Genomic DNA, 189952 nt, shown 5'->3' with positions numbered 1-189952 from the left:
CATGACCGCTGTAGTACCGGGCCCGGATCGCGGAACAAAAAAAGGGCTCCCCGAAGGGAGCCCTCAACTCGATGCCCCGGGGGGAGGGCCATCAAGACTAGAAATCGTTCTAGCGTCGGTTATGCGGCCTGGCGGTAGGCGGAGCGGCGGCGGATGCCACCGACCCCGATGAAGCCGGCGAGGATCAGCAGGGACAGGCCCATCAGCGCCAGGGTGCCCGGTTCCGGCACTGCGAAGCGCAGGCTGCCATCGTGGGTGGACTGGGTTTCGCTGAACAGGGTCTGGCCTTCGCGGGTGTCGCCGTACACGTTGTTGGCATCGTCACCGAAGAAGGTCTCCGGCGGCGGTTCCTGGATGGTGCCGGCGCTGGCAAAGGCCGAGACGATGAAGGTCGGATTGCCTTCTTCGTCTTCCAGCAGGTCGGCGAAGTCGATGCCGTCGCTGGTAAACCAGAAGCCCGGCAGCACGTTCACCACCTCGAATTCGAAGGTGAAGGTCCCTTCGATGAAGGCCCCGCCCTGGCTCTGGAATTCCAGGATGCTGTTCCCGGACTGCAGGGCCAACTCCATGATCTGTTCGCCGGCGCTGTAGTGTGCCGCCGCCGCTTCATAGTCCTGACCGAAACCGGGAGTCACGCCGGACATGAACAGCTGGAAGTTGTCGGTGCCCACCGCGGTGTAGTTGGCGTTGACTACGTAATTGCCGCCCACCGTATCGGTGCCGGTTACCACGCCGCGGAGTTCGTCCCAGAGGAGCCCCATGGAGTAGTCGTTGCCAAGGATGTCGCCGGACTGGGGTGCGGCCGCGTTGGTGGAGGTCCGGTAGGACGTGGCATCGCCGTACCCGCGGTCATAGAACACATCTCCGACCTGAACCGGGTTGTTCGGGTCCTGAATGTACTGGAAGGTCTGGGTGTTCAGGTCGAACATGATTCGGCGGACGTTTTCGACCGATCCGCTGTAGTTCGCGGTGGCGTCGAGGTTCATGTCGAAGTCGATCACCTCCGCTGCCGTCGCGGTACTCGCACCTGCGGCGAAAATGCCGACGCAGAGCGAAGAAAGAAGTACTTTTTTCGCGTTCAAGGGATTCTCCTGATGCTCAATTTAAAACGATTCAACCATCGCCGTGGTTTGGCCTGGTGGCCGAGTCCGTTGTTGTCGCAGTTATTACGAAGCAGATGCCGTGCCAATTTCGGCCTCGAAAATTAATCGCTCACAACCCATTGTTTGTGCGATAGAAAATGTTGGGGCTTGGCGGCGGGTTTTGGATTCGCCGCCGCGTGCGGGTGGTTTGCCCGCGATCCCGGGGCGGAACTGTAAAGGGGGTCGACGAAGGCTGGCGTGGGTTCGGGGCTTCAGGTCGATGGGCTGGGGCCCATGGACAACAAGTGCCATAAAATCAGCGAGCTGTCGGAAATGCCCCCTTGTAAAGCCCATCGACAACGGGCCACGGGAGGCCCCGGGATCGACAAAGGATCGGGGCGAAGGGCCGTTTGCGAGGGTGGGGCGTGATGTGCGGGGTACGCGAACACCGAAGGACCGGTCGGGTCTGGCGGGCGCGACGGGCCTAGGGAGACGCTGATCAATGCGCACGTCCGCGTTGGTGCCCCATTTTTCCCGAGACAAGGCGCGCAGCGCAGCGCCGTAGTCATTCTACGGTCAAGCGGCGCAACGCAGGATCGGGGAAAATGGGGCCCAACCCCGAAGGGGCTCGGCCGATTTTGCCCGCTGACCGCGTTGCGGCTCGCTCATGTAGCTCGGCTACACTTCACTCGCCGCGCCTTGTCAGCCCGCAAAGTCGACTCGAGCGCGGACGTGCGCATTGATCAGCGTCTCCCTAGGCGGTACGCGCCCGCGACAGTCGATGCGCGACGACCAGCATGGCGGGGAGTACCAGCAGGTCGAACAGCAGGGCCGCGATCAGCCCGAAGGCGGTCAGCCAGCCAAAGGCGGCCGTGGGCTGGAAGTCGGACAGCGCCAGCAGCAGGAACTGAGCCACCAGCACGATGGTGGTGGCGGTAATCGCGCGACCGCTGCGGCGGAAGCTCCGGGCGAGGGCCCAGGCAACCGGGCTGCCACGCCCGCGGCGCCGGCGATAGTTGTGCAGGATGTGGATGGTGTCGTCCACGGCGATCCCGATGGCGACACTGGCAATCATGGCCGTGGCCATGTCCAGCCAGATGCCCAGCAGGCCCATCAGGGCGAAGATCATCGCCACCGGTGCCAGGTTGGGGATCATGCTGAGGAGGGTCAGGGGAACGGAGCGCCACATCAGCAGCATCAGCAGCGTGATCATCGCCGCCACGGCATACAGGCTGTGGAGCTGGCCTTGAATCAGCAGGCGTTCCTGATCCGCAAACAGCCTTGCCATGCCGGCCATGTCCCACTCGAGATCGGCCGGTGGGTTGGCCTCCAGATACCCCCGCAGATCGTCCATCAGCGCGTTGATGGACCGGGCGCCGTGGGCGTTCAGGTTGAGCAGGATGCGGCTGCGTTCGAAGTCGCGGTCCACGGCATCGAACAGATCGCGGCCGTCGTAGATGAACAGGTACTGGGCGACCAGGTTGGGGTCGTCGGGGATCCGGCGGTACGCCGGGTCTTCCTCGTTGAAGGCCCAGTGCATCTCCGCGACCAGGTCCGGCAGGGACAGGCTGTAGTCGACTTCGGGGCGCTGGTCCAGCCAGTGCTGTACGCGCTGGATCGCCTGCAGCCGGCCCGGATCCTGGAGGCTGTCCCAGTCCGGGCCGTCGAACACCACCTCCAGTGCCATCACCCCGGAGAGTTCGCTCTCCACCGCGCGGGTGGCCTGGGTAATCGAGTGGTTGTCGTCAAAGAAGGCGTAGAGATCGGTCTCGACCTCGACATGCCGGATCTGCGGGATCGCCAGGGCCAGGAGGATGGCCGTGGCTAGCAGCACCCAGCCAGCCCGGCGGATTGCCAGGTGTGCCGCCAGCGCGGTCACGCGATCGAGCAGGAGCAATCCGCGCTTGGGCGTGAGCCAGTCGCCGCGGTCCCAGCGTCCCATGATCGCGGGCAGCAGTAGCAGCACAATCGCCGCGGCGAGGAGGACGCCAAAGGCCCCGATCAGGCCAAAGGTCTCGATCGGCCGGATGCTGCTGACTTGCAGCGAGGCAAGCCCCGCCGCGGTGGTCAGCGCCATGAACCACGTGGGCCGGGCTACGGCGGCAAGCGCCGCTTCCACGCGCGCGCGCCCCTGGTGGCCGCGTTGCGCGGCGTGCAGCGTGGCGTTGAAGAAATGCATCAGCATCGCCACCGTGAGCGCCGTCAGCAACGGCGGCAGGATGGCGGAGATCAGCGTGAACGGGCGGTCCAGCAGGATCAGCAGGGCGATCGCGGGGCCGGTGACCGCACTGATGGTGGCGGCGGACAGCACGACCACCAGCGGGCGCCGGAACAGCCACCACAGGAGCAGGAGGCTCACGGTCATGGTGCCCGGAACCAGGAAGGCGAGGTCCTTGACCATGGCCCGGAGCTGGGCGACATCCAGGGCAATATGTCCGGCAATGGCCGCCAGCTCGTCTTCCAGTTCGTTTTCGCGGATTCGGTCGCGCAGCAGGCGTTCCAGTTGCAGGCGTTGCAGGCTGTTGTCGAGGGCGTGCGGGCGCACGATCACGGCGAGGGCCTCGCCTCCGGTGCCGGCCACCAGTCCGGGGGCAAAGCGATCGCGCAGCACCCGCTCGCGCCATTGTTCCGGGCTGCGTTCGTCCAGTGCCCGGCCGTCGACCAGACGATCCACCGTGAATCCGTCCGCTGTCGCCCGGATGTGATCCAGGGTGGTGACCGACAGCACCCGTTCGACGGCGGGGTCGGCCTCCATGTCCCGTGCCAGCGCATCAATGCGTTCCAGGAAGTCCGCTTCGAACAGATCGCTTCCGGTGAACAGGCCGACCAGCACCTGATCCTGGGGGAAGCGTTCGCGCAGTTCGCGATCGAAGGTGACGGCCGGGGCGTCCTCGGGGAAATAGGACTCGGGTGCGTTGTCCAGATTGACCTGCAGCAGGACGGGTCCGGGCAGGAGGATCAGCAGGGCCAGGATCCCCAGCGCGAGCAGGGGATGCCCCCGGAGCCAGCGCATCAGAACTGACCTCGCCAGCCCGTCACCAGCATGCGGTTATCGCGATAGAAGCCACCGGCGGTACCCTCGGCACCGTCCAGCCAGTGCAGGCCGATATAGAATTCCATGGGCTCGCGGGCAATCCACGCGAGTTCCGGGTTCAGGTAGATGTCGCGCCGGTTCAGGCCAACCGAGTACCGCATGCGGGCGCGCCAGTTGTGGCCGGCAAACGGGCTTTCCAGTTCCCCGGTCAGGAAGTAACTCTCCCGGGCATCCAGCATGTCCCCGGCATTCAGCAGGTGCTGGCCGGCCAGTTGCGTGGTCATGCGGAAATCTCCGTCCCCGGGGAAGCCCTCGGCACCGATCACCCAGTCGACGCCTTCCACCGTGGTCTGGCGCAGATCGTCCGCGCGGGTGACCGGTACATCGCTGAGCCAGGCGGCCTCGGCCCGCCAGGTCCAGGCGCCGATGGCAAAGGCGGTGTCACCGCCGACCACCCATGTGCGCGGGTGCACGGCCTCCAGCGTCGGGTCGCCGGCGGGCTGGCCCGTCAGGATGGCCTGGCGGGTATCGGCATCGAAGCGGTAGTAGGGCTGCGAGTGCCGGGCGCGCTGGATCGTCACGGCAAAGTCGGCGCCCCGCCCAGAGCGTCCCAGCCGCACCCCGGCGCCGCCGTTGCCGGAGACATCGTCGTCGAGCGTGGCCTGTTCGATCAGGGGCGCCAGTGCCGGGTCCTGCGGCAGCCCCAGCAGGCGGCCGCGGTTGCGGTCCACCGGGTGCCAGAGGCTGTCGCGATCGGGCAGCTCCGCCGGCCGGAAGATGGGCAGGAACACCAGGTCGGCGTGCCAGGGCCCCTCGAAGAATTCCGCGCGGATGGCGGGATTCGCGCGTCGGCGTTCGCCGTAGGGGTCCAGCCCGAAGCGGGTCAGATCCTTGGTGCTGAGCCGGTCGGTGGGTGGAATCTCGTCCACCCGTCCCCACAGGATGCGCTGGGTGCCGACCGTGATGCGCGTGCGGTCGCCGCGGTAACGCAGGAAGTTCTCGTCGTAGTCGGCGCGGGCCCGCGTCGTGCGCGGATAGTCGCCACCCTGTTGCGCCTGGACGTCCAGACGGGCGCCCAGGCGCAGGTCCCAGTCCTCGTTCAGGTTGTGCCGGGCGCTGACCACGGCGCGCCCGTGCTGCACGTAATCCACGGGGCGCCCGGACGTGCCCAGGACCCCGAGTTCGACCATCGCCTCGTCGACGCGCAGGTCCCAGGCGGAGGTGCCGGTTTCGGTTTCCGCCTCTGTGTCCTCGTCCGGCCGTTCACCAAATACAAATTCGCGCCGTGTTTCGCCGTCGGGGGCGGCCGCCACGCTGTCCGCCGATGCCGAGTCGGTGGGCTGGGGGTCTCGCGGAGGTGCGGCGTTCGCGGGGTCCGCGGCCCTGGCCTGGCCGGCAGGGGTATCCGGGCTCGACAGGACGGCGCCCACCTGCAGGGTGCGTTCGTCGCCGGTGAAGGCGTGCGGATTGTGCTCGAACAGAAGCCGGACCGTTTCCTGGATCGAGGTGTGTTGGTCCGGGCGCAGGTGCTCGGCCAAGTCCCAGAGGGTGTCGCCCGGCTGAACCGTATAGGGACCCGGAGAGGCGGCCGCCAGGGGCAGGGGGCCCAGCACCAGCAACGCGGCGAGGGCCAGGGCGGGGTGCCCCCCGGCCCGGAGGCCGTCGGCGTTATGGGCGATAGGGGCGCGCAAGGCTCGGGTCCGACAGGCCGCGGATGCTGAACAACTCGCTCGGCAGGCCGCTGTTGTAGGTCACGTCCTCGACCTCGAGGATGGTGGTGCGGTCGCTGGCGAGATCGGTCATGGCGCTACGGGTGACCGTCCAGTAGCCCTGGATGTCCTCGATCCGCTGGACCTCCAGGCGTTTGGACGGTTCGTCCCCCCCTTCGTACAGGTCAATTCGCAGCGGCAGCAGGGTTTCCTTGTGGATCCAGCTGACGCGCTTGCTGTAGACGGAGTTGCCGGAGTCCACGGGGATGCTTTCGAGGATAGTGACGGGCGCCCCTTCGTAGGTTTCCTCGCCCAGGATGCGATGGTGGTCCTTATGTGGTTCGCGGTCTTCCAGATCCTCGAAATAGAGTTCCGACTGCACGAAGCTGCCGCCCCGGTTCTCGCTGCTGATGCGGCGCTCGCGCTGGATGGCGGGGAGATACAACCACTGATCGACGTCACCCCCGGGGTGGTTGTGGATCAGGATGGCGGTGTCGGCGATGTTGCGCGGCGAGGTGAAGCGGATGAGGTTGCGGCTGGCGCCGGGCTCGTCGCCTTCCAGGCGGTATTCGTAGCTTTCGCGTACCCGCTCGCGGCGGCCGCCGCCGGTGAGGGTCATGATGCCGCGGGTGACGGCGTCGTCGCCGTCCGGGCGTTCGTGCACTGCGCGCGCCAGATCGCGTGCCGCGGATTCCTCGGCCAGGGCCGCGGTGGGGAGGACGGTGGCCGACAGCAGCAGGGCCGTGCCGGCGAACATGGCGATCCGGTTCATCATGGCGTCATTGTACCCCCGGGGTCGCGGCCCGCTGTTGGGCGCGCTGGGCGTGCAGTCGCTTGCGGGCCATGCGGATCAGCAGGCGATGCAGCGGGTTGCGATTGCCGCCCGGGCGCCACGTCCGCGCGAGGCGCTGGCGGTAGGCATCGAAATGCACGCCCCGCGGGGCCCACGTGACCGTCCCGCGGCCCAGCAAGAGCTTGAGCACCTCGGTTCCCATGACGCCGGCGCACAGGTCGCAGGCCATGGGGGTGGAGGGCCCGCGCCGCGCGGCCAGGTCGACGGCTGACGGGTCGGCCAGGTAGCCCATCTGCAGCATGGCGGGGGCCAGGCCGATCATGAAACGAAGCGCCAGCTCCTCGTCGTCCAGGCCGTCGTGCAGGTCGAAGTAGGCATCGAAGCTCATCCCGCCGGGACGGAAGTTCAGGAGCGCCGCCCCCATACCGAGGGGCGCCACCGTGACGGCCGGGATGCCGCGCTCGGCGCAGGCCGCGAACACCTGGCGCCGGATGTCGAAGGCGAAGAAGTCGAGGCCATCGACATAGACATCCACGCCGGCGAGGAACGCATCGAGATTGTCCGGACTGATGCCCTGCGGGAACGCGTCGATCTCGAGCTCCGGGTTGATGTCCCGGGCCATCGCCTCCAGCACCTCGACCTTGGGGCGATCCAGGCGCGACAGGGCTGCCCCGACCTGACGGTTCATGTTGTGCAGTTCGAAGATATCCGGATCGGCGATGCGGAAGTGGCCGATCCCGAGGCGCACGAGTGTCAGCAGATGGGCACCGCCAACACCGCCCAGGCCCGCGATTGCAATCCGCGCCCCGCGCATCTGCTGCAGTTCGCTGGTGGTCACCCAGCCGACGGTGCGGGCGAATGCCGTCTGGTAGTCGAAGGCGGAGCTCAATTCCTCAACCCGTGGTATCCATTTTCAGGTCTCGTTGGTTGCGGGCGCCACGTCCGCCCGGCCGGCAAGCCTTTGGGGCGCATGGGGGCAGCGCGTGGCCGGATGGCCTTCATCGGCATCGCGGTGGGGAGTGGATGTGGTCTGCGCAGCAGGGTCGACTCCACGTGCCGGCACAGCTCGCTCAGGGCACTGGATCGCCGGATGCTTTCGTACGCCTCCCCGGAATCGATATAGAATGCCGCACGCTTGCCGTGATAGTGCACGATCTCGCCGATTTGGGTGAACTCGAGTCCGGTGTGGCGCAGGATGCGGGCGAGTGCTGGCTCCATCATGGCAAAGGCATGCTGCTTGCGGTGGTGCACGCAGAGCAGGGTGGCGGCCACGAACAGGCTGACCGCCAGGATCGGGAATACGCGAACCTGGTCGGGCGAAATTTCCAGTGCCTCGATGTCGCCGAACGGTGTGGCCGTCTCGCCATGGCGCCGCCGAAACATGCCGTGGACGGCGAGGCGGGATACCTCGCAGATGTTGTCGCGGTCCAGCCGGTCGGGACGCCACGCGCTGTCGAAAAAGCTCTCGCTGCAATGGCGTTCCATCGGCAATTGCGTGATTGAATCATGGGCGTCGACATGGACCACGCGCACACACCCGGCCGCCATGGCGCTGGGCTTGTGTTCCAGCAGGCAGTGCCAGGCCTGGGTGTCGTACTCGTCGATCTCCTTGTGCCCCGGGCAGTCTTCTTCACGCTCGAAGCCGAACTCCTTGCAGTACACCTGATAGCGAAGATGCTGGATTTCCTCCAGGCTTTGCCCGGTGCGCGTGGAGAGGTCGAAGTACCGATTGAACGCACTTACTACCGAGTCGCTTTCCACGACTAGTTTCCTCCTGCTACGAGCCCCGCCGTATCCGAGGGCGGACCCAATAGCGCGGGAGCATCCGCATGGCGCGGCGTGCATTCCGGTCCGGGACTCTCCCATGCAGTGTAGTGCGGAACTTCCGAAAGTGCCGGAAGCTGCAATCGCTGCCGCCAGGCCTTCAGGGCCTCGCCCGCTTCGTCAGTGTGCGTCAGGCAGGGTATGCGTGTGCCACGATGCCGGTGCGGCGAGCCACAGACCTCGACGGGCAGGCCATGACATCGCAGCAGTCGCGCGAGCGCCGGGCGCACCAGAAAGAACATGCGCAGGTATCCATGCCGTCGTGCGTATTCCTGCGAGGCCTGACACAGGTGATAAAGCACCTCGGGCGAAGCCCCGCGTACGATCAGGCGCGAAACTTCCACTGCCGGAACATCGGCGTCGGCCTCCACCTCCGGGAACAGTCGGCAGTTTGTCGTGGTCGGCAGTGGGTGTTTGCCCGGGAGGATCAGGCGCATCGCGCCGACCCAGCGCGTTTCCGGCGGGCGACCCTCGTGGCTGATCAGGAAGTGTTCGGCATGTTCGTCGTAGGCGTCGCGCTCAATGCCCTCCGGGTGCTGCTCGGCGGGTTCGAACCCGGTTTCGCGGCAGTACACCTCGTAACGCAGCCGGTAATGAATGCGTCGGGCGGCCTCCGACCGGGCGAGGTAGGTGCGGATCCGGCCGGGGCTACCCATCTGATAGGGCGCGTCCGAAATCGGACGCGACGAGCGGTTGCGGGGACGCTTTTGCGATTTCTGGCTGAATGGCCATCCAGTGATTCATCTGTCTGCTCCCATGGGTTGGGGATTAGTAGCCGCTCGCTTCAGGCGGCGGCATTCGCGAACTGCAGCCCGACCCCCCGTGGGCTGGAAAACACAACGACGCCGTCGCGCGCGCCGCCATTCGGCACGATTACCCGGATGGCGGTCCCGGGCGGCGGCCGCGGCTGGTAGCGCAGCGGCATGACGCGCGCGCCGGAGCGCGAGACGTCCATCAGACGGCAGTGAGCCGGCCGTCCCTGGATCCACATTTCCGTGCGCAGGTTGACCGCCTCGCGCGGCCAGCGCCGTCGTTCCCTCTGCTCGCTAGTGGCCTCGTCGGCCTCTTGTCCCTCGCCGAATTGCCACGCGATGGCTGCGCCCCAGTGCTGCTCCTCCGCCGAGCCGGCGTAGATCTGTGCCTGTGCCGGGTCGGTGATCGGGGGCGACCCCAGCCGGTCGATCAACGCCGCGACGAAGCTGGCGGAGACCTGTTCGTACTCCCCGGCGGTTTCCAGGTCCTGGTATAGCTGGCCATGGATCTCGTCGAGGATGCGGAGGCGTTGATCCCAGGTCTCGTTTGCGATTGCCGGGAACCAGAAGTCCGCGAGTTCCAGTGCCAACTTTTCGTGACTCATCAGCGATCCTTGATGGTCGGTGCAGGGGCCGCTGCAGATGTGAAACTCTACCCTGTGTGTACAGCAGCAAACTCTGTACCAGTACACAGAAATGACAGGGATTCGCTCATCCTCGCGCGAGTCGCCTGCGCCGTGATTTGCCCGTCAGTTCGCCAGCTGTAAACAATCCCGACATCTGTGGACAGTCCCTGGCAAACCCACTTCAATGAACCTGGGATTTCTCCCAACCCGGCCTCACCGGCACGCCGGTGTCGAGCCCGGGGGGTCCCGGCGCAAGGCAGGCGCGTCCGGGGGGCAGGTATTTGTTAGCAGATCGGCCCGCGAGCGCTACCAGGCGCCGGTGCGGTCGGCGGGAAGCTGGGTTGTATGGAAAAGATCGTTCAAGAGCTCTGGCAGCATGTTCGCTCCACTTGGCGCAAGCGCTGGTGGATCCTGCCCATTGCATGGCTGGTCTGTCTGGGCGGCTGGGCCTATGCCCACAACCTGCCCGATACCTATCAGGCAGATGCCCGGGTCTATGTGAATACCCAGTCGGTGCTGGATCCGCTGCTGCGCGGGATGACGGTGCGGCCGAACACCGAGCAGCGCCTGCTCATGATCACCCGTACCCTGTTCAGTCGTGACAACCTCGAGGAGATCGCCCGCGAGAGCGACCTCGACGTTCTGACCGGCAACTCCAACCTGGATGCCCAGATCGCGTTGCTGCGCGCACGGCTGACGCTGGACGTCGGCGAGCGCGACAACATCTACAGCGTGAGTTTCCGTCACGGAAACCCCGAGGTGGCCTATCGCGTGGTTCGCGAGACGGTCGATCTGTTCATGGCTCGCGGCATGGGCGACTCGCGCCTTGATCTCACCACCTCGCAGGCGTTCATCGAACGCCAGCTCGAGAACTACGAGCAGCAGCTGCAGGAGAAGGAGGCCAAGATCGAGCAGTTCAAGCGCGACAATGCGCGCTTCCTCAGCGGCGACGGCAACTTTTACTCGCGTCTGGAGCGCACCCGTGACCAGCTGCAGCAAGCACGCTTGCAAAAGCGGGAGGCGCAGAGCCGGTTGCAAACCCTCGTGCGGCGAGCCGGAAGCGGACCGGGGAGTTACGAGAACGCGGAGCTGGATCGGCGTATCAGCGACCTGCAGCAAAGCATCGATTCGATGCGTCTGCACTACACCGACGAGCACCCGGATTTGGTCTCGTCACGGCGCATTCTGGAGGAGCTGGAGGCGCGTCGTGAACAAGAGACGCAGAACCCGCAGGCTATCCAGCGCCCGGGCAGCGGTAACGAGGTACTGCAAAATGCCATCAGCGAAACCGAAAGCGAGATCGCGTCACTGACGACCCGGATCGCCGAATTCGAGGACCGGGTTGCGCGGCTGGAGGGCGACGTGGATCGCGCACCGGCGGTGGAGTCCGAGCTGACCTCCCTGACCCGCAATTACGACGTCATGCGGAACTCCTATCGCCAGTTGCAGGATCGCCGCGAGCAGGCGGTGATGTCGGGGGCCGTCGAAAGCCAGACCGACGCGGTCGACTTCCGTGTGCTCGAGCCGCCGCGTCAGCCCACAGCGCCGGCCTCGCCGGATCGACCCATGCTGGCCACGGCAGTACTCCTGGTCGGTCTGGGTGCGGGCACCGGCTTTGCGTTCCTGCTGTCGCAGCTGCGCCGAACGATCAGTAGCAGCCAGCAGCTGGCGGCGGTCACCGGCCGCCCGGTTCTGGGCAGTGTCTCGCGGGTGCGTACGCCGATGAGCCGCCATCGCCGGTTGTCCGAGCTGATGGTGTTCACCGCCGCACTGGGGACGCTGGTGCTGGTATATGCCGTGGTTATGGGACTTTACGCGACCGGATCGGAAGCCCTTCTGGACGATCTCCTGGGGCTGTTGCGATGACGGAACCGCGCAGGTGCGGGATGGGATGCCCCGGCAATTCGGTGGCGTGCCGACTATCTTTCAGGGAACCGGCCGACTCGACGGAGTCGGTTGCCGGCAAGGGGCTGACAGCATAATGAGCATTATCGAGAAGGCACTGGACAAGAACCGGGCGCGTCGGCCGGTCCCTGAAGAAACGGCCGAACAGGCGGCCGCCCCCGAAGCCGCCGCGCGCGAGCCCGAACGCTGGCGAGAGCCGGTGTCGCAGGAAGTCAGCATCGATTTTGCCTGGCTGCGCAAGCAGGGACTCATCGTTCCGGGGGATCAGCGTTCCAGCGTGGCGGAAGAGTTCCGCATGATGAAACGCCCCCTGCTGAACAATGCATTCGGGCGTCATGCCGCGATGCGTGTGCCCAAGGGCCGGCTGATCATGATCACTAGCTCCCTGCCGGGGGAAGGCAAGACCTTCACCAGCGTGAATCTGGCCCTGAGCATGGCGATGGAGCTGGAGCGCACCGTGCTGCTGGTGGATGCCGATGTATCACGACCGGCTATCCCCCGCACACTTGGGTTTCACGCTGATCTCGGGCTCATGGATGTCCTCAGCGAACCCGACATCCAGATCCCCGATGTCCTGCTGCGAACCAACGTGGAAAACCTGACCGTTTTGCCGGCAGGCCGCCCCCACGGACGCTCGACCGAGATCCTGGCGAGCGACGTGATGCGGGATCTGGTCGATGACCTGCATGACCGGTACGAGGATCGCATCATCCTGTTCGACTCCCCGCCCCTGCTGGCCACCAGCGAGCCGGGTGTCCTGGCGACGCACATGGGGCAGGTCGTGATGGTAGTGGAGGCCGATCGCACCCCGGCGAGCACGGTGGAGCGAGCCATGCATCAGCTGGATTCCTGCGGCGTCGTGCTCACCTCCCTCAACCGCGCGACGCCCGGTATCGGCATCGGCGGTCAATATTACGGGGGTAGCTACTATGGCATCGAGCGTGATCATGTCGCCGACACCTCGGCCCGCTAGCTTCCCGCGCACGGGGCGGCAGTTGCCGGCCCGCTGGTGGCTGGTCGGCACGGCGGTGGTCGCGCTGGCATCGCCCGCAAGTGCGCTGGCCGTCGAGTGGACGTTGACCCCGCGGGTCACGGTGTCGGCCGAGGTCACCGACAACGCCCGTCTGGCCCCGCGAGGCCAGGAGGAAGCGGACCTGATCGGTACCGTCAGCCCCGGATTTACGCTGCGCGGGGAAGGCGCCCGCAGCGATACCCGTATCGATTACCGCCTGAACTCGCGCTTTTATCTCGACGACTCGCGCCAGGGGCGCACGACGCACGCCCTGCGCGGGCGCAGCAACTGGGAGCTGGTGGACGACACCTTCTTTGTCAATGCCGGGGCCTCGCGTACCGAGCAGGTGGCATCGATTCTCGACCCGGTCGGCATCGGTGGCAGTACCCCGCGCGGAAACCTGCAGGAGACCACCTCCTACAGCGTTTCGCCGATGCTGCGGACCCGTTACGGCAGTTTCGCCACGCAGGAGGTCCGCTATACCTATGGCGCGACCCTGAACCACCAGAGCAATCGCCAGGACAGCGACTACCACCGGGGCGAGTACGTCCTCAATAGCGGGGCTGCCTTCAACCGCCCGTTCTGGCAGGTCGCCGGGTTCTACGAGGAGGAGCGCTTCGACAATGGCCTGGAGGGCGAGTTCGGGCAGGTCAGCGGGACGCTCGGCTATCGTTTCGGGCGGTCCCTGCGTCTGTTCGGCGTGGTGGGCGAGGACTTCAATGATTACGCGACGACCCGCGAAGACGATGACGGCAGTTTCTGGCAGGTCGGCGCAGGCTGGGCCCCGACCCGGGTCACCAATATCGAGGCGCGTTACGGCGAGCGCTATTTCGGCAAGAACCGCGCGCTGTCCGTGAATCATCGCAGTCGCCGCTCGACCTACCGCCTCAGCTACGACGAGGGGGTGAGCTCGACCCGGCAGCGGCGTGAGGGCCCCTTTGCCCAGCTGGCGGAGGATGCGCAGTTCATGACCATCGACGAGTTGCTGGAGAACTACACCCTGGAGGAGATCTTCCTGTTCGCCCTCAATCCGCAGCTGGGCGACGAGGCCTTCGTTGAAGGCTTCTACTTTACTCGTAGCTGGCGTGCGGGCTGGAGCTATGACACCGGCCGCAGTGTATTCGGGATCAATCTGGTGCAGACCGAGCGTGAATCCGAGACCCAGACCAATGTCGGCCTGTTCGAGGACAACCGGATCCAGCGCGGGGCCAATGCCTTCTGGCAATGGCGGTATGGCCCGCGTACGACGTCCCTGGTGAGCGCTGGCGTCACCCAGACCGATTTTACCGACAGCGATCGCGAGGACGACCTCTGGTACCTGCGTGCCAGTGTCAGCCGTCAGCTGGCCCCGGACACCACCGCGAGCCTGGCCGTCCGGCACCAGCGTCGGGAGTCGAACAGCGCGGACAACGAGTATCGCGAGAACGCGATCATCGGCACGCTGACCAAGGAGTTCTGAGGCATGTACGAAGAATTCTACGGCTTCACCGGTCGGCCCTTTGCCCTGAGCCCCGATCCGCGTTTTTTCTATGCCAGCAAGGGCCATAGTCGGGCGATGGCGTATCTCGAATACGGCGTGCAGCTGGAGGAGGGCTTCATCGTTATTACCGGCGAGGTCGGGGCCGGCAAGACGACGTTGGTGCGCAGTCTGTTCGAGACCCTGAGTGACAAGCCTCTGGTGGCGGCGCAGTTGGTTAGCACCCAGCTGGATGCAGAAGACTTGCTGCGTTCGGTCTGTCTCGCGTTCGGGCTGGACGATGCCCCCAGTCACAAGGCCGGCCAGCTGCGCCGTCTGGAGACCTTCCTGCGCGATACCCGGGCGCGTGGCCAGCGCGCCCTTCTGGTGGTCGACGAGGCGCAGAACCTGGGCCCCGATGCCGTGGAGGAGCTGCGCATGCTCTCCAATTTCCAGGGCGAGGACGGGCCGCTGCTGCAGAGCTTCCTGCTCGGGCAGCCGGAATTCCGGCGCCTGTTGCGGAGCGAGGACATGCAGCAGCTGCGCCAGCGGGTGATCGCGACCTACCACCTGGGGCCGATGGACGCAGACGATACCCGGGCCTACGTCGAGCACCGGCTCGCTCGGGTCGGCTGGGACGAGCGGCCGCATTTCGACGACGACATCTGGGCGCGCATCCACGACTACACCAGTGGCATCCCGCGCAAGGTAAACACCTTCTGTGACCGCCTGCTGCTGATGGGGTACCTGGAGGAATGTACCGACCTGGATGCCGCGCGGGCGCAGCAGGTTATCGACGAGATCGAGGAAGACCTGGAAGGGGTCCTGCTGGATGAGGGGCCGGCTGCCACGGTACGCCCCGAAGCCGGGTCGGGGGCGGACGGCCTGGATGATCGCCTGGTGGCCAGCCAGGTCTCCATGCTGCGGATCGAACAGGATATCGAGGCACTGGAGGAACGCCTGCAGCGGATCGAGCGCAATCTCCTGGTCAACTTCCGGGCGACCCAGGAGGTGCTGAAGATCGTGCGCGACGAGGGCTACGAAACGGAGGCGCTGGCGCCCGTTTCCAGTGCCGCGCAGTCGTAGCTGCCGAGGCCTGACATGCAGACGCAAAGTGCCGATCGGCCCAACGCCCTGACCGTCGATGTGGAGGATTACTTCCAGGTCTCGGCACTGGCCCCGCGCATCCCGCGCGATACCTGGGACACCCGCGAATGCCGCATCGAGCGCAACCTTGATCGCATCCTCGAGCTGTTCGATCAGAGCGGCGCTCAGGCGACCTTCTTCACCCTCGGCTGGATCGCCGAGCGTTACCCGCACGCGATCCGCCGCATCGTCGACGCCGGCCATGAGCTGGCGAGTCACGGCTACGGCCACGAGCGGGTCACGGATCTGGCGCCCGCCGCCTTCCGCGCCGATATCGAGCGCGCCCAGCGCATCCTCGAAGACCTCTCCGGAGCCCCGGTCCGCGGCTATCGCGCGCCCAGCTTCTCGATCGGCGAGGGCAATCTCTGGGCGCTGGAGGTGCTGCGCGAGGCGGGGCTGGAGTACAGCTCGAGTATCTACCCGGTGCATCACGATCACTACGGTATGCCGAAGGCCCCGCGACACCCGCATCGCCCGATGCCTGCCGGGGTCCTGGAGCTGCCCCCGGCGACCCTACGCATGGGCGGGCGCAACCTCCCGGCGGCCGGTGGCGGCTATTTCCGGTTGCTGCCTTATGTGATGTCGCGCGGGGCCCTTCGGCGAATCGGGGCACTGGACGGGATGCCGGCGGTTTTCTACTTCCACCCCTGGGAGATCGATCCCGATCAGCCGCGGGTGTCCGGGCTCGGGGCGCGGAGCCGTTTCCGGCACTACGTGAACCTGCACCGGATGGAGTCGCGTCTGAAGCGTCTTCTGCAGGACTTTCGCTGGGATCGCATGGACCGCGTGTTTGCCGCGGAACTGGCGGCACCCAGGGACCATGCAAGAGTGACAGGGGAAGACAATGTACGAACCGCCTGATCAACGTGCCAGCGGTACCGGTGCCCTGCAGGTCCGGAAGCTGTGTGCGGCCGACCATGCGCGCTGGGATGCGTTCGTGGAGAACTGTCCGCAGGCCACCTTCTTCCACCGCGCAGGCTGGTCGACCGTTTTGCGCGAGGCGTTCGGACACGAGACGCACTTCCTCTATGCCGAGGTGGATGGCGCCATACAGGGCGTGCTGCCGCTGGCCCGTATCCGTTCCCGTCTGTTTGGGGACTCGCTGTCATCGCTGCCGTTCTGTGTCTACGGTGGTGTGGCCGCAGTCACCGACGGCGCGGCTGCGGCGCTGGATGCCCGAGCACAGGAGCTCGCCCGCCGCCTGAATGTCGATTATCTCGAGTATCGCCAGCGCGAACCGAGGCACCCGGACTGGCCGACCAAGAGCGAGCTCTACTTCACCTTCCGCCGCCTTCTGGATCCGGATGTCGACGCGAACATGAATGCGATCCCGCGCAAACAGCGGCGCATGGTGCGCAAGGGCATCAAGGCGGGCCTGGTCAGCGAGGTCGAACATGACATCGACCGCTTCTACCCGATTTACGCGGCCAATGTCCGGCGCATGGGGACCCCGGTCTTCGGCCCGAATTACTTCCGCAAATTGCTCGACGTGTTCGGTCATGATTGCGACGTGCTGACGGTGACGCATGAGGGCGAAGCGATCGCCAGCGTGGTCAGCTTTTGGTTCCGCAACGAGGTGCTGCCCTACTACGGCGCGGGAACCCCGCGAGCCCGCGAAGTGGCGGGCTACGACTTCCTCTATTGGGAACTGATGCGTCGTGCCTGCGAGGCGGGCTACCGGGTATTCGATTTCGGCCGCAGCAAGCGCGATACCGGGTCCTTCAGCTTCAAGAAGAACTGGGGCTTCGAGCCGCAGCCGTTGTACTACGAATACGACCTGGTACGCGCTCGAGAGATGCCGGACGTCAATCCCCTCAACCCGAAGTACCGCTACTTCATCGCCGCCTGGCAGCGCCTGCCCCTGCCCGTGGCCAACTGGCTGGGCCCCAAGATCTCCCGCTCCCTCGGCTGAAGGGCCTTTTCACCACAGAGGCCACAGAGAACGCCGAGCAGGTCAAGGGCGGATTGACCACGAAGGGCACGAAGACACGAAGTGCATCCAGAAAAGATTGTCCGGGGGAGAGATGGAATTCGACCCGCTATCGAGAAAGGCCATCGGATTGGCGATCGAGGTACATCGTGAGCTTAGGCCGGGACTGTTGGAATCGGTTTGCGAGAAATACCGGGTGCACGAAATGCTGGAATCGGGCCTGTCCTGCGTCTCTCAGGTTCCGATACCCGTCACTTACAAGGGGCAGACGCTGGATTGTGGATACCGTATCGACATCCTGGTCGAGGACAGACTGATGATGGAATGGAAAGGTGTGGATGCCCTGCAACGGGTTCACGAGGCCCAAACCCTCAGGTACATGAAACTCTCGAATAGCGCGCAAGCCCTGTTGATCCATTTCAACAGCGGTCGCCTCAACGATGGCCTCAACTCTGGTTCTTTGATTTGAATGCCCTTCTTCGTGCCTTCGCGAGCTTCGTGGTGAACAAGCCTTATGGATGATCTGTTGTATCTGGTGCACCGGATTCCGTGGCCGCCCAACAAGGGCGACAAGATCCGTTCGCACCACATCCTGCGCTATCTGGCGCAGCACTATCGCGTGCATCTCGGCACGTTCATCGATGACCCGGCCGACGCTGCCTACCTGCCCGAACTCGAAGGGCTGTGCGCCAGTGTCTGTGCCCGTCCATTGCCGCGCCGCCGTGCCCAGTTGCGCGCCCTGAGCGGCTTGCTGAGTGGCGAGGCGCTCAGCGTGCCGTGGTATCGCGACCGGGAACTGGCGCGCTGGGTCCGGGCAACGCTGGCAAGGCAGCCGGTCGCCCGAGCCCTGGCCTTTTCCTCGGCGATGGCCCAGTACCTGCCGGAGGGGGGCGGGCTGACCCGGGTGGTCGACTTCGTGGACGTGGATTCCGACAAGTGGACGCAGTATGCGCCGACGCGGCGCTGGCCCATGAGCGCCATATATCGGCGCGAAGGGCGGCGGCTGCTGGCATACGAGCGACAGGTCGCGCAGGCCAGTGACGCCAGCCTGTTCGTGTCGCCGGCCGAGGCGGACACCTTTCGCGAGCAAGCACCGGAAGTGGCAGGCCGGGTGCATGCCCTGAACAACGGTGTCGATGCCGCCTTCTTCTCGCCCGATGCGGTTGCGGCACCCGGTCCCTATGCGGAGGGGGCGCGCACCGTGGTGTTCTCGGGGGCGATGGATTACTGGCCCAATGTCGATGCCGTGATCTGGTTCGCCGACCACGTCCTGCCTGCGCTGCGGCTCGAACATCCCGGTGTGGAGTTCTGCATCGTTGGCAGCCGGCCGGCCCCGGAGGTGATGGCGCTGGCGGATCGCCCCGGTGTCACGGTGACCGGATTCGTGGACGACGTGCGACCGTGGATCGCGCACGCGACCGTCGTCATTGCACCCCTGCGAATTGCCCGTGGGGTGCAGAACAAGGTCCTGGAGGCGATGGCCCTGGCGCGCCCGGTCGTGGCCAGCCCGCAGGCTCTGGAAGGCCTGACCGCGATGGCTGGGCGTGAGGTGATCCGTGCCGAGGCCGAACCGGGCGCGTTTCTGCAGGCCGTTTCCGGATATCTGCGTGCACCGGATCCGGCGCTCGGGCACGCGGCGCGCACCCGGGTGCTGGCGGACTATGACTGGGCGCGCAATCTCGCGCACCTGGGCGAGTTTCTCCGCCTGCACCCCGGCGGGGTCCCCGGCGCCGAGCCGGTCCCGGAGGCTGCCCATGGACGCTGAAACGCTCAACATCCGGGCGTCCGTGCGCGGCTCGTCCTGGTGGCTGGCCGGGCCGGTGCTGGTGCTGGGTCTGGTCGTGCTGGGATGGATGTTCTACCCGACGTTCGAATCCATTGTGGCCGTCTGGAACCGTTCGGAGACCTTTGCCCATGGTTTCCTGATTGTCCCCATCGTGCTGTTTCTGTTGTTTCTCAAGCGCGAGGAGGTGCTGGCCCTGGAGCCGCGTCCTTCCTGGTGGGCGCTGTTGCCCTTGCTGGGCTTTTCGCTGGTCTGGGTGGCGGGAGAGCTGGTGGATGTGGTGTCCGTGCGTCAGTTCGCGGCCGTCCTGATGATCCCCGCGCTGTTCTGGCTCGTGCTGGGCAATGCGATCACCTGGCGCTTGCAATTCCCTCTGGCGTACCTGCTGTTCGCGGTCCCGTTCGGTGAGTTCCTGGTGCCGCCGCTGATGGATTTCACTGCGGACTTCACCGTAACGGCGGTACAGCTCACCGGGATCCCGGTCTATCGCGACGGGTTGTATTTCGATCTGCCCACGGGCCGCTGGTCGGTAGTCGAGGCCTGCAGTGGCGTGCGCTATCTGATCGCGTCGGTCGCGCTCGGTACCCTGTACGCCTATCTCATGTATCGCAGCCCCTGGCGGCGGCTCGTGTTTGTCGGCGTCTCCATCGTGGTGCCGATCGTCGCCAATGGCCTGCGGGCCTACATGATCGTGATGATTGGTCATCTGAGCGACATGGAGTATGCGGCCGGGGTCGATCACCTGATCTATGGGTGGATCTTCTTCGGGGTGGTCATTGCGCTGATGTTCGGGATCGGGGCCTTCTGGCGCGAAGATATGGACCCGCCCACCGCACGCGTGCACACGCCGAAACAGCGACGCTCGTTGCAGGCCGGACCGTTCGCCGTGGCGGCCCTGCTGGCGGTGGTGCTGGCCAGCGTGGCCCCGCTGTATGCGGATTGGATGAACCAGCGTGATCTCGGTCCGGTGGCGGGTCTGGGCGTGGGCCCGTTGGCCCCGCCCGGCTGGCGGGTGCTGGAGGATCAGGCCGATGCCTGGGAGCCGGGTTATCGCGGCGCCCGCGATGGCCGGGGTGGCCTCGTCACGGCGGAATATGGCGGGCCGCCGGTGGGCATGCACGTGCTGTTCTACCGCGAACAGCACCATTACGGGAACATGGTGGGCTGGAGCAATACCCTGGCCGGGCGTCACCGCGTGGGGTCCTGGTCGCAATCCCATCGCGGGCAGGCCACGGTCGACGGTTACCCCAATCCCGAACGTTTCCTGTTGCACGGGCCCGGGCAGCAACTGCTGGTCTGGCGCTGGTATTGGGTGGACGGCCAGCTGACCACGTTGCCGCATACGGTCAAGGCTCGCGAGGCGCTGAACCGCCTGGTGGGAGGCCGCGATGACGCGGCCCTGGTCGTGCTCTATGTGCCCTATGGCTCCGAGCCCGGGGAAGAGGAGGCGACGCTACAGGCCTATGCGGCCGACGTCCTGCCCGAGCTCCTCGAGCAGCTCGCCGCTGTCGCGCGACAGTGACGGGCGCATCCGCCAAGACCGTCCGGGATGGTGACCCGCGACCCTGCGTGGCGCATATCATCCATCGCCTGGACATCGGCGGGATGGAGAACGGGCTGGTCAACCTGATCAACCACATGCCCGCGGACCGCTTCCGGCACGCCATCATCTGCATGACGGACTACACCGATTTTCGCCTGCGCATCCGGCGCGACGATGTCAGTCTGCATGCCCTGCACAAGCGCGAAGGCAAGGATCCGCAGGTCCACGTTCGCCTGTGGCGACTGCTGCGTGCCCTGCAACCGGATATCGTCCATACCCGGAACTTCGGCACGCTGGAGGCGCAGGTGACCGCCGCGCTATCCGGCGTGCGCGCGCGCGTGCATGGCGAACACGGTTGGGATGTCGGCGACCTGGACGGCACGCGCGACCGCAACCGCCGATTGCGCCGGCTGATGCGGCCACTGGTCCGACACTACATTGCCCTTTCGCAGCATCAAAAGGGATACCTGCGGGATGCGATCGGGGTGCCCACAGCGCGTCTTTCGCACATCTTCAATGGTGTGGATACCGGCCGTTTCGCACCAACGTCAGAGGCGTTCGTGCCCCCGTTTCCAGAGGGCTTCCGGGGCCCCGGCACCTTCGTGATCGGCTCGGTCATGCGCATGCAGGCGGTCAAGGCGCCGCTGGACCTGGCACGGGCCTTTGTCGCACTGCGCGAACGGATGCCGACGGAATTTCCGCGCCTGCGTCTGGCGATGATCGGGGACGGCCCGCTGCGCGGGGAGGTCCGCCAGCTGCTGGAGCAGTCCGGGGTGGCCGGCCAGGCCTGGATCCCCGGTGCCCGGGAGGATATCCCTGACTGCCTGCGGGCGCTGGACCTCTTCGTCCTTCCCTCGCTGGCCGAAGGCATCTGCAACACCATCCTCGAGGCGATGGCCACCGGGCTCCCGGTGGTCGCGACGGATGTCGGGGGGAACCCGGACCTCGTCCAGCCGGGGGTGACCGGGGTGCTGGTCCCGGCGGGCGATCCGGACGCGATTGCGGCCGCGCTGATGGCCTATCCCGGCGACCCGGCACGGACCGCACGGCAAGGTGTGGCCGCTCGTGCGCGGGCCGAGGCGGAGTTCAGCATGGACGCGATGGTCGCGGGGTACATGGGGGTGTACGACCGGGTGTTAGGTAGACGCTGATCCATCGACGCGACTGCGTGGATGGATCAGCGTCTCCCTTGGTGCCCGCAGAACGCGGGTCGGCGCCGCCGTTAGTTCCGGCGCTAACGCCAGGGGCCCTGTGGCGCGTATCGCGGTCGGTCCGCGGCGGGGTTGTCGTTTATGCTGAATTTTCCGTGATGGTGCGACGGGGCTTGCCCCGATCAGGGCCTCCCCGGGGGCACCGTCCGGCGTCACTTGGCCTCGGCAAGGAAGCGATCAGGAACCCGACATGTGCGGCATTACCGGCATCTTCGATCTGCGCGACCGGCAGCCGATCAATCGGTCCCTGCTGGAGGCGATGAACGAGACCCAGTTTCACCGCGGTCCGGACGAGGGGGGTGTGCACCTGGAACCGGGCGTCGGGCTGGCGCATCGTCGCCTGTCGATCATCGACCTCTCCGGCGGGCAGCAGCCGCTGTTCAACGAGGACGAGACCGTCGTTGTGACCTACAACGGCGAGATCTACAACTTCCCGGAGTTGACCGCCGAGTTGCAGCAGGCGGGGCACCGGTTCCGCTCCCACTGCGATACCGAGGTGATCGTGCATGCCTGGGAGGAGTGGGGCGAGGCCTGTGTGCAGCGCTTTCGTGGCATGTTCGCCTTCGCCGTCTGGGATCGCAATCGCGACACCCTGTTCCTCGCCCGCGACCGCCTGGGGATCAAGCCGCTGTACTACAGTGCGCTGGCGGACGGGCACCTGATCTTCGGCTCGGAGCTCAAGGCGTTGATGGCGCATCCGGGGATGCCGCGACATATGGACCCGCATGCGGTGGAGGACTATTTCGCCTTCGGTTACGTGCCGGAGCCGCGCAGTATCTTCCGGGGCGTGCACAAGCTGCCGCCCGGCCACACGCTGACCGTGCGCCGCGGACAGGGCAACCTGAGTGAACCGCGCGAATACTGGGACATCCCGTTCGGCGACAGTGGTGTGGCGGATGCAGCGACCGCCGCGGAGGAACTCACTGCGCGCCTGCGCGAGGCAGTGGACGTCCGCATGGTCGCGGAGGTCCCGCTGGGGGCCTTCCTCTCGGGCGGGGTGGACTCCAGCGCGGTGGTCGCGATGATGGCGGGTCTGTCCGACGACCCGGTGCGCACCAGTTCCATCGGCTTCGCCGATCCGGCCTACGACGAATCCCGCTACGCGCGGATGGTCGCCGACCGCTACCACACGGATCACCGCACGCAGGAGGTCGATCCCGACGACTTTGCGCTGCTGGACCGCCTGAGCGGGCTCTACGATGAACCGTTTGCCGACAGTTCCGCGCTGCCGACCTATCGGGTCTGCGAACAGGCACGCCAGCAGGTCGTGGTTGCGCTGTCCGGGGATGGCGGCGACGAGAACCTGGCCGGCTATCGGCGCTATCGCCATCACCTGGCGGAGGAACGCCTGCGCGCGCCGCTGCCACTGGGGCTTCGGCGGGCCGTGTTCGGGACCCTGGCGCGGTGGTATCCCAAGGCCGACTGGGCACCGCGCCCGTTCCGCGCCCGCGCCACCTTCCAGGCCCTGGCGCGGGACTCGGTCGAGGGCTATTTCCAGGGGGTATCCATCCTGCGTGACGACCTGCGCGCGCACTTGTTTTCGCCAGCGTTCCGGCGCTCGCTTCAGGGCTACAGCGCGGTGGAGGTCCTGCGTCGGCATGCGGCGCGCGCTCCCACCGAGCACCCGCTGTCGCTGGTGCAGTACCTGGACATGAAGACCTACCTGCCGGGCGACATCCTGACCAAGGTCGACCGCGCGAGCATGGCGCATTCGCTGGAGGTCCGGGTGCCCCTGCTCGACCACCAGCTGGTCGAGTGGACCTCGGGCCTGCCCCCGGATCTCAAGCTGCGGGGGACGGAGGGCAAGTACGTGCTGAAAAAGGCCATGGAGCCCTACCTGCCGGAGGAGATCCTCTATCGGCGCAAGAAGGGGTTCGCCGTCCCGGTCGCCGAGTGGTTTCGCGGACCGCTGCGTGAACGCATGCGGGCGCAGGTGCTGGGGCCGCGCATCGCCGACTCCGGCATCTTCGACATGGACTATCTCAAGACCCTCGTGGACCAGCACACCAGTGGCGCCCGCGACCACAGCCCGGCCCTGTGGTCGCTGTTGATGTTCGAGGGCTTCCTGGCCCGGTCGACGGCCTGATGCGGGGGTGGCAATGAAGATCCTGCATGTCCTTGATCACTCCATCCCGCTGCACAGTGGGTATACCTTCCGCACGGCCGCCATCCTGCGCGAGCAGCACCGGCTCGGCTGGGAGACGTTTCATTTGACCAGCCCCAAGCAGGGTGCGGTGGATGCGGACGAGGAGGATGTCGACGGCCTGCACTTCTACCGCACGCGCTATCGCCCCGGGACGCTGCCGGGGCTTGGCGAATGGGGGTTGATGCGTGCCCTGACCCGGCGCCTGGAGGCCGTGGCCCGGGAAGTGCAGCCGGATGTGCTGCATGCCCATTCCCCGGTTCTCAATGCCCTGCCGGCCCTGCGGGTCGGGCGGCGTCTCGGCATCCCCGTAGTCTACGAGGTGCGGGCCTTCTGGGAGGATGCCGCGGTGGATCACGGGACCAGCCGCGAACACGGACTGCGCTACCGCATGACGCGCGGTTTCGAGTCATACGTGTTCCGCCGGGTGGACCACGTGACGACCATTTGCGAAGGCCTGCGGCGGGACATCGTCGCCCGGGGTATCCCGCAGGACCGGGTCACCGTGATCCCGAATGCGGTGGATGCCGAGGCCTTCCGCCTGGGCGGGGCGCCGGACGCCGAGCTTAAGGCGCAGCTCGGGCTGGCCAATGCCCGGGTGCTGGGCTTTATCGGCTCGTTCTATGCCTACGAGGGGCTGGACCTGCTGCTGGAGGCCTTTCCGCGCATCCGGGCGCAGGCCCCGGATGTACGCATCCTGCTGGTGGGTGGCGGGCCGCAGGCGGAACGCCTGCAGGAGCAGGCCCGGCGCCTGGGCATCGCCGATCAGGTCGTCTTTGCGGGTCGGGTGCCGCATGACCAGGTGCAGCGCTACTACGACCTGGTGGATCTGCTGGTTTACCCACGGCACTCGATGCGGCTGACCGAGCTGGTGACCCCGCTCAAGCCGCTGGAGGCGATGGCCCAGGGGCGGCTGCTGGTGGCCTCGGACGTCGGCGGACACCAGGAACTGATCCGGCATGGCGAAACCGGCTGGCTGTTCCCCGCCGACGACCCGGGGGCGCTGGCGGACACGGTGCTCGACACCCTGGCCCGCGAGCCCGAATGGGATGCGGTACGCGCCGCGGGGCGCCGCTTTGTCGAGCAGGAACGCACCTGGGCGAGGAGTGTTGCCCGATACCAGGCGATTTACGAACGTCTGCGGGGTGTCGTGGAGCCCGCCCATGCCCGGTGACCGGCGTCACGCTGGCCGGCGCCCGCGCCTGGTGGTGTTCACCCGCGTCTACCCCAACGCGGCGCAGCCCAACCTGGGGCTGTTCGTGCGCGAACGCATGCGGCGGGTGGCCGAACACCTGGACCTGGTCGTCGTGGCGCCGGCCCCGTGGTTTCCGTTCCAGGGGTTGCTCGGACGTCTCAGGCCGCATTCGCGCCCGCCGCTGCCGCGCTACGAGGAGCAGGACGGCATTGTGGTCTATCACCCGCGGTTCTTCTGTTTTCCGGGCGTGCTCAAGTGGACCGACGGGTTCTTCCTGGCGCTGGGCAGTTTCTGGCTGATGCGGCGGTTGCGGCGCGATTTCCGGTTTGAGCTGATCGACGCCCACTTTGTCTATCCCGATGGCGTGGCCGCGCGCTGGCTGGCGCGCTGGTTGCGCTGCCCCTACACCATCACCCTGCGCGGCAGCCTCGTCCGCTTCGCCGGCAGCGCCCTGCATCGGCGCCAGATCAACCGGGCGATGAGCGCGGCGGCGCGGGTGTTCTCGGTGGCGGACTCGCTGCGGCAGGATGCGATCGCCTGGGGGCAGGCCCCCGGGCATGTGCAGGTCGTCGGCAACGGCGCGGACCTGCGGCGTTTCCATCCCGAGGACCGGGCCGGGGCCCGCCAGCGTCTGGGTCTGCCGCAGGAGGGCCGCTTCCTCGTGTCGGTGGGGGGGCTGACCGAGCGCAAGGGCTTTCACCGGGTGATCGCGACCCTCCCCGAATTGCTGCGCACGCAACCCGACCTGCACCTGGTCATTGCCGGCGGCGCGACCCCCGAGGGCAACAACGAGGCCGAGTTGCGCCAGCAGGTAAAGGGCCTGGGTCTGGATGGCCGGGTCTGGTTCCTGGGGCAGGTATCGCCGGAAGACCTGCGTTTCGTCTATTCGGCTGGCGACGTGTTCGTCCTGGCCACCCGGTTCGAAGGCTGGGCGAATGTCTTCCTCGAGGCGTCGGCCTGCGCCCTGCCGATCGTGACCACCCGGGTTGGAGGCAACGCCGAGGTGGTGAATTCCGATCAGGTCGGGATCGTGGTCCCGTACGGCGACCATGACGCGCTGCGCGACGCCCTGCTGGAGGCGCTCGAGCGCCAATGGGACCGCGAGGCCATCCTGGCCCATGCGCGGGCGAATGCCTGGGAGACGCGGATCCCGGAGCTGGTTGCAGCCTTCGAGCAGATCGCGGCCGCGGATACCGCGACGGCCCCCGGGACCGCGCGGTCCGGCTGAACATGGGGCTTTATACCCAATGGGTGGCGCGCGGCCTGTTCCCGCTGCAGGAGCGGCTCAAGGGTCACCCCACGGTGGCGTGGCACAAGGCCCTGGAAGCCACTCAGTGGTGGACGCCGGAGGCCCTGCAGAGCCTGCAGGAGCAGCGGCTGCAGGGGCTTCTGGAACGTGTCGCGCGGCAGGTGCCGTTCTACCGGGAATGGTTTGCGCAACAGGCCTGGTCGCCTGCGGCGTTCTCCGGTATCGCGGACCTTCAGCGCCTCCCGGCCGTCGACAAGGCGCTGATCCGCGAACAGGGCGCGGCCTGGCGCGCGGAGGGCGCGAGGAACCTCGAAGAGCAGCACACCAGCGGGTCGTCCGGCGAGCCTCTGAGGTTCTGGCTGGGCGCGGATCGCATCGGTATGGATATCGCCGCAAAGTGGCGGGCAACCCGCTGGTGGGGCGTGGACGTGGGCGACCGCGAACTGGTCCTGTGGGGATCCGCCGTCGAGAACGAGGCCCAGAACGGCATGCGTGCCTGGCGCGATCGCCTGTTCCGTTCGTACCTGGTGCCGGCCCGCGACCTGAATCCGGCGCGGCTCGACCGCATCATCGAGCAGATCCGCCAACGGCGTCCGCGCATGCTGTTCGGGTATCCGTCGGCATTGTCCCGCGTGGCATGGCGGGCGCGCGAGCGGGGGCAGCGGCTGGATGATCTCGGGATTCGTGTCGCCTTCACGACCTCCGAGGTGTTGCGCCCGGAGTGGCGCGCGGTGATCGGCGAGGTGATGGGCTGTGGGGTCGCCAACGAGTACGGCGCGCGCGACGCCGGATTCATCGCCCGCGAATGTCCGGCGGGGGGCATGCACATCACGGCCGAGGCCCTGATCGTCGAGATCCTGGATGCGGAGGATCGACCGGTGCCGCCCGGCGCGACCGGAAACATCGTCATCACTAACCTGGTGGGCCCGGAATTCCCGTTCATCCGCTATCGCACCGGGGATCGGGGTGCCCTGGACCCGCGTCCCTGCCCCTGCGGGCGCGGCCTGCCGCTGCTGCGCGACATCGACGGCCGTGCCAACGACGGCCTGATCGCGACGGACGGTTCCTGGATCCACGGCAGCCGCTTCAACTACCTGATGCGCGACCTGCCCGGGCTGCGCGCCTACAAGGTCATCCAGCACGACCGACACCACGTCGAGGTGCTGCTGAGCCTGGTCGCCGCATTGCCGGCGGCCGCCGAGGAGCGCCTGCGCCGTGCATTGGTCGACGCGCTGGGGCAGGCGGTCCAGGTGGATGTGCGGGCGGTGGATGCCATCCCTCCGGAGCCCAACGGCAAGCACCGTCACGTCGTCTGCCGCGTTCCCGATACCGATCAGCCAGCCCGGAACGCCTGAGTACTCACCACGAAGCGCACGAAGATACGAAGAAGTGCTAGTTAACAGGAAGCGGGGAAAACGGGAAGATTCGTGACGGTGGCGCTGGGGCGTGCCGGGCGATCATGATAGCCCCCAGTGCGGCGCGTGGAGGTGAACCGGGAAGCCGGTGTCTCGTGCGTGGGCGTGGTCGAGGCCGCGATGCGTTTCGCGGCGTTCAAAGCATCCTATCCGCTACTGCCCATCCGGTGCCGTCATCCCGGAAACCGCGTAGCGGTTATCCGGGATCTCGTTGGGGGTTGCACGGCGTTGGTTCCAGAGTCTGGAGATCCCGGCTTTCCGCTTCGCTGCGGCCGGGATGACAGGGGTATGGCAACCGCTACAGTCGGAGAGATCCCAAGTCGGCCGATTACGGGCCAATCCATCCAGAGCGTTCGCGCGTTTCCCGCCTTCCTGTGACCCGCCCCCGCCCCCCGCCCTCGCTTCGCGTCTTCGTGCTATTCGTGGTTCATGCCAGGCGGGCGGCGGGGTGGGACTCGAGCCAGAGGTCGAGCATCATCAGGATCCAGACGAAATCGCCGTAATAGGCTGCGTGGCCCTCGCGGTGCAGGCGGATCAGCTCGTCGATGAAGTCGTCGCGGAGGAAATTGCGGCCCTTCAGTCGCAGCAGGCTGTCGTATGCCAGCTCCCGCAGCGGCGCGTGCTCCTGCATCCAGACGCCGAACGGCAGGCCGAAGCCGTGTTTTTTCTTGTCGATGATGGCGTCGGGCAGGAAACCGGTAAACGCCTCCTTGTAGAAGTGGCGCAGCCGGCCGTTGCGCAGCTTCAGGTCCGATGGTACGCGGCAGGAGAACTCGACCAGATCGTCGTCCAGCATCGGGAAGGCGACATCGACGCCGGCCAGCTGGCACATCCCGGTCACCTTGCGCAGGTCGTTGTCGGCCAGGGTTTGCTGCCAGTCCAGGTACATCATGCGGTTGAGGGACGACGCCGATTGGGGCTGCGCGTAGATCCCGCGCATCAACTCCCAGGGGGCCTCGCGGTCCACCGCCGCGAGAAACTCCGGTGCGAACATCGTCTCCGGCGCCAGGCGGTGCAGGTAGTTGTAGGTCTGCAGTCGATCCGGCAGCGGGATACGCGCCTGTTCCACGTAGCTGCGGGCCTTGCCGGCCAGCGGCAGGCCGCGCGGCAGGCGGGTGAACAGCGGATCCAGCAGGTGGTGGCGCAGCGGCGCGGGGATCCGGCCCCAGTGTTCGAATACGCCCTGCTTGGCGTAGCGCGCATTCCCCGCGAACAGCTCGTCGCCGCCATCCCCGGCCAGTAGCCGGGTGATGCCGGCGTCGGCCGCCATGCGGGCGCAGAAATAGGCCGGCAGGGCCGACGAATTACCGAAGGGCTCGTCGTAGCTGCCGGCGATCCGGGGCACGGCGTCGACGACGTCCTCCGGCGTCACGTAGTACTCGTGCGCCTGGGTCCCGAAGTGCCGCGAGGCGATGCGCGCGTACTCCATCTCGTCGTATCCGGGCGCATCAAAGCCGATGCTGAAGCTGTCGGCCCCGGGGTGCATGCCGGCGAGCATCCCGGCCACCGTCGAGCTGTCCAGGCCGCCGCTCAGAAAGGCGCCGGGGCGGGGGGAGTCCGCACGTCGTTCCACCGCTGCTTGCGCGTGTTCGTGCAGGGCATGTTCCAGGGCCTCGGGCGTGGCCGCGCTGTCTTCCTCGAAGCGCGGGCGCCAGTAGCGGGACACCTCGGCCCGGTCGCCGTTGTGGGTCAGGCGGTGGGCGCCCGGCAGTTTCTCCAGCCCGGAGAACAGGCTGACCGGGGCCGGAAGCATGTGAAAGAAACAGTAGTGGTAGAGTCCCTCGCGGGTCACCTCGGTGGCAACCGCCGGGTGTGCGGCCACGCATCCGGCACTGGTGCCGAAGGCCACGCCGCCATCCAGGTGCGCAAAGTGAAGCGGTGTCTGGCCCAGGCGGTCGATGCCGGCCACCAGGCGACCGTGCCCGGAATCCACGATGGCCAGTGCATAGTCGCCGCCAACCTGCTCGAAGAGGCCGGTGCCGTGCTGCCGCCAGGCCTCCAGCAGGGCTTGCGCCGGGTCGTGCTCTCGCGCCCGTCGGGCCAGGGCAGGGTCCCGCCATTGCGGATGGCCGGTGATGGCGGCAATGACGTCGGCCTCCTGCGCGATCCAGCCGCCCCGGACCCGGCAGCCGCCCAGGCGGTTCGTGCATTGGGCGTCAGGCGCCCCGGAGAGCCCCGGGAGCGCCTGTCCCTGGGCCTCAAGGGCGCCGGCCGGTGATGCGGCATTCACCGCGAACCATCCACAAAGTCCCGCCATCCGTCCGCCTGTTGCCTGGTCGGGCCAGGGAAACGTTGATTGATGTATGCGTTCGCGCTCGAGTCGTTGTTGCTTGCTGACAAGGCGCGGGATGCGCGGGGCGAGGCCGCGCGCACTGCTCGCGAGCACGAATCCGTGCCGTGCTGGACCTCATTCTACGTGCGGGTCCGGGTGCGCGCGGTGGTCCGAGGCCCAGGGGCTTAACGAGCCGATCACGCAGGGGGCGCCGTCTGCCGGCGCCGATCTGGACAGCCCGTGCAGATGCGGTAACCTGCCGGACAATCCCGCATCCCGGCCGGGCAGGGATACCCGACCTTCAGGAACCCGTCATATGTCGACCCTCGATCACACCAAGAACCTGCTGGACAGTGCCCTGAGTCTGAACGGGAGAGCGCAGCACTTCGATCGCAAGACCACGCTGTTGGGTGGCGTACCGGAGCTGGACTCGATGGCGGTCGTTTCGCTGATCACCTCGATCGAGAGCCATTTCGACATCGTGATCGATGATGACGATGTCAGCGCCGAGACCTTCGAGACGCTCGGCACTCTGGTCGATTTCATCGACTCCAAGCTCGACAGCTAGGCGCGCGGCATGGAAGCCGGGTTCCTGGAGGGCAAGGCCGGGCCGGTATTCCATGTGCTCCATCTGCCGGATGGTCCCTCCATCCGGGGTGCTGTGCTGTTTGTCCCGCCCCTGGCCGAGGAGCTCAACAAGGCTCGCCGTATGGTGAATCTGCAAGCGCGCCGCCTGGCGCAGGCGGGCTACGCCGTGTTGATCCCGGACCTCTACGGGTGCGGCGACAGCGGCGGTGACTTTGGCGACGCGGACTGGGATCTCTGGCTGGACGACCTCGCACGCTGCAGCGAACACCTCGAGACGCGTTGCCCGGCGCCGTTCATGGTCTGGGGAGTGCGGGCGGGTTGCCTGCTCGCAGGTGACTTCCTGGCTACACGTGCGCAACCGGCGACGGCCGTGATCTTCTGGGCCCCGGTCACGAATGGCGAACAGCACCTGACCCAGTTCCTGCGCCTGCGCATGGCCGCCGGGCTGATGGGTGGACAGAAGGAAGGTACCGCCCAGCTGCGGGCCCAACTGGATGCGGGAGAGCCGCTGGAAGTCGCCGGGTATACCCTGGCGCCCGGGCTGGCCGCGCGCCTGGCGGCGGCCCGTCTGCAGCGGCCGCACGCGGAGGCGATCGAATGGTTCGAGGTGGCCGTGCAGGAGACCGCACCGCTGCCGCCGGCGAGCGAACGTCTGATCGAGCGCTGGCGAGAGGAGGGCGCCGCGGTCACCGCGACGGTCGTTGCTGGCGATGCCTTCTGGTCCACCCAGGACATCGTCGAGGTGCCGCAATTGCTGGAGGCGACCATGCAACGCCTGGAGGCTCTCCCATGAGCGAGCGCGCCGTCGTCTTCCACGTGGGGGAAGACGAACTCCTGGGGATCCTGCATCCCGGCGCGGAGGGCGCCCGGCGTGGCGTGCTGATCGCCGTGGGTGGGCCGCAGTACCGGGTAGGCAGCCACCGCCAGTTCCTGCTCCTGGCCCGACACCTCGCGGCGCAGGGGATACCCGTTTTCCGCTTCGATTTCCGCGGCATGGGCGATTCTTCCGGTGCCCAGCGGACGTTCCACGACGTGCACGACGACCTGCATGCGGCCGTCGATACCTTTGCAGGCGAGGTGCCGGGGATGCACGAGGTGACCCTGTGGGGTCTGTGTGGCGCGGCCTCTGCGGCGTTGTTCTATGCCTGGCGCGACCCCCGCGTGACAGGCCTGGTGCTGGTCAACCCCTGGGCCCGCACCGAGGAAGGGCTGGCTCGGGCCTACCTGAAGACCTACTACCTCCAGCGCCTGTTCTCGCGCGATTTCTGGTCCGGGGCCTTCAAGGGGCGTTTCAACCCCTGGGTGTCCCTGCGCTCCCTGGGGCGCATGGTCGGCACTGCGGTTGGCTCCGGTTCCGGGGGGGCTTCCGGCGAGCCCGACAACACAAGCCCGGATCGCATCGACAAAGGCCCCCTGCCGGACCGGATGGCCGAGGGCTGGCGGCGCTTCCAGGGGCCCGTCCTGGTGATCCTGAGCGGCGATGACCTGACCGCGGCCGAGTTTCGCGATGTGGCGACGAACGCGCCGGCATGGAGTGGATTGCTGCAGGAGCCGCGCGTGACCTTGCGCGAACTGCCCGGTGCCAACCACACCTTTTCTCGCCGCGTGTGGCGCGACCAGGTGGCGCTGTGGACGCATGACTGGCTACAGACATTGCCGGAACGAGGGCGGGAGTGATGTCGTCCGTGGAGCAAGCCCGGACGAGCAGCAGGGCCCCGGCCGCGCCGGAGGGTCGTGACCGCAAGCCCCTGGTGTCGGTGATCATGCCGGCCTACAACACGGCCGCATATATCGCCGAGTCCGTCGACAGTGTTCTGGATCAGGACTACCCGGGCATCGAGCTGATCGTGGTAGACGACGGCTCGACCGACGGGACGCTCGACATCCTGCGCGGATATGGTGACCGCCTGACACTGCTGACCCAGCAGAACCAGGGGGCGGCCGTGGCCCGCAATGCCGGCGTCGCGAGGGCGGGCGGTGACTACATCGCCTTTATCGACTCCGACGATGTCTGGCTGCCGGGAAAGGTCGCGGCTCAGGTGGACTACATGGACCAGCATCCCGGGATCGGGATGACCTTTACCGCCTGGGCCACATGGAAGCCCGATCCGTCTGGCACGTTCCTGAAACCCGATGCGGCCAAGGGTGCGTACCCGATGAACCCTGACGGCAAACCGCTTGTGGATCGTGGGTCCGGGTGGCTTTACAACCGTCTGCTCTTCGGCTCGCTGCCTCACACCATCACGGTGATGATGCGACGCGACCTGGTGGAACGTGTCGGACAGTTCGACCCTGATCTCAAAAGGGGGCAGGACTACGATTACTGGTTGCGGGCGTCGCGCTTGACCGAGATCCACCAACTGAACCTCGTGACGGCTCTCTACCGGCTTCATGGCGAGGGCTGCATCACCAAGTACCCCGACACGAATTACGAATTCGAGGTCGTCCGCAAGGCGCTCGGCCGCTGGGGTCGGGTTGGCCCGGGTGGAGAGCAGACGTCACGCGGCGCGATTCGCAGGCGCCTTGCCGAGACCTGCTTCAGTTTCGGCTATCACCATTACTGGGAGGGGGATCCGAGGCTGGCGGCACGATCGTTCCTGCAGTCGACGCTTCGGGACCCCTGGTCCGTGTCCACCTGGGCCTACCTGGTCCTGAGTGCCGGGAAGAGTCTGGCAGGGAGAGGCAAGGCGCGGTGAGGCATTGGGCCGGGCCCGGCATCGTCCGGGGGTGATTAAGGGCCCTCGGCAAGACCCAAGCCGGAGACAGAAGGAGGTTCCATGACTGAAGATCCATCTTCCGCCCAGGCCGAGCGGGTCGAGGCCGAGGCCTACGAGAGCATGATGCAGCTGGCCGAAAGCGCGGGCATCCCGGGCTTTCGAGCGGTCCGTAGCGGGACGCATGTTGCCCTGATCGCCCCGGGCCTGAAGAAGATGCTGGTCTTTAACCGGGTGCTGGGATTGGGCGTTTCAGACCCGGCAACCGAGGCCCATATTGATGAACTAGCGGCCCTGTACGCCGAGCATGACCTTCCCTGGGCAATCGAGCTCAGCCCTCATGCCCGCCCGGAGTCCGTTCTCCAATGGCTACGCGATCGCAGGATTCGCCGGGGGGCGGCATCTGCGGTCCTGATGCGGGCCAGCAGCGACGTCCCCGAGGGGAAGAGCGATCTCGAGATCCGCCCCTGGCGGCCAGAAGACGAAGATGCCGGCGCCGCGCTGGCGGTCGATGCGTTCTCCGTGCCGCAGGAGGCAAAGGCCCTTCTGGCGGAACTGCCGCGATCACCCAAATGGCGTCAGTGGCTGGCGCTCGACGATGGAACGGTGGTGGCAACCGGCCTGTTGTATCTCGGGGACGGGGTGGCCTGGGCCGGGTGGGAAGCAACCCGCCCGGACTACCGTGGACGTGGCCTGCATGGGGCGCTCATCTCCGCTTGCCTCAGGGACGCGTCGCTGCATGGGTGTACGTCGGTGATCACGGATACCGCCGTGGGGACACCGGACAGGCCTGACCCGTCCTATCAAAACCACCTCCGCAAGGGGTTCGAGGTATTGCATCTCCGGCATACGTACCTGGCTGTGCCTGGAGTGGTCGCGCCGGCGTAGCCTGGAAACAGACGTTGGCCAGAGGCTCGGCGCAGCCTCGTGGTTACGGGGTCGCCGTCTCTTCCAGGGTCGAGATCAGTGCCTTTCGGTCGGCCTTGCCATTGGCGTTGAGCGGCAGGTTGTCCAGCGAGTGGATGGCCCGGGGCACCATCACCGTGGGCAGTCGCTGGCGGAGTCGGTCGCGGATGGCCGATTCGTCCATATCTTCCGCGACCACGAAGGCCACGATCCCCGAGGCGCCGCTTTCCGTTCGTGGCCATCCAACGGCCACTGCCTGGTCCGTGCCGGCGGCCTCGCGCAGTGCGGCCTCCACCTCGCCGAGCTCGATCCGCACCCCGCCAATCTTGATCTGGTGATCCAGGCGCCCGAGAAAGATGAGCGGTTCGCCCGCGGCCGGCCGGCGCACCAGGTCCCCCGTGCGGTAGTGCACGCGCCCATCGTCCAGGTGCACAAAGGCCTGCGCCGTGCGTTCGGGGTCCTTCCAGTAGCCGGGCGTCACCTGCGGGCCGCTGATCAGCAGTTCGCCCTCGGCCCCGACCGGCACCTCCCGCAGGGCCTCGTCCGCCACGCGCAGTCCGACCTGGTTGCCCGGATAGCCGATCGGCACCATGCCGTGCTCGCATTCCGCCGGCGAGCGCTCCCCGTCCCAGCGGTAGTAGCAGGCATCCACCGTGCATTCGGTGGGCCCGTAGGCATTGTCGACAATGGCATTGGGGGCGGCGGCCGCCATCGCCTCGGCCAGCTCCGCTGACAGGGCCTCCCCGCCAAAGCGGCACAGGCGCAGATCCGGGAACCGTCCCGGCGCCCAGCCGTTGCGGCGATTCATCCCGTGTCCGGCCGAGGGGGTGATGTCGATTACCGTGAGGGCCTTGTCCGCGATGTAGCGGTTGGGGTTGAACCACTCCTTGGCGGAGGGGCAGCACAGGCAGGCGCCAAAGGCCCACGACACGTACAGGTCGAACATCGAGGAATCGAAGGTGATGTCGTAGAACTGCGAAAAGCGGTCCGTCTCGCTAATGCCGAACTCGCGGTAGCGCTCCTGCGACATCTCCACGAAACGGGCTGCGTTGCGCTGCAGAACCCCCACACCCTTGGGGACGCCCGTGCTGCCGGAGGTGAAGAACAGGCAGGCCAGGTCATCCGGGGATACGGCCGCCGGCGCCCAGTCCGCGGGCCGATGGGAATCGCCGGCCACCCGGACGTCGTGTCGGGGCCAGCGCGTTTGCAGGTCCTCCAGTCGCTGCGTATCGGGTAGCAGGATCAGGAGCGGGCGGGAGAATGCCTGCAGCAGTTCATCGAGCCGCTCAAGACCCTGGGTATCCACCAGCAACGCCGACAGATCGGCCTGTTCGGCCATGGCCACCGTACGTTCCGTGGGAAACCCCGGGTTCAGCGGAACCAGAGCTTGGCCGGCCATCAGGGTGCCCAGAATCCCGCGGTACATCGCGAGCGAGCGCTGGGCCAGTACACCGACCCGGCCGGGCCCGGTCGGGCTCTGCTGCAGCGTGTGGGCGCTATCTGCGCCGGCCGCGAACAGCTCCTCGTAGCTCAGGACGCGACCCTCGACATCCAGGGCGGGGCGTTCCGGGAAGCGTTCGACGGAGCGCAGGAAGCCGGTCAGTAAACCCTTCGTTATCCTGGCGTTTGGCATGGATGCAGTCCTCGCTCTCCTCGGGAACCCTTTACTGCTGCGGCTTCCGGGGGTTTTTGGGTCGGCCCGGACCGGCGATCCATCTGGCCAGTCGTGCCCAGGCACGTCCACGGTGCCTTCAGCGCAGCATCCGCGAACGCCCCATCTCGTACAATCCAAACGAGAAGCAGGCCACCAGGCCTGGCTAACGGCCGCCTGATGGCGGTTGTCTACGGGGCCGCGACAAGGCCCCTCGTGCGAAGGATCCCGGTTCGGCGAAACCATGCTGCAAACCCTGTACAAGCTGAATGCCCTGCTCGACCCCCGCGATCGCGGCAAGGTCGTATTGCTGCTGATCCTGATGATTGCCACGGCGTTCATGCAGACCGCCGGCATCGCCTCGGTCATGCCGTTTCTGGCGGTACTGTCCGATCCGGGCATGGTCCACGACAACGAGATGCTGCGCTTCGCCTACGAATGGCTTGGCTTCGAGTCGACCAGTCGCTTCCTGTACTTCCTGGGTCTTGCGGCCTTTGTTCTGTTCATGACCGGTACCGCGCTTCAGGCATTCAACCAGTGGGCCATTACGCGGTTCACCCACATGCAGCAGTACGAGCTTTCTCGGCGCCTGATGGGGGACTACCTTAGCCGTCCGTTCACGTTCTTCCTTAATCGAAACTCCGGTGATCTGGCGAAAACGGTACTGCAGGAAACCACCCAGGCGATCAATGGCGCGCTGATGCCCGCGCTGAAGCTCGTGAGCCAGCTGTTACTCGCGGCCTTCATCATTGCACTTCTGGTTGTGGTGCAGCCCTGGCTGGCCTTGATCGCAGCGGCTGGCCTCGGTGGCATCTATGCGGTTATTTATGTGGCGTCGCGGACGTGGCTGAACCGCATCGGCCTGGACCGCGTGGAGGCCAATCGCGAGCGTTTCACGGCCGCGGCCGAGGCCTTTGCCGGTGCCAAGGAGATCCGTCTGTTGGGGCGGGAGCGTGATTACCTGGAGCGGTACCGGAAGCCATCCAAGCGGTTTGCGAGTCACCAGGCGAACGCCGTCCTGCTGCAGAGCCTTCCGCAATACGCGATCGAGGCGATTGCATTCGGCGGGGTTCTCGTCCTGGTGCTCTATCTGATGGCGGGGGACGGTGGGCTGGCTCAGGCCTTGCCCCTGATCGGCCTGTACGCGCTGGCCGGACGCCAGTTGATCCCGGCGTTTCAGAAGATCTTCCAGCAGGTCGCTTCGTTGCGTTTCAATGCGGCCGCGGTCGACAGCGTTCTTCGGGACCTTGGCCAGTTCTCTGACAGTACGCCTCCCCTTTCGCGCAACGATCGACTCGCTCCGCTGGCTCCGACTCGGTCCATCAAGGTGCAAGGTCTCACCTATCGGTATCCCGAACACGAGCACCCTGCCCTGAAAGACATCTCTCTGGAGATTCGCGCCAGAACCACGGTCGGATTCGTGGGCTCGTCCGGTGCCGGAAAGAGCACCCTGGTCGACGTGTTGCTGGGTCTGTTGGAACCCGAGCAGGGCACTATCCTGATCGATGGCGAACCCCTGACACGAGCCAACATCCGTCGCTGGCAGGCAGCCCTGGGCTACGTCCCGCAGCACATCTTTCTCGCCGACCAGAGTGTGGCCGCGAATATCGCCCTGGGTGTTCCGGAAGACCAGATTGACCAGCAAGCTGTGGAGCGAGTTGCTTGCCTGGCTAACCTGCACGAATTCGTCATCCAGGAGCTCCCGAACGGTTACGCAACCGTCATCGGCGAACGTGGCACTCGCCTCTCCGGCGGGCAAAGGCAACGCATTGGTATCGCTCGCGCCCTTTATCGCGACCCCGATGTGCTCCTATTTGATGAAGCTACCAGCGCGTTGGATAACGCCACTGAGCGGGCGGTGATGGAAGCAATCCACAATCTCTCCGGAGCCAAGACGATCATCTTGGTGGCGCATCGGCTTACCACCGTGAAGCCCTGTGACCGGATCTACGTGTTACATAAGGGCCGGATTTCGGAGGACGGTTCTTATGAAGAACTGTCGAGCGCCGGAACGCTCTTTCACCAGCTTGCGGTCGGGGTTGAGTGAGTCGCAGGTGAATTTCCGACTTACGCTTGGATGGAGTAAGCGATAAATGGCGAGTCAAAGGGGTTAGCAGTCCATGGGAGTGCTGAGCACGGAAACGTTGTACCAGGACGATCCCGAAGGCCGCCGATATGCAGCGGGGAAAGGCGTTTGGCGTGCCATTTGTGCAGATGAGTTGCGGGCCGCGCAAGCGCTGGCTGAAGGACCATGGGCAAAAGCCTTGGAAGGGGTGGACTACCCATGGCTTTGCTGGAATGTGGCCGATGAATGGTGTTTGGTCCAGCAAAGGATGGTCCGATCAGTCGGTTGGACCCCTGTGGTAGGTTTTGATCCACGCGTGGGGGAGCCGCCCCTAGTGGAGGGCGCGATTCTCGTGGATTTTAACGCCGGCCTCGACTTCCCCATGCTCCACATGGCGTTCCCGATGGAACTCGTCTACCTGTTTGCCCCTCGGCTAGCCTTTTGGCACTCCGATCTCTTGGTCCGTGAGCCGCTCTTCCGAGAGTTGGCCCAACGTTTCCGCCAGTTGCCAGATGGAGCCACTGCGGCCGTGGACGTCCGAAACCGCTGGTTTCGCCGGATCCCGAGCGGCAAAAGGGGGCGTTTCTGGGAGCTGATCGGGTGTACCACCCGAGGTGCCAGCGCTGATCAATTCGCCAATGGCTGCGGCTGGTGGAAGTGGATAGACGATCATCCCAACGGCCCCGACGACGAACGGGAACGCGTCGCACGGCGAGCCTACAGCTGGGATCACGGGGGCGGTATCCTGGCTTGGAACGAACGGTGCGGGGGGAAAGTTAAACCCATTCGCGCCAAATCGCTGCATGAGGGCCATTGCACCCGTATCGGCAACAAGCTGTACGAACCACAAGGTCCAATGGACGTCCGCCGCGACTTGAATCGGAATTTGCTGCACAACTACGACTTGCTCGAGGTATGTGGCCGTTTGGGGCTTACTCGGTTTCTCCGGGACTGACCCGCATGGAAATGGCCCGAAGATTGACCCCACAGGGGGGGGCAAGACCATACCGGATCCTTGTGGGGTGCTGCTTTGCATGCCTTATGTGAATTTAACTCGATTTCTATGAATGCGTGATCCAGCCCGTGGGACAAGTCCATTTCTGGATTGCGTAGCGGCTCTGGTTTTTTTCACGCCTTCAACGCCTCACATCCGCGCTGGTTAATGACGATGCATTCCAAACTTAAAAACATCTGGACCCGCAGCCTATCCACGCATCGTAAATACGGACTGATGGGTGTCATCCATTCTGTTCGTTGGCGTTTTCGAATGCTGCGTACTGAAGTCCGATCGAGTTGGCGTCAGCGTTGGTGTGACTGGGTCGGTGTCAAAAAGGTGGGTAGCCCATACGGCGTAGACTTTGTTCCAAATTGGCGCGACCTGACGTTTAGGTTTTATGTGAACGGTGCCTATGGTACCGGCCTCGCGGACCTTCTGTCTGAACAGGACTCACCGTTTTTCTTCATTGACATCGGCGCCAACCAAGGCCTTTATAGTATTCTTGCGGCTCGGAACCCTCAGTGTCGTAAGGCGATCTCGTTAGAGCCGATAAAGGATACTTTTGAAACCCTAAAGCAGAACATTATCTTGAATGGCGTGTCGGGTCACGTGGTGGCGCTGCCTTGGGCTATCAGTAATCGTCGTGGTAATGCGAGGGTATCATCCAATCCCAACCATAGCGGCGCGAGTAGTTTAGAGCGCTGGAGTGACGGGCAGAAGGGGGAGGTCGTCGAGCTGCACGAGTTCTCTGATTTGGAGCAGTACGTGAGTGGCGAGATGCTCCCAATATTTGTAAAGATCGACGTTGAAGGGCATGAGCCTTCAGTGATTTCATCGATTGCTCAATCGACGCAACTTTGTCCTCGCATATCCGATATCGTGTATGAGGTGGATGAGAGGTGGGTGTCTGTTCCTGAACTAAGACGGAAGTTGGAAAATATCGGATTCAAGCAGTTCACGGACATTGGTAGTGGCGCGCATCGGGATGTTCATGCGGAGAAGTAGTTGGCGGTCCTTTGGAACATGATGATCTACCTAGATCCATGTGTGGTTCGGTTTAGGGGCTCGTTCGGGATTTGGGGGTCACGTTCGGGGTCACGGCAGAGTGGATCCGCTGCGAATAGAGGCTCTCCCTGCTCTAGCGGGTAAAGGGTTGCAGCGTGGCGGATTCGCGGCGTTCCGTGCCAGGCTCTCGAACTAAAGTCGCGCACGTATGAGGAGGACTTGATTAGTGTGGATCCTTACGGTGTGCCATAGATCGACTCTTCTTTCGGTTGGTGGTTATTCACGGATCGGGGTATCGATGTGAAGGCGTCTCTGAGAAGCTGCAAGCGGATGGAAGCTCTTTGCCCCGCTTGGTTAAAACGCTTCCATGGGCGGGCTGCCTCTTCTATGCAGACGTTCGAGCAATCGTGGAGTCAGCTGCTTCATTCGGTTGTGGCTCGTGTTTGGGCGAGCTGAAGCAGAGGCGACGTTGGCTTTTTTTGCCCGTGAGGTGATTTCTATGAAGCAGGAGCCTTTGGACTTTCGGCTTTGCAATAGCAAACCCAAGCCCGAGCCATATTTCGTCGCTCGAAGCACCGCGTCGGGTATTTGCATTGAAGGGGAAGAGCACGTGCGTCTGGGTCATGAGCTCGACGGCGGTCTCGGTAGAGAAACGGACGGAATCTTCGGCCGTTGGGACTGGAGCGGGAGAAGGCTGATCGTAGAAAACGATCGGTACGGGATGTATCCATTGTTCTATAGCACATGGGGGAACGAGATACGGATTTCGCCGTCGATTCGGCATGTGCTTGCAGGTTCCTTCCCCAAAACACTCGACTTCGGGGCGCTGGCGGTTTTTCAGAGGCTGGGAATCTTCCTAGCGAACGATACGCCCTTCGAACACGTGAGGTTTTTGCCCCCGGGCGTACGGCTTATCTGGGCAAACGGAAAGATTTCCGTGGAGCCGCGTTTTTCCGGGGCATCCCAGGTGGCACCCAAGGTGGGGAATTTTGACGAGGCCGTCGACCAGTATGCCGGCCTGTTCGCGCAGGCCATCAGCCGCAGGGTTCCTCCCGATGGCGGATTTGATCTGGCACTCAGTGGAGGCAGGGATTCGCGCCACATCTTTCTGGAATTACTAGCTCAAGGCCACGCTCCAAGGCGGACCGTGACGGTCCAGGGATATCCGCCAATCGATGATGAGGACCGGTTGATTGCATGCCGCCTCACGCAGGCCACGGGGCAGCTGCATGACGAGGTGGACTATCCGGCCTCCTACCTCGAGGCAACCCTGCAGGATATCGAGCTGACCGAATTCTGCGCCAGCGGGCACACCTGGCTTGATCCACTGGCCGGTTATTTCTCGCATCGCGGGACGAAGTGTATTTACGACGGCATCGGGGGCGACGTGCTTTCCGCAGGCCATACGCTCACGGAAGAGAAACAGCAGCTCCTTGCTTCTGGCCAGACATCACGGCTAGCTGAGAATCTATTGGAAGAATCAGGAAACGAGGGTTTTATCCACTCATGTTCTCAAGCCGATTTTCGGAAACGCATTCCCCGGTCGGTCGCAATCGACCGCTTGGCCGAGGAGCTGGCTCAACACTGCGGTGCACCGAATCCATTGCTCTCGTTCGTCTTCTGGAATCGCACTCGTCGATGCATTGGCCTGATACCCTTTGGTCTCTTGCGAGATGTCGAAACGGTATTTTGCCCCTATCTCGACCATGATCTGTTCGACTTTCTGATGGGGCTGAACCCTGCTTACGCGCGCCAGGGATTGCATGACGAGACAATTCGCCGCAGCTACCCGGAATACGCGGACGTACCTTATGAATCTCGAAGCACGACGCCACCGAGACAACGTGAGCTCGATCGGTATTACCGCAAGGCGGCGCGCGAGACACTACTGTATCTGGCCAGAAACCCTGGGCTGATGCGTTCCCGTCTAGTGAGGACTGGGCGCTTCGCGGCAATGCTGGCGCGTTCATCCGTTGCCCGGCATCCAGGGAAGCTTTGGTATCTTCAGCCATTGTTAAGAAGATTAGAAATGGAACGGGCAGCGGGAGGAATCCATGGTCTCTGAGCCCGAACTCAGAGATTTGTTGATGATCTCCTACAGGGTCGCGTCCGCTAGGACAAGCTCGGCGTCCATAGGCCCTGCTCTGCCGGGGGGGGGTTACGTTTTCAACGGTCCAGCTTAACCGTAAAGTGCCAATCTCAGCCCTGCGTTCAATCGTCCGGAACTATGTTTTGTCACTCCTTCGCGCGACATAAAAACGCTTTCTCGCACGGGGTGCAATTAGACGCGATAAAATAATCTGTTTGACGTTGGATGTTAAAAATACTCTACGACTTCCCCGGTGAAGCTTGGTTAACTCTTGGCTGACGCTTGGTTTCCCAATCTTCTCCGAATGGCACCGATTGTATGCCGAGCCAGCTGCCTTGTTTGCCGTATCTTGTATCGCATCTCGATAACCCTGGAGCTTGCGATGAGTTGCGCCTTTAGCGGGGCTCGAAACCGGTACCGTTTCATCGCATCTTGTAGCTCCTTGTCGTAAGTCCTTTGTCCTCGAATGGTTCTCGCGATGTATCGAATTCGCTCCTTCTCATAAACTTTAAGATCGAACGATTCGCTGAATTGTTCGAGATTTCCTGTGATTTCAAGGCAAAGGAGTGTCCTCATGCATTTTTCACAGCGCGAGCAGTTCTCCCCCCTTTCATTAATTAGGCATACGTCCAAGCCTGTCCGCGCCGTGTGGTTCTTTACGAGGGCCACCGTTTTCTCCACCCGCGTGAGTTCGCCACCCACCGGAAGTACTTCGATGGATTCGGTTCCGAGAAGGGGTAGTAAAACGGGATCTGCGCGCGCGATCAGACGCGTTTCTCCAACGAATGTAGCGTCGTACGGGTAGGCTGACGAGTATAGAAATCGGCACGTTCGCTGTTGGAAAAGGAGTCCTGTCGCGCTGTTTCGTACGGAATGTGTCTGAACGAAGTCGAGTTCATCAGATACTTGGAAAAATTCTTCCATGTTCGAGTCAATTGGAACAAGTTCGAGCCCCTCTTGGGAGGCCTTTGGTTTTAGGCGGTTATATCGTTCGAGGAACTCTTTTGTGTTGGATTTGGTTTGCGATCCTACGTTGTTGTAGGTCAGAAAGGATAGCGCAAAGCCCTGCGGCGCGTTCGCACGATGGTATTGCGTTAGGGTGCAGAAGGAGTCGACGCCGGAAGAAAATCCCGTCGCCACCAGCCCGTCCCCATGGTGAGGAGTGCGTGGCGCGGGGGTCGCCTTCACCTCCACCCGTGTTAGGTAGGGGGCAATGGCGAGGAGGATGGTCTGAATTGGGCCGTTAAGGTTCCGGAGAAGTTTCTCGGACACGGTTGTGGAGAGGTGTATGTCTTCACCTAAAGCCATGGCGGGCATCAGGAGGGCTAGCGCGGGCGCGTCGGATTCTTCGGATATGTGGCCGGAATAACGGCTGAACGTACGGAAGTAGAGGTTGTCCGGAAGTTGTGGATGGTGAACTGCTGTTTCGAAAATGGCCCAGCCATCTTCTTCGCGTTGCTCCGTTCGTTCGACGTAGATGGTCATGGCAGTCGTCCCCATGGGTGATATTTAATATCAGTCGAAACCGCCCTTTTTTTGTTTACGCTGGCGCAGCGTGTCGGGGTCGGTCGGGTGTATTGTATTTTCTATCATACGAACATCTGGTGTTTCTTGGTTGGGTTTTGCGTCTTTGGTGCAGGGGGTTATTTGGCCCAATCCGCCTTTAATTGAGAGGCGCCTTTCTGGGGTTGGTCGGCGCCGTCGACTTGGCTGCATATCTGTGAGTTGAAGTCGTGGATCTTGTTCTCTATGCGCTGGATGCGATCCTGAAGGATGCGATCGGCCCCTAATTGGAAATTGCCTTTCCGTGCGAGTTGTTTCAGTTTTCGGGAAAAGGCGTTGCCCTTGAATTTCGCAAGGACCCAGCCATGGGGAGACCGGTTGGCGTGAGACCATATTGTCGGAAGCTTGTGAAAGTGGACTTCAGTCTGCATGCTCGCTGACCAGTCGTGCCACTTGCTCAGAAGCATTTGGCGGTTTGTAATCACGGGAAGCCACGGAACACGGAGTGCTTCGGCCGTGATCGCGCCGTGCATGGCGGAGCAGATGAGCTTGCGGGATCGTCCGATCTGATCGATTACGCTGTCGCAAGAGGCCTCGGGATGAATGAAATGAACGCCGGCCTGCTCGCAAAGCTGGCGCATTCGTTCGGAGAAAAGGGCGTGGTGCGGCATAAAGGCGCAGTCGATATCTTTTTTCGGGTTGAGGTCTTCGGTGCGGTGGAGGAGGATGCCGGGGTCAGAGATGGCGAGTTTCGGGTCCAGGTTCAGGGAGGCGGCGGTCAAGGGGCCCCGTACGAAGTGCACGGTCCAGCGCGCGACGGCTTCTGCTGGGACCGTTCCATAGCCGAGGCCGCTGCCGAAGATGTGGAGAACGCCCGAGGCGGGCAGGCGTTCATTGAGCAACGTCCCTATGCCTACAAACACCTCGTTGGAGCCTGGCTCAGCCTCCAGTGGCGTTCGGATGAAACGTGGCCAAAGGTAGTCGTTGAGAGCGTCGCCAAAGTTGGGTCGTTTACGATAGCTATAGAGATACATCTTGAGCTCCAGCACAATCCAGGGGAGCGCCCCGGATGTTGGGGTTGTATTAGAGGGATTTAGATGTCAAAAGGCAGCTGTTCGGTCCCCGTCGTGGAGATATCAAATTGTCCGTGAGCCCTTCGAAGATTGCAGTGGTCATACCTTATTTCCAGCGCAAGCGGGGACTTCTGCGCCAGTGCGTGCGTTCGGTTCTGGACAACGCCGCGGGAGTTGACATAGAGGTCCTGGTGGTCGATGACGGGTCGCCACTTCCAGCCGAGGAGGAGATCGGCGATTTCCTGGAGGATTGTCCGGTCGAGGTTATTCACCAGGAGAATGCGGGGCCGGCGGCGGCCCGAAATAAGGGCCTCGAACATGTTGCTCCAGGCACCCGCCATGTCGCCTTTCTGGATTCCGATGACGAATGGATAGGGCCCTTTCTGGAAGATGCTGTGCGAGCCCTTGACCAAGGATTCGACCTCTTTGTGGGAAACAGTCGACGAACCGGAATCCCGACATCGCGCTTCCAGTGGTCGGATACTCGGAACGACAATATCTGTCCCGAGGAGCACCGCGTGGTGGATCCGGAACACGACTTGTACGAATACGTTGGGGATTTCTTTGACCTTTTGGTTCGGCGAACCAATATCATTGGTCCCACGACCATGGCGTACCGACTTGACCGGTTTCCCGATGTCCGTTTCCGCGAGAGTCTTTTTCAGGGTGAGGACCGGTTGTTCAAACTGACGCTGGGGCAATCGATCGGTCGCGTGGCATTTTCGCCCCGTATTTATGCCGACGAAGGCGAGGGCGTGAATATCTTCGACAAGTCGGGCTGGAAGACGGAAGGCTATGTTCGCCTGACATCCAACTACATCGCGCTCGCGCGCATGGTTCTTGAAGAGATTCGGCTGGATGGGAAGCAGCGGGCATTTGTGCGGGGACAGCTGGCGGACTCGCGGCGTTCTTTCGTCGCGGCCGTCTTGCACCAGCTGAGGCACCGTAAACCCCTGGACTGGTCTTTGGTGAGGGCGACGTTGCGTCGAGATCCGCTGGGGGCGGTCCTGTTCTTGCCGAACATCCTGGGCCTGGCCCTCGGACGCCTTGGAGAAAAGGGTGGACGGCCAACGGCGTAAACGATGTTGGGCGGCTAGCATGGCGATCCCGTAGCGTCCCGGTGCCGACTGGGCCATTCGAGTGTCAGTTCGGACATGTAAGTGCCTCTCAGGATGCTTTCGGGGCTCTGGCAAAACCCCATGCCACTGGCAATGGCGGAGGGCAAGGGCGTCTCGTGCCAGTCGCCCGATGAGTGATCGCGCTGGGCTCCGTTCACGGCTTGTCTGAACCAGCGATTCACCCGTCGCGTGTCGGTGACAGCGTGTCCGCCCGGGTTCAGGAGGGTGAGACCCTGCCGACCGCCGTATTCGAGGTTCAGCCGTTGCACGATGCAAGGCTTCTTCAGGGAAATGATCAGGGTGACAGTGCCGACGACGTCCCGGTATGGCGCTCTCCGCAGGGCGGCGCGCCGGCCTAGCGCGCCATCCAGCAACCGCCAGTCGAGTGCTGCCAGGGCCCGGGCCGGGAGGCTTGTGTCGGCAAGGCGAAGCAAAGGGCGCGGGTGTCCCGAGAGCGTTACTCGCAAGCGTTCTTCCGAAGCCTCGCTTTCGCAGTGTTCGAAGTCGGTGAGTCCGAACAGGCGGTCGTCAATCAGGAACACGGGCGTCCAGCCCGCCAGGGCGGGAGCGTCCAGCAGGGCTTTTACGGGTATTCGGGCAGGCGCGGGACAAAGCACGTTCCCCTGCCAGGTCACGTGCAACGGTACGCCACCGGCATAGCGCAGCTCCACGGCGTCGCGGCTGAAGGCCTGTGGAGGCTGCCCGTGGGTAGAGACCAGGGCAAAGGTGGCAGACGGTGTTCCGGCCCGGAGAAGCTCGGTCCCCGTGTGGGCTGGCTGTGCGGCCTCGAGCGCATCGAGGTGGACGGCATGCTCGCGATCAGGGCGGTCCGTGCGACAGCGCGCCCATGCGATTATGGCCGCGGCCCAGGCGTTGTAGACCGACAGATGCATGTAGGGGTCCCAGCCTGTGCCTGAAATGGCGGTATCGGCGGGGTTCAGTGCCAGGAAGCCATCGGACCGAATCTGGTCGGACCAGCGCCCAAGAAGGCCGCTCAGCATCCGTCCGGATGCGGTGTCCTGGTGTGCGTCAGTTGCGGCCCCGAGCAGTAGCAGGCTCGCTACCAGACAGGCATCTCCAAAGAGCGCGTGGCTGCTCCGGCCGAGGCCGCCAGCATGGCCGTGGCCGTCCCACACGTAGAGGCTCCATCGCAACAGGCGCTCGATGGTGGGCCGCCATGCTTCCGGTTCGCCAAGCTCCGCGGCCATGACCGCCACGAACAACGCTTTGTGATGATAGGCCGCGGGTGTGGCCCCGCGTGCCGGTGTGCCGGGGCGGGCCGGGTAATCAACGAAGGCGCCGGAAGGGGTTGTCCAGCGGTCAAGGAGTCCGCGCAGGCGCGCATGCGTCCGGGGTTCGGCCTTGCCGTTGGCCTCCTGCAGTTCGCACAGCCGGGCCAGCAAGGTCCAATTGTTGGATGGGTAGCGGCGCGCCAACTTGCAGCCTTGAGCCAATGCCCGGCTGTGCGCCACTTCGCTTGCCGGTGCCCCGGATCGCTCGAGGTGTTCCGCGAGCAGGGTCAGCAGGAAGCGGTTGAACGGGGCGTGCCCGGTCTTTTGCGCCGGCAGGGCCTCCCACGCCTCCAGGGGGTGCCGCCACATCCGCGAGTCGGGCCCATCCAGGATTGCAAGCGCGAGGGCGGCACCGGTTTGGCCGTAGTGATCTGCGGGTGTAGGGGCTTCATCGACTGGATCGTGCAAGCCAGAGCCGGGCCGGATGTGAGTACGTAGTGCAGCGGCGAGGGCCTCTAGACACCGGCCCAACTCGGAAGCCGCAGGCGCGGAGGAAGGGATGATTGGTGTGGCCCCCATCAGGTCGGTAATCACAATCGACTTAAACCCTGGGCGACGACGGCCCCATCAGGGTGCCGGACATCACGGTGTCCTTGTCTGCGCGGACTGGTTCGGGGTCGGGATCGGGGCCGGAGGCGAGGCCTGGCTCCGTGGGCGGATCGGAAGCCGTGGCCGTGGCCGTGGCCGCTTGTGGGGCCTGTTCCAGTTCCCTGCGCATGATGACGGCCAGGGCGATAAAGGCATACAGCAGGTTGAAGTAGGCGACATCCAGGAAGATGCCGGATATCAGATAGCCTACGAGCCCAATCTGCAGGGCCCAGGCGTACTCCGACAGCCAGATCTCTCCTGTCCGTTGGCGCGCCGTTCGCCGGACCCGGTTGAGAGTGTGAAAGGTGAAGGCCATTAGCAGCAGGAATACGGCCAGGCCTCCGAACCCGTGTTGTCCCAGGATCCCGAAATACACGCTGTGGGGAGACAGTACGTGGCGCCAGCTGCCCTCGAAATTGGCATAGCCCATCCACCAGTCATAACCCAGAGCTGAGTTCCGAAACCCCATGCCGGTGAGGGGGCGTTCCATCGCCATGTTCCAGGCCACGCCCCAGGACTGGATGCGTTGCATGGCGGAGGTGTCTTCCTCGTAGGTCTCGATCGTCTGCCAGCGCTCGACCAGCGGCTCCGGTGCGGTCACGCCCACCACCGCTATAAGGAAAAAGCCGACGAGGACCATCAGCCACTTCTTCTGCATGTGCCAGAAGAGCAGGGGCACGATCGCGAGCAGGCCGACGAACGCCCCGCGCGAGTGGGTGGCGAGGATCGCGATTGCGGTGAGCCAGAAGACGCCGTAGAGGAACCAGCTAATGGGGCGCGAGAATCGACGGAGCAGGTCGAATCCCAGGTCGACCCACTGGTGATGGAACATGCGCGCGCTTGCCAGGATGAGTGGCAGCACCATGAGCATGGCCAGGCCGATGTAGGTATTGCCGGAAAGGTAGGAGCCAACGGGCCCAAGGACCATGTGGGCCCCGCCCGTCTGGAGGGCGAAGATGCCGCCCTTGAATCCGTAGAAGGCGAGCGAGGCGGTGATCACCAGCAGCAGCCAGACAATGCGGCGCTCGCCGTAGATCAGCAGGGGCGTGATGAAGGTGATCAGCAGGATCTTCATGAAGTGGATCCAGAAGTCCCAGGCGCCACTGGAATTCACCGCGAAGTGGCTGGTCATCGCGAAATACGCCGCCAGCGCGAACAGCATCACCGTCTCGCGGGTGAACGGAAACGGCTTGCGATCCTTTGCCAGGAACAGTGCGACCAGGGTCGCCCCGCCCAGGTAGGTGGCGAGGGGGGCCCCGCGCATGAAGGTCCAAGTGTGCCACTGGGGCGCAAAGAGCCCGACCCAGAACCAGGCCAGGATGCCGATCCACGCGTAGCGCACGATCAGGGGAACGAGCACGACGACGATCAGGGCGAGCAGGTAATCACGCATGCAGTTCGAACCTCGCGCCGCTGTGGCCGGGACGGACGGAAAAGGGATGGCTCATGGCGCGTCTTTTCGAATGTTACACGCGGCGAGACGCATGTAAGGCCGGGCCGACGAACGGACTACTAACGCTGTGGCCAGGCCGCGGCCAGCGGTGCGAAGTGCGTGGGGTATGATCGACCCGTCAGTCCCCGACACCCTTGGCGCCGAATGTCCTTTCTCCTGCACGATTCCGTATTGATGCAAGCCGAGCGCTCGGCGGCCGTACCGGCCCTGCGCCATCGGGATGGCGTCGAGGACTATGCGACGCTGGCGGCCAGTATCGAGCGCGCGGCCTCGCGCCTGCTGGATTGCGGCCTGGAGCGTCAGGAACGCGTCGCGGTCTACCTCGACAAGCGGCCGGAGACGGTTCACGCCCTGTTCGGTGCGGCTCGCGCCGGCGGTGTATTCGTTCCGGTTAACCCGCTACTCAAGGCGGAACAGGTGGCGCACATCCTGCGCGACTGCAATGTGCGCATCCTGGTGACCTCCGCGGACCGCCTGGCGGCACTGCGTGCGGCTCTCGCCGGGTGCCCCGACCTGCACACGGTGCTGGTGGTGGGGCAGGAGCCGAGCCAGGACTCGGGTCAGGACTCGGGCGATGCCGGGGGCGGGCATGTGCGAGTGGACGCCTGGGACGCCGAGCCGGATCGCGATGGATTGAGCGGGCACCGGGTGATCGATACCGACATGGCCGCGATCCTCTACACCTCCGGGAGTACCGGACGCCCCAAGGGGGTTGTGCTTTCGCACCGCAATATGGTCGCGGGCGCACAGAGCGTGTCGACCTACCTGGACAACCGGCCGGAGGATCGCATCCTCGCGGTGCTCCCCTTCAGTTTTGACTATGGCCTGAGTCAGCTGACCACCGCCTTCCGGATCGGGGCCGAGGCCGTGTTGCTGAATTACCTGCTGCCGCGCGACGTGATCCGGGCCGTGGAGCGCGACGGCATCACCGGCCTTGCGGCCGTCCCGCCTCTGTGGATCCAGCTCGCCCGCCTGGAATGGCCGGAAGCGGCACGCGCCTCCCTGCGCTATATCACCAACTCCGGCGGTGCGATGCCGAAGGAGACACTCGCGGCCCTGCGTGAACAACTTCCTCGCACCGATTGCTACCTGATGTACGGATTGACCGAGGCATTTCGTTCTACCTATCTCCCGCCGGCCGAGCTGGACAAGCGTTCCGGCTCCATGGGCCGGGCGATCCCCAATGCGGAGATCCAGGTGGTCCGCGAGGACGGCAGCCCCTGCGCCCCCGGCGAGCCGGGCGAGCTGGTTCACCGGGGTGCGCTGGTCGCCATGGGGTACTGGAATGATCCGGAACGCACGGCGGAACGTTTCCGCCCCGCGCCGGGCCAACCGTCCGGTGTGCCCCTGACCGAGATGGCGGTGTGGTCCGGCGATACGGTACGCATGGATGCGGATGGGTTCCTCTATTTCGTCGGGCGCCGTGACGAGATGATCAAGACTTCCGGGTACCGCGTGAGCCCCAACGAGGTGGAAGAAGCGGTCTATGCCACAGGGCTGGTGGCGGAGGCCGCCGCGCTGGGGGTGGAACACCCGGGCCTGGGGCAAGCGATCGTGCTGGTGGCCCTGCCGCAGGCCCCGGGGCTGCGGGCGGATGACCTGATCGACGCGCTGCGCCCCCATTTGCCGGGCTTCATGCTGCCGGCGCATGTCGGTTTGTGCGCCGAGCCACTGCCGCGCAACGCCAACGGCAAGATCGACCGCAAGGCGCTTGCCAGCGAGTTTGGCGACCTGTTCCGGGAAGGGGTGCCGGCGTGAACGATACCCGCCCCGACCACAGCCCGATGGACCAGTTCAGTGTGGTGGACGACTGCCTCCAGCTTGGAGGGCAGTCGCTCGTGGATCTGGCCGCACGCGTCGGACAGACCCCCTTTTATGCCTATGACCGGGACGCAATGACCCGCCGGGTCGCGCTGCTGCGTCGCAGCCTGCCGGAGGGCCTCTCGCTGCATTACGCGATCAAGGCCAACCCGATGCCGGCGGTCGTACAACACATGGCCGGGCAGGTGGACGGGCTCGACGTGGCCTCGCAGCGCGAGATGCAGGTGGCGCTCGATACCGGGACCGGCCCGGCTGACATCAGCTTCGCCGGACCGGGCAAGTCGGTGCCGGAGCTGGAGGCCGCCGTCGCGGCCGGGATCACCATCAACCTGGAGTCTTCCACCGAACTGGAGCGGGTCGGCGCGATTGCCGCGCGTACCGGGTATCAGGCCCGTGTCGCGGTCCGGGTGAACCCCGATTTCGAGCTGAAGAGCTCCGGCATGCGCATGAGTGGCGGACCCAAGGCCTTCGGGATCGATGCCGAACGGGTTCCCGACCTGCTGGCCCGCATTGGCGAACTCGGGCTGCATTTTCGCGGTTTCCATATCTTCTCCGGCTCGCAGAACCTGCGACCAGAGACCTTGGTCGAGGCGCAGGGGCAGACGTTCGAGCTTGCCCTGCGTCTGGCCGAGTCCGCCCCGGGGCCGGTCGAGATGCTGAACATCGGCGGCGGCTTCGGTATCCCCTATTTCCCGGGCGATCAACCGCTGGATCTCGGGCCGGTCGCGGAGCACCTGGAAGGCCGTCTGCCTGCGGTGCGGGATGCGCTCCCGGATGCGGAGATCATTCTCGAACTGGGGCGTTACCTGGTGGGCGAGGCCGGCATTTATGTGGCCGAGGTCCTGGACCGCAAGGAGTCGCGCGGTCAGGTGTTTCTGGTCACCAATGGCGGCTTGCATCACCACCTTGCCGCTTCCGGCAACTTTGGCCAGGTGATCCGCAAGAACTATCCGGTGGTGGTGGGCAATCGTGTGCGCGGTACCGAGCGCGAGGTCGTGAACGTGGTGGGCCCTTTGTGCACGCCGCTGGATGTGCTGGCCCAGCAGATGGAACTGGCACGCGCCGACGTGGGCGACCTGATCGTGGTCTTCCAGTCGGGTGCTTACGGCTACACCGCGAGCCCCACGCGCTTCCTCAGCCATCCGGAACCCGTGGAGATCCTGGTGTGAACGGCGCCGTTGCCGTGCCCCCGGAAAGCCCGGCCCTGCCGCTGGCGCGCCAGACGGTGTATCTGCCTTTCCGCTTCGGGTATCGCACCCTGGCGGAGCCGGTGCGCACGATGCAGGTGCTGCAGCTTCCGTTTACCCGGATCCGTGCCGAGCATGCCGAAGAGATCCTGACGGCCGCACCGGACGAGGACTGCCTGATCCGCTCCATGCCGGTGGAGGCGCCCCTGCCCCGCGTCTCGCGGTTTCGGGGGCGATTGCGCTTCGTGCCCCGGCAGTATCAGCGCCACTTCATTGATCTGACCACCGGGTGGGACGCGTATCAGGGACGGTTCAGCGCGAAGACGCGCGCGAGCATGCGCCGCAAGGTGCGCAAGCTGGCGGAGGCCTCCGGCGGCGCGGTCGACTGGCGCCAATACGACACGCCGGAGGGGATCCAGGAGTTTCATCAACTCGCCCGCGAGGTGTCGGCCCGGACCTATCAGGAGCGCTTGCTGGATGCCGGTCTGCCCGGGGGCAAGGCGTTCGTCGAGCAACTGGTGGAACGTGCTCGCGAGGGGCGGGTGCGCGGGTACCTGCTGTTTCTGCAGGGGCAGCCCATTGCCTATCTGTACTGTCCGATTGACGACGGGATTCTGCGTTACGCATTCCTCGGCTACTTGCAGGAGCATGCCGACCTGTCCCCCGGCACGGTCCTGCAGTGGCTGGTGCTGGAGGCGCTGTTCCACGAGGAGCGATTTGCCCTGTTCGATTTCAGCCCGGGGGAAGGCGCGCACAAGTCGCTGTTCGGGAAGGACTCCCGCTATTGCGCCGACGTGTACCTGTTGCGCCCGTCCTGGCGTAACCGCGCCCTGGTGTACTCGTATCTGGCGGTCACGGACCTTTCGCGTCTGGCCAGTGATGTGCTGAGCCGCTTGCAGCTCAAGGGCCGGGCCAAGCGTCGTGCCCGGGCGGCCGCGGCAGGCTGAGGGGCGATCGCTCGTGCGCCGACTGCGCATGTCACCGATGACGTTCGAGGCATCCGCCCTGTGGCTGCTCAAGCGACTGACCGGTCTCCAGGTCCATTGGCTCTACGAACTGCGCGCGGACGCCACGGGTAGTGGCAACCCGCACGGGGGGGCACCGGACGTCGGCTATCACCAGTTTCGTGATGTGGCCGGGTTCGACCGTCTGCCCGAGGATCAGGCCCAGGCGATCGCGGGACACACCGGCCGCTCACCCCGGCGCCTGTTGCGCGAGGGCGGGCGCATCCATGCGCTGGAGGCGGGCGGACGAATCGTGTCGCAGCTGAACGTGCAGTTCGGCGCATTCGATGTCTCCACGCCGATTCCGTTGCGGTTCTCCCTGCCGGCCGAGGCGTTCTTTGTCTCCTTCCTGTACACGCCGGAATCCGAGCGCGGGCGGGGGCACGCCCAGGCACTGGTGCGGCATGCCTGCGAGACGCTGTTTCGGGAAGGCTACGGGCGCGCGTACTGTCATGTCCGCTCCACCAATATTGCCTCTCGCCGGGCATTCCGGCGCGCAGGCTGGCGGCCGGCGGGGATCATTGTCGCGACTACCTCCGGACGCCTTGTCGCCACCCCCGGTACCCGCCGGCGGGGCTTCGGCGTCACGCGCCTCAAACCCGCCGCAGAACCCTCCGGATCCGGTCCTTGAATTTCAGGCGTGCGGCGAGGGCAGAGAGGGTGTCAGAGAGCCTGTTGAAGCTACCCAGAGAGGTGTAGAGCAGGGTCCCCCGCACGTTTCGCGGGAACAGGTAGAACTTGCCTTCGCGGCGCGACTGGTTCGAGAGTTTGCGCTTTGCCGCGTTGTCTCCGTGCAGCATGTCGACGCGCTGGATGGTCGGTGACAGCGAACAGAGGTCCTGGAGGGTCCGTGCTTGCAGCACAATGCCCGGATGCCATTCGGACCAGTCCGGGTCGTAGCCGATGTGGTGGCTGAAATAGGTGCCCTGAAAGACGAAGCCGACTCTCCAGGCGACCAGCTTCTGGTCCACAAACAAGCCGTAACATCGCGCGTAGCCGCGTTCGGCGGCGGCCTGCAGCATGCGCTCAATCCAGTGCCCTCGCTTTACCCCCAGTCCGAGCAGGCGGCTTTGGTAGGTGCGGGCCGATACGGGCTCGACGGTATCAAGAAACGCCGTGATCTCTTCCGGTCGGGAGAAGACATCCAGGCGCGCGCTTTGGCCGAAGTGTTCGCTGAATCGACGTTCACTGCGGCGGATATCCTGGCGGGCCTTGCGTGGCAACGAGCCGAGATACGCATCGAAGGTGCCTGGCAGGTCCGCCAGACGCCGCGTGTCCGTCTCGCCGCTTTGCAGTACGTGGTAGTGACGGCGGAGCTCGGCCGATTGCAGCGCCTGCCAGAGCGGTTCGCCTTCGACCACGCCGATCAGAAACACCACGCCGCGCCGGTCCAGGTGGCCTTTCAGCTCGCCGAGGACGGCCGTCAGGTCATCCTGCGACCAGTCGGGCAGGTTGCCGGTGAGTACATGGCGGCGGATCTCGATGCGCCTCAGGGCCATGCCACCGAGGACGAAGCTGAGGGCCCCGTCGTGGACATAGATGGGCAACTGGCGGGAGTCCCGCTCGGCCAGCAGCACGCTGCCGTGGCCGGGGTGCCGTATGGCGAGCAGCCACTCCGGGTCATGCTCCATCATCGTGCCCGGCGCCGGGGGCGTGAAGGTCTCGCCCGGCGAGGCCTGGCGCAGGACCCAGTTCGCTGCGCGGGCACGATCGTTCTGCTGGGTCGCCGCGGCGCTGGGGGAGCGGGCCATGCTCACACCCCGACCGAGGCGTGGTTGAGGCGGTTGACGAGGATGCGCCCCAGAGCCCGGTAGGCGGGGACATCGAGCGTGTCTTCATGCGGGGCCGCGGGCTCGTTTCCGAGTGTGCTCATGCAGGCCGCCTCCAGATCGGGCTGTTCCGCGACGAATTTGCACAGTCGTTTCAGGCGGTGACGATTGATGCGATCAAGGGTCGGCGACCGGGCGGCGTCGCCCCGGTGCTTCACGAACTCGAATGGGTGGGTGAGGACCACGACATCCGATACGCCCTGTTCGCGGGCCTTTTTCAGGACGGTCCGGGTCTCCGGCCAGGAGCATCCCGTGATCGTGAGGGTCTTGTAGTGGCGCTCGCCCCGCAGGCAAAAGTCCGTGTAGGTGGTGACCGGGAACTCGCGTATGCCGTCGATATCGTGATGTCCGGCGAACAAGTGCAGCTCGGGCTCGCGCGGGCGGTAGATCGCCAGGCCGATGTTCGAGGCGATCCCCATGCCGCAGCGGCGCATCGCCGCGTAGACGCCAAGCCCGACCTTGAGCCCGCCGGTACGCAGGACCGTGGGCGCGGGCAGGCCCCAGCGGGTGAAGGTGTCCTGGCCCATCCGGATCAGCCGAACCTGCTCGTCCTCGCTGCGGCGGGTGATGTCATCGTTCGGCGGATTCGTCTGCAGCTGTTGAGACCAGTTCGGCTGTTCGAAGTACGTCCAGCAGGGGTGCAGGTGGAGTTGCACGTCATGCCCCCGCGCGGCGATCTCGCGCGCGATGCCCCCCATGAGCTCGTCTCCGAAATAGCAGGTGTTCAGGGTCTCGACAAAGAAGGTGCCGCGAATGCCGTACTGCTCCAGGGTCTCCAGAAGATAGCCCAGACCTTCCGAGCGACCATGGCGCTCGCAGTAGACGGACGGCGGGCCGATCGGCCGCCGGCCCTGGGGGTCGGCAAAGGCCCCGCCGATGCTGAACTCGGTGTCGACCGTGATGTGGACACGGGTGGTCATGCGGCGCGGCGTTCCAAGGGTTCGGCGAGGTTGCGGGCCAGGCGCAGGCCGAAGCGCAGGGGCGTGCGGTCCCAGGGGGTAAAGCGCGGGAGCTGGAACGGATCGGAAGCCGCGCGCGCGGCGCCGGCGGCGGTGGAGACGGCGGCATCGAAGCCGCACTCGCGCGCGATCTGCACGTGCTCGGCGGCGTAGTCGCGGTCCGGGCGGCCGTTCGGGTAGGCGAACAGGCGCAGCGGGCGGTCCAGCAGCGTCTCCAGATCGGCCTTGCCGCGCTGGATCTCGGCGCGCGCGGTGGTGGCGTCCACCTCGGTGAGGATCGGGTGGGTGGCCGTGTGCCCGCCGATCCCCATGCCCGCCGCCGCCAGTTCGCGGACCTGGGCGCGAGTCATCATCAGGTCGTCAGGAAGTTTCAGTCCGAAGCGCCGGGCAAGTGCCTCGGTGCCGGCCGTGCGCTGCTCCGCGGGCTGGTACTTGAACTGGCCGATCAGGGCGCGGATCAACTCCCGCCGGTCGGCGATGGTGTCCAGCTGCCGCTGTCCCAGGCCCTCCGGCGTCAGGTCGATGGGGCCCGCTGGCAGGCGGCGTACGGTCTCGATCAGGGTGTCGTTGAACATGCGCCCGCCGTCGAGATACCCGGTGGCGATGAAGAAGGTGGCCGGCACGCCCGCCTCGCGCAGGATCGGCAGGGCGACCGTGGCGTTGTCGGCGTAGCCGTCATCGAAGGAGACGCTGACCGCGCGGGCGGGCAGCGTAGCGGCCTGCAGGCGGTCCACGGCCTCGTCCAGCGGCAAGGGGTTCATGGAGCGGGCCAGCAGGCGCATCTGCCAGCGGAAATCATCGGCGTGCGGATCGCCGGGCAACAGCGGGTCGGGTGCGGGCAGGACGCGGTGATAGATCAGGATGGACAGGCGCGCGCGGGAGCCGCCGGGCGACATCAGGGACAGCAGCGAGCGCAGCAGCATGCGGGTCAGCCCGTGGCGCGGGCGCGCGGCTCGTGCCCCAGCCACTGGGCGATGACGGAGGCAATACGCTCGCCGGCGCGGCCATCCCAGTATTGCGGGGCGCGGCCCTGTTTGCCGCCATGGTCCATGACGTCGCGGAAGGCGGCCTGCAGACGCTTCGGGTCGTGTCCGACCAGGACATTGGTGCCCTCGTCGATGGTGATGGGCCGTTCGGTATTCTCCCGCAGGGTGATGCAGGGTACGCCCAGCGCCGTGGTTTCTTCCTGCATGCCACCGGAGTCGGTGAGCACGACTCGCGCGTCCTTCATCAGGCCCAGCATTTCCAGATAGCCGGCCGGCGGCAGGACCGCGATGGGCGCCTCGCTCAGGTGGTGGTCCAGCCCGGAGGCCTGCAGCCGGTCGCGGGTGCGGGGGTGCAGCGGGAAGACCAGGGGCAGTTCGCGGGCGATGGTCGCGAGAGTGGCGATGAGGCGTTCCAGGATCGCCGGGTCGTCGACATTGGAGGGACGGTGCAGGGTTAGCACGCCGTAGGCACCATCCGGGGCGAAGCGCGCCGGGTCGATACCCGCGGATTGCAGGGATGCGTCCCAGGGCACGGCCCGCTCGAGGTTGTGGAGCTGGGTGTCGATCATCACGTTGCCGACGAAGTGGACGCGCTCGCGATCGATCCCCTCGCGCGCGAGGTTGTCGATGGCATGGCCTTCGGTGGTGAACAGGAGATCGGAGATCTGGTCGGTCAGAACCCGGTTGATCTCCTCCGGCATGCGTCGATCGTAGCTGCGCAGCCCGGCCTCGACGTGGATCACGCCGATCCCCTTCTTGGCCGCGACCAGGGCACAGGCGATGGTGGAGTTCACGTCGCCGACGACCAGCACGGCCCGCGGGTTCAGCGCGTCCAGCACCGGCTCGAAGCGGCTCATGACCTCGGCCGTCTGTACCGCGTGGGAGGAGGAGCCGACTTCCAGGTTGATGTCCGGGTACGGGATGTTCAGATCGGTGAAGAAGCGCTCGTTCATCGCCGGATCGTAGTGCTGGCCGGTATGCACGAGCTGCCCGGTGATGCCCGCGCCGGCCAGCGCGCGCATCACCGGGCCGATCTTCATGAAATTCGGCCGTGCGCCAACGACGCACACGATGTCGCATTGCTGATGGCTTGTCATGGGCTGTCGAGATGTCCTGTGGGCGCATGGGCGGGGCCCGCTTGCGACGACGCCAACGGGCGCTGCTGGGCATCCGCGATGGGTCCGCGAGGCCCGGTCGGGATCCCTGTTGAATCACTTTATCGTGTCTGCAGAAACATGCTGGGCCTTCGTGAATGGCTCGTTAGATCCGGTGTGGGTGGTAGTGCGTGACAACAGGGTGGCCGGGGGTCATCGTTGAGTTCGGCAAGTGGGTTGGGTAAGCGTTTTCGGCAAGGGAGGCCTCGGTGATGGAACGTTTCGATCGCGGACTGTGCCGTGCCCTTGGCGGGTTGCTGGCGGCGTGCGTCTTGCTGCAGGGGATACCGGTCGCCATTGCAGATCCAGGCACTTCTACGGTCACAAGTGAGCCTGGAACAGACCTGCCGGATACGGCCTGGAACGTGGTACGGGCGGGTCCGGAAGATTACCGTGCGCGGGTGGCGTCGCTGGAGCCCGGCGACTGGCTGCAGCTGGCACCGGGCGACTACCCCCGGGCCCTGCGGCTGCATGGCGTGCGCGGAACGCCGGAGCAACCCATCGTGATCAGTGGCCCGGTCGGCGGCGAGCCCGCCATCCTGCGCGGACGCCGCGGGGAGAACACGATCAGCCTGGTGGACGCCGAGCATGTCGTGATCCGGCACCTGACCCTGGATGGTGGTGGCGAACCCGTGGCCGGGGTGGTCGCCGAGGCGCGCGGTGATGGGGTCCATCACGTGACCCTGGAACACCTGACCATCCGTCATTACGACCATTCGCAAGGCAACGCCGGGATCACCACGCGGGCGCCCGCCCGGGACTGGGTGATCCGGCACAACGAAATCCACGATGTGGGGACCGGGATGTATCTGGGACAGCCGGACGGGACCAGCCCGTTTGTCGCTGGCGTGATCGAGCACAATCACGTTCACCGCACCCTGGGGTACAACATCCAGATCAAGCACCAGACGGACCGCGACGGGATCCCGGGGATGCCGGCGGAGCCGCGGGAGACCCGGATTCGCTACAACCTGCTGAGCAAGGCAGAGCGCGCCAGCGACGGGGGGCGGGCGCGGCCCAACCTGCTGGTGGGGCATTTCCCGCCCGCTGGGCCGGGGTCCCAGGACCGCTATCGCATCGCGGGGAACCTGTTCTATCAGAACCCGCACGAGCGTCTGTTTCAGGGCGAGGGGAATATCGAGCTACACGACAACCTGTTCCTGAACGATACGGGCGACGCGGTACTGGTGCGGCCGCACAACCACCGGCCACGCGAGATCCGGATCGTGAACAATACGATCCTGGCCACCGGGTTCGGCATCCGGGTGGACGCGTCGGGTCGGGCCTACGATCAGGAGGCGTCCGGCAACGCCGTGTTTGCCGGGGATCCGCTGCAGCTCTCGGGGCGTATCGCGGGCGGCGAGAACTTCACTGCGGCGCGCGCGGACGCGGCCCGGTATCTGGCGGCACCGGATGCCGGGCAGGATGCTCTGGATCTCTATCCCCGGGAGGGCGCTCTGCACGAGCGTTCTGCCGGCGTGAGTTCGGCCCCGGTCGCGGGTGCGGATCGCGACTACAATGGCCGTTTGCGCGAGCAGGCAGTCTGGGGTGCCTATGCCGGGCCGCCGGGGCCCAACCCCGGACGAGCGGACGGGGTCGGGCCGCGTGTCCCGGGCTGTGCACCCTGCCGCTGACGGGTTGCGAGCGTCGGTATCGCATACGAAAACGGAGAGGTATCCGGCCGGGCGCCCTCCATTACGATTGGCAACGAGAACGGACATCTTATGCATACGCTTCCCGCGCTGGATGAAGTCACCATCGGAGTAGTCGGTCTGGGGTACGTCGGCCTGCCACTGGCCGTCGAATTCGGCCATCAATGGCCCACCCGCGGGTTCGACATCGACCCGGAGCGGGTGCGGCAGCTGCAGGCCGGAGTGGACCGCACGCGCGAGGTGGAGCCGGAGAAGCTCGCCGCGACCCCGCAGCTGACGTACACCGCCGATCTCGAGGCCATGCGCGAATGCAACGTGTTCGTGGTGACCGTCCCGACGCCGATCGACCTGCACAAGCGACCGGACCTGAGACCGCTTCTGGGAGCCAGCCGCAGTGTGGGGCAGGTCCTCAAGCCGGGCGACACGGTGATCTACGAATCCACCGTTTACCCGGGGGCGACCGAGGAGGATTGCGTACCGATCCTCGAGGCGCAGTCCGGGCTGGTGCATAACCGGGACTTCTTCACCGGCTACAGCCCCGAGCGCATCAATCCGGGCGACAAGGAGCACGGGGTCACCTCCATCATGAAGGTGACCTCGGGCTCCACCCCGGAGGTGGCCGACTTCGTGGACGGGCTGTATGCGCGGGTGATCACCGCCGGGACGCACAAGGCCGAGAGCATCCGCGTGGCCGAGGCCGCCAAGGTGATCGAGAACACGCAGCGCGACGTGAACATCGCCCTGATCAACGAGCTGGCCCTGCTGTTCGAGCGCCTGGGCCTGGATACCGAGGCGGTACTGAAGGCGGCCGGAACCAAGTGGAACTTCCTGCCCTTCCGGCCGGGCCTGGTGGGCGGACACTGCATTGGCGTGGATCCCTACTACCTGACGCACAAGGCACAGGCGGTGGGCCATCACCCGGAGATGATCCTGGCCGGGCGGCGCGTGAACGATGCCATGGGCGCGCACATCGCGGACAACACGGTGCGCGCCCTGGTGCGCAAGGGCATCAACCCGGTGGGGGCGCGGATCCTGGTGATGGGGCTAACCTTCAAGGAGAACTGCCCGGACCTGCGCAACACCCGGGTGATCGACATCCACGCCACCCTGGCTGGCTACAACGCCGAGGTGACGGTCTTCGACCCCTGGGTGGACCCGGCCGAGGCCGAGCACGAGTACGGCATCACGCCGGTGACCGAGACGCCGGCACCGGGGCAGTTCGATGCAATCATCGTGGCCGTGCCGCACCGCGAATTCCTGCAGATGGGGATCGAGGCCATCCGCGAACTGGCACGGCCCGAGTCGGTAATCTTCGACGTGAAATCGGTATTCCCCCGTACTGCCACGGATCTCCGCCTGTAAGGGGGCGCCGAGCCCATCAGCGTTCGCGTTGATGCCCCCCCAGGTTCCTGATGGGGAAGCTTCGGGACCTGGCGCGGCGCGCACTGTTCCCCTGGGCCCCGGCGCGGCGCACGGATGGTGAACGCCACGCCCGCATAACGCCCGGGCTGTTCATGGGCGCGGCCGGAGCTACAGTGGCGGGACGCTTTCGTCCCGGGAGACGCTGAACCGTGTGTCCGTCCGCGTTGTTGCCCCATGGTTTCCGACGTGCCGCCTGATTGCAGGGGCGGCGCTGCGCCCCATGTGCATTCGGGCGTGACGCGCGCTTGCACCGATTCATGGATCGGCGCTTCCCTGACCCTTCGATGAGCCGGCCGCGCGCCGGTTCGGAACCGCTGTCGCTGCGTACCTGCGCGCTGTGGGCCTGGCTGTCGCTGGGCGCTGCGGTCTACCTGACGCTGCTGCCGTTCGAGTTCGGCTCGATGAGCCTGGAGCGCGCCTGGGAGATCTACCGTGGCATGAGCCTGACCGGCCCCGGGACCAGTGGCCGCCAGCAGTTCATGGCCAATGCCCTGATGTTCATGCCGTTGGGGTTCTCCTGGACCGCATGGCTGACTCATGGTCGCCGCAACCGGCTGCTTGCGACCGGCGCGTTCGTCTTCGTGGCCGCCCTGGGCCTGGCGGTTACGGCCGGCGTGGAGTTCTTGCAGGTGTGGTTGCCGTACCGGCATCCGGCGGCGGCCGATATCGCCGGAAACTTTTCCGGGGCAGTGGCCGGCTCGCTCGCCTGGCTGGCGTTGCGCGACCCGTTGGCGCGCTGGCGTCGGGTGCTGGAGGGTGCGGGTGCGCAGGCCCTGACCGCCGGGCTGGTGATCTATGCCGCCGCCTATGTGATGGTCGGCTTCGTCCCCTTTGACCTGGTGCTCGCCATGGACGAGCTGCGGGCTCGCCTGGCATCCGATGCCTGGGGCTGGTGGGTCGCTGCCGGGGCCTGCACCAGCGGGATTCGCTGTATCAGCTGGCTGACGCTGGAGGTGGTCGCCAGTATCCCGGTGGGGCTGCTCCTGGCATTGTGGCTGCACCGGCGCGGCGCGGCGCTGCTGGGGGCCGGGATCCCGCTGGCCCTGCTTCTTGCGGGCCTGCTGGAGCTGTTGAATCTCGCCACCCTGTCGGGCATCGCCGAGGGGCGGTCCGTGCTGTTGCGGGCCCTGGGGATGGGCATCGGCCTGGTCCTGTTCCGGAACCTGCCCGCGCATCCCCATGGCGTGATCCGGACGCTGCAGCAGTTCGCCACGCCGATACTCGTGATCGGTGCCGTGTTCTACGCGTTGTTGCTGGTCGCGCTCAACCACGGTTTCGGCCCGTTCCACGCCGATGTGGAAGCGGCCCGAATCCAGTGGGCCGACCTGAACCTGTGGCCGTTCTACTACCACTATCACGTGGACGAGATTCACGCCCTGCGCAGTACGGCGCTGCATCTGGCCATGTATGCACCGCTAGGGTTCCTGGTCTGGTTGTGGCAGCTGCGCCGTCCCCTGCAGCCGTCGGCGCTGAACCTGCTGGCCGTCGTGGCAGGGGTTGTCCTGGCGCTGCTGGTCGAGGCCGCCAAGCTCTTCGTGGACGGCGCGCGCCCGGACCCGGCCAGCCTGGTGCTTGCCGGCCTGGCCGCCTGGGCGATGGCCGCGCTGCTGCAATGGCTGGGTCGTGCCAGTGCCGTGGGGGGCGTACCCGCAGGACGGGCTGCGGCTGAGCCACGCGGTCCTCACCCGGAGCCGGCCGGGCCGGGCCCGAATCCGCGCGGTTTTCAGCGCCTGCGCCAGGCGCTTGCCGGCCTGCTGGCGCTGGCGACTCTGTTGCTGGCGGTGACCTGGCCGGTCGTGCCCGTGGCACTGAGCGCCGGGTTGCTGGCCTATGCCGCATTGCTGGCGTGGCGGCCGCAGGGCTGGCTGTTCGTGATCCCCGTGCTGCTGGCCACCCTGGACCTGACGCTCTACCACGGGCGCCTTTTCGTCTCCGAGCTGGACCTGTTCCTGTTGATGACCCTGGCCATGGCCCTCTGGCTCGGGCCGCATGCGCTGCATGCGGGGGCATCGTTGTTGCCGCGCGGCATTCGTTGGGCGCTGGGTCTCCTGGTGGCCTCGACGCTGATCAGCCTGGCGGTTGCCCTGTTCCCGCCCGGCACCTGGAACCCCGGCGAGGCGGTGCATTTTGCCCACCAGTGGAATGCCCTGCGGGTGGCCAAGGGCCTGCTGTGGGCGGTTGTCCTGCTGGCGATGCTGAGGGTTGCGTCTGTCCCGGTGCCGGAGCAGGTGACGCGCTGGTTTCTCCCCGGGGTGGCGCTGGCCCTGCTGGCGCAACTGGCGTTCGTGGTGCGCGAGCGGGTTACCTATCCCGGGCTGCTGAACTTCGATAGTGGCTATCGGCTGTCAGGGCTGTTTTCGGAGATGCAGGCGGGAGGGCCCAGCATCGAGACCTTTCTGGTGCTGGCCTTTCCCCTGGCCCTGATCTGGTGCTGGCGCCAGCGCCTCGGCCTGATGCTCGCCGGCTCGGCCCTGCTGGCGGTCGGGACGGCATACGCCGTGGCGATGACCTATTCGCGCGGCGGGTATCTGGGGTTGGCGGTGGCTGTGGTCGTGCTCGCGGTCGGGGTGCTGCTGGCGGCGTTGCATGGGCGCATGCAGGCTCGGCAGGGGGCACTGGTCGGTGTGCTGTTGCCCGTGGTGGCGATTGCCCTGGTTGCGGGCACCACGTTGGGCGGGTTTGCCGAGCAGCGGATGAGCCACATCGAACGTGACTTCGGGATCCGCATGGATCACTGGCAGGCCGCCCTCGAACTGCCGGGCGGCGGGCCGCTTTCACCTCTGTTTGGGCGGGGTGTCGGCAGTTTTCCGGAGCACTACCGGACCGGAAACCGGGACGGGCGCCTGCCCGGCAATCTGGCCTTCACCCGCGCGGAGGGTGAGCCGCGCCTGCAAATCGGCGGTGGCGATTCGTTGTTCGTGAATCAGCGGGTGAGCCTGCCCCGCGACGGTCTCTATACCTTGACCGTGGAGGCCGCCAGTGCCCAGCCCACGGGATTTCGAGTCTTCATCTGCGAGAAGCCCATCCGCCATTCCTTCGGTTGTCGCAGCGAGGGCATGCGCCTGGAAGACGGCGGACGTCAGACCTTCCAGTGGAGCTTCGACCTGGATCCGATGGAGGCACGCCCCTGGCCCATTCAGCGCGGCCTGGTGTTGTCGCTGGGGGTCGATGCGCGCCAGCGGTCTGTCACCGAATTTTACAGCGTGCAGGTTCGGGATTCGGCCGGTCGTGAATACGTCGCCAACGGCGACTTCGAGCATCTGGGCCGTTACTGGTACTTCACCACGGACCATCTGTGGCCGTGGCGGGTCGAGAATCAGTGGCTGGAGATCTATTTCGATCAGGGCTGGCTGGGTCTTCTGGCCTTTGTGTGGCTGACGCTGGCGGCCCTGGTTTTGCTGTTGCGGCGTTCGCTGGCGGGCGATGCGGTGGCGCTGGCGTCGACTGCCGCGTTGACAGGGGCATTGTCGATCGGCGTGTTCAGTACGCTGTTTTACTCCCCGCGGATCGCCCTGTTGTTCTACCTGGTGCTGTTGCTGGGCGTGGCGGCGTCCGCAGCGCCGGCCGCAAAGGGCGTCAGGCAATCCGCGAAGCCTCGAGCGGGTTGAATTTGGGGCAGTCGTGCGGTGCGCGGTCGGGGGCGTTATGGGCCCGTCCGGTCCGCTCGGCTTGTGCCTAACGCTGCCTCGATCCCGCGCCTGATCGGGCTGTTAAGCTCGCAGGACGAAACCGTGGTGGGGCCGGGGAGATGGGCGAGGCCTTTGATGCATTCGACGAGCGGCTGATGGAGCTGGCTCATTTTGTGGAGGAGGCCGAGTCCCTGGAAAAGGGGTTGGCCGGCCTGGCCGCGCTGGTCAGTCACGCCATGGAGTGCGAGCGCTGTTCGATCATGCTGCTGAAGCCGGACCCGGACGGGAGCGCGGTGCGCTTGCGCGTCCAGGCACATCACGGGTATCTGCCCGATCAGGCCTATGACGTGAGGCAACCCCTTGGCTCGGGTATTTCGGGGCGGGTGGCGAGTGCGCGCAAGGGGTTGCTGATTCGTGACCTGCATGCCTCCGATTTTGCAGCCGAGGCGCGGCGGGCCGAGGGTTCGGGTCCGGTCGACGTGATCGCGGTGCCAGTGATTCTGGAGGGCGACCTGTTGGGCGTGATCAACATCGACAGCCCCGAGGGGCGGGGCCGGCTGACGCAGGAGGATTTGCGCCGGGCGTTGATCCTGGCCCTGGTGGTGGCGAAGTCGGTCCTCGTCCATCGGTTAAAGGGACTTTTGCGCACGAGTTTTACGCAGATGGCGCTGGCGCGACAGCCGGGTGCGGCAACGGGCCCCATTACCCACGCCCCGGAACGCGTGGCCCGGTTGCTGGCGCGCACGCTGTACGACGAGATGAGCCGGGCCGGATTCTCCCGCGATCATGTGCTGATTGCCGCGACCGAACTCATTGGTCAGGTAAGCGAGGGCCGGGAATGAACCATCACGCGGTCATGGCGATGGCGCAAGGTGCGAACCGGTGAAGGATGCCGGCTTCGAACGCCGTTGGCGCCAGCGCTTCCTGGAGCGCGGGGCGAACCTGGAGGACGATGCCGGGATCGCGGGCTGGACGCACAGCGGCCTGCATAGCCGCATCCGGCAGTTCGAGCGACTGTGGCGGCGCGCCGACGTGGGGCCCGGTCGCTGGCTGGATGTCGGCTGCGGCGCGGGAACCTACACACGGATGCTGCATGCGCAGGGCCATGGGGTCTGGGGGCTGGACTACTCAACGCCCTCCCTGCAGAAGGCGCGGGATCGAAGTGATCCGGCGATCCCCTGGCTGGCGGCGGACATCAATCACCTCCCGCTGGCGGACGCCGCCTTCGACGGGGTGCTCTGCTTCGGCGTCATGCAGGCCTTGTCGGATCCAAAGCCGGCACTTGCCGAGATTCGGCGCGTTCTGCGCCCGGGAGGCGAGGCCTGGGTCGATGCGCTGAACCTGCGTTGCCTGCCCACGGCGGTTCGCGAATGGCGCCGGTGTCGGCGAGGGCGTCCGCCGCATCTGCGCTACGACGACCCTCAGGGTTTTCGCGCGGCGGCGGAGGCCGTGGGTCTGCGGCCCGAGGCGTTGTACTGGCTTCCGTTGGCCCCCGGCCGCCTGGCGCGCTTGCAGCCGCTCCTGGAGAACCGGGGCACCCGGAGTTTCCTGCAGGCGGTGCCGGCCGCCGGGGCGTGGCTGAGTCATTCGTTCATTCTGCGGGTGCGGCGGGTATGAGGGGCGGGCCACTCAGGGCTGTCGGAAAACTTTCCACTCGGCGCCTCCGCGTGCCCCGCGGGCTTTGTATCGTCGAGGGTCGGAGCCGTTATATCAGTAAGTTACCCGTTATTCAAAAGGCTGGCATCCCGCTTGCTATGTTCCAGGAGAAAGCGTCTGATTGCAGTGTACCCCCCGGATCGCAGCCCATTGCGGCGTGGCCGGGTGCCGTTGCCCGGACGGCGAAATGGCGAGGTTTGACCTGGAGCAGGCAAGCATGAGTGATGAACACGAGCACAACGGAAATCATGGCCCCGAAGACGTAGGCGAGGGCAAGTCCACCGCCCCCGTGGACCCGGACACGGGTTCGTCCGGCCTTCGCAGTCGCAGCCGGCGCCGCCTGACCGCGGCCGGCCTGGGTGGGGCGATGCTGGTGTCGCTCCCGGCCAAGTCGGTCTGGGGCGCCCAGGGGCAGTGCTCGCTGTCGGGCAACATCTTCTCCGCCAACGTCTCCAACATTGACCACGAGTGCACCGCGGGCGATGGCTGTACCTCGGCGTTCTGGAAGGACAACTGGGGTGCCTGGGAGTGCACCGGGTATTCCCCGGGTTCCTGCATTCAGACCAGCGGGACCGACAACAACTGCCAGCGTTTTGACGCCACCGTGGGTACGGGCGGGGCGACCTCCTTCGAGGAGGTCTTCGGTTACAGGCCGGAATGTCTGACCGGCACACCCTCGCTGATGGAGGTGCTCCATGCCTGGGGCGTGTGCAGGGGGTCGCTCGACTGGCATGCAGTGGGCGCCGTTCTGAACGCAGCGTGTACCTCGATCGACTTCGGCGCCTCGGTCGACGAGGTGATCAAGGCCTATTCGATGGCCCGCGAGGATGTGGGCAAGCACTCCGCGGTGACGAACGTCTTCGCCTACATGAACGAGCGCTTCTGCCCGATCAACGGCCTGGGCGACTGCGGAGACGGCTACACGCGCAACGAGGCGGGCGAGTGCGTGGAGGTGCGGACCAACTCTTCCACTCTCAATCGTTGATATCCCGGGGCGCTGCCCACCAGCGCTCCTGGGCCGGTCGGTACACGAGGCCCCCTTGTCCGTTTCTGAAGAATCCTTTGCGCTGATCCCGCTGCCCGCCGCTCACGTGCGGGCATGGGGTGAATCGGTGGTTGTCTATGATCAGCGCTGTGGCGAGACGCACGTGCTGCAGCCCCCTCTGATCGACATCTTCCAGGCCCTGCAAGAGGGGCCGATGACGCCGGCCACCCTGTTCGAGTACCTTGAACAGCGATATGACGCCACGGAAGGGGACCTGGAGGATGCGATGCACGCCGGCTTGAGCCAGTTGCGGCAGCATGATCTGATCCGTGTCTCCCCGGAGTCGCGGGACGCGTGATTGCCCATGAAGACCTGAGGGCGGGGTTGCGGGACGCCGGCCTTGCCATCCAGGTGGGGCCCTTCGTGGTCCGCTTGCGTTCGCGGCTGGACCGGGTCGAGCACTCCGTGGCCCTGTTCTACGACCGGCAACTTTTGCCGGCCGCCAGTACCCCCTTCGCCGATTTCCACGTCACCCTTGCGGCCTCCCCCGGCCTGCGCTCGGTTTGGCGTCCGCAGGCGCGTTTCTTTCTGGATGGTCGCTCGCCCTTCCGCCCCCTGCCGCTGGCGCATGCCTATCCGCTGTTCGAGTGGGGGCTGAACTGGTGCATTGCCCAGCACGCCCATGACTTCCTGATGATCCATGCGGCGGTGCTGGAGCGCGACGGCCGGGCGCTGGTGATGCCGGGCGAGCCCGGGGCGGGAAAGAGCACGCTGACCGCGGCCCTGACCCTGTCGGGCTGGCGGTTGTTGTCGGACGAATTCGCCCTGCTGTCGCTGGCGACCGGCAAGCTGGTCGCGCTGCCGCGTCCGGTCAGCCTGAAGAATGCCGCCATCGACCTGATCCGCGAACGCCATCCGCAGGCGATCATCGGTCCCGCCTCCCACGACACCAGCAAGGGGACCGTGGCACATCTGAAGCCACCGGATTCGAGCATTGAACGGATGCACCAGCAGGCCGGGCCGGCTTGGCTGGTCTTCCCGCGCTTTGCGGCCGGAGGACGTGACCGCCTGCAACCTCTGGAGCGGGCCGAGGCATTGCTGAAGCTGATCGGCTCGTCCTTCAATTACAGCGTGGTGGGCGGAGCGGGTTTCGGGGCAGCGGCCGATCTGATCGAGCAAAGCGCCTGCCTGAATCTGGAGTACGCGGACCTGGATGCCTCCCTGGGGTTGCTGAATGATCTCGCCGGGGCGGGCGCATGATCCGTCCCGCGCTGGAGCAACTGCTCGCGGTCCTCGCCGAGCCGGCAGCCTCCCGCAGTCTTTCGCTGGCGGATTGGGATTGGCTGGTCCGGGTGGCGCGAGTGGCCTCTCTGGAGGGGCGGTTGCATGCCTTGATCAAGGATGCCGGGGCGTTGTCGGATGTGCCTCCGGCGCCCCGGCGACACCTGCACGTCGCGCGGGTCCTGGCGGATCGCCAGCACGCCATGGCTCGCTGGGAGGTGGCACGGATTCACGAGGCCCTGGCGCCGGAGGCGATCCCGGTGATGCTCCTGAAAGGCGCGGCCTACGTGATGGCCGGGCTGCCCAGTGCGCCGGGGCGGCAGTTCTCCGATGTCGACATCCTGGTCCCGCAGGCGCAGATCCAGTCGGCGGAACAGCACCTGTTCGTTCAGGGGTGGGTCTGCGAGGGCTACGACACCTACGACCAGACCTACTATCGCCAGTGGATGCACGAGCTGCCTCCGCTCACGCACATGCGGCGCAAGAGCGTGCTGGATGTGCATCACACCATCCTGCCGCCGACCGCGCGGTTGCATCCCGATCCGGAACTCCTGTGGGCGGCCGCGCTGCCGCTGGATGGCTTTCCCGGAATGTACGTTCCGGGGCCGGCCGACATGGTCCTGCACAGTGCGACGCATCTGTTTCACGATGGCGAACTGGAGAACGGCCTGCGGGACCTGGCGGATATGGATGCGCTACTGCGTCGTTTTGTGGCGGAGGATTCGGACTTCTGGGAACACCTGACGGCGCGCGCCTTCGAGATGGATCTGGCACGCCCGCTCTACTATGCGTTGCGCTATGGTCGCGAGTTCCTGCAGACCCCCGTCCCCGATTCGGCGTTCCGCGCGCTGGCCGCGGCGCGTCCGGCGCGTCCTCTTCTGGTGCTGATGGACGGCCTGTTCCGGCGCGGCCTGAAACCGCATCACTGGAGTTGCGACGGCCGGTTGTCCGGCACCGCCCGCTGGTTGTTGTATGTACGCTCGCACTATCTGCGCATGCCCTTGCACTTGCTGGTTCCGCACCTGCTGCGCAAGGCGGCCAAGGACCATCGCAAGGGCAACAGGAACCAGGCTGAGCCCTGATCGGAGTGGCCAGGGCTCAGGGGGCTGCGGGGCCGGAAACCATGGCTTCGGAAAGGGCCATCAGGGGTGCGAGAAACAGTTCGCCGCGGAACAGGATGCGCGGGCCTGCCACCAGCCCCATGCACCGATAGCGTAGTTGTGCCATGCCGGAGCCCGCCAGGCCGCGCCCCGCGGTTTCCACTTGCTCCGCGGGGCTCACCAGGATGTGCAGGGCGTCGGCGCTTCGCAGGGCGCGTGCTAGCCGCTGGTCCACGCTGATGTGGTGCGCGGTGTAGACCATGGGGTCGCGGTAGAAATCGTGGCCGTCTGCATCGGCCTTTTCGAGCAGGGCGCAGGAGATCAGCGCGGCGGGAAACATGTCCGGAAAGTTGATGCGATCTTCGAGCTCGTCGAAGTAGTCCGCCTGGCGCACGAGTGACCCCGACAGCAGGTTCTTGGCATTGCTGTTGGACATGAACTTGCGCTTGTGGAACCACCCGTTTTCTGCAAGCACGCAGCGATCCTCGAGCTGCTCGAGTCGGACATCCGCGGGCAGCGGCAATGACTCGCCAGGCAACGCCTGGGGTGTCAGGGAGTCGCGTACATGGCCGAGCAGCACCAGTCCGCTGCCTTTGCGCATCGCGATGCGATTGGATACCTGCGGCTGTCCCGACGCATCCGTGCCCCGGAGGGTGGGTTTGACGACGGTGGTGAACGGCTCGTCGACGCGCAGGGCGCCGGCGAACGTGAATTGGTAGTTGCGGAACCGGAGTTGCGAGGTGCTTCCGGCATCGCCCTCGGCGATCCGCATCCGGGTCACCAGGGCCTCTGCCAGACACTCCAGCTGAAAGCCCAGCACGATCGGTCCGCCAAACGGATTGCCGCGGATGCGCGTCCATTTGTCGCCGTCATGGAACGGGTTGAAGTCGTCCGTGGCGTTGCGGGCCACATCGATGTGGATCTGGCGGTAAACGCAGCGAGTATCGGACGATGAGGCCGCCATGGGTGTGCCTTTGTCCGGCTCGGACTTGCCGTGAGGGGAGGGGGTGCGGATCAGCCTACTCCTGGTAGCTGGCCAGCAGCGGGCGGATCCGGTCGGCGGGGACCGCATAACTGATGCCGCTGGGCCGGCTTACTGCGGCCTCGCGCCCGCCCTGGACGAAGACCTGGTTGATTACGCCGACGACTTCGCCATTGTCGATGCGGTAGAGGGGGCTGCCGCTGTTACCGGGGTAGGCGGTGGCATCCAGCTGAAACACCATCGGCGCGCCGGCGCGCAGTTGCCGGATGTGAGCCTCGCTCAGTTCTCTCGAGCGGCGGGCGGTGATCGCCATGGGGGTGCGTGCGGCCACGTTGGCACGATGGGTCGCGGGGTAGATGCCCAGGATCATGCCGATCGGGTAGCCAGTGAAAGCCAGCTGCTCGCCCGCGCGTACGGCGTCCGACGATCCCAGTCGCAAGGGGGGCAGTGGAGGGCCGGCGATCCGCAACAGGGCCAGGTCGTCGTTCGCCGAATGGGCCACAAGCTCCGCGCTGTGGATGGAGGTGTCGCGACCTTCGCCGCTGACTACCACGAGTTGCTCGCGGTTTGCATGATCCAGTGATTCCGGGATCACATGGTGATTCGTAACGATGAGGCGCCCGTCGCCGACCGCAAATCCGGTTGCGAGGTAATTGGCTCGCGGGCTGCGCGACGGCTGGTGGGTCGCAATACTGACTACCGAGGGCTTGATGCGCTCGATCGTGTCCGGCAGTCCGTCGGCGGCAGCCGGGCGCTGGGTAACCAGCAGGGCCAGAAGGCTCGCCGTGGCCAGCACCTTCAGCGTCTTCCTCGCGCGCTGCCAGGTGTCTGCCGAAAAGCCCCGGGAGAAGAGGGCGGATCGCTTGCTCGTCGTGCTGTCCATGGGCCATCCCCGCCAGTCGATGGTTCGAGTCTAGGTCAGGCGGTTCCGGCCGTGGTGCTGATGCGTTAGGCGAAGGGGGTCATGGTCAGCGGGCGCTTTAACGCCGCGTCGACGCCCCGTCAGTTGAAGACGATGGTCTTGTTGCCGTGAGTGAGGACGCGGCCCTCGAGGTGGTAGCGCAGGCCGCGGGCGAGGACCCAGCGTTCGACGTCGCGGCCCTTGCGGATCAGGTCCTGCACGCCGTCGTCGTGGCGGATGCGGGTGACGTCCTGCTCGATGATCGGGCCGGCGTCGAGGTCCTCGGTGACGTAGTGGCAGGTGGCGCCGATCAGCTTCACGCCGCGGGCGAAGGCCTGGTGATAGGGGCGGGCACCGACGAACGACGGCAGGAAGCTGTGGTGGATGTTGAGGATACGCTCGGGGTATTCGTCGCAGAGCGTGGGCGGCAGGATCTGCATGTAGCGCGCCAGCACGATGGCATCGGGCGCCAGCTCGGCGAGGCGCGCCTGCAGGGTGGCAAAGGCGGCCGCGCGGTCTGCGCGCGGCACGGGGATGTGCTCGAACGGGATGCCGTAGCAATCCGCCAGCGGTGCCAGGTCGCGGTGGTTGGAAAGGATCGCCGGGATCTCCATCGGCAGTTCGTCGTTGCTCCAGCGGGCCAGCAGGTCGCTGAGACAGTGCGGTTCGCGCGAGACCATCAGCACCACGCGCGGGCGGGTGTCGGCCCCCGCCAGCCACCAGTCCATGCCAAGATCGCGGGCCAGTTCATCCAGCCGTTCACGCAGGGCGGGCTCGGCATCGATGGGCAGCGAGAATACCCAGCGCATGAAGAACCAGCCGGCCTCGGCATCGGTGTGCTGGGCCGCCTCGGTGATCCAGCCATCGGTATTCGCGATTGCGTTGGCAATGCGCGCGACGATTCCGTGCTGATCGGGGCAGCGGATACTCAGCCGAAAACGGGGTCGATCATCCATGTCGTTTAAGTATCCCGAATAAGGTCAAGGGCGGGTTTCACCACGAAGCGCGCAAAGGCGCGGAGAAGATCATGGACATTTTTACCACAGAGGGCATCGCCCCAAGCGAAGTCATCCCGGAAACCGCGCAGCGGTTATCCGGGATCTCCCGGGGTTGGCGATGCGTCGGTGGCAGCCTTGGAAGATCCCGGCTCTCCGCTGCGCTGCGGCCGGGATGACGAGATTCTGCTACGCATCGGGTCCGGGCGGTGCCAAAGGATCAATGCGATTCGCGGCGCGCCTCAGCATCCTGCCTGCCACAAAGCCATCCCCGGTTATCTCCGTGACCTCTGTGGTTCATTCGCCTTGCCCTCTTCATCTCTTCGTGCGCTTCGTGGTGAACAAATCGCCGCAAGGAAGGACGGGGCGGGTCAGGCAGATTCGCGGCGCAGGCCGGTGGGGATGGAGAAGGTGATGGTCTCTTCGCGGCCGGCGAGTTCGGAGACGGCGTCGACGCCGTGCCCGCGCAGGAAGTCGAGCACCTCGTTGACCAGGATCTCCGGGGCCGAGGCGCCGGCGGTGACGCCAATGCGGCTCTTGCCCTCGAGCCAGGCCGGGTCGATGTCGGCTGCGCCGTCCACCAGATAGGACTCCACGCCCATGCGTGCGCCGATCTCGCTCAGGCGGTTGGAGTTCGAGCTGTTCTTCGAGCCGACCACTAGTAGCAGGTCGCATTGCTTCGCCAGGTCCTTCACCGCGTCCTGGCGGTTCTGGGTGGCGTAGCAGATGTCCATCTTGCGCGGGCCTTCGATCTTCGGGAAGCGCGCGGTCAGGGCGTCGATGATCCCGGCGGTGTCGTCCATCGACAGCGTGGTCTGGGACACGAAGGCAAGCCGGTCGGGGTTGGCCACCTCGAGGTTCTCGACGTCCGCGATGGTCTCGACCAGCATCATGCTCCCGCCCCGGGAATCATCGAACTGGCCCAGGGTGCCCTCGACCTCGGGGTGCCCGGCGTGGCCGATCAGCACCACCTCGCGGCCCTCGCGAGCGTAGCGCGCTACCTCCAGATGCACCTTGGTGACCAGCGGGCAGGTGGCGTCGAACACCGTCAGGCCGCGTTGTTCGGCCTCCTGCTGCACACGCTTGGGCACGCCGTGGGCGGAGAAGATCACCACCTGGCCGTCGGGGACCTCGTCCAGCTCGTCGACGAAGCGCACGCCGGCATCCGTCAGACGCCCGACCACGTGCCGGTTGTGTACCACTTCATGGCGGACGTACAGCGGCGCGCCGTAGATCTCCAGGGCGCGTTCCACGATCTCGATGGCGCGTTCCACCCCGGCGCAGAAACCGCGCGGATTGGCGAGCTGGGCCTGCATGCTCATAGGAGACTCTCCTGCGACCTATTGCGGTTCACTTACCGATAGCACATCCACCTCGAAGGTGAAGTTCTGCCCCGCCAGCGGGTGGTTGAAATCCACCGTCACGGTGTCGTCCTCTACCGCTTCGATGCGGCCGGGTACGGCATCGCCGGCCGGGCTGTTGAACTCGTAGATGTAGTCCACTTCCAGCGGCAGGTCGGCCGGGAACTGCGAGCGCGGCATCTGCTGCACCGCCGCCTGGTCCCGAAACGGGAACATGACGCCGGCCTCGATCGCAAATTCCCGGTGGTCGCCCGCGATCAGACCGACCAGCAGATCCTCCAGCCCGGGCAGGATCTCGCCGGAACCGATCTCCAGGGTGATGGGTTCTTCGCCCGTCCCGTCCACGACAAAGCCGTTTTCCAGGATCAGGCGGTAGTGCATCTCGATGTGCGCGCCCTTGGTGGCCGTGGTCATGTGTGCTCCCGACTAGTCTGTGTTGCCCGAGTGGCTGCGATCGCCCTCGATGAAGGTCGCGACGATCAGCGTGATCGCCCCTACAACAATGGCCATGTCCGCCACGTTGAAGGCCGGCCAGTGATAGCCCGCCCAGTGAAAGTCCAGAAAATCCACCACCGCGCCGTAGCGCACGCGGTCGATCAGGTTGCCGATGGCGCCGCCCAGCACCAGGCCCAGGGCGGTCACCGACCACCAGGCCTGGCGTGGCAGGCGGGCCAGCCAGACGAGGATCAGAAGCCCGATCACCACGGCAATGCCGGTCAGCAGCCAGCGGCCCCAGTCCCCGGCCCCGGCCAGAAAGCTGAAGGCCGCACCCGGGTTGTACACCAGCGACAGGTTGAAGAAGCTCGTGACCTCGACCGGCGCGAACAGCGTCAGCGCATGCTCCGCCCAGACCTTGGTGACCTGGTCGGCCAGCACGATGGCCACCGCGATCAGCAGCCCCGGGCCGAGGCCGGACCCCCGCAAGCCCATCAAGCGAAACGCCGGGTCTCGCCCGGGCCGTCCACGTTACTGACGCAGCGCCCGCACAGTTCCGGATGCTGGGTGTGTTGACCGACGTCCGGGCGGCGGTGCCAGCAGCGGGCGCACTTGGGCTGTTCGCTCTTGTGCACCGCCACGCCCAGCGGCGTCCCGTCGCCGAGTTCCGCGGCATGCGCAGCTTCCGGTGCGGCGCCTTCGGCGAGGCGTGCCTCGGAGGTGATCAGCACGAAGCGCAATTCGTCTCCGAGGCGTTCCAGCAGGCTGCGGGCACTCGAGTCGGCCGGCAGGTGCAGGTCGATCTCGGCATTCAGCGAGGCGCCGATGCCCTGCTCGTTGCGCGCCAGTTCCAGGGCGCGGGCGACATGGGTGCGCACCTCCAGGATGCGGTCCCAGTCGCCATCGGAGAACGTGGCGTCTTCCGGCAGGGGCGCCAGCCCCTCGTACCAGGTGGCGAACAGCACGCTGTCCGGACGCTCGCCGGGCAGCAGTTCCCAGATCTCCTCGGCGGTGAAGGTCAGGATCGGGGCCACCCAGCGGGTCAGGGCCTCGGCCACGTGATACAGCGCGGTCTGTGCCGAGCGGCGGGCGTGCGAGTCTGCCTGGGTGGTGTACTGACGATCCTTGATCACGTCCAGGTAGAAACTGCCCAGCTCCACCGAGCAGAAGTTGTGTACCCGCTGGTAGATCTGGTGGAACTGGTAGCCGTCGTAGGCCTGCGTGACCTGGCCCTGTACCTGCAGTGCGCGGGCGACGATCCAGCGATCCAGTGGCAGTAGATCCTCCAGCGGCAGGGCGTGTTCGGCCGGCTCGAAGCCGTTCAGGTTGCCCAGCAGGAAGCGCGTAGTGTTGCGGATGCGGCGATAGGCATCGGCGGTGCGGTCGAGGATGTCCTTGGAGATCGCCATCTCGCCGGAGAAGTCGGTCGCCGCGACCCACAGGCGCAGGATGTCCGCCCCCAGGGTGGAGACCACCTCTTGTGGCGCGACCACGTTGCCGCGCGACTTGGACATCTTCTCGCCCTTCTCGTCCACCGTGAAGCCGTGGGTCAGCACCGCCTTGTAGGGCGCCTCGCCACGCATGGCCACGCTGGTCAGCAGGCTGGACTGGAACCAGCCGCGGTGCTGGTCCGAGCCCTCCAGGAACAGGTCCACCGGCAGCTCGCCCAGTTCCGGGCGTTTCTCCACGACCGTGGAGTGCAGCACGCCGGAGTCGAACCAGACGTCCAGCGTGTCGTTGAGCTTCACGTAGTCGTCGGCCTTCTCGCCCAGCAATTCCTGCGGATCCAGCTGGAACCAGGCCTCGATACCGTCGCGCTCGATGCGCTGTGCGATGGTCTCGATCAGCTCCGCGGTATGCGGATGCAGGCGGTTGGTTTCCTTGTGCACGAAGAACGGGATCGGCACGCCCCAGTTGCGCTGGCGCGAGATGCACCAGTCCGGGCGGTTGACCACCATCCCGTGGATCCGGGCCTGGCCCCAGCTCGGCATCCACTCCGTGTCGGCGATGGCCTTCAGGGCATCGGCGCGCAGCTCGGCGCGGTCCATGCTGATGAACCACTGCGGCGTCGCGCGGAAGATGATCGGGGTCTTGTGGCGCCAGCAATGCGGATAGCTGTGCTCGAACTTTACCGCCACGATCAGCGCGGCGTGCTCCTTCAGCACGTCGATCACGTGGCCGTTGGCCTGGTGCACGTTCTCGCCGGCGAAGTGCGGGGTGTCGGGCAGGAAGCGGCCATCCGGGCCCACCGGGTTTTCCACCGGCAGGCTGTACTGCAGCCCGACCGCATAGTCCTCCTGGCCGTGGCCGGGGGCGGTGTGCACCGCGCCGGTACCGGTCTCGGTGGTCACGTGATCGCCGAGGATCAGCGGCACGTCGCGCTCCAGGAACGGGTGGCGCAGCATCAGGCCTTCCAGTGCCTGACCCTTGGTGCGTGCCACGATGTGGCCTTCGCCCAGGGAGTAGCGCGCCAGGCAGTCCTCGACCAGGTCCTCCGCCAGCAGGATGCGCTCGTGTTCCAGCTCCACCAGGGCGTAGTTCAGTTCCGGGTGCAGGGCGACCGCCTGGTTGGCCGGCAGGGTCCAGGGGGTGGTGGTCCAGATCACCACGCTGATCGGGCCGCGCGAGCCGTCGATGCCGTCGAAGCGGCGCAGGAAGTCGATGTCGTCGACCACGCGAAAGCGTACGTCGATCGCCTGAGAGAACTTGTCCTCATACTCGACCTCGGCCTCGGCCAGGGCCGAGCCGCAGTCCACACACCAGTGCACCGGCTTCTCGCCCATCTGCACGTGGCCGCGCTTGAAGATGGTGCCCAGCGCGCGGACGGTGTCCGCCTCCACCTGGTAGTTCATGGTCAGGTAGGGGTTGTCCCAGTCTCCCAGCACGCCCAGGCGCTGGAAGTCCGCGCTCTGGCCGTCCACCTGCTCCTGGGCGTATTCGCGACAGGCCTTGCGGAAGGTCGCGGCGTCCACGTCGCGCCCGGCCTTGCCCAGCTTCTGTTCCACCTTCAGCTCGATCGGCAGGCCGTGGCAGTCCCAGCCCGGCACGTAGGGGGCGTCGAAGCCGGCCAGCGTGCGGCTCTTCACGATCACGTCCTTGAGGATCTTGTTGACCGCGTGGCCGACGTGGATCGAGCCGTTCGCATACGGAGGGCCGTCGGCCAGCACGAAGCGCGGCCGCCCGGCGCAGTATTCGCGCAGGCGCTGGTAGCGGTCCTCGGCCTTCCAGGCCTCCAGCCACTCCGGCTCCCGCGTCGCCAGGCCGGCGCGCATGGGTAAGGCCGTCTCGGGCAGGTTGAGGGTGTCCTTGTAGGGGTTCGGCGGTGCCGGTTTGCGTGCCATTAGCGAGTTCCGGATCGGCCCTGCGGGCCGGTTTCAGTCGTGTGCGGAGAGTTGCGTGCGGGCGGTTTCGACGTCACGCGCGATCTGCGCGCGCAGCGTCTCCAGTCCCTCGAAGCGTTGTTCGCCGCGCACCTGCGCGACGGGTTCAAAACAGACGGCCTCGCCGTACAGGTCGGGCTGGCCCTCGAGTACGTGGGCCTCCAGACGCTGTTCGGTGCCACCCACCGTCGGACGCCAGCCGATGTTGGCGACGGCGGGCAGGGCCTCGCCGGAGGCCCGGCGCAGCCAGCCGGAGTACACCCCGCGCAGTGCCAGCGGCCATGGCCCCAGGCGCAGGTTCGCGGTAGGAAAGCCGATGGTGCGCCCGCGCTTGTCGCCGTGTGCAACCCGGCCGTGCAGCCGGTAGGGCCGCCCCAGGAGCTCCGCCACGCGGGCGAAGTCGCCGGCGACGGCGGCGGCACGCACCCGCGTGCTGCTGATGCGCCCCTCGGCGTCACGCACCGTCGGGGTGGATTCGACGGTGAAGCCGAGACGTTTGCCGGCCGTCTGCAGGGCCGACTGATCGCCCTCGCGTCCGCGTCCGAAACGGAAGTCGTCGCCCACCAGCACATGGCGGGCGCCCAGACGGCGATGCAGGACCTCCTCCATGAAGGCCGTGGCCGAAAGCCCCGCCAGCTGCGCGTCGAAACGCAGGACCCAGGCTGCGCCGAGGGCGCTGTCGCCCAGCGTCACCAGGCGATCGCGCAGCCGCTGCAGGCGGCCGGGTGGCGCGGGGGCCTGGGAGCGTGCGGCGAAGTACTCGCGGGGCAACGGCTCGAAGGTCATCAGGAGCGCCGGCGCCTGGCGATCCTGCGCCGCCTCGAGTAGCCGTCCCAGAACAGCCTGATGACCACGATGCAGACCATCAAAGTTGCCAATGGTCACCACCGCGCCATGCATGCCGGCTGCCTCGAACGCCTTGCTGTCGGCCGGCCCCAGGCCGCGAATCAGCCGCATCGCCCCGATCCCGCGCAAAACCGAAAGTATAACCCGCCGGGGCCTTCCCCGGCATCATTGATCGGTGCCTTCGCGCAGCAGCAAGTGGTGCGGGCGCACACCGGTCAGCCACAACGTGGCGGCGAGTGTGGCGGTGCCGGCCAGGATCAGGCCGGTGAGCGCCAGCAGGCGGGTGTCGACGGGCCACTCGGTCCACTGGCCGAACTCCGGCGAGAGCCAGATCAGCACCCCGATCATCGCGGCGAGCCCCAGGGGCAGCCCCAGGCGTAACGAGCGCAAACCCGGTCCTGGCTGGTAGATGCCCTCGCGGATCAGCCCGCGGTAGAGCAGCCCGGCGTTGATATAGGCCGAGGCCGAGGTGGCCAGCGCCAGTCCGGCGTGCGCTCCGGGCGTGCCGGAGAGGTACCACGGCAGCACAAAGGCGCCGTTCAGCACCATGTTCCAGAGCATGGCGATGATCGCGATCTTCACCGGGGTCTTGGTGTCCTGGCGAGCGAAGAAGCCAGGCGCCAGCACCTTGATCAGGATGAAGCCGGGCAGGCCCAGGGCATAGGCCGCCAGGGCCATCGCGGTCATGTAGGTATCGAACTGGGTGAAGGCCTGATACTGGATCAGCGTGGCCAGGATCGGCACTGCCAGCACGACCAGGCCGACCATGGAGGGCAGCGCGACCAGCATCGCCAGGCGCAGGGCCCAGTCCAGGGTGCGACCGAAGGCGGCCGGGTCGGCCAGGTTGTACTGCCGCGCCAGGCGCGGAAGGATCACCGTGCCGATCGCGATCCCGAACAGGGCCAGCGGCAGCTCCACGAAGCGGTCGCCGAAGTACAGCCAGGAGATTGATCCGGCCACCAGGAACGACGCGATCAGGGTGTCCACCAGCAGGTTGATCTGTACCACCGAGGTCCCGAGGATCGCCGGCAGCATCAGCTTCACGATCCGGCGCACCCCCTCGTGGGCGCGTCCAAAGCGCGGGCGCGGCAGTAGCCCCGCGCGCCACAGAAAGGGGATCTGGAAGGCCAGTTGCAGGGCCCCGGCGATAAACACCCCCCACGCGAGGGCGACCACCGGCTCGTCGAACATCGGCGCCAGCCACAGCGCGGCGACGATCATCGACAGGTTCAGGAAGACCGGGGTGAAGGCCGGCACCGCAAAGCGCCCGATGCTGTTGAGAATGCCGGCTGCCATCGCGGTCAGGGAGATGAACAGCAGATACGGGAAGGTGATCCGCAGCATGGCTGCGGCGAGGTCCTGGCGCCCGGCCTCCTGGGTGCCCAGCCCCGGGGCGAACACCCAGATCAGTGCCGGCGCCGCCAGGATCCCGATCAGGGTCACGACGGTGACCACTGTCATCAGGGTGCCGGCGGTGTGATCCAGCAAATCACGCAGGGCCTCGCGTCCGCGCTTCTCGCGAAACTCCGCGAACACCGGAACGAAGGCCTGGTTGAAGGCGCCCTCGGCGAACAGTCGGCGCAGAAAATTCGGGATGCGGAAGGCGACGAAAAAGGCGTCGGTGGCCGGGCCGGCGCCGAAGGTGACCGCCAGCACCATGTCGCGCAGATAGCCCATGATCCGGGAGATCATGGTCATGCCACTGACGACGGCGGTGGAGCGAAACAGGCGGTTCATCGCGTGCGGGAGCAGCCTTCGGGAAAGCCCCGCAGTGTACTTGAATCATTCTCGATGAACTTCCGCATTCACCACGAAGCGCACGAAGACATGCAGGAGGTCCGGGTCAAGGGCGATTGCACTGCGGATGAGCACTGCGAATCCGTCTGTTCGTGTGCTTCGTGGTGAATACAGAACGCCGGACACGAAAAAGGCCGCCCGGAGGCGGCCTTTTCGGACGGTCCAACGAAGGAGCCGTCAGCCTTGGGAGTGGCGCCTTAGATGGCGGTCACTTCGCCGGCGGCCAGGCCCTTGGCGGTTTCCTGGATTTCAAAGGAGACCTTCTGGCCTTCGGCCAGGGTCTTGAAACCCGAACCGCTGATCGCGGAAAAATGGACGAATACGTCCTTGCCGCCATCATCGGGGGTAATGAAACCAAAACCCTTGCTCTCGTTGAACCACTTCACAACACCAGTATTCACAACTTGTAACCTCTTCATGTAACTAACAAATGTGTTCGTGGCATGCTGCCAACAGATCAACGGGAGCACTGGTTCAGAAACTAGAAACTTCCTAGTGTTGTCGCTCAACCACGAATCACGCTCCCGACTATACGCGCCATCCCAGGCAAAATCCAACGCACCTTCATGAACCTTTTTTGGCGCTGCGAAGCCGATTTTCCGGGTTGGGTCGCGGTCCACGTCCGAACCGCACAAGGCCGCGAAGAAAGGCAGAATCAAGAGCGTTTCCACTACGGTTTTCTGCGTGCGAAACAGAAACGGGCGTCAGAGTTGACGGATGTCGACGAAGCTGCCGCGGGTCGTGTGGCGCAGGCGCGGCAGGGCATCCAGGATGGCGCGCGCGGCGTTTTCCGGGTCGGGCATGTCCGGGGTGCCGCGCGCCGCCTTCAGGCGCTGGAGTACCGGGAAGCTCTCGCGGTCGGCCTCGTCGCACAGGTAGTCCTGCATCGCGGTGTCGACCAGGCCCGGGGCGAAGGCGTTGATGGCGGTCTCTTCGGGGAATTCGTGCGCGTAGAGCTGCATCATCATGTTCAGCGCGGCCTTGGACAGCGAATAGCCGCTCCAGCCGGCATGCCCGGAGACCGACGCGCCGGAGGAGATCGCGATGATCTGGCCGACGGCCACACGATGCTTCAGCAGCGCGTCGAGGATGACTTTGTTGGCGAAGGTGTTCACGTCCATCAGCAGGCGCAACTCGTCCATCGGCGCGTCCTGCATGCGCTGCATGTGGCCCAGTAGCCCGGCGTTGAGCACCACCAGATCAACGCGGTCCACGCCGCCCAGCAGTCGCTCCATTGCGGCCCCGGTGGCGTTGAAATCGCCCAGATCCACTTTTTCGTCGCCGCTCACCCCGGCCTCGGGGCAGCCGCGCCGGCTCATGCCGTAGACGCGGGCGCCTTGTTCCAGCAACACCCGGGTCATCCCCAGACCCAGGCCACTGGAATTGCCGGTGACGAGTGCCGAACCGAAACCGCTGTCCTGCATGTCGTTCTCCTTGGTTTTTCTGTTGGGCAGATTGTCTACCACGAAGCGCACGAAGGCACGAAGAAGGGCCAGGTCAAGACAGATTCCACCACGGAGGGCGCAGAGAAAACCGCAAAGACTTCAGGCGGATTGGCAGCGTATCGGGTCGAGGCCCGGCAGTTCCGTGAGACGGATGCGATTCGCGGCGCTCATCCTCCCCACTCCATTGCCCTGAGTTTGCTCCGTGCCCTCTTGCGCTTCGTGGTGCACACAAAAAGCGCCTACCCTGGTGTGTGTGCGCGTTCCTTCCATTCGCGTTCGAGCTGGGTGGCGGGCATCGGGCGGCCGAGCAGGAAGCCCTGGACCTCGTCGCAGCCCATCTCGCGCAGGAATGCGTGCTGCTGTTCGGTCTCCACGCCCTCGGCCAGGACCCGCAACTTCAGGGTTTTGCCCAGGCCGATGATCGCGCGGGTGATCGCCTCGTCGTCCGGGTCGTTGCCGATACCCCAGGTGAATTCACGGTCGATCTTCAGCGTGGTCAGCGGCAGCCGCCGCAGGTAGCGCAGGGACGACTGCCCGGTGCCGAAGTCGTCGATCGCCACCGAGACGCCCAGACGCACCAGACGCTGGAGCATCTCGGCCGCCGCGTCGATATCCTCGACCAGCACGCTCTCGGTGATCTCCACCTCCAGGCGCTCGGGGGCGAGCCCGGCCGCCTGCAGGGTTTCCAGGATGCGCTCGGGCAGCTCGGGGTCGGCGAACTGCCGGGCGGACAGGTTGATGGCCAGGCGCAGCGGTGGCAGGCCCAGGCGATCCCATTCCGCCAGTTGCTGGGTGGCGGTGCGCAGGACCCAGTCGCCGATGGGCACGATCAGCCCGGTCTTCTCCGCCAGCGGGATGAATTCGCCCGGCGACACCATTCCGCGCTCGGGGTGGCGCCAGCGGATCAGGGTCTCGACACCGACAGTGTGGCCGCGATTCAGTCCGATCTGCGGCTGATAGTGGAGCTCGAATTCTTGCTGGCGAAGCGCGCCACGCAGTCCCTGTTCCAGCTCCAGCTGTTCGCGCGCCTGGGTGTTCAGCTCCTGCGTATAGAAGCGGCAGGTGTTGCCGCCAGAACCCTTGGCCTCGTGCAGGGCGCTGGTGGCATGGCGCAGCAGGTCGTCCTTGCCGCGCGCATCCTGCGGGAACAGGCTGATGCCCACGCTGCTGGTGGCGACATGCTGGCCCTTCCCGAGCGCAAACGGTTCCGAGCAGTGATCCAGAATGGCCTGCGCGCGTTCCTGCGCATGGGCGAGGTCCTCGATCTCGGTCAGGATCACGGCGAACTCGTCGGAGGCCAGTCGGGCCAGGGTATCGCGCGGGCGCAGGAGGTTTTGCAAGCGCCGGGCCAGGGCATTCAACAGGGCGTCCCCGGCGTCGTGGCCCAGGGTGCTGTTGATGGAGGTGAAACGATCGATGTCCAGCAGCAGTACCGCCAGCGATTCCCCCTGACGCTCGGCCTCGCCCAGGGCGGCGCGCAATCGGCTGCGCAGCCCGGTGCGGTTGGGCAGGCCCGTCAGGGCGTCGAAATTCACCAGCTTGAACAGCGCCTGCTCGGTTTTCTCGCGCTCGGTCAGGTCCTGATGGATGCCGAGGATGCGGGCGGGCGGATCCGCGGCGCGCTCGCCCTCGGCCAGCATGTAGCGTTCCTCGCCGTTGGGCAGTAGCAGGCGGTGCCGAATCGAGAAACGCTCGGTTTCCCCGTTGGCCAGGCGCAGCAGGGCAAAGGCCAGGGCCGCGCGGTCATCCGGATGGGTGGCTTCGACCAGCGCCTCGCGGGGCATGGAGCGGGGCCGGTCTTCATGCCCGAACAGGACGCTGGCACTGGGTGACAGCTGGAGTTCGTCGGTCTCCAGTATGAATTCCCAGTGGCCGATCCGGGCTACCCGCTGCGCGGCCACCAGGCGCCGATGACTGTCCTGCAGGGCCTGTTCGGCGCGCATGCGTTCTTGCACCTGACGGGTCAGCAGGTCGATGGCCTCGCGCAGGTGTTCGGCCTGTTCCGGCGTGTCGGCGGGGTGCCCCGGCCGCTGCTCGCGCAGCACCACGAACTGCACGTGTTCATGCGTGTGCTGGCAGGTTCCGATATCGAGCAGGGCCGGCCGCGACTGGCCGTCCTCGCAGAGGAGTTCAACAGGGTCGCGGCGGGGGATCCAGCCATCCGCGCGCGTCGATTCGCGCAGCCGTTCGAGTAGATCGAAGGCCGGATCGCGGGGTGTGATCAGGGCAGCCAGGTCGCGTCCGTCCAGGCTGCAGGCGGTCGTGCCGAACAAGCGTTCCGCCGCCGGGTTGGCGTAGCGCACGTGGCCATCGGCCGTGACGAACAGCACCGCCTCGCTCAGGGCGTTGACCAGATCGATCGGCGCTGGGCTGTGCATGGCTTCCAGGGCGTAGGTCATCCTGACACTCCACCCTTGGACCCGGTCCCCGCGGCGGCGCCCCAACGATAATCCGCCTCCACCAGGTTGCCGCTGCCGTGATAGCGAACCTGCTCGCAGAGCTGACGCACCAGGTTCAGACCGCGCCCCCATAGGCGCTTGTCGCCACGGCCTTCCAGGGCCTCCTGGATCTGGCGGTGGTCAAAGCCCGGCCCGCTGTCGCGCACCCGGATGCGGATGCAGTGCTGGCCGGCCATGGGCCGGTAGCGCAGGGAGATGCCGATCCGGCCGCGAATGTCCCGCAGCCCCTCGGTCCGCTGCTGGTAGTACTGCTCGAAGCCCTCCACCGTGGCCTTCATGTCGGAGTCCAGGCGCAATACGCCGTGTTCGAAGCCGTTGTTGCAAAGCTCGGCGATCACCGTCTGCAGCGCCTCTGCGTGTCCACCCCCCAGGTTCGGCAGCCATTCCAGCAGCTGGGTTCGGGCGGCACCGACCAGATCAACCTCGGCCAGGCGCTGGTCACTGGCCTCCAGCGACCAGCGCAGGGTGCCCCGGAGCTGGCGATCCTGCGGGTGCTCGCTCTCGGTGACCACGGCGGGAGAGCAGTCGATGGTCACCAGGGTCATGTCGTCGGTGGGTGTCTGATCGCCGCAGTGGGCCTCCAGCGCCTCGCGGATGCGCTCGAAGGCGTCCTCGGCAGATCGGCTCGCCTGGCAGTCCCGAAGGATCGTGTCTTCGCCGAACGCGGTCCCGGCGACATCGGTGGCCTCCAGCACCCCGTCGCTGACCAGCGTGAGCCAGTCGCCCTCGTCGAGGTCGAAGGAACGGGCGCCGGTATCGTGGTCGAGGCGGCCGAGGATGCCCAGGGGCATGGCCTGGGACTGGATGCGCCGTACCCGGTCCTGTTGCGTGTTGCACAGCCAGGCATCGGGCATGCCGCCGTTCCACAGGCGGACCCGGCGGCCGTCCGCGGAAAACGTGGCGAGCAGCGCGCCCATGAACATCGCGGCTGGCAGGAAGTCGTGCAGGACGTGGTTCAGCTCGTGCAGCAGTTCCTGGTCGTCCACGCCCTCCTGGGTCAGGGTGTGAAAGGTCTCGCTGACCGGATACGTCCCGATCGCGGCAGTCAGGCCGTGGCCGGTGAAGTCCCCGACCAGCACGCGCAGGGCTCCGTCGGGGGTGTACCCGGAGAGCACGACGTCGCCGCTGAAGGTGGAGGCCGCGTAGCGGTGCAGCCGCAACCGATCCAGGCCGCGATTGCGGCGGGTGATGGCGCGCGAGAACAGGCCTTCGGCGGTCTCTTCTTCCCAGGCCTGGCGAGCCTGGGCGCGCAGCAGGGCCTCATTGCGGCTTTGCAGCCCCGTGTGCAGGTCGCGCAGGCGCTCCATCGCATGGATCTTGGCCTTGAGGACCGCGAGATTCAGCGGCTTGCTGAGGAAATCATCCCCGCCCGACTCGATGCCGCGCAGCAGGGCATTCTCATCGTCCAGGGCGGTCAGGAAGATCACCGGGACGAAGCGATGGCCCATCTCGGCCTTGATGCGGGACGTGGCCTGGTAGCCGTCGAGCTCCGGCATCATCACGTCCATCAGGATCAGGTCCGGCACTTGCTCGCGGCAGGCCTCCACGGCCGCAAGACCGTTGTTGGCCTCGCGGATTCGGTATCCGGCGCCCATCAGCATCATTCGCAGCAGGCGGCGGTTGTGCGGGTCGTCGTCGACCACCAGCACCAGCCCCTCGCCGGAGATCAGATCGCCCGGCGAGGATTCGTTGCTGGTCGGGATGTCGGTCTGTTCGTCCACGACCCTGCTACTGAATGCGGAACAGGCGGCCGAAATTGGCGATATCCAGCACCTTGCGTACGCCCTGGGAGGCCCCGGCGACGGAGACATCGGAGAACTCGCCCCCGGCGTGTTCTCGCAGCAGGAGCAGCATGCCCAGAGCGGAGCTGTCCATGTATTCGGTCTGCGAGAGGTCCACGGTGTAACGCACGCCAGTCCCGGCGGTGTCGCGGTAGGCGGCGCGGAAGTCCTGGTGCTGTTCGAAGTCGAAGCGGCCCTTGACCCGGATGCGGACTTCCTTGCCGTCGTCGGAGGTGTGTTGCTCGATGCTCATATGCGATTCCTGGCGCTTTGGGGGGCTTCGTGCCCGGTGAAGTAGGCGCTGAACAAAGCCACCCTGGCTTGTTCGGCGCAAGCGATGCTGCAAACCCGAGTCGCAGCTTGCGGCGGAATCAACCGTTTGGTCCGGTCGATTTCGGCGGCACATCCGACGTGCCGCGGGGAGGCGCGAATGAAGCTGCGCTTCCCCGGCGGCTGATGGCCGGCGTGATGCCGGAAGGGCGACGTCGGCGGGGTGTTGGATGGCAAGACTTCAGAACAATTCCACGTCAGAACAATTCCACGTCGCCGGTGGCCATGTTCTGCTGGTCCACCGCGCGGTGGTAATTCTCCTGGCGACGCTCGCGCCACTCGCGCACGCGCTGGGCCATGGCCCGGGCGTCCTCGGTCGAGCGGGCCTCGTGCAGGATGCCTTGCAGCTCCTGCAGGTGAGTCACGGCCTCTTCGGCGGTACCCAGCGATTGCCGGGCGATGTCCTCGAACTGCAGTGAGCGTATGGCGATGGCAACCGCCTGGTGCATGCGCTCGCTTAACTCTGCTTCCTCGCGGATGCGTTCGTCCAGCTCGTCGGTGGCGCGCCGGGCGTATTCGAACAGGTGGGAAATGCGCTCCTTTTCGCCCATGGTGTCGCTCATGTCGCGCGAGGCCATGTCGTGCACCGTGCCATGCACCTTTCCGATCGACTCGCGGGCCTGGTCGATCTGCTTGCGGATGTCGTCGTGGAAGGTCGCCGAACGCTGCGACAGCGAGCGTACCTCGTCGGCCACCACCGAGAAGCCGCGCCCGGCCTCGCCGGCACGGGCCGCCTCAATGCTGGCGTTCAGCGCCAGCAGGTTGGTCTGCCCCGCGATCGCGCCGGCGCTGTCCAGCAGTTTGAACACCCCGTCCATGTGCTGGCTCATGTCTTCCATGTGGTGGGCGCTCTCGACACTCTGGCGACTGATCTGCACCAGGGTGTCGATGAACATTTGCAGGGTCTCGTCGGACTTGCGGGTCAGCTCGGTGATCACCTCGGCATTGGTCATGTCCTCGGCGTTGTTACCCTGGGAGGCATCGCGGCTCATCAACTCCGTCTGGCGGCCGGCAATCTCGTGCATCTCGTTGAAGCTGGAACCCAATTCCTTCACCGCCTCGGCGATCAGCCCGCGCTGTCGGCCGATCTCGGCCGACAGCTGCCCCAGTTCGAAATCCATTGCCTGATCCAGCTCGTCGGAGAGTTCTCGCCCGCCGGTGGGCTGGCCCGGGGATGCGCACTCATCGGAAGCGGTGTCAGCGGACGTCGGCCCGCGCTGCTGGATGCCCAGAGCCAGCAGCGCCGCCAGCCCGGCCAGGATCGCGGCGGCCAGTGCCTGCCACCAGGCGGCGGAGAAGCCGGCGATGATGGCCGCGAGCAGGAGCAGGGCGGTCAGTACCAGCGCCAGGGCTTTGTGGGCCGAATCCCGGGTGAGCCATTGCATGCGGTCGTCCATTCACATTGCTCCTATTGGCCGGATGCGGCGGCGTTGCGGTGGTCACGGATCAGGGACGCGGCGATGCCCCCCAGCGGCAGTACCTGCACCGCGGCGTCCAGTTTGACCGCTTCGCCAGGCATGCCCCAGACCAGGCTGGTGCTCTCGTTCTGGGCGATAGTGTGGGCGCCGGCGTCGCGCAGCGCTCGCAGACCGCGGGCGCCATCGTCGCCCATGCCCGTCAGCAGGGCGGCGACGACGTTGGCCCCCGCCTGCTCGGCGGCGGAGTTGAACAGCACGTCGACGCTGGGGCGGTGGCGGTTCACCGGCCCGCCCTGGTCGAGGCGGCAGATGTAGCGGGCGCCGTCGCGCGCCAGGCGCAGGTGGTAGTCGCTGCCTGGGGCCACATAGGCGTGCCCGGGCATCACGATATCGCCGTCCTCGGCCTCTTTCACGCTGAGTGCGGTGTTGCGGTCCATGCGTTCGGCAAAGGCGCGGCTGAACCCGGCCGGGATGTGCTGGGTGATGAGGATGCCCGGGGCGTCCGGCGGCAGCGCGACCAGCACCTCGCGCAGGGCCTCGGTGCCACCGGTAGAGGCGCCCAGGACGATGACCCGGTCGGTGGTTCGGAAACGTCCGCTGCCCGCGCTGGCCAGCCGCTGCGGTGCCGTGGCGGGTGTGGCGCTGCGTGCCTGCAGACGGACGCGCGCGGCCGTGCGGACCTTGTCGATCAGCACGTCGGCGTAGTCCTGCAGGGCATGGGAGACATCCACCTTGGGCTTGGTGACAAAATCCACTGCGCCGACCTCCAGCGCCTCCAGGGTCACGTCGGCCCCCTCCTCGGTCAGTGACGAGACCATCACAACCGGCATCGGGCGCAGCCGCATCAGATTGCGCAGGAAGGTGATGCCGTCCATCTTCGGCATCTCCACATCCAGGGTCAGCACGTCCGGTTCGTGTTGCTTGATCTTGGTGCGAGCGTCGAAGGGGTCGGCGGCGGCAGCCACGACCTCGATGTCCGGCGCCTGGGACAGGATTTCCGTAAGCAGCTTGCGGATCAGGGCCGAGTCGTCGACGACCAGGACGCGAATGGGCTTGGAGGTGGCAGACATCTAGAAGAGCTCCACGTCGCCCTGCAGGGGTTCGTCCTGCAGTCGGCGGCGGTAGTCCTGCTCGCGTTCGAGCAGGGTGTTGTTGTGCAGGGACACGAGCTTCTTGACCCGTGCCCGCCCGGTGGCGGGGAAGAACACGACCTTGCGCGGCCAGCGCCCGCCCACGTCTTCCGCCACCAGTTCCAGGTTCTCGTCCTGCAGGAACCGGCGCATGAAGGCGATGTTGCCCGCGCCGACATCGCTCATTCCGGCCATCACGCGGCCACCACCAAACATCTTGATGCGCAGATCCTCGCGCCGGGCTCCCAGCTTGAGCAGCTCGTTGATCAGGAACTCCATCGCGTGCGTACCGTAGCGGGTGGCGTTGGAGACGGCCGGTCCCCAGCCGCTGTCGCGGGCGCCATCCGGCAGCATGAAATGGTTCATGCCCCCGACCCCGGCTTCGGATGACCACACGCAGGCGGAGACGCAGGAGCCAAGCACCGTGGTGATCAGCTCCGAACGCGAAACCGACACATAGCATTCTCCCGGCAGCAGCTTCGCCGCCGGGCAGGCGTGCACCCGATCCCAGTAGCGGTTGATGTGCGCGAAGGCGTCATCGTGCAGCTGCGGCAGGGCGGACATCAGCCGGCCCGCCGGTACAGCGTCTGTTCCAGCAGCCGGAAGTCCTCGGTCACGCGGAACAGGGACTCCGAATGGCCGATGAACAGGTAGCCCTCCGGGCGTAGCAGCTTGGCAAAACGCTCCACCAGCTGCTTCTGGGTCGGCTTGTCGAAGTAGATCAGCGTGTTGCGGCAGAAGATCACGTCCAGCGGGCCCTTCATCGGCCACGGGTCGAACAGGTTCAGTTGGCGGAAGTGCACCATGGCGCGCAGATCGTCGCGGATCTTCACCCGGTCCTCGTTGGCCCCCTTGCCGCGCAGCAGCCAGCGTTTCTGGCGTGCCCGCGGGATGCCGGTGACGCGCTTGGCGTCATAGACCCCGGCGTCGGCATGCTCGACCACGCGCGAGTCGATATCGGTGGCGAGGATGCGTACGTCATCCGGCGAGGGCAGGGCCTCGGCCAGGGTCATGGCGATGGAGTAGGGCTCCTCGCCGGTGGAGCACCCCGCCGACCAGACCTTCAGCGGGCCGTTCGGGTTGCGCCGTCGGATCTCCTGCAGCACTGGGCCACCCAGCATCTCGAAGTGGTGCGGCTCGCGGAAGAACGCGGTCAGGTTGGTGGTGAGCGCATTGATGAACTCCTCGAGTTCGCCCTCGTCACCCCTCTCGACCCGGTCCAGATAGGTGTCGAAGGCGTCGAGACCGAGCACGCGCAGCCGCCGCGAGAGCCGGCTGAACACCAGCTCCTTCTTGCTCTCGTTGAGCATGATCCCGGTGCGTTCCTGCGTCAGGCGGACAACGCGCCGGAAGTCGCGCTCGCTCAGGCGGTCGGAGGCGGCCAATCAGTGTCTCCCCGAAATGGATGAATGACCGGGACTCAAAACTCTTCCCATTCTTCCGTGGCCGCCTGGCGCGAGGGGGCCGGGGTCGGCCGGTTGGCCGACCCGCCTTCGCGGTTACCGCCGGCGGAGGCCGGACGTTTCAGCCCGGTCGTGCCACCCGCCGTCCTGCCGGTGGCTGCGGCCGGTCGTGCATTCGACTGGGGCATGGCCTGGCGCGCCATCGGCACCTCGACGCCCTTGAAGAAGCTCATCAGGTCTAGGAGTTCGCGTGACTGGTCGTCCAGTGACTCGCTGGCGGCCGCGGCCTCTTCGACCAGCGCGGCGTTCTGTTGGGTGACCTCGTCGAGCTGGGTCACGGCCTTGTTGATCTCGTCGAGTCCGGTGGACTGCTCCTCGCTGGCGGCGGCGATCTCGGCAATGATGTCGGAGACCTTCTTCACCGAATCAACGATCTCCTCCAGCGCCTTGCCGGAGTTGTCGACCAGCTTGCTGCCCTCGCCAATGCGCTCCACCGAGTCGTTGATCAGGGTCTTGATCTCCTTGGCGGCCTGGGCACTGCGCTGTGCCAGGTTGCGCACCTCGGTGGCGACCACGGCAAAGCCACGTCCCTGCTCGCCAGCGCGGGCGGCTTCCACTGCCGCGTTGAGCGCCAGCAGGTTGGTCTGGAATGCGATCTCGTCGATCACACCGATGATGTCGGCGATCTTCTTCGACGACTGATTGATCTCGCCCATTGCCGAGACCGTCTTCTCCACGACCTGGCCGCCTTCCTGCGCCTTGTCACGCGCGGCGCTGGCGAGTTGATTGGCCTGGCGGGCATTGTCGGCGTTGGATTTCACCGTGGAGGTCATCTCCTCCATCGACGAGGCCGTCTCCTCCAACGAGGAGGCCTGCTCTTCCGTGCGCTGGGACAGGTCGGTGTTGCCCTGGGCGATCTCGGCCGAGGCCGAGCGCACGTTGCCGGCGCCCTCGAGGATCTGCCCGACCAGGTTGTCGAGGTTTTCCAGCGAGGTGTGGATGGCGTCGCGGAACTCGCCGAATTCGCCTTGGAATTCGCCCTCCATGCGGACGCTGAGGTCGCCCTCCGCCATGGCCTGCATGACGCGGGAGCCCTCGCGAACGGGCGGCACGACGGCGTCGAGCAGTTCGTTAACGCTTTCCGCGACCGTCTTGGTGAAGTCGCTGTAACGTTCCGCGTCCAGGCGTTCACCCAGTTTGCCGCTTGCGGCATCCCGGATAAGGGTATCGATCTCGGCCTCGGCGTTTCGCATCTCGGTGACATCCCGCCACTCCAGCATGTTGCCGGCGTAATTGCCGTCTTCGTCAATGATCGCTGTGGCGTTAATCCAGAAACGCAGATCACCCAGGCTGATCTCGGTCTCGTAGGGCAGCTTGGAGGGGTCTTTCAGAATCGAATGCTGATGCGACGGAACGGAGTGAAACTGGTCAATGGACTGGCCGACCATGTTGTACGGATCAAAGCTCGGGAACGCCTTGGTGAAGGCCTCCCGGTGCTTCTGGAACATGGCGGTCAGTGCGGCGTTGGAGAACGTGATGGTCATGTTCTCGTCGCACATCATGAGCGAGGACGAAGCGCCATCGATCGCGGCCCTGAAGCGGGCGCGCTCGCGTTCCGAGTGGTTCCACTCGGTCAAGTCCTGCCACTCCACCATGCTGCCGACGAGCGCGCCGTTGTCATCGGTGATTCCGGACGCCTGCAGCTTGAAATCGATGCCCCCGACCTCGATCTCGGCGGTGTACGGCATGCGTGCCGGGTTCGACAGGATGGCGCGCTGATGCGACGGGTCCTTGTGGAACTGGTCGATGGACTGCCCCACGAGGTTGTCCGGATCAAAGTTCGGGAAGTGCTGCTGCAGGACATGGCTACGTTTCCGCAGCAGGCTGATCACGGCCGAGTTGGCGTAGATGATGTTCATGTCGGTGTCGCACATCATTACGGCCATTTGCGAGCCTTCGCAGGCGGCGCGCATGAAACGCCCGTCCATCATCTCGTTCGGGTCATTGTGAGCGGCGTCGGTTTGCGGAATGGCGGCCATCGGGGTGTCCTCGCTTTGCTTGTTCGTCTGGCGCGATGCCGGGGTGCGGCGACGCGCGGGTTTGTTCGTTTTCTTGGAAGTGTCGGTTTGCGGGCCGGATAGGGGCTCGGGCGTGGCCGTAGCCGTAGCGGTCGGCCGGGTCGCGCCCGAGACCTCGTCGCCGCTCGCCTCGCCGGCCGCGCTGGATTCGTCCAGCCAGCCCAGCGGGTCATTGCCCAGCTTGTTGCGTTTGCGTGTCGTCATGGCCCGTTCTCCCTGGCTCGAGGCTCAGGCGTGTGCCGCCGTCGGGCGGGTGGTTGTTAGTGCCCCGGCCGCGACCAGGTCGGCGGCCAGTTGCTGAAAGTCCTCGGCCGCACGGTGACGCGGCTGGTACTCGAATATCGTCTGCCCGAAGCTCGGGCTTTCGGCTAGCACCACCGTCTCGCGGATGGTGGTCGGCAGCAGCGCCTCGGCGAAGTGCTCGCGGATGCGTTCGCGGACCTCGCGGGCATGCCGGCGCTGCTCGACAAAGCGCGACAGCACGATCCACTTCTTGCGGGCCGTGCCCAGGTGCGCCTCGACGCCCTGGAGGATGCGCATCAGTCGCGACAGGCCATTCAGGGCCAGGAAGTCACCGGCCACCGGGATCAGCATCTCGTCGGCCGCGATGATCGCGTTCATTCCCAGCAAGCCCGCCGAAGGCGGGCAGTCGATCAGCACGAAATCGAATGGCTGCTCCAGTGCGTCCAGGGCCTTCTTCAGGCGCCAGCCGCGTTCGGCGCCGCCCTGGTTCAGGTTCTCGACCTCCTGCAGCTGATCCCCGGCCGCGACGATCTGCAGTCCGTTGCCGGCTTCGCTGAAGGCATCCTGCAAACGGGCCCCGTCCTGCAGAACGCGGTCCAGACCGGCGGGGTCTTCCAGCCCGAAGGCCATGCTCAGGTGGCCTTGCGGGTCGGCGTCGATCGCCAGCACCCGGTAGCCCTGCAGGGCCAGGGCATGGGAGAGGTTCAGGGTTACCGTCGTCTTGCCGACCCCGCCTTTCTGGTTGATCACCGCGATGGTTCGCATGGTCCGTGTGCGAGGTCGGGCTTACGCCGTCGCCTCGGCCTCGATGGCATCGGCGCTGGCAATCAGACCGGGACCCAGCAGGGTGTCGATGTCCAGCACCAGGATCATCTGTTCCTCGACGGTCGCCAGCCCGCGTACGAAGTTGACCCCGATGCGGGTCCCGAAGTCGGGTGCCGGCTGCAGGTCTTGCGCACCGATGCTGTAGACCTCGGAGACCGCATCCACGACGACGCCCATTACGCGTTCGCGTTCCTCACCCACCACGCGCAGCATGATCACCACCGTGGTCGGGCCGTATTCCAGCGGCTCCATGCCGAAGCGCAGGCGCATGTCGATGATCGGCACGATCATGCCGCGCACGTTGATCACGCCGCGGATGTAGTCCGGCGTGTTGGGCAGGGGTGTGGGGCGTTCCCAGCCCTTGATCTCCTGCACCCGCAGGATGTCCACGCCGTATTCCTCCTCCGCGAGGATGAAGGTGAGGTACTGGTCCTCGCCGGCGGTGGCCGGGTCGTGGATCGATTGGGTTGCGTCGTTCGCCATTGCGTTCGGCTCCTTGATGATCAGGCCGCGCGGGTATCGCGCCCGCTGGCCATGCGCGCGATCCCGGCGACATCCAGGATCAGGGCCACCTGGCCGTCCCCGAGGATGGTCGCGCCGGCCGTGCCGGGGACCTTGCGGAAATTGGTTTCCAGCGTCTTGATGACCACCTGTTGCTGACCGAGCAGGTCATCGACCCGCAGCGCCACGCGCTGGTCGTCGGCCTCGGCCACCACCAGCAGGGCGCGTTCCGGCAGCGGGCTGGGTTCGGTACGGCCGAACAGGGCCGCGAGGTCGACGATCGGAATGTATTCGTCCCGGAGGCGGTATAGCGGCAGCCTGCCGAAGGCCTGTTTCACGCTCTCTGGCAGGGTCTGCAGCGACTCGACGATCGCGATCAGCGGGATCACGAAGGTCTCCTCTCCGATCTTCAGCAGCTGGCCATCCATGATCGACAGCGTCAGCGGCAGGCGGATGGTCAGGCGCGAACCCTTGCCGGGTTCCGACTCCAGCTCGACGTTGCCACCCAGGCCGCGGATGTTTTTCTTGACCACATCCATGCCGACGCCGCGGCCGGACAGGTCGCTAACCTGGTCGGCCGTGGACAGGCCGGGTTCGAAGATCAACTGCAGGATCTCGTGGCGGTCCGGGTGCTGGTTGGGTCCAACGAGGCCGGCATCGCGGGCCTTGGCGAGGATGCGGTCGGCATCCATGCCCTTGCCGTCGTCGCGGATCTCGATGACCACGTTGCCACCCCGGTGGAAGGCTTCCAGGGTGACCTGGCCGGTCTCCGGCTTGCCGGCCGCCGCGCGTTCTTCGGGCATTTCAATGCCGTGGTCCACTGCGTTGCGCACCAGGTGCACCAGCGGGTCGCCCAGGTGTTCCATCACGGTCTTGTCGACCTCGGTGTATTCGCCTTTCAGGGTGAGCTCGATCTGCTTGCCCAGCTGCCCGGAGATGTCGTGCACCAGCCGCGGGAATCGGTTGAAGACCTGCGCGATCGGCACCATGCGGATGCTCATCACGCTTTCCTGCAGCTCGCGGGTATTGCGTTCCAGTTCGCCCAATCCGGTGCGCAGGCGCTCGATCTGCGCCTCCATCTGCGACGGGTCTTCCTCGAGTTGTTCGCTGATATCGGTCAGCATCGACTGGGTGATCACCAGTTCGCCCACCATGTCGATCAGGGCGTCGATCTTGCCGGCGTTCACCCGCATGGAGCTGGATTCCGCCCCACGGTTACCGCTACCGCCGCGCGCAGCGGGGGCCGCCGGCGGACGGTCGGTGGTCGCGTCCGTTTCTGTCGCATCGGGCGTCAGCAGGGGCGCTTCAGGGGTCGGCTCGCTGGCCGCGCCGAGGGGTTCAATCAGGAGATCGCACTCGTCCTCGACCCACTCGAAGACCTCCTGGATCTGATCGCGGCTGGCATCGCCTTCCAGCTCCAGGGTCCAGGCGAGGTGGCAGTCCTCCGGGTCGAAGGCATCCGCGTGGTCCGGCAGGCGATCGGTCTCGCAGTGCACGCTGAGCGTGCCGAGTTCCTCCAGCACCTCGAACATGCGCAGGGGGTCGTTGCCGGTGCGCATCAGGTCCGCGTAGGGCTGGAAATGAATCCGCCAGCCACGCGGGCCAGTACGGTTCCCGTCGGCGGGGGCATCGGTGCCGCCAGAGTCTGCGGCCCCACGGTTGTCCGCCGGGCTGCTCGCGGGCGCGGCATCCCCCAGATGGGCCTCGATCAGGGCGCGCACTTCGGCCACCTCGGCGGGGTCGGCCTCGCCGCCATCGCGGGCGGCATGCAATTGCGCACGCAGAGTATCCACCGCACGCAGGAGGAGGTTCACCGTTTCCGGGGCCGCCTCCTGCTCGCCGTTGCGCATGCGGTCCAGCAGGGTCTCCACACCATGGGTGAACCCGGAGATCGCGCCGAACCCGAAGGTCCCGGCTCCGCCCTTGATCGAGTGGGCGCAGCGGAAGATCGTGTTCAGCGTCTCCGGATCGCCGCCGTCCAGCGCCAGGAGTTCGGTTTCCATGCGCTCCAGCCCCTCGAAGCTCTCCTCGAGAAAGGCATCGATGAACTGGGTCATGTCGATCGACATGACTAGCGCAGCACCCGGTTGACGGTGTTCATCAGCTGATCGGGGTCAAACGGCTTCACCAGCCAGCCGGTCGCGCCGGCGGCCTTGCCTTCCTGTTTCTTCTCCGGCCCGGCCTCGGTGGTGAGCACCAGGATGGGGGTGAACTTGTAGTCGCCCAGCTTGCGCAGCTCGCGGGTCAGCTGCAGGCCGTCCATGGCGGGCATATTCACGTCCGTGATCACCAGATCCGCCTTGGCGCCCTGGGCCTTGCTCAGGCCATCCTTGCCGTCGCGGCCCTCGACGACCTCGTGCCCGGCCTGCTTGAGGGTGAATGCGACCATCTGGCGCATCGAGGCGGAATCGTCCACCACCAGAACCTTAGCCATTGATGTCTCCTGAATCCTTGTCGTCGTGTTGTGCGGCGCTCGACCCAAAACCGTCTTCGGGTGCGCCCAGTGCCTGCAGGGCCTGGGCCAGAACCGCGCTGGTCCCGATGAGCGAACAGCCCTGCGCCTTGCGGGCGGCCGAATGGCGGGCCATCAGCAGGACCTGCACGCCGGCGGCGTCCACATCATTCACAGCCGCCGAATCCAGCTGCAGGTCTTCGCCGACATCCAGTGCCGCGCGCAGTACTTGCCAGCATTCGGCTGCGGTATCGATGCGCAGGCGTTTCGGCAACGCAATGGGGGTCATCTGCAGTACCCTTTCATGAACTCGGTCACACTGTACAGGTGTTGTACAGTATTGTTCCAGTTCTTTGTAAAAATCTTGTACGGCTGGAAGCATTAAACCTTGAGACACGTTTCACCCCGGCCGCCCGATCAATGGCTGGATCTTCGGCCCGGCAGTGTGAGGAGATGGCCGCTTTCATCCCCGGAAACTCGTTCGTTCATGCGTGATCTGATCTCAGGGAGCCACTGACATGGAGGCCCGTACGCTCTACCGGTTGTCTGCCGATAATGCTGGCTGGCAGGCGGCTGCGAACTGGCTGCGGGCTGCTGCGGCGCAGGGGCCGGTGCTGTGGGTGGGGCGTTCGCCGCCCGGCGGGGTGCCGCATGTGGCGCCGGCGCAGGCTGGGCATTGGCTGGGGCACGAGGTACAGGCCCTGGTATTCGAGGCCCGGCAATCGCTCGCGGTGGATGCCCTGGTCACGGTCGCAGGCCTGCTGGTCGGCGGTGGCACCCTGGTCATCCTCGACGGCACCGGCGGAGACGGGGCGTTTGCCCGCCGCTGGCAGGCGGCGCTGGCCGAGCCGTGGGTGCGGACGGTGGAGCCACCGTCGGTGGATCGACGGCCCGGAATCAGGCCGAGGGCGGCGGGCCCGTTTGCGTGGACGCCGGATCAGGCCGTCGCGCTGGGGCATTTGGCGGGACTCGCGCCGGGCGCATGTGTGGCGTTGACCGCCCCGCGTGGCCGCGGCAAGTCGACCCTGCTGGGCGAGTTCCTGGGCACGGCACTGCAGCGCGGCGAATCCACGATCACGCTGACGGCGCCGGGACCACGGGCCGTGGACGCATTGCTGGCGCGCGCCCGACATTGGACGCACGCGCCGGAATGGCACTACCGGGCCCCGGACGTTTTGCTGGAACACGCGGAACCGCTGGATACCTTGATCATCGACGAGGCTGCGAGCATGCCGGTCGAGCGCCTGCTCCAGTTGGCCCGGCTGGCACGGCGCCTGGTGCTGGCGACCACGACCGGCGGCTTCGAGGGGAGTGGACAGGGCTTTCGGCTGCGTGCGCTGCCGGCCCTGGAGGGGGCGGGCTTTTGCGTGCGGCTACAGACCCTGGATACACCGGTCCGCTGGGCCCGGGGCGATCCGCTCGAGGACTGGATGAATCGGCTGTTCCTGCTGGAGGCGGCGAGTCGCCCCCCGGTCTCCCAGGCCGTGCGGCTGCGCTGGAGCACGGGCACGGCGCTCGCGGACACGCCGCAAACCCTGGAGGCAGTAATGGGCCTGCTGGCAGATGCCCATTACCGCACACGGCCCTCCGATCTGGCGCGCTGGCTGGATGATGCGGGTGTTCACCTGTTGCTGCTGGAAGGGGCGGCGGATGGCGCCCTGTTCGGGGTGGTTCTGATCCAGGAAGAGGGCGAACTGGAACGCGGGATAGCCGAAGCGGTTTGGTCGGGCGAACGGCGCCCGCAGGGGCATTTCCTGCCGTGCACCGTTGCGGCCCGGGGTGACTTCGACCTGGCGGGGGAGGGCGCGTGGCGCATTCAGCGCATTGCGGTGCATCCGCATTGGCAGGGGCTGGGCCTGGGGAGTCGTCTGTTGCGTGCGGTCGCGGACCGGGCTGGTGCCAAGGGGGTGGCGCTGATTGGCGCGAGTTTCGGGCTGCAACCTGTGTTGCTGCACCTTTGGCTGCGCGCGGGTTATGGCCTGGTGCGAGTCGGCATCCAGCCGGATGCGGCCAGTGGCCAGGTGAGCGGCGTGGTCCTGCGTGCGACCGCGCCCCGATTGCAGCCCCGGCTGCAACAAGCATTGGCGGCCTTTCGGCGCGACTGGCCGGCCTGGCATCCACGGTTCCTGCCGGACACGACCGCGGCCATGGTGAGCGAAGTCCTTGGGGATCAGGATGCGGAGGGAGATTGTCCCTTGCCGCCGGTTGACCCGGTGGCGGATCTGAAGGAGGTCCGAGCCTTTTCCCAGCGGGCGCGGCCCCTGGAGTGGGCGCTTCCCGCGTTGCTGCGGCAGTTGGCGGTGGCGCCGCCGGACGAGCCGGAAGGTCAGCTGCTCGAGGCGAGCCTGGCGCAGCCCATCGACTGGGACCGACTGGCACGCGAGCTGGAGGTTTCCGGGCGGCGCGGCGTCACCCGAAGGTTGCGTCGCGCCGCCCGGAACTGGCTGGAGGCCCGGAGCCTGTAACCCGCCCGGTCAGAGCCGGAACTGGGCCAGTGCCTGCTGGATCTCCTTCTCTACCTGCTTGAGCTCGTCGGAGGCGGCGCTGACGCGGTCGGCGGTATTAGCCGACTGATCCGCCTCGTCGGAGATCTGCACGATGTTGCGGTTGATGTCCTCGACTACCGTGCTCTGTTCGCGCGAGGCGACCGCGATCTGCTCGGTCATCTCCACGATCGTGGTCACCGACTGGCGGATCTGTTGCAGGGCACCGTTCACCTCGGAGGTGTGCTCCATGGTGGCCTCGGCCTCTTCCTGGCCGTGCTGCATGGCCTTCACCGCGCTGGTGGTGGCGGACTGCAGGCGCGCGATCATGGTCTCGATCTCGTCGGTGGATTCCTGCGTACGGGTCGCCAGCTTGCGTACCTCGTCGGCCACCACCGCGAAGCCGCGGCCGTGTTCACCGGCGCGGGCGGCCTCGATGGCCGCGTTCAGGGCCAGCAGGTTGGTCTGTTCGGCCACGCCGCGGATCACCTCGAGGATGGTCCCGATCTGCTTCGAGTCCTCGCCCAGCTTGGCCACGGTGTCGGCCGCCTGTTCGACCGTCCCGAGCAGCGAGGCCATGGACTCGATGTTCTTGCTCATCACCTCGGAGCCGTTGTTCACTGCATTCCCGGCCTCCTGGCCCGCCTGGGAGGTCGCATCGGTGTTGCGGGCGATCTCCTCGGCGCTGCTTTGCAGTTCGTTGATCGCGGTGGCGACGCGGTCGGTCTCGTCGCGCTGGCGCGAGACGGCCTCGCGGGCCTGGTAGGCCTCCTGGTTCAGGTTCTCGGTGGCGCGATTCAGCGTCTCGGTGCCGCCGCGGGCATTGCCGATGGCCTGGGCGATCTTGTCGGTGAAGCGGTTGAAGGCCCGGCCCAGCTGTGCGGTTTCGATCAGGCCGTTCTCGTCCAGGCGACGGCTCAGGTCGCCGTCGCCGTCCGCGATCTCCTCGAGTGCCGCGGTCGAGTGGGCCAGGGCGCGCCGGACCACCAGGATGATGAACACCGCGCCGGCCAAGCCCAGAATCACGCCAATCAGGGCCAGTACGCCCTGGGTGGTCTGGGTCGCGCGCATGTCGGCGGTCAGGGCGGCGGCGCTGCGCTCGGCGCGATTGGTAATCCGCTCGCTGAGTCCCTGCAGGTGGTCACGCGCCTCGATCAGCACGGGCCCGATCTCGGTACGGATCAGGTAGGCGTCTTGCAGCGCCTGTTCGCTGCCGTGGATCTCGATCAGGTCATCCAGCGCCGTGTTCTGGGTGTCCAGCGCCCCCTGAAAGTCCTCCAGCGCGATCTGCTGTTCGAAGTCCAGCTCGTCGAACTGGTCCATCAGCTGTGCGGTGATGTCGTTGGTGCGAGTCGCGAACAGTCGGACATTCTCGCGGAAGGCATCGTCACGGAAGGCGATAAAACCGCGCAGGTTCGAGGTGACCTGCACCACCGACATGCGCAGGTCATGCAGGGTGTCGAGACGATCCCAGGACCGCTGGAAGCGCGGGAGGCCCATCTCGGCGCTGATCATCATGTTGGTCTGCTGGGTCATCTCGCGGCTGGCAGGGTTGGCCCGGGCATTGGCGATTCCCAGCGCCGGCATGTTTTCGGCGGCGTTTTCGGCAACCTCGATCAGTCGGTCCTCGAAGCTGGCGAACTGGTTGACCAGGCGGCGGACCTCGGTTGCGCTGGCGGACAGTTCCTCGTCGGCAGCGATCACCGGGTTGTCGTTCAGGGCGCGGGTTGCGCCATCGAGGTCACGCATCGCGTTTTGCCACGCGTCGCGGTGGGACTGCTCCTCGCTCATCAGGTAGAACCCGAGAAACGCAGCGCTCTCCTGCAGCAATTGCTCGACGTCATTGACCCGGGCTACCGCCGGGTAGTCGGCCTGGGTGAGCTGTTCAACCCCTTGGCTGCCCGTACTCATCGCGCGCAGGGCCAGCAGGGAGTTGATGATCAGGATGGCGACCACCAGGCCAAAGCCGGCAATCAGTAGCCCCCGAATGGAGAGTTTGTCCAGCATGCGATGACTCCTTCTGGGCGCCTTGTGTCCGGCGCTTCACGAACCGGCCGCGGCCATTACGACCGCGGACTCGAAAGGTGGTGATTCAACCCCTGTTACGGCCGGCCGCGCTCAGAGTTGAGCCGGTTATTCAGGGAGTCGCCGGAGGATGACGTGCCGGGGCTCAGTCGGATTCCAGCTGTTCCCAGCGCTCGTAGCAGAGGGCCAGTTCAGACTCGACGGCTTCGAGCCGCGTCTGCAGTTCGCGCATGCGGTCACCGTCGCGCAGGGCATCCGGCTCGGTCATGGCCGTGGTCAGGCTTTGCTGTTCCTGTTCCAGGGCCTCGATCTGTGCCGGCAGGGCCTCCAGTTCGCGCGCGGTCTTGTAGGACCGTTTGCGTGGGGTCGCCGGTGCCGGCTCGGGTGCGGGCGCCGCGGGTTTGGCCGCGGGCTCGGCCTTCGCGGTCGCTCCGGACTCGCCCTCCAGCAGGCGCCGGGTGACCCGTTCGGGCAGGTCGGACCAGCCGCCGACGAACTCCTCGACCGCGCCATCGCCCGGCAGGACCAGAGTGGAGGTCGCGACGTTGTCGAGGAACGAGCGGTCGTGACTGACCACGATAACGGTGCCGGTGTACTCGATCAGCAGCTGCTCCAGCAGCTCCAGGGTCTCCACGTCGAGGTCGTTGGTCGGCTCGTCGAGCACCAGCAGGTTCGCCGGGCGCAGGAACAGCTTCGCCAGCAGGAGGCGGTTGCGCTCGCCCCCGGACAGCGCCGATACCGGCTGGCGGGCACGCGCGGGCGGGAACAGGAAGTCTTCCAGATAGGACAGGATGTGGCGGCTCTCGCCATTGACCATGACCCGGTCGCGGCCCTCGCCGACCGCATCCTGAACCGTGGTTGCCTCGTCCAGACGGGCACGGGCCTGATCGAAGTAGGCGATCTCCAGCTGGGTGCCCAGCTTGACGCTGCCTGCGAGCGGCTCCATCTGGCCCAGGAGTCCGCGCAGCAGGGTGGTCTTGCCGGCCCCGTTGGGTCCGACGATGCCCAGGGCATCCCCGCGCTGCAGCAGCAGGTTCACGTCGCGCACGATGGGGGTGTCGTAGCCGAAATCGGCGTGTTCCGCCTCGATCACCAGGCGTCCGGAGCGCTGCTCCGGACTCAGCTTCATCTTCACCTGGCCGCCGCGTTCCCGGCGTTCGGCACGCTTGCGACGCAATGCCTGAAGGGCCCGCACGCGGCCTTCGTTACGGGTGCGTCGCGCCTTGATGCCCTGGCGCACCCAGACCTCCTCCTGGGCCAGCTTGCGGTCGAACTCCGCGCGCTGGGTGGCCTCCGTTTCCAGCCTTTCGGCCTGGCGCTCGCGGAAGGCCTCGATGGATGGTGGGTGCTCGTACAGATGCCCGCGGTCCAGCTCCAGGATGCGCGTGGCTACGCTCTCCATGAACTGGCGATCATGGCTGATGAACACCACGGTCAGTCCGCTCTCGATCAGGAACTGCTCCAGCCAGCGGATCGCGGCCACGTCCAGGTGGTTGGTGGGCTCGTCGAGCAGCAGCAATTGCGGGCGTTGCACCAGCTCGCGCGCCAGCCACACCCGTCGCTTCAGCCCGCCCGACAGCGCGGCGAACTGCGCCTCGGGATCCAGGCTCAGGTGCGAAATCGTGGTCTCCACCCGGTTCTGCAGGCTCCAGCCGTCGATGGCGTCGAGTTTCGATTGCACCGGCCCCATCTTGTCCAGGGCGTCCATGTCACCCGATGCGGCGGCCTGGCTCAGGTGGTGGAAGCGTTCCAGCAACCGGCCGGCCTCGCCGAGGCCCTCGGCGACCACGTCAAAGACCGTCCCTTCGATTCCGGGCGGTAGTTCCTGGGTCAGGTAGGCGGTGGTCAGGCCATCCTGGCGGGTCAGTTCGCCGGAATCGGCCTGGGCTTCGCCGGTGATGACCTTGAGCAGGGTGGACTTGCCCTCGCCGTTGCGCCCGGCGATCGCGACGCGTTCGCCGGGCTCCAGGCTCATGTTGACGCCATCGAGCAGGGAGGCCATGCCGTAGGCCAGGTGGATGTTGCGCAGGGTGAGAAGTGCCATTCGAATTCCGGTCGCGAGCAAGTGTTGTTGCGGGCGTCAAGACTATCACCTTGGCGTGCCGTAGCGCGCACCGTGAGGCCTTTCAGGCTCGCCATCCCGGAGCGCGAATTGCGTTCTTTCTACTGCCAGCCGGGAGAGGCCGGGCCTGGTTCGCCATCTGGTGTTTACGGTGCTTTCGTCCGGCCGCCTGCCAGGCGCTGACTCGCCAGCGCGCCGCGAGGTACTTCTTTTCTCGTGCAAAGAAGTACCCAAGAAACACGCCCGACTGCCGCGACCCCGGCCCGCTGCGCGGGCCGGGGTTTCCCTCGCTCCGAGGCTTTTCGCGGGCGGCGCTGAACTCGCTGCGCCTTCGGCTCCGCTCAGACATCCAGCGCCTTGAATCCCGCGAAAAGCCTCTCCACTCGGCGCGACGACAACGGGGGGAAGGTCCAAACAACGGCCGTCCCGGCGATGTTGCTCATGGATGGAGGCTGGGTCTTCCGGCATCTTTGGCACGCTCGGCCTGCGGCCATGGCGTGCCGCGCCGGCGAAGCGGGCGCCGGGGGGCGTAGGATGCCGATAAGCGTAGCGAATCGCATCAGGGTGTCGCACGGCGTGGGGAGCGGTGCGTTTCGCTGCGCTCAACCGCACCCTACGGGACAGGGGCTGGCTGCTGGTGTCCGGATACCGTCTGTCTTGACCTTCTCCTCCCGTATGGAGCCCCTCGCGGAGGGCGTGATGGGCCGGGAGAAGGCGCTGGATGTCTGAGCGAAGCGCAGCGTAGCGAGTTCAGCGCCGCCGGCCCAGCGCGTCCGGAGCGAGGTTCCCGGGCGGAATCCGGGGGCCCTTCTTTGGGTGCTTTCTTGGGCAAGCAAGAAAGTACCTCGGGGCGCGCTGGCGAGTCAGCGCCTGGCAGGCGGTCGGACGAAGGCACCGTAAACACCAGATGCCGAACCAGGACTAGCCACAACCAGGCAGGCGGTGGACCGACACCACCATAAAGACCGGATGATGAACCGTGCTTAGGCTAGTGAGCGGGGACGAGGCGGGCGTCAGGCTTCGCCCATGAGCCAGGCGCTCACGGCGCCGGCGAGGCTCATCAGCGCGAGCACGAAGATGGCGACTTCGGTGCCGGCCAGCTGGGCCAGCAGGCCGAACAGGCCGCCGATCAGTAGCAGGCCGCCGATGACGGTGTTGCTGACGGCGGTGAACGCGGCGCGCGTTTCCTGGGTTGCCATGTCGACCAGGTACGTCTTGCGGCCCAGACGCACGCCGGCATGGCTGACCCCGAGCAGGAAAAACAGGGTCGCATAGACCCAGCCGCCGGGAACCAGCGCATGGTCGGTGCCGACGGGCGCGAGCCAGACGCTCAGGGCGACCGCGATGCCGAGGCCGGCTGCAAGGAGTCCCGAGAGGATCAGGACCCAGCGGGCGGAGCGGTCGGATAGCCGGCCCCAGACCGGGGCGCTGACGGCCGAGGCCAGGCCGCTGGCGAGGATCAGCAGGCCCAGGGTGCCCAGATCACCGGCGGTCGCGTCCTCCGCGAGCAGGACGTAGAAGGGCAGTGCCAGGGCCGTGCTCATCAGCAGCGCGCGGGTCAGGACGAAGTGACCGAAGGCGCGGTCGGTCCACAGCAGGCGCATCGACTTGATGGCTTCGGTGACGGCGTTGCCGCCACCCTCGGTGGCACCCGGATCCTCGCGCAGCCGGGTGAAGGTCGCGGCGGCGACCCACCAGGCCCCGGCCGAGGCGGCCAGCAGGGCCACGAACACGCCAATGCCGGCCTCTTCCAGGTTCGCGAGAGTGAGGTAGATGCCCAGCCCCAGGGTGAAGAACCCGGCCAGCGACGCGGCGTAGCCCATCACCGTGCCGCGGCGATGCTTGGCGATGGTCTTGCCCAGCACATCCTTGGCCGCGACCGAGTTGATCCCGCGCGAAAGCGCAAAGACCACCAGTAGCCCGAGAATGGCCCAGCCGGCGGCTGCACCCTCCATGGTCAGCGCGACCACGGCCATGCCGGCCACCGCGAGCCCGGAGAGCAGGCTGCCGAGGATCCAGAAGCCCTTGCGGATGGCCCGCCGCCGGATGGCGGCGGCCACGAACAACTGCGGCAGCAGCGAGCCGGACTCGCGGATCGGGACCAGGAAGCCGGCGAAGGCGGCCGGGGCCCCCAGGGCGCCCAATAGCCAGGCGAGGACCAGGCGGGCCGAGGCCAGCTCGTCGCCGATCTTGCTCAGGGTGTTGGAGACCAGGTGGACGAAAAAGTTAGTCGGCTGGGCGTTGCAGGCGTTTTCCGGGATGTCCTTGCAGACGCGGGCGTCCTCGTCCCCGGCGATGGTCTCGTACAGGGAGATCAGCGGGCGCGGCAGCTTGTCCGGGTCATGTTCGGCCATGGAGTCCTTCCGTTGCGGTGCCCCCCGGTCATTGCGAGGAGCCGAAGGCGACGTGGCAACCTCCCGAAGTTGGCAACGCGCCAGGTCCCGGTGGCTCCGGTGGGAGATTGCCGCGTCGCTGCGCTCCTCGCAATGACGGCGGCTGACTAACGCCGTCCGGCCAAGGGGTCGCTCGGATCGACGCTGTCGCGGAACGGCTTGCGCCGGTCGAGGTTGGTCAGCTGATAAACGTTGCCCAGCCAGTTGTTGATCACCGCCAGGGCGGTGTCGTGCCAGGTGTTGTCCAGGCGGTCCAGCAGCAGCGCCTCGGGCAGCGCTGGGATCTCGGTGCAGTGCTCCAGCGCGGCCTCGACCTGCTCGCGATGCTCGCCGAGGATCGCGGCGGCCTGCGGCATCAGGTAGTTCTCCGGTAGCGGCGGGTAGGCGTCGCGTTCGCCCTGGATGTAGCGCACGACCTCGCGCTTGTATTCCTTGAGCAGGCTGATGGAGTCGTACTCCGGGTGGCCCTGGAAGAAGACCATGCGGAAGCCGTCCGGCGAGGCACCCAGGTGGATCCCGGACTGCTCGCTCTCCACCAGTACGCGCAGGCCGTGGCGTTCGAATTGCTCGCGCGAGACATCGTTGTAGCGCGAGTGCGGCACATCGAAGCGGGTGTTGACGCCGGTGACCAGCGGGTGCCCGCGGTCCACCACCCGGTGCGGGAACACGCCCCACAGCTTCTCGCCCATGTGCACGCGGCGCTCGCCGTAGCGTGCCTGCAGCACGGCGTGGGTGGCGAGGCAGGAGCAAAGCGTCGAGGTCACGTTTTCCCAGGCCCAGTCCACCACCTCGGCCAGCGGCTCCCAGAATGGCTCCAGTGCCAGGTCCGGCTGGGTGACGTTGGCCCCGGTGATGATCAGCGCGTCGAGACCCTCTTTCTTCAGGTCCTCGAAGTCCTCGTAGTACTGCTTGATGTGATCGCGCCCCTTCGGCCCGCGCTTGAGCTGCGGCAGGGTGAACGGGTGGATATAGAACTGCGCGATCTGGTTGCTCTCGCCGATCAGGCGAAAGAACTGACGTTCGGTGGCCGACAGGGCGGCGTCCGGCATCATGTTCAGCAGCCCGATGTGCAGCGCACGGATCTCCTGCTGCTGCGCGAAGTCGCTGGGCAGGACGGTCTCGCCCTCGCTCTTCAGACGGGCAAAGGTGGGCAGATCGGAATAGGCGACAAGTGGCATTAGAGGCGTGCCTCCCGTTCCAGGGCCATGCAGACCAGGTCATCGAAGTCGGCCGCGTTGCGTACGCGCGCCAGCTCGGTGGTGCTGATCGTGTAGCCGTGGGTCTCGGCGATCGCCTCGTAGCGCGGCAGGCGTGCGCGGAACAGGCGCGAGAAGACCCAGCGCACGAAGGCGTCCGGGTCGATCTGGGCGACGTAGTCCAGCCCCTCGTCGCGCATGTATTCGGCCAGCTGCTGGTCGAGGAAGGCCTCGCGGTAGTACAGCGGTTTGGGGTCGCGCTCTGCGCGTTCGATCAGCTGGCGCTCGTCTTCGTCCGTCGCCTTGATGTACAGGATCAGGGTGTGCTCGGCCAGCGTCTCGAGTACGCCGGGGCTGTCCAGTTCGCAGACCGAGCCGCCGGCGTCGTTGACGAAATGCGGGTAGCCGAACAGCGTTTGTGCCTTGTGGATGAAGTCCGGCACGTCGAGCATCGCCTGCACCTCGGCCTGGTGGTGCAGGGTCTGGCGGCGCTTGAATTCGGTCAGCGGCAGGCCGCCCAGTTCCGGGTTGCCGAGCTTGCCGAGGAAGCTCGCCACCGGGTGCAGGTTGTCCACGGTGATGTTGTTGATGATCTGGATCGAGTCCGAGCGCAACAGGTCGCGCAGGAACGGCACCGCCATCGCCTGGGCCTTGATGTTGTCCAGGATCGGCTCGCTCAGGTAGCGCGTGCCGATGCGGTAGTCCCCCGAATAGTGGAACCAGTCCTCGCGCCGGAGCATGTTGGACAGGCGCGTCTTGCCGACACCGGACATCCCCAGCAGGGTGATGCGGCGGTGCTCCTGGTTGCGGTATTCGTCGGGTGTCAGGCGCATGGGGACTCGATTAGCGTCGCAGGATGAACAGGATGCCGGCGATCACCGCCAGGCCGCTGATGACGTAATGGTCGTACTGGAACTGCAGCCCCAGCAGGCCGCGCAGGCCGAACAGGATCAGCCAGACGCCCAATAGAATGTTGCCGAGTATGCGCATCCCTGCGGAATCCTCCGGTTAGCGGATCAGTTGGCTCAGTTCGCGGAACTGCGGATCGGCCGCGTCGCGCAGCCATTCGAACAGCACCGATTCGTGGTTGGTAATGATGGCGCCGGCAGCGCGCAGGCGTTCCAGCCCGTTGCGTTTGCGCCCGGCGTCGCGCGAGCAGACCCCGTCCTCGACCACGAACACGGTTACGCCCGCGTCCAGCAACTCCAGCGCCGTCTGGGTCACGCAGATATGCGTCTCCGAACCGGTCAGGATGACCTGGTCGCCGCCTGTCAGGCGCGCGCGCAGGTCATCCTCGGCGCAGCAGGAGAAGGACGTCTTGTCGGTGACCGTGCCGTACCCGTCGAGCGCTTGCTGCAGAGTGGCGGTGACTTCGCCCAGGCCCTGCGGATACTGACGCGAGACCTCGATCGGGATATCCAGCTTGCGTGCGGCCTCGATCAGGCGGGCGGTATTGCGCTCGACCTCGTCCCGCGCGTCCGGCATGGCGGCCAGCAGGCGTTCCTGCAGGTCGATCAGGACCAGACGCGAGCGCGCACGCTCGCAGCGGGCTCGCGGATTGGAAGCGGCAGCGGCCATTACTCCAGCAGGCGGTTGATGGCCTCGAGATCGGTCACGCTCAGGCGGCCGGCGGCGCGCTGCAGGCGCAGCGACTCGCTGAGGAAGCCGTAGCGGGCCTCGGCGTAGTCGCGCTCGGCGCGGAAGACCTCGCGCAGGGCGAGCAGGACGTCGACCTGGGTGCGGGTGCCCACCTCGAAGCCGGCCTCGGCCGCCTCGAACGCGGACTGGGTGGAGGCCAGGGCCTGCTCCAGGGCGCGCACGCGCGAGTTGTTGGAGATCACCGACAGATAAGCGCTGCGGGTGTCCTGGGTCGTACGGCGTTCAACCAGCGACTGGCCTTCCTGCGCGGCCTGGAAATTCTCGCGCGCCTGACGGGTGAGGGCGCTGACACGACCGCCGGTGTAGAACGGGATCTCCAGCTGGATCCCGACCTGGGCTTCGGTGCCCTCGAAGAACATCGCCCCGCCGGTCGTGCCGGCATCAAGGCCGTGATAGCGGTTCTCGTTGACCGAGGCGTTCAGATTGATGCGTGGCAGGCCCTCGGCGCGCTGGCGCTGGATCTGCTCGCGCGCGCTCTCCGTGCTCAGACGCTGGGCGGCCAGTTCCAGGTTGTTCGCCAGGGCGATATCCACCCAGGCCTGCGGATCGGCCGGATCCGGCGGGGTCAGCTCGGCGTCGTCGCGCAGCATGTCGAGCTGGTCCCAGTAGGTATTGGTGATCACCGCGAGCTGTTCGCGGGTCAGGTCCAGCTGGTTCTCGGCGCTGATGCGCTCGGCCTCGGCAAGGTCGCGCTGGGCCTGGGCCTCGGTGACGTCGGTGCGTGCGACCAGGCCGACCTCAAAGCGGCGCTCGGTCTGTTCCAGCTGGCGCTCGATTGCCTCGACCTCGGCCTCGCGAAAGGCCAGGGTCTCCTGTGCGATCAGCACGTCGAAGTAGGCCTGGGAGACGCGCAGGATCAGGTCCTGACGGGCGGAATCCAGTTCCGCCTCGGCGCGGGCGATCTCGAGATCCACCTGCACAAGATCAATGTAGTTGCGGCGGTCGTAGATGCTCTGCGAGAGATTGACGCCAAAGCTGGTCTGGCGCCCGTCGTCGCTTCCGGGGCGGTTGCGGTCGTCGCGGTAGAACGCGCCGGCCTCGGCCTGCCCGGAGATCTGTGGCAGCAGGGCAGAGCGAGTGATCGGGCGATTTTCCAGCACGCCGCGGTATTCCGCCTCGGCGGTGCGCAGCTCCGCGTCTTCCGTGGCGGCGCGCTCGTAGACCTCCAGGAGGCTCGAGGCGGCGGCGGGGGCCGAGATCACAAGGACCAGCCCGGCGGTGGCGAGAAGCGACGGCAGACGGTTCATGGACGCGACTCCGGAAGGATATTAGGAAAAGCCTATCCTATCAGAGCCGGTTCGGGCATGGGACCTTCATCCCAGGTTGGCCGCGCCTGAAATGGGCCCCTCGGGTGCCGCTCAGAATTCGAAGGCGGGCTTCGGCTCGAAGCCCACCAGCGGCTTCACGCGGGTCTCGAACAGCTCCTCGTGGCGGCAGCCGTCCTCGGTGGTGCGGATGATCAGCTGGGCCTCCATGATCGGACCGTCACCGGTAATCACGAACAGTCGCCCGCCCAGGGTCAGGTAGGGCTCGAGGAAGTCGTCATATTCGGTCATGCCGCCGGTCAGGATGATTGCGTCGTAGCGCGGGCGCGGCGGGGTCCAGTCGGGCGTCACCGAGGCGGTGCGCAGTTGCGCGTTCTCGATGCCGAGATCGGTCAGGCGGTTGCGGGCGGCCAGGCGCAGCTCGTCGATGCGCTCGACGCTGTCGACCTGGGCCGCCAGATGGGACAGGCAGGCCGTGACGTAGCCGGAACCGGTGCCGATCTCCAGCACGGTTTCGGTAGGCTGCGGCGACACGGCCTGCAGCAGGCGGCCGATCACGACCGGCGGCAGGGTGTTCTCGTCGTGCCCCAGGGGGATCTCGGAATCGGCGTACGCCAGGGCCTGATAGGGCTCGGGCATGAAACGCTCGCGCGGGAGCGTTTCCATTACGTCCAGTACACGGGTGTCCAGCACGTCCCAGGGGCGGACCTGCTGTTCGACCATGTTGATCCGGGCCTTGGCGTAATCCATCGCGGTTTCCTCAGTGCGCTCGACAGCCGCGAAAGAGTACGTTCACGGGCCGAAACAGGCAAGTAGGAGCCTGCTCGCAGGCGAATGCCCTGCCCGCGTCCGACAATGGCAGGGCATTCGCCTGCGAGCAGGCTCCTATGCGTCGGGGTGTTCGTCGAGGGCGGCGGCAATGGCGCGAACGCGCTCGCGCTGCAGGGCCTCGCCCAGTGCCTTGCCCTTGTGTCCCTCGGCCATCAGGGCCGCCGGCTGCACGCCTTGCGCGGCCGCCACTGCGCGGCGCACCGCGTCGGCCTGTGGATAGGGCTTGTCTTCCCAGCCGGTGCGGCCGCGGAAGTCCGCCTCCACCGCCAGCAGGAAGGGCTCCACGTTCTCCGGGCGGCGCAGGACGTCCAGGCCGTCGACCAGCTTCATCACGGTCTTCGGGCGCAGCTCGAATACGCGATGCACCAGCCCGTGGTAGCGCGCCACGCGCACCGCCAGGTCGCGGTAGCGGTTGGGTATGCGCAGGCGTTCGGTTAGGGCGCGGATCAGGTCCACCCCGCGTTCCTCGTGCCCGTGATGGCTGGGCAGGATCTCCGGGGCAGTGGTGCCCTTGCCGAGGTCGTGCACCAGCGCGGCGAAACGGACCTCCGGTGCATCGGAAAGCCGGGTCGCCTGGTCCAGCACCATCAGGGTATGCACGCCGGTGTCGATCTCCGGGTGGTAGCGCTCCGGCTGCGGCACGCCGAACAGCCGCTCGATTTCTGGGAACAGGACGGCGAGTGCCCCGGCCTCGCGCAGCACCTCCAGAAAACGCCGTGGGGCCGGACTCTTCAGGGCCTTCTCGCATTCCGCCCAGACGCGTTCGGGGACCAGGGCGTCGACCTCGCCGGAGGTGACGAGCTCGCGCATCAGCGTCAGCGTGTCGGGCGCGACCTCGAAGCCCCATGGCGCGAGCTGGGCGGCAAACCGCGCCACGCGCAGCAGGCGCACCGGGTCCTCGGCGAAGGCGGGGGAGACATGCCGCAGTCGGCGCGCCTCCAGGTCGGCCTGGCCATTGTAGGGGTCGATCAAGCGGCCGTCGGCATCCTCGGCCATCGCGTTGATGGTGAGATCGCGGCGTTCGAGGTCGTCCTCCAGCGTGACCTCGGGCGAGGCGTTGAATTGGAAGCCGTGATAGCCGCGTGAGGTCTTGCGCTCGGTGCGCGCCAGCGCGTATTCCTCGTGGGTTTCGGGATGCAGGAAGACCGGGAAGTCGCGCCCGACCGGCCGAAAGCCATTGGACTCCATCGCCTCCGGCGAGCTGCCGACGACGACGTAGTCGCGCTCGGTGAACGGGCGCCCTAGCAGGCGGTCGCGAACCGCACCGCCGACGAGGTAGGTCTGCATGGCGGTTACCGGTTCACCCTTCGATCAGCCGCGGCTGGCCCCGCGATTGAGCGTGCGCAGGTGCTGCATGCGGGCCTCGCGCCCGGCGCCCCCACCGCCCAGATAGCTGGGGGCAATGGATTCCAGGCGGGTCGGGCAGGGCAGCTGCTGTTCGCCGTCGCAGACCGAGTCGATGGTCAGCGAGGCGAAGTTGTCGCGCGACAACGGCTTGCCGGGCACGAACTCGAGCACGCTGGCCTGCAGCTTGCCGGCCCAGTCGGGCAGGCCGATTACCGGGCGCCGGTGGCCGGAGACCCGGCCCACATACCGCACCAGGTCGCCCAGGGTGTAGGTCTTCGGGCCGCACAGCTCGAAGCCCTGGCCGAAGGTGTCCTGGTCTTCCAGGGCCTCGACGAAATGCTCGGCCACATCGCCCACGAACACCGGGGCGAAGCGCGCCCGGGCACGCGCCAGCGGCATCACGGGGGAGAACTTCAGCAGCGTCACGAAGCGGTTCAGGAAGGAGTCTTCCGGCCCGAAGATGACGGAGGGACGGAAGACGGTGACCGCCAGGGATTCGCTGGCGAACACGGCCTGCTCGGCCGCACCCTTGCTGCGCAGGTAGTGGCTGGGGGCGTCGTCCATGTCCGCCTTCAGCGCGCTCATCTGCAGGAAGCGGCGCACGCCCTGCGACTCGGCGGCGGCCAGGGCCTTCTCGGTCAGCTCGGTGTGGGCGGCGTGGAAGCCGGCGCCACTGTGGCCACGTTCGTTGAGGATGCCGACCAGGTTGATCACCGCGTCCTGGCCCGCGAACAGGCGTTCCAGGGTGGCGGGATCATGGGCGCTGCCCTCGACCAGGTCGACCTCGGGGTTGACCAGGAGGTCGCGATGGCGGTGCGGACGGCGCGACAACACGCGGACCTTCAGGCCGCGGTCAATCAGTCGGCGGATGATGTGGTGGCCGACAAAGCCCGTGCCGCCGAGCAGGCAGACATTGCGAATCGAATCGATCGACATGGGGCAAGGTCCTTCCGAAAGCGAATGCGGATCGTCTTATACTCGGGTGACCCGCATTGTTCAAACTAGCAAATAGTTGACCTGTGTTTCCCATGGCCTGTTTCCGGGTCACCAATCCGAGGCGCCGACATGACCGAACTGACCGCGATCAACCCTGCGACCGGCGAGATGCTCGCGCGTTACCCCCGCATGGATCGGGACGGGCTGGAGGCCGCCCTGGCACGCGCGGCCAGTGCCGCACCGGACTGGGCGGCACGCCCGGTGGCGGAGCGCGCCGCCTGCCTGCACGACCTGGCCGGGGTGCTGCGCGACGCGCGCGAGACCCTGGCGACTACGGCCACCCGCGAGATGGGCAAGCGGCTGGTCGAGGCGCGCGCCGAGGTCGACAAGTGTGCCAACGCCTGCGAATACTACGCCGAGCATGGCCCGGACTTCCTGCAGGACACCATGGTCGCCTCGGATGCGAGCCGGTCGTTCATCGCCTGGCAGCCGCTGGGGACCGTGCTGCTGGTGATGCCCTGGAACTTTCCCTACTGGCAGGCCTTTCGCCAGGCGATCCCGGCCACGCTGGCCGGCAATACCGTGCTGCTGAAGCACGCGTCCAATGTCCCCGGATGCGCCGAACATCTGGAACGGGTGTTTACAGCGGCCGGTTTTCCCGAGGGCGTGTTCCGCAACCTGCCGGTTGGCTCCGATGCGGTGGAGGGCATCATCTCTGACCGTCGCGTGCAGGGCGTCAGCCTGACCGGCTCCGAAGGCGCCGGCCGCGCGGTGGGGGCTGCGGCCGGCAAGGCCCTGAAGTCCTCGGTGCTGGAACTGGGCGGCTCGGATGCCTTCGTCGTGCTGGCGGATGCCGATCTCGATCACACCGTGGAGCAGGCGGTACGCGGGCGCTTCCAGAACAACGGCGAGACCTGCATCGCCGCCAAGCGCTTCATCGTCGAGGAGGCCATCGCGGATGCCTTCGTCGAACGCTTCCAGGCGGCCATCGAGGCCCTGGTCATCGGGGATCCGATGGACGAGGGAACGAACATCGGGCCGCTGGCGCGCGATGACCTGCGTAGCGAGTTGCACGACCAAGTGACCCGCAGCGTGGCGGCCGGCGCCCGCCTGGTAGCGGGCGGCGAGCCCCGCGATGGGGCCGGTTACTTCTACCCGCCCACACTGCTGGATGCCGTGGAACCCGGCATGGCGGCCTTCGACGAGGAGACCTTCGGCCCGGTCGCGGCGGTCACCCGGGCGCGCGACGCGGATCATGCCATCGAGCTCGCCAACCGCTCGCGCTTCGGCCTGGGCGGCAGCGTCTGGACCGCCGATCCGGTACGTGGCGAGGCCCTGGCTCGGCGTCTGGAATGCGGCTGCGCCTTCGTCAACGGCATCGTCAAGAGCGACCCGCGCCTGCCCTTCGGCGGCGTGAAGGACTCCGGCTACGGCCGCGAACTCTCCGAGCTCGGCATCCGCGAATTCGTCAACGCCAAGACCATCTGGGTCGGTTGATCGGTGCCCGTCGAAGGTTGACCCGCGTCGCTTCGAGTATGTGGGTCTAGTGGGCCGGGGTGGGCCTCGGCTTCGCGCGGTAGAGGCCGAGCTCGAGACGGCTGTTGCGGTCGGCGTGGTTGCGCTTCTCCAGGATGCGGGCGATCAGGGGCTGGTCCTGGTCCAGTAGCTGGGCGGCCAGGCCGTTGCGGTCGCGAGGCAGATAGCCCAGGTGGTGGTCCATCCAGCGCACGGCGACGGCCCGGCCGTCGTGGGTGTTGGTGCGCTCGCGTTCCACGGTCAGGGCCTGGCCGCGCTTGAGGATGTCCCACAGCCGGGGCGCCTCGTGGTGGCGGAAACCGGCCAGGGGGATGCGGTCCAGCAGTTCCTCGGTGGTGGCGGTGCGGTTGTAGGTGCCGCGCTCGGCGTAGTAGCCGGCGAGCGGCGGGACGGGGCGTGCCTGGCGGTTGTGCGACATGTTCGGACTCCTCGGTGTGGCTTGGGTGTCCGTTGTAGCACCGGGGGTGGCTCACAGGATGAGCCACCCCCGAAATCTGTTCTTATCCGTTGGGCTGGGTGTACTGGTGCGCGGCGCGCGCGAGGTCGTCGGCCACGCGCTGGCGCAGCTCGGCGGGCGCCAGCACCTCGACGCCCGGGCCGTGGCGCAGGATCTCTTGGGCGAGCTCGGTGGGGTCGGAGTAGGGGATGCGAAGGCGATACGCGTCGCCTTCGTATTCGCCGATCTGCTCCGGGTGCCAGATCTCGTCGGCGACCCAGCGGGCATGTTCCGGGGTGAAACGCAGCACGGCCCATTCCTGTGCGGGGCCGGTGAAGATGCCAAAGGCGTCTCCGGTGTGGGCATCCAGGGTTGCCTCGTCGATGGTGCGGTAGGCGGACTCCACCGGCTGCACCGAGCGGATGCGCTCCAAGGCGAAGGTGCGCAGGGCTCGGGCCTGATCGCACCAGGCGATCAGGTACCAGTTGTCGCGGTAGTAGAGCAGGCGCTGCGGGTGCACGACGCGATAGCTCGCGGCGTCCCGGGCACGACCGTGATACTCGATCTCGACGGGGTGTTCGTCCAGGGTCGCAGCGGCCACGGCCTGAAAGCTTTCGCCGCGGCTGCCGCGCTGGGCCAGCGGCTGGATGCGGATGCGGCGGCGCACGGTGTCCGGCTGGTGCCCACCACTGGCGAGCAGCTCGCGGATGCGGCCCTTCAGCGGCCCCAGCGTGGGCGCCAGCAACCCGGGCTGCACGTCCTCCAGGAGTTGTTCCATGGTCAGCAGCGCCAGCAGCTCGGATTCGTTGAACCACAGCCCCGGCAGCTCGAACGCCGGGGCATCCTGCGCGTAGCGGTAGCCATTGGCCTGGGCATCGTATTCGATGGGCGCCTGCATGAAGTCGCGCATGTATTCGAGGTCGCGCTTGACGGTCGCGCGCGAGACCTCGAGACGCTCCATCAGGTCCGCCAGTGAGGGCGGCCGCCGCCCCTGCAACAATCGGTGCAGGTGAAAGATGCGCTCGGCGCGATTCACGGGCGGGCCAGGGGTGGATGCATGCCCGGGGACGCTACCCATTCGCCCGGGCACTCGCAAGCGACGCGCCGGGGCGCCGGATGCCCGCCGTGTCGGGTGCGGCGGTTGCGGGCGACCGTCCCGGTGGTCAGTGGAGGCGCCGGCTGACGCGGATGATCTCCTCGTCGGAGGCGAGGATCTCGCGCTGGAAGCCGTGGCGTTGGGCGAGCGCGAGCATGCCGCCGTTGTGGCGCAGCACCTCGCCAAACAGTTCGCGCAGGCCGGCGTTGCGGGCGGAATCGATGACGGCCTCCATCAGGAGGCTGCCCACGCCGCGGCCCTGCCAGGCGTCACTGATGACCACGGCGAACTCCGCGCTCTCGCCGTCGGGTTCCGTGGTGTAGCGGGCGACGCCGACCTGCACCTCCCGGCCTGTGTGGTGGTCGACCGCGATGAAGGCCATCTCGCGGTCGTAGTCGATCTGGGTGAAGCGCACGAGCATCTCGGGCGTGAGTTCGTCCATCGAGCGCATGAACCGGAGATAGCGGGACTTCTCCGACAGGCTGCGCACGAATTCCTGCTCGATGGCAGCGTCCTCGGGCCGGATCGGCCGGAGCTCGAGTTGATGGCCGTCGCGGGTGGTGACCTTCCGGGCCATGTGGCCGGGATAGGGGTGGATGGCCATGTGCGCGTAGTCACGGCCGTCGTGGGCGGGATCGGCCAGTTCGATGCGGGCGTCCACGGCCATCACGCCGTTCTCGCCGGCCTGCAGGGGGTTGATATCCAGCGCGGCGAGTTCAGGCAGCTCGCAGGCCATCTCCGAGACCCGGAGCAGGACCTGTTCCACCGCGCCCTCGCGCACCGGGGGCGCGCCGCGAAAGGTGCCAAGGGTGCGCGCCGCGCGAGTCTGCGCCATCAGGCGCCGGGCCAGCGAGGGGTTCAACGGCGGCAGGGCGACGGCCTGGTCGCCGATGACCTCCACCGCGGTCCCGCCCAGTCCGAAGGCGATTACCGGGCCGAACACCGGGTCGCGCGAGATCCCCACCAGCAGTTCGCGAACATGCCCGACCTCGGCCATGCGTTCCACGCTCACGCCTTCAACCTCGACCTCCGGGAATTGCTCGTGGATCTGGTCGAGCATCTCCTGGGCCTGCTGGCGCACGGCCTGCACGCTGCGCAGGTTGAGTCGTACACCGCCAAAGTCGCTCTTGTGGGTGAGGTCGGGCGCACTGATCTTGAGCGCGACCGGGAAGCCCAGGCTCTCGGCGGCCAGCATCGCGTCGGCCGGGTCGCGGGCGAGGATGCTGGGACTGCAGGGGATGTGGAAGGCGGCCAGCACGGCCCGGGACTCGCGCATGCTCAGGACCCTGCGGCCCTGGCTGCGTGCGTGTTGCAGGATCAGGCGCGCGCCCTCGATATCCGCGGGCTGGTCATCGCTGCGGGGGCCGGGGACCTGCAGCAGCATGCGCTGGTTGCGTCGGTGTTCGATCAGCCAGGCGAAGGTCTCGACGGCGCCTTCGGGCGTGCGGAACTGGGGGATCCCTTCCGCGTCGAAGCGATTCCGTGCGCGGGCCACCAGCGGGTCGCCCATCCAGCAGGCCAGCACCGGCTTGTGGCTTTTGCGGGCCTGTTCGATCACGGCCTCGGCACAGGCGTCGGGGTCGGTCATGGCCTGGGGGGTGAGCAGGACGCTCGCCATGTGAACCCCAGGGTCCGCGAGCACGATGCGCAGGGCTTCGCCATAGCGTTCGGGGGTGGCGTCGCCGAGGATGTCCACCGGGTTGCCATGCGACCAGTGGGCGGGCAGCAGGGCGCTGAGTGCCTCCAGTGTGCCGTCGGCCAGCGTGGCCAGGTTCAGGCCGAGGTCGGCGGCCCGGTCCACGGCCATCACGCCGGGTCCGCCGCCGTTGGTGAGGATGGCGAGATCCTCGCCGCGCAGGCGCACGCCGCTGGCCAGTGTCTGGGCTGCGGAAAACCACTGCGACACGCGCTCCACCCGGACCACGCCGGCGCGCTGCAGGGCCGCGTCGAACACCGCATCCGAGCCCATCATCGCCCCGGTATGGGTGGCGGCCGCCTGGGCGGTGGCCGCGTGGCGAGCGGACTTGAGGACTACGACGGGCTTCATGCGCGCGGCGGCGCGCAAGCCCGACAGAAAGCGCCGCGTGTGGCGGATGCCCTCGACGTACAGCAGGATGCCCTGGGTCTCGGGGTCCACCGCGAGGTAGTCCAGCAGCTCGCCGAAGTCGACGTCTGCGGCGTCGCCGGTCGAGGCCACGCTGGAAAACCCGATGCCGGTGGGCTCCGCCCAGTCCAGGACGGCGGTGATCAGCGCCCCGGAGCTGGAGATCAGCCCGAGCTTGCCGGGCAGCGCCTGGTTGTGGCTGAAGGTCGCGTTGAGCCCGATGCCCGGGCGCATGATGCCCAGGCAGTTGGGGCCGATCAGGCGCATGCGGTAACGCTGCGCGATCTCGACGCATTCCTGTTGCAGGCGTTCGCCCTCTCGGCCGGCTTCGGCGAAGCCGGCCGAGAGGATGACGGCGCCGCGCAGGCCCGCCTCGCCACAGTTGCGCAGGATGCCGGGGACGGCCCGAGCCGGGGTGGCGATCAGCGCCAGGTCCACCATGTGCTCGCCGGGTCTCAGCTCGGGCACGCAGTGCAGGCCCTGTACCTCGGCGTATTTGGGATTTACCGGGAGCAGGGTGCGCTTGAAGCCGGCCGCCAGGAGGTTGGCCAGCACCGTGCGGCCGACGCTGCCCTCGCGTTCGGATGCGCCGAACACGGCGACACCGCGCGGATTGAACAGCTTGTCCAGGATATGGGTTCCCATGCATGCTCTCGGTTATGACGTGCCAAGTGTCTTCATAACATGAATCTAGCGTTCTTCTCGCCGGACGCCGGCCTTGAGCACGACAATGGTCCCGGCCACCCGGAATGTCCGGAGCGGCTGAGCGCAATCCGTGACCAGCTGGTGGCCAGCGGGCTGGATCCGTGGGTCCTGCATCGCGAGGCGTTCCCGGCGACGCGGGCGGACCTGCGCCGGGTTCACACACGCGACTTTATCGACACCATCCAGCAGCACGTCCCGGAAGGGGGGCGGGTGATGCTGGATGGCGACACGGCCCTGTCGCCAGGGAGTCGCGAGGCCGCGTTGCTGGCGGCCGGCGCGGGCATTGGCGCGGTGGACTGGGTGATGGGGGCGGCGAACCGGCGGGCCTTCTGCGCGGTGCGGCCGCCGGGGCACCACGCCCGTGCCGACCGGGCGGCCGGGTTCTGCCTGTTCAACAACGTGGTGATTGCCGCCCGCCATGCACAGGAGCGCCATGGCGTGGGGCGCATCGCCATCGTCGACTTCGACGTGCACCATGGCGACGGCACCGAGTCCCTGGTGGCGGGTGATGACGCCATCCTGTTCGCTTCCGCCTTCGAGCATCCGGCCTATCCCGGGTCGGGCATCCCGCCGCTGGCCGACAACTGCCTGAATGTCCCGGTACCCGGCGGATCGTCGGGGGAGCAGTGGCGCGACGCGGTGGCTGGGGCCTGGTTCGATGCGCTGGACGCCTTTGCCCCGGAACTCGTGCTGATCTCCGCCGGATTCGATGCCCATCGCGAGGACGAACTCTCGCGCCTGTTGCTGGCCGAGGATGACTATGCTTGGATCACTCGTGAGCTGGTGGCCCTGGCCGAGCGTCACGCCGATGGGCGCGTGGTCTCCATGCTGGAGGGTGGCTACGCCCTGAGTGCCCTGGGGCGCAGTGTGGTGGCGCATATGCGTGCCCTGGCCGCCCTCTGACCTGCCCCGTTTGCGACGCAGCTGCAGCGTATGGGTGGCGCCGCGTTCATGGCTGAGCGGGGGCCGCCTTGTTCAGCGGTTGCGTTCGCCATATACCGACGCGGCGAGGCGGGCGCCGCTGGCGAGCGCTACGCTCACCAGTACCAATACGGGGGCAAAGGGCTGATCCAGAGGCAGGCTGAGGCTCCAGGCGATCAGGAAACCCGCCAGGGCGATGGCCTGGGTCCACAGGAACAGCCCGCGCAGATTGCGCGCGAGATAGGCCGCACCCCAGGCGGGCAGCAGCAGGGTCGCGAGGGCAGCGGGCAGGCCCAGGACCATGCTGCCCAGCACGACCGCGGCGACCAGCCAGCCGATCTCGGTGAGTCGTTGCCACGTCGGCGGGGGGCGTGTGGCGGGGACATCGGGAGCGAGCTGCGCATGCCGCCATACGCGGTACAGTCCGGGCGCGAGCAGGATGCTGGCGACCGCCAGCACCGCCACCGCCCACAATTCGTTCGGTCCGGCAAAGTACAGCTGGCCTTCGGCCCAGGCGGCCGCCGCCAGGCTGGCCTGGGAGAAGTTGGCAGCGAGCAGGGTCACGGCCGCAAGGCCGGCCAGAAACACCCCCAGCGGCAGGCGCTCGCGGTCCGTGCTGCGCTGTAGCAGGGCCATCACCCCGGTACCCAGGACGAGGGCCACGAGCAGGACCGGCCAGTGCAGCACCGAGGCCAGGACCCCGCCGACGGCGGCCCATTGGCCGAGCGCGAGTGCCTGCCAGACCGAGCCGCGCAGAAACAGTCCGGCGCCGGCGAGACCCAGCACGCCGGTGATCAGCAGGCCTGCCACGAAGGGCATGAGTAGCAGGTCAACCAGCATGGATGTATTCCGTCAGTGGGTGGCGTTCGACCCCGGCGGCCTCCAGGAAATCGTCGTCATGGCTGGTCATCAGCAGTGTGGTGCCGCCTGGCAGGCTGGTGATCAGCTCGATCGCGTCGTGGCGCACCTCGGCATCCAGATGATTGGCGGGCTCGTCCAGTAGCACCAGACGCTGCGCCGGCGGGCGAGCGGCGTGGCTGGCCAGGGCGGCGGCCAGGCGCAGCAGTTGCCATTGCCCTCCGCTTAGGCGGTCGAGCCGCCGGTCCATCAGGGCGCGCACGCGTGCCTGTTCGGGGGGGTGCGCCCCCATTGCCCGGAACCAGTCGTGTCCGGACAGCGGCCAGGGCTGGCGGCGTGGGTGGTCCTGCGCGAGCAGGCTGATCCGGGCTTGGGGGGCAAGTTCCAGGTGACCGTGATGCACCCGCGCCTGTCCCGTCAGGGCCTTCAGCAGAAGCGATTTTCCAATGCCGTTGGGCCCGGTCAGGGCCCAGCGCGAGCCGATCGGTACGTCCAGGGTCAGCGGGCCCAGCACCGGCCGGTCAAACCCAAGATACGCGGCGCGGGTGTGCAGGATCGGAGACGAGCTTTCAGTCGGCATGTGAGCGTCGGGCATTCGGGCCATCGCAAATGATAACGGACCCGAAACGTTGCGTTCCGGGTCCGTCGCGGCTGGTCAATTTCTGGAAAGGGACTCGATTACTGGCGCGGCAGCGTCTCGGCCCAGGTGGTCATCAACTCCAGGTAGCCGTCCAGCGAGGAATCCGCGGGCGGATCCAGCGGCACCGCGTGACTGGTCCACCCGAGGTTGCGTTCCAGGAACTCCGCGCCACGCGCCGGCTGGAAGGCCGCGTAGAGGACGGTGCCTTCGGTGCCTTCCAGGTCGCTCACCAGGCTGCGCAGGTGACGCGCGGTGGGCGGGATGCCCGGAGCCGGTTCCAGATAGCCCACGATCTCGACCGGAAGCCATTCCTCGAGGTAGTCGAGGTCCTCGTGGTAGACCACGATGCGCTGACCCGGCTCGACCTGTTCGGCCAGGGCCTCGGCGTGGTCGCGCAGGCGTTCGGCGGTGCGCTCGCCGCGTTCCATAAACGTGGCGGCATGGTCCGGGCGCAGGTTGCCCATGCGCTCGGCCAGTGCCAGGGCGATGTCTGCCAGGCGCCGCGGATCACCGTTGAAGTGCGGGTTCCCTTCCTCGTGGGCGTGGCCCATGTTCGGGCCGTCCATGGTGATGGAGTGGCGCAGTTCGATCATGTCCGCTGCCCGGAAGTGGCCCGGCTGGCCGGAGTTGATCGTGCGGTTGCGGGCGCCGCGCTGGGCGGCCGGCAGCCAGCCTTCCTCGAGCCCGGCGCCGATCTCGAGCAGCATGTCGGCGCGGCGCAGGGCCGCCATGAAGCTCGGACGGGCGTCCAGGTCGTGCGCGTCACGATCCGGCGGCGCGAGCACGCGGACCTCGGCCTCGTCGCCGCCAATCTCGCGGGCCAGGGCGCCGAGGGTGGCAGTGGTGGCGACGATGTTCAGTCCGGCGGCGGCCTGCGACGGCAGCAGGAGGAGGGCCAGGATTGCCGCCGAGGCGAGGGCGGCGAGCGCGCGGGGCATGCGGACGCGAGTCTTGCGATAGGACATGCGGGACTCCTTTCAGATCGAGGTATGGCCGGAGGCTGGCAGGGACGGGAGCCGCCCCTGCCAGCCTCGCGAGGACAAGAGGCGGCCTAGAAGCGGTGGGCGCCGTGGGCGCCGAGGGCCACGTTCAGCTGCAGCAGGAACTCCAGGCCGCGATCGCGATCGCCGTGGTCATCGACAAAGTCGTTCTGGGACAGTTGGGCGCGCAGGAATACCGGCTCCACCGGGCGGAAGGTCACCTGGGCGGTGTGGCGATAGGAGGTGCCGAAGGACTCGCCGTCACCGCGGCCGACGTCGTTGCTCAGGCCCAGGGCCTCGGCGCGCAGGCCGGCTTCCCAGCGCGGGGCAAAGCCGTAGACACCCTGGACGTAGATGCCGTCCTGCTGGTTCTTGAACGACTGTTCGTTGCGTACGAAGCCCACCGGCCCGTTGCCGTCGGCTTCGAAATTCACGTCACGGCGGTCGACATCGATCTCGCGGTAGAAGTACTCGCCCTGCAGGCGCCAGTCGCCATGGCCGTAGGCGCGGCCGGCACTGTATTTGTAGACGGCATCCAGGCCGGCGAACCAGGCGCTGCCGTCCCAGTCCTCGAAGCGAGTGGAGTGCTCGTCGGTGACCTGATAGCTGCGGGCGTAGCCGCCGGAGACACCGAACTGCGCGGCGTGGTCCGGCCCGAGATCCGGCCCGATCTTGGCAAAGGCGGTGACCAGGCGTGGACCGGAGCGGTCGCGCAGGATGCGGTCCTGATCGTTCAGCGACGACTGGCTGCCTTCGTAGTTGGCGATCCCGCTGGTCTCGCCCTGCAGCAGCTCCACACCCAGCTGGGTGTAGGTCGCGGTAGGGGCGAGCCAAGTCGCCTGTACGCCCTTTTCCAGCAGGCCGTGGTCGCCGAACAGGTACTCGTTGACCAGCGGGCGGTTCACGAAGTCCCACTCGTGCGGGTGGCGGTTGTTGATGTAGCCGATGTCAGACAGGAACTTGCCCGCCTTGAGCTGGAGGCCGCCGGGCAGGGCGCGGGTGGTCAGGTAGGCCTCGTCGACCTCGATGTCCTGGTCGTCGAATTCGATGATCACGGTGGCGTCCAGGAGGTCGCCGAGACGGGCCTGGAAGCCCAGCTCCGAATGGCCCAGATTGAAGCCGTCGTCGAGGCCGTGGTCGTCGCCATTACCATGGCCGTGATCGTGGCCGTCGTCGAAGCCGGCGGGCGAATCATTACCGTGCGAGAGCTCGTTGTAGTAGATGCCCTCGAGGATCAGGGAGACGTCCATGCCCCAGGCGGACTCGTCGTCACTGGTGGTCCATTGCGCCGCGGCGGCTCCGGGGGCGGCGAGGGTCAGGCTGGCCAGCGCGGCGAGGACGGGGCGTGAGAACGGGGTGAGGGGCATGTCGGGCTCCTGGTTGCGCGGCAGTCTGCCGGTCCGGGCAGTGCCGATCAACGAAATTGGACTGTTATAGCGTAACGGATGACAAAGCGAACGTTATACAATAACAAGCGAGGTATCAACCCCCCGATCGGGCGCTCCGGTGTGCTGCCGGTCAGTCGCGTGGAAGGCCGGCGCGGGCGAAGGCGTTGCGCCAGGGTTCCAGCTTCTCGGTCAGGCTGAGGCGGGCGTTGGCGGGGCTGGTGGAGGGCAGGCGCAGGGCCTCGACGCCCAGGGCGCGGGTCTCGCGGATGCGCCGCGCGCTTTCGGCGCCGTTGTGGATGATCACGCGCAGGTCCGGGGCCTCGCGGGTCAGCCGGGCGAGATCGTTGGGGACCGGGGCGCGGATGGCGCTGTCCAGACTCCCCTCGCGCGAGCAGGCGCCGTACACGTCCCAGAGGCCCACGCCGTGGTCGAGCAGGCGCTCGATGCGCTCGGGGTAATCCATTTCCGGGAAGGGCTCGCCGAGGATCTGTCCGACAATCGGCCAGAACTGGTTGCGCGGGTGGGCGTAGTAGGCCTGGGCCTCCAGCGAGGCGACGCCGGGAAAGCTGCCCAGCACGATCAGGCGGGTGTCCGCACGCAGGATGGGCGGGAACGCCTCGAGGGTCGGTGCGGCGGCGGTCATTGGAGGGCGGGGTTCAGGGTGGGCTGTGCAGACGCGCGGCGTCAGGCGCGGTCCTGCTGCCCCCGGCGGCAGTCCCCGCACTGGCCATGCAGCTCCACCATGCGCGAGTCGATGGCGAAGTCCTGGGCCTCGGCCTCGTGCTCCAGCGCCTGGCTGGCCGGCTCCGGGGTGTGGAACTCGGTGATCTGGCCGCAGCCGTCGCAGATCATCAGGGCCGACTCGTGGCGCTCGCCGGGGTGCGAGCAGGCGACGAAGCCGTTGAGGCTCTCGATACGGTGGATCAGGCCCTGCTCGAGCAGAAAGGCCAGGGTGCGGTACACGGTTGGCGGCTTGATGCTGTGATCATCGGAGGACAGCGCGTGGATCAGGTCGTACGCCTTGATGACGCCCTCGGTGCGCAGGATCTGCTCCAGGATGCGCCGGCGCTGCTCGGTCAGGCGAGCACCACGGGTGGCGCAGACGCGTTCGGCGTCGGCCAGGGCCTGTTCGATGTCCGGCGTCTTGGTCTCGGCGGCGGCAGTCATGCGCCTAGGATAGCCCAAACGATCACGGTGCCCGTAACCGCCTCGGTGATCAGGCGGGTTCGGCGGCGCGGGTGGTTTCGGTGTCGGGCTCGGTTGGATGGGTCGCCTCGGGGCGCGCGAAGACCTCGGCGGACCACCGGGCGCGTTCGGCGGCCGGCTCGATGTCGCGGGCCACCATGTGTGCATCCACCGCGAGGATGCGGTGGTCCAGGCCTTCGCCGTTGGCGATCTGGATGGCGAGCCCGGGCCGGGCGTTGAGTTCCAGGATCAGCGGCCCGCGGTCGGCATCGATCACCACGTCCACCCCCAGGTAGCCGAGCTCGCTCAGCTCAAAGCAGCCGGCGGCCAGTTCCATCAGCTGGTCCCAACCGGGGATTTGCAGACCGACAATGCTCTTTTCGCTGTCGGGGTGCTCGCGGCAGGGCCGGTTGTAGCGCACGCCGCCGATGGTGCGGCCGGAGCCGAGGTCAATGCCCGTTCCCACGGCACCCTGGTGCAGATTGGCCTTGCCGTCGGAGTCCTGGGTTGGCAGGCGCATCATCGCCATCACCGGGTAGCCGCGATAGACCACGGTGCGGATATCCGGCACGCCCTGATGCGAGACCTCATCGAAGATCGAGGAGAAGCGCACCCGCTGCTCGATCATGGCGGCATCCGGTCGGCCACCCAGGCTGTACATGCCCGAGAGGACGTTGGCGATGTGATCGTCCAGTTCGCTCAGCTCCATGGCGCGGCCACCGGCCCGACGAGGCCGATCGCCGCGCCAGCCGTCGATCACCAGAATGCCGTCGCCGGCCGCGCCGTGGGCCGGCTTGATGACGAAGCCGTCTTCATAGTTCCGCAGCTGCTTCCGCACGTCGCGAATCTGGCGCAGGGTGCGTACGACGCCGTACAGATCCGGCACCGAGAGCCCGGCATCCAGGGCGAGTTGTTTGGTCTGCAGCTTGTCATCCACCCGCGGGTAGAATCGCCGTGCGTTCCAGGCGGCGATATAGCGGGCATTGCGGGCGTTCATGCCGACGATGCCCTGTTCCTTCAACAGTTTCGGGCGCACGAAGCGCGGCAGCCAGGTCGGCATTAGTCGGTCCTCCGCATCGCATCCTGGATGCGTCCGAAGCGGAACAGCTCGGTGAGCCTGTAGCCGGTGTAGCGTCCCAGCAGCAGGGTCATGGCCAGCAGGACCAGCAGCAATTCCGGGAACACGAACAACAGGTGTTCCAGCTGGCGGTTGGCCATCAGCCCGTAGGCCGCGGCCGCGACGGCCAGGCTGCCAATCCCCTGGGTGATGGCATCGGCGGGGCCGTGTTCTTCCCAGACCACCGACATGCGCTCGATGGTCATGGCGAGGATGACCATCGGGAACAGTGACAGCGCCAGGGCGCGTTCGAAGCCGAGCTGGTGCGACAAGATGCTGATGCCGAGCATGAGCATAATGACCACGCTGACCACTGCCGCCAGGCGCGGGACCAGTAGCAGTCTGAGGTGCTCGAGGTAGAAGCGCACCACGAGACCCAACGACACGATCAGCGTGAACAGGATGATCCCGGCCAGCAGCTGGGTCTCGCGGAAGGACAGCGCGATCAGCACTGGCATGAAGGTGCCGAAGGTCTGCACGCCGATCACGTTGCGCAGGAACACGATGATCATCGCGCCCAGCGGCACCATCAGCAGCACCCGGTAGGTGTTCTGTGTGCCCAGCGGCAGGTTCAGGGTGGAGAAGTCGAGGAAGCGACTGTCCAGGGTGTCGCCGAAGCGCTGGATGGTCGCCAGGGCATCCTGCACCCCGCGGGCCACCGCAAAGCGCACCTCCGCGTTCTCGCCGTTGGATATCTCCAGGAGCGGGGCGTCGCCGTGCGACCAAACGGCCACGTCGGCGGGGTACTCGATTTCGCCATTCTCCGGGTCGATGGGCACCCAGCGCCGCGTGTTGTGAACCTCGAGCCAGGTCTGCGGTTCGATGTCGCGGCGCCCGTCGACCAGGCGCAGGGCGGTCACCTGCCGGGCCGGGATGCGCGCGGTGGCCAGCAGCTCGATCAGGGTCTCGGCCCGGCGGGCGCGATTGTCGTCGCTCTCGATAAACACGGCCGCATTGGAAGCCGGTGCGGCATTGGCGAGGTCATTGACCAGTACCGAGGCAAAACTCTGGATGTCCGAGGAGCGTCCGCGGACGTCATCGATCAGCGCCTCGGCGGCCGAACGGAAGGGTTCGCTCCAGTCGGGCACGGCCACTGGCCCCGGGTAGTCGGATTCCGAGCGGTCGTCTCCGTCACGGTAGAGCGTGGCGCGGTAGTACAGCACCTGTTCGCCGCGCGGCTGACGGGTAGTCCACTGGGCCAGGCGATCCTCCGCCTGGAGGACGGTGTTCAGGCCGTAGCCGCGGGATACGAAGCCTTCGTCCAGGATGGAGAAATTCGGCAGGCGGTGTGGAATTCGAAGCTGCACCGTGGTGGCCTCGCCGGTGGCCTGGAAGCGCACGCGGGCTTCCACCTGCCAGGTCTCGGCGGTGGCGTCCGGCTGCAGGGGCATCCCCAGCGCGCTGACCTTGTAGGCGAAGACCCCGAGTCCGATCGTACTCAGCAGCACGATCAGGATCGGCAGGTGGAAACGCTTCACTGGTCATCCGTCGCGCAGTCGGGCGCGCGCAGGTGCTCCGCGCCGGAGTCCACCAGGATGTGCCCGGCCATGTGGCTGCGCCCGATCAGGGCTTGGTATTTCAGAGCCGTGCGGTCGATCAGGCTGGTGTCGGCGGTCAGGAGCTGGTCGCCGATACAGAACTCCATGCGCACCACCGGGCGTTCCTGCGAGTCTCCGCTGTGCCTGCGAATGCGCACGATGCGCTCGATCGGTCGCTCCAGGGTGATGCGCGCGTCCTCGTCGTCCGGGTCGATGATCTCGAAGCGGATCCAGTCTTCACCGTCCCTCTCGAAGCGCTCCTTGTTTAGCGCGTTCAGCGAGGAGGAGGTTGCACCAGTATCCATGCGCGCCTTTAGCACGATGTCTTCCTCGGCGATGCGAACGTTCTCCACAGCACCCAGGATGGCCATGGAACCCCCCGACTCCTGGGCCCCTGCGGATTGCGTCAGGAAGGCCAGGACGAGCAGCATGGTCGGCAGGATGGATTGGGTTAAGCTGGAACGACGGGCGGCTGGAGCAGTCACGCAGTCTCCTGAAGGTTACAAAACGCTGAAGTGTAGCTGATCACGTTTGTTACCCCGTGTTAAGGGGTTCACAAAGCCTAGGGAAGCATTAGATCAGTGTGGCCCTAGGAGTTCAGGAGTTGCCATGAGCTGGGTAGTCGATCTCGCCGATCTGACCATGAACGATGTCGCCCGGGTGGGTGGCAAGAATGCCTCGCTGGGCGAGCTTCTGGGGCAGCTCGGTGCCGCCGGGGTGCGCGTGCCGGGTGGATTTGCCACGACCGCGGATGCCTATCGCGCCTTGCTGGCGAAGGACGGGCTGGACGCGCAGATCAAGGCGCGCCTGGCGGATCTCGATATCGACGACATCGAGGCCCTGCGCGCGGCCGGGCGCGAGGTGCGCGGCTGGGTCGAGCAGGCCGAACTGCCGGGCGAGCTGGAGGAGGCGGTGCGCGAGCACTACGCGCAACTGGGCGATAACGTGCCGGTGGCGGTGCGTTCCTCGGCCACAGCCGAGGACCTGCCCGAGGCCTCGTTCGCCGGGCAGCAGGAGACCTTCCTCAACGTGCGCGGCATTGATGCCCTGTTGCAGCGGCTGCGCGAGTGCTTCGCCAGTCTCTACAACGACCGCGCCATCGCCTACCGCGTGCACAACGGCTTTGCCCATGACGAGGTCGCGCTGTCGGCCGGCATCCAGCGCATGGTGCGTTCCGACGTCGGCGCCAGTGGCGTGATCTTTACCCTGGATACCGAGAGTGGCTTCCGCGATGCGGTGTTCATCACCGGGGCCTGGGGCTTGGGTGAGACGGTCGTGCAGGGCGCCGTGAACCCCGACGAGTATCAGGTCTACAAGCCGGCGCTGGCGGCCGGAAAACGCGCCATCATTGGCCGTGCCCTGGGCACCAAGGCCGTGCGCATGGTGCTCACGGAGGACGGTACCCGCACCGAGGACACCCCGACGGACCTGCGCCACCGCTTCTGCCTCTCGGATGCCGATGCCGAGCAGCTGGGCCGCTATGCGGTTGCCATCGAGCAGCACTACGGACGGCCGATGGACATCGAGTGGGCGCAGGATGGTGAGACCGGCGAGCTGTTCATCGTGCAGGCACGGCCGGAGACGGTGGAGAGCCGGGTCGAGCTGGGCGCGGGCGAGCGCTACGAACTGGCGCCGCACGACGCCGAGCCGGTGGTGACCGGCCGTGCAATCGGCTCGAAGGTGGGGGCCGGTATCGTGCGCGTGCTGGATTCGCCGGATGCCATGCACGCCATGGAGGAAGGCGACATCCTGGTTGCGGACATGACTGACCCCGACTGGGAGCCGGTGATGAAGCGCTCCGCTGCGATCGTGACCAACCGCGGCGGGCGTACCTGCCACGCGGCGATCATCGCCCGCGAGATGGGCATCCCGGCGGTGGTAGGTTGCGGTAACGCAACCGAGGTGCTGAGCGACGGGATGGAGGCGACGGTCTCCTGTGCGGAGGGCGACGACGGGCATGTGTACCCCGGCAGGCTCGACTACACGGTCAAGAAGACCGAGATCGGCGAACTGCCGGAGTTGCCGGTCAAGCTGATGCTGAATGTGGCCAACCCCGGGCGGGCCTACGCCTTCTCGCAGCTGCCACACGCGGGGATCGGTCTGGCGCGGCTGGAGTTCATCATCAACGGCACCATCGGCGTGCACCCGCTGGCGCTGCTGGACTATGCCGAGGACCCGAATCGCCTGGAGCCCGAGGTGCAGGAGCAGATTGCCGAGCACCTGCGTGGCTTTGATGATGGCCCGCGCGAATTCTTCGTGCGCAAGCTGTCCGAGGGCATCGCGACGCTGGCGGCGGCCTTCGCGCCGGAACCGGTGATCGTGCGCCTGTCCGATTTCAAGTCCAACGAGTACGCCCATCTGATCGGTGGTGCTGGCTACGAGCCGCACGAAGAGAACCCCATGCTCGGCTTTCGCGGGGCCTCACGCTACCGCTCGGAGCTCTTTCGTCCGGCGTTCGCCATGGAGTGCGAGGCGTTGCGCCGGGTCCGCGACGAGATGGGCCTGGACAATGTTCAGGTTATGGTCCCGTTCGTGCGTACGCTTACCGAGGCCGAGGACGTGATCCGGGTGCTGGGCGAGGAGGGCCTGCGCCGCGGCGAGCAGGGCCTGAAGATCGTGATGATGTGCGAGATCCCGTCGAATGCCCTGCTGGCGGCGCGCTTCCTCGAGCATTTCGACGGCTTCTCCATCGGCTCCAACGATCTGACCCAGCTGACCCTGGGGGTCGACCGCGACTCCGGACTGGTGGCGGATTCCTTCGACGAACGCAACGATGCGGTGAAGGCGCTCTTGAGCATGGCGATCCGCGCCGCCCGCCGCGCCGACAAGTATATTGGAATCTGCGGCCAGGCCCCGTCCGACTATCCGGATCTGGCAGTCTGGCTGATGAGCGAGGGTATCGATTCGCTGTCGCTGAATCCCGATTCGCTGCTCTCCACCTGGGAGCAACTGGCGAAGGTCGGGGGGGCGACAGATGGCTGAGCCCGTCGCCCAATGCCCGCAGGTCTATCTGGTCTCGGACGGTACCGGGATCACCGCAGAGGCCCTGGCGCGATCGCTGTTCACCCAGTTCCCGGATGTCGACCCGGCTTGGCACCGGCTGCCCTTTGTGCAGACGCCCGGGCGTCTGGCCGCCGTGTTCGCCCGGGTCGAGGCTGGGCCGCAGCCCGCACTGGTGGTGGCCACCCTAGCCAATGCTGACTTGCGGGCTGATCTGCACCAGAGCTCGGTGCCGGTGATTGACGTCTTCGGGGAGCACGTCGAGCGGCTGGAGGGGCTGTTGGGGGTGGCCTCGCAATCGGCTTCCGGGCGTGCCCACGGCATGGGCGATGTCAGCCGCTATGACCGGCGCATCGAGGCCCTGAACTACACCCTCGCCCATGATGACGGTTTGGCCGTGCAGGACCTGTCGGTTGCCGATGTCGTGCTGCTGGGTGCCTCGCGTTCCGGCAAGACGCCGACCAGCCTCTATCTGGCCATGAACTACGGGCTGTTCGCGGCGAATTACCCGCTGGTCCCGGAGGACCTGCGCCAGGGCGACATCCCGCACATGCCGGAAGGGCTGCGAGGCCTGGGTAGGCGCCTGGTGGGGCTGACGATCACCCCGCAGCGGCTCGCGCAGATCCGCGAGGGCCGACGGCCCGACAGCCGTTATGCCAGTCTGGCCCAATGCCGGGCCGAGTGTGCGGCGATCCAGGAGTTCTTCGACAGCTGGCAGATCCCGCATCTGGACGTGACCGAGCTGTCGATCGAGGAAATCGCGACCCGGGTACGCGACTGCATGGATACCCGCCGCGGCGTTTGATCAGCGCCTCCCTGGCTTGGCATCCCGCCGGGCTTGCCGGAGAATGGGCGCGGTTCACTCGCTGCATCGCAAGGAGTCTGCATGCCCGCCACCGGAACCGGACAAGAGATCGCCATCTTCCTCGTTGGCGTTGTCTTCGGGATTTATATCATCCTGTTGATTTTGAGGACGATCTTCGGCCTGGTGCGGGCCGATTACTACAACCCGATCTCGCAGACCATCGTGATGCTGACCGACCCGCCGTTGCGGGTGTTGCGGCCCGTGATCCCCTCGGTCGGGCGGGTCGATCTGGCCGCGATCGTGCTGATGATCGTGCTCAAGTTCATCGAAATCTGGTTGCGCGTGCTGATTGTGGGTGTGGATGCCGGGGTCGGGATTATCCTTGCCGTGGCAATCCGGGAATTGCTGACCACGGTGATCTGGGTCTTCATCATCGCGCTCATTGCCGAGGTGGTGATGAGCTGGCTTCAGGCGGGGGGCGGTTCCACCAACAATCCCATCATGCGGCTGGCGGGGGCGGTGAACCGCCCCATCCTCGGCCCTCTGCGCCGGGCCCTGCCGAATACCGGCGCGATCGATTTTTCGCCAATGATCGCCCTGGTTGGGCTTTATATCTTGCTGATTATCTTGCGCTCTTTTTGAGGTGGATTGCCGTCCGGGCGAAATGCACGGGGCGGCCTTGCCTGTTCGGGTGCAAAACGGGCTAGACTCGGGACGAGGGGCCCCTGCGGCAATGCCGCCGCCAGGTCCTCGTTTCTCAAACGGAACAGGAGTCAGTCATGGCAAGAGTGCATCGGGTCATCACCGGCTTTCTCGTCGCATTGGCGGCGGTTGCTCTCGGAAGCTCGATCGCATCCGCCAACGAGGCGGAATTCGACAATTACGTCGTCTACTACAACGTGATCAACACCACCTTCCTGTCCCCGGAGGTCGCGCGGGCCTATGACGTGCGGCGCAGTTCCAACCGGGCCATGGTCAACATCAGCGTGATGGAGCGGGGCGACAACGGCTTGCAGGCGGTCTCCGCGGAAGTCAGTGGCTCGGCCACCAACATGAACGACCAGATGCGCAGCCTGCGCTTCCGCGAGATTCAGGACGGTGATGCCATCTATCACCTTTCCGAGGTGACGGTGCGGGGCGGGGAAACACTCGAGTTCCAGATCGACATTACCCCGGCGGACAGCGATCGCACGCTGCCGATCCGTTTCACCCGCGACTTTTACGCCGACTGAGCCCCGCCCCGGCGCTCGCGAACGATGCCCCGCTCGTCCGGGCGGGGCATCACAGCACCAGGCCTAGCAGCATCCATGCGCCGTACAGTGCGACCCCGCCGCCGGCGATCCGGCGGACCCAGGGGCGGCGCACGAAGGCCGCCAGGCGCGCGGCGAATACCCCCATCAGCAGCAGATTCGGCAGCGTCCCCAGGGCGAAGGCCCCCATCAGGGCGGCCCCTTCCAGCGCGCCGCCGGCACTGAGCGACCAGGCCAGCACGCTGTACACCAGGCCGCAGGGCAGCCAGCCCCACAGCCCGCCGACCATCAGCGCCTGACCGGCATGGCGCACTGGCAGGAAACGCCGGCCCAGCGGCTCGATGCGGCGCCACAGCACGCCACCGGCCTGTTCCAGGCGGGCCAGGACCGGCCACCAGCCCCCGAGATAGAGCCCGAGCAGGATCAGGAAGACGGCGGCGATGCCCTGGAGGATCGCCTGCCCGGCGGGCAGGCCGCCGAGCAGGCTGGCCCCCAGCCATCCCGCCAGCGCGCCGGCGACCACGTAACTTGCCATGCGCCCGAGATTATAGGCCAGCAGGAGGTCGAGCCCGGGTCCGCGGCGGCCGTGGCCCATGGAGATCGCGCCGACGATGCCGCCGCACATCCCCAGGCAGTGCACGCCACCGAGGATGCCCACGGCCAGGGCCGCCAGCAGGGTGCCCGGATCACTCATCAGAAAGCGCCTCGGTCAGCGAGGGTCGGCCGCATCGCCGAGCACCTCGTGCTTGGTGCGGATGAAGGTCGCGTGCGGGATGTAGAGCAGGTCTGCCAGGTGCCGGATTACCGCTTCCTGGCGCTTGTTGAGGTCGCGGTTGGCCCAGGCGGCACGCCACAGGGCGCGCATGATGTCGGTCTTCTGCCCGGCATCAAAGGACGCGTTCACTTCGCGCACCATGGGGTGGATGGAGATCAGTTCGTCGCTATCCTCCTGGGCGATCTCCAGCATCGCATCGGCGGTATCGCGATCCAGCCGGAACAGTTCGATCAGGCTGGCGCGCACGGACTCCAGTTCCTCGGCGTGCAGATCAAAGTCGGCCCGGCAGACCTCCATGATCAGCGCCGCCGCGGCGCGTTGCAGGCGCTCCTCGGGGGCGCCCTCGGCGCGGTCGCTGCGTTCGGCGCCCAGCAGGCGCTGCCAGTGGCTGCGTAGTTGTTCGATCAAGTCAGGGTCTCCGTGGTCTTGCGCTGTGCGGTATGGTGCCCGAATGGAATCCGCCCGGCCCGAATCCCCCGATCTTCTCCTGCTCTCCGGCGGCATCGAGAGCAGCGCCTTGTTGGCGCAGGAGCATGCCGCCGGCCGCTTGTTGCGTGCCGTGTGGGTCGACTACGGCCAGCGCAATGCCGCGCGCGAATGGACCGCGGTGGAGCATCTGTCGGCGGTCTACGGTTGTGCCCCCATCGCGCTGGATCTCCAGTCCCTGCGCACGGCCTTCACCCGCCGCAACGACTGGGTCGGGCATGTGCCGCTGCCCCAGCGTAATCTGCTGGTGTTGGCCCTGGCGGTGAACCTGGCCGAGCATCACGGCGCGGCACGCATCCTGCTGGCGCTGAACCGCGAGGATCAGGGGCATGGTCCGGGTTCGCAACCGGGGTTTGTGCAGCAGGTCTCGGAGCTGGCTGCAGGTCTGGTGCCCGGCCTGCAGGTCGAGGCCCCGCTGATCGACCGGAGCAAAGCCGAGATCGTTGCCGCCACCGACCCGCTGGGGATCGACTGGCGCCACACCTGGAGCTGCCTTCTGGCACAATCGCGCCAGTGCGGGCGTTGCCCGCAGTGTCAGGCCCGGCGTGCCGCGTTCGCCGCGGCCGGCATCCCCGACCCGACCGACTACCGCGAAGCCCCCCGATGACCGATCCCGCCATTCCCCGTCATGTCTCCGAGCGTCTGGAGATCGCCATCCTTACCGGCGAGACCCTGCAACTGAACTGGGTCGAGCCCAATTCCAGCCAGGCCTGGTGGGGCAAGGTGACCCCGCGCGAGGTGCGCGAGGTGGACGGGTGCCACTGGCTCGACGGGGAGTGCGAGGGACGTACGGTGCAGATCCGACTGGACTTGATCCGCAACCTGCCGACACCGGTCAAGTAGCAGCCGCCACGCCTCCCGGGTCGCTCAGGCCGGGCAACAGGTCCGCGAGCGATTCCAGCAGCTCGAAGTCCTCCGAGTGCATGGGTTCGCCGCGCTCGTCCGGGTAGCGCATCCCCCGCAGTTGGGCGATCCCTGCTCCGGCGGCGCTGGCCAGCGCCAGCAGGTTGTCGTCCACCAGCAGCGTACGTTCCGGAGCGTACGGTGCGACCCGCTGCAGGCGTTCCCAGAAGCTGCCGTCTTCCTTGGCGCAATCGAGGTCGTGGGCGGAGACAATGGTATCCAGGCGGTCGCCAATGCGGGTGAGGCGGTGCTTGAAGGCGTAGACCTGCGGGTGGGCGTTGGTTACCAGCACCCGCCGCCGCCCGGCCCTTTGCAGGGCACCCAGGACTTGATCGGCATGCGGTTTCAGGGCGATGTGGTGGGCCAGTTCGCGTTTCAGGCCGAGGATGTCCAGACCAGTAAAGCGGGTCCAGTGATCCACGCAGTACCACTCCAGCTTGCCGCGCACCCGCTGCATCTCGTCCTCCAGGCGGCGGCGCGCGCATTCCGGGTCATCCGGTTGGCAGCGGATGTATTCCTGCGGGATCAGTTCACGCCAGAAGCGATTGTCGAAGTGCAGATCCAGTAGCGTCCCGTCCATGTCGAACAGCACAGTGTCGATGCGATCCCAGGCGATCGCGGCGCGGGCCGCGGGCGGGCGCGGATTTTTTTCGGGGTTTTGCAGGTCCACAGCTAACGGCTACACGAAAGAGGGTGACGACGATGGCCCCCATGGTACCCCAATCGCGGTTCCTTCCCGCGCCCCTGCTCCTTGCGCTGATGGCGCTGCCGTTGGCGGTGCAGGGAATGGACCCCGGCGACCCGGACTACGACCCGCTGGAGGACGACAGCCTGTGGGGCGAGACGGTCTCCCCGGACCAGACCCAGACCACCAGTCCGGAGCTGACCTTCCTGCTGGAGGAGCCGGACCGGACTCCGCATCACCACCAGAACCAGATCCGCATCACGCAGTCCTCGCTGGAGGACGGCTGGGCCGATCTGCGCCAGTGTCACAATGATGTGGCGGCCATTCGGCGCATGGTCATTGTGTACAATGAAGCCAGAATCGACGAGCTCCAGGTCGAGTCCACCCGCAATATCGAATCCGCGCGTGCCGAGGGCGATCGCGTGGACCTGCGCGGGGTGCAGCGGGACGCCGAGGTCTGCGTGACCGCGCGCATGAAGATCGTCGAGGACGAGGGGGACGGCGTCTATCGCCTGGAGAACGGCCCGTTCGTGCGCCGCTTCCTGGATGGCTACTTCCCGATGCGCGTCACCATGGCCGTGAGCTGGGGCGATCTTGACCTGCGTCTGGCGGAGACCGATCCGGCCGACCAGGACGGGTTCGAGGTGGTCACCTCCGATCACGGCTTCATGTTCGACACCTTGTTCGAGGGCGAACTGCGTACCCTGGTGCGGCTACGCAACAGCCATTAGGGAAACGCTGACGCATTTACCGCTCGCGCTTGACGTGTTTGCGTGCGAACAAGGTGCGGCGCTGCCGTGCAGTCCCTGTGCGGCAGGTGAGCCGCAGCGCCGTGCGCGCGAAAAGGCGGCGGAGCCCGTAGGGTGCCAACGCGAGCGTGTACATTAAGCAGCGTTTTCCTACATGTATCCCGGAGGGCGCATGAGCCGAGACAAGCCGGATGTCCAGGGGCGGCGTACGGTCGCCAGCAGCCGCCTGTTCGAGGTGGAGGAGCTGGATCTCGAATTCAGCAATGGCGCGCGCACCTGTTTCGAGCGTCTGGTCAGTCGCGGCCACGGGGCGGTGATCATCGCCCCGGTGCAGACCGACCGGACCGTCCTGTTGATCCGCGAGTACGCCGCCGGCACCCACCGCTACGAGCTGGGTCTGCCCAAGGGGCGGATGGAGGCGGGCGAGGACATCCTGACTGCCGCCAACCGCGAGATCATGGAGGAGGTCGGCCACGCCGGGCATCGCCTGACCCACCTGGGCGCGCTGACCGTGGCACCCGGCTACATGGCCCACCAGACCCATCTGGTGCTGGCCGAGGACCTGTACCCGCAGGCCGCGGAAGGCGACGAGCCGGAGGCGCTCGAGGTAGTCCCCTGGTCGCTGGACCGGCTGACCGAGCTGGTCGCCCGGGAAGACCTGACCGAGGCGCGCTCCATCGCCGCGCTGTACATGGTGCGCGATTACCTCGACGCCTGAGCGCAACCCTGCCAAGCTAGGCGGAACGTTTCGGGAAAACGGGAGTTCCCCATGCATGCTCCGCCGAAGGATTCGGCTCTTACTGCCCTGATGCACGAGGTGGCTGCGCTGGCCGACCAGGCCGGCCACGCGATCCTCGAACTCTACGAGACGCGCTTTGCGGTCACCGAAAAGGCCGATCATTCGCCGCTCACCGAGGCCGATCTGGCTGCCCACCGGATCCTTGCCCATGGGCTGGCCGACATCGACCCCGACTGGCCCGTGTTGTCGGAGGAGGGGCAGGACGTGCCTTTCGAGCGCCGTCGCCAGTGGCAGACCTACTGGTTGATCGATCCCCTCGACGGCACCCGCGAGTTCGTCAAGCGCAGCGGCGAATTTACCGTGAACGTTGCCCTGATCCACGACCACGAGCCGGTGCTGGGCGTCGTCTGGTGCCCGGTGCTCAAGCGCCTGTACGCCGGTCATCGCGATGGCGTGGCCATTCGCCGTGACGAGGATCAGCCCCCGCGGGAAATCGCAGTGGCACGCGACCGTATTGGCACCGATCACCCATTGGTGGCGGGCAGCCGTTCGCACGGGGCGGAGCGACTCAAGGTCGCGCTGGACCGTCTGGGTCCCCACGACCTGGTCAGCATGGGCAGCTCGATGAAGCTGTGCCTGGTGGCCGAGGGAGCCGCCGACATCTATCCGCGTCTGGGGCCCACCAGCGAGTGGGATACCGGCGCGGCGCACGCCGTGGTCCGGGCCGCAGGCGGACGGGTGACGGATCTCCACGGGCAGGAGCTGCGTTACAACACGCGCGAAAGTCTGCTGAACCCCGAATTCCTGGTGTGCGCGGGCAACCCCGACGGCTGGTTGCGCCGCCTGGGGCTTCCCGACGCCTGAGTTCCCCCGCTCCGTGTCAGGCGGCGCCGTTGGTCCGCGACGGGGCCACCGGCTCCGGCGTGATATCCCAGATCTGGTCGGCGTAGTCGCGCACCGTGCGGTCGATGGAGAAGTACCCCATGCGCGCGACATTCAGGATGGCTGCCTCGGCCCATGCGGTACGGTCGGCGTACAGGGCATCCGCCCGGTCGCAGGCCGCGGCGTAGGCCGGATAGTCGGCGATGACGAAGAACGGGTCCTCGTGGCGCAGGTAGCGCCCAAGGTCGCCATGGGTCCCCGGGTCGTCGCAGGTAAAGAACCCCGATTCGATCATCTCCACCGCGGCGGCCAGGTTGGGCTGCTGCGCCAGGATGGCCTCGGGGCTCGGGCCGTTGCGGCGATGCTCGACCACCTCGTCGGCAGTCATGCCGAAGATGAAGATGGACTCCTCGCCCACCGCGTCGCGGATCTCGATGTTGGCGCCGTCCAGCGTGCCGATGGTCAGGGCGCCGTTCAGTGCCAGCTTCATGTTGCCGGTGCCGGAGGCCTCGAAGCCGGCGGTGGAAATCTGTTCGGAGACATCGGCCGCCGGGATGATGATGCTGGCGGAACTGACCTCGTAGTTGGGGAAGAACACGCACTTCAGGCGGTCGCCCACGACCGGATCGCGGTTCACGATGTCGGCCACCTCGTTGATCACCTGGATGATGCCCTTGGCGCGGGCATAGCCGGGTGCTGCCTTGCCGCCGAACAGGACCACGCGCGGCGGGACGTCCTCGCCGGCGCGGATGCGCTGGTAGAGATCCACCACGTGCAGGAGCTTTAGCAGCTGGCGCTTGTATTCGTGGATGCGCTTGATCTGCACGTCGAACATCACGTCCGGGTTCAACTCCACGCCGGTGCGCTCGCGGACCAGGTCGGTCAGGCGCTGCTTGTTGGCGCGCTTCACGTCCATGAACGCCTTTTGCAGTTCGGGATCCTGGGCGTAGGGCTCCAGCGCGCGCAGACGGTCCAGGTTGTACTGCCAGTCGTTGCCGATGCGCTGGCCCAGCAGTTCGGTGAGCGCGGGGTTGGACTGGATCATCCACAGGCGCGGGGTCACGCCGTTGGTGACATTGACGAAGCGCTCCGGCCACAGGGCGTAGAAGTCCTCGAACAGGGTCTCCTGCAACAGCTGGGTATGCAGCGCGGCCACGCCGTTGACGTGGTGCGAGCCGACCACGGCCAGATGGGCCATGCGCACGCGGCGGCCATGGTCCTCGTCGATGATGGACAGCCGGGTCAGGCGGTCGTTGTCCCCGGGATAGCGGTGACGGACCTCTTCCAGGAAATTCTGGTTGATACGGTAGATGATCCCCATGTGGCGTGGCAGAACGCGCTCCATCAACTCCACCTGCCAGGTCTCGAGGGCTTCGGGCATCAGGGTGTGGTTGGTGTAGGCGAAGGTGCGCCGACTCAGGTCCCAGGCGTGGTCCCAGGGCTGTTCATGGTGATCCACCAGCAGGCGCATCAGTTCCGCCACGGCGATCGCCGGGTGGGTGTCGTTGAGCTGGATCGCAATCTTGTCGGGCACTTCATCGAGGCTGTAGCCGAGCGCCAGATGGCGCTCCAGGATGTCCTGCAGCGAAGCGGAGACGAAGAAATACTCCTGTTTCAGCCGCAGTTCCTTGCCGACCGCAGTGGTGTCGTTCGGGTACAGAACCATCGAGATGGTCTCCGACTCGGCCTTGTCCGAGACGGCGCGGATGTAATCGCCCTCGTTGAAGTAGCGCAGGTCGAAGTCGCGGGTGGCCTTGGCCGCCCACAGCCGCAGATTGTTCACGTTGCGCCGGCCGTAGCCCGCCGTCGGGTAGTCGTAGGCCATGGCCAGGACTTCCTCGCCGTCCTCCCAGGTGTAACGGGTGGAGCCGTCGGGGTCATGATGCTCGACCACGTAGCCGTAGAAGTGGATCGGGAATTTGCGATCCGAGCGCGGGAATTCCCAGGGGTTGCCGTAGCGCAGCCAGTTGTCCGGGTGCTCGACCTGTTGGTAGGGCTCGAACTCCTGCCGGAACATTCCGAATTCATAGCGGATGCCGTAGCCGTAGCCGGGGTAGCCCTGGGTCGCCAGCGACTCGAGGATGCAGGCGGCCAGGCGCCCGAGGCCGCCATTGCCGAGGGCGGCGTCGTCTTCCAGGTCGAGGATGGTATCCAGGTTCACGCCGAGGTCCGCCATCGCCTGGCGTGCCGGCTCGAGGATGCCCATGTTGCGCAGGTTGGCCTCGAGCATGCGCCCGATCAGGTATTCCAGCGACAGGTAGTAGACGCGCTTGACGTCCTCGTCGGCGAATTGCCGGCGGGTCAGCAGGCGCCGCTCCACCATGCGTTCACGGATGGCGAAGGCGAGTGCTTCCATCCAGTCGCGTTCGGTGGCTTCGCGCGGGTCTTCCCCCACCACGCGGACCACGGCATCGCGGATCGATTGCCGCAGGCCCTCCGCGTCGTTGGGGAGGTTGGGCAGGTGCGTGACTTCGGGGGCGGCCATCGGGTGGTTCTCCAGGAGGGGGTAGACGCGCTGTTGCCCGGGGTTATCCCTCCCGGGCGACGGCGCGATAGCCGATATCTGTTCGGCAGTATATATCGTCGAAATGAATCTGTTGTACGGCCGCGTAGGCCTTTTTCTGCGCGGCCTTCACGTCCTCGCCGAGGCCGACCACGCACAGCACGCGGCCCCCGGCGGTGACGATCGTTCCGTCTTCGCCCTGTGCGGTCCCGGCGTGGAACACGTGGGCATCGGGATCGCGTTCCACGGCCTCCAGGCCGGTGATGGCATCGCCCTTGCGGTAGGTTCCGGGGTAGCCGCCGGCGGCGAGGACCACGCCCAGTGCCACGCGCGTATCCCATTCGGCCCGGACTTGGTCCAGGCGGCCTTCCAGCGCGGCCTCGACCAGTTCGCCGAGGTCGGAGTCCAGGCGGCTCAGGATCGGCTGGGTCTCGGGGTCGCCGAAGCGGCAGTTGAACTCCAGCACCTTCGGGTTGCCCGCGGCGTCGACCATCACGCCGGCATAGAGAAAGCCGGTGTAGCGTTCGCCATCGGCGGCCATGCCCTGCACGGTCGGCTCGATAACCTCGCGCAGGATGCGCGCGTGCAGGGCATTTGTCACCACCGGGGCGGGCGAGTAGGCCCCCATCCCGCCGGTGTTCGGGCCCCGGTCGCCGTTGTCGCGCGCCTTGTGGTCCTGCGAGGAGGCCAGCGGCAAGACATGCTCGCCATCCACCATGCAGATAAAGCTGGCCTCCTCGCCGCGCAGGAATTCCTCGATGACCACCCGGTTCCCGGCCTCGCCAAAGGCATTGCCGGCCAGCATGTCGTGAACCGCGGCGCGCGCCTCGTCTTCGGTCTGCGCCAGGATGACGCCCTTGCCGGCGGCCAGGCCGTCGGCCTTGACCACGATGGGTGCGCCGTGGGTAGCGATGAACTCAAGCGCTGCGGTCTCGTCCTCGAAGCTGCCGTAGGCGGCGGTCGGGATGCCGTGGCGTTGCATGAAGTCCTTGGCGAAGCTCTTCGAGCCCTCTAGCTGCGCCGCCTTCGCGGTGGGGCCGAAGCAGCGTCGTCCGGCGGCGCGGAACGCATCCACTACACCGGCGACCAGCGGGGCCTCCGGGCCGACGACCGTAAAGGCCACTGCCTCGCGCTCGGCCAGGGCCAGTAGCGCGTCGATGTCGGTGACGCCGATGTCGATGTTCTCGCACTTCGCCTCGCGCGCGGTCCCGGCGTTGCCGGGGGCCACCAGGACGCGTTCGATTCGCGGGGACTGCGCCAACTTCCACGCCAGGGCGTGTTCGCGGCCGCCGTTGCCGATTACCAGTACGTTCATGGGAGGCCCCGGATCAGTGACGGAAGTGGCGCATGCCGGTGAACAGCATGGCGATGTCGTGCTCGTTGGCGGCGTCGATCACCTCCTGGTCGCGCATCGAACCGCCGGGCTGGATCACCGCGGTGATGCCGGCCTCGGCGGCGGCGTCGATGCCGTCGCGGAACGGGAAGAAGGCGTCCGAAGCCATCACCGAGCCGGCCACCTGCAGGCCCTCGTCGGCGGCCTTGATGCCGGCGATGCGCGCGGAATACACCCGGCTCATCTGCCCGGCACCGACCCCGATGGTCTGTTCGTCGCGGGCGTAGACGATCGCGTTGGACTTTACGTACTTGCCCACCTGCCAGGCGAAGCAGAGGTCCTTCATTTCCTGTTCCGAGGGCGCGCGCGCGGTCACGGTCTTCAGCTCCACATCGGCCAGGCTGCCGCGATCGGCATCCTGTACCAGCAGCCCGCCGCCGATGCGCTTGTAGTCGAGGCCGGGACCGACACCCGCCGGCGGGATCTCCAGCACGCGAACATTCTTTTTGGTGGCCAGGGCGCGCAGTGCGCCCGGGGTGATCTCGGGGGCGATGACCACCTCGACGAACTGGCGGCTGACGATCGCGTGGGCGGTGTCGCCGTCCAGCGGCCGGTTGAAGGCGATGATGCCGCCGAAGGCCGAGGTCGGGTCGGTCTGGAAGGCGCGTTCGTAGCCCATCAGCTGGGTCGGGGCGACGGCCACGCCGCAGGGGTTGGCGTGCTTGACGATCACGCAGGCCCCGGCCTCGAACTGGCGCACGCATTCCCAGGCGGCATCGGCGTCGGCGAGGTTGTTGTAAGACAGTGCCTTGCCCTGGTGCTGGCGGTAGCTGGCCAGGGTGCCGGGTGCAGGCTGTGGATCACGATAGAACGCGGCGCGCTGGTGCGGATTTTCGCCATAGCGCAGGGTCTCGATGCGTTCGAAGGTGGCGTTCAGCTGTCCTGGGAAGGGGGCCATCTCCCCATCCTCGTCGAGGGCCGAGAGGTAGTTGCTGATTGCGGCATCGTAGCGCGCTACGTGATCGAAGGCCGCGACCGCCAGGCGGAAGCGCAGCGACTGCGGCACCTCGCCATGCTCGCCGATGGCCGCGGCGATCTCGCTGTACTGGTCGGGGCTGGTGGCCACGGCCACGTCGCGGTAGTTCTTGGCCGCGGCGCGCAGCATCGCCGGGCCGCCGATGTCGATGTTCTCGATGGCGTCTTCCAGGCTGCAGCCGGGGCGGGCCACGGTCGCCTCGAAGGGATAGAGGTTCACCACCAGCAGGTCGATCGGCGGGATGTCCTGCTCGGCCATCACCGCGGAGTCGATGTCGCGCCGGCCGAGCAGTCCGCCGTGGATGCGCGGGTGCAGGGTCTTGACTCGGCCATCCATGATCTCGGGGAAGCCCGTGTGCGCGGAAACCTCGATTACCGGAAGGTTGTTTTCGGCCAGCAGGCGGGCGGTCCCGCCGGTGGACAGAAGCGCCACGCCGCGTTCATGCAGGGCGCGGGCGAGCTCCACGACGCCGGTCTTCTCGGAGACCGACAAAAGGGCGCGCTGGATAGGGCGGCTGGGGGTCATGCGGGGCCTCGGGATCGCTGCAAAACGACCATTATATCGAACGCGCGGCCCGGATGGATCGGCATTCGGCGTCGCGAAGCCAGGGTCGCCAGACGGGCCCTCAGCTTGTAATTTTTGCGCAAAACCTTCAGGGTATAAAAACGATTTCGGACACAACGCCCGCGTTCAGACGCATCGCGCGGCGCCGTAAACGATCCCCGAGCCAGGCGGGATGGGCCCGCCAGACCACGGCTCGGCATCCGGGTACCGATTGCCCTCCGGATGTGCAGGAAGAACCGGCCAGGCCGGTGTCGGGTGCTGCGAACAACGCACCTGGCGCATTGATACCCGAACACCGGGCGGCACCCGCCTGGCTCGATCGGGCTGCTGGCGAGACCGCCGTGTGATGCGGAGGTCGCGGTTTACTGCGTTTGCGGGGTGTTGTGCCGACGGATCGGCCCAGAGGCCGGTCCAGTCACGCTTACAACAGCAGCAAAGCCAAGAGGAACCAGCATGGCAGCGAATATCAAGAATGATCAGGACTTCGGCGAGAAGCCGACCGAACGTCGCGATACCGAGAACTATCTCAACGAGTACACCACCGGCTTCGTCGACAAGTGGGATGACCTGATCGACTGGGACAACCGCGCCAAGAGCGAAGGCACCTTCTTCATCGAAGAACTGAAGAAGCGCGGCGCCAAGCGCGTGCTCGACGTCGCCGCCGGCACCGGCTTCCATTCCGTACAGTTGCGCGAAGCGGGCTTTGACGTGGTGACCGCCGACGGCGCCCCCGAGATGCTCGTCAAGGCCTTCGAGAACGGTCGCAAGCGGGGTCACATCCTGCGCACCGTGCAGGCCGACTGGCGCATGCTGAACCGCGATATCTACGGCCGCTACGACGCCGTCGTCTGCCTGGGCAACTCGTTTACCCACCTGTTCAATGAACACGACCGCCGCAAGGCCCTGGCCGAGTTCTACTCCGCCCTGAACCACGATGGCGTGCTGATCCTCGACCAGCGCAACTACGACACCATCATGGACCATGGTTACTCGTCCAAGCACACCTACTACTACTGCGGCGACAACGTCCAGGTGCAGCCGGCCCACGTTGACGAAGGCCTGGCGCGCTTCCAGTACAAGTTCCCGGATGGTTCCGAGTACTTCCTGAACATGTTCCCGCTGCGCAAGGCCTATGTCCGCCGCCTGATGCGCGAGGTCGGTTTCCAGAAGATCGAGACCTACGGGGATTTCCAGGAGACCTATCGCGAGAGTGATCCGGACTTCTTCATCCACGTGGCCGACAAGCGTTATATCGAGGGCGAGGAACGATGAGCGAGAACTACTCCGACGTAGTCGAAACCGCTCGCGACTACTACAACAGCGAGGACGCCGACACCTTCTACAAGATGGTGTGGGGCGGTGAAGACCTCCATATCGGGCTGTACGAGTACAAGGACGAGCCGATCGGCGACGCCAGCCGTCGCACGGTCGCGCACATGTCCGACCTCCTGGGCGAGCCGCAGCCGGAATGGCGCGTGCTCGACATGGGCGCCGGCTACGGCGGTGTCGCCCGCTACCTGGTGGAAAACTACGGTTGCGACGTTACCGCGCTGAACCTGTCCGAGAAGGAAAACGAGCGCGATCGCGAGATCAACAAGGCGCGCCACCTCGACGACAAGATCACCGTGGTCGATGGCTCCTTCGAGAAAGTCGACGAGCCGGACGAGTCCTATGATGTCGTGTGGTCCGAGGACTCCTTCCTGCACAGCCAGAACGAGGCAAAGAAAAAGGTGATCCAGGAGGCCGCGCGCGTCCTGAAGCCGGGTGGCTGGCTGATCTTCACCGATCCGATGCAGACCGACGATTGCCCGGATGGCGTGCTGGACCCGATTCTGGCCCGTATCCACCTGGATTCGCTGGCGAGCCCGGCGCTGTACCGCGAGGCGGCCAAGGCGGCCGGCCTGGAAGAGGTCAGCTTCGAGGAGCACTCCGGTCAGATCTCGACCCATTACGGTCGCGTGAAGCAGGAGCTCGAGTCCCGCGAGGACGAGTTGAAGAACTACATCTCGCAGGACTACATCGACCGCATGAAGCAGGGCCTGCAGCACTGGGTCGATGGCGGCAACTCGGGCTACCTGACCTGGGGCATCTTCCGCTTCCGCAAGCCGGCCCGCTAGGCCGCGCGCGAGGAGGCTGCTGGCCGCCGTCAGGCGGGCAGCAGCCTCCAGACCCCGTCCACGCGGCCTTCGAGCGGCTGGAACCGGGTCTTGTATTCCATCTTCGGCGCCTGGTCGATCCAGTAGCCGAGGTAGACATGGGGCAGACCCAGGCGGTGCGCATGCGCCACCTGGGTCAGGATTGCGAGGGTGCCCAGGCCGCGGCGCGGCTGATCCGGATCGAAGAAGCTGTACATCGCCGACAACCCCTGTGGGGTGCGATCGGTGACGGCCACCGCGACCAGCGTGTCGGCCTGGCGGAATTCGATCAGATCCACTGGGCCGTTGCGGTGGGCGAGCATTCCCGCGTATTCCTCGCGTCCCATCTGTTCCATGCCACCGCCCGTGTGACGGGCGGTCTGGTAGCGCGAGAACAGCGGCATGTGCTCGTCGAGATCGGCGGCGGGCGATGTTCCGGGCTGTTCCGGCGGCCGGCGGATCGTCACCGCGAGATCGCGATTGCGATCCAGGCAGCGGCGCTGGCTCCGGTTCGGGCGGAAGGCCGCAACCGGGATGCGTACGGGCACGCAGGCCGCGCACTCGGGGCAGTGATGCCGATAGATAAACTGACCGCTGCGGCGAAAGCCCTCGGCCAGTAGCTGGCCGAAGCGCGCGCCGCCCAGGCTGACCGCGGGGTCGACCAGCAAACTCTGCATCTCGCGGTCGTCCAGATAGGGGCAGGCCTGCGGGGCAGTAATGAACCAGCGGATCGGATGTTCCTGCATGGCGCTATCGTGACAGCTCTGCTCACGGGCGCAACCAGGCCGCATCCGGGGCTGCGACGCAATTTGAAAGAGCCTGCCACCAGGGTGGGCTCCACGCACGGGATGGAACCCCGGCGTGTACACTTATCCCATTCGAAACCAATGGTGTACGGCACATGACGGCAACACGAAACGATATCGAGAAAGCGCTGAAAGAGCGCATCCTGATCCTGGACGGCGGTATGGGTACCACCATCCAGCTGTACAAGCTGGACGAGGCCGATTACCGCGGCGAGCGCTTCAAGGACTGGAAGAGCGACCTCAAGGGCAACAACGATCTGCTGTCGCTGACCCGCCCGGATATCATCGAGCAGATCCACAACGACTATCTCGAGGCCGGTGCCGACATCATCGAGGCCAACACCTTCAACGGTACCCGCATCGCGATGGCGGACTACCACATGGAGGACCTGGTCCCCGAGCTGAACCGCGAATCGGCGAAGCTCGCGCGCAAGGCGGCCGACGCCTGGACCGAGAAGACCCCGGACAAGCCGCGCTACGTTGCTGGCATCCTCGGCCCGACCAACCGCACCGCGTCGATCTCCCCGGATGTGAATGACCCGGGTGCGCGTAACGTGGACTTCGACACCCTGGTCGCGTCCTACAAGGAGGCCGCCGAGGCCCTGGTCGAGGGGGGCGTCGATCTGCTGCTGATCGAGACGGTGTTCGACACCCTGAACGCCAAGGCCGCGATCTTCGCGGTGAAGACGCTGGAAGACGAGCTCGGGAAGGACCTCCCGATCATGATCTCCGGCACGATCACTGACGCCTCCGGCCGTACCCTGTCCGGCCAGACCACCGAGGCCTTCTGGAACTCCGTGCGTCACGCCAATCCGGTCTCGATCGGCCTGAACTGCGCGCTGGGTGCCAAGGAAATGCGCCAGTACGTGGAAGAGCTTTCGCGCATCGCCGATACCTTTGTCTCCGCGCACCCGAACGCCGGCCTGCCGAACGAGTTCGGCGACTATGACGAGAGCCCGGAGCAGATGGCCGCGGATGTCGGCCCGTGGGCCGAACAGGGCCTGCTGAACATCATCGGCGGCTGCTGTGGCACGCTGCCGGAGCACATTCGCGCCATGCGCGAGGCGGTCGAGAAGCACGCGCCGCGCAAGCTGCCGGAGATCGCCCCGGCCTGCCGCCTGTCGGGTCTCGAGCCGTGCAACATCACCGACGACTCGCTGTTCGTGAACGTCGGCGAGCGCACCAACGTGACCGGGTCGCGCAAGTTCCTGCGCCTGATCCAGAACGAGGAATTCGATGTCGCGCTGGAAGTCGCGCTGAACCAGGTCGAGGGCGGCGCCCAGATCATCGACATCAACATGGACGAGGGCATGCTGGAGTCGCAGGAGGCGATGGTCCGCTTCCTCAACCTCCTGGCCGGCGAGCCCGATATCGCCCGCGTCCCGGTGATGATCGACTCCTCCAAGTTCGAGATCATCGAGGCCGGTCTGAAGTGCGTGCAGGGCAAGCCGGTGGTCAACTCGATCTCCATGAAGGAGGGCGAGGAAAACTTCATCAAGCAGGCCCAGCTGTGCCGCCGCTATGGCGCCGCGATCGTGGTCATGGCCTTCGACGAGGACGGCCAGGCGGATAACGAGCAGCGTCGCGTCGAGATCTGCACCCGGGCCTACAAGCTGCTGACCGAGAAGGTTGGCTTCCCGGCCGAGGACATTATCTTCGACCCGAACATCTTCGCGGTTGCCACCGGCATCGAAGAGCACAACAACTACGGCGTGGACTTCATCGAGGCCACTCGCCGTATCAAGAACGACCTGCCGCACGCGCTGATCTCCGGTGGCGTGTCCAACGTATCGTTCTCCTTCCGCGGCAACGAGCCGGTGCGCGAGGCGATCCACGCCGTCTTCCTGTATCACGCCATCAAGGCGGGCATGGACATGGGTATCGTCAACGCCGGCCAGCTGGCGGTCTACGACGATATCGACGCGAAGCTGAAGGAAGCGGTCGAGGACGTGGTCCTGAACCGCCGCGACGACGCCACTGACCGTTTGCTCGAACTGTCCGAGGAGTACAAGGGCCAGGGCGGCGGCAAGAAGGAAGAGAACCTCGAGTGGCGCGAATGGGAAGTCTCCAAGCGTCTCGAGCACTCCCTGGTCAAGGGTATCGACACCTACGTGGTCGACGACACCGAAGAGGCACGCCAGGCGTATGACCGCCCGATCCAGGTGATCGAGGGTCCGTTGATGGACGGCATGAACGTGGTCGGCGACCTGTTCGGCGAGGGCAAGATGTTCCTGCCGCAGGTGGTCAAGTCCGCCCGCGTGATGAAGAAGGCCGTGGCCCACCTGATCCCGTACATCGAGGCCGAGAAGACCGGCACCGAAAACAACGGCACGATCCTGATGGCCACGGTGAAGGGCGACGTCCACGACATCGGCAAGAACATCGTGGGCGTGGTGCTGCAGTGCAACAACTTCGAGGTCATCGACATTGGCGTGATGCAGCCGGGGGCCTCGATCCTGAAGGCCGCCAAGGAACACAACGTCGACGTCATCGGCCTGTCCGGCCTGATTACCCCCTCGCTGGAGGAGATGGCCAACTTCGCCGCCGACCTCGAGCGTGAAGGCATGAAGACCCCGCTGATGATCGGCGGCGCGACGACCTCGCGCGCCCACACCGCGGTGAAGATCGAGCCGAACTATTCCGGTCCGGTGGTCTGGGTGAAGGACGCCTCGCGTGCCGTGGGCGTGGCCCAGAGCCTGATCAGCCCCGAGCTGCGCGAGAAGTACGCCGCGGACATCCGCGAGGAGTACGAGAAGCTGCGCGTGCAGAACGCCGGGCGCAAGAAGAAGGTCCAGTGGGTCACGCTCGACAAGGCGCGCGCCAACAAGCCGAAGATCGACTGGTCCGACTACACGCCGCCGAAGCCGAACGCGCTGGAGACCGACAACCTCCCGGGGCAGCCGAAGGTGTTGCACCCGCATGGCGATGGCTCCGTGCTCCTGCGCTTCGACGACTACGATCTGAACGAGGTCGCCAAGTTCATCGACTGGACGCCGTTCTTCCACTCCTGGCAGCTGCATGCCGCCTACCCGCGCATCCTGGACGACGAGAAGGTCGGCGAAGAGGCGCGCAAGCTGTTCAAGGATGGCAAGGACATGCTGAAGCGGATGATCGACGAGAAGTGGGTCACCCTGCGCGGCGTGGTCGGCTTCTTCCCGGCGAACACCGTTGATGACGACGACATCGAGGTGTACACCGACGACAGCCGCTCCAAGGTGCTGAAGAAGCTGCACCATCTGCGCCAGCAGACCGAGAAGCGTCGCGGCCAGCCGAGCCACTCCCTGGCGGATTTCGTGATGCCCAAGGAAGCGGGTGGTCCGGACTACATCGGCGCCTTCGCGGTCAGCGCCGGCGGTGATGTCGACGCCAAGGCCAAGGAATACGAAAAGGCCAACGACGATTATCACGCCATCCTCGTGAAGAGCCTGGCGGACCGTCTGGCCGAGGCCTTTGCCGAGTGCATGCACTACCATGTGCGTCGCGAATACTGGGGCTATGTCCCCGACGAGTCGCTGGAGAACGAGGACCTGATCGAGGAGAAGTACCAGGGTATTCGCCCGGCGCCCGGCTACCCGGCCTGCCCGGAGCACACCGAGAAGGGGGCCCTGTGGGAGCTGCTGCAGCCGGAAGAGCACGCCGACATGACTCTCACCGAGAGCTTCGCCATGCTGCCGGTCTCGGCCGTCTCCGGCTGGTACTTCGCCCATCCGGAGTCGCGCTACTTCGGGCTCGGCAAGGTCAACCGCGACCAGGTCGAGGACTACGCCAAGCGCAAGGGCATGTCGTTCGAGGAGGCCGAGCGTTGGCTCGCGCCAAACCTCGGCTACGACGACAGCGACGAGGCCAAGGCGGAAGCCAAGGCCGAGCGCGACGCCAGGACCGCGTAACTTCGCGATCCTGCCCCGGGCGGGCCGGCTGACCGGCCCTTACCCGGCAAACTGCGAGCCCCGCCCCGTGCGGGGCTCGCTTTGTTTGGGACGGCGCGCCAAACTGGATGGGTCCGTGCTGTGCGGACGCGTCCGTCCCCAACCGGAGTCTGCGCATGTCTGCCCGTGAACCTGCGATCGACGCCCGACCGGCGATGTTCCGCAATCACCCGGTCGGTTTCATACTCAGCCTGGTGCTGATCCCGGCCTTCGGCCTCGGCTTGCTGATCCTGTTGTGGTGGTACCTCCAGACGCGCTCGGTACGGTTGCGCATCGATGCCGATCAGGTGCATCTGGAGCGGGGTCTGTTGTCGAAGTCGCATGTGGACCTCGATATCGGCCAGATCCGCACGGTGAAGGTGGACCAGAGTTTCTTCGACCGCATCTTCCGTGTCGGCCAGATCGCGGTGTACACCACCGGGGACAACCCGGAATTCCGGGTTAGCGGCATCCCGGACCCCAACCGGGTGCGCGAGTACGTTCGGGAGCGCCGCGAGGCCGTGGCATGAGGCGCTCGGACCGCCGCGACAGCCGCCTGGCGCTGCGTATTCTGCTCGGTACCTCGACGCTCGTGGCCCTGCTCGTCGCCCTGCTGGTGCTGGCGGCAGCGGTGTCCCTGCCGGGGCTGTCGGACTGGGTCGCGCTCACCTTCGATGATGGTATGGGCCTGAAGAACGCGGCCCTGGTCGCGGCCATCGTCTCGGTGCTGGTGTCGATCGTGTTCGCCCTGGCCGCCGGCGAGGGTCTGATCGGGGAATTGCAGTTCATGATCCCCGGTTTCTTCCTGTTCTTTGTGTTCTTCTGGTTGATGCTGGCCTGGATCTTTTGATCCACGCTCGCTCCCCGTGCATCCTGCCCCTCTGTCTCAACCCCGGAGCCCCCAAGCGTGACCACTGACGCGGACAACGAGTCGAACCCCCAGCACCACCTGACCCTGCGTCCGACGCGGGTCGAGGACTACGAGGACATCCGCGAGATCATGGAGCGGGTCTATCACGACCTCGACGGTGCCTGGAGCGAGGCGCAGTTCCGGTCCCAGGTGATGCGCTTCCCCGAGGGCCAGATCTGTATCGAGGACAACGGCAAGGTGGTCGCCGCGGCCATCAGCCTGATCGTCGAATACAAGCGTTTCGGCGATCAGCACAATTACTGGCAGATCACCGGGAATGGCTTCCTGACCACCCACGACCCGGACGGCGACACGCTGTACGGCGTGGACATTTTCGTGCATCCGGACTATCGCGGGCTGCGTCTGGGTCGGCGCCTGTACGACGCGCGCAAGGAGTTGTGCGAGAAGCTGAACCTGCGGGCCATCGTCGCCGGTGGGCGTATCCCCGGCTACGAGCCGTACCGCGACGAGCTGACGCCGCAGCAGTACGTACGCCGGGTCAAGAACCACGAGATCATCGACCCGATCCTGACATTCCAGCTGGCGAACGACTTCCACGTCCGCAAGATCATCACCAACTACCTGCCGGACGACGAGAAGTCCGGGGCCTACGCGACCCTGATCGAGTGGCTGAACATCTACTACGAGGAGAAGGAAAAGCTGATCGGCGGCAGCCGTTCGGACGTGCGCATCGGCGTCGTCCAGTGGCAGATGCGCCCGACGGTGGACCTGGACTCCCTGTTCCAGCAGGTGGAGTATTTCGTCGATGCGGTTTCCGGCTATCGCTCGGACTGCGTGCTGTTCCCGGAATTCTTCAACGGCCCGTTGATGGGGGCCTTCAACCAGGACTACCCGGCCGAGGCCGTGCGCCGGCTGGCCGAGTATACCGAGGCGGTCCGCGAGGAGATGGTGCGCCTGGCGCTCGCCTACAACATCAACATCGTGGCCGGCTCGATGCCCGAGTACACGGATGATGTCCTGCGCAATGTCTCCTATCTGTGCCGTCGCGATGGCACCTGGGACCGCCAGTACAAGATCCACGTGACCCCGGACGAGGTGTCCTACTGGGGCCTGCAGGGCGGCGACGAGGTGCATGTCTTCGACACCGACTTCGGCAAGATCGGGATCCTGATCTGCTACGACGTGGAGTTCCCTGAACTGCCGCGGGTGATGGCCGATCACGGCCTGCAGATCCTGTTCGTGCCCTACTGGACCGACACCAAGAATGCCTATCTCCGGGTACGGCGTTGCGCCCAGGCCCGCGCGATCGAGAACGAGTGCTACGTGGTGATGTCCGGCTCGGTGGGCAACCTGCCCAAGGTCGAGAACATGGACATGCAGTACTCCCAGGCTGCGGTGTTCACCCCGTCCGACTTTGCCTTCCCGCACGACGCGGTGGCCGCGGAGGCCACCCCGAACACCGAGATGACCCTGATCGTGGATCTCGACCTCGACAACCTGAAGGAGCTGCGCAATCACGGTTCGGTGCGCAACCTGCGTGATCGTCGGCGCGACCTCTATTCGGTCAAGTGGAAGTCGAAGCCCGTGTAGCAAACACGGAGCGGTGTTCGCGCATGACGCTCCGCGGGCCGATCGCCCGGAGCGAGAAAGTGTGAACCGGTTCCGGTTGCCCCGGCGACCCCACTGGCATCCGGACGCGGGGGCCCGTAGTCTTGCGGCTCTAGGGATGCTCGGCCACTGGGAATCCAGCGTGGTCGACGGCCGTGCCGCTGTCAGGCGGGCGGATGTCAGTCAGGGGGAAGCATGAGCGATCAGATACCGGACCCAAAACGCGCCGCGATCCTCGTGGTGGATGACTCCAAGGTCATCCGGGTTGCGTTGCAACGTATTCTGCAGGGTCAGAACACCGTCTACGAGGCGGCCGACGGCGAACAGGCCCTGGAGCTGCTGCAGCAGTATCCCGATATCGGGCTGGTGCTGACCGATCTCTCGATGCCGGGCATCGACGGCCAGGATCTCCTGCTGCGTATTCGTGATGGCGTCGATGACCTCCCCACGGACCTTCCGGTGGTGATCGTGACCGGTCAGGAGAGCGACGAGGCGGCCAGCGACGAATGGCGTTCACTGGGGGCCAACGCCGTCCTGATGAAGCCGTTTGTTCCCACCCGCGTGCGCGAGGTCGTGGCCGAACTCCTGCCACCGCCGCCGGTCCCCGAGCCGCCCCCCTCCGGAGCGGCCTCCGACTCCGCCGAGAACCAGGCGCTGCGCGACGAGGTCGAGCGCCTGCGCCGCGAGTTGATGCTGCGGCAGCAATCCTCCAATGAGCGCGAGGCACAGAAAGAGCTGGAGCGTCTGCGCAACGCCCTGGGCGAGGCCCGCGACGAGTCCACGGCGGCGTTCCAGCGCGCGGAAGAGCGGGATCGCGAAATCGAGGCCCTGCAGGGTCGTCTGGAGGAGGCGGAGACGGCGCTGGCCGAGGCGCGGGCGCGGGACGAAGAGGTCGCGGCAGCAGCCGAACAGGCCGCGGCCCGCGAGGAGGAGCTTGCGGCCTTGCGTGTGCGTGTGGAAGAACTCGAGGCTGAGGGCGCCCCGGAGTCGACCGAGCCCGACCGCGAGACCGAACAACTGCGTAGCCGGGTGCGCGAGCTCGAGAGCGAGAATGTCCGTCTGGACCACGAGCTCGTCGACCTGGAGCGCCAGCGCGAGGAGGAGCAGACGGAGCTGAAGGTGGCGCGGGGCGAGGCCGAACGCCTGCGCCGCGAGCGCAACCAGCAGTGCGAGCGCGCCGCGGCGGCCGAGAAGGCCCAGGCCGAGGCCGAGCAGCGCTGTACGGATAGCCAGGATTCGGCTTCGGATCTGGGTGACCGCCTGGTGGCCCGCGAGCAGGAGCTGGCGGAGGCCCAGCAGCGCAACCAGGACCTGCGTGGCCGCATCCGTGATCTGGAACATGCCCTGACCGGCCACAGCACCACCGCTGCGGCGGAGCCGGCGAGCGAGCCGAGTCGGGGCGAACCGGTCAAGGCGGAGCCGGAGGACAGCCTGCGAGCGTCCCTGTTCGATGCGCAACACGCGCGACCCGCGCGCCTGGGGCGTCGCCGCTGGTTCCGGCTGGCGTTTGTCGGGGTGCTGGCGGTGATCGTGGTCCTGGGGGTGGCGATCTACCTGCGCGGGATCTGAGGCGCCGCGTGAAAGGGGCGGGCACCTGGCAGTGCCCGCCGTTCACCGGGTTTAGTGCCGATCGCGGAGGACACCCAGCAGGTGGTTCCAGGAGTCGTGGTCGGCGCGGGCGTCATAGCCGACCGGCATGCCGAACTCCTCGGCAATGGCATCGGCCCCCGGATTGGTGAAGCTGTGCTTCACGCCGGAGAATTCCACCACGGTGTAGCGTACTTCGGCCTCCTGCATCTCCTTCTGGAAACCGGCGACCTGCTCCGGCGGGATCATCGGGTCTGCGGTACCGGTGAAGGACAGCAGTTCGGCCGACACCTTGCCGGCCTCGGCCCGGTGCTCGGTTGCCAGGCCGCCGTGGAAGCTCGCCGCCACGTTCAGGTCCATCCCCGCGCGCGCGGCCTCGAGGGCCACGGTGCCGCCGAAGCAGTAGCCGACCGCGGAGGGCGCCGCATCCGCGCTGGCATCATGCGCGCGCAGCCAGTCGTAGGCGGCCTGGAAGCGGCCCAGCATCAGGTCGCGATTCTCGCGGATTTCCCCGGCGAATTCCCCGGCGGTAGACGGGTGATCGGCCAGCTTGCCGCTGCCGTACATATCCAGGGCGAAGGCGGTGTAGCCCTCGCGGGCCAGCTGCTCGGCACGGTCGCGGGCGTAGTCGTTGTGGCCCCACCATTCGTGAATGACCAGGACCGCCGGGTGTGGCCCGTCGCCTTCGGGATGGGCCAGATAGCCGGTCATCTCGTCGCCGTCATGGTCGTAGGCGATCTCTTCGGTCTGGATACCGGCCAGGGCCATGCCGGGGAGCAGGCCGGCGAGCAAAATGGCCAGCGGCGCAAATGCGGACTTGCTAAACATATGGGCACCTCCTTGGTGGTCGAAGCGTCGTGTTTTCGACCCGGGCCTCCGAGTATGGTTCGGGCCCGGCCGGGTTACAACGAAGGGGACAGCGGCTACAGTAGAGAGGTCGGGGCCACGTGCGCGAGGTGGCCTCGAAACAGGACGAGTGAGGCGCAGCGATCCCCGTTCCGCCTCGGCAAGAGGATCCACCCATGTCCGACCGATCCGCCAACGATTCCCTTGAGGCCCGCGTCCAGTCGGCTGACAAGCTTCTGGCCATGCCACAGGTGGTGTTCGAGGTTGCGCGCCTGCTGGAGGACGACGACGCCACGGCTGCCAGGATCGCCAGCAGCCTGGGACGCGATCCCGGCCTGGTGGCCCTGGTCCTGCGCATCGCCAACAGCCCTGCCTATGCCCCGGCGCGTCCGGTTGACTCGGTGGACCGCGCGATTGCCCTGCTGGGTCGCGATGCCCTGCAGCGTCTGGTGGTGGCGAGCGCGATCACCCGCGCCACGGCCAGCATCCCCGATCAGGAACGCCTGCCGCTGGAGGTGTTCTGGCGCCATTCGGCCTACTGTGCGGTGATCGCGCGGCAACTGGCGATGCGCGTGTCGCCGCGCCAGGCCAGCGGGATCTTCCTGGCTGGCCTGCTGCATGATCTTGGCAAACTGTTGTTGTTCTCGCAGTCGCCGGAATCGGCCCACCGGGCCTTCCTCTCCAGTCTGGATGTTGGCGACGGCCTGAGCCCGCAGGGCGCGGAGCGCGCGCAACTGGGCTTCGATCATGCGGAGCTGGGTGGGGCCCTGGCCGCGCACTGGGGTCTGCCGGAACTCCTGGTCGACTGCCTCGCCGGTCACCATCACCCGCTGCAGGCGCCGGAGTGCAACCGCACCGCGGTGATGCTGGTGCACCTGGCCAACACCGGTGCCCATCTCGCCGAGATCGATTCGCGCGACTGGGCGGATGCACCCCCGGTAGACCCGGCGGTGTGGGACGCCCTGCACCTGGCCCCCGAGGTCCTGCTCGCCGCGGTGGAGGAGGCCCAGCACGAGGTGCTGGCGGTGCAGGATCTTTGCGATCCGGCGCACGATGGGGAGCCGCGGCCATGAGGGCGCGCCGTGAACTTGAGGGTGGCGCTCGAATCTCATCGACTATGCAGAGTCGGGCATTGCCACTGGTACGATTGCGCGCGCTGGTCCTGACGGGGCTGCTGCTCCTGGTGACGGGTTGTGCCGGGGTTCCGGCGGCCCTTTCCCCGTTGCCTGCTGCCGCCCCCGATCGCGATCAGGTGCTGGCGGATCCCGAGGCCGTGAAGGGCGAGACCGTGGTCTGGGGTGGGGTGATTGCGGACATCGAGAACACCTCGGGCGGTACCCGGCTGGAGGTGGTGGCCCGCGAGCTTGATCGCCAGGGGCGACCGCAGGAGGCGGATCGCTCACCCGGGCGCTTCCGCGTGGTCAGCAGCGGTTTTCTCGACCCGCAGATCTACAAGGCAGGCCGCGAGGTGACCGTGCGGGGTGTCATCCACGGGATCGAGGAGGGCCGCATCGGCGACTACGCCTATACCTTCGTTACGCTGCAGGCGGATGCGGTCTACCTGTGGCCGCGGCGCCCGCCACCGACGGAGCGCGGCTACCGCGATCCGTTCTACGACCCGTTTTATGACCCGTTCTATAGCCCCTGGGGCCCGCGCTACGGCCTCTATGGGCGCTATCACCCGCATCCCTGGTACTGGTGAGCATGACCCGATTCCTGCGTCCTTTTCTGGCATTGCTGCTGCCCGTGTTCCTGGGCGCCTGCGCCTCCGGCCCGCTGGAGGCCCCGGATGACCCGGCCGTGCAGGTCGAACCGCGTGCAGTCACCGCCGATAGCCTGCCGCCCGACGAGCAGGTATGGGGCGGGGTGATCGCGCGCGTGGACAATCGCGCCGAGGCGACCTTCATCGAGGTGGTCGGTTACCCGCTCAGTCGTCAGGAGCCACAGACGCGGCAGTCCACCACCGGGCGTTTCCGCCTGCGTGTGGAGGGCTTCGCCGACCCGGTGGACTATCGTGCCGGGCGCCGGATTACCGGTGTCGGGACGGTGACCGGGGTCGAGGACGGCCGGATCGGCGAGCTGGACTACGTATTCCCGGTGCTGGAGGCCCACTCGGTGCACCTGTGGCCGGAGCCCGAGCCGCCACGATCTTCCGGCGGTGTGCGCTTTGGCATAGGCATCGGAATCGGCCTGTAGGCCGCACTCGGGGCGGCCGGCGCGCGTTTCCACGAATCCCCATGCAACGAGGAGTAGTCATGCGAGCAGTCGTGTTCGACCAACCCGGAGCCGCTGAGGCCCTGCGTCTGGACGAAGTGGCGGAGCCGGCGCTCACGGCCCCCGATCAGGTCCGCATCCGGATGCTGGCGGCCGGTGTCAATCCGGTGGATACCAAGGTGCGCGCCGGGGGCATGATCGTCCCCGGTGCGCCGCGCAACACGCCGGGCTGCGATGGGGTAGGCATCATCGAGGAATGTGGCAGCGCCGTGCATCACGCGCGGCCGGGGCAGCGGGTTGCCTTCTGTTTTGGTGGGGTCGGGGCCGATCCGGGGACCTACGCCGAACAGGTCGTGGTGCCCGAGGCCGCGGTGGTCCCAGTGCCGGCGGCGGTATCCGATGCCCAGGCCGCCGCCCTGCCGCTTACCTGGCTGACCGCCTGGGAGGCCCTGTTCGAGCGGGCCGACCTGCAGCGCGGCCAGAGCGTGCTGGTCCACGCGGCGGCCGGCGGGGTCGGGCAGATGGCCGTACAGATCGCACGCGCCGCCGGCGGCCGGGTACTGGGGTTGGTGCGGCGCGACGAGGCGGGCACGATTGTCACCGCACTTGGGGGCGATGTCGTCGACCTGCGCAAGCCGGATGCCGCGGACGCGATCATGCAGTACACCGATGGGCGTGGCTTCGACATCGTGCTGGACACCGTTGGTGGCGAGGTCTTCCGCGAGGGACTGACGCAGGTGGCCTATGGCGGGGATCTGGTGACCCTTCTGGCCCCCCCGGAGGATACCGACTGGAACCCGGCGCGGCTGCGCAACCCGAGCATCAGCCTGGAGCTGATGCTGACCCCGATGCTGGAGAATGATCGCCGCCGTCTGAAGCACCAGGCCACCCTGGTGGCCGAGGGTCTGGCCCGGCTGGCCAGCGGTCGCTTGCAGGTCAACGTCGAGGATACCCTCCCGCTGGCCGAGGCCGCCGAGGCCCACCGGCGCATCGAAGCCGGCGGCCGCCGCGGCAAGCTCGTGCTGCGCATCCCCGAATAAGCGGGTCTTGCAACCACGAAGCGCGTGGGGGAGGAGATTAGCTGCCGAAGAGGTGGCTGAAGACGCGGGCGCCGCCGATGTAGGTGCCGGCGGCCGAGCCCAGGGTGGTCAGCAGGAATACCAGCAACACGCGCGAGACGCGGTTGCGCCACCAGCCGCGTGGCGTGGTGGTGTCCTGACGCAGACTGGCAAAGTCGGAGACCCGCGGCTTGCGCAGGAACAGCTCGGCCGCGGCCGCCACAAAGCCGACCCCGATGGTGGGATTCAGCGAGGTCAGCGGGGCCGCCAGGGCAGCGGTGAGCACGGTCAGTGGATGGGCCAGGGCGATGATCGCGCCGAGGGCCGCCAGCCCGCCGTTGATCAGTACCCAGTCGATCACCATCTGCAGGCCGATATCCGGGTTGCGCGAGAACCCGATGGCAAAGCCGGCGAGGATGATCCCGATCACCACCCACGGGACGACCTTGGGCCAGCGCGCCTTGGGCGGGGCCTGGTCCAGGGCGTCGAGGATCGCGTCCGGCGGGGTCAGGTGATCCTCGGCCTGTTCGGCAATCCCGGGCAGGTGGCCAGCCCCCACCACCGCCAGGATGCAGCGCGTCTCCGGGTTGGCCGCGAGGCGGCGCAGGTGGGCGGCCATGTAGTGGTCGCGCTCTTCGATCAGGGTGCGGTAGAGGTCCTCGGACTGCTCGGCGAACTCGCTGAAGGTGGACTCCAGCATGTCGCCTTCCTTCAGGCGCTCGATCTCGGATTCGTCGATCTTCTCGCGCGAGAGTACGGAGCTGAACAGTCCGCCGATCAGCCCCATGCGTTCCCACCAGCGCACTGCGCGGTAGGTGCGGCGCAGGGTCAGGCCGATATCCCGGTCGATCAGGGCCAGGGGGAGGCCATTGTCCAGGGCGCCGTCCATGGCCGCGCGCATCTCGGCGCCGGGTTCGATGCCGTACTGGTCGGCCAGGCGTTGCTGGTAGGCCCCGAGCGCCAGACTGGCGGCGATCATCGGGGCCTGGCCCTTGCGCATCACGCTGAACAGATCCATGCGCCCGACTGCGTCGGGGTCCAGCATCGCGCGCTGACGGCTTTCGCACAGCTCGACCGCCACGCTGTCAAAGGCCCCCGTGTCGATCAGGGCACGGACCTTGTCGGCGCTGGCGCGCGACACGTGCGCGGTGCCCAGCACCACGACTTCGGTGTCGCCCAGTTGCAGGACGCGGTGGGGTTCGTCGGCGATCAGTTCCTGGACGGCGGGATTCATGCGTGGCGGGCTCTTGCTCCGGTGGGCGGGCCGTATTCTACGGCGAATGCGCGCGGCCCGCAGCGCCGGGCGCCGGCTTGCGCGCTACGGGGCATCGGGCTCGGCCTGTGGCACGTCGTCGGGCGGGCTGTCTGCCTCCGCTTCAGGGAGCGGTTCCGGCACGCGAAGGCTCTCCAGGCGTTCGACCACGCGCAGCGCGCGCTCGTGGGCCGAGAGGAGTCCGGCATGGTCGGGCGCCAGTTCGAGCCCCTCTTCCCAGTGTCTCAGGGCCTCTTCGATGTCACCGGCGGAGTAATGGCTGCGGCCCTCCTCCAGCAGCGTCTCGGCGCGCGCGTCTCGGCGCTCGCGCCATTCCTCGCACAGCGCGCGATGGGCTCGCTGGGCGGCCTGGTCCGGGCCGGAGGCGTCGGTGTCGGGGGTGATCTCGTTGCGACACCAGCGCGCCGCCGTGGCCAATTCGCCGGCCTCCAGGGCCTGACGCAGGCGTGCATTGATGGTGGAACGCGGGACCTCTTCCTCGATCTCGGGGGCTTCGGCCTGGCGCAGTTCCCGCTCCAGGCGCGCGATGCGTTCTGCGCGTTCGGAGTCGGAGGCCAGGCCCTGGGCCAGGTGCAGTAGCTCCAGGCGTTCCTCGCCATCGGTGTCGGCGGCGTAGCCATCCAGCGCCCGCGCCAGGGGCTCGCGACGATTGGCAAGGCGGTCGGGATCGTCCGGCAGTCGTTCGCTGTGGCGCACCAACGGACGCATCACCTCGAGCAGGCGCAGCCGCTGGACCAGGGCGCGCGCCTCGAGGATGTCGTGGCGTTGCTGCAGGGTCTGCAATCCAACCTGTCGCTGGCGCTCCAGTTGGCTGATGAATTCCCGACGTTCGCTGTCCGGCGGCAGTTGTGCCTCGGCCGTCTCGAGGATCTCCAGGGCCTGAGCGACCGCGCCTTCGGCCGAGGCGGCGCGCGCCTCGTGCATCGCCTCGGCCGCGGCGGTCGCGGCCTCGTCCTCGATGGCTGCCCGGCGCTCGGCCCATCGGGCTCGCGGTTCCGGGTCGTGCTCGTCGATCAGCTCGAGGGCATGCTGGTAGTTACCCGTCTCCAGTGCGCGTTCGATGCGCTGCTCGGGCGGGGCGAAGGGGTCCAGAGCGGCGCAGCCCTGGACCAGCAGAAGGGCCAGCAGGATGCTCGCGAGCGGGAACAGGCCGCGGGCTGCAGTCATGTGCGATCCGTAGCGTTCAGTACCCGGGTGGTGGGCACGGCTTCGCTGACCCCGTGCAGCTCGTGGGTGCCCCAGTCTTCGGTGCGGAACTGTCCCTTCACCTGCTCGTGCTCCATGAATGCGGCAGTCGTGACCAGCCCGCCGGCGGGCGCGACCGTGACCAGGCGGGCCGCGAGGTTGACGGTGTCGCCGACTACGGTGAACTGCATGCGGTCTTCGGCCCCCATGTTGCCGGCCAGCATCTCGCCGGCATTCAGGCCGATACGGAACTCCACCCGGGTATCGCCGCGGCGTTCACGCTCGGCGTTGATCGAGGCGACGGTGTCCAGCAGGGCCAGGCCGGTCTGCACAGCGGTCAGGCGATGGTTTCCGGCATCCGCCGCGAGGCCGAAGACCGCCATGGTACAGTCGCCCATGTACTTGTCCACCGTGCCGCCGTGACGGGCAATGCATTCCGACATCGGCCCGAAGAATTCGTTGAGCATGCGGCCCAGGGCCTCCGGGCTGCAGCGCTCCGAAAGCGCGGTGTAGCCCTGGATGTCGGCAAACAGTACCGATCCCTCCAGCGCGCGTCCGCCCAGCTCCACCCGGTCCAGATTCTCCAGGATGTCCTGGGCGATGGCGTCCGACACATAGCGGCGCAGGGCGGCCTCGACCTGGTCCTTGCGCAGCAGGTCGCGCGCCATATCGTTGAAGGCGTCGGTCAGCTGTGCGATCTCGTCCTGGCGCACCATCGGCAGCGTGTTGCCCTGGTCATCCATGGGGCGGGCGCGCGAACGCATGCTCTCGGCCAGGCGTTCCAGTGGGCGCACCAGGCGCTTGCTGATGTCGATTGCCAGGATCAGGCTCAGCAGAAACACCCCGACGGCCGTGGCGATCCCGGCGTTCAGGGTGTTGCGGATTAGCTCCTGCATTGGCGAGGTGTCGATGTAGGCCTCGATGTAGCCCACCTGTACGTCCTGAAAGCGCACGTTGCGTCGGTAGGGCTCCATCGTCGGTGCCAGCGGCCACACCCCGTCGGTGAGGGATTGCTCCGGGGGTGTCCCGGCGCGGGCAACCTGACCGCGGTCGATCGCGTAGGCGGCGATGGACTCGACGCGCCCCTCCTCCACCAGTGAGTTCAGCAGGGTCTCCAGGGTCAGGTAGTCCTCGGCCAGCATCAGTTCCGCCGAGGTCCGCGCGACCGGCGCCACGGTGATCTCGGCCTGGGCGCGAATCTGGTTGTCCAGCACGTTGCTGACCTGGTTCAGGACCACAGCCGACAGGGTCACGATCCCGGCCAGTGTCAGCCCGGCGATCGCCGCGACGATCTTCCATGCGATCGGCAGGTAGCGTGGGGTGAAGTCGGCGCTGCCGACGCCCAGGCGTGATCCGCCGCCGGACTTGCGGCGGCGGATCACGAGGGGGACTCCGGGGCGGCAAGCCAAGGGGCCAGCCACGCCCGCCAGTCGGCGAGCAGGGTGTCGGAGCGCGCCGCCACCGCGGAGCGCTTGGTCAGCGATCGTCCGAATACGGGCTCGCCCGCGAGGTTGCACATGGCACCGCCGGCGCGGGCGAGCATCAGCCCACCGGCCGCGCTGTCCCATGGGGCCTGGCCACCGTGCAGGTACAGATCGGCGCGGCCGGCGGCCAGCCAGGCCCACTCCAGGGCGCAGGCGCCGAGGTTGCGTTGCGAGCGAAACGGCGCGTTGCAGGCCAGCTCACCCGCCAGGGGGGCATCCAGGCGCTTGTAATCCACCAGGGCGATGGCGCGGCCCAGCTCCGTGACGGGAGGGCGAGTGGTCGCCGGCGGGGTGACCCCGTTGAGTTCCAGCGCGCTGTCTTCGGTGGCGGTAAAGAGTTCTTCGCGTACCGGATCGTAGGTCGCGCCATGGGTGACCCGGTCACCCTCGATGCGGGCGATGGAGATGGCGAAGAAGGGCATGCCACCGGCGAAATTGGAGGTGCCGTCCAGCGGGTCCACCAGCCAGAAGGCGGGGGCGGTCTCCAGTACGCGTGCCTGTTCGCCGCGTGCCTGTTCCTCGCTCAGTACCGGCGTGTCCTGTCCGTATGCGCCCAGCAGGGTGCGTACACGCGCATCCACCGCGTGGTCGGCCTCGGTGATCACGCTGCCGTCCGCCTTGTAATCAACGGCGATATCGGCCTCGAAGCGGGGCAGCAGTTCTTGCTGCCCGATCTCGCGCAGGCCCTGCGCGAGATCGGAGAAGGGGATGGCAGTGGTAGTCATGCAGACCCGGAAACGCTGGTGGCAAGGTAAACGAACCGGAGACGGCCGGGCATGCCCGGAAAAACTCGGGTTCGTTTGCGCTTATCATACCGGTCCATGACAGGCTTGATCATAATCATCTCCATTGCCTTGATAGGGTTTTACGTTAATGACACCTGGCGTGCCAACGAACGTGCCCGTCGGGTGGGGCGGCAGGCCTGCGAGCGGGCAGGGGTGCAGTTGCTCGATGCCACCGTCGTGCGTACCGGCCAGCGCCTGGTCTGGCGCGACCGCGGCTTGGCCCTGCAACGCCGCTACCGCTTCGAGTTTTCCGCCGATGGGGCGGGCCGACATCCCGGCGAGATCTCGCTGGAAGGCCGACAGTTGAAACGCGTGACCCTGGACTGGCCGGACGGCGGCCGCGAGTTTCAGGGGCTGGACAGCGATGACAACAGCGGAGGGGCGCCCCGGTGACCCTGAGCGAGCTGCGGTATGTGGTCGCCGTCGCCGATGCCCGCCACTTTGGGCGGGCGGCCGCGGCCAGCCATGTCAGTCAGCCATCGCTGTCGGTGGCGGTGCGCAAGTTCGAGGAAGAACTGGGCGTGACCCTGTTCGAGCGCGGCCGCGGCGAGGTCAACGTGACGCCGGCAGGTGAGCAGATTATCGCGCAGGCGCGGCGTGTGCTGGCCGAGGTCGAACAGCTGCGCTCGGTTGCCGTACAGAGTCAGGATCAACTCTCCGGCCCGCTACGCCTGGGTGCGATCTACACCATCGGTCCGTACCTGCTTCCGGAGCTGATCCCCGCGCTGCACGAGCGCGCGCCGAACATGCCGCTGGTGATCGATGAGAACTACACCGGGCGGCTGCGCGAGCGGCTCAAGCAGGGTGAGCTCGACGCGATCCTCATTTCGTTGCCGTTCGAGGAGCCGGGCGTGGTCACGCTTCCCTTGTACGACGAACCGTTCATGGCCGTGCTGCCGGCGGCGCACCCGCTGAAGGACAAGGAGCCCCTGCGCCTGGAGGACATGGCCGATGCGACCCTGCTGATGCTGGGCGCCGGACACTGTTTTCGCGACCAGGTGCTGGAGCGCTGCCCGGACTGTCAGCGTACGGTGACTGCGGATGGCAGTACGCCGCGCAATCTGGAGGGGTCGTCGCTGGAGACAATCCGCCACATGGTGGCCTCGGGGATGGGGGTAACGATCCTCCCGTGCACGGCGGTGGGGGCGGATCGTTATGCCCAGCGACTGCTGGCCGTGCGGCGGTTTCAGGATCCGGCGCCCAGCCGCCGTGTGGCCCTGGCGTGGCGCACCAGCTTTCCGCGTCCGGAGGCCATCGAGGCGCTGCGGCGCGCGGTGCTCTCGACCCCGCTGACCTGTGTCGATTTTATCCAGCCCGGCGCGGGGTAGGCGGCATCAAGGCAATGCGGATTAGCGCGGGATGGGCTGCCGCGGCTCAGTTGCCGGCGAGGACGCGGTTGCGCCCGGCCTGCTTGGCCGCATACAGGGCCTCGTCCGCCGCCTGGTAGGCGGACTGCAGGGTGGCGCCGCGCCCGACGCCGGCCACGCCAACGCTCGCGGTCACCTTGACCGCGCCGGCGCTCTCCAGCGCGGACTGGTCGGTGGCGGTGGCGCAGGCGCGCAGGGCGGCAATAGCCAGGCGGATGCGCTCGCCGCATTCCATGGCACGGCTGAGATCCGCGCCGGGCAGCACCGCCAGGAACTCCTCGCCGCCCATGCGCACACACAGGTCGGACTCGCGGGTGGTGCTGCGCAGGGTCTGCGCCACCAGGCGCAGGATGTCGTCGCCCACGCTGTGGCCGTATTCATCGTTGATCTGCTTGAAGTGATCGAGATCGATGGCCAGCACCGACATCGGGCGATCCTGGCGGCGGCAGTCGGCCAGCCACTGGGCGCCCTGTTTCTCGAAGGCGCGGCGGTTGCCGAGACCGGTCAGTTCATCGGTCTCCAGGCTTTCGTTCAGGCGCTGGAACCGCAGGGCGTTGGCCAGTGCCGGGGCGGCCAGCCCCAGCAAAGCCTCGATCAACTGCTGTTCGTCGTCGCTGAAGCGGCGTCCGCGCATCAGGATCAGCGAACCCATGGTCTCGTTGTTGAAGCTCATGCCGTACTCGATGCGATGGCGATCCTCGTCGCCGCCGGACCAGGTCTCGTCACTCTCCTGCAGGATGAAGAACCAGCCGCTGTGGTGGACCTGGGCGTGCAGGTGTTCCTGCAGGCGGGCGAGGACGGTCCCGAGCTCGAGGCTGGAGGACAGGGCCTGCACGAAGGCAAGGGCATCAAAGGGCGTCCCGGCATCGCCAGTCGTCTTGCCCTTGGCGGATACCAGTCGCAGGTTGTGGGCGTTCCCGTCGCGGTTCATGGCCGTCTCGCTCGCATCGATCGTTGGGTCGAGAGTAAAGCCAGATCCATGCCACTTATCGTATATTTAGTTAAAACAGTGATTTGCATCACGGATAACGGAGGTCTTGACGGAAATTCGGCGATTTTTCGCCGCCCCCGGCAGGTCCTCACCGCCGCAGGCGGCAAGGTGCGGCAGGATTCTGACACCCTGCACCGGGGCGGCGTTTCCCGAGGAACGGCCGGCCTACATGAGCCGGGCGCGCGCTTGCCCTACACTGCGCCGCATGATTCGAATACAAGATATCGAGCTGCGTCGCGGCCGCCAGATCCTGCTGCAGCACGCCAGCCTCACCGTGCATGCGGGCTGGCGCGTCGGCCTGACCGGCGCCAACGGGTCCGGCAAGTCCAGCCTGCTGGCGGCGTTGCAGGGCGAATTGAGCCTGGATGCCGGCGAGATCGACCAGCCCGCGGAATGGGTGGTGGCGCACCTTCCGCAGGAGGTCCCGGGGAGCGAGCGCTCGGCCGTGGACTACGTGCTGGATGGGGATACCGAACTGCGCGACCTGCAGCAGCGCCTGGAGCAGGTGTCCGATGGCGCCGAGCAGGCCCGCCTGTTCGGCGCGCTGGAGGCGATTGACGGCTGGACGGCCGATGCCCGTGCGCGCCGACTGCTGGCAGGCCTCGGATTCGCTGCGGCGGATGCGGATCGGCCCATGAGCGATTTCTCCGGCGGCTGGCGCATGCGCCTGGGCCTGGCGCGCACGCTGATGACGCGCTCGGATCTCTTGTTGCTGGACGAGCCCACCAACCACCTGGATGTCGAGACCATCCTGTGGCTGGAGGACTGGCTGGCGCGTTATCCGGGGACGGTGATCGTGATTGCGCATGACCGGCGGTTTCTCGATTCGGTCTGCACCCATATCGCGCACATCGAGCGCGGTGGTATCGCGTTGTACGTCGGCAGCTACACCCACGCCGAGGCCAAGCGCGCCGAGGCCATGGCCCAGAGCGAGGCGTCGGCCGCAAAGGTGGCGGCCGAGCGCGCCCACCTGGAGGACTTTGTGCGCCGCTTCCGTGCCAAGGCGAGCAAGGCACGCCAGGCCCAGAGCCGACTGAAGCGTCTGGAGAAGCTCGACGAGGTTGCGGTGATCCGCGCGGCCCGGGCGATTCACCTGGAGATCCCGACCCCGGAGCGCCTGCCCGACCCCCTGCTGGCGCTGGATCATGCCGAGGTCCGATCCGGGGACCGCGTCCGCCTGCATCCGACGACTTTACGTCTGCGCCCCGAGGACCGGATCGGCGTGCTGGGCCCGAACGGTGCCGGGAAATCGACACTCTTGACGCTGCTGGCCGGCGAGCTGGCCCCGACCGCGGGCGAGCGCCGCGTGGAGCCCAACCTGAAGGTCGGCTATTTTGCCCAGCACCAGAGCGAGCAGCTGGACCTGAAGGCCTCGCCCCTGGTGCACCTGCAACGTCAGGACCCGCGCGCCGAGGAGCAGCGCCTGCGCAACTTTCTCGGTGGCATGGGTTTTCCCGGCGAGAAAGCGGACGCTCCGGTGGGTCAGTGTTCCGGCGGGGAGCGGGTGCGCCTGGTACTGGCGCTGCTGATCTGGCAGGCGCCCTCGTTACTGTTGCTGGATGAACCCACCAACCACCTGGATCTGGACATGCGCGAGGCGCTGGCCGAGGCGCTGGAGAACTATGCCGGTGGCCTGGTGGTGGTGGCGCATGACCGTGAACTGCTGGCTCGCGTCTGCGACCGTTTCTGGAAGGTGGAAGGCGGCCACCTGAGCGACTTTGACGGGGACCTGGATGACTACGCCCGCGAGCTGAAGGCCCGCGAGCGGGAAAGTGTCGCCGCGAAAGCCCCCGGAACGCCCGCCACGACGTCCCCGAGTGGTCCGGCACTGTCACAGAAGGAACGGCGGCAGCAGGCGGCGCAGGCGCGTGCCGCACTCAAGCCACTGAAAAAGAGTGCGGACCGAGCCGAGCAGGAATGTGTCCGTGTTCAGGAACGACTGGATGCGCTGGAGACCGAGCTGGCCGATCCGGCGCTGTACGCCGATGAGGCGGCGGATCGTCTGGCCCAATTGACCCGCGAACAGGGCGATTTGCGCAGTCGGCTGGAGACGGCGGAGGCCGAGTGGATGGAGGCGCTGGAGGCGCTGGAATCCGCCCAGGGTGAGACTGCGGAGTGAGGCCCTCTTCAAAGACCAACCCTTGAACTCGGGTATTGCGGGGTCTATACATAAGGGTGAATGCATTGGAGCGAGGAGTGATCCCCATGAATGCACAGGAACTGAATCGTCGCTGTGTCGAGCTCTTTCACAACCCGGATGCGAAACTGCATTGCTGGCACCCGCGCATGTTCTGGAAAACCAACATGCTGGAGAACCCGAAGCCGGAAGACCTGCAGGAACCCAAGGTCGACCTGCGCGAGCTGGAGGTCATGCTATCGGAGGCCGCGCACGAGCCTTCGCAGTGCGCCGACGAGCTGGAGCAGGAAGAGCCCGGTCGGGCTGCATTGATCCGGCACATGATGGAGCGTGGCGAGATGCCGCTGCTGCATCGGCCGCACTGATCGTTCCATCAAGGAGCGATGATCGATTATGGAGTGAGCCCCCAGCGGGGCTCGATCCCGTCATGTACTGGCGGGAGCATCGGCCCCCGGTAGCCTGTGCTGCCGGGGGCTTTTCTTTCCCGGCGAGTGAGGATTACTGGCGGATGAAATCCGAGAAGTAGAGGGCTGCGATCCGCGGCGCCCCGGTAATCTCCTCTAGCAACTCGTTCAGCTCATCCGTGGCCTCGTTGCGCAGGTCCTCGCGCGCACCACCGCCGGTCAGGCTGTCCGGACTGCGCCCGCCAAGGATGCGGATCAGTCGGTCGCGTACTGCGGGAATGTGCTCGCGGATCGCGCGGGCGTCTTCCAGATCGTTGCCTTCCAGCTGGATGGAGGCCTGCAGGTAGCGTCCGCGGTCGGAGGACGCCATGTTCACCACCACCGGCTCCAGGGTCACGTAATGGCTGTCCAGGTCGTCCACGGCGAGCGCGAGGGGCGCGGTCAGCATCAGGACAATCCCCAGAAGAGCAAGGTGCAGGGAACGAAAGGGGCTGCGGATCATGGTGTGTGCTCCGGGGTGGGTTGCGTGCTGGAGGCGATCAGGTCGCCGCGTCGATGGGGCTCCTGATCAAAGTATGCCACCAGATGCTCATAGATTTCGGGCATGGCCTCGCGCAGGCGCGCCGGCTCGAAGAAAAAGGACTCTGTCGCGACGGCCAGGAACTCCTCCGGGGCGGTGGCCGCATAAGGGTCCAGCGGCAGCTCCGCTTCGTCGATCTCGCCGGACTCCACGGCCTCCACGAATGCCTCGAAGGCCCGCGAGAAATCCTCCGTCCAGGCACCGGCCGACTGCCCGCGGCGTAGTGGCGGAAACCCGTTCACCTCGCCGTTGCCGGCGTCCAGTACGTGGGTCATCTCGTGCACGACCACAGCGCCGTCGCGCTCGACATCGTTCCACGACAGGATGACCGGGCCGCGTTCCCAGGCCTCGCCGGACTGGGGTATCGCCCCCTGGTGGACGATGCCAGCCTCGTCCACCCACTCGTGTTCGGGCACGAAGGTGTCGGGATACAGGATCAGCGTGCGCCAGTCGCGGTAAGGCTCGAGGCCCAGTTCCAGCACCGGCAGCGCGGCGTAGGCGGCGATCACCTGGCACTGCCAGGGTTCCGGTTCCGCGGCGATGCCGATGAATTCCTTTTGCGCCAGGATCTGGCCGACCAGTTCGCGCAGCCGGGAGCGCTCTTCCGGTGTGAGGCGGGCGACGAACGGGACCCGCCGGCGCAGGGTCTCCCACTCGTCGTTGTCCAGCTGCACGGCCTCGGGCTCCAGGCCGGCAAACGGCCCCAGCAGGCGGCGGAACAGGCCACGCAGCGGAAAATGCGGTGTCGAGTGCATCGTCCAATCGTCGCATGTTTGCCCGCCGGGCGCCGTGCAGGACCGGAAAGCAGGGGGCACCCGCGCGAACCCCGAGCGCCTCCCTGGCCTGCGGGGCGTGGGCAGGAACCGCTACCATGGGGATCAATCCCAACGGTCGGTCGCCCGCGGGAGCACGATGGCACCGCGCGCCCCCCTCGCCAAACAGGTCGCTGCACATGCCGAACATCCAGGATGGTTTATTCGCGCGGTCCGCGCGCGCGACCCGCAGGGCTGGAGTCGCGCTCGCCTTTGCACTGGTGCTCTCGCTGACTGCCTGCGGGAATGGCAACGATGCCGGGGCCAATGATGAAGGCGGCGAGTCGGCCACCCCGGTCGCGGCGGTGGAGCTCCAGCCGCGGGATCTGTCGCGCGAGCTGATGGTGTCCGCGCGGGTCGAGCCGCGGGCGTGGGTGCGCCTGGCGGCGCGCACCGATGGTGTGGTCGAGGCGGTGCATGTCGAGGAAGGCGATCGCGTGGAGCAGGGCGAGACCCTGGTCGAGCTGGACGTGGCCGAGGAGCGCGCGGAGCTGGCGCGGGCCGAGGCGCATGTCGAGGAGGCCCGGCTGGAATACGCGCGCAGTGCCGAGTTGCGTGACGAGGGGATTGCCAGCCGAGCCAGCTACGAACGGGCACGTGCCGCGTTGCGCTCGGCCGAGAGCGAACAGGCGTTGTGGCAGGCACGGGTAGACTACGGCGCGCTCGCCGCCAGCCGTGACGGCGTGATCACCGAGCGCATGGTCGAGCCCGGCGAGGCGGTTGCCGCGCGCGATACGCTTCTGGAACTGGTCGATACCACTACGTTGGTCCTGCGCCCCGGGGTGTCCGAGCTGGACGTGCGCGATCTGGTGGTGGGCCAGGATGTACCCATTCGGCTGGACGCGTTTCCGGATGCCGATTACGTCGCGAAGATCCGCCGCATCTTTCCGGCGGCCTCGCCGGACTCCCAGCAGGTGACGGTGGAGATTGCCCTGCCGGCCGGGGCGGCCGACAACGGCGTGCGTCCCGGCAATCTCGGGCGCATCCGCATGACGGTCGACGAACGCCCGGATGTGCTGGCGGTTCCGGCCGCCGCCATCGGCGAGGACGGCGACCAACGCTATGTCTACGTGGTGGTGGACGAGCAGCTGGAGCGCCGCACGGTCGAGACCGGCGTGACCCGCGGCCCATGGACCGAGATCACGGACGGCCTGGAGGAAGGCGACATCGTGCTGGCCACCAACCCGATCGACATGCGCGAGGGCCAGCGCGTGCGCATCGTTGGCTGGCGGGGCTAAAAGATGGCGGCCGAACCGGAGGACCGTCCGCGCGGGCGGGTGACCAGCTTCTCCATCCGCCGACCGGTGGCGATCATGGCGCTGGCCTCGGTGGTGATCGTGCTCGGCATGTTCTTTGTTGATCGCCTGCCGGTGGACCTGCTGCCGCACGTCGAGTATCCGCATATCCGCGTGACCGTGAACCATCCCGGCGCCTCGCCGGAGGTGATGGAGGAACAGGTGACCCGCGTGCTGGAACGCAACCTCGCGGCCACCGAGAACCTGACCCGCATCTACAGCCGTGCCTCCGAGGGACGTACCAACGTCAATCTGCTATTCGAGTACGGGACCAACCTGGACCTGGCGTTGCAGGACGCAGCGCGCCACCTGGAGCTCGCGCGCACCCAGCTGCCGGACGATTTCGAATCCCTGCGCCTGTACAAGTACGACCCCTCGCAGGACCCGATCTGGGAGGCGGGGTTTTCCTCCACCGTGCGCACCGAGACCGCGGTGCGCGACTGGGTGGAACACCAGCTGGCGCCGCAGCTGATCGCGATCCACGGCATCTCCTCGGTGGAGGCCTCCGGCGGGCAGGAACGCGAGCTGGAGGTGATGCTCGACCAGGAGCGGGTGCGCGGCTATGGCCTTTCGCTGGCGGCGATCAGCGTGACGCTGGAGGACGAGAACCGAGAGGTGGCCGGGGGCTGGGTGACCTCCGATACCTTTGACGTGATGGCCAAGACCGAGGGGTTGTTTACCTCCGCGGCGGACGTGCGCAATGTGCTGATCCCGTTGCCGGGGCCGCAGTCCGCGCATGTGCGCCTCGGCGAGCTGGCCGAGGTGCGCGATGGCCACCGCGAGCAGCGCCTGTTCATCCGCCTGGACGGCACGCCGGCCGCGCGCGTGTCCGTGTTCAAGCTGCCGGACGCCAATACCGTCGAATCGGTGGACTCGGTACGCGCCACGCTCGAACGACTCGAGCGCTCGGGCTTCATCCCCGAGGAAATCCAGTGGGAGGTCGTCAGCGACTCCGCCCCGTTCATCCGTGGCGCGGTCAGTTCGGTGGGTACCGCCGCGATCCTGGGCGGCGTGCTGGCGATGCTGGCGGTGTTCCTGTTTCTCGGCAGTCTGCGCAAGAGCTTCATTATCGGGTTGTCGATCCCGATCGCGTTGATGGCGACCTTCGCCATGATGGGCCTGGGCGGGCTCACCCTGAACATCATCAGCCTCGGCGGGCTCGCGCTGGGGGTGGGGCTGTTGCTCGACAACGCCATCGTGATGCTGGAGAACATCGTCCGCCATCGCGACAAGCTCGGAAAGTCGCCGGAGCAGGCGGCCCATGACGGGGCCGGCGAGGTGGTCTCGGCGGTCATCGCGGGCACTCTCACCAATCTGGCCGCGGTGCTCCCGTTCCTGCTGATTACCGGGATCGGGGCACTGATCTTCCGCGAGCTGATCCTGACGCTTTCGTTTGCGATCATCGCGACCCTGGCCGCGGCCATCACCCTGGTGCCGATGCTCGCGGCCCTGCTGACACGCATCCGCTGGGAAAGCGGACTGGAGCAGACCTGGCTGCTGCGCGGCTTCGATCGCGGGGTGCAGGGACTACGCCGACGTTACCGGCGCCTGTTGCCGAAGGTGCTGCGCCTGCGCTGGGCGGTGCTGGCGGCGGCCGTCGTTTTGCTGATCGGCGCGGTGCAGGTGGGCGGTGAGCTGGGCACCGAGTTCCTGCCGCAGGTCGACGATGGCCAGGTCAGCGTGCGCATGGTCCTGCCACCGGGCACGCCCCCGCACGAGACGGATGCGGCCGCACGCGATATCGAGGCCGCGCTGGAGGCGTTGCCGCATGTGGAGAGCGTGTTCGCGATGGTCGGCGGGCATCTCGGTGGCGGCGTGGTCAACGAGCGCCCGGGCACCTCCAATATCACCGTCCAGCTGACCCCGGCCGGACAGCGCGAGATGAGCGCGGGACAATGGGTGGCCGAGGCGCAGGAGGCAATGGATGCGCTGGAACTCCCCGGGGCACGGATTACCGTGCGACCGCCAAGCATCCAGGGGCTGCAGTTCAGTATCACCGGGGATGACCTCTCGATTGCGGTGGTCGGGGCGGATCTGACCGAGATGCGCCGCATTGCCCGCGAGATCGCCGGGCGCCTCGAAGGCATCCGGGGCCTGGAGGGCGTCGAGGTCGGGCGCGAGGACCAGAGCCCGATTTTGCGCGTCCATGTGGATCGCGAGCGGGCAGCTGCGCTGGGCCTGCAGGTGGGCCCGGTGGGGCAGGCGATCCGCGACGCGGTGGAGGGATCAGTGCCGACGCAGTACGTCCGTGACGATCGCGAGTACGACCTGCGCGTGCGCCTGCCGCGCGAGGATGTGCAGGATGCGGCCACCCTGGGGCGGATGATCCTGTTCCGCGACAACGGGGATCCCGTGCGCCTGGCGGACGTGGCCGAGTTCGAGATCGGCGAGGGGCCCGCGCATATCGAGCGCGAGAACCAGAGCCGGGTGGTGCGGGTGAACGGCGACATCAACACCGAGGTGAACGATGTCGGCTCGGTGATGACCGCGGTCGAGCAGCGCCTGGCCGAGGTGGATGTGCCCGAGCACTACAGTCTGCTGATCGGTGGCGAGTGGGAGGCCATCCAGGAGACCCAGCGCGAGATGGCCACGGTGGTGGCGCTCGCGATCTTCCTGGTGCTGGTGGTGCTGGCGGTGCAGTACGAGCGTCTGGCCAATCCGCTGGTGATCGTGGCGGCCGCTCCGTTGTCGCTGACCGGGGTAGTCGCGATCCTGTGGGCGACCGGCACACCGGTCTCCGCCCCGGTGATGATTGGCGCCATCCTGCTGATCGGGGTGGTGGTGAACAACGCAATCCTGCTGGTGGAGTACATCGAGCAGGGGCGTCGACTCCGTGGCCTGAGCCCGGCGCGGGCGGTCGTGGAGGCCGGGGCATTGCGCCTGCGCCCGATCCTGATGACCACCCTGACCACGGTGCTCGGTATGCTGCCGCTGGCGATCGGCCTCGGCGAAGGGGCGGAGATCATGCGCCCTCTGGCGCTGACCGTGGTCGGCGGCCTGATCGCGGGGATGATCCTGACGCTGCTGGTGGTGCCCTGCCTGTACCTGGTGGTGAACCGCGCTGCGGAGGGGGTGAAGCGGCGCCTGACCGGAGGCATGCGGGACGCTGCCCGCGCAGCCTGAAAAGGCCCGCTGCCGAATGGCGGACGGGCCGTAAAGGAATGCTAGAAGCGGTAGCCGAGACCGACCATGAAGCGCGAGGCATCGGGATCGAAGTGCAGGGTTTCGCCCTCGATGCGATAGCGCTCGCTTTCGAAGAGCGTGTACGAGTACTCGGCACGCATGAAAAGGCGGTTGTCCATCTGGTATTCGACGCCTACACCGAGCCGGGCACCGTTGATACTGTCCTTGAAGCGAATGGATATGTCCTCTTCTGTATCGGTAAGGCGGTAGTCCAGGCGCGAGCGCTGGTAGCCGGCCAGGCCGTAGAACAGGACGTTGTCGTTTACCGTGGTGCCGAGCCGGCCGGTGATGCCGTAGCTGTACTTGCTATCCACCCCCAGTTCGCTCTCATCAAGGGTGACCGTCAGGTCGGCGTCCTCGTTCTGCGCATTCAGTTCCAAGCCCAGGTACAGGCCGTTGTCCAGGACGGTACCCCAGCCCGTCATGACACCCCCGGTGAAGCCGGAGGCGCTAAGCCCGGAGATGCCGCCGTCACTGTCTTCGCGGTAGTCGATGTCATAACCGACCCAGCCGAGTTGGCCGCCGACGTAGGAACCGTGGAACGGGCTTGCCTGAACTGCTCCGGCCGAGCCCAGGAGGATGCAGGCGCCGGCCACGGCGGTGGCGAGGCGATAAGGGCTGGACATGGTGGTTTCCTTTGCGGTGTGGTTGCGGCAGTGAACGGGTGCCCCGTCCGGGCGCATAGTGGCACAGGCGGTCAGACAGGGCGCCGGTCCTTGTGTGCCAGAATGGGACCGACCGGGCTTCCGGGCGCACGGCGACCCCTGCATCAATCGATGGCATGGGTTTGTGCGACCGCGGGATGATTCGCCCAGGGAGATGTTGTTCAGCGTTTCCCCAACGCCAACAAGCAAACAAGAGAACAGGAGTCGAGCAATGCGCGGACAAGCGGGAATTCTGGCGGGACTATTGGTGGGGTTGCTCGGGTGGGGCGTGGCGAGCGCCGAACCGATGCATACGGTGGAGGAGCTGAATCAGGCCCCGGCCGAGCTGGATGGGGAAGAGGTCCGGCTCGAAGGCATTGTGGGCCGGGTGAACGAGGACATCATGGGGCGCAATTTCATCCACTTCGTCGACGGTACCGGCAGCGAGGGTGACTACATCACCGTCACCTCCACCGAGTTGCCCGAGGTGGGCGACCGCGTCTCGGTGACCGGAACGCTGATCCTGGATCGCGACTTCGGGGCTGGCTACAGCTATCCGGTGATCCTCGAAGGCGCCAAGTTCACCGAGCAGTAGTCGCATGTCATGATCGTGCATGTCGGGGCACTCCGACATGCATCCAGGCCGCACAGGGTGGTGCGGCTTTCAGATATCCCAGGGAGGGGAGACGATGTCCATCAAGGGTCTGCTGTTTCGGTTTGTACTGCTTTATTTCTCGCTGTCGATCGCTGCAACGGTAGCGGGCGCCTATGTCGATCTGGATCAAGCCGGTACGGCGATCGGGATGGGCATTCTGGCGCTGGCGGTGGTGTGGCCCTGCGAGTCCTTCGGGCGCAGGAACGGGCGCTATCTGTCGCGCGCCGAGAAGTGGCGCGTGATCGCCGCCATGATCGCGCTGCTCCTCGGTACACAGATTCCGCTCACCCTGCTGGTGATGTGGGCCGAGGGGATTGCACTGGACGCCGTGATGCTTGGGATCGTGGGGGGCGTCGCGTTGTTGTATGCCGGGACCGTGGTGGCAATGGTTAACTTCACGGGCCGCAACCTGCGCAAGCGAGGCCTGGTCGCAGGGGAAAGCGCGGGGTAGGCACCCTGTCGGTCAGTCGGCCAGGTGGCGTTTGAGCCACGCGATCTCGTCCGCGGACCGGTCTGCGTTGGTCACTGCCTGCCAGGCGTCGATGTAGTGCTCGGTGGCGTAGACGTGGCCGTAGCCGCGCGGGGCGGCATCGCCGATCGCTACGTCCACCGCCAGTTGCAGCATGGTGATGACCGGGTACCAGGTCAGGTCCGGAGAGACATCCGGGCCGCGCGGTGCCTGCATCCATTCCGGCTGGCGGTACAGCGCCTGGGGCTCGAAGAAGGTGACCGGGTCGCTCGCGTACTGCAGGTACACGATGCGCATCGGGCCCCATTCGGCGCCGGGGATATCCAGGTGGTTTCCCTGGTTGGTGAAGCGCACCACCGAGCTGTCGCGAAAGCGTGGCAGCCAGGCGGGCGAGTCGGGCTGGCGCTGGCGTTTGATGTCGCGCCAGGTCTCGCTACGAAATGGCGGGCCCGCCCACAGCGCGCCGGAGAACGGGTCGCCGATCACGTCGTACAGGTCCGCGGCCCGCTCGGAGTTCAGCGCGCCCAGACTAAGGCCGTAGAGGTACAGGTCCGGGCGGGCGTCCGGCGGTAGCTGTTTCCAGTAGCCGTAGATCTCCGCGAACACCGCCTGGGCGGTCTCGTGACCGTATTGCGATTCCGCCATCAGCGACAACCAGCTCGGCAGGTAGGAGTACTGCACGGCCACCGTGGCCACATCGCCACCGTGCAGGTACTCGACCGGCTGGATTGCGCGATTGTCCACCCAGCCGCGTCCGGTGGGCGTGGCCAGCACCAGCACCGAGCGGTCGAAGGCATTGACCCGCAGCATCTCCTGCAGGGCCAGCCGGGCGCGTTCCGCGATGGTCTCGGCGGCGTTCAGCCCCACGTAGACCCGGATGGGATCCAGTGCGGTCTCGCCGGAGAAGTCGCTAATGGCGGCGGCGTCCGGGGCCTGGTGGATGAAGCGCTGGCCCTGGCGGCCCAGGCCCTCGTCCCAGCTGATCAGCGAGGCGGGGCTGCCGGTGCGGAAGGTCGCGCTCGGCTGCTGCGCCCCGGGGTGTTCGCGCACGTCGAACTGCTGGAAGCTGCGATCGGCGGCGCGCAGGCTGTATTCCAGGATCACCCCGTCGATCACCGCCCAGAATACCCCGGCCGCCACCAGTACGCCGATTACGTTGGACAGCCGCCGCGGGATAAAGCGGCGCAGATGCCGCGCGAGGAAGCGCACCAGCAACTGGAACAGCCGCGCCACGGCCAGCGTGGCGACGAACACCGCCGCCGCGATCAGCCCCAGGCGGATGGGGAAGCCGCCATCCACCGGCTCCTGCTCCATCAGCGCGCGGATGCTGTTCTGCCACTCGGTGGCCTGCCACAGGAAGATCAGCACGATCAGCATGGCCCCGCCGCCGGCGATCACGACCAGGGTGTTGTGGGTGCGCTCGCCGAGCTCCGGCAGTTCCAGGTATGACCACAGCCAGTGGAAGAACACGCCCAGGCCGTAGCCGGCCGCCAGCGATACCCCGGACAGGATGCCCTGGACGTCGTCGGTGCGCGGGATCAGGCTGGGGGTCAGCGAGGCGGCAAAGAACAGCGTGGCCAGGATCAGCCCCGGGATCGACAGCGTCCCGAGGATGCGGGTGGCCCAGGCCGGCCAGATGAAGGCTCGCAGGCGGGTTTGCAGGCGGCCGACGACGGACATCGCGTTCGCGCTTCCTTGGCGGGGTATGGAGGCGCTCATCCTGTCCGCCCCGCCGGCTGGGTTCAAGTTTCCGCGCCCGCGGGCGGCCTGCCGAGCCGTCCCTGGGGGGTGCGTTCTGCTACTGGCGCGTCATTGCGTGGAGCGCGGCGACGAAGCGGTCGCTGTCCGGAGCCACCCGCGCTGGTTGGATCGTCTCAGCGCTTATTTGACGCGTCTCGTGCTTCGCTGCGGTGTCTCGCTGGCAGCACGGGCTACTCGGCGGTGACGGGGCGGCGGAAGCGGAAGGTGCCCTCGACCATGCGCAGGGCGACACCGAACAGCGCGACTTGCAGCAGGATTCCGCCGGTTGCCGCGCCCACCGCGAGGCCGGTGGCGAGCCCCAGTGCCATCAGCAGCATCAGCAGTGTGGCGGCGACCCGGCTGCGCAGCCAGCCGCCCACCAGTGCCAGCAGGGCGACCAGCGTGCCCTCGAGCATGGTGGGCGTGTGCTGCACCAGGACGCCCAGCATCACCACCACGACCCCGGCGAACACCAGCACCCAGCCGGCCACGCGCGCCAGGCGCTGGGCCTGTTCGTGATTAGTGATGGATTGCAGCAGCAGGAGCAGGTCGGCGCCGGCTCCCGCCCAGTGACGCGATCGCGATTCGTTCATTGTGTCCACGGTACTCCAGGGCCATGACAGCCCGGTGACAGGCGCCCACCTATCGTTTGGCGAGGAGCGAATCAAGATCGAGTGTATTGACTGCGGGGGTGCCCGTCTGCGCGTGTTGAACAGTGCCATGATCGGGCCAGTGCAGCAGGCGGAGGTTGCCGGCGCGGTCCTCCACCAATGCGGTGCAGTGCTCGACCCAGTCTTTAGCATTCGCCGATGTCGCCCCGGTGCTGGCCGGCACCTGAACACCTGGCCGGGGTGGTGTGTCCTTAGCGGTAGACCCGGACTTCCTGTTCCCAGCCTTCCACGCCGCGGTTGGCGCAGAACTCCTGTACCTGCCCGTCGGCGTAGCGGATTTCCATGTTGAAGCCGGCTGCGGGGACATGGTTCAGCGCCACCCGCCGGTGTTCCCCGGGCCGGAGCTGGCCCTCGCGGATGCTCGATTCCGACAGGTCGTGGCCGAAGTCGAAGTGGATCGCCTGGATCAGCACGTCGCTGTCATTGTGCACCGTGACCATCAACGCCCCCTCGGCCGGTGGGCGCTCGACGCCCCAGTGCACGGTGGCGGCACCGAGCACGAGCCCCAGCACGAACAGCCAGCTCGCGGGCGCGCGTAGCGCATCCACGATCCGGTCCTCCCAGCTACGGTGTTCTCCGGACGACTCCACGTCTCATCCCTTGATTATTAGGGATTGCTAATCTACAAGATCGGCCGGCATCGGGATACCGGGCGGCCGCGATATCCGGGAAGGCCGCCGCCCCGCAGAAAGCGCCATGGGCGCTGCAGCGGGCTGTCAGTCGAGCCCGAGCGCGCGCAGGCGCTCGAGGAGGCGCGGATGATCGAAGTCGCGGGCGCCGATGGCGCGGTAGGCGATGCGGCCCTCGGGATCGATGATGAACGTGGTGGGGATGCCGCGAACCGGCCAGCGGTCGATGGTGGCGGAATCCTGGTCCAGCAGCAGAGGGAAATCGACCGGGTAGTCGGCGGTAAAGAAGAAGATGCGATCGGCGTCTTCGCCCACGTTCACGCCCAGCACCGCCAGGCCCGCATCGCGCAACTGCTCCCAGAGCCGTTGCAACGACGGCAGCTCGTCGCGACAGGGTGGGCACCAGGTGGCCCAGAAGTTCACCACCACCACACGTCCGCGATAGTCCTCCAGTCGATGGTGCTGCCCATCGATGTCCTCCAGTGCCAGGGGCGGGCCCTTGGGGCGTGGCTCCAGCGCGGTCAGGTGCGTGGCTTCCGCCCACACGGGCCGCAGCGAAAGGCCGAGCAGGCCACCGGGGATTGCAGTCAGGAAGCGGCGCCGGTTCATCATGGTTCGGCCTCGTCCCGTTCCGGTTCCCCGGCGCAGCGTAGATCGGGCAGGGTGGACTGCCGCAGGGTCGTCTGCTGCCGCCAGTGCACGGTCAGATCAAATGTCGTGCTGGGCGGGTGCCTGAAGACGATCATGCCCATCAGCCAGTCGCCGGGCTGGAACCGGTGTTCGCCAGGGAACAAGGCCCAGCGAAAGGCGATACGGGCTACTTCCGGAACCTCCCGGCTCGTCCACTCGTCCTGCCAGTCGCGGTTGGGGAGCGGTCGCGCGGCCCCGTTTGGCGTTTGGCTGCGCCATTGGCGCAGGTCCACGGTGGCCGATGCGCTGCGGTCGGTATTGCGCAGGACGCCCTGAAACACGCAGTGGCCGGCGATGAACGTCGCATCCTCGGTGTCGAACCCGCGGCCCAGGAAGAACGCGCGGGTCTGGTCCGGGAGCCGCTGTGCGAGTTCCAGCGAAAGCCCCTCGCCCTGCCAGTGCCAAGTGATCAGCCCACTGTCGGGCTCGGTATGCACCTGCATCTCCTCCGCCGTCCCGGCGCCGCCCGGAAGGGCCGGCCCCGCCAGAGCCAGAAGCGTCCATGCGACGACCGTCAACCCTGGGCCGGGCATTGGGCGCCTCGTGGCAAACCGGCGGGGTGGCTTGGCGCGGCGTCCCTACGACCCACCAAGGACATGATCCAGCAGCGCCTCGAAGGCGGGCTCGGCGTTTTCCACGGCACGTTCAAGGCTCGGGTGCGGCTGCAGCGTCGTCATGAACTTCGGGTGCAGCATGGACAGTTTCGTGCCCCCGTCCTCCTCGTACAGGCCGATGTGGCCGCAGGGCATCATCGCCCCGACATGCAGCCCGGCATCCAGGATGTCCGGTCCCAGCGGCAGGTAGCAGACCTTGAGCGCGGTGATGTCACCGCCCGCCAGGTCGAACTCGGCCAGAAAGATCCAGTCCTCCTCGTTTTCGGCGTATTCGCGAATCGCCCCCGCCAGGTCCGCGCGCGACTGTTCGCAGTCGCGGATGATGAAGTGGTCGTCTGGCTCGGTGGCTGCCAGCGGGGCGGACAGCGCCAGTGCAGTGGCCAGCGTGAAGGCGGCGATGGGTGTGAGTGTTTTCATGATTGTGTCCTCCAGGTGGGTGGGTGAAGGCGCGTCAGACGCGAACGATCTCCGGTTTCAGAGACCCGGAGATCATCGGCAGCGCTTCCTTTTCGCGCTGCCCAATCCCGAGTCCGTCCAGGGTCTCGGCGAGGTCGTCGACCACGGCGACGAATGCCCCCTCGCGGATGTTCATGCCGCGATGGATGGTCAGCCTGTCGCGGTCCCTGCAGGCCTGCGGGCCGCCGGTGCCGTTGCAGATGCATCCGTGTTCCCCTCGTCGAAAATGCTGCCTGGCGAGCCCGCGGATCCGTGCCTTGCTGCCCAGGCGTTGGTAGAGATTGGCTTCGGTCATGGATGAGTCCTCCTCGCGCCGTCGTTAACGGGTGGCCACGTACCAGTTGTTCTGAGGGTCGTGGACCAGCTGGTGGACCCGGATGTCGTGAAAGCCGGCGCGCTCCAGGTAGTCACGTGCCATGGGCTCGCCCCACATCGCGCCCAGGCCGGGTCCGCCCCGGGCGAGCGATACCGGCATGCAGTGCATGCAGGAGATGGTGTAGAGAAAGGGTCCGAGCGGATGCTCGAGATCGCCATGAATCTGTCCGGAGCCGCGGATGTCCTGCATCAGGTAGATGCCTTCGGACTTGAGCGCGCGGTGAATGCCCGTCAGTACGCCCAGCGGGTCGGCCTGGTCGTGGATGGCATCGAAGGTGGTGATCAGCGCGAACTGTTGCGCGGCGACATGCCGATCCAGTTCGGCCGCGTCGGCCTGGATGAATTCGACGTTCCCCAGCCCGGTGGCGTGTGTCTCGGCGCGGGCGCGCTCGATAGCCTCTGTGGACAGGTCCAGGCCGGTGAACCGGCTGTGCGGGTACAGCGCGGCCAACTGGTTGAGGATACGCCCGCTGCCGCAGCCGATATCCAGGACCTGAATGCCGCGCTCGAGGTGGTCGGTCAGGCCCGGAACCAGGGGCAGGATGTCGCTTTCCAGTGACGACAGTACGGACTGGCCGCTGTCCTCGGCCATCACCTCGTGGAAGCGCGTGTAGTGCTCGTACCCCACGCCACCGCCGGTGCGGAATTCCGCAACGATCGTGTCCTCCACCCCACCCAGCAGGCCGATGTACTGCGCAAACACGGCCAGGTTGTCGGCGGCTGCCGCGCGCGTCAGGCAGGCGGCGTGTTCCGCGGGCAGAGCAAATCGTGGGCCATCCGCATCCACCGTGACGATGCCGCTGGTCGCCATGACCCCGAGCCATTCCCGTACGTAGCGCTCGTTCAGGCCCACGGCGGCGGCGATCTCGCCGGAGGTGGCAGGCGGCCGGTCGCGCATGTGGTCGAACAGCCCGGTGCGGTGCCCGATCGACAGGGTCAGGCACAGCGCGCCGTGGTTGAGCACGCTGACCAGATGCTCGCCGAAGTCCTCGGCGGCAGATGGGGGTGACAGGCATTCCGGGGCTGACGACATGCAGTGGACCTCCGCCAGGACAAACCGGGCCGGGTGTCGGCGTTACTTCGAGCCTAGGCCGGGAAGCCCTTGCGGGCGGTCACGATCTTGCGGGGGTGGGGCGAATCTTGCGGTGATTTCCAGGGGCGCATGGATCCGTTTTAATGCTGGCGCCGGTATGCCGCGGGGGCCACACCCAGGGCCTGGCGGAAATGGCGGACCAGCTGTTGCGGGGAGTACCCGGTCGCGGCAGCGATCTCGGTGATGCTCAGTGATGTTCGGGTCAGCAGGTCGCGGGCGTGCTCCACGCGCAGGCGGGTGAGATAGCGATGCGGTGGCAGGCCGTGCGTATCGCGAAAGGCGCGCGCGAAGTGCCAGGGCGAGAGTCCGGTCAGGGCCGCCAGATCGCGCAGGGTGATGCGCTGATCCAGATGGCATTGCATGTAGTCAATCACCCGTGCCGACTGGTGCGGTGCCAGGCCGCCCCGGCGCCTGTCCAGGTCCCGGTCGTGTTCGGCCATGCGGGCCAGGCGCACAACCAGAACAGCGAGCATGCTCTCGACGAACAGTTGCGCGGCCGGGTCGTCACGGTCCATCTCCTGCCACAGGGCATCCAGGGCCTGGGTGATCAGGGGGTCCCGGTGGTGTCGGGTATGCAGGTGGCCAAAGTCCAGCGGATCGCCGGGGTCGCGCTCCAGGCAGTCCCGGGCCAGCTCGGGCGGGATGCCGAAAAACCGCATGCGTGCCGGGTCCCGCATATGGCAGCGTCCCGCGACCTGCGGGGCGATCACCACGAATTCGCGCGGGCCGGCGCAACCGGAGAACGGACCGGCCCCGATGTCACAGTGGTAGCGAAAGGGGGCGCCCACGGACTGGCTCAGCATCAGTTCGCGGACTGGCGGGGTGCTCAGGTGGCCGGCCGGGTGCGCGTTCTCGATCATCGGCACCGGGAGATCGGGGCGCGCACGGGCCTCCTCCAGGAACGGCGCGTCACGTCCCCGGGCGAAGAAGTCGAGCATGCTGGATGAACGTTGCAGCATTCCGTGTACCCCGCAACTTTAGTTATAGGCCATTTGGGAACCGCTTGCGGTGCAGGCGTCGCACGAACCTCGCGGACCGCGTCGGGTCGTATGTGACCGTGGCGCTGCATTCGGGTATGTTCGCCGGGTTTCGATGACCGCAGGGTTACCATCACGTGAGTACGGACGAGCGCAAGCTGCAGGATCTGACGCACCAGCTGGCCGAGGCGCTGGCGGGTGTCGGGTTGCACGGGCAGATCGGGCTGGAAAAGGAGACCCTGAGGGTCGGGCCGGAAGGCTCGCCGGCGCTTACGCCGCACCCGGCCGCGCTGGGATCCGCGCTGACGCATCCATACATCACCACGGATTACTCCGAGGCGCTGCTGGAACTGGTGACGCCGCCGTTCGAGGATGTACGCGAGACCCTCGGCTTCCTGCACGACCTGCAGGCCTTCGCCGCCGCCAACGTCGGCGACGAGACCCTGTGGTCGACCTCCATGCCCTGTGTGACGGCCGATGACAATGCGATTCCGGTCGCGCAGTACGGTGCCTCCAACGCCGGGCGCATGAAGACCGTCTACCGCATCGGTCTCGGGCATCGCTACGGACGCAAGATGCAGGTGATCGCCGGGGTCCACTTCAATTACTCCCCGCGCCCGGAATTCTGGCCGGCCCTGGCGGAGGTGCTCGGTGCGCCCGACGGCCGCGCCTTCCGCGACGAGCGCATGATGGGGATGATCCGCAACCTGCTGCGCTTTGGCTGGCTGGTGCCCTATCTGTTCGGGGCGTCGCCGGCCGTCTGCAACTCCTTTCTCGAAGGCCACGGCGCGGTGCTGGAGGATTTCGACGACGACACCTCCTATCTGCCGCATGCCACCAGCCTGCGCATGGGCGATATCGGCTACACCAACCGCAAGGAGGCGGACACCGGCATCAAGGCGGACTACAACTCGCTGGCCGGCTATGTCGACTCCCTGCGTTGTGCGATCAATACCCCCAGCCCCGAGTGGGAGCACATCGGGGTGAAGGTGGATGGCGAGTATCGCCAGCTGAATGCCAACATCCTGCAGATCGAGAACGAGTACTACTCCACCGTGCGGCCCAAGCAGCCGCTGGAGCGTTTCGAGAAGCCGACCGACGCCCTGGAGGCGCGGGGCATCGAATACGTCGAACTGCGCTCGGTGGACATCAACGCCCAGCACCCGCTGGGGGTGGACGAGACCCAGCTGCGTTTTCTCGAGGTGTTCGCACTGGCCTGTCTGCTGCAGCCGAGCCCGCTGCTGGCCGACGGCGAGCTGGACGCGATCGACCGCAATCTGCTGGACGTCGCGCATTACGGGCGTCGCCCGGGCCTCGAGCTGCGTCGGGGGGGCGAGAGCGTTGCGCTCCAGGCCTGGGCGCGCGAGCTGCTGGCGCTGATGCGACCGGTGGCGGCCGTCCTGGATCAGGAATTGCCGGGTGACCCTTACCGCCGTGCGCTCAGTGAGCAGTGGGGCAAGGTCGAGCAGGCGGATCTGACCCCGTCCGCGCGCATGCTGGAAGACATGATGGCGCGCGAGGAGGGGTTCTACTCCTACGCACGCCGCCTGTCGGCCCAGCACCGCGAGGCCTTTCGCTTCAACGGGCCGCTGCCGCGCGCCGAGACGCTGGAGGCCCTGGCCCGCGAGAGCCTGGCCGATCAGGCGGCCATCGAGCAGGCGGACGAGCTGGACTTCGATACCTTCCTGACGCGCTATTTCGACGGCACCCTGCGGGCCTCCTGAATCGGGTGCGTTCGATTTTGTAGAACGGTCGACCGCGTTTAACGCGATTTATCTTCGATAAAATCGATGGGATGATCGGGCTATCACATACATTCAGCCGTTGAGGCGTGCGCGCATTCGGTGCCGGGCACAGACGGCAGGAGCATGGCATGAGTCTTTTGATCAACGGTGAATTGCGCGAGGGCTGGCTGGAAGAAGAGTCGGACGAGAGCGGCGAGTTCGTGCGCCAGGACCAGCAGTATCGTAACTACGTCACCAGGGATGGTTCGCCGGGCCCGATGGGTGACGGCGGCTATCCGGCCGAGTCAGGGCGCTATCACCTGTATGTCTCCTACGCCTGCCCCTGGGCACACCGCACGCTGATCCTGCGCAAACTGAAGGGTCTGGAGCCGCATATCGGGGTTTCGGTGGTGCACCACTACATGGGTGACGCCGGCTGGTCGTTTGATGACTGCGACGGTTGCACCGGGGACCGGGTGCACGGGTCGCGCTACATGCACGAGCTCTACACCCGTACCGATCCAAACTACACCGGCATCATCACCGTGCCGGCGCTGTTCGACACCCAGACCGACCGCATCGTGAACAACGAGTCGCTGGACATGGTGCGCATGTTCAACAGCGCGTTCGACGGCATTACCGGCAACACCCTGGATTTCTATCCGGAAGATCTGCGCGAGGAGATCCACGCGGTCAACGAGCGGATCTACGAGAACGTGAACAACGGGGTGTATCGCAGCGGCTTCGCGACCAGCCAGAAGGCCTACGAGGCGGCCTTCGACCGTCTGTTCGACACCCTGGACTGGCTGGAGGAGCGCCTGGCACGCCAGCCGTTCCTGGTCGGCGAGCGACTGACCGAGGCCGACTGGCGGCTGTTCACCACGCTGCTGCGCTTCGATCCGGTGTACTACAGCCATTTCAAGTGCAATCGCCAGCGGCTGCTGGACTTCCCGAACCTCTCCGCCTATCTGCGCATGCTGTACCAGCGCCCGGGGGTGGCCGAGACCGTGCGCATGGACCACATCAAGGCGCATTACTACGGCAGTCACCCGATGCTGAATCCCAGCGGCATCGTGCCGAAGGGTCCAATGATTGACTACACCCGGCCGCATGGCCGCCCCCTGGGCGACCTGCCGGCCGCGTTGCGGAACGTCGACGAAACGTGACGGTCGTTACACTGTTGGGACGTTCAACCGTGGCCCGGCTAGATGCCGGGCCGCATTCGTGTCGGGGGAAAGGCAAGTGAAGGCGATAGGCGGGTTCCTGGGGCTGGTCCTGGTTGTGGCGATCGTGGCCGCGGCCTGGTTTGCGTTCGGCCCCGAGGATGGCGCCCGTGACGAGGGAGGCGATGCCCCCGCCGCGTCCCAACGCGACGAGCGCACGCCGGTGCGGGTCAGCGAGGTGGCTCCGCGCACCTTCGAGACCATGGTCGAATCCCTGGGCACGGTGGAGGCCAACGAGTCGGTCGTGGTGACCGCGAGCGTGACCGAGCGTGTGGTCGAAATCCTGTTCGATGATGGCGATGCGGTCGAGGCCGGAGACGTGCTGGTGCGCCTGGACGCCGACGAAGAACGCGCCGCCCTGCGCGAGATCCGCGTGCAGGTGGACGAGGCCCGGCGCGAACTGGACCGCGTGCGCGACCGGGTGGCCGATGGCGTGGTCACGCAGCAGCAGGTGGATCAGCAGCGATCGCGGCTGAACGAGGCCGAGGCCCGTCTGGCCGCCGCGGAGGCGCGGGTTGCGAACCGGGTGATCCGGGCCCCGTTCAGCGGCCGTTTGGGCTTGCGCCAGGTCAGCCCCGGCTCCCTGGTGAGTCCGGGTACCGCGATCGTGGAGCTGGATGATGTATCGGTGGTGAAAGTCGATTTCGCCGTGCCCGAGCGCCATGCCGCCGCCATCGGTCTGGGTATGGAAGTAGCGGGCCGCAGCGCGAGCGGAGAGTTCGCGGGGCAGGTGGCGGCGGTCAGCAATCGTCTGGACGTGGCTACCCGGACCTTGACCGTGCGCGCCCTGGTCGAGAATCCCGATCTATTGCTGCGCCCCGGGATGCTGGTGAACATCCGTCTGCCGCTGGACCCGGTCGAACGCCCGGGGGTGCCGGAGGGTGCCATCCAGCAGGTCGCCGATCAGCACTTCGTGTTCCGGCTGCGCGACGACGGCACGGTGGAGCGCGTGCGCATCCGTATTGGCCGCCGCGACCCGGGCTACGCCGAGGTGCTGGATGGCCTGGAGCCGGGGGATACCGTGGTCTCCGAAGGGGTCTCGCGGGTCCGTGACGGGCGGGAAGTGCGTGTGCTCCCGCCGCGCGTACCGGATTCCGATAACGGCAACGGCGAGGCCGGGGCCGACACATGATCATTTCGGACGTCGCCAATCGCCGGCCGGTGCTGGCGATTGTCTTCAACCTGCTGCTGATCACCTTCGGCCTGATCGCCTACGACAGCCTGCCGCTGCGCGAGTATCCGGATGTCGATCCGCCGGTGGTGACGGTGGACACCATCTATCCGGGCGCCAGTGGCGAGATCATCGAGCGCGAGGTGACCCAGCGGATCGAGGACCGCATCGCGGGGATCGAGGGGATCCGTTTCATGCAGTCCTCCAGCGAGGACGGGCGCTCGCGCATCACCATCGAGTTCAATCTGAGTCGCGACATCGACGCCGCCGCGAATGACGTGCGCGAGGCGGTCAGCCGGGTACTGGGCGATCTGCCCGACGAAGTCGACCCGCCCGAGGTGACCAAGGCGGATGCCGATTCCAACCCGATCCTGTGGCTGAACCTTGCCAGCACCACGATGGATGCGCTGGAGCTTGCGGACTACGCCGAGCGCAACCTGATCGACCGCCTCTCGGTAGTGGATGGCGTGGGGCTGGTGCGCCGGGGCGGCGCCCGCAGTTACGCGATGCGCATCTGGGTCGACCGCGAGGCCCTCGCCGCGCGCGAGCTGACCGTGACCGACATCGCTGACGCCTTGCAGCAGGAAAACGTGGAACTGCCCGCCGGGCGCCTGGATTCGCTGGAGCGCGAGTTCACCGTACGCGTGGAACGCCAGTACCGCACGCCCGAGGATTTCTCCGGTCTGGTGCTGAAGCGAGGCGAGGGCGGACAACTGGTGCGCCTGGGCGATGTCGCCGAGGTGAACGTGGGGGCGGATACCGAGCGCAGCGAGTTCCGCGGCAATGGCGAGGACATGATCGGGCTGGGGATCATCCGCCAGTCCAACGCCAACGTGCTGGAGGTGGCCAATGGGGTGAAGGCCATGGCGGCCAGCCTGCAGGGCTCCCTGCCGGAGGGTACCTCGCTGGTGACCACCTACGACGAATCGGTATTCATCGAGGGCGCGATCCGCGAGGTCTACATCACCCTGGCGGTGGCGACCGCCGCCGTGGTGTTCGTGATTTACCTGTTCCTGGGCAGCTGGCGCGCGACCCTGATCCCTGCGGTCACGGTGCCGGTGGCGATCACTGCGGCCTTCATTGGCATCAGCCTGTTCGGATTCTCGGTCAACCTGCTCACCCTGCTGGCGTTGGTGCTGGCGGTCGGCCTGGTCGTGGATGACGCGATTGTGATGCTGGAGAACATCCACCGGCGTATCGAGCGCGGCGAGCCGGGACTGTTGGCGGCCTATCGCGGCGCCGGGCAGGTGGGCTTCGCGATCGTCGCGACGACCTCCGTGTTGATTGCGGTATTCGTGCCGCTGGCCTTCCTCGACGGCACGGTGGGCCAGCTGTTCACCGAGTTCGCCATCGCCATGGCCATTGCCGTGTTCTTCTCCAGCATCGTGGCACTGACCCTGGCCCCCGTGCTGGCTGGGCGCCTCATGCACAAGGGCGACGACGAGACCGGCGTGGCGCGTTATATCGGCCGCGGCTTTGCCGCGCTGGAGGCCGGCTATGGTCGGATACTGGCGAAGGGGCTCAAGGGCTCCTGGCTGGTCTTGCCGCTCCTCGCCGCCGTGTTGGCGGGCGGCTGGTACCTGTTCGCGGAACTGCCCGAAGAATTTGCCCCGCAGGAGGACCGCGGATCTTTCTTCGTGCTGGTGGATGGCCCCGAGGGTGCCAACTTCGAGTATATGAGCCGGCAGATGGCCGAGGTCGAGGCACGCATCCAGCCGTTGATCGAGGATGGCCCGATTCGCCGTGCACTGGTTCGCACGCCGCGCGGTTTTGGTGGTTCGGAGCTGATGAACAACGGCTTCGTGATCGCGATCCTGGAGCACTGGGATGACCGTGATGTCTCGGGTCAGGAGGTCATCAACCAGATCCGCGGCATCATCGACGAGATGCCGGGAGTCGAGGCGCGGGTGATCATGCGTCAGGGGCTCTCGAGTGGCCGTATCGGCCCGCCGGTGCAGTTTGTCATCTCCGGGCCGGACTACGATCAGCTCGAGGAATGGGGCGAGATCATGCGCGAGGCCGCCGAGGGCATCGACGGCCTGACCCGTGTGGACCTGGACTACGAACCCACCCAGCCGCAGCTCAACGTGCGTCTGGACCGCGACCGTGCGGGGGATCTGGGCGTGTCCATGCGCGATGTTGGGCGCACGCTGGATATCGTGCTGGGCGGCCGCGACGTGACCACCTTTGTCGACCGTGGCGAGGAATACGACGTCATCATCGAGGGTCTGGCCGACCAGCGCCGCACGCCCGGGGATATCGACAACCTCTACGTGCGCTCCAGCTCTGGCTCGATGGTGCCGTTGTCCAGCCTGGTGACCTACGAGGAGCAGGCCGGCCCATCGTCGCTGGAGCGCTACAACCGTTCGCGCGCGGTGACCCTGACCGCCGGGCTGCGTGACGGCATGACCCTGGGCGAGGCCCTGGACGCCCTGGACGCGAAGGCGGCCGAGCTGCTGCCGGCCGAGGCGGGGATCGACTACAAGGGCGAGTCGCTCGATTTGCGCAGTGGCTCCGAGGCCATCCTGTTCGTGTTCGCGCTGGCCCTGCTGGTGGTGTTCCTGGTCCTGGCGGCGCAGTTCGAGAGCTTCGTGCACCCGTTGGTGATTATGCTGACGGTGCCGCTGGCGGTGGTCGGGGCGCTGATCGGGCTGACGGTCACCGGTCAGACACTGAACATCTACAGCCAGATCGGCATGGTCATGCTGATCGGGCTGGCAGCGAAGAACGGCATCCTGATCGTGGAGTTTTCTAACCAGCTGCGCGATCGTGGGCGCGATTTCGATACCGCGATCCTCGAGGCCTCGCGCATGCGTCTGCGGCCGGTCCTGATGACCGCGCTGACCACCGTGGCCGGTTCGATTCCGCTGATTCTGGCTTCTGGTCCGGGTGAGGAGACGCGCTTCGTGATCGGGGTGGCGGTGTTCTCCGGCGTGCTGTTCGCCACGCTGTTCACGCTGTTCGTGATTCCGGCGGCCTACCGCCTGGTCGCCCGCGGCACGACCTCGCCGCTGGCGACCACCCGACGCCTGCACGACCTCGACGCCGAGGTCGACGACGTCGATGGCGAGCGCCGGGGCGCCCGCGCCGCGCCCTGATCGCTCAGGATTTCGGTAGACGGCTGCGGACTGCTGCCGTCGAGGATTGTGGCTAGGCCGGGTTCGTCATCTGGTGTTTACGGTTCTTTCGTCTGGCCGCCTGCCAGGCGCTCTCTCGCGAGCGCACCGCGAGGTACTTTCTTGCTTGCCCAAGAAAGTACCCAAAGAAGGGCACCCGGATTCCGCCCGGGAACCTCGCTCCGGACGCGCTGGGCCGGCGGCGCTGAACTCGCTACG

The 189952-nt window shown here is 66.6% G+C and carries 163 protein-coding genes; 73 read left to right on the top strand and 90 right to left on the bottom strand.

The window, feature by feature from the left end; all coding sequences use genetic code 11:
- Positions 1–119: 119 nt before the first annotated feature.
- The 8 genes from F792_RS0109150 to F792_RS0109115 form a co-directional block, all read right to left on the bottom strand.
- The gene (locus F792_RS0109150; RefSeq protein WP_026305941.1) at positions 120–1082 is read right to left on the bottom strand and encodes a PEP-CTERM sorting domain-containing protein; all 963 of its coding nucleotides are present in this window, start codon (positions 1080–1082) and stop codon (positions 120–122) included.
- A gap of 754 nt (positions 1083–1836) precedes the next feature.
- The gene (locus F792_RS0109145) at positions 1837–4095 is read right to left on the bottom strand and encodes an RND family transporter (protein ID WP_018169327.1); all 2259 of its coding nucleotides are present in this window, start codon (positions 4093–4095) and stop codon (positions 1837–1839) included.
- Positions 4095–5807: a LysM peptidoglycan-binding domain-containing protein gene (locus tag F792_RS0109140; protein ID WP_018169326.1), complete on the bottom strand. Its 1713-nt coding sequence runs from the start codon at positions 5805–5807 to the stop codon at positions 4095–4097. The genes F792_RS0109145 and F792_RS0109140 overlap by 1 nt, the downstream gene beginning before the upstream one ends.
- Positions 5785–6600, bottom strand: a complete 816-nt coding sequence (locus F792_RS0109135) for an outer membrane lipoprotein-sorting protein (protein WP_026305940.1) — start codon at positions 6598–6600, stop codon at positions 5785–5787. Before F792_RS0109135 ends, F792_RS0109140 begins: the two co-directional genes overlap by 23 nt.
- A 4-nt stretch (positions 6601–6604) precedes the next feature.
- On the bottom strand, positions 6605–7507 hold the full coding sequence (locus tag F792_RS0109130) for a ThiF family adenylyltransferase (protein ID WP_018169324.1): 903 nt from the start codon (positions 7505–7507) through the stop codon (positions 6605–6607).
- Positions 7504–8379 carry a PEP-CTERM/exosortase system-associated acyltransferase gene (locus tag F792_RS0109125; protein WP_018169323.1) on the bottom strand — a complete coding sequence of 292 codons (876 nt, stop codon included), beginning with the start codon at positions 8377–8379 and terminating at the stop codon, positions 7504–7506. The genes F792_RS0109130 and F792_RS0109125 overlap by 4 nt, the downstream gene beginning before the upstream one ends.
- A 2-nt stretch (positions 8380–8381) precedes the next feature.
- On the bottom strand, positions 8382–9098 hold the full coding sequence (locus tag F792_RS0109120; RefSeq protein WP_018169322.1) for an acyl-homoserine-lactone synthase: 717 nt from the start codon (positions 9096–9098) through the stop codon (positions 8382–8384).
- A gap of 128 nt (positions 9099–9226) precedes the next feature.
- Positions 9227–9799, bottom strand: a complete 573-nt coding sequence (locus tag F792_RS0109115; RefSeq protein ID WP_018169321.1) for a PilZ domain-containing protein — start codon at positions 9797–9799, stop codon at positions 9227–9229.
- Positions 9800–10165: 366 nt separating this feature from the next.
- Here F792_RS0109115 and F792_RS0109110 point away from each other — a divergent pair, with 366 nt between their 5' ends.
- From F792_RS0109110 to F792_RS0109045, 14 genes are all read left to right on the top strand, one after another.
- Positions 10166–11686, top strand: a complete 1521-nt coding sequence (locus tag F792_RS0109110) for an XrtA system polysaccharide chain length determinant (protein WP_018169320.1) — start codon at positions 10166–10168, stop codon at positions 11684–11686.
- Positions 11687–11801: 115 nt separating this feature from the next.
- Complete coding sequence (locus F792_RS0109105; RefSeq protein WP_018169319.1) at positions 11802–12698, top strand: XrtA-associated tyrosine autokinase; 897 nt, start codon at positions 11802–11804, stop codon at positions 12696–12698.
- Positions 12699–12720: 22 nt separating this feature from the next.
- On the top strand, positions 12721–14196 hold the full coding sequence (locus F792_RS0109100) for a TIGR03016 family PEP-CTERM system-associated outer membrane protein (RefSeq protein ID WP_018169318.1): 1476 nt from the start codon (positions 12721–12723) through the stop codon (positions 14194–14196).
- 3 nt (positions 14197–14199) lie between these two features.
- Entirely contained in the window at positions 14200–15279 is a 1080-nt protein-coding gene (locus F792_RS0109095; RefSeq protein WP_018169317.1) for an XrtA/PEP-CTERM system-associated ATPase, read from the top strand.
- A gap of 15 nt (positions 15280–15294) precedes the next feature.
- Positions 15295–16200 carry an XrtA system polysaccharide deacetylase gene (locus F792_RS0109090; protein WP_018169316.1) on the top strand — a complete coding sequence of 302 codons (906 nt, stop codon included), beginning with the start codon at positions 15295–15297 and terminating at the stop codon, positions 16198–16200.
- A complete protein-coding gene (locus F792_RS0109085; protein ID WP_018169315.1) occupies positions 16184–17251 on the top strand; it encodes a FemAB family XrtA/PEP-CTERM system-associated protein in 1068 nt (355 codons plus the stop codon). The genes F792_RS0109090 and F792_RS0109085 overlap by 17 nt, the downstream gene beginning before the upstream one ends.
- 112 nt (positions 17252–17363) lie before the next feature.
- Positions 17364–17738, top strand: a complete 375-nt coding sequence (locus F792_RS0109080) for a GxxExxY protein (RefSeq protein ID WP_018169314.1) — start codon at positions 17364–17366, stop codon at positions 17736–17738.
- Between the two features lie 45 nt (positions 17739–17783).
- The gene (locus F792_RS0109075) at positions 17784–19034 is read left to right on the top strand and encodes a TIGR03087 family PEP-CTERM/XrtA system glycosyltransferase (RefSeq protein WP_018169313.1); all 1251 of its coding nucleotides are present in this window, start codon (positions 17784–17786) and stop codon (positions 19032–19034) included.
- Positions 19024–20574 (top strand): exosortase A, encoded by a 1551-nt coding sequence (xrtA, locus tag F792_RS0109070; protein WP_018169312.1) that lies wholly within the window; start codon positions 19024–19026, stop codon positions 20572–20574. The genes F792_RS0109075 and xrtA overlap by 11 nt, the downstream gene beginning before the upstream one ends.
- A 47-nt stretch (positions 20575–20621) precedes the next feature.
- A complete protein-coding gene (locus F792_RS0109065; protein WP_018169311.1) occupies positions 20622–21746 on the top strand; it encodes a TIGR03088 family PEP-CTERM/XrtA system glycosyltransferase in 1125 nt (374 codons plus the stop codon).
- 250 nt (positions 21747–21996) lie between these two features.
- Entirely contained in the window at positions 21997–23892 is a 1896-nt protein-coding gene (locus F792_RS0109060; RefSeq protein ID WP_018169310.1) for an XrtA/PEP-CTERM system amidotransferase, read from the top strand.
- Between the two features lie 13 nt (positions 23893–23905).
- Positions 23906–25123, top strand: coding sequence for a TIGR04063 family PEP-CTERM/XrtA system glycosyltransferase (locus F792_RS0109055; RefSeq protein WP_018169309.1), 1218 nt, complete (start codon positions 23906–23908; stop codon positions 25121–25123).
- A complete protein-coding gene (locus tag F792_RS0109050) occupies positions 25113–26372 on the top strand; it encodes a glycosyltransferase (protein WP_018169308.1) in 1260 nt (419 codons plus the stop codon). The genes F792_RS0109055 and F792_RS0109050 overlap by 11 nt, the downstream gene beginning before the upstream one ends.
- Positions 26373–26374: 2 nt before the next feature.
- The gene (locus F792_RS0109045) at positions 26375–27748 is read left to right on the top strand and encodes a phenylacetate--CoA ligase family protein (RefSeq protein ID WP_018169307.1); all 1374 of its coding nucleotides are present in this window, start codon (positions 26375–26377) and stop codon (positions 27746–27748) included.
- Positions 27749–28235: 487 nt separating this feature from the next.
- Here F792_RS0109045 and F792_RS0109040 read toward each other — a convergent pair whose 3' ends face one another.
- Positions 28236–30065: an asparagine synthase gene (locus tag F792_RS0109040; RefSeq protein ID WP_038084537.1), complete on the bottom strand. Its 1830-nt coding sequence runs from the start codon at positions 30063–30065 to the stop codon at positions 28236–28238.
- A gap of 331 nt (positions 30066–30396) precedes the next feature.
- Between F792_RS0109040 and F792_RS0109030 the strand changes: the two genes are divergently transcribed.
- From F792_RS0109030 to F792_RS0109010, 5 genes are all read left to right on the top strand, one after another.
- The gene (locus tag F792_RS0109030; protein ID WP_018169304.1) at positions 30397–30648 is read left to right on the top strand and encodes a phosphopantetheine-binding protein; all 252 of its coding nucleotides are present in this window, start codon (positions 30397–30399) and stop codon (positions 30646–30648) included.
- Between the two features lie 9 nt (positions 30649–30657).
- Entirely contained in the window at positions 30658–31461 is an 804-nt protein-coding gene (locus F792_RS0109025; protein ID WP_018169303.1) for a hydrolase 2, exosortase A system-associated, read from the top strand.
- Entirely contained in the window at positions 31458–32345 is an 888-nt protein-coding gene (locus F792_RS0109020; protein WP_018169302.1) for a hydrolase 1, exosortase A system-associated, read from the top strand. Before F792_RS0109025 ends, F792_RS0109020 begins: the two co-directional genes overlap by 4 nt.
- On the top strand, positions 32345–33364 hold the full coding sequence (locus F792_RS0109015) for a glycosyltransferase (RefSeq protein WP_018169301.1): 1020 nt from the start codon (positions 32345–32347) through the stop codon (positions 33362–33364). The genes F792_RS0109020 and F792_RS0109015 overlap by 1 nt, the downstream gene beginning before the upstream one ends.
- Before the next feature lie 81 nt (positions 33365–33445).
- Positions 33446–34270 carry a GNAT family N-acetyltransferase gene (locus F792_RS0109010; protein WP_018169300.1) on the top strand — a complete coding sequence of 275 codons (825 nt, stop codon included), beginning with the start codon at positions 33446–33448 and terminating at the stop codon, positions 34268–34270.
- A 43-nt stretch (positions 34271–34313) separates the two neighbouring features.
- Here F792_RS0109010 and F792_RS0109005 read toward each other — a convergent pair whose 3' ends face one another.
- On the bottom strand, positions 34314–35921 hold the full coding sequence (locus tag F792_RS0109005; protein ID WP_018169299.1) for an amino acid adenylation domain-containing protein: 1608 nt from the start codon (positions 35919–35921) through the stop codon (positions 34314–34316).
- A 262-nt stretch (positions 35922–36183) separates the two neighbouring features.
- Here F792_RS0109005 and F792_RS0109000 point away from each other — a divergent pair, with 262 nt between their 5' ends.
- From F792_RS0109000 to F792_RS0108985, 4 genes are all read left to right on the top strand, one after another.
- A complete protein-coding gene (locus F792_RS0109000) occupies positions 36184–37986 on the top strand; it encodes an ABC transporter ATP-binding protein (RefSeq protein ID WP_018169298.1) in 1803 nt (600 codons plus the stop codon).
- Between the two features lie 73 nt (positions 37987–38059).
- The gene (locus tag F792_RS0108995) at positions 38060–38959 is read left to right on the top strand and encodes a hypothetical protein (protein WP_231362639.1); all 900 of its coding nucleotides are present in this window, start codon (positions 38060–38062) and stop codon (positions 38957–38959) included.
- A gap of 312 nt (positions 38960–39271) precedes the next feature.
- On the top strand, positions 39272–40006 hold the full coding sequence (locus tag F792_RS14615; protein WP_196799407.1) for an FkbM family methyltransferase: 735 nt from the start codon (positions 39272–39274) through the stop codon (positions 40004–40006).
- 499 nt (positions 40007–40505) lie between these two features.
- Positions 40506–42071, top strand: coding sequence for an asparagine synthase-related protein (locus tag F792_RS0108985; protein WP_020411026.1), 1566 nt, complete (start codon positions 40506–40508; stop codon positions 42069–42071).
- A gap of 288 nt (positions 42072–42359) precedes the next feature.
- On the opposite strand, the gene F792_RS14915 is transcribed toward F792_RS0108985, so the two are convergent.
- Together F792_RS14915 and F792_RS0108975 are read right to left on the bottom strand one after the other, a co-directional pair.
- The gene (locus F792_RS14915; RefSeq protein ID WP_231362637.1) at positions 42360–43580 is read right to left on the bottom strand and encodes a hypothetical protein; all 1221 of its coding nucleotides are present in this window, start codon (positions 43578–43580) and stop codon (positions 42360–42362) included.
- A 158-nt stretch (positions 43581–43738) separates the two neighbouring features.
- On the bottom strand, positions 43739–44632 hold the full coding sequence (locus F792_RS0108975; RefSeq protein WP_018169295.1) for a polysaccharide pyruvyl transferase family protein: 894 nt from the start codon (positions 44630–44632) through the stop codon (positions 43739–43741).
- Positions 44633–44739: 107 nt separating this feature from the next.
- Between F792_RS0108975 and F792_RS0108970 the strand changes: the two genes are divergently transcribed.
- The gene (locus F792_RS0108970) at positions 44740–45750 is read left to right on the top strand and encodes a glycosyltransferase family 2 protein (RefSeq protein WP_026305939.1); all 1011 of its coding nucleotides are present in this window, start codon (positions 44740–44742) and stop codon (positions 45748–45750) included.
- A 14-nt stretch (positions 45751–45764) separates the two neighbouring features.
- Here F792_RS0108970 and F792_RS0108965 read toward each other — a convergent pair whose 3' ends face one another.
- Positions 45765–47600 (bottom strand): hypothetical protein, encoded by a 1836-nt coding sequence (locus tag F792_RS0108965; RefSeq protein ID WP_026305938.1) that lies wholly within the window; start codon positions 47598–47600, stop codon positions 45765–45767.
- A 22-nt stretch (positions 47601–47622) separates the two neighbouring features.
- Positions 47623–49062 carry a putative O-glycosylation ligase, exosortase A system-associated gene (locus F792_RS0108960; RefSeq protein WP_018169291.1) on the bottom strand — a complete coding sequence of 480 codons (1440 nt, stop codon included), beginning with the start codon at positions 49060–49062 and terminating at the stop codon, positions 47623–47625.
- A gap of 204 nt (positions 49063–49266) precedes the next feature.
- Here F792_RS0108960 and F792_RS0108955 point away from each other — a divergent pair, with 204 nt between their 5' ends.
- Genes F792_RS0108955 through F792_RS0108940 form a run of 4 tightly spaced genes read left to right on the top strand, consistent with a single transcriptional unit; the run spans position 49267 to position 53765 of the window.
- Positions 49267–50880: an acyl-CoA ligase (AMP-forming), exosortase A system-associated gene (locus tag F792_RS0108955; RefSeq protein WP_026305937.1), complete on the top strand. Its 1614-nt coding sequence runs from the start codon at positions 49267–49269 to the stop codon at positions 50878–50880.
- Positions 50877–52112, top strand: a complete 1236-nt coding sequence (locus tag F792_RS0108950; RefSeq protein WP_018169289.1) for a pyridoxal-dependent decarboxylase, exosortase A system-associated — start codon at positions 50877–50879, stop codon at positions 52110–52112. Before F792_RS0108955 ends, F792_RS0108950 begins: the two co-directional genes overlap by 4 nt.
- Positions 52109–53077 carry a GNAT family N-acetyltransferase gene (locus F792_RS0108945; protein WP_018169288.1) on the top strand — a complete coding sequence of 323 codons (969 nt, stop codon included), beginning with the start codon at positions 52109–52111 and terminating at the stop codon, positions 53075–53077. Before F792_RS0108950 ends, F792_RS0108945 begins: the two co-directional genes overlap by 4 nt.
- A gap of 37 nt (positions 53078–53114) precedes the next feature.
- Positions 53115–53765, top strand: a complete 651-nt coding sequence (locus tag F792_RS0108940) for a GNAT family N-acetyltransferase (protein ID WP_026305936.1) — start codon at positions 53115–53117, stop codon at positions 53763–53765.
- Here the strand turns inward: F792_RS0108940 and F792_RS0108935 are convergent.
- Genes F792_RS0108935 through wecB form a run of 4 tightly spaced genes read right to left on the bottom strand, consistent with a single transcriptional unit; the run spans position 53728 to position 58005 of the window.
- Positions 53728–54885, bottom strand: coding sequence for a GNAT family N-acetyltransferase (locus F792_RS0108935; RefSeq protein WP_018169286.1), 1158 nt, complete (start codon positions 54883–54885; stop codon positions 53728–53730). The genes F792_RS0108940 and F792_RS0108935 overlap by 38 nt on opposite strands.
- Before the next feature lie 2 nt (positions 54886–54887).
- Positions 54888–55883 (bottom strand): polysaccharide deacetylase family protein, encoded by a 996-nt coding sequence (locus tag F792_RS0108930; protein WP_018169285.1) that lies wholly within the window; start codon positions 55881–55883, stop codon positions 54888–54890.
- Positions 55880–56845: a polysaccharide deacetylase family protein gene (locus F792_RS0108925; protein ID WP_018169284.1), complete on the bottom strand. Its 966-nt coding sequence runs from the start codon at positions 56843–56845 to the stop codon at positions 55880–55882. The genes F792_RS0108930 and F792_RS0108925 overlap by 4 nt, the downstream gene beginning before the upstream one ends.
- Positions 56846–56850: 5 nt before the next feature.
- A complete protein-coding gene (gene wecB, locus F792_RS0108920) occupies positions 56851–58005 on the bottom strand; it encodes a non-hydrolyzing UDP-N-acetylglucosamine 2-epimerase (RefSeq protein WP_018169283.1) in 1155 nt (384 codons plus the stop codon).
- Positions 58006–58565: 560 nt separating this feature from the next.
- Between wecB and F792_RS0108915 the strand changes: the two genes are divergently transcribed.
- The 9 genes from F792_RS0108915 to F792_RS0108875 all read left to right on the top strand — a co-directional run bounded on the left by F792_RS0108915 (position 58566) and on the right by F792_RS0108875 (position 69769).
- On the top strand, positions 58566–59696 hold the full coding sequence (locus tag F792_RS0108915; RefSeq protein WP_026305935.1) for a hypothetical protein: 1131 nt from the start codon (positions 58566–58568) through the stop codon (positions 59694–59696).
- 90 nt (positions 59697–59786) lie between these two features.
- A complete protein-coding gene (locus F792_RS0108910; protein ID WP_018169281.1) occupies positions 59787–61076 on the top strand; it encodes a nucleotide sugar dehydrogenase in 1290 nt (429 codons plus the stop codon).
- Between the two features lie 344 nt (positions 61077–61420).
- A complete protein-coding gene (locus tag F792_RS0108905; protein ID WP_018169280.1) occupies positions 61421–64744 on the top strand; it encodes a VanZ family protein in 3324 nt (1107 codons plus the stop codon).
- 140 nt (positions 64745–64884) lie between these two features.
- Entirely contained in the window at positions 64885–65607 is a 723-nt protein-coding gene (locus tag F792_RS0108900) for a GAF domain-containing protein (protein WP_018169279.1), read from the top strand.
- A gap of 40 nt (positions 65608–65647) precedes the next feature.
- A complete protein-coding gene (locus F792_RS0108895; RefSeq protein WP_018169278.1) occupies positions 65648–66382 on the top strand; it encodes a class I SAM-dependent methyltransferase in 735 nt (244 codons plus the stop codon).
- Between the two features lie 256 nt (positions 66383–66638).
- On the top strand, positions 66639–67406 hold the full coding sequence (locus F792_RS0108890) for a hypothetical protein (RefSeq protein ID WP_018169277.1): 768 nt from the start codon (positions 66639–66641) through the stop codon (positions 67404–67406).
- Between the two features lie 55 nt (positions 67407–67461).
- Positions 67462–67764 (top strand): HPr-rel-A system PqqD family peptide chaperone, encoded by a 303-nt coding sequence (locus F792_RS0108885; protein ID WP_018144789.1) that lies wholly within the window; start codon positions 67462–67464, stop codon positions 67762–67764.
- The gene (locus F792_RS0108880) at positions 67761–68666 is read left to right on the top strand and encodes an HprK-related kinase A (RefSeq protein ID WP_018169276.1); all 906 of its coding nucleotides are present in this window, start codon (positions 67761–67763) and stop codon (positions 68664–68666) included. The genes F792_RS0108885 and F792_RS0108880 overlap by 4 nt, the downstream gene beginning before the upstream one ends.
- The gene (locus F792_RS0108875) at positions 68663–69769 is read left to right on the top strand and encodes a nucleotidyltransferase family protein (protein ID WP_018169275.1); all 1107 of its coding nucleotides are present in this window, start codon (positions 68663–68665) and stop codon (positions 69767–69769) included. The genes F792_RS0108880 and F792_RS0108875 overlap by 4 nt, the downstream gene beginning before the upstream one ends.
- Positions 69770–69785: 16 nt before the next feature.
- Here F792_RS0108875 and F792_RS0108870 read toward each other — a convergent pair whose 3' ends face one another.
- From F792_RS0108870 to F792_RS0108750, 24 genes are all read right to left on the bottom strand, one after another.
- Positions 69786–70751 carry a hypothetical protein gene (locus tag F792_RS0108870; RefSeq protein ID WP_018169274.1) on the bottom strand — a complete coding sequence of 322 codons (966 nt, stop codon included), beginning with the start codon at positions 70749–70751 and terminating at the stop codon, positions 69786–69788.
- A gap of 55 nt (positions 70752–70806) precedes the next feature.
- Positions 70807–71652: a S1C family serine protease gene (locus F792_RS0108865; protein WP_018169273.1), complete on the bottom strand. Its 846-nt coding sequence runs from the start codon at positions 71650–71652 to the stop codon at positions 70807–70809.
- A gap of 119 nt (positions 71653–71771) precedes the next feature.
- Positions 71772–72626 carry a formyltetrahydrofolate deformylase gene (gene purU / locus F792_RS0108860; protein ID WP_018169272.1) on the bottom strand — a complete coding sequence of 285 codons (855 nt, stop codon included), beginning with the start codon at positions 72624–72626 and terminating at the stop codon, positions 71772–71774.
- Positions 72627–73036: 410 nt separating this feature from the next.
- Positions 73037–73987 (bottom strand): 4-hydroxy-3-methylbut-2-enyl diphosphate reductase, encoded by a 951-nt coding sequence (ispH, locus tag F792_RS0108855; protein WP_018169271.1) that lies wholly within the window; start codon positions 73985–73987, stop codon positions 73037–73039.
- 18 nt (positions 73988–74005) lie between these two features.
- Entirely contained in the window at positions 74006–74440 is a 435-nt protein-coding gene (locus tag F792_RS0108850; protein WP_018169270.1) for a peptidylprolyl isomerase, read from the bottom strand.
- A 12-nt stretch (positions 74441–74452) separates the two neighbouring features.
- Entirely contained in the window at positions 74453–74956 is a 504-nt protein-coding gene (gene lspA / locus F792_RS0108845) for a signal peptidase II (protein WP_018169269.1), read from the bottom strand.
- Complete coding sequence (ileS, locus tag F792_RS0108840; RefSeq protein ID WP_018169268.1) at positions 74956–77802, bottom strand: isoleucine--tRNA ligase; 2847 nt, start codon at positions 77800–77802, stop codon at positions 74956–74958. Before ileS ends, lspA begins: the two co-directional genes overlap by 1 nt.
- A 33-nt stretch (positions 77803–77835) precedes the next feature.
- Positions 77836–78798, bottom strand: a complete 963-nt coding sequence (gene ribF / locus F792_RS0108835; protein WP_018169267.1) for a bifunctional riboflavin kinase/FAD synthetase — start codon at positions 78796–78798, stop codon at positions 77836–77838.
- A 54-nt stretch (positions 78799–78852) separates the two neighbouring features.
- Complete coding sequence (gene murJ / locus F792_RS0108830) at positions 78853–80424, bottom strand: murein biosynthesis integral membrane protein MurJ (protein ID WP_018169266.1); 1572 nt, start codon at positions 80422–80424, stop codon at positions 78853–78855.
- Between the two features lie 257 nt (positions 80425–80681).
- Positions 80682–80903 (bottom strand): cold-shock protein, encoded by a 222-nt coding sequence (locus F792_RS0108820; RefSeq protein WP_196799411.1) that lies wholly within the window; start codon positions 80901–80903, stop codon positions 80682–80684.
- A gap of 285 nt (positions 80904–81188) precedes the next feature.
- Positions 81189–81908, bottom strand: coding sequence for an SDR family NAD(P)-dependent oxidoreductase (locus F792_RS0108815; RefSeq protein ID WP_018169265.1), 720 nt, complete (start codon positions 81906–81908; stop codon positions 81189–81191).
- 260 nt (positions 81909–82168) lie between these two features.
- Positions 82169–84328 carry a bifunctional diguanylate cyclase/phosphodiesterase gene (locus F792_RS0108810; RefSeq protein ID WP_018169264.1) on the bottom strand — a complete coding sequence of 720 codons (2160 nt, stop codon included), beginning with the start codon at positions 84326–84328 and terminating at the stop codon, positions 82169–82171.
- Positions 84325–86109 (bottom strand): SpoIIE family protein phosphatase, encoded by a 1785-nt coding sequence (locus F792_RS0108805; protein WP_018169263.1) that lies wholly within the window; start codon positions 86107–86109, stop codon positions 84325–84327. Before F792_RS0108805 ends, F792_RS0108810 begins: the two co-directional genes overlap by 4 nt.
- 7 nt (positions 86110–86116) lie before the next feature.
- Positions 86117–86422 (bottom strand): STAS domain-containing protein, encoded by a 306-nt coding sequence (locus F792_RS0108800; protein WP_018169262.1) that lies wholly within the window; start codon positions 86420–86422, stop codon positions 86117–86119.
- Positions 86423–86696: 274 nt separating this feature from the next.
- Positions 86697–87896, bottom strand: coding sequence for a methyl-accepting chemotaxis protein (locus F792_RS0108795; protein WP_018169261.1), 1200 nt, complete (start codon positions 87894–87896; stop codon positions 86697–86699).
- Between the two features lie 11 nt (positions 87897–87907).
- The gene (locus F792_RS0108790; protein ID WP_018169260.1) at positions 87908–88987 is read right to left on the bottom strand and encodes a chemotaxis response regulator protein-glutamate methylesterase; all 1080 of its coding nucleotides are present in this window, start codon (positions 88985–88987) and stop codon (positions 87908–87910) included.
- Positions 88988–89611 carry a chemoreceptor glutamine deamidase CheD gene (gene cheD, locus F792_RS0108785; protein WP_018169259.1) on the bottom strand — a complete coding sequence of 208 codons (624 nt, stop codon included), beginning with the start codon at positions 89609–89611 and terminating at the stop codon, positions 88988–88990.
- Entirely contained in the window at positions 89611–90432 is an 822-nt protein-coding gene (locus F792_RS0108780; RefSeq protein ID WP_018169258.1) for a protein-glutamate O-methyltransferase CheR, read from the bottom strand. Before F792_RS0108780 ends, cheD begins: the two co-directional genes overlap by 1 nt.
- Positions 90433–90467: 35 nt before the next feature.
- Positions 90468–92732, bottom strand: a complete 2265-nt coding sequence (locus F792_RS0108775) for a methyl-accepting chemotaxis protein (RefSeq protein ID WP_018169257.1) — start codon at positions 92730–92732, stop codon at positions 90468–90470.
- A gap of 24 nt (positions 92733–92756) precedes the next feature.
- On the bottom strand, positions 92757–93536 hold the full coding sequence (locus F792_RS0108770; protein WP_018169256.1) for a ParA family protein: 780 nt from the start codon (positions 93534–93536) through the stop codon (positions 92757–92759).
- Between the two features lie 21 nt (positions 93537–93557).
- Complete coding sequence (locus F792_RS0108765; RefSeq protein WP_018169255.1) at positions 93558–94079, bottom strand: chemotaxis protein CheW; 522 nt, start codon at positions 94077–94079, stop codon at positions 93558–93560.
- 20 nt (positions 94080–94099) lie between these two features.
- The gene (locus tag F792_RS0108760) at positions 94100–96166 is read right to left on the bottom strand and encodes a chemotaxis protein CheA (RefSeq protein ID WP_018169254.1); all 2067 of its coding nucleotides are present in this window, start codon (positions 96164–96166) and stop codon (positions 94100–94102) included.
- A gap of 2 nt (positions 96167–96168) precedes the next feature.
- Entirely contained in the window at positions 96169–96531 is a 363-nt protein-coding gene (locus F792_RS0108755; protein WP_018169253.1) for a response regulator, read from the bottom strand.
- Entirely contained in the window at positions 96524–96838 is a 315-nt protein-coding gene (locus tag F792_RS0108750; RefSeq protein ID WP_018169252.1) for a lipid asymmetry maintenance protein MlaB, read from the bottom strand. The genes F792_RS0108755 and F792_RS0108750 overlap by 8 nt, the downstream gene beginning before the upstream one ends.
- Positions 96839–97067: 229 nt before the next feature.
- Between F792_RS0108750 and F792_RS0108745 the strand changes: the two genes are divergently transcribed.
- A complete protein-coding gene (locus F792_RS0108745; protein ID WP_018169251.1) occupies positions 97068–99014 on the top strand; it encodes a GNAT family N-acetyltransferase in 1947 nt (648 codons plus the stop codon).
- Positions 99015–99023: 9 nt separating this feature from the next.
- Here F792_RS0108745 and F792_RS0108740 read toward each other — a convergent pair whose 3' ends face one another.
- Together F792_RS0108740 and F792_RS0108735 are read right to left on the bottom strand one after the other, a co-directional pair.
- On the bottom strand, positions 99024–101039 hold the full coding sequence (locus F792_RS0108740; RefSeq protein WP_018169250.1) for a methyl-accepting chemotaxis protein: 2016 nt from the start codon (positions 101037–101039) through the stop codon (positions 99024–99026).
- A 163-nt stretch (positions 101040–101202) separates the two neighbouring features.
- On the bottom strand, positions 101203–103101 hold the full coding sequence (locus F792_RS0108735) for an ATP-binding cassette domain-containing protein (RefSeq protein ID WP_018169249.1): 1899 nt from the start codon (positions 103099–103101) through the stop codon (positions 101203–101205).
- A 510-nt stretch (positions 103102–103611) separates the two neighbouring features.
- On the opposite strand from F792_RS0108735, the gene F792_RS15105 reads away from it, so the two are divergent.
- Positions 103612–103848, top strand: a complete 237-nt coding sequence (locus tag F792_RS15105) for a hypothetical protein (RefSeq protein WP_156000325.1) — start codon at positions 103612–103614, stop codon at positions 103846–103848.
- A gap of 284 nt (positions 103849–104132) precedes the next feature.
- On the opposite strand, the gene F792_RS0108725 is transcribed toward F792_RS15105, so the two are convergent.
- The 9 genes from F792_RS0108725 to F792_RS0108685 all read right to left on the bottom strand — a co-directional run bounded on the left by F792_RS0108725 (position 104133) and on the right by F792_RS0108685 (position 112746).
- Positions 104133–105473, bottom strand: coding sequence for an MFS transporter (locus tag F792_RS0108725; RefSeq protein WP_018169247.1), 1341 nt, complete (start codon positions 105471–105473; stop codon positions 104133–104135).
- Between the two features lie 146 nt (positions 105474–105619).
- Complete coding sequence (locus F792_RS0108720; RefSeq protein ID WP_018169246.1) at positions 105620–106690, bottom strand: homoserine O-succinyltransferase; 1071 nt, start codon at positions 106688–106690, stop codon at positions 105620–105622.
- Positions 106690–107541 (bottom strand): hypothetical protein, encoded by an 852-nt coding sequence (locus F792_RS0108715; protein ID WP_018144769.1) that lies wholly within the window; start codon positions 107539–107541, stop codon positions 106690–106692. The genes F792_RS0108720 and F792_RS0108715 overlap by 1 nt, the downstream gene beginning before the upstream one ends.
- A 10-nt stretch (positions 107542–107551) precedes the next feature.
- Positions 107552–107698 carry a hypothetical protein gene (locus F792_RS14910; RefSeq protein WP_018144768.1) on the bottom strand — a complete coding sequence of 49 codons (147 nt, stop codon included), beginning with the start codon at positions 107696–107698 and terminating at the stop codon, positions 107552–107554.
- Between the two features lie 18 nt (positions 107699–107716).
- Entirely contained in the window at positions 107717–108286 is a 570-nt protein-coding gene (locus tag F792_RS0108705) for an isochorismatase family protein (protein ID WP_018169245.1), read from the bottom strand.
- Complete coding sequence (locus F792_RS0108700; RefSeq protein WP_018169244.1) at positions 108286–109614, bottom strand: TolC family outer membrane protein; 1329 nt, start codon at positions 109612–109614, stop codon at positions 108286–108288. Before F792_RS0108700 ends, F792_RS0108705 begins: the two co-directional genes overlap by 1 nt.
- 111 nt (positions 109615–109725) lie before the next feature.
- Entirely contained in the window at positions 109726–110382 is a 657-nt protein-coding gene (locus F792_RS0108695) for a protein-L-isoaspartate O-methyltransferase (RefSeq protein ID WP_018144765.1), read from the bottom strand.
- 135 nt (positions 110383–110517) lie between these two features.
- Entirely contained in the window at positions 110518–111750 is a 1233-nt protein-coding gene (locus F792_RS0108690; RefSeq protein ID WP_018169243.1) for a multifunctional CCA addition/repair protein, read from the bottom strand.
- Positions 111751–111774: 24 nt separating this feature from the next.
- Positions 111775–112746 carry a complex I NDUFA9 subunit family protein gene (locus F792_RS0108685; protein WP_018169242.1) on the bottom strand — a complete coding sequence of 324 codons (972 nt, stop codon included), beginning with the start codon at positions 112744–112746 and terminating at the stop codon, positions 111775–111777.
- Between the two features lie 129 nt (positions 112747–112875).
- Between F792_RS0108685 and F792_RS0108680 the strand changes: the two genes are divergently transcribed.
- Positions 112876–114243, top strand: a complete 1368-nt coding sequence (locus F792_RS0108680) for an NAD-dependent succinate-semialdehyde dehydrogenase (protein ID WP_018169241.1) — start codon at positions 112876–112878, stop codon at positions 114241–114243.
- 46 nt (positions 114244–114289) lie between these two features.
- Here F792_RS0108680 and F792_RS0108675 read toward each other — a convergent pair whose 3' ends face one another.
- From F792_RS0108675 to F792_RS0108665, 3 genes are all read right to left on the bottom strand, one after another.
- A complete protein-coding gene (locus F792_RS0108675; protein ID WP_018169240.1) occupies positions 114290–114700 on the bottom strand; it encodes an HIRAN domain-containing protein in 411 nt (136 codons plus the stop codon).
- 82 nt (positions 114701–114782) lie between these two features.
- Entirely contained in the window at positions 114783–115754 is a 972-nt protein-coding gene (locus F792_RS0108670) for a YafY family protein (RefSeq protein ID WP_018169239.1), read from the bottom strand.
- A gap of 127 nt (positions 115755–115881) precedes the next feature.
- A complete protein-coding gene (locus tag F792_RS0108665; protein WP_018169238.1) occupies positions 115882–118563 on the bottom strand; it encodes a bifunctional acetate--CoA ligase family protein/GNAT family N-acetyltransferase in 2682 nt (893 codons plus the stop codon).
- 39 nt (positions 118564–118602) lie between these two features.
- Between F792_RS0108665 and F792_RS0108660 the strand changes: the two genes are divergently transcribed.
- On the top strand, positions 118603–119526 hold the full coding sequence (locus F792_RS0108660) for a histone deacetylase family protein (protein WP_018144758.1): 924 nt from the start codon (positions 118603–118605) through the stop codon (positions 119524–119526).
- A gap of 72 nt (positions 119527–119598) precedes the next feature.
- Here the strand turns inward: F792_RS0108660 and F792_RS0108655 are convergent, their stop codons facing one another.
- The 9 genes from F792_RS0108655 to F792_RS0108615 all read right to left on the bottom strand — a co-directional run bounded on the left by F792_RS0108655 (position 119599) and on the right by F792_RS0108615 (position 127681).
- Entirely contained in the window at positions 119599–120384 is a 786-nt protein-coding gene (locus F792_RS0108655; protein WP_018169237.1) for a metal ABC transporter permease, read from the bottom strand.
- A complete protein-coding gene (locus F792_RS0108650; RefSeq protein ID WP_018169236.1) occupies positions 120374–120982 on the bottom strand; it encodes an AAA family ATPase in 609 nt (202 codons plus the stop codon). The genes F792_RS0108655 and F792_RS0108650 overlap by 11 nt, the downstream gene beginning before the upstream one ends.
- A gap of 98 nt (positions 120983–121080) precedes the next feature.
- Entirely contained in the window at positions 121081–122007 is a 927-nt protein-coding gene (locus F792_RS0108645; protein WP_018169235.1) for a metal ABC transporter substrate-binding protein, read from the bottom strand.
- Between the two features lie 86 nt (positions 122008–122093).
- Positions 122094–123389 carry a TonB-dependent receptor gene (locus F792_RS0108640; RefSeq protein ID WP_018169234.1) on the bottom strand — a complete coding sequence of 432 codons (1296 nt, stop codon included), beginning with the start codon at positions 123387–123389 and terminating at the stop codon, positions 122094–122096.
- A gap of 151 nt (positions 123390–123540) precedes the next feature.
- Positions 123541–124053, bottom strand: a complete 513-nt coding sequence (locus F792_RS0108635) for a DNA-deoxyinosine glycosylase (protein ID WP_018169233.1) — start codon at positions 124051–124053, stop codon at positions 123541–123543.
- A gap of 41 nt (positions 124054–124094) precedes the next feature.
- Complete coding sequence (locus F792_RS0108630; RefSeq protein WP_018144752.1) at positions 124095–124577, bottom strand: transcriptional repressor; 483 nt, start codon at positions 124575–124577, stop codon at positions 124095–124097.
- Between the two features lie 49 nt (positions 124578–124626).
- Positions 124627–125655 (bottom strand): alpha-L-glutamate ligase-like protein, encoded by a 1029-nt coding sequence (locus F792_RS0108625; protein ID WP_018169232.1) that lies wholly within the window; start codon positions 125653–125655, stop codon positions 124627–124629.
- Positions 125655–127190: an inactive transglutaminase family protein gene (locus F792_RS0108620; RefSeq protein WP_018169231.1), complete on the bottom strand. Its 1536-nt coding sequence runs from the start codon at positions 127188–127190 to the stop codon at positions 125655–125657. Before F792_RS0108620 ends, F792_RS0108625 begins: the two co-directional genes overlap by 1 nt.
- Complete coding sequence (locus F792_RS0108615; RefSeq protein ID WP_026313101.1) at positions 127187–127681, bottom strand: ATP-dependent zinc protease; 495 nt, start codon at positions 127679–127681, stop codon at positions 127187–127189. Before F792_RS0108615 ends, F792_RS0108620 begins: the two co-directional genes overlap by 4 nt.
- Before the next feature lie 178 nt (positions 127682–127859).
- Here F792_RS0108615 and ppsA point away from each other — a divergent pair, with 178 nt between their 5' ends.
- The 4 genes from ppsA to F792_RS0108595 all read left to right on the top strand — a co-directional run bounded on the left by ppsA (position 127860) and on the right by F792_RS0108595 (position 132287).
- On the top strand, positions 127860–130232 hold the full coding sequence (gene ppsA / locus F792_RS0108610) for a phosphoenolpyruvate synthase (RefSeq protein ID WP_018169229.1): 2373 nt from the start codon (positions 127860–127862) through the stop codon (positions 130230–130232).
- The gene (locus F792_RS0108605; RefSeq protein WP_018169228.1) at positions 130225–131055 is read left to right on the top strand and encodes a pyruvate, water dikinase regulatory protein; all 831 of its coding nucleotides are present in this window, start codon (positions 130225–130227) and stop codon (positions 131053–131055) included. Before ppsA ends, F792_RS0108605 begins: the two co-directional genes overlap by 8 nt.
- Before the next feature lie 81 nt (positions 131056–131136).
- Complete coding sequence (locus tag F792_RS0108600) at positions 131137–131697, top strand: YggT family protein (protein ID WP_018169227.1); 561 nt, start codon at positions 131137–131139, stop codon at positions 131695–131697.
- 137 nt (positions 131698–131834) lie between these two features.
- On the top strand, positions 131835–132287 hold the full coding sequence (locus tag F792_RS0108595; protein ID WP_018144745.1) for a DUF4426 domain-containing protein: 453 nt from the start codon (positions 131835–131837) through the stop codon (positions 132285–132287).
- 49 nt (positions 132288–132336) lie between these two features.
- Here the strand turns inward: F792_RS0108595 and F792_RS0108590 are convergent, their stop codons facing one another.
- Together F792_RS0108590 and F792_RS0108585 are read right to left on the bottom strand one after the other, a co-directional pair.
- On the bottom strand, positions 132337–132999 hold the full coding sequence (locus F792_RS0108590) for a sulfite exporter TauE/SafE family protein (RefSeq protein WP_018144744.1): 663 nt from the start codon (positions 132997–132999) through the stop codon (positions 132337–132339).
- A 15-nt stretch (positions 133000–133014) separates the two neighbouring features.
- Positions 133015–133488, bottom strand: coding sequence for a TerB family tellurite resistance protein (locus F792_RS0108585; RefSeq protein ID WP_018169225.1), 474 nt, complete (start codon positions 133486–133488; stop codon positions 133015–133017).
- Positions 133489–133531: 43 nt separating this feature from the next.
- Between F792_RS0108585 and F792_RS0108580 the strand changes: the two genes are divergently transcribed.
- Both F792_RS0108580 and F792_RS0108575 read left to right on the top strand, forming a co-directional pair.
- Positions 133532–134173, top strand: a complete 642-nt coding sequence (locus F792_RS0108580; protein ID WP_018169224.1) for a 7-cyano-7-deazaguanine synthase — start codon at positions 133532–133534, stop codon at positions 134171–134173.
- Positions 134170–134409: a hypothetical protein gene (locus F792_RS0108575; protein WP_018169223.1), complete on the top strand. Its 240-nt coding sequence runs from the start codon at positions 134170–134172 to the stop codon at positions 134407–134409. The genes F792_RS0108580 and F792_RS0108575 overlap by 4 nt, the downstream gene beginning before the upstream one ends.
- Here F792_RS0108575 and F792_RS0108570 read toward each other — a convergent pair.
- The gene (locus F792_RS0108570) at positions 134402–135139 is read right to left on the bottom strand and encodes an HAD family hydrolase (protein ID WP_018169222.1); all 738 of its coding nucleotides are present in this window, start codon (positions 135137–135139) and stop codon (positions 134402–134404) included. The genes F792_RS0108575 and F792_RS0108570 overlap by 8 nt on opposite strands.
- A 41-nt stretch (positions 135140–135180) precedes the next feature.
- On the opposite strand from F792_RS0108570, the gene F792_RS0108565 reads away from it, so the two are divergent.
- The 3 genes from F792_RS0108565 to cysQ all read left to right on the top strand — a co-directional run bounded on the left by F792_RS0108565 (position 135181) and on the right by cysQ (position 137506).
- Positions 135181–135885: a hypothetical protein gene (locus F792_RS0108565; protein WP_019572082.1), complete on the top strand. Its 705-nt coding sequence runs from the start codon at positions 135181–135183 to the stop codon at positions 135883–135885.
- A 190-nt stretch (positions 135886–136075) separates the two neighbouring features.
- Complete coding sequence (gene nudE / locus F792_RS0108560; protein WP_018144738.1) at positions 136076–136621, top strand: ADP compounds hydrolase NudE; 546 nt, start codon at positions 136076–136078, stop codon at positions 136619–136621.
- Positions 136622–136672: 51 nt separating this feature from the next.
- A complete protein-coding gene (cysQ, locus tag F792_RS0108555) occupies positions 136673–137506 on the top strand; it encodes a 3'(2'),5'-bisphosphate nucleotidase CysQ (RefSeq protein ID WP_026182045.1) in 834 nt (277 codons plus the stop codon).
- 16 nt (positions 137507–137522) lie between these two features.
- On the opposite strand, the gene F792_RS0108550 is transcribed toward cysQ, so the two are convergent.
- The 3 genes from F792_RS0108550 to purH are packed head-to-tail and all read right to left on the bottom strand — an operon-like array spanning position 137523 to position 142921.
- On the bottom strand, positions 137523–140009 hold the full coding sequence (locus tag F792_RS0108550; protein ID WP_018169220.1) for a glycogen/starch/alpha-glucan phosphorylase: 2487 nt from the start codon (positions 140007–140009) through the stop codon (positions 137523–137525).
- Between the two features lie 43 nt (positions 140010–140052).
- Positions 140053–141342 (bottom strand): phosphoribosylamine--glycine ligase, encoded by a 1290-nt coding sequence (purD, locus tag F792_RS0108545; RefSeq protein ID WP_018169219.1) that lies wholly within the window; start codon positions 141340–141342, stop codon positions 140053–140055.
- A 13-nt stretch (positions 141343–141355) separates the two neighbouring features.
- Positions 141356–142921: a bifunctional phosphoribosylaminoimidazolecarboxamide formyltransferase/IMP cyclohydrolase gene (gene purH / locus F792_RS0108540; RefSeq protein WP_018169218.1), complete on the bottom strand. Its 1566-nt coding sequence runs from the start codon at positions 142919–142921 to the stop codon at positions 141356–141358.
- A 492-nt stretch (positions 142922–143413) separates the two neighbouring features.
- Between purH and F792_RS0108535 the strand changes: the two genes are divergently transcribed.
- Complete coding sequence (locus F792_RS0108535) at positions 143414–144232, top strand: class I SAM-dependent methyltransferase (protein WP_018169217.1); 819 nt, start codon at positions 143414–143416, stop codon at positions 144230–144232.
- Positions 144229–145077 carry a methyltransferase domain-containing protein gene (locus F792_RS0108530; protein WP_018169216.1) on the top strand — a complete coding sequence of 283 codons (849 nt, stop codon included), beginning with the start codon at positions 144229–144231 and terminating at the stop codon, positions 145075–145077. Before F792_RS0108535 ends, F792_RS0108530 begins: the two co-directional genes overlap by 4 nt.
- Before the next feature lie 29 nt (positions 145078–145106).
- Here the strand turns inward: F792_RS0108530 and F792_RS0108525 are convergent, their stop codons facing one another.
- Positions 145107–145841, bottom strand: coding sequence for an arginyltransferase (locus F792_RS0108525; protein WP_018169215.1), 735 nt, complete (start codon positions 145839–145841; stop codon positions 145107–145109).
- Between the two features lie 155 nt (positions 145842–145996).
- Here F792_RS0108525 and metH point away from each other — a divergent pair, with 155 nt between their 5' ends.
- The 5 genes from metH to F792_RS0108500 all read left to right on the top strand — a co-directional run bounded on the left by metH (position 145997) and on the right by F792_RS0108500 (position 153854).
- On the top strand, positions 145997–149788 hold the full coding sequence (metH, locus tag F792_RS0108520; RefSeq protein ID WP_018169214.1) for a methionine synthase: 3792 nt from the start codon (positions 145997–145999) through the stop codon (positions 149786–149788).
- A 155-nt stretch (positions 149789–149943) separates the two neighbouring features.
- Positions 149944–150336, top strand: a complete 393-nt coding sequence (locus tag F792_RS0108515; RefSeq protein WP_018169213.1) for a PH domain-containing protein — start codon at positions 149944–149946, stop codon at positions 150334–150336.
- Complete coding sequence (locus tag F792_RS0108510; protein WP_018169212.1) at positions 150333–150656, top strand: hypothetical protein; 324 nt, start codon at positions 150333–150335, stop codon at positions 150654–150656. Before F792_RS0108515 ends, F792_RS0108510 begins: the two co-directional genes overlap by 4 nt.
- Before the next feature lie 57 nt (positions 150657–150713).
- Positions 150714–152267 (top strand): bifunctional GNAT family N-acetyltransferase/carbon-nitrogen hydrolase family protein, encoded by a 1554-nt coding sequence (locus F792_RS0108505; RefSeq protein ID WP_018169211.1) that lies wholly within the window; start codon positions 150714–150716, stop codon positions 152265–152267.
- A gap of 213 nt (positions 152268–152480) precedes the next feature.
- Positions 152481–153854 carry a response regulator gene (locus F792_RS0108500; RefSeq protein ID WP_018169210.1) on the top strand — a complete coding sequence of 458 codons (1374 nt, stop codon included), beginning with the start codon at positions 152481–152483 and terminating at the stop codon, positions 153852–153854.
- A 51-nt stretch (positions 153855–153905) separates the two neighbouring features.
- Here F792_RS0108500 and F792_RS0108495 read toward each other — a convergent pair whose 3' ends face one another.
- Positions 153906–154700, bottom strand: a complete 795-nt coding sequence (locus F792_RS0108495; protein ID WP_018169209.1) for a dienelactone hydrolase family protein — start codon at positions 154698–154700, stop codon at positions 153906–153908.
- 194 nt (positions 154701–154894) lie between these two features.
- Between F792_RS0108495 and F792_RS0108490 the strand changes: the two genes are divergently transcribed.
- Genes F792_RS0108490 through F792_RS0108475 form a run of 4 tightly spaced genes read left to right on the top strand, consistent with a single transcriptional unit; the run spans position 154895 to position 157972 of the window.
- Positions 154895–155791: an HDOD domain-containing protein gene (locus F792_RS0108490; RefSeq protein ID WP_018169208.1), complete on the top strand. Its 897-nt coding sequence runs from the start codon at positions 154895–154897 to the stop codon at positions 155789–155791.
- Positions 155792–155835: 44 nt separating this feature from the next.
- Entirely contained in the window at positions 155836–156420 is a 585-nt protein-coding gene (locus tag F792_RS0108485) for a Slp family lipoprotein (RefSeq protein ID WP_051080700.1), read from the top strand.
- A 2-nt stretch (positions 156421–156422) separates the two neighbouring features.
- Positions 156423–156914 carry a Slp family lipoprotein gene (locus F792_RS0108480; RefSeq protein WP_018169206.1) on the top strand — a complete coding sequence of 164 codons (492 nt, stop codon included), beginning with the start codon at positions 156423–156425 and terminating at the stop codon, positions 156912–156914.
- A gap of 59 nt (positions 156915–156973) precedes the next feature.
- Complete coding sequence (locus tag F792_RS0108475; protein WP_018169205.1) at positions 156974–157972, top strand: zinc-binding dehydrogenase; 999 nt, start codon at positions 156974–156976, stop codon at positions 157970–157972.
- A 37-nt stretch (positions 157973–158009) separates the two neighbouring features.
- Here the strand turns inward: F792_RS0108475 and F792_RS0108470 are convergent, their stop codons facing one another.
- From F792_RS0108470 to F792_RS0108455, 4 genes are all read right to left on the bottom strand, one after another.
- Positions 158010–159224 carry a TraB/GumN family protein gene (locus F792_RS0108470; RefSeq protein WP_018144720.1) on the bottom strand — a complete coding sequence of 405 codons (1215 nt, stop codon included), beginning with the start codon at positions 159222–159224 and terminating at the stop codon, positions 158010–158012.
- Positions 159225–159308: 84 nt separating this feature from the next.
- A complete protein-coding gene (locus F792_RS0108465) occupies positions 159309–160430 on the bottom strand; it encodes a tetratricopeptide repeat protein (protein WP_018169204.1) in 1122 nt (373 codons plus the stop codon).
- On the bottom strand, positions 160427–161830 hold the full coding sequence (locus F792_RS0108460) for an adenylate/guanylate cyclase domain-containing protein (protein WP_018169203.1): 1404 nt from the start codon (positions 161828–161830) through the stop codon (positions 160427–160429). Before F792_RS0108460 ends, F792_RS0108465 begins: the two co-directional genes overlap by 4 nt.
- A complete protein-coding gene (locus tag F792_RS0108455; protein ID WP_018169202.1) occupies positions 161827–162657 on the bottom strand; it encodes an inositol monophosphatase family protein in 831 nt (276 codons plus the stop codon). The genes F792_RS0108460 and F792_RS0108455 overlap by 4 nt, the downstream gene beginning before the upstream one ends.
- Positions 162658–162753: 96 nt before the next feature.
- On the opposite strand from F792_RS0108455, the gene F792_RS0108450 reads away from it, so the two are divergent.
- A complete protein-coding gene (locus tag F792_RS0108450; RefSeq protein ID WP_026305934.1) occupies positions 162754–163110 on the top strand; it encodes a DUF3301 domain-containing protein in 357 nt (118 codons plus the stop codon).
- Complete coding sequence (locus tag F792_RS0108445) at positions 163107–164045, top strand: hydrogen peroxide-inducible genes activator (RefSeq protein WP_018169200.1); 939 nt, start codon at positions 163107–163109, stop codon at positions 164043–164045. Before F792_RS0108450 ends, F792_RS0108445 begins: the two co-directional genes overlap by 4 nt.
- A gap of 46 nt (positions 164046–164091) precedes the next feature.
- Here the strand turns inward: F792_RS0108445 and F792_RS0108440 are convergent, their stop codons facing one another.
- Positions 164092–165015 (bottom strand): GGDEF domain-containing protein, encoded by a 924-nt coding sequence (locus tag F792_RS0108440; RefSeq protein WP_018169199.1) that lies wholly within the window; start codon positions 165013–165015, stop codon positions 164092–164094.
- Between the two features lie 265 nt (positions 165016–165280).
- On the opposite strand from F792_RS0108440, the gene F792_RS0108435 reads away from it, so the two are divergent.
- The gene (locus F792_RS0108435; RefSeq protein ID WP_018169198.1) at positions 165281–167194 is read left to right on the top strand and encodes an ABC-F family ATP-binding cassette domain-containing protein; all 1914 of its coding nucleotides are present in this window, start codon (positions 165281–165283) and stop codon (positions 167192–167194) included.
- Positions 167195–167280: 86 nt separating this feature from the next.
- Positions 167281–167577, top strand: a complete 297-nt coding sequence (locus tag F792_RS0108430) for a hypothetical protein (protein WP_018144712.1) — start codon at positions 167281–167283, stop codon at positions 167575–167577.
- Positions 167578–167710: 133 nt separating this feature from the next.
- On the opposite strand, the gene fliL is transcribed toward F792_RS0108430, so the two are convergent.
- On the bottom strand, positions 167711–168118 hold the full coding sequence (gene fliL, locus F792_RS0108425; protein WP_018169197.1) for a flagellar basal body-associated protein FliL: 408 nt from the start codon (positions 168116–168118) through the stop codon (positions 167711–167713).
- Positions 168115–168951, bottom strand: coding sequence for a zinc-dependent peptidase (locus tag F792_RS0108420; protein ID WP_018169196.1), 837 nt, complete (start codon positions 168949–168951; stop codon positions 168115–168117). The genes fliL and F792_RS0108420 overlap by 4 nt, the downstream gene beginning before the upstream one ends.
- 197 nt (positions 168952–169148) lie before the next feature.
- Here F792_RS0108420 and F792_RS0108415 point away from each other — a divergent pair, with 197 nt between their 5' ends.
- Together F792_RS0108415 and F792_RS0108410 are read left to right on the top strand one after the other, a co-directional pair.
- Positions 169149–170246, top strand: a complete 1098-nt coding sequence (locus F792_RS0108415) for an efflux RND transporter periplasmic adaptor subunit (protein WP_369772410.1) — start codon at positions 169149–169151, stop codon at positions 170244–170246.
- Positions 170247–170249: 3 nt separating this feature from the next.
- Positions 170250–173426 carry an efflux RND transporter permease subunit gene (locus F792_RS0108410; protein WP_018169194.1) on the top strand — a complete coding sequence of 1059 codons (3177 nt, stop codon included), beginning with the start codon at positions 170250–170252 and terminating at the stop codon, positions 173424–173426.
- A 41-nt stretch (positions 173427–173467) separates the two neighbouring features.
- Here F792_RS0108410 and F792_RS0108405 read toward each other — a convergent pair whose 3' ends face one another.
- Complete coding sequence (locus tag F792_RS0108405; protein WP_018169193.1) at positions 173468–174112, bottom strand: outer membrane protein; 645 nt, start codon at positions 174110–174112, stop codon at positions 173468–173470.
- Positions 174113–174362: 250 nt separating this feature from the next.
- Here F792_RS0108405 and F792_RS0108400 point away from each other — a divergent pair, with 250 nt between their 5' ends.
- Positions 174363–174725, top strand: a complete 363-nt coding sequence (locus F792_RS0108400) for a hypothetical protein (protein WP_018169192.1) — start codon at positions 174363–174365, stop codon at positions 174723–174725.
- Positions 174726–174819: 94 nt separating this feature from the next.
- Positions 174820–175236 (top strand): ABZJ_00895 family protein, encoded by a 417-nt coding sequence (locus tag F792_RS0108395; protein ID WP_018169191.1) that lies wholly within the window; start codon positions 174820–174822, stop codon positions 175234–175236.
- 12 nt (positions 175237–175248) lie between these two features.
- Here the strand turns inward: F792_RS0108395 and F792_RS0108390 are convergent, their stop codons facing one another.
- The 9 genes from F792_RS0108390 to F792_RS0108350 form a co-directional block, all read right to left on the bottom strand.
- Positions 175249–176934 (bottom strand): alpha/beta-hydrolase family protein, encoded by a 1686-nt coding sequence (locus F792_RS0108390; protein ID WP_018169190.1) that lies wholly within the window; start codon positions 176932–176934, stop codon positions 175249–175251.
- A gap of 251 nt (positions 176935–177185) precedes the next feature.
- Positions 177186–177587: a hypothetical protein gene (locus F792_RS0108385; RefSeq protein WP_018169189.1), complete on the bottom strand. Its 402-nt coding sequence runs from the start codon at positions 177585–177587 to the stop codon at positions 177186–177188.
- Between the two features lie 269 nt (positions 177588–177856).
- Positions 177857–178255, bottom strand: coding sequence for a hypothetical protein (locus tag F792_RS0108380; protein WP_018169188.1), 399 nt, complete (start codon positions 178253–178255; stop codon positions 177857–177859).
- Positions 178256–178381: 126 nt separating this feature from the next.
- The gene (locus tag F792_RS0108375) at positions 178382–178903 is read right to left on the bottom strand and encodes a TlpA disulfide reductase family protein (RefSeq protein WP_018650587.1); all 522 of its coding nucleotides are present in this window, start codon (positions 178901–178903) and stop codon (positions 178382–178384) included.
- Positions 178903–179517 (bottom strand): hypothetical protein, encoded by a 615-nt coding sequence (locus F792_RS0108370; protein ID WP_018169186.1) that lies wholly within the window; start codon positions 179515–179517, stop codon positions 178903–178905. Before F792_RS0108370 ends, F792_RS0108375 begins: the two co-directional genes overlap by 1 nt.
- A 45-nt stretch (positions 179518–179562) precedes the next feature.
- Positions 179563–180015, bottom strand: a complete 453-nt coding sequence (locus F792_RS0108365) for a DUF302 domain-containing protein (protein WP_018144698.1) — start codon at positions 180013–180015, stop codon at positions 179563–179565.
- A 34-nt stretch (positions 180016–180049) separates the two neighbouring features.
- Positions 180050–180349, bottom strand: coding sequence for a hypothetical protein (locus F792_RS0108360; RefSeq protein WP_018169185.1), 300 nt, complete (start codon positions 180347–180349; stop codon positions 180050–180052).
- Positions 180350–180373: 24 nt separating this feature from the next.
- Positions 180374–181462, bottom strand: a complete 1089-nt coding sequence (locus F792_RS0108355; RefSeq protein WP_018169184.1) for a class I SAM-dependent methyltransferase — start codon at positions 181460–181462, stop codon at positions 180374–180376.
- A gap of 140 nt (positions 181463–181602) precedes the next feature.
- Positions 181603–182460: a helix-turn-helix domain-containing protein gene (locus tag F792_RS0108350; RefSeq protein WP_018169183.1), complete on the bottom strand. Its 858-nt coding sequence runs from the start codon at positions 182458–182460 to the stop codon at positions 181603–181605.
- 176 nt (positions 182461–182636) lie between these two features.
- Between F792_RS0108350 and gshA the strand changes: the two genes are divergently transcribed.
- From gshA to F792_RS0108330, 4 genes are all read left to right on the top strand, one after another.
- The gene (gene gshA / locus F792_RS0108345) at positions 182637–184223 is read left to right on the top strand and encodes a glutamate--cysteine ligase (protein WP_018169182.1); all 1587 of its coding nucleotides are present in this window, start codon (positions 182637–182639) and stop codon (positions 184221–184223) included.
- Between the two features lie 149 nt (positions 184224–184372).
- On the top strand, positions 184373–185389 hold the full coding sequence (locus tag F792_RS0108340; RefSeq protein WP_018169181.1) for a glutathione S-transferase family protein: 1017 nt from the start codon (positions 184373–184375) through the stop codon (positions 185387–185389).
- Between the two features lie 76 nt (positions 185390–185465).
- Entirely contained in the window at positions 185466–186578 is a 1113-nt protein-coding gene (locus F792_RS0108335; RefSeq protein ID WP_018169180.1) for an efflux RND transporter periplasmic adaptor subunit, read from the top strand.
- Positions 186575–189715, top strand: coding sequence for an efflux RND transporter permease subunit (locus F792_RS0108330; RefSeq protein WP_018169179.1), 3141 nt, complete (start codon positions 186575–186577; stop codon positions 189713–189715). The genes F792_RS0108335 and F792_RS0108330 overlap by 4 nt, the downstream gene beginning before the upstream one ends.
- Positions 189716–189952: the final 237 nt, after the last annotated feature.

It is taken from the genome of Thioalkalivibrio sp. ALMg9 (genome assembly GCF_000380625.1).
Taxonomy (GTDB): Bacteria; Pseudomonadota; Gammaproteobacteria; order Ectothiorhodospirales; family Ectothiorhodospiraceae; genus Thioalkalivibrio; species Thioalkalivibrio versutus.
The sequence above is the reverse complement of the archived record's forward strand: the minus strand, read 5'-3'. Positions and strand labels throughout refer to the sequence as shown.

Coding starts and splice junctions, on each gene's coding strand:
- F792_RS0109145 (WP_018169327.1), bottom strand. CDS start 4,095: ATGCGCTGGCTCCGGGGGCATCCCCTGCTCGCGCTGGGGATCCTGGCC.
- F792_RS0109135 (WP_026305940.1), bottom strand. CDS start 6,600: ATGATGAACCGGATCGCCATGTTCGCCGGCACGGCCCTGCTGCTGTCG.
- F792_RS0109120 (WP_018169322.1), bottom strand. CDS start 9,098: ATGGGTAGCCCCGGCCGGATCCGCACCTACCTCGCCCGGTCGGAGGCC.
- F792_RS0109115 (WP_018169321.1), bottom strand. CDS start 9,799: ATGAGTCACGAAAAGTTGGCACTGGAACTCGCGGACTTCTGGTTCCCG.
- F792_RS0109110 (WP_018169320.1), top strand. CDS start 10,166: ATGGAAAAGATCGTTCAAGAGCTCTGGCAGCATGTTCGCTCCACTTGG.
- F792_RS0109105 (WP_018169319.1), top strand. CDS start 11,802: ATGAGCATTATCGAGAAGGCACTGGACAAGAACCGGGCGCGTCGGCCG.
- F792_RS0109095 (WP_018169317.1), top strand. CDS start 14,200: ATGTACGAAGAATTCTACGGCTTCACCGGTCGGCCCTTTGCCCTGAGC.
- F792_RS0109090 (WP_018169316.1), top strand. CDS start 15,295: ATGCAGACGCAAAGTGCCGATCGGCCCAACGCCCTGACCGTCGATGTG.
- F792_RS0109085 (WP_018169315.1), top strand. CDS start 16,184: ATGTACGAACCGCCTGATCAACGTGCCAGCGGTACCGGTGCCCTGCAG.
- F792_RS0109080 (WP_018169314.1), top strand. CDS start 17,364: ATGGAATTCGACCCGCTATCGAGAAAGGCCATCGGATTGGCGATCGAG.
- F792_RS0109075 (WP_018169313.1), top strand. CDS start 17,784: ATGGATGATCTGTTGTATCTGGTGCACCGGATTCCGTGGCCGCCCAAC.
- xrtA (WP_018169312.1), top strand. CDS start 19,024: ATGGACGCTGAAACGCTCAACATCCGGGCGTCCGTGCGCGGCTCGTCC.
- F792_RS0109060 (WP_018169310.1), top strand. CDS start 21,997: ATGTGCGGCATTACCGGCATCTTCGATCTGCGCGACCGGCAGCCGATC.
- F792_RS0109055 (WP_018169309.1), top strand. CDS start 23,906: ATGAAGATCCTGCATGTCCTTGATCACTCCATCCCGCTGCACAGTGGG.
- F792_RS0109050 (WP_018169308.1), top strand. CDS start 25,113: ATGCCCGGTGACCGGCGTCACGCTGGCCGGCGCCCGCGCCTGGTGGTG.
- F792_RS0109045 (WP_018169307.1), top strand. CDS start 26,375: ATGGGGCTTTATACCCAATGGGTGGCGCGCGGCCTGTTCCCGCTGCAG.
- F792_RS0109040 (WP_038084537.1), bottom strand. CDS start 30,065: ATGGCGGGACTTTGTGGATGGTTCGCGGTGAATGCCGCATCACCGGCC.
- F792_RS0109030 (WP_018169304.1), top strand. CDS start 30,397: ATGTCGACCCTCGATCACACCAAGAACCTGCTGGACAGTGCCCTGAGT.
- F792_RS0109025 (WP_018169303.1), top strand. CDS start 30,658: ATGGAAGCCGGGTTCCTGGAGGGCAAGGCCGGGCCGGTATTCCATGTG.
- F792_RS0109020 (WP_018169302.1), top strand. CDS start 31,458: ATGAGCGAGCGCGCCGTCGTCTTCCACGTGGGGGAAGACGAACTCCTG.
- F792_RS0109015 (WP_018169301.1), top strand. CDS start 32,345: ATGTCGTCCGTGGAGCAAGCCCGGACGAGCAGCAGGGCCCCGGCCGCG.
- F792_RS0109010 (WP_018169300.1), top strand. CDS start 33,446: ATGACTGAAGATCCATCTTCCGCCCAGGCCGAGCGGGTCGAGGCCGAG.
- F792_RS0109005 (WP_018169299.1), bottom strand. CDS start 35,921: ATGCCAAACGCCAGGATAACGAAGGGTTTACTGACCGGCTTCCTGCGC.
- F792_RS0109000 (WP_018169298.1), top strand. CDS start 36,184: ATGCTGCAAACCCTGTACAAGCTGAATGCCCTGCTCGACCCCCGCGAT.
- F792_RS0108995 (WP_231362639.1), top strand. CDS start 38,060: ATGGGAGTGCTGAGCACGGAAACGTTGTACCAGGACGATCCCGAAGGC.
- F792_RS14615 (WP_196799407.1), top strand. CDS start 39,272: ATGCTGCGTACTGAAGTCCGATCGAGTTGGCGTCAGCGTTGGTGTGAC.
- F792_RS0108985 (WP_020411026.1), top strand. CDS start 40,506: ATGAAGCAGGAGCCTTTGGACTTTCGGCTTTGCAATAGCAAACCCAAG.
- F792_RS14915 (WP_231362637.1), bottom strand. CDS start 43,580: ATGACCATCTACGTCGAACGAACGGAGCAACGCGAAGAAGATGGCTGG.
- F792_RS0108975 (WP_018169295.1), bottom strand. CDS start 44,632: ATGTATCTCTATAGCTATCGTAAACGACCCAACTTTGGCGACGCTCTC.
- F792_RS0108965 (WP_026305938.1), bottom strand. CDS start 47,600: ATGGGGGCCACACCAATCATCCCTTCCTCCGCGCCTGCGGCTTCCGAG.
- F792_RS0108960 (WP_018169291.1), bottom strand. CDS start 49,062: ATGCGTGATTACCTGCTCGCCCTGATCGTCGTCGTGCTCGTTCCCCTG.
- F792_RS0108955 (WP_026305937.1), top strand. CDS start 49,267: ATGTCCTTTCTCCTGCACGATTCCGTATTGATGCAAGCCGAGCGCTCG.
- F792_RS0108940 (WP_026305936.1), top strand. CDS start 53,115: ATGACGTTCGAGGCATCCGCCCTGTGGCTGCTCAAGCGACTGACCGGT.
- F792_RS0108935 (WP_018169286.1), bottom strand. CDS start 54,885: ATGGCCCGCTCCCCCAGCGCCGCGGCGACCCAGCAGAACGATCGTGCC.
- F792_RS0108930 (WP_018169285.1), bottom strand. CDS start 55,883: ATGACCACCCGTGTCCACATCACGGTCGACACCGAGTTCAGCATCGGC.
- F792_RS0108925 (WP_018169284.1), bottom strand. CDS start 56,845: ATGCTGCTGCGCTCGCTGCTGTCCCTGATGTCGCCCGGCGGCTCCCGC.
- wecB (WP_018169283.1), bottom strand. CDS start 58,005: ATGACAAGCCATCAGCAATGCGACATCGTGTGCGTCGTTGGCGCACGG.
- F792_RS0108910 (WP_018169281.1), top strand. CDS start 59,787: ATGCATACGCTTCCCGCGCTGGATGAAGTCACCATCGGAGTAGTCGGT.
- F792_RS0108905 (WP_018169280.1), top strand. CDS start 61,421: ATGAGCCGGCCGCGCGCCGGTTCGGAACCGCTGTCGCTGCGTACCTGC.
- F792_RS0108900 (WP_018169279.1), top strand. CDS start 64,885: ATGGGCGAGGCCTTTGATGCATTCGACGAGCGGCTGATGGAGCTGGCT.
- F792_RS0108890 (WP_018169277.1), top strand. CDS start 66,639: ATGAGTGATGAACACGAGCACAACGGAAATCATGGCCCCGAAGACGTA.
- F792_RS0108875 (WP_018169275.1), top strand. CDS start 68,663: ATGATCCGTCCCGCGCTGGAGCAACTGCTCGCGGTCCTCGCCGAGCCG.
- F792_RS0108870 (WP_018169274.1), bottom strand. CDS start 70,751: ATGGCGGCCTCATCGTCCGATACTCGCTGCGTTTACCGCCAGATCCAC.
- F792_RS0108865 (WP_018169273.1), bottom strand. CDS start 71,652: ATGGACAGCACGACGAGCAAGCGATCCGCCCTCTTCTCCCGGGGCTTT.
- purU (WP_018169272.1), bottom strand. CDS start 72,626: ATGGATGATCGACCCCGTTTTCGGCTGAGTATCCGCTGCCCCGATCAG.
- ispH (WP_018169271.1), bottom strand. CDS start 73,987: ATGAGCATGCAGGCCCAGCTCGCCAATCCGCGCGGTTTCTGCGCCGGG.
- F792_RS0108850 (WP_018169270.1), bottom strand. CDS start 74,440: ATGACCACGGCCACCAAGGGCGCGCACATCGAGATGCACTACCGCCTG.
- lspA (WP_018169269.1), bottom strand. CDS start 74,956: ATGGGCTTGCGGGGGTCCGGCCTCGGCCCGGGGCTGCTGATCGCGGTG.
- ileS (WP_018169268.1), bottom strand. CDS start 77,802: ATGGCACGCAAACCGGCACCGCCGAACCCCTACAAGGACACCCTCAAC.
- ribF (WP_018169267.1), bottom strand. CDS start 78,798: ATGCGGCTGATTCGCGGCCTGGGGCCGGCCGACAGCAAGGCGTTCGAG.
- murJ (WP_018169266.1), bottom strand. CDS start 80,424: ATGAACCGCCTGTTTCGCTCCACCGCCGTCGTCAGTGGCATGACCATG.
- F792_RS0108820 (WP_196799411.1), bottom strand. CDS start 80,903: ATGAAGAGGTTACAAGTTGTGAATACTGGTGTTGTGAAGTGGTTCAAC.
- F792_RS0108815 (WP_018169265.1), bottom strand. CDS start 81,908: ATGCAGGACAGCGGTTTCGGTTCGGCACTCGTCACCGGCAATTCCAGT.
- F792_RS0108810 (WP_018169264.1), bottom strand. CDS start 84,328: ATGACCTACGCCCTGGAAGCCATGCACAGCCCAGCGCCGATCGATCTG.
- F792_RS0108800 (WP_018169262.1), bottom strand. CDS start 86,422: ATGAGCATCGAGCAACACACCTCCGACGACGGCAAGGAAGTCCGCATC.
- F792_RS0108795 (WP_018169261.1), bottom strand. CDS start 87,896: ATGGACGACCGCATGCAATGGCTCACCCGGGATTCGGCCCACAAAGCC.
- F792_RS0108790 (WP_018169260.1), bottom strand. CDS start 88,987: ATGTCTGCCACCTCCAAGCCCATTCGCGTCCTGGTCGTCGACGACTCG.
- cheD (WP_018169259.1), bottom strand. CDS start 89,611: ATGTCCGCCCTGCCGCAGCTGCACGATGACGCCTTCGCGCACATCAAC.
- F792_RS0108775 (WP_018169257.1), bottom strand. CDS start 92,732: ATGACGACACGCAAACGCAACAAGCTGGGCAATGACCCGCTGGGCTGG.
- F792_RS0108770 (WP_018169256.1), bottom strand. CDS start 93,536: ATGCGAACCATCGCGGTGATCAACCAGAAAGGCGGGGTCGGCAAGACG.
- F792_RS0108765 (WP_018169255.1), bottom strand. CDS start 94,079: ATGGCGAACGACGCAACCCAATCGATCCACGACCCGGCCACCGCCGGC.
- F792_RS0108760 (WP_018169254.1), bottom strand. CDS start 96,166: ATGTCGATCGACATGACCCAGTTCATCGATGCCTTTCTCGAGGAGAGC.
- F792_RS0108755 (WP_018169253.1), bottom strand. CDS start 96,531: ATGGCTAAGGTTCTGGTGGTGGACGATTCCGCCTCGATGCGCCAGATG.
- F792_RS0108750 (WP_018169252.1), bottom strand. CDS start 96,838: ATGACCCCCATTGCGTTGCCGAAACGCCTGCGCATCGATACCGCAGCC.
- F792_RS0108745 (WP_018169251.1), top strand. CDS start 97,068: ATGGAGGCCCGTACGCTCTACCGGTTGTCTGCCGATAATGCTGGCTGG.
- F792_RS0108740 (WP_018169250.1), bottom strand. CDS start 101,039: ATGCTGGACAAACTCTCCATTCGGGGGCTACTGATTGCCGGCTTTGGC.
- F792_RS0108735 (WP_018169249.1), bottom strand. CDS start 103,101: ATGGCACTTCTCACCCTGCGCAACATCCACCTGGCCTACGGCATGGCC.
- F792_RS15105 (WP_156000325.1), top strand. CDS start 103,612: ATGGCGTGCCGCGCCGGCGAAGCGGGCGCCGGGGGGCGTAGGATGCCG.
- F792_RS0108725 (WP_018169247.1), bottom strand. CDS start 105,473: ATGGCCGAACATGACCCGGACAAGCTGCCGCGCCCGCTGATCTCCCTG.
- F792_RS0108720 (WP_018169246.1), bottom strand. CDS start 106,690: ATGCCACTTGTCGCCTATTCCGATCTGCCCACCTTTGCCCGTCTGAAG.
- F792_RS0108715 (WP_018144769.1), bottom strand. CDS start 107,541: ATGCGCCTGACACCCGACGAATACCGCAACCAGGAGCACCGCCGCATC.
- F792_RS14910 (WP_018144768.1), bottom strand. CDS start 107,698: ATGCGCATACTCGGCAACATTCTATTGGGCGTCTGGCTGATCCTGTTC.
- F792_RS0108705 (WP_018169245.1), bottom strand. CDS start 108,286: ATGGCCGCTGCCGCTTCCAATCCGCGAGCCCGCTGCGAGCGTGCGCGC.
- F792_RS0108700 (WP_018169244.1), bottom strand. CDS start 109,614: ATGAACCGTCTGCCGTCGCTTCTCGCCACCGCCGGGCTGGTCCTTGTG.
- F792_RS0108695 (WP_018144765.1), bottom strand. CDS start 110,382: ATGGATTACGCCAAGGCCCGGATCAACATGGTCGAACAGCAGGTCCGC.
- F792_RS0108690 (WP_018169243.1), bottom strand. CDS start 111,750: ATGCAGACCTACCTCGTCGGCGGTGCGGTTCGCGACCGCCTGCTAGGG.
- F792_RS0108685 (WP_018169242.1), bottom strand. CDS start 112,746: ATGTCGATCGATTCGATTCGCAATGTCTGCCTGCTCGGCGGCACGGGC.
- F792_RS0108680 (WP_018169241.1), top strand. CDS start 112,876: ATGACCGAACTGACCGCGATCAACCCTGCGACCGGCGAGATGCTCGCG.
- F792_RS0108675 (WP_018169240.1), bottom strand. CDS start 114,700: ATGTCGCACAACCGCCAGGCACGCCCCGTCCCGCCGCTCGCCGGCTAC.
- F792_RS0108665 (WP_018169238.1), bottom strand. CDS start 118,563: ATGGGAACCCATATCCTGGACAAGCTGTTCAATCCGCGCGGTGTCGCC.
- F792_RS0108660 (WP_018144758.1), top strand. CDS start 118,603: ATGAATCTAGCGTTCTTCTCGCCGGACGCCGGCCTTGAGCACGACAAT.
- F792_RS0108655 (WP_018169237.1), bottom strand. CDS start 120,384: ATGCTGGTTGACCTGCTACTCATGCCCTTCGTGGCAGGCCTGCTGATC.
- F792_RS0108650 (WP_018169236.1), bottom strand. CDS start 120,982: ATGCCGACTGAAAGCTCGTCTCCGATCCTGCACACCCGCGCCGCGTAT.
- F792_RS0108645 (WP_018169235.1), bottom strand. CDS start 122,007: ATGTCCTATCGCAAGACTCGCGTCCGCATGCCCCGCGCGCTCGCCGCC.
- F792_RS0108640 (WP_018169234.1), bottom strand. CDS start 123,389: ATGCCCCTCACCCCGTTCTCACGCCCCGTCCTCGCCGCGCTGGCCAGC.
- F792_RS0108635 (WP_018169233.1), bottom strand. CDS start 124,053: ATGACCGCCGCCGCACCGACCCTCGAGGCGTTCCCGCCCATCCTGCGT.
- F792_RS0108630 (WP_018144752.1), bottom strand. CDS start 124,577: ATGACTGCCGCCGCCGAGACCAAGACGCCGGACATCGAACAGGCCCTG.
- F792_RS0108625 (WP_018169232.1), bottom strand. CDS start 125,655: ATGCCGACCTGGCTGCCGCGCTTCGTGCGCCCGAAACTGTTGAAGGAA.
- F792_RS0108615 (WP_026313101.1), bottom strand. CDS start 127,681: ATGCTGCTCGTCCTGGCCTTCCTGACGCAATCCGCAGGGGCCCAGGAG.
- ppsA (WP_018169229.1), top strand. CDS start 127,860: ATGAGCTGGGTAGTCGATCTCGCCGATCTGACCATGAACGATGTCGCC.
- F792_RS0108605 (WP_018169228.1), top strand. CDS start 130,225: ATGGCTGAGCCCGTCGCCCAATGCCCGCAGGTCTATCTGGTCTCGGAC.
- F792_RS0108600 (WP_018169227.1), top strand. CDS start 131,137: ATGCCCGCCACCGGAACCGGACAAGAGATCGCCATCTTCCTCGTTGGC.
- F792_RS0108595 (WP_018144745.1), top strand. CDS start 131,835: ATGGCAAGAGTGCATCGGGTCATCACCGGCTTTCTCGTCGCATTGGCG.
- F792_RS0108590 (WP_018144744.1), bottom strand. CDS start 132,999: ATGAGTGATCCGGGCACCCTGCTGGCGGCCCTGGCCGTGGGCATCCTC.
- F792_RS0108580 (WP_018169224.1), top strand. CDS start 133,532: ATGGAATCCGCCCGGCCCGAATCCCCCGATCTTCTCCTGCTCTCCGGC.
- F792_RS0108575 (WP_018169223.1), top strand. CDS start 134,170: ATGACCGATCCCGCCATTCCCCGTCATGTCTCCGAGCGTCTGGAGATC.
- F792_RS0108565 (WP_019572082.1), top strand. CDS start 135,181: ATGGTACCCCAATCGCGGTTCCTTCCCGCGCCCCTGCTCCTTGCGCTG.
- nudE (WP_018144738.1), top strand. CDS start 136,076: ATGAGCCGAGACAAGCCGGATGTCCAGGGGCGGCGTACGGTCGCCAGC.
- cysQ (WP_026182045.1), top strand. CDS start 136,673: ATGCATGCTCCGCCGAAGGATTCGGCTCTTACTGCCCTGATGCACGAG.
- F792_RS0108550 (WP_018169220.1), bottom strand. CDS start 140,009: ATGGCCGCCCCCGAAGTCACGCACCTGCCCAACCTCCCCAACGACGCG.
- purD (WP_018169219.1), bottom strand. CDS start 141,342: ATGAACGTACTGGTAATCGGCAACGGCGGCCGCGAACACGCCCTGGCG.
- purH (WP_018169218.1), bottom strand. CDS start 142,921: ATGACCCCCAGCCGCCCTATCCAGCGCGCCCTTTTGTCGGTCTCCGAG.
- F792_RS0108535 (WP_018169217.1), top strand. CDS start 143,414: ATGGCAGCGAATATCAAGAATGATCAGGACTTCGGCGAGAAGCCGACC.
- F792_RS0108530 (WP_018169216.1), top strand. CDS start 144,229: ATGAGCGAGAACTACTCCGACGTAGTCGAAACCGCTCGCGACTACTAC.
- F792_RS0108525 (WP_018169215.1), bottom strand. CDS start 145,841: ATGCAGGAACATCCGATCCGCTGGTTCATTACTGCCCCGCAGGCCTGC.
- metH (WP_018169214.1), top strand. CDS start 145,997: ATGACGGCAACACGAAACGATATCGAGAAAGCGCTGAAAGAGCGCATC.
- F792_RS0108515 (WP_018169213.1), top strand. CDS start 149,944: ATGTCTGCCCGTGAACCTGCGATCGACGCCCGACCGGCGATGTTCCGC.
- F792_RS0108510 (WP_018169212.1), top strand. CDS start 150,333: ATGAGGCGCTCGGACCGCCGCGACAGCCGCCTGGCGCTGCGTATTCTG.
- F792_RS0108500 (WP_018169210.1), top strand. CDS start 152,481: ATGAGCGATCAGATACCGGACCCAAAACGCGCCGCGATCCTCGTGGTG.
- F792_RS0108495 (WP_018169209.1), bottom strand. CDS start 154,700: ATGTTTAGCAAGTCCGCATTTGCGCCGCTGGCCATTTTGCTCGCCGGC.
- F792_RS0108490 (WP_018169208.1), top strand. CDS start 154,895: ATGTCCGACCGATCCGCCAACGATTCCCTTGAGGCCCGCGTCCAGTCG.
- F792_RS0108485 (WP_051080700.1), top strand. CDS start 155,836: ATGCAGAGTCGGGCATTGCCACTGGTACGATTGCGCGCGCTGGTCCTG.
- F792_RS0108480 (WP_018169206.1), top strand. CDS start 156,423: ATGACCCGATTCCTGCGTCCTTTTCTGGCATTGCTGCTGCCCGTGTTC.
- F792_RS0108475 (WP_018169205.1), top strand. CDS start 156,974: ATGCGAGCAGTCGTGTTCGACCAACCCGGAGCCGCTGAGGCCCTGCGT.
- F792_RS0108470 (WP_018144720.1), bottom strand. CDS start 159,224: ATGAATCCCGCCGTCCAGGAACTGATCGCCGACGAACCCCACCGCGTC.
- F792_RS0108465 (WP_018169204.1), bottom strand. CDS start 160,430: ATGACTGCAGCCCGCGGCCTGTTCCCGCTCGCGAGCATCCTGCTGGCC.
- F792_RS0108455 (WP_018169202.1), bottom strand. CDS start 162,657: ATGACTACCACTGCCATCCCCTTCTCCGATCTCGCGCAGGGCCTGCGC.
- F792_RS0108450 (WP_026305934.1), top strand. CDS start 162,754: ATGACAGGCTTGATCATAATCATCTCCATTGCCTTGATAGGGTTTTAC.
- F792_RS0108440 (WP_018169199.1), bottom strand. CDS start 165,015: ATGAACCGCGACGGGAACGCCCACAACCTGCGACTGGTATCCGCCAAG.
- F792_RS0108435 (WP_018169198.1), top strand. CDS start 165,281: ATGATTCGAATACAAGATATCGAGCTGCGTCGCGGCCGCCAGATCCTG.
- F792_RS0108430 (WP_018144712.1), top strand. CDS start 167,281: ATGAATGCACAGGAACTGAATCGTCGCTGTGTCGAGCTCTTTCACAAC.
- fliL (WP_018169197.1), bottom strand. CDS start 168,118: ATGATCCGCAGCCCCTTTCGTTCCCTGCACCTTGCTCTTCTGGGGATT.
- F792_RS0108420 (WP_018169196.1), bottom strand. CDS start 168,951: ATGCACTCGACACCGCATTTTCCGCTGCGTGGCCTGTTCCGCCGCCTG.
- F792_RS0108415 (WP_369772410.1), top strand. CDS start 169,149: ATGCCGAACATCCAGGATGGTTTATTCGCGCGGTCCGCGCGCGCGACC.
- F792_RS0108410 (WP_018169194.1), top strand. CDS start 170,250: ATGGCGGCCGAACCGGAGGACCGTCCGCGCGGGCGGGTGACCAGCTTC.
- F792_RS0108405 (WP_018169193.1), bottom strand. CDS start 174,112: ATGTCCAGCCCTTATCGCCTCGCCACCGCCGTGGCCGGCGCCTGCATC.
- F792_RS0108400 (WP_018169192.1), top strand. CDS start 174,363: ATGCGCGGACAAGCGGGAATTCTGGCGGGACTATTGGTGGGGTTGCTC.
- F792_RS0108395 (WP_018169191.1), top strand. CDS start 174,820: ATGTCCATCAAGGGTCTGCTGTTTCGGTTTGTACTGCTTTATTTCTCG.
- F792_RS0108390 (WP_018169190.1), bottom strand. CDS start 176,934: ATGTCCGTCGTCGGCCGCCTGCAAACCCGCCTGCGAGCCTTCATCTGG.
- F792_RS0108385 (WP_018169189.1), bottom strand. CDS start 177,587: ATGAACGAATCGCGATCGCGTCACTGGGCGGGAGCCGGCGCCGACCTG.
- F792_RS0108375 (WP_018650587.1), bottom strand. CDS start 178,903: ATGAACCGGCGCCGCTTCCTGACTGCAATCCCCGGTGGCCTGCTCGGC.
- F792_RS0108370 (WP_018169186.1), bottom strand. CDS start 179,517: ATGCCCGGCCCAGGGTTGACGGTCGTCGCATGGACGCTTCTGGCTCTG.
- F792_RS0108365 (WP_018144698.1), bottom strand. CDS start 180,015: ATGAAAACACTCACACCCATCGCCGCCTTCACGCTGGCCACTGCACTG.
- F792_RS0108360 (WP_018169185.1), bottom strand. CDS start 180,349: ATGACCGAAGCCAATCTCTACCAACGCCTGGGCAGCAAGGCACGGATC.
- F792_RS0108355 (WP_018169184.1), bottom strand. CDS start 181,462: ATGTCGTCAGCCCCGGAATGCCTGTCACCCCCATCTGCCGCCGAGGAC.
- F792_RS0108350 (WP_018169183.1), bottom strand. CDS start 182,460: ATGCTCGACTTCTTCGCCCGGGGACGTGACGCGCCGTTCCTGGAGGAG.
- F792_RS0108340 (WP_018169181.1), top strand. CDS start 184,373: ATGAGTCTTTTGATCAACGGTGAATTGCGCGAGGGCTGGCTGGAAGAA.
- F792_RS0108330 (WP_018169179.1), top strand. CDS start 186,575: ATGATCATTTCGGACGTCGCCAATCGCCGGCCGGTGCTGGCGATTGTC.